Origin of the sequence: Actinomadura oligospora ATCC 43269, assembly GCF_000518265.1 — a bacterium.
Taxonomy (GTDB): domain Bacteria; phylum Actinomycetota; class Actinomycetes; order Streptosporangiales; family Streptosporangiaceae; genus Spirillospora; species Spirillospora oligospora.
In genome coordinates, this window is the sequence record NZ_KI912412.1 from 57672 (window position 1) to 287164 (window position 229493).

General features: G+C 72.8%; 199 protein-coding genes, 1 tRNA gene and 1 other RNA gene (1 of these 201 only partly in view). 98 read left to right on the forward strand and 103 right to left on the reverse strand.

Annotated features, from left to right (window positions below; translation table 11 throughout):
• From P696_RS51440 to P696_RS53495, 6 genes are all read right to left on the reverse strand, one after another.
• Positions 1-305, reverse strand: the 5' portion of a protein-coding gene (locus P696_RS51440; RefSeq protein WP_051469003.1) for a sensor histidine kinase. It extends 2362 nt beyond the left edge of the window; only the first 305 of its 2667 coding nucleotides appear in the window; it begins with the start codon at positions 303-305; its stop codon lies off the left edge, out of view.
• A 31-nt stretch (positions 306-336) separates the two neighbouring features.
• Positions 337-1254 carry a potassium-transporting ATPase subunit C gene (locus tag P696_RS0140365; RefSeq protein WP_026416772.1) on the reverse strand — a complete coding sequence of 306 codons (918 nt, stop codon included), beginning with the start codon at positions 1252-1254 and terminating at the stop codon, positions 337-339.
• Between the two features lies 1 nt (position 1255).
• Positions 1256-3406 (reverse strand): potassium-transporting ATPase subunit KdpB, encoded by a 2151-nt coding sequence (gene kdpB, locus P696_RS0140370; RefSeq protein ID WP_026416773.1) that lies wholly within the window; start codon positions 3404-3406, stop codon positions 1256-1258.
• Positions 3406-5067, reverse strand: coding sequence for a potassium-transporting ATPase subunit KdpA (gene kdpA / locus P696_RS0140375; protein WP_026416774.1), 1662 nt, complete (start codon positions 5065-5067; stop codon positions 3406-3408). The genes kdpB and kdpA overlap by 1 nt, the downstream gene beginning before the upstream one ends.
• Complete coding sequence (kdpF, locus tag P696_RS53785; protein ID WP_064744317.1) at positions 5067-5156, reverse strand: K(+)-transporting ATPase subunit F; 90 nt, start codon at positions 5154-5156, stop codon at positions 5067-5069. The genes kdpA and kdpF overlap by 1 nt, the downstream gene beginning before the upstream one ends.
• Positions 5157-5228: 72 nt before the next feature.
• Positions 5229-5783, reverse strand: coding sequence for a hypothetical protein (locus P696_RS53495; RefSeq protein WP_051469005.1), 555 nt, complete (start codon positions 5781-5783; stop codon positions 5229-5231).
• Between the two features lie 203 nt (positions 5784-5986).
• Here P696_RS53495 and P696_RS55390 point away from each other — a divergent pair, with 203 nt between their 5' ends.
• Together P696_RS55390 and P696_RS0140400 are read left to right on the forward strand one after the other, a co-directional pair.
• Positions 5987-6775 (forward strand): MerR family transcriptional regulator, encoded by a 789-nt coding sequence (locus P696_RS55390; RefSeq protein ID WP_084339003.1) that lies wholly within the window; start codon positions 5987-5989, stop codon positions 6773-6775.
• Between the two features lie 28 nt (positions 6776-6803).
• Complete coding sequence (locus P696_RS0140400; RefSeq protein ID WP_026416776.1) at positions 6804-7436, forward strand: alpha-ketoglutarate-dependent dioxygenase AlkB; 633 nt, start codon at positions 6804-6806, stop codon at positions 7434-7436.
• Between the two features lie 33 nt (positions 7437-7469).
• Here P696_RS0140400 and P696_RS0140405 read toward each other — a convergent pair whose 3' ends face one another.
• The gene (locus tag P696_RS0140405) at positions 7470-8165 is read right to left on the reverse strand and encodes a TetR/AcrR family transcriptional regulator (protein WP_026416777.1); all 696 of its coding nucleotides are present in this window, start codon (positions 8163-8165) and stop codon (positions 7470-7472) included.
• A gap of 126 nt (positions 8166-8291) precedes the next feature.
• Here P696_RS0140405 and P696_RS0140410 point away from each other — a divergent pair, with 126 nt between their 5' ends.
• The 4 genes from P696_RS0140410 to P696_RS51455 all read left to right on the forward strand — a co-directional run bounded on the left by P696_RS0140410 (position 8292) and on the right by P696_RS51455 (position 11927).
• The gene (locus P696_RS0140410) at positions 8292-8792 is read left to right on the forward strand and encodes a nitroreductase/quinone reductase family protein (RefSeq protein WP_157430230.1); all 501 of its coding nucleotides are present in this window, start codon (positions 8292-8294) and stop codon (positions 8790-8792) included.
• 97 nt (positions 8793-8889) lie between these two features.
• On the forward strand, positions 8890-9564 hold the full coding sequence (locus tag P696_RS0140415; RefSeq protein WP_026416779.1) for a flavin reductase family protein: 675 nt from the start codon (positions 8890-8892) through the stop codon (positions 9562-9564).
• A gap of 73 nt (positions 9565-9637) precedes the next feature.
• Positions 9638-10432 carry an aldo/keto reductase gene (locus P696_RS0140420; protein WP_026416780.1) on the forward strand — a complete coding sequence of 265 codons (795 nt, stop codon included), beginning with the start codon at positions 9638-9640 and terminating at the stop codon, positions 10430-10432.
• 259 nt (positions 10433-10691) lie between these two features.
• Complete coding sequence (locus P696_RS51455) at positions 10692-11927, forward strand: Cmx/CmrA family chloramphenicol efflux MFS transporter (protein WP_064744318.1); 1236 nt, start codon at positions 10692-10694, stop codon at positions 11925-11927.
• On the opposite strand, the gene P696_RS59525 is transcribed toward P696_RS51455, so the two are convergent.
• From P696_RS59525 to P696_RS0140440, 4 genes are all read right to left on the reverse strand, one after another.
• Positions 11845-12060 carry a hypothetical protein gene (locus tag P696_RS59525; protein WP_483756981.1) on the reverse strand — a complete coding sequence of 72 codons (216 nt, stop codon included), beginning with the start codon at positions 12058-12060 and terminating at the stop codon, positions 11845-11847. The two genes, P696_RS51455 and P696_RS59525, sit on opposite strands and share 83 nt — an antisense overlap.
• 52 nt (positions 12061-12112) lie before the next feature.
• Complete coding sequence (locus P696_RS0140430) at positions 12113-12940, reverse strand: DUF3710 domain-containing protein (RefSeq protein WP_026416781.1); 828 nt, start codon at positions 12938-12940, stop codon at positions 12113-12115.
• 3 nt (positions 12941-12943) lie between these two features.
• On the reverse strand, positions 12944-13414 hold the full coding sequence (gene dut / locus P696_RS0140435) for a dUTP diphosphatase (protein WP_026416782.1): 471 nt from the start codon (positions 13412-13414) through the stop codon (positions 12944-12946).
• Between the two features lie 97 nt (positions 13415-13511).
• Positions 13512-14066, reverse strand: a complete 555-nt coding sequence (locus tag P696_RS0140440; RefSeq protein WP_026416783.1) for a PaaI family thioesterase — start codon at positions 14064-14066, stop codon at positions 13512-13514.
• 141 nt (positions 14067-14207) lie between these two features.
• On the opposite strand from P696_RS0140440, the gene P696_RS51460 reads away from it, so the two are divergent.
• The 11 genes from P696_RS51460 to P696_RS0140495 all read left to right on the forward strand — a co-directional run bounded on the left by P696_RS51460 (position 14208) and on the right by P696_RS0140495 (position 21726).
• Positions 14208-14903 (forward strand): hypothetical protein, encoded by a 696-nt coding sequence (locus P696_RS51460; RefSeq protein WP_051469010.1) that lies wholly within the window; start codon positions 14208-14210, stop codon positions 14901-14903.
• Positions 14903-15460, forward strand: a complete 558-nt coding sequence (locus P696_RS0140450; RefSeq protein WP_026416784.1) for a hypothetical protein — start codon at positions 14903-14905, stop codon at positions 15458-15460. The genes P696_RS51460 and P696_RS0140450 overlap by 1 nt, the downstream gene beginning before the upstream one ends.
• A complete protein-coding gene (locus tag P696_RS0140455) occupies positions 15457-15930 on the forward strand; it encodes a hypothetical protein (RefSeq protein WP_026416785.1) in 474 nt (157 codons plus the stop codon). The genes P696_RS0140450 and P696_RS0140455 overlap by 4 nt, the downstream gene beginning before the upstream one ends.
• Positions 15927-16484, forward strand: coding sequence for a hypothetical protein (locus P696_RS51465; RefSeq protein ID WP_051469012.1), 558 nt, complete (start codon positions 15927-15929; stop codon positions 16482-16484). Before P696_RS0140455 ends, P696_RS51465 begins: the two co-directional genes overlap by 4 nt.
• Entirely contained in the window at positions 16472-16648 is a 177-nt protein-coding gene (locus tag P696_RS57170) for a hypothetical protein (RefSeq protein ID WP_170026731.1), read from the forward strand. The genes P696_RS51465 and P696_RS57170 overlap by 13 nt, the downstream gene beginning before the upstream one ends.
• A gap of 18 nt (positions 16649-16666) precedes the next feature.
• Complete coding sequence (locus P696_RS0140470; RefSeq protein WP_157430231.1) at positions 16667-17227, forward strand: hypothetical protein; 561 nt, start codon at positions 16667-16669, stop codon at positions 17225-17227.
• Positions 17228-17283: 56 nt separating this feature from the next.
• Positions 17284-17589 carry a DUF6412 domain-containing protein gene (locus P696_RS0140475; RefSeq protein ID WP_211245999.1) on the forward strand — a complete coding sequence of 102 codons (306 nt, stop codon included), beginning with the start codon at positions 17284-17286 and terminating at the stop codon, positions 17587-17589.
• Between the two features lie 28 nt (positions 17590-17617).
• Positions 17618-18301, forward strand: coding sequence for a YidC/Oxa1 family membrane protein insertase (locus tag P696_RS0140480; RefSeq protein ID WP_026416789.1), 684 nt, complete (start codon positions 17618-17620; stop codon positions 18299-18301).
• Between the two features lie 100 nt (positions 18302-18401).
• The gene (locus P696_RS0140485) at positions 18402-19682 is read left to right on the forward strand and encodes a cytochrome P450 (protein WP_026416790.1); all 1281 of its coding nucleotides are present in this window, start codon (positions 18402-18404) and stop codon (positions 19680-19682) included.
• 45 nt (positions 19683-19727) lie between these two features.
• Positions 19728-20555, forward strand: a complete 828-nt coding sequence (locus tag P696_RS0140490; protein WP_026416791.1) for an SDR family oxidoreductase — start codon at positions 19728-19730, stop codon at positions 20553-20555.
• Between the two features lie 13 nt (positions 20556-20568).
• Positions 20569-21726, forward strand: coding sequence for an NADH:flavin oxidoreductase (locus P696_RS0140495; RefSeq protein WP_026416792.1), 1158 nt, complete (start codon positions 20569-20571; stop codon positions 21724-21726).
• Positions 21727-21845: 119 nt separating this feature from the next.
• On the opposite strand, the gene P696_RS0140500 is transcribed toward P696_RS0140495, so the two are convergent.
• The 3 genes from P696_RS0140500 to valS all read right to left on the reverse strand — a co-directional run bounded on the left by P696_RS0140500 (position 21846) and on the right by valS (position 26845).
• Positions 21846-22928 carry an acyl-CoA dehydrogenase family protein gene (locus tag P696_RS0140500; RefSeq protein WP_026416793.1) on the reverse strand — a complete coding sequence of 361 codons (1083 nt, stop codon included), beginning with the start codon at positions 22926-22928 and terminating at the stop codon, positions 21846-21848.
• Positions 22925-24106, reverse strand: a complete 1182-nt coding sequence (locus P696_RS51470) for an acyl-CoA dehydrogenase family protein (protein ID WP_034489581.1) — start codon at positions 24104-24106, stop codon at positions 22925-22927. Before P696_RS51470 ends, P696_RS0140500 begins: the two co-directional genes overlap by 4 nt.
• A gap of 195 nt (positions 24107-24301) precedes the next feature.
• The gene (gene valS / locus P696_RS0140510; RefSeq protein ID WP_026416794.1) at positions 24302-26845 is read right to left on the reverse strand and encodes a valine--tRNA ligase; all 2544 of its coding nucleotides are present in this window, start codon (positions 26843-26845) and stop codon (positions 24302-24304) included.
• A 136-nt stretch (positions 26846-26981) separates the two neighbouring features.
• On the opposite strand from valS, the gene P696_RS0140515 reads away from it, so the two are divergent.
• Both P696_RS0140515 and P696_RS0140520 read left to right on the forward strand, forming a co-directional pair.
• Complete coding sequence (locus tag P696_RS0140515) at positions 26982-27269, forward strand: DUF4235 domain-containing protein (RefSeq protein WP_026416795.1); 288 nt, start codon at positions 26982-26984, stop codon at positions 27267-27269.
• Between the two features lie 77 nt (positions 27270-27346).
• A complete protein-coding gene (locus P696_RS0140520; protein ID WP_026416796.1) occupies positions 27347-27958 on the forward strand; it encodes a maleylpyruvate isomerase family mycothiol-dependent enzyme in 612 nt (203 codons plus the stop codon).
• Positions 27959-28106: 148 nt separating this feature from the next.
• On the opposite strand, the gene P696_RS0140525 is transcribed toward P696_RS0140520, so the two are convergent.
• Positions 28107-29072: a hypothetical protein gene (locus P696_RS0140525; protein WP_245628002.1), complete on the reverse strand. Its 966-nt coding sequence runs from the start codon at positions 29070-29072 to the stop codon at positions 28107-28109.
• 256 nt (positions 29073-29328) lie between these two features.
• Complete coding sequence (locus P696_RS0140530) at positions 29329-29625, reverse strand: DUF4193 domain-containing protein (protein ID WP_026416798.1); 297 nt, start codon at positions 29623-29625, stop codon at positions 29329-29331.
• Positions 29626-30150: 525 nt separating this feature from the next.
• Between P696_RS0140530 and P696_RS0140535 the strand changes: the two genes are divergently transcribed.
• Positions 30151-31899, forward strand: a complete 1749-nt coding sequence (locus tag P696_RS0140535; RefSeq protein ID WP_026416799.1) for a serine/threonine-protein kinase — start codon at positions 30151-30153, stop codon at positions 31897-31899.
• Between the two features lie 126 nt (positions 31900-32025).
• On the opposite strand, the gene P696_RS51475 is transcribed toward P696_RS0140535, so the two are convergent.
• Positions 32026-33495, reverse strand: coding sequence for a sensor histidine kinase (locus P696_RS51475; protein WP_245628003.1), 1470 nt, complete (start codon positions 33493-33495; stop codon positions 32026-32028).
• Positions 33492-34145, reverse strand: coding sequence for a response regulator transcription factor (locus P696_RS0140545; RefSeq protein ID WP_026416800.1), 654 nt, complete (start codon positions 34143-34145; stop codon positions 33492-33494). The genes P696_RS51475 and P696_RS0140545 overlap by 4 nt, the downstream gene beginning before the upstream one ends.
• 187 nt (positions 34146-34332) lie before the next feature.
• On the opposite strand from P696_RS0140545, the gene P696_RS57175 reads away from it, so the two are divergent.
• Positions 34333-34509 carry a hypothetical protein gene (locus tag P696_RS57175; RefSeq protein ID WP_170026733.1) on the forward strand — a complete coding sequence of 59 codons (177 nt, stop codon included), beginning with the start codon at positions 34333-34335 and terminating at the stop codon, positions 34507-34509.
• A 107-nt stretch (positions 34510-34616) separates the two neighbouring features.
• On the opposite strand, the gene P696_RS0140555 is transcribed toward P696_RS57175, so the two are convergent.
• From P696_RS0140555 to P696_RS57725, 3 genes are read right to left on the reverse strand one after another with little or no spacing between them, the layout of a single operon-like run.
• Entirely contained in the window at positions 34617-35423 is an 807-nt protein-coding gene (locus P696_RS0140555) for an inositol monophosphatase family protein (RefSeq protein ID WP_026416801.1), read from the reverse strand.
• Positions 35420-36421, reverse strand: coding sequence for a ferrochelatase (locus P696_RS0140560; protein WP_026416802.1), 1002 nt, complete (start codon positions 36419-36421; stop codon positions 35420-35422). The genes P696_RS0140555 and P696_RS0140560 overlap by 4 nt, the downstream gene beginning before the upstream one ends.
• A gap of 43 nt (positions 36422-36464) precedes the next feature.
• Entirely contained in the window at positions 36465-37574 is a 1110-nt protein-coding gene (locus tag P696_RS57725) for a lytic transglycosylase domain-containing protein (protein WP_051469014.1), read from the reverse strand.
• Positions 37575-37847: 273 nt separating this feature from the next.
• On the opposite strand from P696_RS57725, the gene P696_RS51485 reads away from it, so the two are divergent.
• Both P696_RS51485 and P696_RS0140575 read left to right on the forward strand, forming a co-directional pair.
• Positions 37848-39065 (forward strand): MFS transporter, encoded by a 1218-nt coding sequence (locus tag P696_RS51485; protein WP_051469016.1) that lies wholly within the window; start codon positions 37848-37850, stop codon positions 39063-39065.
• Between the two features lie 9 nt (positions 39066-39074).
• On the forward strand, positions 39075-40385 hold the full coding sequence (locus P696_RS0140575) for a D-arabinono-1,4-lactone oxidase (RefSeq protein WP_026416803.1): 1311 nt from the start codon (positions 39075-39077) through the stop codon (positions 40383-40385).
• 72 nt (positions 40386-40457) lie between these two features.
• On the opposite strand, the gene P696_RS0140580 is transcribed toward P696_RS0140575, so the two are convergent.
• Positions 40458-41582: a hypothetical protein gene (locus P696_RS0140580; RefSeq protein WP_026416804.1), complete on the reverse strand. Its 1125-nt coding sequence runs from the start codon at positions 41580-41582 to the stop codon at positions 40458-40460.
• 448 nt (positions 41583-42030) lie between these two features.
• Between P696_RS0140580 and sepH the strand changes: the two genes are divergently transcribed.
• Positions 42031-44889, forward strand: coding sequence for a septation protein SepH (gene sepH, locus P696_RS58590; protein WP_245628004.1), 2859 nt, complete (start codon positions 42031-42033; stop codon positions 44887-44889).
• A gap of 97 nt (positions 44890-44986) precedes the next feature.
• Here sepH and P696_RS51505 read toward each other — a convergent pair whose 3' ends face one another.
• Positions 44987-46423 (reverse strand): PH domain-containing protein, encoded by a 1437-nt coding sequence (locus tag P696_RS51505; RefSeq protein WP_245628005.1) that lies wholly within the window; start codon positions 46421-46423, stop codon positions 44987-44989.
• 92 nt (positions 46424-46515) lie between these two features.
• Positions 46516-47049 (reverse strand): PH domain-containing protein, encoded by a 534-nt coding sequence (locus P696_RS0140595; protein ID WP_026416805.1) that lies wholly within the window; start codon positions 47047-47049, stop codon positions 46516-46518.
• 309 nt (positions 47050-47358) lie between these two features.
• Here P696_RS0140595 and P696_RS0140600 point away from each other — a divergent pair, with 309 nt between their 5' ends.
• The gene (locus P696_RS0140600) at positions 47359-48348 is read left to right on the forward strand and encodes a daunorubicin resistance protein DrrA family ABC transporter ATP-binding protein (RefSeq protein WP_026416806.1); all 990 of its coding nucleotides are present in this window, start codon (positions 47359-47361) and stop codon (positions 48346-48348) included.
• Complete coding sequence (locus P696_RS0140605; protein ID WP_026416807.1) at positions 48345-49157, forward strand: ABC transporter permease; 813 nt, start codon at positions 48345-48347, stop codon at positions 49155-49157. The genes P696_RS0140600 and P696_RS0140605 overlap by 4 nt, the downstream gene beginning before the upstream one ends.
• Positions 49158-49188: 31 nt before the next feature.
• On the opposite strand, the gene P696_RS51510 is transcribed toward P696_RS0140605, so the two are convergent.
• Both P696_RS51510 and P696_RS0140615 read right to left on the reverse strand, forming a co-directional pair.
• The gene (locus P696_RS51510) at positions 49189-52674 is read right to left on the reverse strand and encodes an AfsR/SARP family transcriptional regulator (RefSeq protein WP_064744320.1); all 3486 of its coding nucleotides are present in this window, start codon (positions 52672-52674) and stop codon (positions 49189-49191) included.
• Between the two features lie 114 nt (positions 52675-52788).
• On the reverse strand, positions 52789-54150 hold the full coding sequence (locus P696_RS0140615; RefSeq protein WP_026416808.1) for an NAD(P)/FAD-dependent oxidoreductase: 1362 nt from the start codon (positions 54148-54150) through the stop codon (positions 52789-52791).
• Between the two features lie 458 nt (positions 54151-54608).
• Between P696_RS0140615 and P696_RS51515 the strand changes: the two genes are divergently transcribed.
• The 3 genes from P696_RS51515 (at position 54609) to P696_RS51520 (ending at position 60262) form a co-directional block, all read left to right on the forward strand.
• Positions 54609-55220: a YbhB/YbcL family Raf kinase inhibitor-like protein gene (locus tag P696_RS51515; protein ID WP_034489735.1), complete on the forward strand. Its 612-nt coding sequence runs from the start codon at positions 54609-54611 to the stop codon at positions 55218-55220.
• A 271-nt stretch (positions 55221-55491) separates the two neighbouring features.
• Positions 55492-57687, forward strand: coding sequence for a hypothetical protein (locus P696_RS58980; RefSeq protein WP_157430232.1), 2196 nt, complete (start codon positions 55492-55494; stop codon positions 57685-57687).
• 238 nt (positions 57688-57925) lie between these two features.
• Positions 57926-60262 (forward strand): SulP family inorganic anion transporter, encoded by a 2337-nt coding sequence (locus tag P696_RS51520; protein ID WP_245628006.1) that lies wholly within the window; start codon positions 57926-57928, stop codon positions 60260-60262.
• An 82-nt stretch (positions 60263-60344) separates the two neighbouring features.
• Here the strand turns inward: P696_RS51520 and P696_RS51525 are convergent, their stop codons facing one another.
• Positions 60345-60584 carry a hypothetical protein gene (locus tag P696_RS51525; RefSeq protein WP_034489589.1) on the reverse strand — a complete coding sequence of 80 codons (240 nt, stop codon included), beginning with the start codon at positions 60582-60584 and terminating at the stop codon, positions 60345-60347.
• A 228-nt stretch (positions 60585-60812) separates the two neighbouring features.
• On the opposite strand from P696_RS51525, the gene P696_RS0140640 reads away from it, so the two are divergent.
• A complete protein-coding gene (locus P696_RS0140640) occupies positions 60813-61259 on the forward strand; it encodes a group II truncated hemoglobin (protein ID WP_026416810.1) in 447 nt (148 codons plus the stop codon).
• Positions 61260-61382: 123 nt separating this feature from the next.
• Here the strand turns inward: P696_RS0140640 and P696_RS0140645 are convergent, their stop codons facing one another.
• The 5 genes from P696_RS0140645 to P696_RS0140660 form a co-directional block, all read right to left on the reverse strand.
• Positions 61383-63713 (reverse strand): right-handed parallel beta-helix repeat-containing protein, encoded by a 2331-nt coding sequence (locus P696_RS0140645; protein WP_084339009.1) that lies wholly within the window; start codon positions 63711-63713, stop codon positions 61383-61385.
• Positions 63714-63835: 122 nt separating this feature from the next.
• Positions 63836-64217: RNase P RNA component class A (gene rnpB / locus P696_RS53525), an RNA gene on the reverse strand.
• A 55-nt stretch (positions 64218-64272) separates the two neighbouring features.
• The gene (locus P696_RS0140650) at positions 64273-65373 is read right to left on the reverse strand and encodes a bifunctional RNase H/acid phosphatase (RefSeq protein ID WP_026416812.1); all 1101 of its coding nucleotides are present in this window, start codon (positions 65371-65373) and stop codon (positions 64273-64275) included.
• A gap of 13 nt (positions 65374-65386) precedes the next feature.
• Complete coding sequence (locus P696_RS0140655) at positions 65387-66130, reverse strand: zinc ribbon domain-containing protein (RefSeq protein WP_026416813.1); 744 nt, start codon at positions 66128-66130, stop codon at positions 65387-65389.
• Positions 66127-66945 (reverse strand): Nif3-like dinuclear metal center hexameric protein, encoded by an 819-nt coding sequence (locus tag P696_RS0140660; RefSeq protein ID WP_026416814.1) that lies wholly within the window; start codon positions 66943-66945, stop codon positions 66127-66129. Before P696_RS0140660 ends, P696_RS0140655 begins: the two co-directional genes overlap by 4 nt.
• 249 nt (positions 66946-67194) lie before the next feature.
• Here P696_RS0140660 and P696_RS0140665 point away from each other — a divergent pair, with 249 nt between their 5' ends.
• Complete coding sequence (locus tag P696_RS0140665) at positions 67195-67554, forward strand: DUF6191 domain-containing protein (RefSeq protein ID WP_026416815.1); 360 nt, start codon at positions 67195-67197, stop codon at positions 67552-67554.
• Between the two features lie 104 nt (positions 67555-67658).
• A complete protein-coding gene (locus tag P696_RS0140670) occupies positions 67659-68036 on the forward strand; it encodes a hypothetical protein (RefSeq protein ID WP_026416816.1) in 378 nt (125 codons plus the stop codon).
• On the opposite strand, the gene P696_RS0140675 is transcribed toward P696_RS0140670, so the two are convergent.
• The 9 genes from P696_RS0140675 to P696_RS51550 are packed head-to-tail and all read right to left on the reverse strand — an operon-like array spanning position 68033 to position 86353.
• On the reverse strand, positions 68033-69052 hold the full coding sequence (locus P696_RS0140675; RefSeq protein WP_026416817.1) for a GHMP family kinase ATP-binding protein: 1020 nt from the start codon (positions 69050-69052) through the stop codon (positions 68033-68035). The two genes, P696_RS0140670 and P696_RS0140675, sit on opposite strands and share 4 nt — an antisense overlap.
• Positions 69049-71109: a class I SAM-dependent methyltransferase gene (locus tag P696_RS51530; RefSeq protein WP_051469018.1), complete on the reverse strand. Its 2061-nt coding sequence runs from the start codon at positions 71107-71109 to the stop codon at positions 69049-69051. Before P696_RS51530 ends, P696_RS0140675 begins: the two co-directional genes overlap by 4 nt.
• Complete coding sequence (locus P696_RS0140685) at positions 71106-72380, reverse strand: glycosyltransferase (protein ID WP_084339011.1); 1275 nt, start codon at positions 72378-72380, stop codon at positions 71106-71108. Before P696_RS0140685 ends, P696_RS51530 begins: the two co-directional genes overlap by 4 nt.
• A complete protein-coding gene (locus tag P696_RS51535) occupies positions 72377-73345 on the reverse strand; it encodes an alpha/beta fold hydrolase (protein WP_064744322.1) in 969 nt (322 codons plus the stop codon). Before P696_RS51535 ends, P696_RS0140685 begins: the two co-directional genes overlap by 4 nt.
• Positions 73338-74039: an alpha/beta fold hydrolase gene (locus P696_RS0140695; protein WP_026416819.1), complete on the reverse strand. Its 702-nt coding sequence runs from the start codon at positions 74037-74039 to the stop codon at positions 73338-73340. The genes P696_RS51535 and P696_RS0140695 overlap by 8 nt, the downstream gene beginning before the upstream one ends.
• Before the next feature lie 11 nt (positions 74040-74050).
• Positions 74051-74398, reverse strand: coding sequence for an acyl carrier protein (locus P696_RS0140700; RefSeq protein WP_026416820.1), 348 nt, complete (start codon positions 74396-74398; stop codon positions 74051-74053).
• Positions 74395-78852 carry a beta-ketoacyl synthase N-terminal-like domain-containing protein gene (locus tag P696_RS51540; protein WP_211246000.1) on the reverse strand — a complete coding sequence of 1486 codons (4458 nt, stop codon included), beginning with the start codon at positions 78850-78852 and terminating at the stop codon, positions 74395-74397. The genes P696_RS0140700 and P696_RS51540 overlap by 4 nt, the downstream gene beginning before the upstream one ends.
• Complete coding sequence (locus P696_RS51545; protein ID WP_170026735.1) at positions 78849-80483, reverse strand: SDR family NAD(P)-dependent oxidoreductase; 1635 nt, start codon at positions 80481-80483, stop codon at positions 78849-78851. The genes P696_RS51540 and P696_RS51545 overlap by 4 nt, the downstream gene beginning before the upstream one ends.
• On the reverse strand, positions 80396-86353 hold the full coding sequence (locus P696_RS51550) for a type I polyketide synthase (RefSeq protein WP_051469022.1): 5958 nt from the start codon (positions 86351-86353) through the stop codon (positions 80396-80398). Before P696_RS51550 ends, P696_RS51545 begins: the two co-directional genes overlap by 88 nt.
• Positions 86354-87243: 890 nt before the next feature.
• Here P696_RS51550 and P696_RS51555 point away from each other — a divergent pair.
• From P696_RS51555 to P696_RS51560, 3 genes are read left to right on the forward strand one after another with little or no spacing between them, the layout of a single operon-like run.
• On the forward strand, positions 87244-88980 hold the full coding sequence (locus tag P696_RS51555; protein ID WP_245628007.1) for a RelA/SpoT family protein: 1737 nt from the start codon (positions 87244-87246) through the stop codon (positions 88978-88980).
• A 10-nt stretch (positions 88981-88990) separates the two neighbouring features.
• Positions 88991-89428, forward strand: a complete 438-nt coding sequence (locus P696_RS0140720; RefSeq protein WP_245628008.1) for a universal stress protein — start codon at positions 88991-88993, stop codon at positions 89426-89428.
• A 50-nt stretch (positions 89429-89478) separates the two neighbouring features.
• Positions 89479-90330: a hypothetical protein gene (locus tag P696_RS51560; RefSeq protein WP_157430233.1), complete on the forward strand. Its 852-nt coding sequence runs from the start codon at positions 89479-89481 to the stop codon at positions 90328-90330.
• A 39-nt stretch (positions 90331-90369) separates the two neighbouring features.
• Here the strand turns inward: P696_RS51560 and P696_RS51565 are convergent, their stop codons facing one another.
• From P696_RS51565 to P696_RS0140740, 3 genes are all read right to left on the reverse strand, one after another.
• On the reverse strand, positions 90370-90990 hold the full coding sequence (locus P696_RS51565; protein ID WP_051469025.1) for a hypothetical protein: 621 nt from the start codon (positions 90988-90990) through the stop codon (positions 90370-90372).
• A 226-nt stretch (positions 90991-91216) separates the two neighbouring features.
• Positions 91217-92236: a glutamine synthetase gene (gene glnII, locus P696_RS0140735; RefSeq protein WP_026416822.1), complete on the reverse strand. Its 1020-nt coding sequence runs from the start codon at positions 92234-92236 to the stop codon at positions 91217-91219.
• 211 nt (positions 92237-92447) lie between these two features.
• A tRNA-Val gene (locus tag P696_RS0140740) sits at positions 92448-92519 on the reverse strand.
• A 265-nt stretch (positions 92520-92784) separates the two neighbouring features.
• On the opposite strand from P696_RS0140740, the gene P696_RS51570 reads away from it, so the two are divergent.
• From P696_RS51570 to zwf, 3 genes are all read left to right on the forward strand, one after another.
• On the forward strand, positions 92785-94215 hold the full coding sequence (locus P696_RS51570) for a sugar porter family MFS transporter (RefSeq protein WP_064744324.1): 1431 nt from the start codon (positions 92785-92787) through the stop codon (positions 94213-94215).
• 96 nt (positions 94216-94311) lie between these two features.
• Positions 94312-95253 carry an aldose 1-epimerase family protein gene (locus P696_RS0140750; RefSeq protein WP_051469028.1) on the forward strand — a complete coding sequence of 314 codons (942 nt, stop codon included), beginning with the start codon at positions 94312-94314 and terminating at the stop codon, positions 95251-95253.
• A gap of 62 nt (positions 95254-95315) precedes the next feature.
• Complete coding sequence (gene zwf, locus P696_RS0140755) at positions 95316-96722, forward strand: glucose-6-phosphate dehydrogenase (RefSeq protein WP_026416824.1); 1407 nt, start codon at positions 95316-95318, stop codon at positions 96720-96722.
• A 63-nt stretch (positions 96723-96785) separates the two neighbouring features.
• Here the strand turns inward: zwf and P696_RS0140760 are convergent, their stop codons facing one another.
• On the reverse strand, positions 96786-97691 hold the full coding sequence (locus P696_RS0140760) for a proteasome assembly chaperone family protein (RefSeq protein WP_026416825.1): 906 nt from the start codon (positions 97689-97691) through the stop codon (positions 96786-96788).
• Positions 97692-97912: 221 nt separating this feature from the next.
• The gene (locus tag P696_RS51575) at positions 97913-99667 is read right to left on the reverse strand and encodes an alpha/beta hydrolase-fold protein (RefSeq protein WP_051469030.1); all 1755 of its coding nucleotides are present in this window, start codon (positions 99665-99667) and stop codon (positions 97913-97915) included.
• A 228-nt stretch (positions 99668-99895) separates the two neighbouring features.
• Here P696_RS51575 and P696_RS0140770 point away from each other — a divergent pair, with 228 nt between their 5' ends.
• Positions 99896-101068, forward strand: coding sequence for a saccharopine dehydrogenase family protein (locus P696_RS0140770; protein ID WP_034489603.1), 1173 nt, complete (start codon positions 99896-99898; stop codon positions 101066-101068).
• A 24-nt stretch (positions 101069-101092) separates the two neighbouring features.
• Here P696_RS0140770 and P696_RS0140775 read toward each other — a convergent pair whose 3' ends face one another.
• The 5 genes from P696_RS0140775 to P696_RS0140795 all read right to left on the reverse strand — a co-directional run bounded on the left by P696_RS0140775 (position 101093) and on the right by P696_RS0140795 (position 103602).
• A complete protein-coding gene (locus tag P696_RS0140775) occupies positions 101093-101437 on the reverse strand; it encodes a hypothetical protein (RefSeq protein WP_026416827.1) in 345 nt (114 codons plus the stop codon).
• A gap of 236 nt (positions 101438-101673) precedes the next feature.
• Positions 101674-102135, reverse strand: a complete 462-nt coding sequence (locus P696_RS0140780) for a peroxiredoxin (protein WP_026416828.1) — start codon at positions 102133-102135, stop codon at positions 101674-101676.
• Between the two features lie 163 nt (positions 102136-102298).
• Entirely contained in the window at positions 102299-102724 is a 426-nt protein-coding gene (locus tag P696_RS0140785; RefSeq protein ID WP_026416829.1) for a DUF3052 domain-containing protein, read from the reverse strand.
• Positions 102725-102929: 205 nt separating this feature from the next.
• On the reverse strand, positions 102930-103337 hold the full coding sequence (locus P696_RS0140790) for a YjbQ family protein (protein ID WP_026416830.1): 408 nt from the start codon (positions 103335-103337) through the stop codon (positions 102930-102932).
• A 61-nt stretch (positions 103338-103398) separates the two neighbouring features.
• The gene (locus P696_RS0140795) at positions 103399-103602 is read right to left on the reverse strand and encodes a DUF1918 domain-containing protein (protein WP_026416831.1); all 204 of its coding nucleotides are present in this window, start codon (positions 103600-103602) and stop codon (positions 103399-103401) included.
• 368 nt (positions 103603-103970) lie between these two features.
• On the opposite strand from P696_RS0140795, the gene aceE reads away from it, so the two are divergent.
• On the forward strand, positions 103971-106745 hold the full coding sequence (gene aceE / locus P696_RS0140800; protein WP_026416832.1) for a pyruvate dehydrogenase (acetyl-transferring), homodimeric type: 2775 nt from the start codon (positions 103971-103973) through the stop codon (positions 106743-106745).
• 281 nt (positions 106746-107026) lie between these two features.
• Here the strand turns inward: aceE and P696_RS0140805 are convergent, their stop codons facing one another.
• The 3 genes from P696_RS0140805 to P696_RS0140815 all read right to left on the reverse strand — a co-directional run bounded on the left by P696_RS0140805 (position 107027) and on the right by P696_RS0140815 (position 109391).
• Positions 107027-107404, reverse strand: coding sequence for a VOC family protein (locus P696_RS0140805; RefSeq protein WP_026416833.1), 378 nt, complete (start codon positions 107402-107404; stop codon positions 107027-107029).
• Positions 107405-107498: 94 nt separating this feature from the next.
• Positions 107499-108209 carry a helix-turn-helix transcriptional regulator gene (locus P696_RS0140810; protein WP_026416834.1) on the reverse strand — a complete coding sequence of 237 codons (711 nt, stop codon included), beginning with the start codon at positions 108207-108209 and terminating at the stop codon, positions 107499-107501.
• Between the two features lie 153 nt (positions 108210-108362).
• The gene (locus tag P696_RS0140815; RefSeq protein WP_026416835.1) at positions 108363-109391 is read right to left on the reverse strand and encodes a PHP domain-containing protein; all 1029 of its coding nucleotides are present in this window, start codon (positions 109389-109391) and stop codon (positions 108363-108365) included.
• A 442-nt stretch (positions 109392-109833) separates the two neighbouring features.
• Between P696_RS0140815 and P696_RS51580 the strand changes: the two genes are divergently transcribed.
• The 10 genes from P696_RS51580 to fabF all read left to right on the forward strand — a co-directional run bounded on the left by P696_RS51580 (position 109834) and on the right by fabF (position 121297).
• On the forward strand, positions 109834-111246 hold the full coding sequence (locus P696_RS51580) for a sensor histidine kinase (protein ID WP_064744327.1): 1413 nt from the start codon (positions 109834-109836) through the stop codon (positions 111244-111246).
• On the forward strand, positions 111243-111908 hold the full coding sequence (locus tag P696_RS0140825) for a response regulator (RefSeq protein ID WP_026416836.1): 666 nt from the start codon (positions 111243-111245) through the stop codon (positions 111906-111908). The genes P696_RS51580 and P696_RS0140825 overlap by 4 nt, the downstream gene beginning before the upstream one ends.
• A gap of 214 nt (positions 111909-112122) precedes the next feature.
• Entirely contained in the window at positions 112123-113073 is a 951-nt protein-coding gene (locus P696_RS51585; RefSeq protein ID WP_051469031.1) for an alpha/beta hydrolase, read from the forward strand.
• On the forward strand, positions 113066-114574 hold the full coding sequence (locus P696_RS51590; protein WP_051469033.1) for an acyltransferase family protein: 1509 nt from the start codon (positions 113066-113068) through the stop codon (positions 114572-114574). The genes P696_RS51585 and P696_RS51590 overlap by 8 nt, the downstream gene beginning before the upstream one ends.
• A gap of 24 nt (positions 114575-114598) precedes the next feature.
• Positions 114599-115663, forward strand: coding sequence for an alpha/beta hydrolase (locus P696_RS51595; RefSeq protein ID WP_051469035.1), 1065 nt, complete (start codon positions 114599-114601; stop codon positions 115661-115663).
• Between the two features lie 633 nt (positions 115664-116296).
• A complete protein-coding gene (locus P696_RS0140845; RefSeq protein WP_026416837.1) occupies positions 116297-117478 on the forward strand; it encodes a PucR family transcriptional regulator in 1182 nt (393 codons plus the stop codon).
• Between the two features lie 127 nt (positions 117479-117605).
• Positions 117606-118523, forward strand: a complete 918-nt coding sequence (locus tag P696_RS0140850; protein WP_026416838.1) for an ACP S-malonyltransferase — start codon at positions 117606-117608, stop codon at positions 118521-118523.
• The gene (locus P696_RS0140855) at positions 118520-119491 is read left to right on the forward strand and encodes a beta-ketoacyl-ACP synthase III (RefSeq protein WP_157430234.1); all 972 of its coding nucleotides are present in this window, start codon (positions 118520-118522) and stop codon (positions 119489-119491) included. The genes P696_RS0140850 and P696_RS0140855 overlap by 4 nt, the downstream gene beginning before the upstream one ends.
• A gap of 53 nt (positions 119492-119544) precedes the next feature.
• A complete protein-coding gene (locus P696_RS0140860; protein ID WP_026416840.1) occupies positions 119545-119796 on the forward strand; it encodes an acyl carrier protein in 252 nt (83 codons plus the stop codon).
• A gap of 217 nt (positions 119797-120013) precedes the next feature.
• Positions 120014-121297: a beta-ketoacyl-ACP synthase II gene (gene fabF, locus P696_RS0140865; protein WP_026416841.1), complete on the forward strand. Its 1284-nt coding sequence runs from the start codon at positions 120014-120016 to the stop codon at positions 121295-121297.
• A gap of 74 nt (positions 121298-121371) precedes the next feature.
• On the opposite strand, the gene P696_RS0140870 is transcribed toward fabF, so the two are convergent.
• The 3 genes from P696_RS0140870 to lnt all read right to left on the reverse strand — a co-directional run bounded on the left by P696_RS0140870 (position 121372) and on the right by lnt (position 125277).
• Entirely contained in the window at positions 121372-121722 is a 351-nt protein-coding gene (locus P696_RS0140870) for a VOC family protein (RefSeq protein WP_026416842.1), read from the reverse strand.
• Between the two features lie 980 nt (positions 121723-122702).
• Positions 122703-123197, reverse strand: a complete 495-nt coding sequence (locus P696_RS0140875; protein ID WP_026416843.1) for a DUF3145 domain-containing protein — start codon at positions 123195-123197, stop codon at positions 122703-122705.
• Between the two features lie 283 nt (positions 123198-123480).
• Positions 123481-125277 carry an apolipoprotein N-acyltransferase gene (gene lnt / locus P696_RS57730; RefSeq protein WP_211246001.1) on the reverse strand — a complete coding sequence of 599 codons (1797 nt, stop codon included), beginning with the start codon at positions 125275-125277 and terminating at the stop codon, positions 123481-123483.
• A gap of 335 nt (positions 125278-125612) precedes the next feature.
• Between lnt and P696_RS51610 the strand changes: the two genes are divergently transcribed.
• The 4 genes from P696_RS51610 to P696_RS51615 all read left to right on the forward strand — a co-directional run bounded on the left by P696_RS51610 (position 125613) and on the right by P696_RS51615 (position 130713).
• Positions 125613-126782 (forward strand): S8 family peptidase, encoded by a 1170-nt coding sequence (locus tag P696_RS51610; protein ID WP_051469043.1) that lies wholly within the window; start codon positions 125613-125615, stop codon positions 126780-126782.
• 173 nt (positions 126783-126955) lie between these two features.
• On the forward strand, positions 126956-127642 hold the full coding sequence (locus P696_RS0140890; protein WP_211246002.1) for an RNA polymerase sigma factor: 687 nt from the start codon (positions 126956-126958) through the stop codon (positions 127640-127642).
• On the forward strand, positions 127639-128079 hold the full coding sequence (locus tag P696_RS0140895; RefSeq protein WP_026416845.1) for a hypothetical protein: 441 nt from the start codon (positions 127639-127641) through the stop codon (positions 128077-128079). The genes P696_RS0140890 and P696_RS0140895 overlap by 4 nt, the downstream gene beginning before the upstream one ends.
• A 69-nt stretch (positions 128080-128148) precedes the next feature.
• Complete coding sequence (locus P696_RS51615; RefSeq protein ID WP_051469045.1) at positions 128149-130713, forward strand: CHAT domain-containing protein; 2565 nt, start codon at positions 128149-128151, stop codon at positions 130711-130713.
• 12 nt (positions 130714-130725) lie between these two features.
• Here P696_RS51615 and P696_RS0140905 read toward each other — a convergent pair whose 3' ends face one another.
• The 4 genes from P696_RS0140905 to P696_RS51620 form a co-directional block, all read right to left on the reverse strand.
• Positions 130726-131577 carry a sulfurtransferase gene (locus P696_RS0140905; RefSeq protein WP_026416846.1) on the reverse strand — a complete coding sequence of 284 codons (852 nt, stop codon included), beginning with the start codon at positions 131575-131577 and terminating at the stop codon, positions 130726-130728.
• Positions 131578-131718: 141 nt separating this feature from the next.
• Positions 131719-132867, reverse strand: coding sequence for an alkaline phosphatase family protein (locus P696_RS57735; RefSeq protein WP_211246003.1), 1149 nt, complete (start codon positions 132865-132867; stop codon positions 131719-131721).
• Positions 132864-133445 (reverse strand): DUF5998 family protein, encoded by a 582-nt coding sequence (locus P696_RS57740; RefSeq protein WP_026416848.1) that lies wholly within the window; start codon positions 133443-133445, stop codon positions 132864-132866. Before P696_RS57740 ends, P696_RS57735 begins: the two co-directional genes overlap by 4 nt.
• 476 nt (positions 133446-133921) lie before the next feature.
• Positions 133922-136489, reverse strand: coding sequence for a bifunctional acetate--CoA ligase family protein/GNAT family N-acetyltransferase (locus tag P696_RS51620; RefSeq protein ID WP_051469047.1), 2568 nt, complete (start codon positions 136487-136489; stop codon positions 133922-133924).
• Positions 136490-136721: 232 nt separating this feature from the next.
• Between P696_RS51620 and P696_RS0140925 the strand changes: the two genes are divergently transcribed.
• Both P696_RS0140925 and P696_RS0140930 read left to right on the forward strand, forming a co-directional pair.
• A complete protein-coding gene (locus tag P696_RS0140925; protein ID WP_026416849.1) occupies positions 136722-137645 on the forward strand; it encodes a carbohydrate kinase family protein in 924 nt (307 codons plus the stop codon).
• 31 nt (positions 137646-137676) lie between these two features.
• Positions 137677-138609, forward strand: a complete 933-nt coding sequence (locus tag P696_RS0140930) for an aminoglycoside phosphotransferase family protein (protein WP_026416850.1) — start codon at positions 137677-137679, stop codon at positions 138607-138609.
• Between the two features lie 260 nt (positions 138610-138869).
• Here the strand turns inward: P696_RS0140930 and P696_RS0140935 are convergent, their stop codons facing one another.
• The 5 genes from P696_RS0140935 to P696_RS0140955 all read right to left on the reverse strand — a co-directional run bounded on the left by P696_RS0140935 (position 138870) and on the right by P696_RS0140955 (position 145033).
• Positions 138870-139532, reverse strand: a complete 663-nt coding sequence (locus tag P696_RS0140935) for an HAD family hydrolase (protein ID WP_026416851.1) — start codon at positions 139530-139532, stop codon at positions 138870-138872.
• Between the two features lie 442 nt (positions 139533-139974).
• Positions 139975-142245 (reverse strand): RecQ family ATP-dependent DNA helicase, encoded by a 2271-nt coding sequence (locus P696_RS0140940; protein WP_026416852.1) that lies wholly within the window; start codon positions 142243-142245, stop codon positions 139975-139977.
• 81 nt (positions 142246-142326) lie between these two features.
• Positions 142327-142923, reverse strand: a complete 597-nt coding sequence (locus P696_RS0140945) for a LutC/YkgG family protein (protein ID WP_026416853.1) — start codon at positions 142921-142923, stop codon at positions 142327-142329.
• On the reverse strand, positions 142923-144332 hold the full coding sequence (locus P696_RS0140950) for a lactate utilization protein B (protein ID WP_026416854.1): 1410 nt from the start codon (positions 144330-144332) through the stop codon (positions 142923-142925). The genes P696_RS0140945 and P696_RS0140950 overlap by 1 nt, the downstream gene beginning before the upstream one ends.
• Positions 144329-145033 (reverse strand): (Fe-S)-binding protein, encoded by a 705-nt coding sequence (locus P696_RS0140955; RefSeq protein ID WP_026416855.1) that lies wholly within the window; start codon positions 145031-145033, stop codon positions 144329-144331. Before P696_RS0140955 ends, P696_RS0140950 begins: the two co-directional genes overlap by 4 nt.
• Before the next feature lie 218 nt (positions 145034-145251).
• On the opposite strand from P696_RS0140955, the gene P696_RS0140960 reads away from it, so the two are divergent.
• From P696_RS0140960 to P696_RS0140970, 3 genes are all read left to right on the forward strand, one after another.
• Positions 145252-146604 carry a threonine/serine exporter family protein gene (locus tag P696_RS0140960; protein WP_245628009.1) on the forward strand — a complete coding sequence of 451 codons (1353 nt, stop codon included), beginning with the start codon at positions 145252-145254 and terminating at the stop codon, positions 146602-146604.
• A gap of 88 nt (positions 146605-146692) precedes the next feature.
• Entirely contained in the window at positions 146693-147019 is a 327-nt protein-coding gene (locus tag P696_RS0140965; protein WP_026416857.1) for a hypothetical protein, read from the forward strand.
• A 387-nt stretch (positions 147020-147406) separates the two neighbouring features.
• Complete coding sequence (locus P696_RS0140970) at positions 147407-148483, forward strand: DUF6745 domain-containing protein (RefSeq protein WP_245628010.1); 1077 nt, start codon at positions 147407-147409, stop codon at positions 148481-148483.
• A 21-nt stretch (positions 148484-148504) separates the two neighbouring features.
• Here the strand turns inward: P696_RS0140970 and P696_RS51625 are convergent, their stop codons facing one another.
• The 14 genes from P696_RS51625 to P696_RS0141040 form a co-directional block, all read right to left on the reverse strand.
• Positions 148505-149614, reverse strand: a complete 1110-nt coding sequence (locus P696_RS51625; protein WP_051469049.1) for an LCP family protein — start codon at positions 149612-149614, stop codon at positions 148505-148507.
• A 104-nt stretch (positions 149615-149718) separates the two neighbouring features.
• Positions 149719-150615, reverse strand: coding sequence for an STM4011 family radical SAM protein (locus tag P696_RS0140980; protein ID WP_051469051.1), 897 nt, complete (start codon positions 150613-150615; stop codon positions 149719-149721).
• Positions 150616-150700: 85 nt separating this feature from the next.
• Positions 150701-151996 (reverse strand): STM4012 family radical SAM protein, encoded by a 1296-nt coding sequence (locus P696_RS0140985; RefSeq protein ID WP_026416860.1) that lies wholly within the window; start codon positions 151994-151996, stop codon positions 150701-150703.
• The gene (locus P696_RS0140990; RefSeq protein ID WP_026416861.1) at positions 151996-152793 is read right to left on the reverse strand and encodes an STM4013/SEN3800 family hydrolase; all 798 of its coding nucleotides are present in this window, start codon (positions 152791-152793) and stop codon (positions 151996-151998) included. Before P696_RS0140990 ends, P696_RS0140985 begins: the two co-directional genes overlap by 1 nt.
• The gene (locus P696_RS0140995; protein WP_026416862.1) at positions 152781-153893 is read right to left on the reverse strand and encodes an STM4014 family protein; all 1113 of its coding nucleotides are present in this window, start codon (positions 153891-153893) and stop codon (positions 152781-152783) included. Before P696_RS0140995 ends, P696_RS0140990 begins: the two co-directional genes overlap by 13 nt.
• Before the next feature lie 4 nt (positions 153894-153897).
• The gene (locus P696_RS0141000; RefSeq protein ID WP_026416863.1) at positions 153898-154812 is read right to left on the reverse strand and encodes an STM4015 family protein; all 915 of its coding nucleotides are present in this window, start codon (positions 154810-154812) and stop codon (positions 153898-153900) included.
• 4 nt (positions 154813-154816) lie between these two features.
• Positions 154817-155752, reverse strand: coding sequence for an STM4015 family protein (locus tag P696_RS0141005; protein WP_026416864.1), 936 nt, complete (start codon positions 155750-155752; stop codon positions 154817-154819).
• A 91-nt stretch (positions 155753-155843) separates the two neighbouring features.
• Positions 155844-156773 carry an STM4015 family protein gene (locus P696_RS0141010; protein WP_026416865.1) on the reverse strand — a complete coding sequence of 310 codons (930 nt, stop codon included), beginning with the start codon at positions 156771-156773 and terminating at the stop codon, positions 155844-155846.
• Between the two features lie 156 nt (positions 156774-156929).
• On the reverse strand, positions 156930-157730 hold the full coding sequence (locus tag P696_RS0141015) for a MetQ/NlpA family ABC transporter substrate-binding protein (RefSeq protein ID WP_026416866.1): 801 nt from the start codon (positions 157728-157730) through the stop codon (positions 156930-156932).
• A 52-nt stretch (positions 157731-157782) separates the two neighbouring features.
• Complete coding sequence (locus P696_RS0141020) at positions 157783-158439, reverse strand: methionine ABC transporter permease (RefSeq protein WP_026416867.1); 657 nt, start codon at positions 158437-158439, stop codon at positions 157783-157785.
• Positions 158436-159443 (reverse strand): methionine ABC transporter ATP-binding protein, encoded by a 1008-nt coding sequence (locus tag P696_RS0141025; RefSeq protein ID WP_026416868.1) that lies wholly within the window; start codon positions 159441-159443, stop codon positions 158436-158438. The genes P696_RS0141020 and P696_RS0141025 overlap by 4 nt, the downstream gene beginning before the upstream one ends.
• 603 nt (positions 159444-160046) lie before the next feature.
• The gene (locus P696_RS0141030; protein ID WP_026416869.1) at positions 160047-160880 is read right to left on the reverse strand and encodes a DUF4097 family beta strand repeat-containing protein; all 834 of its coding nucleotides are present in this window, start codon (positions 160878-160880) and stop codon (positions 160047-160049) included.
• Positions 160877-161527: a response regulator gene (locus P696_RS0141035; RefSeq protein ID WP_026416870.1), complete on the reverse strand. Its 651-nt coding sequence runs from the start codon at positions 161525-161527 to the stop codon at positions 160877-160879. The genes P696_RS0141030 and P696_RS0141035 overlap by 4 nt, the downstream gene beginning before the upstream one ends.
• Complete coding sequence (locus P696_RS0141040; RefSeq protein WP_051469058.1) at positions 161515-162780, reverse strand: sensor histidine kinase; 1266 nt, start codon at positions 162778-162780, stop codon at positions 161515-161517. Before P696_RS0141040 ends, P696_RS0141035 begins: the two co-directional genes overlap by 13 nt.
• Positions 162781-162950: 170 nt before the next feature.
• On the opposite strand from P696_RS0141040, the gene P696_RS51630 reads away from it, so the two are divergent.
• From P696_RS51630 to P696_RS51640, 7 genes are all read left to right on the forward strand, one after another.
• Complete coding sequence (locus P696_RS51630) at positions 162951-163442, forward strand: hypothetical protein (protein WP_157430235.1); 492 nt, start codon at positions 162951-162953, stop codon at positions 163440-163442.
• Positions 163443-163636: 194 nt separating this feature from the next.
• A complete protein-coding gene (locus tag P696_RS0141050) occupies positions 163637-164266 on the forward strand; it encodes a hypothetical protein (protein ID WP_051469060.1) in 630 nt (209 codons plus the stop codon).
• Between the two features lie 59 nt (positions 164267-164325).
• Positions 164326-164901, forward strand: coding sequence for a TetR/AcrR family transcriptional regulator (locus tag P696_RS0141055; protein ID WP_026416873.1), 576 nt, complete (start codon positions 164326-164328; stop codon positions 164899-164901).
• Positions 164902-164973: 72 nt separating this feature from the next.
• Entirely contained in the window at positions 164974-165729 is a 756-nt protein-coding gene (locus tag P696_RS0141060) for an SDR family NAD(P)-dependent oxidoreductase (RefSeq protein WP_026416874.1), read from the forward strand.
• Positions 165730-165822: 93 nt separating this feature from the next.
• On the forward strand, positions 165823-166893 hold the full coding sequence (locus tag P696_RS51635) for a sensor histidine kinase (RefSeq protein WP_211246004.1): 1071 nt from the start codon (positions 165823-165825) through the stop codon (positions 166891-166893).
• A gap of 151 nt (positions 166894-167044) precedes the next feature.
• Positions 167045-167656, forward strand: a complete 612-nt coding sequence (locus P696_RS0141070; protein WP_051469127.1) for a response regulator — start codon at positions 167045-167047, stop codon at positions 167654-167656.
• Positions 167657-167755: 99 nt separating this feature from the next.
• Positions 167756-169180 (forward strand): nitrilase-related carbon-nitrogen hydrolase, encoded by a 1425-nt coding sequence (locus tag P696_RS51640; protein WP_051469065.1) that lies wholly within the window; start codon positions 167756-167758, stop codon positions 169178-169180.
• A 106-nt stretch (positions 169181-169286) separates the two neighbouring features.
• Here the strand turns inward: P696_RS51640 and P696_RS0141080 are convergent, their stop codons facing one another.
• The 4 genes from P696_RS0141080 to P696_RS0141095 all read right to left on the reverse strand — a co-directional run bounded on the left by P696_RS0141080 (position 169287) and on the right by P696_RS0141095 (position 173083).
• Positions 169287-169892, reverse strand: a complete 606-nt coding sequence (locus P696_RS0141080) for a response regulator transcription factor (RefSeq protein ID WP_026416876.1) — start codon at positions 169890-169892, stop codon at positions 169287-169289.
• Positions 169889-171061, reverse strand: a complete 1173-nt coding sequence (locus tag P696_RS0141085; protein ID WP_245628011.1) for a sensor histidine kinase — start codon at positions 171059-171061, stop codon at positions 169889-169891. The genes P696_RS0141080 and P696_RS0141085 overlap by 4 nt, the downstream gene beginning before the upstream one ends.
• Positions 171062-171150: 89 nt before the next feature.
• Positions 171151-171783 carry an ATP-binding cassette domain-containing protein gene (locus P696_RS51645; RefSeq protein ID WP_051469068.1) on the reverse strand — a complete coding sequence of 211 codons (633 nt, stop codon included), beginning with the start codon at positions 171781-171783 and terminating at the stop codon, positions 171151-171153.
• Between the two features lie 91 nt (positions 171784-171874).
• Positions 171875-173083 carry a lactate 2-monooxygenase gene (locus P696_RS0141095; protein WP_026416878.1) on the reverse strand — a complete coding sequence of 403 codons (1209 nt, stop codon included), beginning with the start codon at positions 173081-173083 and terminating at the stop codon, positions 171875-171877.
• Positions 173084-173160: 77 nt separating this feature from the next.
• On the opposite strand from P696_RS0141095, the gene P696_RS51650 reads away from it, so the two are divergent.
• The 4 genes from P696_RS51650 to P696_RS0141115 all read left to right on the forward strand — a co-directional run bounded on the left by P696_RS51650 (position 173161) and on the right by P696_RS0141115 (position 177689).
• Positions 173161-175692 (forward strand): DNA gyrase/topoisomerase IV subunit A, encoded by a 2532-nt coding sequence (locus P696_RS51650; protein ID WP_051469070.1) that lies wholly within the window; start codon positions 173161-173163, stop codon positions 175690-175692.
• A gap of 124 nt (positions 175693-175816) precedes the next feature.
• Positions 175817-176269: an SRPBCC family protein gene (locus P696_RS0141105; RefSeq protein ID WP_026416879.1), complete on the forward strand. Its 453-nt coding sequence runs from the start codon at positions 175817-175819 to the stop codon at positions 176267-176269.
• Between the two features lie 41 nt (positions 176270-176310).
• Positions 176311-177069 carry an SDR family NAD(P)-dependent oxidoreductase gene (locus tag P696_RS0141110; RefSeq protein ID WP_026416880.1) on the forward strand — a complete coding sequence of 253 codons (759 nt, stop codon included), beginning with the start codon at positions 176311-176313 and terminating at the stop codon, positions 177067-177069.
• Positions 177070-177140: 71 nt separating this feature from the next.
• Complete coding sequence (locus P696_RS0141115) at positions 177141-177689, forward strand: dihydrofolate reductase family protein (protein ID WP_026416881.1); 549 nt, start codon at positions 177141-177143, stop codon at positions 177687-177689.
• Positions 177690-177722: 33 nt separating this feature from the next.
• Here the strand turns inward: P696_RS0141115 and P696_RS0141120 are convergent, their stop codons facing one another.
• Positions 177723-178211 carry a GNAT family N-acetyltransferase gene (locus P696_RS0141120; protein ID WP_026416882.1) on the reverse strand — a complete coding sequence of 163 codons (489 nt, stop codon included), beginning with the start codon at positions 178209-178211 and terminating at the stop codon, positions 177723-177725.
• A gap of 165 nt (positions 178212-178376) precedes the next feature.
• Here P696_RS0141120 and P696_RS0141125 point away from each other — a divergent pair, with 165 nt between their 5' ends.
• Positions 178377-178682, forward strand: a complete 306-nt coding sequence (locus P696_RS0141125) for a hypothetical protein (protein ID WP_026416883.1) — start codon at positions 178377-178379, stop codon at positions 178680-178682.
• 143 nt (positions 178683-178825) lie between these two features.
• Here P696_RS0141125 and P696_RS0141130 read toward each other — a convergent pair whose 3' ends face one another.
• The 4 genes from P696_RS0141130 to P696_RS53510 all read right to left on the reverse strand — a co-directional run bounded on the left by P696_RS0141130 (position 178826) and on the right by P696_RS53510 (position 183210).
• Positions 178826-180187, reverse strand: a complete 1362-nt coding sequence (locus P696_RS0141130; RefSeq protein WP_026416884.1) for a glucose-6-phosphate dehydrogenase — start codon at positions 180185-180187, stop codon at positions 178826-178828.
• Positions 180188-180218: 31 nt separating this feature from the next.
• Positions 180219-181607: a M20/M25/M40 family metallo-hydrolase gene (locus P696_RS0141135; RefSeq protein WP_245628012.1), complete on the reverse strand. Its 1389-nt coding sequence runs from the start codon at positions 181605-181607 to the stop codon at positions 180219-180221.
• A gap of 607 nt (positions 181608-182214) precedes the next feature.
• Positions 182215-182595 (reverse strand): nuclear transport factor 2 family protein, encoded by a 381-nt coding sequence (locus P696_RS0141140; RefSeq protein WP_034489614.1) that lies wholly within the window; start codon positions 182593-182595, stop codon positions 182215-182217.
• A 60-nt stretch (positions 182596-182655) separates the two neighbouring features.
• A complete protein-coding gene (locus tag P696_RS53510) occupies positions 182656-183210 on the reverse strand; it encodes a hypothetical protein (RefSeq protein WP_157430236.1) in 555 nt (184 codons plus the stop codon).
• A gap of 241 nt (positions 183211-183451) precedes the next feature.
• Here P696_RS53510 and P696_RS0141155 point away from each other — a divergent pair, with 241 nt between their 5' ends.
• The 5 genes from P696_RS0141155 to P696_RS0141175 all read left to right on the forward strand — a co-directional run bounded on the left by P696_RS0141155 (position 183452) and on the right by P696_RS0141175 (position 187850).
• Positions 183452-184582: an acyl-CoA dehydrogenase family protein gene (locus P696_RS0141155; protein WP_026416887.1), complete on the forward strand. Its 1131-nt coding sequence runs from the start codon at positions 183452-183454 to the stop codon at positions 184580-184582.
• The gene (locus tag P696_RS0141160) at positions 184579-185529 is read left to right on the forward strand and encodes an acyl-CoA dehydrogenase family protein (protein WP_026416888.1); all 951 of its coding nucleotides are present in this window, start codon (positions 184579-184581) and stop codon (positions 185527-185529) included. Before P696_RS0141155 ends, P696_RS0141160 begins: the two co-directional genes overlap by 4 nt.
• 112 nt (positions 185530-185641) lie before the next feature.
• Positions 185642-186001, forward strand: a complete 360-nt coding sequence (locus tag P696_RS0141165; protein WP_245628013.1) for a GntR family transcriptional regulator — start codon at positions 185642-185644, stop codon at positions 185999-186001.
• Positions 185998-186873, forward strand: coding sequence for an ABC transporter ATP-binding protein (locus P696_RS0141170; RefSeq protein WP_026416890.1), 876 nt, complete (start codon positions 185998-186000; stop codon positions 186871-186873). Before P696_RS0141165 ends, P696_RS0141170 begins: the two co-directional genes overlap by 4 nt.
• Positions 186870-187850 carry an ABC-2 transporter permease gene (locus P696_RS0141175; protein WP_026416891.1) on the forward strand — a complete coding sequence of 327 codons (981 nt, stop codon included), beginning with the start codon at positions 186870-186872 and terminating at the stop codon, positions 187848-187850. Before P696_RS0141170 ends, P696_RS0141175 begins: the two co-directional genes overlap by 4 nt.
• Before the next feature lie 74 nt (positions 187851-187924).
• On the opposite strand, the gene P696_RS0141180 is transcribed toward P696_RS0141175, so the two are convergent.
• From P696_RS0141180 to P696_RS51665, 5 genes are all read right to left on the reverse strand, one after another.
• A complete protein-coding gene (locus P696_RS0141180) occupies positions 187925-188599 on the reverse strand; it encodes a response regulator (protein WP_026416892.1) in 675 nt (224 codons plus the stop codon).
• Positions 188596-189900, reverse strand: coding sequence for a sensor histidine kinase (locus tag P696_RS0141185; RefSeq protein ID WP_211246005.1), 1305 nt, complete (start codon positions 189898-189900; stop codon positions 188596-188598). The genes P696_RS0141180 and P696_RS0141185 overlap by 4 nt, the downstream gene beginning before the upstream one ends.
• The gene (locus tag P696_RS0141190; protein WP_026416894.1) at positions 189897-190382 is read right to left on the reverse strand and encodes a hypothetical protein; all 486 of its coding nucleotides are present in this window, start codon (positions 190380-190382) and stop codon (positions 189897-189899) included. The genes P696_RS0141185 and P696_RS0141190 overlap by 4 nt, the downstream gene beginning before the upstream one ends.
• A gap of 9 nt (positions 190383-190391) precedes the next feature.
• Positions 190392-191426: a GlxA family transcriptional regulator gene (locus P696_RS51660; protein WP_051469077.1), complete on the reverse strand. Its 1035-nt coding sequence runs from the start codon at positions 191424-191426 to the stop codon at positions 190392-190394.
• A 225-nt stretch (positions 191427-191651) separates the two neighbouring features.
• Complete coding sequence (locus P696_RS51665; RefSeq protein WP_034489617.1) at positions 191652-193097, reverse strand: MFS transporter; 1446 nt, start codon at positions 193095-193097, stop codon at positions 191652-191654.
• 156 nt (positions 193098-193253) lie between these two features.
• On the opposite strand from P696_RS51665, the gene P696_RS0141205 reads away from it, so the two are divergent.
• Entirely contained in the window at positions 193254-193730 is a 477-nt protein-coding gene (locus tag P696_RS0141205; RefSeq protein ID WP_026416895.1) for a MarR family winged helix-turn-helix transcriptional regulator, read from the forward strand.
• Between the two features lie 102 nt (positions 193731-193832).
• On the opposite strand, the gene P696_RS0141210 is transcribed toward P696_RS0141205, so the two are convergent.
• Positions 193833-195923, reverse strand: a complete 2091-nt coding sequence (locus P696_RS0141210) for a DNA gyrase/topoisomerase IV subunit B (protein ID WP_026416896.1) — start codon at positions 195921-195923, stop codon at positions 193833-193835.
• A gap of 165 nt (positions 195924-196088) precedes the next feature.
• On the opposite strand from P696_RS0141210, the gene P696_RS0141215 reads away from it, so the two are divergent.
• The 4 genes from P696_RS0141215 to P696_RS0141230 all read left to right on the forward strand — a co-directional run bounded on the left by P696_RS0141215 (position 196089) and on the right by P696_RS0141230 (position 199622).
• Positions 196089-196991, forward strand: a complete 903-nt coding sequence (locus tag P696_RS0141215) for an ABC transporter ATP-binding protein (protein ID WP_026416897.1) — start codon at positions 196089-196091, stop codon at positions 196989-196991.
• A 199-nt stretch (positions 196992-197190) separates the two neighbouring features.
• Positions 197191-198267, forward strand: coding sequence for an ABC transporter permease (locus P696_RS0141220; RefSeq protein WP_034489620.1), 1077 nt, complete (start codon positions 197191-197193; stop codon positions 198265-198267).
• Between the two features lie 130 nt (positions 198268-198397).
• Positions 198398-198625, forward strand: a complete 228-nt coding sequence (locus tag P696_RS58600) for a DUF7455 domain-containing protein (RefSeq protein WP_026416899.1) — start codon at positions 198398-198400, stop codon at positions 198623-198625.
• A gap of 250 nt (positions 198626-198875) precedes the next feature.
• Positions 198876-199622 (forward strand): YaaA family protein, encoded by a 747-nt coding sequence (locus P696_RS0141230; RefSeq protein ID WP_026416900.1) that lies wholly within the window; start codon positions 198876-198878, stop codon positions 199620-199622.
• Between the two features lie 101 nt (positions 199623-199723).
• On the opposite strand, the gene P696_RS0141235 is transcribed toward P696_RS0141230, so the two are convergent.
• The 3 genes from P696_RS0141235 to P696_RS0141245 all read right to left on the reverse strand — a co-directional run bounded on the left by P696_RS0141235 (position 199724) and on the right by P696_RS0141245 (position 204998).
• Entirely contained in the window at positions 199724-201376 is a 1653-nt protein-coding gene (locus P696_RS0141235; RefSeq protein ID WP_026416901.1) for an RNA polymerase sigma factor, read from the reverse strand.
• Between the two features lie 268 nt (positions 201377-201644).
• Positions 201645-203756: a SpoIIE family protein phosphatase gene (locus tag P696_RS0141240; protein WP_084339061.1), complete on the reverse strand. Its 2112-nt coding sequence runs from the start codon at positions 203754-203756 to the stop codon at positions 201645-201647.
• A 660-nt stretch (positions 203757-204416) separates the two neighbouring features.
• Positions 204417-204998 (reverse strand): HhH-GPD-type base excision DNA repair protein, encoded by a 582-nt coding sequence (locus tag P696_RS0141245; protein WP_026416903.1) that lies wholly within the window; start codon positions 204996-204998, stop codon positions 204417-204419.
• A gap of 102 nt (positions 204999-205100) precedes the next feature.
• On the opposite strand from P696_RS0141245, the gene P696_RS0141250 reads away from it, so the two are divergent.
• From P696_RS0141250 to P696_RS0141295, 10 genes are all read left to right on the forward strand, one after another.
• A complete protein-coding gene (locus P696_RS0141250) occupies positions 205101-205790 on the forward strand; it encodes a molybdopterin-dependent oxidoreductase (protein ID WP_211246006.1) in 690 nt (229 codons plus the stop codon).
• Positions 205777-206532, forward strand: coding sequence for a cytochrome b/b6 domain-containing protein (locus P696_RS51670; RefSeq protein ID WP_064744332.1), 756 nt, complete (start codon positions 205777-205779; stop codon positions 206530-206532). Before P696_RS0141250 ends, P696_RS51670 begins: the two co-directional genes overlap by 14 nt.
• Positions 206533-206752: 220 nt before the next feature.
• A complete protein-coding gene (locus P696_RS0141260) occupies positions 206753-207001 on the forward strand; it encodes a hypothetical protein (protein WP_034489623.1) in 249 nt (82 codons plus the stop codon).
• A 247-nt stretch (positions 207002-207248) separates the two neighbouring features.
• Positions 207249-208781, forward strand: a complete 1533-nt coding sequence (locus P696_RS0141265; RefSeq protein WP_034489802.1) for a hypothetical protein — start codon at positions 207249-207251, stop codon at positions 208779-208781.
• A 613-nt stretch (positions 208782-209394) separates the two neighbouring features.
• Entirely contained in the window at positions 209395-212061 is a 2667-nt protein-coding gene (locus P696_RS56710) for a TY-Chap domain-containing protein (RefSeq protein WP_157430237.1), read from the forward strand.
• Positions 212062-212123: 62 nt separating this feature from the next.
• Positions 212124-213929, forward strand: a complete 1806-nt coding sequence (locus P696_RS0141275) for a TY-Chap domain-containing protein (RefSeq protein WP_026416907.1) — start codon at positions 212124-212126, stop codon at positions 213927-213929.
• A complete protein-coding gene (locus P696_RS0141280) occupies positions 213926-214294 on the forward strand; it encodes a hypothetical protein (RefSeq protein ID WP_026416908.1) in 369 nt (122 codons plus the stop codon). The genes P696_RS0141275 and P696_RS0141280 overlap by 4 nt, the downstream gene beginning before the upstream one ends.
• A 30-nt stretch (positions 214295-214324) precedes the next feature.
• Complete coding sequence (locus P696_RS0141285) at positions 214325-215077, forward strand: LamB/YcsF family protein (RefSeq protein ID WP_026416909.1); 753 nt, start codon at positions 214325-214327, stop codon at positions 215075-215077.
• A 16-nt stretch (positions 215078-215093) separates the two neighbouring features.
• Positions 215094-215714 (forward strand): 5-oxoprolinase subunit PxpB, encoded by a 621-nt coding sequence (pxpB, locus tag P696_RS0141290; protein WP_026416910.1) that lies wholly within the window; start codon positions 215094-215096, stop codon positions 215712-215714.
• Positions 215711-216556, forward strand: coding sequence for a 5-oxoprolinase subunit C family protein (locus P696_RS0141295; protein ID WP_211246014.1), 846 nt, complete (start codon positions 215711-215713; stop codon positions 216554-216556). The genes pxpB and P696_RS0141295 overlap by 4 nt, the downstream gene beginning before the upstream one ends.
• Here the strand turns inward: P696_RS0141295 and P696_RS0141300 are convergent.
• Complete coding sequence (locus tag P696_RS0141300; protein WP_026416912.1) at positions 216549-217604, reverse strand: winged helix DNA-binding domain-containing protein; 1056 nt, start codon at positions 217602-217604, stop codon at positions 216549-216551. The two genes, P696_RS0141295 and P696_RS0141300, sit on opposite strands and share 8 nt — an antisense overlap.
• Positions 217605-217614: 10 nt before the next feature.
• Entirely contained in the window at positions 217615-220149 is a 2535-nt protein-coding gene (locus tag P696_RS0141305; protein WP_026416913.1) for an AAA family ATPase, read from the reverse strand.
• Between the two features lie 162 nt (positions 220150-220311).
• On the opposite strand from P696_RS0141305, the gene P696_RS0141310 reads away from it, so the two are divergent.
• The 6 genes from P696_RS0141310 to P696_RS0141335 all read left to right on the forward strand — a co-directional run bounded on the left by P696_RS0141310 (position 220312) and on the right by P696_RS0141335 (position 225545).
• Positions 220312-221253: an ABC transporter ATP-binding protein gene (locus tag P696_RS0141310; protein WP_026416914.1), complete on the forward strand. Its 942-nt coding sequence runs from the start codon at positions 220312-220314 to the stop codon at positions 221251-221253.
• Positions 221250-221981 (forward strand): ABC transporter permease, encoded by a 732-nt coding sequence (locus P696_RS0141315; protein WP_211246007.1) that lies wholly within the window; start codon positions 221250-221252, stop codon positions 221979-221981. The genes P696_RS0141310 and P696_RS0141315 overlap by 4 nt, the downstream gene beginning before the upstream one ends.
• Before the next feature lie 77 nt (positions 221982-222058).
• Positions 222059-223255, forward strand: coding sequence for a sensor histidine kinase (locus P696_RS51680; protein ID WP_157430238.1), 1197 nt, complete (start codon positions 222059-222061; stop codon positions 223253-223255).
• Positions 223256-223259: 4 nt separating this feature from the next.
• Positions 223260-223865 carry a response regulator transcription factor gene (locus P696_RS0141325; RefSeq protein ID WP_026416916.1) on the forward strand — a complete coding sequence of 202 codons (606 nt, stop codon included), beginning with the start codon at positions 223260-223262 and terminating at the stop codon, positions 223863-223865.
• Between the two features lie 269 nt (positions 223866-224134).
• Positions 224135-224848, forward strand: a complete 714-nt coding sequence (locus tag P696_RS0141330; protein ID WP_026416917.1) for a ribonuclease HII — start codon at positions 224135-224137, stop codon at positions 224846-224848.
• A gap of 64 nt (positions 224849-224912) precedes the next feature.
• Positions 224913-225545: an HhH-GDP family DNA glycosylase gene (locus P696_RS0141335; protein ID WP_026416918.1), complete on the forward strand. Its 633-nt coding sequence runs from the start codon at positions 224913-224915 to the stop codon at positions 225543-225545.
• A 104-nt stretch (positions 225546-225649) separates the two neighbouring features.
• On the opposite strand, the gene P696_RS0141340 is transcribed toward P696_RS0141335, so the two are convergent.
• From P696_RS0141340 to P696_RS51685, 3 genes are all read right to left on the reverse strand, one after another.
• Positions 225650-226309, reverse strand: coding sequence for a nitroreductase family protein (locus P696_RS0141340; protein ID WP_026416919.1), 660 nt, complete (start codon positions 226307-226309; stop codon positions 225650-225652).
• 67 nt (positions 226310-226376) lie between these two features.
• Entirely contained in the window at positions 226377-227426 is a 1050-nt protein-coding gene (gene lplAB / locus P696_RS0141345; RefSeq protein ID WP_026416920.1) for a lipoate-protein ligase LplAB, read from the reverse strand.
• Positions 227427-227436: 10 nt separating this feature from the next.
• Positions 227437-228117, reverse strand: a complete 681-nt coding sequence (locus tag P696_RS51685) for an SbtR family transcriptional regulator (protein ID WP_051469084.1) — start codon at positions 228115-228117, stop codon at positions 227437-227439.
• Between the two features lie 120 nt (positions 228118-228237).
• Between P696_RS51685 and P696_RS0141355 the strand changes: the two genes are divergently transcribed.
• Complete coding sequence (locus P696_RS0141355) at positions 228238-229332, forward strand: Gfo/Idh/MocA family protein (protein WP_034489628.1); 1095 nt, start codon at positions 228238-228240, stop codon at positions 229330-229332.
• The last annotated feature ends 161 nt before the right edge of the window (positions 229333-229493 follow it).

A 229493-nucleotide genomic window follows, 5' to 3' on the forward strand; every position in this document is an offset into this window, starting at 1 on the left:
TTCCGCGAGCCCGGCACGTTGGTGTGCGCCAGCTCGTCCACCAGCGCGACCCGCGGACGGCGGGCGATGACCGCGTCCACGTCGAGCTCGCCGAAGGCCGTGCCCCGGTACTCCACCGTCCTGCGGGGCACGACCTCCATCCCGTCCAGGAGCTCCGCGGTGCGGGGCCTGCCGTGCGTCTCGACGTACCCCACGACCACGTCCGTGCCGCGTTCCAGCCTGCGTCGTCCCTCCGACAGCATCGCGAACGTCTTCCCGACGCCCGGCGCCGCCCCCAGGTAGACCCGCAGCCGACCCCGCCCCATCGAACCTCCCCGGCTCCTCCCTGTTCCCGGCCTACTGCACCGGGAACTTGCGGTCCAGGGCGAGGTTCAGCTCGAGCACGTTCACCCGTGGCTCGCCCATGAACCCGAGGTCGCGTCCGCCGGTGTGCTCGTCGAGCACCTTCCGGACCGCCGCGACGTCCGCGTGCCGGGCCTCGGCGACCCGCTTGACCTGGATCTTCGCGTAGGCCGGGGAGATGTGCGGGTCGAGACCGGAACCGGACGCGGTGACCGCGTCGGCCGGGACGGCGGGCTTGTTCGGGGCGTCGCCCTTGACCGGGACGATCAGGCCCTTGGAGTAGTCCTCGCCGTACTTCGCCAGCTCGACCTTCACGCCGTCGTAGGACGCCACGAACGGCGCCCTGACCACGCCTTCCTCCTCGTTCACGCTGACGACGCGGGTCGGGTGCGGGACCCCGCCCCGCCGGTCGCGGTCGCCGAACACGGCGAGCACCGCGCCGACGCCGCTGTCCTTGGCGCAGAACGGACGGCTCCCGTCCACACCCTCCAGCTCGCCGACCGCCTTGCTGCGCGTGCAGACGGTGGTCAGCAGGCTCGTCTTGGCGTTCTCGTCGGTCTTGTCCGCCGCGACGAGCTTCGGGTCGGGCAGGGTGTCGACGATGTCCTCCGGGCCGAGGTTGCTCGCGCTCGTGGCGGTCGGGTCGTACCCGTCGCCCGCCGCGGACGGGCGGCTCTGGAAGTACTTCTTGATCGGGTTGCCGAGCTTGTCGGTGTAGGACTGGCCGATCAGCGAGCTGCCGGCCGTCCGGCCGTCGGCCGAGACCAGGGAGCCCTGGGCGTGCGAGCGCAGCCCCGGGACCTGGGCGACGCCCCACACCGCGAGCGGGTAGGCGACGCCGAGCACGACGGTCAGGACGAGCAGGGCGCGGACGGCGGCGAGGTGCTGCCGGATCCAGCTTGGAATACGCATGTCAGGACATCCCCGGGAGGAACTGGATGAGCAGGTCGATGATCTTGATGCCGAGGAACGGGGCGACGATCCCGCCGACGCCGTAGACGTACAGGTTCCGGCTCAGCAGCTTCGACGCGCTGGACGGCCGGTACACCACGCCCCGCAGGGCGAGCGGGATCAGCGCGATGATGATCAGCGCGTTGAAGATCACCGCGGACAGGATCGCGCTCTGCGGGCTGTGCAGCCGCATGATGTTCAGCGCGTCCAGGCCGGGGAACAGCGCCACGAACATCGCCGGGATGATGGCGAAGTACTTGGCGATGTCGTTGGCGATGGAGAACGTGGTCAGCGCGCCGCGGGTGATGAGCAGCTGCTTGCCGATCTGGACGATCTCGATGAGCTTGGTCGGGTCGGAGTCCAGGTCCACCATGTTCCCGGCCTCCTTGGCGGCCGAGGTCCCGGTGTTCATGGCCACGCCGACGTCGGCCTGGGCGAGCGCGGGGGCGTCGTTGGTGCCGTCGCCGGTCATCGCGACGAGGCGTCCGCCGTCCTGCTCCTTCCTGATCAGGGCGAGCTTGTCCTCCGGCTTGGCCTCGGCGAGGAAGTCGTCGACGCCCGCCTCCTCCGCGATCGCCTTGGCGGTCAGCGGGTTGTCGCCGGTGATCATGACGGTCCGGATGCCCATCCGGCGCATCTCGTCGAACCGCTCGCGCATCCCGGCCTTGACGACGTCCTTGAGGTGGATGACGCCGAGGACGCGGGTCCCGCCGTCCACCGACTCGCCGACGACCAGCGGGGTCCCGCCGGACGCCGAGATGCCGTCCACGATCCGGCCGAGCTGCTCGGGGACCGTCCCGCCCCGCTCGCGCACCCAGTCGGCGACCGCGCTCGCCGCGCCCTTGCGCAGCTCACGGTCGTCCACATTTACCCCGGACATCCTGGTTTGTGCCGTGAAGGGCACCCACTCGGCGTGCGCGAGCTCGCCCGCCTGGCGTTCGCGCAGGCCGTAGCGCTCCTTGGCGAACACGACGACCGAGCGGCCCTCGGGCGTCTCGTCCGCGAGGCTGGACAGCTGCGCCGCGTCGGCCAGCTCGTCCTCGGGGACGCCGTCGACGGGGACGAAGTCCGACGCCTGCCGGTTGCCCAGCGTGATCGTGCCGGTCTTGTCGAGCAGCAGCGTGTTGACGTCACCCGCCGCCTCGACGGCGCGTCCGCTCATCGCCAGGACGTTGCGCTGGACGAGCCGGTCCATGCCCGCGATGCCGATCGCGCTGAGCAGCGCGCCGATCGTCGTCGGGATGAGGCAGACCAGCAGGGACACCAGGACGACGCCCGTGACGCCATTGGAGTCCAGCGAGAGCGAGTCGGCCACGCCCGGGTTGTTGCCCTTGGAGAAGATCGCCATCGGCTGGAGGGTCGCGACGGCCATCACGAAGATGATGGTCAGCGCGCCCAGCAGGATGTTCAGCGCGATCTCGTTCGGCGTCTTCTGCCGGTTCGCGCCCTCCACCAGGGCGATCATCTTGTCGATGAACGACTCGCCCGGCTTCTGGGTGATCCTCACGATGATCTTGTCCGACAGCACCTTGGTGCCGCCGGTGACCGCGGACCGGTCGCCGCCGGACTCGCGGATGACCGGGGCGGACTCGCCGGTGATCGCCGACTCGTCCACCGAGGCGATGCCCTCGACGACGTCGCCGTCCCCGGGGATGATCTGCCCGGCCTCGACCACCACGACGTCGCCCTGCCGCAGGTCCGGCGCGCCGACCTCCTCCTCGCGGAGGGTGGTCGCGCCGGGCTTCCAGTCCAGGACGCGGCGCGCCTTGGCGTCGGTCTTGGCCTTGCGGAGCGCGTCCGCCTGCGCCTTGCCGCGCCCCTCGGCGACGGCCTCGGCGAGGTTGGCGAAGACGACGGTCAGCCAGAGCCAGACGACGATCGCCCAGGCGAACACGCTCGGGTGCAGGAAGGCGAGGACGGTCGTCCAGACCGCGCCGATCTCGACGATCAGCATGACCGGGTTGCGCCACAGCGTGCGGGGGTCGAGCTTCCGGACGGCGTCCGGAAGCGACTTCAGCAGCTGCTTCGGGTCGAGGAGCCCGCCCTTCACCTTGGCCGGGGGCCGCGGCGGCTGCGGAGCCGGGCTGGGCGCCTCGAGAGTCTGTGTGGTCATCAGTGCATTCCTTCGGCCAGCGGCCCCAGCGCGAGCGCGGGGAGGAAGGTGAGAGCGACGAGGACGAGGGTGACGCCCGCGACCAGGCCGACGAACTGCGGCCGGTGGGTGGGCAGCGTGCCGTCCGACTCGGGGGTGCTCCCCTGCTTGGCGAGCGACCCGGCGAGCGCCAGGACGAACACGATCGGGACGAACCGCCCGAACGCCATGCACAGGCCGGTGGCCGTGTTGTAGAAGGTCGTGTTCGCCGAGAGGCCGGCGAACGCCGAGCCGTTGTTGTTGGACGCCGAGGTGAACGCGTACAGGACCTCGCTGAGGCCGTGCGCCCCGCCGTTCAGCATCCCCTCCCGGCCCGCGTTCAGCGCGAGGCCGAGCCCGGTCGCGAACAGCACCAGCATGGGCGTGGTGAGGAAGTACATCGACGCGAACTTCATCTCGCGCGCGCCGATCTTCTTCCCGAGGTACTCGGGGGTGCGGCCGACCATCAGGCCCGCGACGAACACCGTGATGACGGCGAGGACGAGCATCCCGTAGAGGCCGGAACCGGTGCCGCCGGGCGCGACCTCGCCGAGCATCATGTTGAACATCGTCATCATGCCGCCGAGGCTGGTGTAGGAGTCGTGGAAGGAGTCCACGGCGCCGGTCGAGGTCAGCGTGGTCGCCGTGGCGAACGTCGCCGAGTTCGACACCCCGAAGCGGGTCTCCACGCCCTCCATCGCCCCGCCGGCGGCCATCGGGACCGTCCCGTGGTGCATCAGCTGGAACACGTTGGTCAGGACGAGGCTGATGACCGCCAGGGTCGCCATCACCGAGACGATCGCGTAGCCCTGCCGGTTCTGCCCGACGATCCGTCCGAAGGTCCGGCACAGCGAGAACGGGATGCACAGGATGAGGAAGATCTCGAACCAGTTCGTCCAGGTCGCAGCGTTCTCGAACGGGTGCGCGGAGTTGGCGTTGTAGAAGCCGCCGCCGTTGGTGCCGAGTTCCTTGATGACCTCCTGCGACGCCACCGGCCCGCCGGTGATGTGCTGGGCCTGGCCCGCGAGGGTCGTCACGTCGTGCCCCGACCCGAAGTTCTGGATCAGGCCGCCCGCGACGAGGACGAGCGCGCCCACGAACGCGATCGGCAGCAGGATCCGGATCGTCCCGCGCGTGAGGTCCACCCAGAAGTTGCCGAGCCGGTCGGTCTTCGTGCGGGCGAAGCCGCGGACGAGCGCGATCGCGACGGCCATGCCGACGGCGGCCGAGACGAAGTTCTGCACGGCGAGCCCGGACATCTGGACGATGTAGCCCATGGTGGTCTCGCCCGAGTAGGACTGCCAGTTGGTGTTGGTGACGAAGCTGATCGCGGTGTTCCACGCCTGGTCGGACGCCACGGGCTTGAACCCGAGCGACAGCATCAGGTGGTTCTGCACCCGCTGGAGCAGGTACACGAACAGGACGCTCACCACGGAGAAGGCGAGGACGCTGCGCGCGTACACGCCCCAGCTCTGCTCGGCGTCGGGACGGACCCCGATCAGCCGGTACAGGACCTTCTCGAACCGCGAGTGCCGCGTCCCCGCGTACACCCGGTGCATGTGGTCGCCGAGCGGCCGGTAGACGACCGCGATCGCGACCACCAGGGAGAGCGCGAACAGCGCTCCCGCGACGGTCGTGCTCATCAGAACCTCTCCGGGAACAGCAGGGCCGCGATCAGGAAGACGAACAGCACGGCGGCCAGGACGAGCCCGACCACGTTCTCGGCGGTCACAGCTTCTCCACGCCCTTCACCAGCAGGCCGAGCACGGCGAAGACCACCAGTGTCAGCAGGACGAACTCGACGTCACTCATCGCTTTCGATTTCCTTTGTCGAAGATCCCGGAGTGGGCGGGACGTCGGACGCGTGCCCGGCCGGCGCTTGCCGGAGGACATCGTCGCAGTTCAGCGCCCCTTCGGCCGGAACAGCGATGATCACCGGCGCGTCCGTTCCCGGGCGGCGCGGGGCCGTCCCCGAACGGGCGGCCGGGACGATCCGTCCGGCCGGTCCCGGCACCTGGGCCCAGGATCGGGCCGCCGTGAGGAGCGCCGTGAAGAGCCCCGTGAGGAGCGCCGCCGCCAGGCCGACCGCCACGAGGGCGGCCAGGCGCCACGCGTCGGCGGAGCCGGAGACGCCGAGGTCCCCGCTCCCCCGCACGTCGAAGCCGGTGACGAACGCCCAGCCCACGACGCCGAGCCCGGCGGCGGCCGGGAACGGGACGCGGGCCGCGAACGCCACGACGGCCGCCGCGACGGCGGCGTACCCCCAGGGCCACGGCGCGGACTTCAGCACCACGGCGAGGACGAAGACGGTCAGAACGCCGCCGGCCATCGGCCAGGCGGCCTCCTCCAGGCGCTCCATCGCTGTCCTCCTCGGTGTCCGGGAGCCCCCTCCTTCCGGGGGCCCACGAGGAGTAAAGCGCCTGGTACGTCCCTGTTTGTTGGGCATTGACGGTTCCTTAGCGCGGCCCCGCGGGCGCTTAACGCATCCCTGACGACTTGCCCCTGACGCGCGCGTCAGGGGTTAGCGTCGCCCGGTTCCCGACCCCTTCTGGAGCGCGTGTGATGCGTGAGATCCGCCTTGTTTCGCGGGCGGCCGGGCTGCCCCGGCCGGAGAACTTCGAGATCGTCGAGACGCCCGTCCCGGACGGCGAGGGGGTGCTCGTCCGGAACCTGGTCTTCCATGTCTTCCCGGGCCTGCGGATGCTCGTCGGCGCGGGCGGCGGCGAGACGCCGATGCCCCGGCTGCGGCCCGGCGACACCCTGGTCGGCGCGGCCGTGGGCGAGGTCGTGTCCGCGCCGGACGACGCGTCCGTCCGTCCGGGCGACCTGGTGTCGCACTGGCCCGGGTGGCGCGAGTACGCGCTGCTGCCCGAGGACCGGTGCGTCCGGCTGGACGACGAGCTGCCCGATGCGGCGGCCCATGGTGCGCCGATGCGGATCGGTGACGCGGCAGCGGCGGCGGGCACCACCCCGCGCGCCCTGCGTTTCTACGAGGAGCGCGGCCTGCTGCCGCCGCCACCGGACCGCACGGCGTCCGGGCAGCGCGAGTACACCGCACGGCACGTGGAACGCGTCCGGGCCGTCCGGGAGCTGCTGTCCCTCGGCCTGACCATCGAGGACCTGGCCCGCGTCGCCCACCGCCTCGACGCCCTGGTCGACGGCAACACCTGCACGGTCACTCAGGCGGCCGACGGCCGTGCACCGGGCGGTGGCGGGGTAGCCAGCGCGCGGCTCGCGGCGCTGGACGCGGAGATCGCCCGCCTCACCGGCCTCCGAGCCCGGCTCGCCGCCCGCCTCTCAGGCGACGAGGGAGCCGCTGACGAGGCACAAGGCACGCTCCCGACGACATGATCGAACATGAGTTCGATAAGCTGCGGACATGAACGGTGTGTTCCAGGGGTCGCTGCTGGACGTCGGGACCGAGGTCGGGCCGCGTGAGCTGGGCGCGCACGTGCGGCGGACGCCGCTCGCGCGCGGCGCCTGGGTCGACCTGCGGCCAGGCTGGCTGGCGGGGGCCGACGCGCTGTTCGGGCGCCTGATGGCGGACGTGCCGTGGCGGGCCGAGCGGCGGCGGATGTACGAGCGGGTCGTGGACGTCCCGCGCCTCCTGGCGTACTACGGCGAGAAGGATCCGCTGCCCGATCCCGTCCTGGACGAGGCGCGCGACCTGCTCAGCGCGCACTACCGGGAGGAGCTCGGGGAGCCGTTCCGGACGGCGGGCCTGTGCCTGTACCGGGACGAGAACGACAGCGTGGCCTGGCACGGCGACCGGATCGGGCGCGGGCGCACCGAGGACACGATGGTCGCGATCGTGTCGCTCGGCACGCCGCGTCCGCTGCTGCTGCGCCCGGCGGGCGGGGGCGGGCCGACGCTGCGCTACGACATCGGGCACGGCGACCTGATCGTCATGGGCGGCAGCTGCCAGCGGACGTGGGAGCACGCCGTCCCGAAGTCGTCCCGCCCCCTGGGCCCGCGCGTCAGCGTCCAGTACCGCCCCCGCGGCGTCCGCTAGCCGACGTCGCGGACGGCGGGCGTCCTTCCCGTTCTAGGCGGGGAAGCCGAGGTCGTCGGCCATGCGGTCGACGCTGTAGGCGAAGAAGTCGTCGGCCGGGTCGAGGGTGTTGGCGAACTGGCCGAACAGCTCGAAGCCGATCATGCCGGTGAGCTGCGACCAGTGGGCGGCGAGACGGGCCATCGCGGCGGGCGGGACGTCCGGCGCCATGGCGTCGGAGATGCCCTGGAGCTGCCCGGCGAGCCGTCCCGCGGGGGCGGGGGCGTCCGCGGCGAGGTGTCCGGCGGTCGCGGCGTCCTGCGCGATGCCGATCAGGACGAACGGGTAGCGCGTCGCGGGGGCGATGGTGTCCTCGGGGGCGGCGTAGCCGGGCACCGGCGAGCCGTAGATCAGCGCGTACTCGTGCGGATGCTCGACCGCCCAGTCGCGCAGCGCGTGGCAGACGGCCCGCCAGCGCGCCCGGAGGCCGTCCCCGGCGGCCTCCCGGTCGGCCTTCTCGGCGCGCTCGCCGACGGCGTCGTAGGCGTCCACGATCAGCGCGGTGAGCAGCTCGTCCCGGCTGGGGAAGTAGCGGTACAGCGCGGACGAGACCATGCCCAGCTCGCGGGAGACCGCGCGCAGGGACAGCCCCTGCGCGCCCGACGCGGCCAGCTGCCGCCGCGCCTCCTCCTTGATCTCCCGGGTCAGTTCGGCACGGGCACGTTCCCTGGCTGTGCGGCTCGCGTTCATGCCCCGAGTGTGGCACGGGACAGAGCGGCAGACAATTTCGAGAGCACTGCTCTTGACTTCGTGGCGACGTGGTGTGCACAATGCTCTTGTTCGAGAGCACCGCTCTCCCGAAGCAGAGGAGCCACGATGACCACCACCACCAAGATCCAGAACGACACCGCCGCCCGGACCGTGGCGCGGGACGACGTGCGGAACCGCCTCGTCCCCGCCGGGAACCGGTTCCTCATCGGGGTCAACCGGTTCGTCGGCCTCCTGGCCCGGCACGGCGTCAGCATCATGGGCACCCGCGAGCTGGCCGTCCGGGGGCGCAAGAGCGGCGAGTGGCGCACCAACCCGGTGAACCTGCTGGTCATCGACGGTGAGCGGTACCTGATCGCGCCGCGCGGGCAGACCCACTGGGTGCGCAACATGCGGGCCGCGGGCGGCGGTGAGCTGCGCCTGGGCCGCAAGGTCGAGGAGTTCACCGTCACCGAGCTGGACGACACGGTCAAGCTCCCGATCATCCGCGTCTACATGAACAAGTGGGCCTGGGAGGTCTCCGCCCTCATGGACGGCCTGACCAAGCACGCCACCGACGAGCAGATCATGGCCATCGCCCCCGGCGTCCCCGTCTTCCGCCTGAACTGACGCCCGCGTGCGGCTCCCGCCCACCGCGCCTCCGCGGCGGAACGCGACGTCGGATTACCGCCAGCGACGGCGCGGGGCCTCCCCCGATCCTGGACGGATGGAGCACATCGGCATCGAACCGTCCATCCTGTACCTCGGAACCCCGGTGGTCCTCCTCGGCACCACCGACCACGACGGCCACCCGAACCTGGCGCCGATGTCCTCGGCGTTCTGGCTGGGGTGGCGGTGCGTGCTGGGCATGAGCACCTCGTCCAAGACGACCCAGAACCTCCTCGCGACCGGCGAGGTCACGATCAACCTCCCGTCCACCGCGCAGGTCGGCGCCGTGGACCGCATCGCCAAGACGACCGGCTCGGACCCGATGTCGGAGGCCCGGGTCGAACGCGGCTACCGGCACGTCCGCGACAAGTTCGGCGTCGCGGGACTGACGCCGGTCGACTCCGAGACCGTCCGGCCGCCGCGCGTCGCCGAATGCCCGGTGACCATGGAGGCGGTCGTCGAGAAGGCCCGTCCGCTCGCCGAGGACCTCGGCGGCTGGGGCATGGTCTTCGAGGTCCGCGTGCAGCGCGTCCACGTGCACCCGTCCATCACCATGGAGGGCCACGAGAACCGCATCGACCCCGACCTCTGGCGTCCCCTGATCATGAGCTTCCAGCAGTTCTACGGCCTCGGCGACCAGGTCCACCCGTCCCGGCTCGCCGAGATCCCCGAGCTGAGCTACCGCACCGAGGACATCGACCGCGCCGCCGCGACCGGCCAGACGGTCGGCTGAGACGCGCCCTCTCCGATGCCCTTACGGGTGGACGGAGCGGCGGACGGCCCAGCATGCTGGGAGAATGTCTGCCATGGGGGGCGGATTCCGGCGCGGGGGCGCCGGGCGGCTGGGACTCGGCGCCATGCGGCTGCCCGGGATGCCGGGGCGGCTGCCGGTGGACCACACGACGGCCGTCGCGGTGGCGCGGCGGGCCGTCCAGCTCGGCGTGACGCACATCGACACCGCCGCCTTCTACACGCGCGGGACGAGCCGGGCGAACGAGATCCTGCGCCGCGCGCTGCGCCCCTACCCGGACGGCCTCACGCTCGCGACGAAGATCGGGCCGGGCCAGGACGTCCGCGCGGTCGTCCGGCAGAACCTCGACGAGCTGGGCCTGGACGTCCTGGACCTGGTGTACCTGCAGTCCGGACGCCCGGACGAGCCCCTCGCGGGCCGCTTCGCGCAGCTGGCGGAGCTCGGCGAGCAGGGCCTCGTCAGGGGCCTCGGCGTCGCGGACGTCACGCGCGCGCAGTTCGCCGAGGCGCGGGCGGTCGCGCCGGTCGCGGCCGTCCAGAACCGGTTCGGCGTGCTCGACCAGAGCGACGGGGCCCTGGTGGACGAGTGCGCCGAGGCGGACGTGACGTACGTCGCCCACTCGGCCCTCGGCGGCGGACGCGTGCGCTTCACCGACGGCGGCCTCCGGAAGGTCGCGCTGCGGCACGGCGCGACGGTCTACCAGGTCGCCCTCGCGTGGGGCCTCATGCGCTCCCCCACGCTCGTGCAGATCCCCGGCACCGCGTCGCTCACCCACCTGGAGCAGAACATGGCGGCCGTCCGCCTCAAGCTGGACGAAACCGACATGACACTGCTCGAACGCCTCGCGTAGGGTGAGGCGCGTGTCGTCTCCCGAGGCATCCAGACGCCGGCCACCCCACGCGGTGGCCATCTCTCGTTGACCGGCCCGGCTCCCTCCTGAGCGACGCCGTCATCCTGACCATCGCGTAGAGCGCTCCGCTCGCCCGCGTTCCGGCGGCCTGTTCACCTTCCCGTGAACTCACCGGCCCCTCCACGCGGGCTCCCTCGCGGTGGCCGTCTCCCACGGCCCCTCCGCTTCCGTTTCTGCATGCCTTCATGACGGAGTCGTCGTGCCGTTCGCCCTTTACGTCCTCGCGCTGGCCGTGTTCGCGCAGGGGACATCGGAATTCATGCTGTCCGGGCTGCTTCCGGACCTCGCCCACGACACCGGCGTCCCGGTCGGGACCGCCGGGACCCTCACCTCGGCGTTCGCCGCCGGGATGATCGTCGGCGCGCCGCTGATGGCGGCCCTCGCCCGGCGCTGGCCGCGCCGCCGGGCGCTGCTGCTGTTCCTCGCCGCCTTCCTGGCCGTCCACGTGGCCGGGGCGCTGTCCTCCAGCTTCGCGGTGCTGCTGGTGACCCGCGTGGTCGCCGCGCTCGCGAACGCCGGGTTCCTCGCGGTCGCCGTCGCGGCGGCGGTCGCCATGGTCCGGCCCGACGCCAAGGGCCGCGCCACCGCGACGCTCCTCGGCGGCGTCACCCTCGCGTGCGTCGCGGGCGTCCCGGCCGGGGCGCTGCTCGGCCACCTGTGGGGGTGGCGCGCGGCGTTCTGGGCCGTGGCCCTGGTCTCCGCCCCCGCCCTCGTCGCGATCATGACGTCCGTCCCGGACGACGCGTCCGCGCGGACGGCCACGCCTTCGGATGCGCGGGCGGGCCTGCGGCGGGAGCTGCGGGTGCTGGGACGCCGGGACGTGCTGCTCGTCCTCGGCGTGGGCGCGCTGGTCAACGGCGCGACGTTCTGCGCCTTCACCTACCTCGCGCCGCTGGTCACCCGGGTCGCGGGGTTCGGGGACGGCTGGGTGCCCGCGCTGCTGGCGGTGTTCGGGCTCGGGTCGTTCGCCGGGGTCACCGCGTCCGGACGGCTCGCCGACACCCGGCCCCGGACGGTCCTGGCGGTCGGCGGCGGCGCGCTGACCGCCGGGTGGGTCGCGCTCGCGGCGTTCGCGGACGTCCCGGCGGCCGTCGTCCCGCTGGTGTTCGCGCAGGGCGCGCTGGGGTTCGGCGTCGGCTCGACGCTGATCGCCCGCGCGCTCTACGCGGCGGCGGACGCGCCGACCATGGGCGGCGCGTTCGCGACGGCCGCGCTCAACGTGGGCGCGGTCGTCGGTCCCGTCCTCGGCGGGCTGGCGGTGGACGGCGGCCTCGGCTACCGCGCGCCCGTCTGGGTGAGCGCGGGTCTCGCCGCGGTCGCGCTCGCCGCCGGAGCCCCTCTGGTCGGCAGGGTCAGTGGCGCGCGCAGGGCCGCCGTCCCTTGTTCGACTTGTTCCGCTTCCGGCCGCGACGCTTGCGTGTGCGCTTGGACATGACCCGATTGACCCTCGGAACGGCCGTCCGGGCAAGGCCCTCGGAGGTGACGGCCGCGGACGGCCAGACGAGCCTCACGCCCTGGTGAGGTCGGGGCGAGGGGTGTGTCAGGACGGGGGTGAGGGGGCGTGACATGCGGAAGGCCCGCCGCGCACGCGCGACGGGCCTTCCCTGCGACCGTTCCGGGTCAGCGGACCTCGGTGATCTCCGGGCCGCGCTCGAACGGGTCGAACGTCTCCCCGTTCTCCTCGCCCTCGTCCTCGGCGGCCTCCTGGAACTCCTTCGGGATCTGGAGCTCCAGCAGTTCGCGCGGGGGCATCGGGGACTCGCCGCGGACGACGACCACGCCGCTCAGCACGTCCTCGAGGACCTGCCACTGCTCCTCGTCCTCGATCGCGGCGCCCTGCACCACGGCCTGGAGGAACCAGCGCGGGCCGTCCACGCCGACGAACCGGATGATCTGCGGGGCCCAGCCCTGCTCGATGAACTCGGCCGGGATCTGCTCCTTGACCTCGTCCGGCATCTCGGCCAGGACCTCTTCGGTCAGGGCGGCGGGCACCATGGCCAGCAGCTCGTCGCCGAAGGGACCCTCGACCTCCTGGACCTGGCCACCGGCGTTCTCGGTGATGTCCTGGGCGGTCTCGCGCCGCACCTCGGCCCAGATGCCGCTGCGCTTGGGCGCCGCGAACACCTGGAGCTGCATCGCGCTCTCCTCGTACTGGACGAGGACGGCGACGGGCCGCCCGTCCAGCGGGTTGCCCTCCTCGTCCACCTGGGTGGCCTCGAAGTTCACCTGGAACCCCAGGCCCGGCGCGACCGGGATCTGCATGGCGCCGAAGTCCAGGCGCTGCAGTTCGGGGTGGGAGTCCTCGGAGTCCCACGGGCCGCCCTTGGCGCCCTCCTCGTCGGAGGTCGCCTCCTCGGCCTCGGCCTCAGCGGCTTCGACGGCCTCCTCGGCGGCGTTCTCCGCGCCCTTCGCGGGCTCGTCGTCCCGCCGGCGACGTCCAAAAGCCACGACTCACACTCCTTCTCGACTGTGCTGGTTGTCCGCGAATCCGCCCGTGGAGCCGAAACCGTTCGCTCCGCGTGACGATCCGGGAAGTTCTGCGACCTCGTGGAAGACCGCGTGCTCCACCCGCTGGACGACCAGCTGGGCGATGCGGTCCCCGCGCCGCAGCCGGACGGCGGCACGCTGGTCGGTGTTCAGCAGGGTCACCTTGATCTCACCCCGATAGCCGGCGTCGACCGTACCGGGTGCGTTAACGATGGTCACCCCAAACTTAGCGCCCAAACCAGACCTTGGGTGGACGAAGGCCGCGTAACCGTCGGGAAGGGCGATCGCCACCCCCGTCGGGACGACCCGCCGCTCGCCCGGCGCGAGGTCGACGTCCTCGGCGGCGAACAGATCGGCGCCCGCGTCGCCCGCGTGCGCGTACGAGGGCGCGGGCAGCCCGGGATCGAGCCGCTTCAACAGGACGTCCACGCTCACCGCACGCTCCGTTCTGGTCGGGGCCGCTCTCCGGCGCCCGCTCCGGTCGGGGCCGCCGTCGGCGCGACCCCTTCTGATCAGGGATTGACCCGTCTTGTCAGGGATTGACCCGGCCGCCGACGTCGGTGCCCTCCATGCCGCCCACGCCGTCCCCGTGGACCTCGAAATGGGCCACCGGGACCTCGACGAACAACGCCGCCGCGCGCACCGCGACCGGGCCGTCCAGGGCGTCCATGCGGGCCTCGGCCTCCAGGTACGCCTTGCGCCCGACGACGCCGGTGCAGCGCGTCCGGATGTACAGGGTGGTGCCCACCGGCACCGGGAGCACGTAGTCGGTCTCCAGGCGGCCGGTGACATAGGGCTTGCGGAGCAGCCACACGACCATACCGAGCGCCTCGTCCATCGCCGTGGCCAAAACGCCGCCGTGCGCGAGACCGGCGGCGCCCTGGTGGACGTCGCCGACCGTGAACTTGGCCGACACGCCGAGCCCGTCGTCGCTCACGGCCTCCAGGTGCAGCCCGGTCGGGTGGCCGGGGCCGCAGCCGAAGCACTGTTCGTAGTGCGGGCCCAGCGGCTCCCCGAGGGGCGCGTCGGGGTGGGGCCGGGGCACGGGCGTGCCCGCGGGCGGGACGGTCAGGTGGGAGCGGTTCACGACCTCAATTTACCGGCTCTTCCTTATGACCACTTCCGGCACGTTTACCTCTCCGAGCCGGAAGGCGCACGTATTGTGATCTCCGTCACGGCGCTCTCATTACGTCCCAAAGGCGGGCTTTACGGCGAAAGGTGACGAACCGTGGGACATCAGGTCATCCACCGATCCCTTGACGGCACCCGCGTCCGGCTCAGCGGCGACCACGACCTCGGCAGGCCGTTCACCTCGGTCACCCGGGTCACCGCGGGCGGGCGCCTCCACGAGATGTCCGGCGGAACCCGCCCGGGCGCGATGGCCTGGGCCGAGGACATCGGCGTCGCCCGGTTCGAGCAGGAGTTCCGCGTCCAGGGCGGACGGCTGCGGATCGGGCACGCGGCGCCGGTCCGCGACCCCGACACCGGGCAGCGCGACGTGGCCCTCGCCGCGGTGTGGGAGGGCCGCCGCTTCGCGGTCTTCACCCACATCCACGGCGGCCGTCCGGCGGACGCCGTGGCGTTCCTGTCCGGGCTGCGGCTGACCGAGCACGACGACGGGATCAGCGTCGCGCCCGCCGCGCGGCACGTCGCCATCCCCGAGCCCGCCGAGCTGGTCAAGGAGGTCCCCGGCCTCGGCCTGCTGGAGATCACCGCGCTGACCGCCGAGACGCGCAAGCGGCTGCCGGGCTGGCGCGGCGCGTCCGTGGCGGGCGGCGAGCTCTTCCAGGACACCGTGGACGGCCAGGGGCCCTACTTCCTGCTCGCGCTGAGCCGCCTGCTGGTGACCGTCCTGCCGGAGGAGGACCAGGTCCGGCGCGTCCCGGGGCGGCTCGCGTCGCTGTCGGTCGAAGCGGTCCGCTGATGGCCGGACTCGCCGCCCTGACCGGGGCCGTCGCCGTCCCGCTCGTCCTGGTCCTCTCCCTGTACGGCCACCTTCGCGGGCGCTCGCTGGCGGCGGCGCTGCGGGCGCAGGGGACGGTCCCGTCCCGGCTGGCGCCGGGCGTGGCGTCCCTGGCGGTGATCGCCGAGGCCGGAGCGCTGGGAGCGCTCCTCGCGGGCCTGGCCCTCCGCCGGACGGACCTGACCCACGGCGCCCTGGCCGCCGCGACCGTCCTCTTCGCCGTCTACGCGGCCTACGCGGCGTATGTGACCCGAACGGCCCGGACGGCCCGTCCGGACCGAGCGGGGTCCGGCCGCCGGGTGCCGTGCGGCTGCGGCGGCGATCTCTCGACGCCGATGTCGGTGTGGGTCGTCGCGCGGGCCGCCGGGCTGGCCGTCCTCGCCCTCGGCGGAGCCGTGACGCCGCCCCCCGCGCCGGACGCCACGACCGCCACCGGAATCGTCGCGGGAGCCGCGCTCGGCGTCCTCCTGTGGACCCTCCCCCGTGCCATGGACGCCTCGGAAAGGAGCCTGGGGTGAGTTTTCAGACCAGTGCGCTGCTGCTGTCGTGGGTGGCGATCCTGCTGCTGGCCCTGGTGGTGGCGGGCCTGATCCGGCAGGTGCACGCGCTCGCCGGGACGGGCCGCACCGCCCCCGCGCGGCTCGCGGCGGGCCCCGAGACCGGCGCCGCGGCGCCCGGCTTCGAGCGGCTCGGCCCCGGCCTGGTGCTCTTCCTCGACCGCGACTGCGGCGTGTGCGACGAGGTCCTGTCGCTGGCCGAGCCGCCGCTGCGGGCGGTCTTCGCGGGGCCCGCGCCGGTCGCGGTCGCGCCCGGCGTGACCGTCCTGGCGAACGAGGGCGACGGGCTGTTCGACGACTACCGCGTCCCCGCCACCCCGTTCGCGGTGGTGCTGACGGAGGACGGGCGGGTGGGCCGGGCGGCCCCGGTCGGGTCGCCCGACTCGCTGCGTGAACTGCTGCAACCCGAGGGAGTCGGAGGTGCGCGATGATCGAGCTTGAGGACATCCCGCCGCTGCGCGGGCCACGGCCGCCCGGAACCGAGCGGGTGCGCCGCCGGGCGCCCGAGGACGAGGGGCCGCGGTTCCGGCCCGCCCGGCGCGGGCTGCTGGCGGGCCTCGCGGCGGCCGGGGCCACGGCCGGGCTGAACGCGATCGGGGTGCTGCCGCCCGCGCGGCAGGCGCTCGCCGAGGGCTTCAGCCTGACCAGCGGTTACTACGACATCTACCCGCACTGCCCACCCGGCGAGCCGAGCGTCGGGTGCTCGCCGGGGTGCGGGCCGAGCCTGGTGTGCTCGGTGTGCTGCCGGACGAGCGGCAAGTACAAGGGCTACCACCGGTCCGGCGTGTCCGACCCGCACCGCTACAAGCTGCGGCCGAACCAGTGCTACGGCGGCAAGTGGGACGGCTGGCTCTGGAAGGTCTCCAAGAGCTGCGGGAACTGCCGCAAGGGCGTCACCTGGCGGTGCCACGACGGCTGGAAGAAGTCCAAGCGCGGGAACTGGTACAAGACGATCTGCCGCAAGGCGGTCGCGTGCTACAACTGACCGCCCTCCCGGCGGGACGGCTGCGCCGGGCCCTGACCGAGCCGCTGCTGCCGGTCGCGGCCCTGGCGCTCCTGGCGGTCGCCGCCGCGGCGCTGGACGCCACGGTGCTGTGCTGGGCGGCGGTCGGGGCTTTGGCCGGGTTCGCGCTGTCCGGATCGGTTTGAACGCGTAACAGCGAATCCGTGCTGTTCTCGCCAGGTTGGCGGGCCCCGATACGGCAGGGCGAGGTCCTGGCCGTCTTCTCTCTCGGGCTGGTGCTCGGGGGCACGCTGAGCGCCGGAGTGGTCTGGCTGGCGTCCGGGCTGGTCGCGCCCGTTCCCGCGACGGCACGCGCGGCGCTGACCGTCCTGGTCGCGGCGGTCGCGGCGGCGCGCGAGGCCGGGCTGGCCCGCCTTCCGCTGCCGCAGAACGCGCGGCAGATCCCGCAGGAGGTGCTGATGCACCGGCTGCGGACGGGATCGCTCCGGTTCGGCTTCGAGATGGGCACGGGCGTCCGGACGTACGTGTCGGCCTCGTCCCCGTACGTCCTGGCGCTGGGGCTGCTGCTCGCGCACCTGAGCGCTCCGGCGACGCTGCTGGCGGGCGTGGCGTTCGGCGCCGGCCGGGCCCTGAGCGCGGCCCTCACCTACTGGGCCCGCTCCCGCGAACGGGACGCCCTGATCGCCGCGCGCATGACGTGGGTCAAGAACGTCACGGCCCTGTCCGTCCTCGCCACCGCGTCGCTTCTGCTGCTGGCGTCCTGATTCTTCGGGCGGGCCGAGGCGGGAACCGGCGAAGCGGGCGGAGCGTCCATTCCGGTGTGAGGCGGGACATGGGCGAGCGGCTGCCGCATCTTCTGGTGTGGCTGATCGTCCTGCTCGCGGGCGCTTCGGGCGGCGATCTGCCGCGGCTGGTGGTCGTGGCGTCGCTCGCGGCCGTCGCCGGGCTCGTGGTGCTCGCGGCGACCCGCGCCGTCCGGGCCGACGCCCTGCCGGTGGTCGGACGCGTCCGGACGACCCTGCGCGACCGGACCTCGCGGACGGCGTTCCTCCCCCAGCGCGATCCCGACGCGGCCGGACGGCCTCGTCCCAGGGCCCCGGGACGGGCGATCAGGTTCTCGCACTGATCGTCCCGTCAAGCCCTGGAGGAACGTCTTGTCCCTGTTCGACATGCCCGTGGCAGGCGCGTACGCGCTGGTCAAAGGGCTGACCCTGACCCTGGAACCGATCGCGGGCGGGCTCGCCGCCGTCCTCGCGATCATCGTGTTCACGCTGGCCGTCCGGGCCCTGCTGCTGCCGCTCGCGGTGCGGGCGGCCCGTGGTGAGCGGGCCCGCGCCGCGCTCGTCCCGGAGCTGACGCGCCTGCGCGAACGGCACCGGCGCGATCCCGAACGGCTGCGTCGGGAGACGGCCGCGCTGTACGAGCGGGAGGGCGCGTCGCCGCTGACCGGCCTCGGCCCGATGGTGCTCCAGTTCCCGTTCTTCGTGGTCATGTACACGCTGTTCCGGTCGGCGGTGATCGCCGGGCACCAGAACGTCCTGCTCGCGCACACGCTGTTCTCGGCGCCGCTCGGGCAGAACGTCGTCGCGGTCGCCGGGGCGGGCCTGTTCACGCCCGCCGGGCTGGTCTTCGCGGGCCTGCTACTGGCGCTGGCGGCGGTGGCCTGGTGGTCGTCGCGGCACGCGTCCGGCACGTGGGTGCGGCTCCTGTCGCTCGGGACCGTGCTGGTCGCGGTGTTCGCGCCGCTCGCGGCGGGCGTGTACCTGCTGACGTCGGCGTCGTGGACGGCCGTGGAGCGGACGGTCCTGCGCCGCACGATCCTCGCCCCCGCCCCGTGAAGACGGCCGCCGGGTGACACCGACCTGTTGACGGAACCCCCGGGACCCGAGTTCGATAGAGGGAACCGAACGCGACTCGGGTTCCCGGGGGTGCTGCTGGATGACGACGGCCACCGCGCACGACGCCGACCTGTCCGACCTCGCCTTCTGGGCCCGGCCCCCGGCCGCCCGCGAGGCGGCGTTCGCCGAGCTCAGGCGGCTGGACAAGCCGAGGTTCTACCGTGAGCTGAAACTGCCGTTCATCCGGAGCGGAGCGGGCTACCACGCGCTCGTCCGGCACGCGGACGTGGTGGAGGCGAGCCGCACGCCGGAGGTCTTCAGCAGCGAGCCGTGCTCGAACAGCATCGCGGACCTGCCCGGCTACATGGCCCGCTACTTCGGCTCGATGATCAACATGGACGACCCGCGGCACGCCCGCCTGCGCCGGATCGTGTCCCGGGCGTTCACCCCGCGCGTGCTCGCCCGGACCGAGACCGACCTGCACGCGAGCGCCCGCCGCATCGTGGACGACCTGCTCGCGGCCGGGCCGGGGGACTTCGTCACCGACGTCGCCGCGCGCCTTCCGGTTCAGGTCATCTGCGACATGATGGGTATCCCCGAGGCCGACCGGGCGAAGGTCTACGACCGGACGAACGTGATCCTCGGCATCGGCGACCCCGAGTACACCGGCGGACGCGAGTTCGTCCGGAGCGGGATCACCCGCACCGGCGTCCTGTACGGGCTCGCCTCCGGGCTGGCGGCCGGGTACGAGCTGAACCACATGGCGATGAAGCTCGCCAGACGGCGTCGCCGCGCGCCCGGCGACGACCTGGTCTCCGCGCTGGTCACCGCGAACGTGGACGGCGAGTCGCTGACCGACCAGGAGATCGGCTCGTTCTTCATCCTGCTGGTGGTCGCGGGCAACGAGACGACCCGGAACGCCATGGCGCACGGCCTGAAGCTGCTCACCGACAACCCCGGGCAGCGGGCGCTGCTGCTGGCCGACTTCGACGGGCGGATCGCGGGCGCGGTCGAGGAGATCGTCCGGATGGCGACACCGGTGATCCAGTTCCGCCGGACGGTGACCCGCGACCACGAGATGAACGGCAACCGGTACCGCGCCGGGGACAAGGCGCTGCTCTTCTACAACTCGGCGAACCGGGACGAGACGGTCTTCGAGCGGCCGGACCGCTTCGACATCCTGCGCTCCCCCAACCCGCACGTCGGGTTCGGCGGCCCCGGCCCGCACTTCTGCCTGGGCGCGAACCTGGCCCGGCGCGAGATCACCGTCATGTTCCGCGAGCTGTTCGAACGCGTCCCGACGATCCGCGCCGAGGGCGAACCCGACCGGCTCTACTCGAACTTCATCAACGGCATCAAGCACCTGTCCTTCACGTACTGAACGCATCGGCACGTACTGAACGCATCGGCACGGAAAGGCGGCGCCATGGGCACGTTCGCGGTCACCGGGTCGGCGTCCGGCATGGGCGCGGCCAGCGCCGCCCTGCTGGAACGGGCCGGTCACACCGTCATCGGCGTCGACCTGCGCGACGCGGTCGTGATCGCCGACCTCGGCACCCCGGACGGACGCGCCCACGCGGTCAAGGAGGTCCTGGCCCTCAGCGGCGGGCGGCTCGACGGCGTCGCCGCGATCGCCGGGGTCGGCCCGAACGTCCCGGACGCCGCCGCCGTCATGTCGATCAACTACTTCGGCCCGGTCGCGCTGCTGACCGGGCTGCGCGAGGCGCTCGCCGCGTCCGGCGCGGGACGCGCGGTCGTGATCAGCTCCAACTCGGCCAGCACCGTCCCGCTTGTGGACGACGAGCTGGCCGCCCTGGCCCTCGCGGGCGACGAGGACGGCGCGCGCGACCGGGCCCGCGCGGGTCAGGCCGCCACGCCCGCCGGGATCCTGGAGTTCGCGCCGAGCATCCCCGCGTACGCCACGTCCAAGCTGGCCATCGCGCACTGGGTGCGGCGGACGGCCGTGACCCCCGAATGGGCGCGGCAGGGCGTCCTGCTCAACGCGATCGCGCCCGGCGCGGTGCTGACGCCGCTGATGACGGGCTCCACGGGCGGCGCGGCGGACCGCGACCCCGACGAGTTCCCCACCCCGATGCCGCTCGGGATCTTCGGCGAGGCCGAGGACATCGCGTTCTGGGTGCACCAGTTCCTCCGGCCCGAGGCGCGGTTCACCACCGGCGCCGTCCTGTACGTGGACGGCGGCACCGACGCGGCCATGCGCCCGGACGGCCACCCGTCCGCGATGACGTTCTGAGGAGACGACGACCGTGCCCGAGGTGTTCGAGCCCGCGAGGCTGGGGCCGCTGACCCTGCGCAACCGGATCATCAAGGCCGCCACGTTCGAGGGGATGAGCCGGGGCGCGCTGGTCTCGGACGACCTGGTCGAGTTCCACCGGCGGCACGCCGCGGGCGGCGTCGGGATGACGACGGTCGCGTACTGCGCCGTCCAGCCCGAGGGACGGACCGAGCGGAACCAGATCTGGATGCGTCCCGAGGCCGTCCCCGGGCTGCGGCGGCTCGCCGAGGCCGTCCACGCGGAGGGCGCGGCGGTGTCGGCGCAGATCGGGCACGCGGGACCGGTCGCCAACAGCCGCTCCAACCGCGTGCCGTCGCTCGCGCCGGTCGGCATGTTCAACCCGCAGAGCCTGCAGATGACCAGGCGCGCCACCGAGGAGGACATCCAGCGCGTCACGGACGCGCACGCGACGGCCGCGCGGCTCGCGATCGAGGCGGGCTTCGACGCCGTGGAGATCCACCTCGGCCACAACTACTTCGCCAGCTCGTTCCTCAGCCCGCGGATCAACCGGCGCAGGGACGGCTACGGCGGGTCGCTGGAGAACCGGGCGAAGGTCGCGCGGGCGGTGGCGCGGGCCGTCCGGGACGAGGTGGGCGACCGCGTCGCCGTCCTCGCCAAGCTCAACATGGACGACGGCGTCCGCGGCGGCCTCCGCCCGGACGAGAGCGTCCGGGTCGCGGAATGGCTGGAACAGGACGGTTCGGTCGACGCGCTCGAACTCACCGCGGGCAGCTCCCTGCTCAACCCGATGTACCTGTTCCGCGGGGACGCGCCCATCAAGGAGTTCGCCGCGACGTTCCCGCAGCCGCAGCGGCTCGGCGTCCAGCTGGTGGGGAAGCGGTTCATCCGCGCCTACCCGTACGAGGAGGCGTTCCTGCTGGACACGGCGCGGCGCTTCCGGGAGGCCCTGGACCTGCCGCTCGTCCTGCTCGGCGGCATCACCGAGCGCGCCACGATGGACCTGGCCATGGCCGAGGGCTTCCCGTTCGTCGCGATGGCGCGGGCGCTGCTGCGCGAGCCCGACCTGATCAACCGGATCAAGGCCGAGCCCGCGACGCCGTCGCTCTGCGTCCACTGCAACAAGTGCATGCCGACGATCTTCACCGGCACCCGCTGCGTCCTCGCCTGAGCGGCAGAGCGCAGACACCGCCTGAGCGGCAGAGCGCAGACACCGCCTGAGCGGCAGAGCGCCAGAACGCCTGAGCGGCAGAGCGCCAACACCGCCTGAGCAGCTGAAAGGCCGAGCGCCTAGGTCAGTCCGAGCGCTTCGGCGAGACGCGCCCGGTGCGCGCGCGGCGGGCCGAGCATGACCTCGTCGGCCTTGGCGCGTTTGTAGTACAGGTGCGCGTCGTGTTCCCAGGTGAAGCCGATGCCGCCGTGCAGGAGCAGGTGGTCCTTGGCGACCTGGAAGTAGGCGCGGCCCATGAAGGACGCGGCGAACGCGGCGGCCTCCGGGAGTTCGTCCGGCGCCTCGTCCGCCGCCCACACCGCGTACCGGACGACCGACTCGGCCTGTTCGAGGACGCAGTGCATGTCCGCCAGCTTGTGCTTCACCCCCTGGAACGACCCGACGAAACGCCCGAACTGGACGCGCAGCTTGGCGTACTCGACGATCACGTCCAGGCAGCGCCGCATCCCGCCGAGCTGCTCGGCGGCCAGGAGCACGGACGCGACGTCCACGGTCCGGTCGATCACCGCGCCCGCGTCGGACGCCCCGAGCAGCCGCGCCGGGACCCCGCCCAGCTCGGCCCGCGCCTGCGGACGGGTCAGGTCGAACGTGGTCAGCGGCGTGAGGACGAGACCGGGCGCGTCCGCCGCGACGGCGAAGACGCCCCGGCGGCCCTCCCCGGTCGAGGCGACGACGAGCAGCAGGTCGGCGGACGGCCCGTCCGGCACCCGCTCGACCACGCCCTCCAGCACCCACTCGCCCCGGTCGACGATCCGCCCCACCGGCGGCTCGCCGTCGGGCAGCGCGACGACCGCGACCGTCTCGCCGGACGCGACGCCGGGCAGCAGGTCCTTGGCGTCGAGCGCGACCAGCAGCGACGCCGCGACGGCCGCCGAGAGGTACGGAACGGGAGTCAGCGCCGCGCCCAGCTCCTCCAGGACGACTGCGACCTCGCCGAACCCGGCTCCCGAGCCGCCGTGCGCCTCCGGCACCGCGAGCCCGGCCAGCCCCAGCTCGGACGACAGCCGCGTCCACGCCGTCCGGTCGTACGGCTCGTCCGACTCGGCGATCTCCCGGACGCGCGCCATCGGCGCCCGGTCCGCCAGGAAGGACCGCACGGTCGCGGCCAGCTCCCGCTGCTCCTCGGTCGGGATGAGCCTCACTCGCCGTCCTCCTTCGCCTGCGTGCCGACCTTCAGCGCCTTGAACGGGATGGTCCGGTCCACCTGCGGCTCGCGCGGCAGGCCGAGCACCCGGTCGCCGATGATGTTCCGCATGATCTCGTTGGTGCCGCCGCCGAGCGCCATGCCGGGCCCCCAGGCGAGCGCCCGCGCGATCGGGCCGTCCCCGACCAGGCACTCCGGGCCGAGGATCTCGCTCGCCAGGTCGGCGCTCGCGAGGGTCAGGTCGGCGAGCAGCAGCTTGCTCACCGAGCCGCGCGCGCCCGGCTGGATCCCGGCCTTGACCTCCTGCGACATCCGCGCGTTGAGCAGGTCGAAGGCGCGTTCCCGCAGGTAGAGGTCCAGCAGCAGGTCGCGGACGCCCGGCTCGCCGAGCAGGCCGCGCTCGCGGGCGGCGGTCCGCAGCGCCGCGAACGACGCCGGGCGCTCGGTGCGGGTCGCGCCCATCCCGATCGACACCCGCTCGTGCAGCAGCGTCGTCACGGCCGCCGCCCAGCCGCCGTCCACCTCGCCGACCACGTTCTCCGCCGGGACGCGGACGCCGGTGAAGAAGATCTCGTTGAAGTGCGACTCGCCCGTCATGTCCCGCAGCGCCCGGACGTCCACGCCCGGGTCGTGCATGTCGACCACGAACATCGTGATGCCCTGGTGCTTGGGGACGTCCGGGTCGGTGCGCGCGATCAGCAGCCCGAGGTCGGCCTGCCGGGCGGCCGACGTCCACACCTTCTGGCCGTCCACGACCCAGTGGCCGCCGTCCCGCACCGCGCGGGTCTGCAGGGACGCCACGTCCGAGCCCGCGCCCGGCTCGGAGAACATCTGGCACCAGATCTCCTCGCCGCGCAGCAGCGGCCGGACGTACCGGCGCTTCTGCTCCTCGGTGCCGAGCGACAGCAGCGTCGGCCCGCACATCCCGAGGCCGATCCCGAACACGCCGACCGGCAGCGGGACGTCGGCCGCGGCCTGCTGGAACGCGCGCTCCTCGGCCGCCGACAGGCCCCGGCCGCCGTACTCGGCGGGCCAGGTGATCCCCACGTACCCCGCGTCGTACAGGTCGGCCATGAACGCGCGCGACTCCGCCAGGCCCGGATCGGGCGGCAGATCGGCCGTGCGTTCCGCGAGCCACGCGCGGGCGCGGCTCCGGTACTCGTCGAGATCCGTCACGGGGCGGCTCCTCCCGGGGGACGACGCGACCCGCGCGGCGCACGGCCCGCGCCGGGCCGCCGCCACGCGTGTCAGTACGCGCTTACGCTAGCGCCCCGAACCCCGTTCGGTCACCCCGCGACGACGCCCGCCTCCGGACGGGGACAGCGAAAAGGGCCTCCCGGGAAACCCCCCGGAAGGCCCTCGAAACCGTCGCTACTCGGCGAAGGTCACCGCGACCGTGAGCGGCTCGCCCGACCGGCCGTCCAGGTCCAGCTCCGCGATGCGGCCCGCCGCCTGGAGGTCCTCGGAGACCTCGAGGAGGTCACCGGCGCGCTCGCCCGTGACCGACGCCCGCGACAGCTCGGTGCGCATCGAGACCTTCGCGTCCGACTTGGCCTTGCGGACCTGCCGCAGCGCCTCGGCCTCGACGTCCAGCAGGGACGCGTCGCCGCCGTCCGGCAGCTCGTCCCGCGTCGGCCAGGCGGCGCGGTGGACCGAACCGTCCTGCCACCACGACCAGACCTCCTCGGTCACGAACGGCAGGAACGGCGCGAACAGCCGCAGCAGCACCGACAGCGCCCTGTTCAGCGCCGCCCGCGCGGACGCCGCCTTCGCGCCCGACCCGTACGCGCGCTGCTTGACCAGCTCCAGGTAGTCGTCGCAGAACTGCCAGAAGAACCGCTCGGTGCGCTCCAGCGCCCGCGCGTAGTCGTAGGACTCGAACGCCTCGGTCGCCTCGGCGACCAGCCCGCGCAGCGCCGCCAGCATCGCCAGGTCGCCCGGGTACCAGATCGCCTCGGTGTCGACACCCTCGTCGAGCGGCTGCTCGGCGAAGCCCAGGACGAACTTCGACGCGTTCAGGATCTTGATCGCGAGCCGCCGCCCGACCTTGATCTGCCCGGTGTCGAACGCGGTGTCGGTGCCCGGACGGCCGCTCGCCGCCCAGTACCGGACCGCGTCCGAGCCGAACTCCTCCAGGAGCCCGATCGGCGTGACGACGTTGCCCTTGGACTTGGACATCTTCTTGCGGTCCGGGTCCAGGATCCATCCGGCCAGCGCGGCGGCCCTCCACGGCAGCGACCCGTTCTCCAGGTGCGCGCGGACGACCGTCGCGAACAGCCACGTCCGGATGATGTCGTGCCCCTGGGGCCGCAGGCTGTAGGGGAAGACGCGGGAGAACAGGTCCGGGTCCCGCTCCCAGCCGCCCGCGATCTGCGGGGTCAGCGAGGACGTCGCCCAGGTGTCCATCACGTCCGGGTCCCCGGTGAAGCCGTTCGGCTTGCCGCGCTGGTCCTCGGCGAAACCGGGCGGGGCGTCGGACGCCGGGTCGATCGGCAGCGCGTCCTCGGACGGGACGATCGGCTCGCCGTGGACCGGCTCGCCCGACGCGTCCAGGCGGTACCAGACCGGGATCGGGACGCCGTAGAACCGCTGCCGCGAGATCAGCCAGTCGCCGTTCAGGCCCTCGACCCAGTTCTCGTACCGCGCGCGCATGTACGCCGGGTACCACTCCAGCTCGCGGCCCCGTCCCAGCAGCTCGGCGCGCAGCTCCGGCCCGCGCCCGCCGTTGCGGATGTACCACTGCCGGGTCGTGACGATCTCCAGCGGCTTGGAGCCCTTCTCGAAGAACTTCACCGCCCGGACGATCTTGCGGGGCTCGCCGTCCAGGTCGCCGGACCCGCCGAGCAGCTCCAGCATCCGCTCGCGCGCCGAGTGGACGGTCTTCCCGGCCAGCTCGGCGTAGGTCCCCGCCGGGACCCCGGCGGGCGGATCGGCGACGAAACGGCCGTCCCACCCGACGACCGCGCGGGTCGGCAGGTCGAGCTCGCGCCACCAGGTGACGTCGGTGACGTCGCCGAACGTGCAGATCATCGCGATGCCCGACCCCTTGTCAGGCTCGGCCAGCCGGTGCGCGACCACCGGGACCTCGACACCGAAGACCGGCGTGCGGACGGTCGTCCCGAACAGTTCCTGGTACCGCTCGTCGTCAGGGTGCGCGACGAGCGCGACGCACGCGGGCAGCAGTTCCGGACGCGTCGTCTCGATGTACACCGGCCGGTCGCCGGAGTGGAACCGCAGCCGGTAGAACGCGCCGGGCTGCTCGCGGTCCTCCAGCTCGGCCTGCGCGACGGCCGTGCGGAACGTCACGTCCCACAGGGTCGGGGCCTCCGACAGGTACGCCTCGCCCCGCCGCAGGTTGCGCAGGAACGCCCTCTGCGACGCGGCCCGCGCGGCCTCGCCGATGGTCGTGTAGAGCAGGCTCCAGTCGACCGACAGGCCGACGCGGCGCCAGGTGTCCTCGAACGCCTTCTCGTCGATCTGGGTGAGCCGGTCGCACAGCTCGATGAAGTTCCGGCGCGAGATCGCGACCTGGCGTTTGGCGTCCGGCTTCTCCGGCGGCTCGAACGCCGGGTCGTACGGCAGGGACGCGTCGCCCCGGACGCCGAAGTAGTTCTGGACGCGCCGCTCGGTCGGCAGGCCGTTGTCGTCCCACCCGATCGGGTAGAAGACCTCCTGGCCGCGCATGCGGCGGTACCGGGCGATCGTGTCGGTGTGGGTGTAGGAGAAGACGTGGCCGACGTGCAGCGACCCGCTGACCGTGGGCGGCGGCGTGTCGATCGAGTAGATCTCGTCCGCCGGACGGGACCGGTCGAACCGGTAGGTCCGGTCGTCCTCCCAGCGGCGTACCCACTTCTCCTCCAGGCCGTCCAGGGAGGGCTTGGAGGGGAAGTCCGGCGTACGTGGCTGAAGGCTCATGGACCAATGCTATTGACCGAGGCGAACGGATCGGTCCGGTTTTCCGGCCGCCGCGCCCCCGCACCGCGGCCTGCGGCGCTCTCGGGCGGCGGGCCGTCCGATAGCGTCGGGCGAGAAGAGGAACTGGGAGGTTTCGATGGCGGACAAGGGCGACATCGGCTGGCGGGTGCTGGCCGGGGCCGCGGCCTTCGCGGGCGGCTTCGCCGCCAAGAAGGCCATCACGATGGCGTGGAAGAAGAGCACGGGCAAGGAGCCGCCGGCCAACCCCGAGTCGCCGGACGTCGCGCTCACCGAGGCCGTCGCCTGGGCCGTCGTCATGGGCGTGGGCGTGGAGGTCGCGCGGCTGCTCGCCACCCGCGCGGCGGCCAAGCAGTGGTCCAAGGGCACCGGCGAGCTGCCCGCCCAGCTGCGCGCCGACGCCTGACGCGGGCCCCGGCGGGGGCATTGGACGCCTCGTCCAGTATCGTGGTCGGTCCCCCGGCGACGAAGGGATCGACCACGATGCTGCTGGACCGGATCCGCCTGCCCTTCGAGGACGAACTGCGCGCCGAGCGCTTCCGGCTCATCGAGACCCTGGACGGCCTGTCCGACGACGACTTCGACGCCGGGACGACCCTGTGCACCGAATGGGCCCCGCGCGACGTCCTCGGGCACGTGATCGGGCTCGACTACTTCGTCAGCTCCTACCTGCCCTTCGGGCCGAAGATCAACGATGCCAACCGCGCGCAGGCCGACCGGGCGCGCGCGATGCCCCGGGAGCGGCTGATGCGGTGGGCCCGGCACTGGGCCGACCACCCCAGCACCACCAGCCGCGTCGGCGCGGGGATCCTGCTCGGCGACCTCGGCGTCCACCACCAGGACGTGGTGCGCGGCCTCGGCCTCACCCGGCGCGTCCCGGACGGCACCGCCACCGCGATCTTCCGTGAGGGCCTCCAGCTCAGCGTGTGGCTGAACCGGCGCGTGCTGCGGCACCGCCTCGAACCGACCGACGGCCACCGTCCGGTCGCCCTGCCCGGCGCGAAGAACGGCCCCACGGTCCGCGGCACCCGCGAGGCCCTGGGCATGTGGCTCTGCGGCCGCGACTCCGTCACCCCCGAACTCGAGTTCGACTGACCGGCCCCCGCCCTTCCGAACCACGAGAATCCAACCCCGGAAGGCCCGGACCATCCAGAACGCGAACGAAGGAGAACGGCCCGCCTGGTGAGCCGGGCGGGCCGTTCTTTCTTACTTCTTTGTGCATCCTTGACCGGGGGACGGCTGATCAGTTCGGGAGGCCGAGGCGTTCACCGGGGAGCTCGGGGGCGGGGCCCCCGATCTCGCGCAGGTCGGCGCGGACGGACGCGGCGAGCTTCCTGGTGGCGGTGCGGTTCAGCGCGGCCCCGGCGGCCGCGCCGGTGAGGAACGGGCCCATCGTGGTCAGGCTGCGTCCGAGGGTGCGCAGCAGCCGCTTGCGCAGCGCCGCCTTGGACGCCGCGCCGAGCGCGCCGGTGAGCGAGCCGCCCTCCAGCGGGTTCAGGCCGCGCTGGCGCGCCCACGCCGTCCCGAACATCGCGGCCCGGAGCGTGCCGGACCCCTGCACCCGGACGTCGTAGACCTCGTGCAGCTCGGCGATCATCTTCACCTCGATCGCCGCGACCACCAGCGTCTCGGCGGCCAGCTGCGCGGGGGCCGACAGCAGCAGCGGAGGCGCGGCGAACTCGACGGCCGCCAGCGCGCCGCCCGCCGCGCCCACGGCGGTGGTGGCGTTCGCGGCGACCTTCACCATGTTGTCGGCCAGGGCCTCGCCGGTGAGGCCGTGGTGGTGGGCCGACAGGGTCGCGCGGTCGCGGATCGGCACGTGCGGGACGACGGCGGTGAACACGTCGGCCAGCCAGCGGCCCCGCGCGATGCCCTTGGCACCGGCGGTGCGGGCGCTGGCGGCCAGAAGCCTGGTGAGCCGCGCGAGCAGGCGGCCGCGGGTCTCGCGGTCCATCCCCTCGTCGGCGGCGAGCCGTCCGACCAGTTCGCCGATCTCCCGGTCGGTCCCCGGGCCGACCGGCCCGGGCTCCCCGCCCGGGGTGGAGCCGGGGGCGCCGCCGGGAGCTCCGCCGGACACGGCATCGGACGCGTCGGCGGAGGCGGCACCTGGTGTGCCCTCGGGCATGCCGCCGGGCGTGGCGGGGGACGTCGCGTCGGACGTCCCACCCGGCGTCGCGTCGCGCTCGCGACCGGGCGTGGGGCCCGGCACGCGCGCCGACGCTGAAGAGGACGGGTGTGCTCCCGGCGCGGCGGAGGCCGCGCCCGGCACGGGTGTGACGGCGGGGTCCCCGGAGGGACCGCGCCGCTCGTTGACTTCCGGAACCTCGTTCACCATCGGCTCCCGTGGGTCGGAACTGTCCTGCCGCCCGGCCCGAGGACCGGGCCTGGACCGGGCCTGGACCAAGCCATGGATCGGGCCATGGGACGGACCGTCAAGGCACGGACCGTCGAGGGCGGGCCTTCCGTCAGGCCGCGCACTCGCGGCAGATCGGCTGGCCGTTCTTCTCTGTGGCCAGCTGGCTGCGGTGGTGCACCAGGAAGCACCGGCTGCACGTGAACTCGTCGGCCTGCCGGGGAACGACCCGGAAGGTCAACTCCTCGTTGGACAGGTCGGCGCCGGGCAGCTCGGCGACCTCGCCGGCGTCCAGGTCCTCGTCGATGATGCTCGCGGCCTTGTCGGCGCGGCGAGCCTGGAGTTCCTGGAGGCTGTCCTCGTTCAGGTCGTCGTCGGTCTTGCGTGGGCTGTCGTAATCGGTCGCCATCTTCGTCTCCATCCCCCTCGATGCTTTATGCGCCCCGTCGCGCGGATCTAACGCTCGGGGGGCCGTTCTTGTGCCCGATCCGGGCGGGAAATTCTGTCACGGGCGGTGAGCTGTGCCACACAAGGCGCGACCGTTCCCACGAGTGACACCGATCACCCGTCCCGAACGCGAAGATGTGGCGCACGTCACCCACCCGCCGGGTGCCACGCTGCGAAACAGAGCCGTGACGCCCGGGGCGCAACAACGGCGGCCGGATCATATCCTTCTCCGCGCCCACTCGCGCACCGACCGCCCCCGCGCGAGCCCGGCGCGTCCCCCGAAGGCCCCCGGGACCGTTCGGGTACCCGGTCGCGCGACCGTTCACACACCGGGCCCCGAACACCCCCACCCATCCCGCATATCGCCAGGAAAGCCGTGATCGGGCATTGAACCCATCGTGTCGATGAAACGTCTGAACTAACGCGATATCGTGCAGCGCCACACCACACAAGCGCCACACCACACGGCGGGTCACGGGAGGGTCTGATGCCGGAAGCCGCTCCGCTGGAGCCGGGCGATCCGCGGGCACTGGGACAGTACGAGGTCGTCGGGCGGCTCGGGGCAGGCGGGCAGGGCGCGGTCTTCCTGGGCCGCACCCCGGGGGGAGAGTACGTCGCCGTCAAGCTGCTGCACACGCAGATGGCGAGCGACAAGGCGGCGCGGGCGCGGTTCGCCCGCGAGGTCACCGCGGCCAGCAAGGTCGACCCGCAGTGCACCGCCCGCGTCATCGACTTCGACGTCGAGGGCGAGCAGCCCTATGTGATCAGCGAGTACATCGACGGCATGTCGCTGCACGACGTGGTCGCGCACCGCGGGCCGATGAACGCCGAGGACCTGCTGCTCCTCGCGATCGGCACCGCGACCGCGCTCGCCGCGATCCACGAGGCCGGGATCGTCCACCGCGACTTCAAGCCGAACAACGTCATGCTGGCGAGCGACGGCCCGCGCGTGGTCGACTTCGGCATCGCCCGCACCGTGAACTCCCAGGAGAGCGCGGTCACCGCGACCGGCATGGTCGTGGGCACCCCCGGTTACCTGGCGCCCGAGCAGCTCACCGGCGCGCCGCTCACGCCCGCGGTGGACATCTTCGCCTGGGGCGCGACCATGGTGTTCACCGCGACGGGGCAGTCCCCGTTCGAGGCCGAGACCCTGCCGGTGATCATCAACCGGATCCTGAACGAGGAGCCGGACCTGTCCGGCGTGCCCGCCGGGCCCGTCCGCGACATGGTGCAGCGCGCCCTGTCCAAGGACGCCGGGCTGCGCCCGCCCGCGCCGCAGCTGCTGCTCCAGCTGCTCCAGTCGGTCAACGCGACCCCGGCGGCGGGCGCGGCGGCCGGGGGCGCGCTGCTCGACCAGGGCACCCGGATCGCCGCGCGGCTGGACGCCCCGTCCGCGCCGCCGGTCCCGCCCGCGTCGCCGTACGGCGGCGGGCACCAGATCACCCCGCCGCCCATGCCGATGCAGCAGGGCGGTTACCAGGGCCAGGGCGGTTACCAAGGCCAGGGCGGTTACCAAGGCCAGGGCGGCTACCAGGGGCAGGGCGGCGCGGGGCCGGTCACCCCGCCGCCGCAGCCGATCACGCCCCCGCCGATGCCGATGTACCAGAACGCGCCGCCGCAGCAGGGGCAGCGTCCGGCCTACGGGCCGCCCGGTCCCCCCGGCCCGCCGGTGTACGCCCCGCCGCCGAAGTCCGGCGGGTCCAACGCGCCGCTCGCGATCGGCATCGGCTGCGGCGCGCTCGTCCTGGTCGCGATCATCGTCATCGTGATCGCCGCGCTCGCGTCCAGCGGCGACCCGACGCCGCGTCCGACGTTCAGCGCCCCGACGTACTCGCCGTACACCCCGCCGTCCTCGTCCGGCGGGTCGACCAACACCGGCATCGTCGGCGTGTGGTCGGGCCCGGCGCAGCAGCCGGGGACGTCGGCCTCCAACCGGAGGAACTTCACCGCGAAGTTCGCGATCATCTACTCGTCCGGGACGGCCACCTACACCTACCCGGACGGCAAGGACACCTGCTACACGCGGCTGTCGGCGATCTCCGGCTCGGCCTCCAGCGGCAAGGCGGTCTTCCGGGAGACCCCGATGACCGGCAGCGACACGAGCAAGTGCGCGGCCGGGTACGTGACGTTCTACCCGAGCAGCTCCGACATCCTGTCGCTCAAGACGATGCGCTGGGACTGGCGGCAGTCCCTCTCCGACAGCAGCCCGGCGGCGTTCGGCACCGTCAGCAAGTGACCTGCGCCGTCAGCGGGTGATCGGCCGTTGACCGGCTGATCGACACCGTCCGCGAACGAGGGGCGGTGGTCCGGCAGCACGCCGGACCACCGCCCCTCGCCGTTTCCCGCTTCCGCCTCGCGCGACTCAGGCGAGCGGCAGCCGGACGGTGATCACCAGGCCGCCGCCCTGCCGGGGCGCGGCGTACACGCGTCCACGGTGGGCCAGCACCACCGAGCGGACGATCGACAGCCCCAGGCCCGCGCCCTTGGCGGACTCCAGACGGTCGGCGTTCAGCCGCCGGAACGGCTCGAACAGCCGCTCGATCTCGTACGCGGGCACGAGCGGGCCGGTGTTCTCGACCTGGACGGTCGCGTACCCCGACAGCACCCCGGCGCGGACCCAGACCTCGCCGCCGTCGGAGTTGTGCTTGATCGCGTTGTCCACCAGGTTGCTCACCAGGTGCTCCAGCAGCACCGGGTCGCCGAGCGTGCTGCCCGGGGTCAGCTCGCGGTGCACGGTGACCTCGTTGGGCTGCTCGCGGCGCGACACGTTCGTCAGCACGGTCGCCGCGACCTCCGACAGGTCGGTCGGGGTGCGCGTGGTCAGCTCGCGCTCGCTGCGGGCTAGCAGCAGCAGGCCCTCGATCAGCCGCTCGTGCCGGGCGTTGTTGGCCAGCAGCGTCTTCCCGACCGTCTTCAGGTCGTCGGACGCCTCCGGATCGGTGAGCGCGACCTCCAGCAGCGTCCGGTTGATCGCCAGGGGCGTGCGCAGCTCGTGCGAGGCGTTGCCGACGAACCGCCGTTGCGCGTCGAACGCCTCGCTGAGCCGTTCCAGCATGGCGTCGAAGGTGTCGGCGAGCTCCTTGATCTCGTCCTCCGGGCCGTCCAGCGCGATCCGCTCGTGCAGGGTGGACTCGGAGAGGCGGCGGGCGGTCGCGGTGACCCGCTGCAGCGGGGACAGCGCCCGGTCGGCGACGAAGTAGCCCATGACGACGGCGATGATCCCGACGCCGAGCAGCGCCAGCAGCGAGCGCGTCAGCATCCGCCGCATGGCCAGGTCGCGGATCGCCTCGGACGAGATGTAGCTGCCGTCCGGGTAGCGGATGCCGGTGCCGGCCGGGAACACCGAGTCGAGCACCGACCGCAGCAGCAGGTAGGTGACGAACAGCAGCAGCACCCCGGCCAGGAAGAACAGCGCGCCGTACAGGACGGTCAGCCGCAACCGGACGCTGATCCGGTTCGGCAGCGACCGCAGGTCGGACAGCAGGGACGGCCCGTCGCTGTTCTTCTGCTCCCCGTTCCGCTCCCCCGGCAGGGCGAACGAGCCGGTGGTGACCACGCCGACCTGCCCTGCGGGCCCGGTGTCGGACGCCCCGGACGGCCCGCCGTTCTGCCCCGGGGGACGTCCGGCGGACGCGCCGGGCGGCGTCACCGAGGGCCGCACGGGCGGCGACTCGCCGTTCCGCTCCGGGCCGACGGGCGAGCCGTCCATCGCCTTGTCCCGACCCTTGTCAGAAGCCTTGCCCGTGATCTTCTTCTTCCCTTCGCCGGAACCGGAACCGGAACCGGAGTCGGAGCCGGGCAGGTCGTTCGAGGTGGGTTCGGGCGCGCTCACAGCCGGTACCCCACACCCGGGACGGTCTCGATGACGGGCGGGTCGCCGAGCTTCTTGCGCAGGGTCATCATCGTGACCCGGACCACGTTGGTGAACGGGTCGATGTGCTCGTCCCACGCCTTCTCGAGCAGCTGCTCGGAGCTGACCACCGCGCCCTCGGCGCCCATCAGCACCTCCAGGACGGCGAACTCCTTGCGGGTCAGCTCGATCGGACGGCCGTCGCGGGTGACCTCGCGCCGGGACGGGTCGAGCGTGATCCCCGAGCGCTCCAGGACGGGCGGCAGCGGCGCCGACGCCCGCCGGCCGAGCGCCCGGACCCGGGCGACCAGCTCGGTGAACGCGAACGGCTTCGGCAGGTAGTCGTCGGCCCCGATGGACAGGCCCTCGACGCGCTGGTCGAGCTCGCCCGACGCGGTCAGCATCAGGATGCGGGCCGGATACCGGTCGGCGACCAGCTGCCGGCACACGTCGTCGCCGTGCACCTTCGGCAGGTCGCGGTCGAGGACGACGACGTCGTACTCGTTGACGCCGGTGCGTTCCAGCGCGCCCGCCCCGTCATAGGCCACGTCCACGGCCAGCGCCTCTCTGCGCAGGCCCGTGGCGATGGCGTCGGCGAGCAGACGCTCGTCCTCGACGACCAGAACCCTCACGAACTCCCCCTCGGCTTGTGCGCCCTCGCCTAACCCCTCCGGTATGCCACAGGGCCCGTAAGAGCCTCGTAAGGGGTCGCGGGGACCGGCGCCGTCACGTCCTCGCCACACGGCGAACTCGCGCCTGGAAACAGGTTTGAGTCCAGCGTAGGCGTGGGTAGGCACGGTCAGATCCGGGAGGAGGCCCATGGGCGAGCTGTCACGCCAGATCCAGCAGCGTCTCGACAACGCTTACGAGTCGCTGCGCCACGCCCACGCAGAAGGTGACGTCTACCTGGTGGACATCCGCCAGGAGGAGATCAAGGAACTGCGCCGGATCGCAGCGAACAACGACATCGGCATAGACGCGCCCCGGTGCGACTAGTCGCACCGGCGCGCTCGACCCCGCTGCGAGAAAGCACGAAGGCCCCGGACGACCCATAGCGTCCGGGGCCTGCCTCGTTCTCGGGCCCGGGTCAGTCCCTGGCCGGGTCAGTCCCTGGCCGGGTTCAGGGGCTCCAGAACGGCGTGCAGGGCGTCGAACAGGTCCGGGGCCGCGGCGATGCACAGCTCCGGGCTGACGGGCGCCCCAGCGAGCCCCTGGACGCGTCCGCCCGCCTCCTCGACGATCAGCGCCCCCGCCGCGACGTCCCAGGCCTGGACGCCACGCTCGTAGTAGGCGTCGACGCGTCCGGCGGCCAGGGAGCAGAGGTCCACACAGCAGGAGCCGCCGCGCCGGATGTCGCGCACGCGCGGGAGGACGCCCGCCAGCACCTCGCCCTGGTGGGCGCGGCGCTCGGGGAAGTAGCCGAAGCCGGTGGCGACCAGGGCCCGGTCCAGCGGGACGCCGGTGTTGACCTTCAGCTCGCGGACGCCGGACGCGGTGCGCAGCAGCGCTCCCCCGCCCCGGACGGCGGTGTAGGTCTCGCCCCGGCGCGGGATCTCCACGACCCCGGCGACGGCCACGCCGTCCACCTCGGCGGCGATGCTGACCGCCCAGTCGGGCAGGTCGTACAGGTAGTTCACGGTGCCGTCGATCGGGTCGACGACCCAGCGGACGCCGCTGTCGCCGCCGGTCGATCCGCCCTCCTCGCCGAGGAACGCGTCGCGCGGCCGGGCGGCGAGGATCCGCTCGGTGATCAGCCGCTCGGACGCCCGGTCCATCTCGGTGACCACGTCGGTCGGGCTGGACTTGGTGGCGGCGACGCCGAGGTCGGCGGGCCGCTTGTCCACCAACATCCGGGCGGCCTCGCGGGCGATGTCCAGCGCCAGTTCCAGCAGGGCGGACGGGTCGGTCATCGGCATTCTCCACAGGTGTCGGGACGGGGGCCGAGCGAGCCGAGCGCGGGACGGTCCGTCCCGGCGCGTTCCAGCATGAGCTCGCGGACCATGGCGACGAAGCGGGGGTGGGTGCCGGGGGTGGCGGCGCGCCGGAAGGCCAGGCCGAGCTTCTCGGCGAGTTCGGTGGCCTCCACGTCGAGGTCGTACTTGACCTCCATGTGGTCGGAGACGAACCCGATCGGGACGTTCACGACGGCCCGGACCCCGGCGGCGTCCAGGTCCTTCAGGTGATCGCCGATGTCGGGTTCGAGCCAAGGTTGGGTCGGACGGCCGCTGCGGCTCTGGTAGACGAGCTTCCAGGGCCGTCCGGGGGCGGCGTGCTCGGCGACGTAGGCGGAGACGTCCTCCAGCTGGGCCTGGTACAGCTCGCGGCCCGGCTGGGACAGCGGGACGCTGTGCGCGCTGAACACCAGGTGCGCGCCGTCCCTGAGGTCCGCGGGGAGATCGTCCAGGGCGGCGCGGGTGGCCTCGACGAACGGCTCCACGAAACCCGGGTGGTTGTAGTAGACGCGCAGTTTGTCGATCTCGGGCGCACCGGGGACCTCGGCTCGTGCGCGCTCGATGTCCTGCACGTACTGGCCGCAGCAGGAGTACCCGTCGTAGGCGGACGTGACGAAGGCGGCGGCCCGCCGGATACCGTCCGCCTTCATCTGCCGGACGGTGTCGGTGAGGTACGGGTCCCAGTTGCGGTTGCCCCAGTAGACCGGGACGTCCGCGAGGCCGTGCGCGGCGAAGTCCGCCTCGATCGCGGCCTTCAGGGCCCGGCACTGGGCGTTGATAGGGCTGACGCCGCCGAACAGGTGGTAGTGCTCGCCTACCTTGGCGAGACGCTCGCGCGGGATGCCCCGCCCTCGCGTGACGTTCTCCAAGAAGGGGATCACGTCGTCCGGGCCCTCTGGCCCACCGAACGAGATCAGCAGCAGCGCGTCATAGCCCGCCGTCGTCGCCTGGCTCATGCCTCCAATCCAACCAGGCGACGGCAAATGCGCTGACCCCCGGCTATCTGTACTGGGCCGCGTACGCGCGCGCGAGGCCGAGCACCTTCTGGACGTACCAGTCGGCGTGGTTGTAGGCGAAGATCGCTTTGTAGAGCGACTGGCCGCCCTTGCCCCCGCCGCTCGCGCACAGGTACTTGGCGGCAGCCGGGATCGCGTCGTAGGGGTTCATGATGTCGGCCTTGCCGTCGCCGTCCCCGTCCACGCCGTAGATCGCCCACGTGGCGGGCATGAACTGCATCGGCCCGAGCGCGCCCGCGCTGGAGCGACCGGGGTTGCGGCCGTGGTCGCTCTCAACCTGTCCGATCGCGGCGAGGACCGTCCAGGACAGGCCGGGGCAGGTGGTGGCGGCCTGCCGGTAGAGGTCGAGGTAGCCGCCCGGCTTCCCACCCTGGCCGGACGGCTGGTACTTGGTCTCGTGCAGGTTCACGGCGCTGGCGCCCGCCCCGAGGATCCTCTTCACCTGGCGCGCGACCTTGCCGGGGTTCGCGCCGGGCGCGTTGACCAGGACGGCGATGTCGTCCACCAGGCCCATGGCCGTGCCGGACTTCGCGCTGACCAGCATGTCGATGCCGGGCAGGCCGAGGGTTCCGGACCCGCCGAGCACCAGGTTCGGGACCGTCCGGCCGACGACCGGGTACTGGAAGCCGCGGCTGAGCTGGAGCTGGTCGGCGGCGTTCGCCGACACCACGAACTGGTCGGCGGCCAGGGCGTTCCAGAGCTCGCTCCGCTTGGCGGTGCCGGGCGGCGTCCAGGACCGGAAGACCGAGGGGTCGACGGCGAACGCGTTGACCTGCCGCCCCTGCAGCTGGACCGCGCCCCCGGCGACCGCGATCACGTCCTTGACGTGCCCGACCCTGGCGATCTTGGCGACCTGCGCCCGGGTGATCGTCGTGCCCCCGACGGCGAGCACGTCCGGCGGGACGACCCGGCGCAGCGGCGCGACCTGCCCGCGCGCGGTGTCGAGGCTGGTCACCGGGCCGTTGCGCAGCGGGTCCGGGCCGGGGGTCGAGGCGGCGGCGTCCTTGCGGGCGGGCTCGGGGGACTTCACGGTCAGGACGCCGTACACGCCACCCGCGATGCTCCCGGCGACCAGCACGCCGACCCCGGCCACGGCGAGGCGCGGCCGTCGTCGTCCCTTCGCCTCGACGCTCGGCCGGGCGGGCGCGGAGGCCGATTCGGAAGCCGGTTCGGAGGCGGAAGCCGGTGCGGAAGCCGGTTCAGGGGCCGCCCCGGACGCCGGTTCGGCGGCCGACTCCGGCTCAGGTGTAGGAGGAACCACAACCATTCCCAACGAACGTCACCAAAGGGCGGTTACCCGGGGAAAATCACTTGATGAGCCCGGGTAACGTGATCAAGTTATCCAGATACGGACGGAAGGAGCACGTTGGCCAGTCCGTACCGGGCGCTGCTGGCCGTTCCCGGGGCCAGGGCGTTCGTCACCGCGGGGTTCGTGGGACGCATGTCGATGTCCATGGTCGGGATCGGAATCGTCCTCCTTGTTTCCGCGGTGACCGGATCGTACGGTATCGCCGGGACGGTCTCCGCGACCATGGCGGTCGCCTACGCGGTCGCGGCGCCGCTCAGCGCGCGATTCGCCGACCGCTACGGACAGCGCCGAGTGCTCGTCCCGCTGGTCTCGGCCAACGCGGCCGCCTTCTCGCTGCTGATCTCCTTCTCCCTGTTCGAGGCCCCGCTCTGGACGTTGTACCCAGCGAGTGCCCTGGCCGGGATGACGCAGGTCTCGCTGGGCGCGTGGGTGCGTTCGCGCTGGTCGCACGTGCTGACCGGGACGGCGATCCCGATGGGCACGGCGTACTCGTTCGAGTCGGTGATGGACGAGCTGATCTTCGTCGCCGGGCCGATCCTCGTCACCTCGCTGGCGACCGGGGTGCATCCGGCGGCGGGGCTCGCGGTCGCCGCGTCCTGCACGCTCGTCGGCGGCCTGTCCTTCGCGCGCCTGCGCGGGACGGAGCCGCCGCCGCGTCCGCGCACCCCCGGGCTCTCCCCGCGCGGCGGGGTGTTCGCCAACCCGGCCGTCCGGATCATGACGTCGATCTTCCTGTTCATCGGGATCGTGTTCGGCGCGATGGACGTCGCCGGGGTCGCGTTCGCCGCCGAGCAGGGGAACAAGCCGCTGGCCGGGGTGCTGCTCGCCTGCTACGCGGGCGGCAGCGCGACCGCCGCGTTCTGGTACGGCGCGCGCACCTGGGGATCCTCACTGGACCACCGCTTCCTGATCGGCCTGGCGCTCCAGGCGGTGCTGCTCGTGCCGCTGCCGCTGATCAGGAACTTCTGGCTGATGCTGCCGGTGGCGTTCGTGGCAGGGCTGGCGATCTCGCCGACGATCATCCCGGCGTTCGGGCTGGTCGAACGGCTGGTCCCGCCCGGGCAGCTCACCGAGGGCCTGGCCCTGGTGTCGACGTCGCTGAGCATCGGCGCGGCGGCGGGCGCGTCCCTCGCCGGACGGGTCGCCGACGGCTACGGCGCGATGGCGTCCTTCGGCGTCCCGCTGACCTCGGCGATCCTGGCCGCGCTGGTCGCCGTGGCCGGAATCCGGGCGATCAGTAAACGTGAACTTTCCTCACAAACGATCGCCGAGTAGAGTTCGGCCATGTCCCCCGTGAGCACCCGGACGTGGCGAAACTGGGCCGGGAACCAGACGGCCTCCCCCCGCCGCGTCACCACCCCGACCAGCACCGACGAGGTCTCCGCGGCCGTGCGCGCCGCGGCGGCCGACGGGCACACCGTCCGGATGACCGGCACCGGCCACTCCTTCACCGGCGCGGCCGTCGCCGAGGACCTCCTGCTCCGCCCGACCGGGATGACCGCCGTCCGCTCGGTCGACACCGGGAGCGGCCTGGTCACCGTCGAGGCGGGCCTGCCCCTGCACGCGCTCAACCGGATGCTGGCCGAGCACGGCCGCGCCCTGGCCAACATGGGCGACATCCAGGAGCAGACCGTCGCGGGCGCCCTCCAGACCGCCACCCACGGCACCGGACGCGACGCCGCCGGGCTCGCGTCCCAGGTGCACGCGCTGGAGCTCGTCCTCGCCGACGGCTCGGTCGTCACCTGCTCGCGCGACGAGCGTCCCGACCTGTTCGACGCCGCGCGCGCGAGCGTGGGCGCGCTCGGCATCATCACCGCGATCACCTGGAAGACCGTCCCGGCCTTCCTCCTGCGCGCGCAGGAACAGCCGATGAAGTGGGACGAGGTGCTCTCCCGCGTCGACGAGTTCGACGCCGCGAACGAGCACTTCGAGTTCTACTGGTTCCCGCACACCGAGGGCTGCCTCACCAAGCGGAACAACCGCGTCGACGGCCCGCGGCAACCGCTGTCGAGGTTCAAGGGCTGGCTGGACGACGAGTTCATGTCGAACTCGCTGTTCGACATGATCAACAAGGTCACGCACGCGGCCCCGATGATCACCCCGTCGGTCAACCAGATCTCGGCGCGGGCGCTGGGCGCGCGGACCTTCACCGACACGTCCTACAAGGTGTTCACCAGCCCCCGGACCGTCCGGTTCAAGGAGCAGGAGTACGCGATCCCGCGCGAGCACCTGGTGGACGCGCTGCGCGAGGTGCGGGGGCTGTTCGACCGGCGGGGCTGGAAGATCAGCTTCCCGATCGAGGTCCGGCTGCTGCCGGAGGAGGACGCCTGGCTGTCGATGGCCCACGGCCGCCGCAGCGCGTTCATCGCCGTGCACGTCTACCACCGCGACGACCACGCCGACTACTTCCGCGGCGTCGAGGAGGTCCTGACCGGGCTCGGCGGACGCCCGCACTGGGGCAAGATGCACACCCGCGACGCCGCCTACCTGGAGACGGTCTACCCGCGCTTCAAGGACTTCCAGGCGCTCCGGAACGAACTCGACCCGGACCGCCGTTTCGCCAACCCCTACACCCGCCAGGTCTTCGGCGACTAACCCTCCCCCGCACGCACGAAGGGCCGCACTCCCCTGGGGAGCGCGGCCCTTTTTGCGTTTGTCGGTTACGGATCAGTTGGCGCCGGGAACGGGCGCCTGGACGCCCGGCTTGCCGGTCGCGCCGCCGCCGGTGCCCTGGCCGCCGCTCGGCTGGGACGACGGCTCCTGCGTGGGCGTGCCGGACGGCTCCTGCGTGGGCGTCTCCGGCACGGTCGGCGTCTGGGAAGGCTGCTCGGACGGGCCGCCGCTGGGCGTGTTCGTCGGCTCGTTCGTGACCCCGGTACCGCCGTCCGGGTTGGACGTCCCGGGAGTGGTCGGCTCGTCCGTCGGCTTCTGGGACGGCTCGTGCGCGGGGGTCTCGGCCGTTCCCTCGTTCTGGCCGCGGATGACGTTGCCGATCGTCCCGCCCGTGCCGTTGACCCCGCCGAACGTCCGGTCGGTGACCGACTCGTACAGCGTGATGCCGCCGATCACCACGACGAACACCACGACCGCCGAGGCCGTCAGCAGCCGCCAACGCTGCTTGGCCCAGTGGAGCGCGTCGTCCATCGCGGCCTGCCAGGACGCCTTGGGCACCGGCCCGTCGCCATGCGCGGGGGTCTCGGCCACCAGCTCGTCCGAGACGGTCTCGGCGGGACTCTGGCCGAAGCGCGCGGCGTCGAGCACGGACCCGTCGAACCGGGTCGCGTTGGGATCGCCCAGCGTGGGCAGATCGATCCGGGTCGCGTTCGGATCACGGCCCGGCACGTCGTCCACGCGGGTGTTATCCGGATCACTCCCGGCACGACGGCCAGGTGCCGAGGCCCAGCCCGCCGGACTTCCCGCCCGGGCCCGGGCGGCGGCTCCGCCGACGCGCGTGTCCGCGACCCTGGTGATCCCCGGGCGGTTCGCCGTCAGCGGGGAGCCCGCCGCGCGTGTCGCGTCCGCGCCGGTCACGGTGCGCGCGGCCTCGCCCGGGTCCCGCCCGTCCTCGTCGGCCAGCCCGGGATGGGTGCGCTCCCTGATCTGCTCCTTGCCCTGGTCGAGGTAGTGCTTGCCGACCACGGAGGCCGCCGTCGACACCACGCTCATGAAGGCCGCGCCGAGGATCGTCCCGTACACCCCCAGGTAGGACGCCCCGTAGGCGGCGACCATCGTCGCCGCCCCGCTCGCGATCAACTGCGTGGCACTCAGGTCCGGCAGCTTCCGCTGCGCCATCGAATCTTCCCTCTCCACCCGAAACCGTCTCAAAGTCCCCACAACAGGAACTCACCGTAACTCCGGCGTTGTTCCGGCGCGGGACGTGACGATCGCAACGCCCGGTGTGAGGAGCCGCGCGCCCCGGTCAGGCACGGTGTGGAAAAGGATCCGCAAGAATCGGGGAGTCGGCCCCCCGGGGACGCGCCGGACGGGCAAGCTTGGTCGGACGGCCCTCTTCACCGCCGTGATGAGGGCTTTGAGAGCGGCGATGTTCGGACATGCCGGGTACGGTGCTGGCAGCAGGTGTGTCCGAAAGAGAGACTCGGGAATCCGGGGGAAGGGCACGCATGCGCCCCTGGTGGGGACCGAACGACCGGCCGATGCGAGCGCGGGGAGGCGGACTCGCGAACGGGCGTGTGGTTCGGCACCCCTCCGGTGCCGTTGGGACAGGGCAGGAAGGACACGCATGCAGGAGCTGCGCCTCGTCGCGGTCAGCGAGGACGGTACGTACCTCGTCCTGGCCACCGCGGGCCGAGGCACCCGGTTCACCCTGCCCGTCGACGACCGGCTGCGCGCAGCCGTGCGAGGGCACTTCTCCCGCCTCGGCCAGTTCGAGATCGAAGTGGAGAGTCCCTTGCGACCCAAGGAGATCCAGGCTCGCATCCGGTCCGGCGAGACCGCGGAGGAGATCGCCGAGTCGGCGGGCATCCCCGTCGAACGCGTCCGCTGGTTCGAGGGTCCGGTCCTGCAGGAACGCGAGTACATGGCCCAGCAGGCGCAGCGGGTCGCGGTGCGCCGTCCGGGCGAGACCCAGCCCGGCCCGCCGCTCGGCGAGACCGTCGAGGAGCGGCTCGGCCGCGGCGGCGTCGACCTCGAGGAGGTCGAGTGGGACTCCTGGAAGTGCGAGGACGGCACCTGGCGGATCCGGCTGTCGTTCTTCGAGGGCGGACGTCCGCACGCCGCCGAGTGGTCCTTCGACCCGCGCCGCCGGTTCGCCACCCCGCTGGACGAGGTCGCCGCGCGGCTGACCTCCGTCGAGTGGGACGACGAAGCCCTGTCCGACACCGTCACGCCGCTCGTCCCGCGCCGTCCCGCGATGAAGGTCGTCTCCGACTCCACCGCGTCCGCCCGCGCCCGCGGCCTGCCCGCCGACGACCACGGCGACTCGCGCCGCGCCTTCGACCCGTTCTCCGACGACGCCCCGCGCACGCTGGACGGCGTCCCGCGCGAGTTCCCGGTCCGTCCCGACGCCCCCGCCGCGCTCCGCCGCGAGGACCTCCCCGCCGCCCGTCCCGACCTGGACTCCGCGTCCCGTGACATCGCCGCCCGCGAGGCCGTGGCCCGTGAGGCCGCCATCCTCCGCGACACCGCCATCTCCCAGGACACCGACTCCCTCGCCCCGCGCCGCGCCGCGTCCACCCGCTCCTTCGCCGACGACCCGCGCGACACCGAGTCCCTCCGCACCGCCGAGGGCGCGTACGCGGACGACCCGCCGCGCCGGTCCCAGCCGATCCGTCCCGCCGACGGCCCCTACCGTTCCGAAGGCTCACGCACCACCCAGTCCCAGCGCGCCGCCGAGGACGACCACCCACGCACGTCCGCACGCGCCTACGAGGACGAGTACGGGCCCGAGGCTGCGCGTGGCTCCGAGAGCACGCGCACGACCCGCGACTCGCGCACACACGAAGGCGAGTACGCGACCGAGGCGTCCCGCACGCCTCAGAACACGCGCAACTCGGACGACCCGCGCGCTACCGAGGGCGCACGGACGACGCAGAACGCACGCACCACCGAAAGGTCCAGTGCAAGCGAAGCGTCCCGCGCGGCTGACGACGACTACGCAGAGCAGGGCGCACGCAGGGCCCGGACCGAGCGCGCTTCTGACGACGACTACGCAGACGAGGGCACGCGCAGAGCCCAGAACACGCGCACGTCCGGCACGGCCTCCGCGTCCGAGGACCCGCGCGCAGGCCGGAGGCTGGACGCGGTCGAAGACACCCGCGCCGTTGAGGACATGCTGACGGCTGAGGGCCCGCACGACGCCGGAGACACCCGCACGACCCAACGCGCACGGACGACCGAAGACGCCCGCGACGCCGAGGACGCCCGCACGCCCGGAGACCCGCGCGACGCCGCAGACAACCGCTTCGCCCAGCGCACGCGGACGACCGAAGACGCGCGCGACACCGAAGACGCCCACATGGCCGGGGACCGGCGCGACGCCGCAGGCACCCGTGCCGCCCAGGGCGCACGGACGTCCGAAGACGCGCGCGACGCTGAAGACGCCCGCACGACCGGTGGCCCGCGCGACGCCGCAGACAACCGCTCCATCCAGCGCGCCCAGACGCCCGAAGACGCGCGCGACGCCGAGGACGCCCGCACGGCCGGGGACCGGCGCGACACCGCAGGCACCCGCGCGTCCGACGGACGCGCCGTTGAGGGCTCGCGCGACGCTGACGACTTCTCCGACGCTCAGGACGCGCGTGCGGGTGAGCGTTCACGCGATGCGCAGGACGCGCGCGCAGGTGAGCGGTCGCGCAGTGCGCAGGACGCGCGCGACGCTGAAGACATTCGCGCGGGCGAAGGCTCGCGCAGCGCTCGGGACCTGCGGGCTGCCGAGGAATCGCGCGATGTGCAGGACGCGCGTGTGGGTGAGCGGTCACGTGGTGCGCAGGGCGTGCGGGACGCTGAGGACATTCGCGCGGGCGAAGGTTCGCGCACCGCTCGGGACATGCGGGACGCCGAGGATTCGCGCGACGCCGAGAGTGCGCGGGCGGACGAGAATCTGCGCGCGCGTGAGGGCTCGGACGCGCGGGCCGAGGACGAGCTGACCAGCGCGTCCGCATACGACGATGCAGAGGACGTGGCGGCCGAGGGCACGGGCCTTGGCGGGGAGGACGACGACGCGCCCGCGCGCGACGCTGAGAGGACGCGCGGTGGCAAGGTCGCGGCCTCCAGGCGGAAGGCCGCGGCGGACGACGACGTGCGCGACGCCGAGGAAGCGGCGGAGCGCGAGGCCGCGGCCAAGCTGCAGGACGAGGAGGCCACGCGCAAGGCGGCTGCTGCCGCGACGCGCAACGCGGCGTCCGCGAGCGGCCGGGACGACGTCGAGGACGACGCGGACGCCGAACGTCCGGTGCCGCGCTCGCACCGTCCGGCGGCGAAGAAGTCCACGCGTCCGTCGATGCCCGCCGCGGCGACCGAGAAGCCCGCCGACACTCCGGCCACGCAGCGCCCCGCGCGCGCCCGCCGCAAGGCGAAGGGCAAGCGCGCGTCCGTCCCGTCCTGGGACGAGATCATGTTCGGGGCCCGCCGCCCCGAATAAGCCCGCCCGCCTCAGCGCCCGGCTCCCCGAGGGGGCCGGGCGCTCGCGTTTCCGGCCCCGCGCGAACACCGTTTCGCGTGGGGTCGTTCTGTGCGTGTCAGGTGCGCTTCGGTCGACGACCGCGCGAGGGCTTCGGGGCGCGGGGCGGGGCCAGGAAGGGGGTGATCCAGTCGGGGGTGATCGTCCAGGCCATGGCCAGGGCGTCGGATTCGGACATGTCCACGGCGGCGCAGCCGCCTTCACCGGCGCCGACGGCGGCGTGGAGGGTGGCCAGGCCCGCGCGGCGCTGGAAGAGCGTGCGGCGGACGCGCCAGCCGACGATCGCGTCGTGTTCCACGATGTACTGGCGGCGGCGCAGGGAACCGGACCGGACGGTCAGGCGGACGCCGTCGTCGGCGTGGCCGAGCTGGCGGTAGCGGTCCAGGCCCAGCGGGACGGCCATGAGGGCGGCGACCAGGCAGACGACGGCGAGCCACAGGTTCCCGGCGAGGGCGCACAGCGCCGCAGCCCCCAGGGCCGGGAACGTGGCGCGCACGAGGCGGCGGCCTCGGGCCGCGTGCGGATGCGGGATCAGGGGCGCCGGAACGGGTCCGAGGACGCGGGAGGCGAGCGTGACCGCGACGGAGCGGGGGGCCGCGGGCAGGAGGCGGCCCCGGTGGGCGGCGTCCCCCAGGCCCGTGACCAGGGCGCCGAGCCGGACGACGCCCGCGAGGCGTTCGAAGGGGTTGTCGGACAGTTCGACGCCGCGCACCCGGCGGCGTTCCAGCGCGACGCTGCGGCGGGTGACCAGGCCGCGTTCGGCGACGATCGAGCCGTCCCGCTCGTAGACGGTGAAGTCCCAGTTGAACAGGGTGAACGCGATGACCGAGGCGACCGGCATCGCGACCAGGAACAGCATGATGACCAGGACGACGACGCCGGTGGGCAGGCCCGCCGCGTCCCGGCCGAGGCGCTCGACGCGGTCGCGGGTGATCAGTCCGAGGTCGTCGCCGAGGTTGTAGAGCGTGCCGAGGAGGCTTCCCGCCACCGCGAACGGGGTCAGCAGGTACGCACCGCTCAGCGGCGCGTAAAGGAACCAGCGCGGACGGATGTGCGCGAGTTCACGACGCCGTTTCACCGGCTGCGGGGCCTCGGCTCCGCGGGCGCGCGCGAGGAGGACCCGCCGGAGCCGTTCGGCCTCGCGCTGCGCCACCGCGTTGAGCACGATCTCGCCGCCGTCCGCGCCCGCGTCCACGTGGACGATCGCGAGGCCCAGGAGCCGGTGGCCGAGGGTGGAGGAGATGTCCACACCCCGGATCCGCTCGCGGGGGACGCTTTTGACCGTCCGTCCCACCAGGGCCCTGCGCGTCTGGAAGCGGTCCTCGTGAACGTGGTAGGTGAACGTGGCCCACGTGCCCACGTGCCACGCCAGCCCGAAGGCGAGCCCTATGAGCGCGAAATAGAACGCCGTGGACATGCCGCCGACGAGGAGTCCCGTAGCGCCCGCGCCCACGAGCGCGGCCATCTCGCGGGCGGCGCCGACTACGAACGTCAAAGGGTGCAGACGCCGGATGGGCGCGTCCAGGGGGGACCGTGCCCGCGGGGTTTCGGCGGGCGGGACGGGAGCCGAAGCGTCCTGCGGCGTGGTCACGTGGCGTCGTCGCTCAGGTCGTGTGCGCGGTGCGCGAGGTCTTCGGCGAGGCGGGTGGCGACCGCCACGGGAAGGCCGGACACCTCGGACGAGCCCGTGTGCGACGCCGTGTGGACGCGCAGGCGCGCGAGGCCGAGCAGCCGTTCGAGCCATCCCTGCTCGGTGTGGACGTTCTGGATGCGGCTCACGGGGACGAGGAGCCAGTCGCGGGTGAACCAGCCCGTCCGGGTGTAGACGACGTCCGCGCTGACCTCCCAGCGGTGCACGCGGTAGCGCCAGACGGGCGCGACGGTGACCGACAGGACGCCGATGACCCCGACCACGACGGGCAGCCAGCCGACGTGCGCGGTCACCCAGCGTGGCACGCCGTCGCGGGGCCGGCTCCCGAGCCAGGCGGCGACGCCCCAGGACAGGCCGAAGCCGAGGCCCCAGAACAGCAGGTACTCGATGGCCCAGTGCGCGATGGCGCGTGGCGAGACCCTGTTCGCGGGCTCCCTCAGCCTCACCGCGTGGGTGCTCCGCGCCGTCACGTCTCGCAGTCTATTGCCCGGACGGCGCCCGTCCCCGGACCGGTCCGCCGGATCGGCGGTCCGCCAGGCCAGAGTCGGCGGCCGATTTTGTCAGACCCGGGTGCGACGGTGACACTGGTCGATTCGGTGAGGACCCGGGCGTACACCCGGTGGCCCGGCGAAGGCCCGCACCGCTGTCAGCGGGAGATCAGCGTCCTGACAGCGGGCGCGGGAAAACTGGATGCGCATCGACCCGGACATTGCCTAGGTTTGTCCGCCGCTCCTCCTGTGAGCCCGGCGGGTCCGGAATGCGACGACGAAGGAGGCCCCATGTCCTACGCGATCCAGGCCGAAGGTCTGGAGAAACGGTTCGGTGAGACGCGCGCCCTGTCCGGGGTGTCGCTGACCGCCGAACCCGGCACCGTGCTCGGCGTCCTCGGCCCGAACGGAGCCGGGAAGACCACCACGACCCGCATCCTCGCGACCCTGATCGAGCCGACGTCCGGGCACGCCACGGTCGGCGGCTACGACGTCGTGAAGCAGGCGCACCAGGTGCGCCAGCTCGTCGGGCTGACCGGCCAGTACGCCGGGGTGGACGAGATGCTCACCGGCACCGAGAACCTGGTCATGATCGGCCGGCTGCTCGGCCAGTCCCGGCGCGCGTCCAAGGCGCGGGCGGCCGAACTGCTCGAGCGGTTCGACCTCGTCGAGGCCGCCGGGCGCCCGGCCAAGACCTACTCGGGCGGCATGCGACGCCGTCTCGACCTGGCCGCCAGCCTGGTCGGCCGCCCGCAGATCCTGTTCCTGGACGAGCCGACCACCGGCCTCGACCCGCGCTCCCGCGGCGGCCTGTGGAACATCGTCCGCGGTCTCACCGCCGACGGCGTGACCGTCCTGCTGACCACGCAGTACCTGGAGGAGGCCGACCAGCTCGCCGACGACATCGTCGTCATCGACCGCGGCCAGGTCATCGCGCACGGCACCTCCGACGCGCTGAAGGCGCAGGTCGGTGGGCAGGTGCTCGAGGTCCGTCCGGTCCAGGCGTCCGACGCCGAGACCGTCACGGCCATCGTCGCCGACCTCTCCGGCGCCACCCCCGAGACGGTGGACGGCCTGGTCAGCGTCCCGATCACCGATCCCGCGCTGATGCCCGCCGTGGTCCGCCGCCTGGACGACGCGAACGTGCCGGTCGGCGAGCTGTCGCTGCGCAAGTCCAGCCTGGACGAGGTCTTCTTCGCCCTCACCGGCCACCACACCGACGACGTCGACGCCGAGGCGGACGAGCTCGTCCGCGCCGAGACGGAAGGAGCCCGCGCGTGACCACCGCCGCGCTCGCCCCCGAGCATCCCCTCACCCGGCGGGTCTCCCCCGCCGCCGCCGTGCGCCACACCGCCACCCTGGCCTGGCGCAACCTGGTGCAGATCAAGCACAACCCGATGGAACTGGTCGACCTGTCCATCCAGCCGATCATGTTCGTGCTGCTGTTCGCGTACGTGTTCGGCCCGTCCATGACCGGGAGCGTCCAGGCGTACCTGCCGGTCGTGATCCCCGGCATCATCGCCCAGAACGCCCTGTTCGCCGGGATGAGCACGGGGTTCGGCCTGAACAGCGACCTCACCAAGGGCGTCTACGACCGGTTCCGCAGCCTGCCGATCGCCCGCTCCGCCCCGCTCGCCGGACGGATCATCGCCGACACCGTCAAGCAGGCGTGGTCGATGTTCATCCTGCTCACGGTCGGGTTCATCATCGGCTTCCGGATCCACACCAACCCCCTCGCCGTGGTCGGCGCGTTCCTGCTGCTGCTCGCCTTCGCGATCCTGTTCTCCTGGACGTCGGTGTTCATCGCGATGAAGGTGAACGAGCCCGAGAAGGTGCAGATCTTCGGGTTCGTGGTGATCTTTCCGCTGAGCTTCCTCAGCACCGCCTTCATCAAGTCGACCCACGGCATCCCGGACTGGCTCGCCTGGGTGATCCGCAACAACCCGGTCACCCAGCTGGTCGAGGCGATGCGCGGCCTGCTCCTCGGCGGCCCCGTCCTGGACCACGCCGTGGTGGCGCTGGCCTGGGGCCTCGGCATCACGCTGATCTTCGCCCCGCTGTCGCTCCGCGCCTTCAAACAGCGCGCCTGACCCTCCGCGGCTGATTCTCGCGCCGCACCGGCTAGCCGGACGCCGGTCGTGAGCCGCCTCCGGACGCCGGTTGTGGGCCGCTCGAAACCAGTGGGCCGTACGGCTTGGGCCCGGGTAGGTCGTAGGTTTCGAGGAGGTCGTCGAAGGTGCGGGCGCGGCCACGGGCGAAGGACGTCTCGAAGGACGCGTCGCCCAGTTCGGCGCGCAGCGTCCCGGCGAGGGCGACCGCGTCGGGCTGGGAGAGGTCGGGCCCGCCGCGCAGCGCCTCCGCGTGGCCGAGGAGCTCGGCGGCGCGGGCCGGGTCGCCGTCGTGGTGGGCCATGGCGGCCAGCCCGCACAGGACGGTCGCGACGATCGGGAAGTCGGGGGCCGAGGACGCCCGCCTCAGGGCGTCGTCCAGACGAGGGCGGGCGGCGTCCGGGTCGTCCACCTCCAGGTCGCAGAAGGCCCGGGCCACCAGCACCATCGCCTGGAACTGCGGCGACCCGGCGAAGCCCCCGGTCGTCTCGATCGCGTGGTCCAGCAGGCGGGCGGCCCCGGCGAGGTCGCCGCGCCGACGGGCTATCAGCGCGGACGCGTGGTATATCGCGGCCGTCCCCTCGATCGACCCGGTCCGCTCGACCTCCCGCAGCGCCGCCGCCAGGATGCGCTCCGCCCGGTCCAGCTCTCCGAGCAGCGTGTGCTGGACGGCCAGCTGCATCTCGGTCTGCAACATGATCATCGGGCCGCCGCCGAGGCGCCCGTTCAGCCGGACGGCCTCCTCGTACAGCCGGACCGCCTCGCGGTGCTCGCCGCGCCGTCCGAGCAGCTCGGCCTGCCCGGTGAGGGTGAACGACAGGCCCCACCGGTCGCCCGCCTCCCGGAAGGCCTCCTGCGCCGCGGCGAAGTACCGCTCCCCGGAGTCGGTCCGGCCGAAGTTCAGCTCGACGTGACCGGCGATGAACCGGCCGAGGCCGCGGACCCACGGGTCGGGGTCGTCCACGAGCGGGGTGAGCCCGTCGAGCACGCGCGTGCTGAGGCCCTCCGCGTACATCCCCATCGTGACGGTCATGATCCGCAGCACCGGGTGCACCGCCTCGCCGTCGGGGATCTGCTCCGCGAGCTCCTTGGCGCGCAGCAGCCACCCGTTCGCGTCGGCTTCCTCGCGGGCCGAGCCGTCGAACACGACCATCGCGCCGAGCGCGAACGTGCGCGCCGTCGCCTCCCCGGACGGCAGGCCCGGCATGGCGGCGAGCGCGGCCACGCTGTCGATCGCCTCGTTGACCCGTCCGCCCAGGAACCAGTACCAGCCGAGCGCGGCGGTGAACCGGATCGCGAGCGGCGCGTCCCCGCGGTCGAGCGCCCAGCGCAGCGCGGCGTGCAGGTTGTCCTGCTCGGCGTTGAGCCGGGCGATCCAGACGACCTGCTCGTCCCGGGTGAGGTGCGGCTCGGCGGTCTCGGCGAGTCCCGCGAAGTACTCGGCGTGCGCGCGCCGGACCCGCTCCTCCTCGCCCGCCTCGGCCAGCCGCTCCAGCCCGTACGCGCGGATCGTCTCCAGCATCCGGTACCTCGGCACGCCGTCCGCCCCGCCGGTGACGACCGTGACCAGCGACTTGTCCACGAGCGCGGCCAACACGTCCAGGACGTCCCCCACGAGCACTTCCCCGGCGAGCACGTCCCCGCCGGACGCCGCAGACCCGCCGGACGCGGCAGACCCGCCGGACGCGGCTGACGCAGCGGACGCGTTGGACCCGCCGGACGCGGCAGACCCGCCGGGCGTGGCGAACGTATCGGGCGTGGCGGCGCAGACGGCCTCGGCGGCGTCCAGGTCCGCGCCGCCGGGGAAGGCGGCGAGGCGGCGCCAGATCACGCGTTCGCGGGTGTCCAGGAGGTCCCAGCTCCACTCGACGACGGCGCGGAGCGTCCGGTGCCGGGGCAGGGCGGTGCGGCTACCCTCGCGCAGCAGCCGGAAACGGTCGTCCAGGCGGTCGGCGACCTGCGCGAGGGTGAGCGCGCGGAGCCGCGCCGCGGCGAGTTCGATCGCGAGCGGCATGCCGTCCAGGGCACGGCAGATCCGGACGGCGTCGGCGACGTTCTCCCCGGTCACCGCGAAGCCCGGGGAGACGGCCGCGGCGCGGTCGGTGAGCAGCCGGACGGCGGGGTACCCGGCCGCGCGGTCGGCGTCCGCGTTCACCGGCGGCCGTTCGAGCGGCTCGACCGGCCAGAGGGCCTCGCCGGTGACGCCGAGCGGCTCGCGGCTGGTCGCGAGGATCCGCGCGCCGGGACAGTCGGCCAGCACCCGGTCGGCGAGCCGCGCCGCCGCGTCGAGCAGGTGCTCGCAGTTGTCCAGGATGATCAGCGGGCGCCGTCCCGCGAGCGCCCCGGCCAGCCGGTCCAGGGGGTCGGTGCCCTCAGGCGCGGTCAGCCAGCCGGACTTGGTCGACAGCAGCGCCACCTCGCGCAGCCCCATCGCCGTGAGCACGGCGGACGGCACCTCGCCCGGATCGGTGACGGACGCGAGCGGCACGAACCACACCCCGTCCGGCGCGAGGCGCGCCGCGTGCCGTCCCGCCTCCAGCGACAGCCGCGTCTTGCCCGCGCCGCCGGGACCGGTCAGCGTGACGAACCGTCCTCCGGAGAGCATCGCGCCGACGTGCCGCAGGTCCTCGTCGCGTCCGATGAAGCTGGTCAGCTGCGCAGGCAGGTTCCCCGGAGGCGTCTCGGACCTCGCGCTCCCCTCCTCGGGGGACGCGGCGACCGCGCGCTCGGGGGACGCCGCGGCGGCGCGGGCGGCGAGGAGGGACGGATCCTGCCGCAGGACGGCCACGTGGAGATCTTCCAGGGACGGCGACGGATCCACGCCCAGTCCGTCCGCCAGGGCCGTCCGCAGCGACTCGTACTCGGCGAGCGCGTCCGCCTGCCGCCCGGACGCGTAGAGCACGCGGATCAGCAGCGCCCGCAGCGGCTCGCGAAGCGGATCGGCGGAGGCGAGCGCCTGCAGCTCAGGGACGAGATCACCGTGGCGTCCGGCCTCGAGATCGGCCTCGACGCGATCCTCGACGGCCGCGCGGCGCCGCTCGTCCAGGCGGGCGGACGGCGCGGACGCGAACGGCAGGTGCGCGGCGTCCTCGAGCGCGGAACCGCGCCAGAGCGCCAGGGCCTCACGAAGCGCGGACGCGCGGGCCCGGGCGTCCGGGACATCGCGCGCGGCGGCGACGCGGGCCTCGAACTCGTGCGCGTCCACGGCCTCGAGCGGGACGGCGAGCCGGTAGCCGCCCGGACGCGACTCGATCGCCTCCCGGCCGATCGCCGCGCGCAGCCGCGAGACGAGGGACTGGAGCGCGTTGGGGGCCCCGGCGGGCGGATCGTCCTCCCAGAGGTCGCCGATCAGCCGCTCGGCCGGGATCGTCCGACCGGGTTCCAGGGCGAGCCGGGTCAGCAGGACGCGCAGCCGCGCCCCGCCGAGCTCGACGATCTCACCCCCGGACCGGTCGTCCCCGCGCCGGACCTCGACCGGCCCCAGAATCGCTATCCGCACGTCCCGATTGTCCCTGAAACGACGACACCCCCGGCGCGGTACGGCGTGCCGGGGGTGTCGTGGGACGTCGTCACCGGAGGCGGACGGGTCCGCCGTCACCGGTGACGATCTCGGTCAGGAGGCCTTCTGCTTGGGCTTGGCGTCGTCCAGCGCGGCCAGTTCGAAGTCGGCGCGCGGCTGCTCGACGGTGGCCAGCGAGACGGTCTCACGCTTGAGGAACAGCGCGAGCGTCCAGTCGGCCAGGACGCGGATCTTCCGGTTGAAGGTCGGGACCATCAGGCCGTGGTAGGTCCGGTGGAAGAACCAGGCCGGCCAGCCCTTGAGCTTGAACCCGAGCGGGTTCGCGACGCCCTTGTGCAGGCCGAGTCCGGCCACGGCGCCGAGGTTGCCGTGGACGTACGGCTTGAGCGACTTGCCGCGCAGCGAGCGGACGATGTTCGCGGCCAGGACCTTGGACTGCCGCAGCGCGTGCTGGGCGTTCGGCGGGCAGAACATGCCCTCCTGGGTGAGGTCCGGGATGGCGGCGTTGTCGCCCGCGGTGAACGCGCGCACCATGCCCTCGATGGTGAGGTACTCGGTGCCCTTGATGCGGCCCCGCTCGTCCAGCGGCAGGTCGGTATGCCTGACGACCGGCGACGGCTTCACGCCCGCGTTCCAGACCAGCGTCCCGGACGGGAAGCGGCTGCCGTCCGACAGCTCGATCTCGCCGCCGACCGCCGACTGGAGGAAGGTCTTCAGCTTCACGTCGATGCCGCGGCCGCGCAGCTGCTCGGCCGTCCACTTGCCCATGTCCGGCCCGACCTCGGGAAGGATCCGGTCGGACGCCTCCACCAGCACGAACCGGAGGTCCTGCGGAGTGATCTTCCGCATGTACCTGGTCGCGTCGCGGACCATGTCCTCGACCTCGGCGATCGCCTCGACACCGGCGAACCCGCCGCCGACGAACACGAAGGTCAGCGCCTTGCGGCGGATCTCCACCTCGTCGGTCGACTCGGCGACCTCGAGCTGCTCCAGCACGTGGTTGCGCAGGTGGATGGCCTCACCGACGGTCTTGAGGCTGAAGCCCTCCTCGGCCAGGCCGGGGATGGGCAGGATCCGGGGGACGGCGCCGGCGGCCATCACCAGGTAGTCGTAGTTGATCCGCTCCGGGGGTCCGGCGAGCGGCTGCACGATGGCCCAGCCCTCGTCGTGGTTCAGCTCGGTCACCCGCGCCTTGCGCACGGTGCACCTGGGGAGCACCCGGCGCAGCGGGACGACGACGTGCCGCGGGGAGATGTTCCCCGCCGCGGCCTCGGGAAGGAACGGCTGGTAGGTCATGTACGAGTTGGGGTCGACGATCGTGACCTTGACCTCGCCCCGCTTGAGCTCGCGCTTGAGCTTCTTCTGAAGCCGCAGCGCGGTGTACATGCCCACGTAGCCGCCGCCCACGATCAGGATGTGGGGAGCGCCAGGGGTGCCCTCGGCGGTCCTGGCCATCGCGGCCTCCTCGTTTCACTGGTGCTTGTGAAGGTATTCACAAGCTACCTCCGGATTTGCCCTGCCTTGATGAGCTAACAAGCTGAAGAAGGTCAGTTGTTTCCGGAGTGGGAAACTTGGAGCGTTGTAACGCCGTGAAACACGTCACGTCTTTACCATTCTAGGGCACCGATGGGACTCAACTCACATGAGCGAGATCACAGCGACCGCCGTGGGCGCCGCCGTCCCCGTGAGCGTCGAAAGACCCGATCCACCCCGCCGGAACCCCTAGGGTTGGGGCGGACCTGGAAGGGGGCGCGGCCTGGGCTCGCGCACCGCCGAGACGAGGGGACAACGGTGGAGCGCGGCGTAGCATCTCGCCCGGGAGCGTATCGACGATGAACAGCATCTCTCCGAACCGACGCAGCCACATGAGCGACAACGCACGGCCCCACGCGAACGCGCCGGTCCGTCCGGACATGAGAGCCGGATCACGCGCCGCGGGCCACCGGCGTGGACGGCGTGCCGCGGCCGTCGCCGCGGCGGTGACGGCGCTGGCCGCCGGCCTGTCGGGGTGCGGGCTCATCGGGCAGCCCCAGAACAAGAGCGCCGAGCTCGCGGAGTGGTTCACCGTGACCAGCCCCGTGTTCCGGGATGGCGGCGACTTGCCCGCGCGGTACGCCTGCGCGACGTACTCTGGTTCCGCCGCGCTGGGCAGGACCCCGCCACTGCGCTGGTCGGCGGGCGGCGTCCGGAACGCCCAGTCCTATGCGATCGTGGTGGACGACCCGGACGCCACCGGCGGCACGTACGTGCACTGGGTGGTCGCCGGGATCGACCAGGCGCAGCACGAGCTCGTCGAAGGAGGACGGCTCGGCACGATGGTCGAGGCGCGCAACACCGCGAAGAAGGTGGGCTACACCGCGCCGTGTCCGCCGAAGGGCGAGCGGCACCGGTACCGGTTCACCGTCTACGCGCTGGACACCAGGGTTCCCTTCACGAACGGGGCCACGCTGAAGGACGCGCTGGGCGACATCGCCAAGCACACCGTCGGGCGGGGCAGGATCACCGGGAACTTCGGCGACAAGTAGACGCGTTCCCCCGGAGACCTTCGGGTCGCCGGAACCGTACTGAGGAGTACGGACCCCGAGGGGACCGGAGGACAGGGGCGTACCGGACGGCCCGAATCGGCCGTTCGGAACGCATCGGGTGAGGGATTATGTGCGCGAAAGGTGTGACAACGGTCATAGCGGTCGGACAGAATCGGTTGAGGTCCGCCGGGTACCGACCGCGCACGATGATCGGGACCGACCCGCGGTCCGCGCTGGCGACTCTCGCCGGGCCAAGACAATGGGTGGTGGCATGACTTCTACAATCGTGGTCTTCGGCCTCGTGCTGGTCGTGGTCCTGGTGGTCGTCCTGGTGGTCCTGGGCCTGCGGGCCCGGGGCGACGGCGGGGACGCCGACGACAACTGGACGGCCGAGGACGAGCGGCCGCGCGACCGCGGACGGGGTCGCCGGCGTGCGCCCGAGCCCCAGCCCGGCGGTTACGACGACGGATACGACCAGGGCTTCGACGGCGCCGACCAGGGGTTCGAGCAGGGCTTCGAGCCCGGCTTCGACCGCCGTGTGGCCGGTCCCGGCGGAGACGTCCCGGTCGCGGGTCCGTCCCCGATGGCCGCCCCCACCGGCGGGCAGATGCCCCCGGCCCCCGGCGCTCTCGCCGGTCCGGGTGGCCCGGGTTCCGCGGGTCAGGGATTCGTCGGCGGGCCGAACGCCGTCCCCGACCCGTTCGCCGTTCCCAGCGGCCCGGGAGGGCCGGGCGGCCCCGGCGACCAGTTCGGCGGCCCCGGCGCTCCGGGCGGGCTCGGCGGGCCCGCCTCCCAGACGCAGCAGGCCCCGCCGCCGCAACCGGTGGCCGCGCCCTCCCCGCCCCCTCCGCCGCCGTCCGGGCACGGCGACGAGATGGGCGACGACGACTACTGGGCGACCATCACCTTCGACAAGCCGAAGTTCCCCTGGCAGCACGACAAGCGGGACGACATGGACGGCTCCGACCCGTCCGGCGACCCGCTGCACGCCACCGGCGGACAGCACCCGGGCGGCGCCCCGGGCGGTCCCGGTGGTCCGGGCGGACCCGGCGGTCCCGGTGGTCCCGGTGATCAGTTCGGTGACCAGCAGTACGGCGACCCGGGCATGGTCGGCGACCCGGCGATGACCGCCACGCTCGGCGGGGACGCCGGATTCGGCGGCGGTCCGGCGGGCACCGGCCCGCAGGGGATCCCGTCGCCGTTCGCCCAGGGCGGCAACGGGCTGTCGAACGACCCGCAGTCCGGCCCGTTCGGCGCCGACCCGTCCGCCACCGCGCACGACCCGCTGCCGGTGATCGACCAGGGCGGGCCGCAGTCCCCGTACGGGCCGACGGGCGAGCACCCCGCGTTCGGCTCCGGCGGCTCCGTGCCGCCCGACCAGCACGTTTACGGTGAGGCGTCGTCGTCCGGCTCCGGCTTCGGCGACGGATCCGGTTTCGGGCAAGGCGACGGCGGCGGCTTCGGGCAGAACGACGGTTCCGGTTTCGGGCAGTTCGGCACGTCCGGCGACCCGTCGTACGGCACCTCCGCCGAGCCCCAGCAGCCCGCGTACGGCAACACGGGCGAGCTTCCGTCGTCGTACGGGAACGAGTCCTATGGGAACGAGCCGTACGGGAACGACCCGCTGAACACGCGCGGAGGATCGTCCGGGGACGGCTACGACCGTCCGGCGGCGGCGTCCGGCGCGGACCCGCTGGGCCTTCCGCTCGGCGGCGGCCTCGGCGAGGACACCTCCGGGTACCGGTCGCCCGCGGCCGACTCGGGCACCGGCGGCTGGAGCACTCCGGCCGCTCCCCCGCCGCCCGCGGCCCCGCAGCCCGCCGCCTCGGGCGCGTCCGGCGACGACACCGGCGAGGGCAAGCTCCCGACCGTGGACGAGCTGCTCCAGCGCATCCAGAGCGACCGGCAGCGCACGACCCCGGACCCGTCCGGGTCGGGGATCGGCGCGGACAAGCCGTTCGGCAACTCGATGGGCGACCCGCTGAGCGACCCGCTCGGCGCGCCGCCGTTCAGCGGCTCGAACGGCCCGTCGGGCTCGTCCTCGGGCGGCCAGTCGACCGGCGGCTACCAGGCCGCGCCGACCTACAACGACTCCGCGTACAACGACTCGTCCGCGCGCTACGACGACCCGCTGGCCTCGAGCCGCGACTCGTTCGGCGGCGGCCTGGGCGCGCCCGGCGGCCAGTCCGCGACCGGCTCGACCGGGGAACCGGGCCGGTACGGCGACTTCGGCGGCAACGGCTACGGCGGCAGCGACCCGCTCCCGTCGCACGACACGGGGCCGCGTCCGGCCGGGTCCTTCGACCCGAACGCCACCCAGGCGTACGGGTCGGGCTACTTCCCCGGCAACGAGTCCGGTGGCGGCAACGGCTCCTACGGCAACCCGTCCTACGGCGGCAACAACCAGGACCAGCAGCCGCCCCAGCAGCAGGACGACTGGCAGAACCACCGCGACTACCGTCGCTGATCCGTTCCGCCGAAGTGGCCGTCCCCGGTTCCCCGGGGGCGGCCACTTCGCTTGTGCGGCCCGTTGCCGTGCGGCTTGCCACTTGTGCGGCTCGTTCGCTTTGCGGCTCACCTGCCGGTTCGTCTGCCAGGTCGTCTGTGGGAGGGGTTCATGGATTCTGGAGCGTGACCGGACCCCGACTGTTTGAATGCGGAGCGTGACTGATTCTTCACGTACCGTTTCCCTTCTCCGTCATGACGTGGCCGCGTCGTTCGTGGTGTTCCTGGTCGCCGTCCCCCTGTCGCTGGGCATCGCGGTCGCGTCCGGGGCCCCGGTGGCGGCGGGCCTGATCGCCGCGGTCGTCGGTGGCGTCGTCGGTGGGCTGGCGGGCGGGTCGCCGCTGCGGGTCAGCGGGCCCGCCGCCGGGCTCGCGGTGATCGTCGCCGAGACCGCCCACGCGTACGGGTGGCGGGCGGCCTGCGGCGTCACCCTGCTCGCGGGCCTGCTCCAGATCGCGCTGGGCGCGGCGCGGGTCGCGCGCGCGGCGCTGGCCGTCTCCCCCGCGGTCGTCCACGGGATGCTCGCGGGGGTCGGGCTGACCCTCGTCCTGTCCCAGCTGCACATCATGCTCGGCGGACGGCCGCAGGCGTCGGCGACCGAGAACCTGATCGAGCTGCCAGGCCAGCTCACGCGCGCGCACGGCCCCTCGACGGCGGTGGCGCTGGGAACGATCGCCGTCCTGCTCCTGTGGACGTACGCGGGTCGTCAGCGCCGGACCCGAGACCGGAGGTCCACGCTGCCACTGGAGGCGCTCGTGGCCCTTCTGCGGGGGCCTGCGGCGGCGCCGTCGCGGGTGCCCGCGAGCGTCCCGCGAGTGCCCGCGGCCGTCCTGCGGGGGTTCACGGCGGTGTTGCGGGCGCCCGCGGCGGTTCCCGCGGTGGTGCTCGCCTCGGCCGGGACGTGGGCGCTCGGCTGGAACGTTCCGCACGTGGACATGCCGGACCGGCTGTTCGGCGGGTGGCGTCCGCCGGTCCTGCCGGACGCGCCGGTGCACGAGATCGTCGGCGCGGTCGCGGCCGTCGCGATGGTCGCGGCCGTCGAGTCACTGCTGTGCGCGGTCGCCCTGGAGCGGCGGCGACCCGATGGGACGCCGCGCGCCGACCTGGACCGGGAGCTGCTCGGGCAGGGCGCGGCGAACGCGGTGTCGGGGCTGCTCGGCGGGCTGCCGGTCACGGGGGTGATCGGCCGGAGCGTCCTCAACGTCGAGGCGGGCGCGCGGACGCGGGCGTCGACCGTCCTGCAGGGGGTCTGGATCCTGGCCGGGGCGGTGACCTGCGCGGCGCTGATCGAGCGGATCCCTCTGTCGGCGCTGGCGGGGCTGCTGGTGGTGCTCGGGTTCCGGCTGGTGGACCGGACCAGGCTGCACGACCTGCGGGACCACCGGGAGGTCCCCGTCCACCTGGCGACGGCGGCGGGCGTGCTCCTGCTGGGGCTGGGCGAGGGCGTCCTGATCGGGATGGCGGTGGCGGGGGTGCTGGCGCTGCGGCGGCTCACGCGGCTGACCGTCCGGGTCGAGGAGGCGGTGCCGAGCGCGGACGACCGGCCCGGCGAGCCCACCTGGCACGTCGTCGTGGAGGGGACACTCACGTTCCTCGGGGTGCCGCGACTGTCCCGGGCGCTGGCGGCCGTCCCGCCGGGCGCGGGGGTCGACCTGGACCTGAACGTCGACTTCATGGACCATGCGGCGTTCGAGACCGTCCACCACTGGCGGCAGGCCCACGAACGGCTCGGGGGCAGGGTCGACATCGACGAGATTCATGAGTCTTGGTATGAAAGAGCCGTGACAGGTGATTTGTCTGGTCAGCGCAAGTCTCCCCCGGGTTCCCGCTGGTGGGCCCCCTGGGCGAACCGCCGACGCCGTCCGGGGAGCGTCCCGGAGGCGTCCGGGAGGACGCCCAGCGACCTTCTGCTGTCCGGGATCCGCGAGTACCAGGGGCGGACCGCCCGCCTGGTCCGTCCGATCATGTCCGAGCTCGCCTTCGAGCAGAAGCCCGAGCACCTGTTCATCACCTGCGTGGACTCGCGCGTGGTGCCGAACATCATCACCGCGTCCGGCCCCGGCGACCTGTTCATCAACCGGAACGTCGGGAACATGGTGCCGCGGCACGGCTCCGTCCCCCCGGACGACTCGGTCGCCGCGACCGTCGAGTACGCCCTGAACGTCCTCGGCATCCGGACGATCACCGTCTGCGGCCATTCCAACTGCGGCGCGATGGCGGCGCTGCTGGCCGGTGGCGAGGAGATCGAGCACCTGCCCTCCCTCACCCGGTGGATCCAGCACGCCAAGCCCAGCCTCGCCCGGTTCGTCGCGTCCGAACCCGTCCCGGACCAGTCCCCGATGACCCGGCTGTGCCAGCTCAACGTCGTCCAGCAGCTGGAGAACCTGGAGAGCTATCCCTGGCTGCGGGCCCTGGTCGACTCGGGCGAGCTCACCCTGGTCGGCCTGTACCTCGACCTCGAGACGGCCGACGTGCACGTCCTGGACCGCGCGTCCGGAACGTTCGGCCCGGTCCGCGACGACCGCACGCCGGTCTGAGACGGGCCGGACGACCGCACGTCCGTCTGAGACGGGCCGTGGGCCGCCCCCGGGCGAGAGGGGCGGCCCGGCCCCCCGTCGGTCAGCGACCCACCAACTCCTCATCGCCACCGCGGGCGTACGGGGTTCCGGATTCCTGGGCGTACGGGTCCACGGCGCCCCGGACGTACATTCCGGTCACCCGGCGGGCCCGCCGGGCGCTCCGGCTGTCCGCCGGGCCGAACAGCGCGTCCCGCCGGCTCTCGCGGGCGAACTCCACCAGGTAGAGCAGCGCCATCAGCAGCGGGAAAAGCGCGACCAAGGCCACCAGCACGATGATCATCAGCGCCCCTCTCCGCGGGTCCCGTCCTCCGGGTCCCGCCGCCTCGCCGATCTCCCAACAGATCCGGCTGCGTACTTCGGACGGTAAGCGGCCCGTCCGTCCCGCTCTGTGTCGCATGACCCGATCCTCCTGAGTCACGGAACCCACGCGGAACGGGCCTTCCCAGCACTCCCGCGCAGGCCTACCCTCGGCACTGCCGACGTCCTCGAGATCCGGAGGTCCATGCCCGTGACCAGCCTCTATGAGCACGCGGGCGGCGACGAGGCCCTGCATCGCCTGGAAGAGGCCTTCTACACCAAGGCCCTCGCCGACCCCGTCCTGCGCCCGCTGTTCCCCGAGCGCGTCCCGACCCACGTGCCCAACCTGACCCTGTTCACCGCCGAGAGCTTCGGCGGCCCGGACCGTTTCACCCGTGAGCTCGGCTTCGACTACATGATCCGCGTCCACCGCGGCCTGCGCATCACCGACGAGCAGCGGCAGCGCTTCGCCGACCTGTACCTGGAGGCCCTCGACGAGGCCGGCCTCCCCAAGGACGAACCCTTCCGGCGGGCCTTCCGCGAACACGTCGACTTCGGCACCCGGGTCGCCCAGCAGAACTCCCACGCCGAGACCGACGCCGACCTCCACCCCCTCCGCGAGGTCCCCCACTGGACCTGGGACGGCGACCCCGACTAGGCGGGCCGCCGCACGCGCTCGCGCCCCACTCCGACCTTCGGAGCGGGGCGCGTGAGAACGGCCTACCGAACAGGGCTCCAGGACTTGCCGGTCATTCCGGGTCGCCAGGTTCCCTGCCCGGCGTCAGAACCCTTCCTGGCCGTCGGGCGACTCCTCGCGACTAGCCGCCTCATGGGGCGCCTCCTCGCGCGGCGGCTCGTTGCGCCCCGGCCGCGCGTTCGACACCCCTCTGCGCGACGCCCATGTGTGCGACGCCCTCGCATGGGACGGGCAGTTGCGCGGCGCACACTTGCGAGGCGTCCAGTTGCACGGCTTGCACCTGTGCCTCCACGGAGGCCGCTTGTGGTGCGGAGGCAGCTTGTGCGGAGGCTTGCTGACGTGAATGGTCACGCGAGCGGGGTCGCTGGCCACCTGGCGGCCCTGCGCGTCGGTTCCCGACGCCACGGCCACGTTGGTGACCACGCAGCCCTTGCCGTCGCCGTCCACCCAGCCCCGGCCACCGCCGACCGCCCGTCCTTTTCCTGTACCGCCCGTCCAGCCCTTGGCGTCATCGTCCGCCCAGGCGGTCTGGCACCAGGCGGTGATCCTGTACGTGCCCTGGCAGGTGGTGTCGGCCCCGGGCGCCAGCGTGGTCTCCTCGCAGGTGACGTCTCTGATCCGGTCGTCCCTGACCCGCACGTCGTGAAGCTCGGTGTTGCCGGTGTTGGTGACGGTGTAGGAGTACCGCACGTCCATCCCGGGCTTGTACGGGCCGGCCGTCTCGACGCGCTTGCCCAAGGTGATCGAGCCCTCCTCCGGCACGGGCTCGAAGTCCAGGCAGACGGTCTGGTGGTCGATCGTGGCGCAGATCGCCTCGGGCCGCGGCTGGCCGCCGGGCCAGGTGGTGGTAGCGTGCAGCGACGCGTCGGTGAACACCTGACCGGGATCGACGCTGCCCGGATCGGCGGCGAAGTGGGTCGTCACCGGCCGGAAGAACGGGCCACCCGGTGCGCCGCCGTCGGAGTCGTTCCGGAGGCTGGCGGTGATCTGGGCCTGCTGACCGGCGGCGATGTCGGCGGGCACGGAGCGGATCGTCAGGACCAGCCAGGGCCGGTAGTCGGCCTGGCCGCCCGCCGACCCGGACACGTGATCGCAGCCCGAGCCGTCCGGCATGTGGTTGCAGGCCCACCAGTTGAGCCGCGCGTCGATGTTCGCGGCGGCGGCGTCGTTGACCAGGCCCTGCCGGTCGCCGTTGTCGACGATCCGGTTGTACCGGACCGTCATCGGCCCGCTGTAGGTGCCGTCCGCGACGAGGATTCCGGCGCTCCCGGACCCGGCGATGGTGTTCTGCGTGATCGTGGCGTCGGTGCTGCGCGTCGCCTGCCCGCGCGGGGTGAAGCCGATGGCCCCGTAGCCGGAGTCGGTGATGAGGTTGTTCCGCACGGTGACGCCGCTGGAGTTGGAGATCTCCACGCCGTAGCGGCCGGGGACCGTCGCGGTCCGCTCGATCGTGTTGTCCTCGATGCTGATGCCGGTGTTGGTGAACGCGGCGAACCCGGTGAAGAGCAGGACGCCGCCGCGGGTCTTGTCGGCGATCGTGTTGTGCGTGATCGAGACGCGGTGGCAGGCGCCGGACACCTGGACGCCGCTCCAGCCGCCGACCATGCTGTTCCGGGTGACGACGACGTCCGAGAGGGCGACCAACGTGACCGGGAACTCGCCGTCCATGTCGTTGTCGGCGATGGTGATGTCACCGGTCCCCCCGGCGACCTCGCCCCCGGAGATGTTGATCGGCGAGTTGCCGTTGCCGTGGAACGTGCTGTCCGTGAACGTCGCGTTCCTCAGCGGCCGGTAGGTGAAGACGCCGTTCCCCTCCTGTCCGGGATGGAGCGTGACGTTGTTGTTGTCGACGAACAGGTTCCGCCGGAAGACCGAGGCCGTCGCGCCGTTGGAGGACGGGGCGAACCCCTTGAGGTTGTTCGAGAAGACGTCGTTCTCGACCCGGTAGCCGCTGAAGCCCTCGCCGGTGGTCAGTCCCGCGCCGTCGGCGTTGCCGGTGAAGGTGAACCCGTCGACCGAGATCCCGTTGGCCTGCGCGACCCACAGGTCGTACCGGATCGGGGTGGTGGGCAGGGTCGTGATGACCGTCTCGTCCGCGCCACCGGACGCGCGGGTGCGGGCGTCCACACCGGCCTGGGCGCCCTCGAAGCGCAGGTCGGCCTTCCGGATGATCAACGGGGTGGTCATGACGTAGGTGCCCGCCCGCACCCTGATGGTGTCCCCGGAGGCCGCCTCGCCGTAGGCGAACGGGACCGACGCGCACGGCGCGGCCGTGGAGCCGCATCCCGACGCGTCGTTCCCGGTGGTCGCGACGTTGATCACGGTCGCGGCGGCGGCCGGGGACGCGGCCGCCACCACCGGGACCACTCCGCAGAGCGCCCCCACCAGGAGATGAACGAGCCATCGTTGGGTCATCGCAGGAGCTCCACCCAGATCGACATCACCGACGGTGCTTGATCATTCACTGTAGGTAGCATGACCGTGATGGACGCGCAACACCCAAAGCGCGGACACGCCGCAGGTGGGAGGGGGTGGGGCGGACGAGTCGGCCTGTAAGCCGGGTTCTGTGCCGTCCCTTGCGGGGCGGTGACGGCCATCCATCTCGGGCCGCCGTTGCCGGCGGCCTCCAGCGGTCTACCCGCAGGCCTCGGGCGGGCCGCCCTCGAACGCCTGCGCGGGAAGCGTCGCTTCCCTTCTTGACCTTGCTCCGGGTGGGGTTTACCTGGCCGCCCACGTCACCGTGGGCGCCGGTGAGCTCTTACCTCACCGTTTCACCCTTACCACCTCGCGGTGGCGGTCTGCTTTCTGTGGCACTGTCCCGCGGGTCGCCCCGGGTCGGTGTTACCGACCACCCTGCCCTGTGGAGCCCGGACTTTCCTCGACGGGGCGATGCCCCGACGCGGCCGTCCGGCCGGCTCGTCCGCCGTGGGTCAAGGGTACCGGTTTCGGAGGGCGGCTCAGCGCGCCGGACGGGTCAGGCGTCGAGGTGGTGGACGTCGTTGAAGGCGCGCAGGGTCGCCGGGCCGTCGTCGTACCAGTCGACGCGGCTCAGGGACGCGGTGTCCAGGTGCATCCGGTACAGGGACGAGAGCGGGGCGCCCAGGGCGTCCGCGACGAGCAGCTTGATCGGCGTGACGTGCGAGACCACCAGGACGCGCTGGTGCCGGTAGCGGACCTTCAGCTTGTCCAGGGCCGTCCGGACGCGCCGGGCGACGGCCTCGAAGCTCTCGCCGCCGGGCGGGGCCACGGACGGGTCGGCCAGCCAGGCGGTGAGGGCGTCGGGGTCGCTTTCGGACGCCTCGCGGAAGGTGAGGCCCTCCCAGGCGCCGAAGTCGGTCTCGCGGAAGCCGTCCTCGACCCGGATCTCCAGGCCGGTGACGGCGGCGACCTCGGCGGCCGTGGCGCGGCAGCGGTCGAGCGGCGAGGTCACGATCGCCTCGACGTCCCCCACGGCCCGGGCGGCGGCGCGCGCCTGCGCGAGGCCGCGCTCGGTCAGCGGGACGTCGGAGACCCCGGCGAACCGCTTGTCGATGGACAGCGCCGTCTCGCCGTGCCGGAGCAGGAGGGTGCCGGTCGGGGCGGTCGTGGGGGCCGACCAGCCCGGGGTGGCCGCGGGGGCGGGCTCCTCCTCGGCGTGGGGCCGCCACACCTCGCCGCGCGCGGCGGCGTCCATCGCCTCGTTCGCGAGGCGGTCGGCGTGGGAGTTCCGGGCGCGCGGGATCCACTCGTAGAAGACCGAGCCGAGGCCGGAGGCGACCTCGCGGGCGCGCTCGGCCAGCGGGCGCATGTCCGGGTGCTTGATCTTCCAGCGGCCGGACATCTGCTCGACGACCAGCTTGGAGTCCATCCGGACCTCGACCCGGGCGTCCGGGTCGAGGTCGGCGGCGGCGGTGAGCCCGGCGATCAGGCCCCGGTACTCGGCGACGTTGTTGGTGGCCAGGCCGATGGCCTCGGCGGCCTCGGCGAGCACCTCGCCGGTCAGGGCGTCCTTGACGACCGCGCCGTAGCCGGCGGGCCCCGGGTTGCCCCGTGACCCGCCGTCCGCCTCGACGACGAGCCTGCGTCCGGCCGTCACCGGGCGTCCCGCGTCACAGGCCGGACTCGGCGGTGCGGACGAGGATGCGGCGGCACTCCTCGCAGCGCAGGACGTCGTCGTCGGCCGCGGCGCGGATGCGGTTCAGGTCGACGGTGTTGAGCGCGAGGTGGCAGCCCTGGCAGGAGCCCCGGTACAGGACGGCCGCGCCGACGCCGCCGAACTGGCCGCGCAGCTTCTCGTAGAGGGCGACCAGCTCGTCCGGGACGTCGCTCGCCACGCCCGCGCGGGCCGTGGTGGTGAGCCCGGCCTCCTCGTCGATCCTGGCCTGCTCGGCGCCGAGGCGCTCGTTCAGGGTGGCGAGGTCGGAGGCGGACTTCTCGGCCTCGGCGCGCAGGTCGTTGACCTTGGCCTCGGCCTCCTCGCGGCGCTCCATGACCTCCAGGACGATGTCCTCCAGGGCGGACTGGCGGCGGCCCAGGGACTCGATCTCGGCCTGCAGGGACGCCAGGTCCTTGGCGGAGGTGACCATGCCGGAGTCGAGGCGCTTCTGGTCGCGGTCGGCGCGGGTGCGGACCTGCTCGACGTCCTGCTCGGCCTTCTTCTGCTCGCGCTCCAGGTCGCCGAGTTCGGTCTCGGCGGCGACGATCTGGTCGCGCAGCTCGGTGCGGCGGCCGTCCAGCCGCTCGATCTCGGCGAGCTCCGGCAGCGTGCGGCGGCGGTGCGCCAGCCGGTCGAGCGAGGTGTCGAGCTCCTGCAGGTCGATCAGGCGCTGCTGGGCTTGCGGTGCGGCTTTCACTTCACTCCTTCGTTGTTGGCACCGTGCAGGCGCCAAGCGTCGGTGACCGCCATGGACACGCGGGTCGTCACGCCGAGCTCGCCGGTCAGCGCCGCGGCGGCGCCGGCCAGCCACGGGTGCTCGGTGGCCCAGTGCGCCGCGTCCAGCAGCGCCGGGCCCCCGGCCTCGACGAACTCCGACGCGGGATGGTGCCGCAGGTCGGCGGTGAGGTACACGTCGACGTCCGCCGCGCGGACGTCGGTCAGCAGCGAGTCGCCCGCGCCGCCGCAGACCGCGACGGTGCGGACGGGGCGTCCGGGGTCGCCCGCGGCGCGGACGCCCCAGACGGTGGCGGGCAGCCCGGCGGCGACCCTGGCGGTGAACTCCTCCAGGGTGATCGCCTCCAGCAGCTCGCCGATCCGGCCGAGGCCGCGGCGCGGGTCCTCGGCGGACGGGACGATCGGGCGCAGCTCCCCGGTCACGCCGACGGCGCGGGCGAGCGCGTCCGACACGCCCGGGACGGCGACGTCGGCGTTGGTGTGCGCGGTGAACAGCGCGACGTCGTTCTTGATCAACCGGTGCACCAGGCGGCCCTTGGGCGTGTTCGCCGGGACGCCGTGCACCCCGCGCAGCAGCAGCGGATGGTGGGTGACGATCAGGTCGGCGTCCCACTCCAGGGCCTCGTCCACGACGGCGGCCACCGGGTCGACGGCGAGCAGGACGCGGCGGACCTCCTGGTCCGGGTCACCGCAGACGAGCCCGACGGCGTCCCAGGACTCCGCCCAGGCGGGCGGGTACAGATCGTCCAGGACGGCGATGACTTGGGAGAGACGCACGCCCCGCAGGCTACCGCCCCGGAGGCCCCCAACCGAGCCAGCGACGCCCTGCGGGAGTCGCCGGCGCGCGCCGGCGAACGGCTATCGTGTGCTGATCCCGGGCCCGCCCACCCGGACGGTAGCCGGACGATCACGGTGGGCAGGTCTCCGGAGGACGGGAGGCACACCGGCTCCCTCCCCGGCGGGCGGCCGGCGCCATCGGCCGGACGGCGGGGATCTTTCTGGAAGCTCGTCGCGTTGGAGTTGAGTGTGAAGTCACCGTTCCGTCGCCGTAAGCGCGTCAAGGGCCGTCCCATGGGCACGACGGCCAAGCAGGCCGAGCCCGAGGTCATCGAGTGGCCTCAGGAGGGCACCGGGAGGTCGTCGCTGATGGGCGCCATCCGCGGGGACGGCGAGACCGGCGCGGGCATGGGCGGCGGCCTGTTCGAGGACCTGGCCTCCGCCTTCGAGGGCTCCAAGAAGGTCAAGCAGGAGGAGCAGGAGCGTCAGCGCACGATGAAGCACGACGACATGCTCCAGGCGGGCGACTCGGGCCGGGACGACCTGATGTCCGGCCGCATCCGCATCCGCCGCCCCGGCCAGGGCGGCTCCCCCGCACCGCAGGAGTAGCACCCCGCGCCGTCCGCACCGGCGTCGCGAGCGCCCGCCCGGGCGAGAACCGGACAACGGGCGCTCGATCGAACAAAGTTTCGAAATTGGGGTATTCTGGGCAGGTGAGCAGCTTCGTCCCGCCCGGCTGGCCGCCGCAGGTGCACCCGCCGGGCACCGACCGGTTCGAGGAGACCGCGCTCGCCTGGCTGCTGGACCTCGTCCCCTCCGAGTACCGCCGCTACGGCGTCCTGCGCCGCTACCCGGTCGCGCTCGCCCGGATGGCGCGGCACCACGTCACCGCCTCCGTCGAGGCCGCGCGCGAGGGCTTCCGCTCCGCGCGCGTCGAGCTCGCCGGAGCCGTCCCGCCGCACGGCATCGAGGCCGTCCTGGACACCTACCGCCGCGAGGGCGCCCGGCTCGTCCAGCTCGTCCACGCCGTCGCCCTGGTCGAACAGGCGCTCCGCGAGCGCCACGCGCAGACCCCTCCCACCACGTCCTAGGCGCGGCCGGAGGCCACGGCTGTGAGGAAGCGCGGCGGACGGGTGATGCGGCCCTCCAGCCGGGCGATGACCTCCGCGCGCACGCGCGGGACGGCCGCCAGCGGGACGAGCGCCACGGCGCAGCGTCCAAGGGCGCGTCCGCCCAGGGCTCCCGCGTCACGGGCCGCCGAGAGGGCCAGGTCGAGCGTCGGACGGCCGAGGACGTGCGCCTCGGTGAGCAGCGGGCCGAGACCCGCCGGGTAGCCCGCGCGCAGCGCCTCGGCGGCGCGTTCCACGATGTCCGGGCCCTGGTCGAACGGCTTGGCCGTCCCTCCAGTGAGCGCCTCCTCCGCCGCGCCCACGTCGATGACCAGCAGGCGCAGCCCGGCGGCGGCCAGGTCGAACGGGATCTGCTCCGGACCGCCCGGAGTGATCAGCAGGGCGTGGCGCGCGCGGGAGTGCAGCGCGGCGAGGTACTCGGGCGTCACGGCGGACGGGGCGGACGCGACCGGCGGGCCGTGCAGGTCGCCGAGCGCCATCGCCGCCGCGCACACCGTCTCCGCGCCGGACAGCAGGCCGGTCTCGGCGGGCAGCTCGCTGTCCACGACCATCCGGGCCGGGGGCGGCGGGTCGGCGTGCGCGCGCAGCGCCTCGACCGCGTGCACCGCCCACTCCGGGACGTGGTCGAGCGAGGTGCACCGGTCGGTGTGCCGGTTCATCGAGTAGAGGTCCACGCCGCCGTCCGGGTTGGGGCCCGCGGCGACGATCGCGCCCCAGGCGAGCGCGACGGCCAGCGCCGGATCCGCCGCGGTCCGGGCGGGCGGCGGCGCGTCCCGCCTCGGCACCGGCGAGGGGCCGCCCAGGAGGGTGAGGCCGCCCGGGGCCCGGCGCAGGGTGGCGGGCGGGACGCCGAAGACGCGTTCGTACATGTGGGCGGTGATCCGGATCTCCGGGTCGTCGGCGAGTCCCACCAAGGCGTCCTTCGAGGTCGCGGTCGGCGTCGCCGTCCGGGTTGCGGTCGTCGGGTTCACGGTCACCCCTCGTCCTTCCGTGCCAGGACCCGGTAGGCGTTGCCGGGCCCGGGGACCAGCGGCAGGACGAGCCGGTCCGCCAGCGCGGCGGCGCCCAGGAGCGGCGGCGTCGCGGCCTGGGCGGCCACGTGGCGCAGCCGGGCCGCGCGCGTCGGCGGGCCCGGCGCCCAGGGCCGGGACGGGTCGGGAGCGAACGCGGTCAGCCCGAGGTGGACGGCCGCCGTCGCGTCGTGGCGGTGGTGCGCCGCGCGCCGCTGGACGGCCAGGACCCGCATCCCGCGCGAGCCGAGCGCCCGCACGAGGTTGTCGGCGGTGACCAGGTCGAGGTGCCGGGGTTGCAGCCAGGGGAGCCCGACCCGGCCCAGGCGGCCGAACCGGCACTCGGGGTCGTGCTGCTCGATCAGCAGGTGGCCCCCGGCGGGCAGCGCCTTCACGGCCGCGTCCAGCTCGGCGGCCGGGTCGCCGCTGTGCTCCAGGTGGTGGTGCATGCTGATCACGTCGTACCGTCCGGTGAGCTCCTCGGGGAGGTCGCGGAAGGCGCAGCGGTGCGCGGCGCGCAGCCAGCCGCGCAGGACGCCCTCCTCGACTCGCGCGTCCGCGTCGAGCCCGTCGAAGGCGGTGCCGGGGAACAGCCGCGCGGCGACGCGGCAGAAGTGGCCGTGCCCGGTCCCGACGTCCAGCCAGGCGCGGGGGCTGCCGACGTGCGCGGCGGCGAACCGGGCGCGGGCGTGCAGGACGTCGCCCCGCACGCGCGGTTCCAGGACTCCGGGGACGTGGTGGTCGTGGTGCTCGCGGGCGTAGAAGGAGCGGCCCTCGTCGCCGAGGCGCGGGTTCTGGAAGACGTGCCCGCAGTCGCGGCAGCGCTCCAGGGTGAACCGTCCCGGTTTGCCGTGCACCATGTCGCCCGTCCGGACGTGGACGACCAGGGACCGGGACGCGCACCACGGGCAGTCCTCGCGGCGCGGGCCCAGGAAGCGCTCGACGCCGCGGTCGATCTCGGCGCGGTAGTAAGAGCGGGCGGCGTTCGCGCGGTCGGCGCGTTCGCGCTCCCACGTGCTCGGCGGGCTGGTCAGCGTCCGCCACCACCCGTACGGCTCCCGGACGAGCCGGAGCAGCGCCGCGACGTGCAGGTCGTAGGGGGCGAGGGCCGTCCCGGCGAACACCAGGTACGGGACGGCGCAGTACGCGACGACCGCGAGCAGGCCCCACAGCGGGGCGATGGCGAGCGCGACCAGCATCGCGAGGTAGCCGAGGACGGACGTGGCGACCACCCGGGACACCGGCACGCCGAGCCCGCTCAGCCAGGCGCGGCGGCCTCGTCCGAGGGGCCCGCGCGGGCACGCGGACGGCACGACGGCCAGGTCGGCGGAGGTGGTGAACTGCCGCAGCCGGGCGGTCGCGGCGCCGAACGCGCCGGGGTCGAGGGCGGCGCGGGCCTGCCCGGCGCGGTCCAGCAGCTCCCCGGCGGCGAGGGTGGCGAACCCGGCGCCACGTCCGACGGCGAGGGGGTCGGACCGGTACCGCCGGGGATCGAGGGTGCGGGCGAGGTCGAGGGCGCGCTCGACCGGAAGGTCGGCGGGCACCAGGTCGAGGACGTCGAGCCGGTGCACGCGCGCGTGCTCGACCGCCGCCCGCCGGACGGGCCCCGACAGCATGACCCGCTCGCCCGTCACGAACTCGTATCCGCTGTCGGCGCCCGCGCCGGACGCCGCACCCACGCCAGGCAGCACCACGCCCACGCCAGGCAGCGCCGGGCCCATGCCTGGCAGCGCCGCATCCGTGCCGGACGAGAGGGCGGCCGAGCCGCCTCTGGGCGCGGGACCGGGCCCGGTCCCGGGGAGCGGCGCGAGCTGGAGCACCCGCCGCCGCAACACCAGCGCACGCCCTGTGATCACGCCCGCCACCAGCACCGACACGAGCGCGGGAAACACGGCGGCGCCCGCCGGGAACACGTCGGGAAGCGCGGAGAACACCGCGGGCGAACCGGTGTCCGGCGCGACCGGCGACAGCACCGCGGGGAACGCGGTGAGCGCTGCGGGGGACGTGGCGGCGAGCGTGGTCACGCGAGTTTCTCCAGGAGGTCGGCGGCGCGGGCGGCTCCCCCGGCGGCGTCGAAGGAGTCGCGGATCCGCGCGGCGGCCTCGCGGTGCGCCGGGTCGCCGAGCACGCCGGTCAGCGCCGTGCGGATCTCGTCCGCGCCCGCGCGGGCGAACCGGACCACGCGGCCCGCGCCGGACGCCTCGACCTGGCGGGCGATGATGGGCTGGTCGTCCCGGATCGGGGCGACGACCAGGGGCAGGCCGTGCGCCAGCGCCTCGCAGACGGTGTTGTGGCCGCCGTGCGTGAGGACCGCCGACATCCGCGGCAGCAGCGCCAGCTGCGGGACGCTCTCCCGGGCGATCACGTTGTCCGGAAGAGCGGCCCCCTGGGCCCTGCCCTTCCCGGACGGCATGACGAACACCGCCTGGACGTCCAGGTCCGCGACGGCCTCGGCGGCGACGCGGAAGAACCGCGCCCCGGCCGGGCCGGAGACGGTGCCGAGCGACACCAGGACGGCCGGACGCGCGTCCTCGCCCTCGGGGTCGAGCAGCTCGAAGGGGAACGCGTCGTGTTCGGGTCGTCCGCCGAGGGCGGGGCCGACGAACGCGATGTGGTCGGGGAAGAACGACACGTCCCCGACGAGCGCGCCGGTGGAGAACACCAGCGTGAGGTGGTCGGAGAACCGCAGGTCGATCAGGTCCTCGATGCCGTGCTCGGACTGGAACCGGCCTATGTGGTCGCGGACCCACTCCTCCACCAGCGGCATCCCGGCGAGCGGCCGGGTGAACTCGGCGGAGGTCGTCGCGGACGTCGCCCACGGCACGCCGTGCAGCCGCGCGGCGACCGGCGCGGCGAGGACCTGCTGGTCGGCGACCACCACGTCCGGGTGGAACCGGTCCATGGCGCGCTCGACGCCGGGCGTCATCGCGTGCCCGAGCGGGACGATGAACTCCTCCCAGAGGAACTTCAGAGCCGCCGGGCCGCGCAGCGCCGTCCAGTGGTCCCGGGCGGCCTCCAGCTTCGCCGTGAAGGCGGGGTCCTCAGCGGCGTAGATCCGCGCGCCGGACGGCAGCAGCGGCTCCAGGAAGCTCCGCCGTCCCACCCACGCGACCCGGTGGCCGCGCGCGGTCAGCTCGGCGGCGACCGCGACGGTCGGGTTGACGTGGCCGGTCAGCGGCGGCACCGCGAACAGGAACCTGCGGCGGTCGCGCTCGGCCGTCCGGCCCGGCGGGACGGCGTCGCCGAGCAGCGACGGGACGGCGACCCTGCGGGCTTTGGACGTTTTCGAGCTCATCGCGCACTTCCGGCGTAGATCGGCTCACGCGCCCCCGCACGCGAACCGGGATCGGGTTCCGCCCCGCGCGCCTGCGCGCGCGAACCGGTCTCGGGGGCCGCCCCACGCGCGTCGGGGCGCGGGCCGGAGTCAGAGGCCTCCTCAGGAGCGGAGGTGCCGAGCGACAGCCAGGGGAGCATGAGCGCGAGCAGGTCGGCGGTGCCGTCGCTGAGCACGGTGTGCGCGTGGCCGGGGAGGACGTGCAGCTCGCAGTCCGGGACGTGCGTGGCGAGGAGCCGTCCGGCGGCGCGGATGTCGGAGTGCTCGCCGTAGACGGCCAGCACCGGGCAGCGCACCCTGGCGAGGTCGCCCGGCCGGACGGGCTGGGCGGCGGCGATGTCCGCCAGGAGGCTGGTGCGGTTGACCAGCGCGTCCGCGACGGCCATCTGGCGGCTGCGCTTGCGCCATCCGATCGCGGCGAACTGGGCGGCGAGCCGCTCGTACTCAAGGACGAGAGCCGCCCTGGCCAGCGAGTTGAGCATGGCCTCCGACCACACGTCCGCGCGCTCGGCGGGCCCGTACGACTCGACCATCACCAGCCCGGCCACACGGTCCGGACGGGCGAGCGCCGCGTTCAGCGCCACGACCCCGCCGAAGCTGTTGGACACCAGGTGCACCGGACGCTCGACGCCCAGGCCGTCCAGGACGCCGAACAGGTCGGCGACCGCGTCGTCGGTGCCGTACCCGGTCGGGGGCCGCTCGGACAGGCCGTGCCCGCGCTGGTCGTACAGGACGGCCCGCGCCCCGGCCGCCGCGACCGGCCCGGCCAGCCGGTAGTAGAAGCTCGCCAGGTTGTCGACGACGAGGCCGTGGACGAACACCACCACCGGCGCGTCCGTCCCGCCGGGCTCGGACGGGGACGGGCCGCCCACCGGGTCGAGCGTCTGGACGTGGAACCGCACGCCGCGCGCGGTGATCTCAGGCATGGGACTCCTCCAGGAACGCGCCGAGCAGCGGGGTGAGCCGCGCCCGCGCGGTGATGTGCAGGTCGTGGCCGCCGTTCAGGACGTGCCGCCGGGCGGCGGGCAGCGCCTGCCCCACCAGGTCGGCGGCGGACCGGAACGGCGACCCGGACCCGACGACGGCGAGCAGCGGGAGCCCGGCCAGCTCGGCCAGCTCGGCGGCCGTGACCGGCGGGTCGGCCGCGAGGTCGTACACCAGCGAGGTTCGTCTCAGCAGGTCGGCGACCGAGTCCCTGGCGGCGTCCGGGACGGCGCACCGGCCCGGGTCGATCTCGGCGACGACGCCGGAGAACGGCGGGTCGACCAGCGCGAGCGCCGTCACCCGGCCGGGGTGCGCGCGGGCGAACCGGACCGCGACGGTCGCGCCGTAGCTGTGCCCGGCGATCGCGAACGGCGGCAGGTCGGCGGTGAGCGCGGCCAGGTCGTCGGCCATCGTCGTGGTGTCGTATCCGGTCGGGGTGCGCTCGGTCAGGCCGTGCCCGCGCCAGTCCGGCAGCCGGACGCGGCGGGTGCGGGCGAGCGCGGGCGCGGCGGTGAAGAACCAGGACGCCGCCGAGCCGGTGAACAGCCCGTGCAGCATCACCACCGGCGACCGGCCCGTGTCCCGCCCGAGGTCCACCACGTGGAACCGGACGCCTCGGGCGCGGACGTAGGCCACTGTGCCGTCTCCTAGGCGTAGGCCGCGGAGGTGTCGGCCGTGTCCGGGGCGGCGGCGGCGTCGGCGGCGCCTTCCCGGGACGCGGCGAGGCGTCCCTCGATGTAGGAGGTGAGGTCGCCGACCGTCATGGCCATGATCTGGTCCAGGTCCAGCCCGGCGATGAACGCGGCGAACTCGATCCGCGTGCCGTAGTGCCGCTGCAGCTTCTCGGCGAGCGCGACGAACTCGATGCTCTCCAGCGCGAGGTCGGCGTTGAACGTGGTGTCCGGGCCGACCGTCTGCTCGAGCAGGAAGTCCTCCCCGACGACCTCGGCCAGCATGGCCACGACCTCGGACAGGACATCGTTTTCGCTGGTCATGTGCTGTTCTCTCCCTTGGTTTGGTGGCCGTCCCCGCCCTCGCCGCCGTCGCCCGCGCCGGGCTCCGGAAGCGTCCAGGTCACGACGTGGCCGTCGAACTCGCGCGAGGTCGTCCCCGCGGAGCCCGCGGAACCCGCGAACCCCCCGGGACGGTCGCCGGGCGGCGCGTCCGCGGGCCTGATCTCGATGCGGCACGTCCGCCCGGCCGGACGGACGAGCGCGACGCCCAGCTCGCCGGTCTGCGCGACCGACAGCGCGAGCGGCGAGTCGAACGCGCCGGTCGCCCGGGGCCGTCCGGACGCGTCGTCGGTGATGGTGACCTCGGCGGGGAACAGCGGGCCGTGGCCGTGCTCCCAGAGCCAGTGCCGGACGGCGTCCTTGGCGGCGATCCGGCCGAGCAGCCAGGGGCCCTGCTCGCGCGGGGCGAGGGCCTCGTACCCGGGGCGCTCGGCGGCGTTGAGGTACTGCCGCATGAGCAGCTCGCGCGAGGACCCGTTGTTCCAGCGCTTCCGGGCCAGGACCCAGCCGCCGGGCTGCGGTTCGGCGGTGCCGGACACCTCGGGGGTGAACTTCATCCGCCAGGTCTGCTCGTCGGTGTAGAAGCGGTGCGTCGTCCAGCCCTCGACGCGGCACCAGACCCGGCCGTCCGGGCCGGTCAGCTCGCCGTCGCAGCGGAACGTGGTCGAGGTCAGGGCGCGGCTCCGGACGGTCGCGGGGAGCAGCGTGCCGGGCGGTGGCGGCGGCCCGTACCAGGTGACGCGCTCGATGCCGGTCGGGAACACCGTCTGGTCCTTCTCGCCGTGCACCTGGATCCAGTGACCGGCGAGCTGGCCGAGGTTGTCCAACAGGGCGCCGGGCGTCGGCAGGGCGGCCAGGACGCCCCGGATGCCGTCCGAGCCGAGCGCGCCGATCTCGCGGACGCCCTGGTAGACCGGGCCGTGGAACATCCAGCGCTCGGCGTAGAACCGCTCGGCGGCGACGGGCGGCGGGCCCTCGCCGGTGAGCGGTGTCCGGTCCGGCGCGGGCGGCTCGGGGTACCGGGGCGCGAGCAGGACGATCCCGTCGGTGTGCCCCTTGACGACGACCTCGACCCGGTGCAGGCCGTCGGCGGCGGCCACCCGGGCGGGATCCAGCAGCCGCGCCGAGACCTCGGTCTCGGTCGGCGGGTCGGCGGTGACCCAGCGCAACGCCCGGACCCGCTCCAGCCCGGTGCAGACCAGGCCGGGGAACAGCTCGCGCGCCGCGTCCGCCATGGTCTCCAGCAGGGTCGTCAGCGGCACCACCGGGAACCCGTCGGACGCCTCGGGCCAGCCGGCCGGCTGCCGGAACAGGCAGTGGTCCCGGACGTAGGGCATCGTGTCCAGCGAGAACACCCGCCGGACGGTCGACTCGGTCGGCCTCGGCTGCGCCGGGACCAGCGGCGGAACCGGCGGAACCGGGGGTGTCGCGGCCTGGGACGGCTGCGGGGCGACCGGGGACGGCATCGGGGCGGTGTTCTGCAGCGCGTCCATGACGTGGTGGGCGCTGTCGACGGCCTCGCGCAGGAACGCGTCCAGCTCGGCCGTCACCGGGTCGGTGGCGGGCAGCGACGGCCGCTCCCCCGGACGCGTCAGCTCCCCCGAACCCGTCAGGGGCGGAACGAGACCGTCCAGCCGGACGACCTGAACGCCGAGATCGAGCCTCACCGCGCCCGGCCCGGACGGCACGACCGGCGGGGCGGCGGCCGGGCCCGCGCCGTGCCCCTCCGTCCACAGCGCGGCGGCGACGCGGCGGAGCTGCGCCATGCCGGATCGCTGCGGCACGTTCACGGCCATGGCCAGGTGCTCGCGGTCGCCGAGCCGGTCGCCCACGAAACCGGTGATGCTGCCCGGCCCGACCTGGACGAAGGCGCGCACGCCCGCGCCGTACAGCTCCTCCACGAGTTCGCTGAACCGGACCGGTTCCAGCAGGTGCCGCAGGACGAGGTCGCGGATGTCCGCCTCGTCCTGCGGGAACGGCGCGACGGTCGTCGCCGACCAGAGCGGGATGTCCGGCGGGTGGAGGGTCAGCGCCGCGAAGGCGGGCCGCAGCTGCTCCAGCAGGGACGCGGCCATCGGCGTGTGGAAACCGGTGCGGAACGGCAGCTCCTGGCCCAGCACGCCCTCGGAGCCGAGCCGCCGCAGGATCTCCCGGACGGCCCCGGGATCGCCGCAGACGACCGACTGGTGCGGGCAGTTGTCGTGGCTGACCACCACGTCCGCGCGGGTGCCGAGGACCTCCAGGACGCGGTCCGCGCCGCAGCCGAGCGCGCCGTAGGCGACGTCCGGGACGCGCAGGCCGCCGGGTCCGAGGGCGCCGGGGGCGAGGGCGTCGATGAAGGTGGCCATGGCGTCCGGGCGGTACATCCCGGAGACGAGCATCGCGGTCCACTCGCCGAGGCTGTGACCCGCGGCGACGTCCGGGCGGACGCCGGTCTCGGCGAGGGCGCCCGCCAGCAGCCGTCCGACCGCCATCACGTCGGCGGCGTGGCCGAGCAGGTCGGTGCGTCCGGTCATGGCGGGGCGTTCGAGGCCGAAGTGGTCGGCGACGTCGTCCACGCGCGGCTCGAAGGACGGCTCGAACCCGGGGAACAGGAACGCCAGGCGTCCCCCGGCGGCGAGCAGCGGCCTCGGGGTGAACCAGATGTCGCCGCGTCCGCGCCAGGGGGTGCCGCGGTCGGCGACGGCGCGGGCGAGCGTGAGCTTGCGGGTGTCCGGGGCGACGATCGCGAGGCGGCAGGGCAGGTCGGCGGGGTCCCGGTCGCAGCGTTCGAGCAGCTCGTCGTTGGGGGCGCGCAGCAGGTCGGCGAGGTCGGCGGCCGTGCGGGCGGCCAGGCGCAGCACCCGCTCACCGCTCCCGTCGCCGCCGCCGCGCAGCCGCAGCGGCCCGAGGTGCGCCTTCGACACCGCCGGGGCCTCCTCCAGGACGAGGTGGGCGTTCGTCCCGCCGAACCCGAAGGCGTTGACGACCGCGCGGCGCGGTCCGCGCGCCGGACGCTCCCACCCGGCGGTCTCGCGGACGGGCGCCAGCCGCGTCCCGGTCATGGCCTGGTGCGGCTCGGTGACGTGCAGCGTCGGCGGCAGGACGGCGTCGCGCAGCGCGCACGCGGCCTTGATCAGGCCCGCCATCCCGGCGGCGGGCATCGCGTGCCCGATCATCGACTTGACCGTCCCGACGTGCAGCGGACTCCCCCGCTCGCCGAACACGCGGAGCAGCGCGGCCAGCTCGGCCGCGTCCCCGGCCGGGGCTCCGGTGCCGTGCGCCTCGACCAGCCCGGCGGCGTCCGGCGCGGACGGGTCGAGCCCGGCGTCCGCCCAGGCTCGTTCGAGGGCGAGGACCCGGCCGTCCACCCGCGGGGTCAGCAGGCCGGACGCGCGGCCGTCGCCGGACGACCCGGCCCCGCGGATCACGGCGTAGATCTTGTCGCCCGCCCGCAGCGCGTCCGGCAGCCGCTTCAGCAGCGCCATGCCGGTGCCCTCCGACAGCAGGGTGCCGTCGGCGGCGCGGTCCAGCGGACGGATCATCCCGGTCGGCGACAGCGCCCTGAGGCGGCTGAACACGCTCCAGAGCGTGGCGTGGTGCGAGTGGTGGACGGCCCCGGCGAGCATCGCGTCGCACTGCCCCGAGCGCAGCGCCCGCACCGCGTGCTCGACCGCGATCAGCGACGACGCGCACGCCGCGTCGACCGTGTAGGCCGGTCCGCGCAGGTCGAACCGGTTCGCGACGCGGGAGGCCGCGAGGCTCGGGATGACGCCGTCCGGGGCGTCCGGGCACTCGGGGCCGAGCCGGGAGTGGAACGCCTCCCTGATCTGCTCCAGCCGGCCCGCGGGCAGGTCGGGAAGCAGCTCGGTCAGGATGGCCGCGACCTGGTGGAACACCGTGACCCGCTGGTCCAGCCGGGCCAGTCCGGGACCGATGTGGCTGCCCCGGCCGAGCACGACGCCGACCCGGGTCCGGTCGGGCAGCCGCTCGTCGCCGCCCGCGTCCGCGATCGCCTCGGCGGCGGTGCGCAGCGCGAGCAGCTGGTCCGGTTCGATCCCGGGCACGTCGGCCGGGGTGATCCCGAACCGCGCCGGGTCGGCGGTGGCGAGGTCGTCCACGAACCCGCCACGCCGGCAGTAGAACCGGTCGGCGCGCGGGGGCCCGTCGTAGGCGGACGGGTCGTGGTAGAGCGCGGGGTCCCAGCGGTGGGGCGGGACGTCGGTGATCGCATCCACGCCCGCCCGGATGTTCGCCCACAGCTCCGCCGCCGAGCCCGCGCCGGGGAAGACCGCCCCGAGCCCGACGACGGCGATCGGCTCGCCGCCCTCCGGCCGTCCGCCGTGCACGCGTCCCGTCGCCGTGCCGGTGGAGGGAACGGGAGCGTGCCCGGCCGCCCGGTCGGTGGTGAGGCCGGCCGCGAGGCCGGTGGGGACGTCCGGCACGCGGCTCGTCACGAGGTCGCCCCGGCGTCGCGCTCCTGAACGCGGCCGATCTCGGGACCGCGCTCGTGGCCGATTTCGTGACCGCTCTCGTCATCCTCGCCACCGGACGAGCCGGCTGCCCCGGCTGCCCCGGCTGCCCCGGTGGCCCCGGTGGCCCCGGTGGCCCCGGTGGCTCCGTCCACTCCGGTGGCTTCGGTGGCTTCGGTGGCTTCGGTGGCTCCGGCGGGGTCCGCGAGGGTGGCCGCGAGGACGACCTGTGACTCGTCCCCGGTGGCGATCTCGCGCAGGAGCGCGGCGACGGCGGCGTCCGGGTCGACGAGCGCGACGCCGCGCCGGGCGTACTCGCGGGCGATCTCCGGCGACACCATCCCGCCCCCGGCCCACGGCCCCCAGTCGGCGACCAGGACCCGGCCGCGCAGCCGCGTCCGCCACACGCGGGCGAGGGTGTCGCAGGCGTCGTTCGCGGCGGAGTAGTCGGCCTGCCCCGGGTTCCCGTACACGCCCGAGACGCTGCCGAACACCACGAAGAACCGCAGGTCGGAGCGGGCGGCGGCGGCGAGCGCGGACGCGCCGGACAGCTTCGTCCGGTACACCGCGTCGAACGACTCGGGCGTCTTGTCGCGGACGAGCCGGTCGTCCACCACGCCCGCGCCGTGGACGACGCCGTCGAGCCGTCCGTGGCGGCGGTAGGCGTCGTCGACGACGGACCGGACGGCCTGCGCGTCCCGCACGTCCACGGGGTGGTAGCGCACCTCGGCCGCGTGCTCGCGCAGCGCCGCGAGGGTCGCGCGGATCTCCCGCGCCGCGAGGATGCCACGGATCCGCGCCTCGATCTCCGCGGGCGCGCGTCCGCCCTGGGCGACCAGGACGCGGCGCAGTGCGGCCTCGTCCGGCGCGTCCGAGAGCTCGGGTTCCTCGGGGCCCGGCTCCGGCGTCCGGCCCAGCAGCCCGATCCGGCAGCCGGTCGTCCGCGCCAGCTCCAGCGCGACCCGCGCGGTGATGCCGCGCGCGCCGCCGGTCAGCAGGACGACGCCGTCCGGCCCGAGCTCCGGCCCGGCCGCCTCGCCCGGCCCCCGCGCGAGCTCCTCCCGGACGAGCACCAGCGTCTGCCGGACGTCGCCCTCGTACCCGACCTCGACCGGACCTCCGGGCGCGAGCAGCTCGGCCAGCAGGCGCAGCGCGATCGTGCGCGGGCTGTCCTTGGTGTCGACGTCCACGGCCCGGACGAGCGTCTCGGGGAACTCCTTCGCCAGCGTCCGGGCGAGGCCGCGCAGGCCCGCGCCCGGCGTCGGGTCGCCGACGCCGCCGTCGAAGCCGCGGCCGAACGCGCCGCCCGCGCCGGTCCCGAGGATCAGCCAGCCCGGCCCGGCCAGCAGCGTCTCCCGGATCCCGGCGTACGCGCCCGGCAGCACCGGCCCGCCGCCCGGGCGCAGCGCGGCGAGGTGGATCAGGCCGTCGCACGGGTCACCCGCGTCCAGCGGCGTCCGCACCTGCGCGCCCTGCTGTTCGAGCAGGTCGGCGAGCTCCAGCGCGACGCCGCAGCCGTCGTCCACGATCACGAACGTGAGGCCGTCGAACCGTCCGGGCACGATCTCGGGGACGGGCAGCGCGGGCAGCCCCTCCAGCCGGACGACCTGCCGCACGGGCGCCACCGCAGGCGTTTCCGCAGGCGTTTCCGCAGACGTTTCGGCGGGCGGTCCGGCGGACGCTTCCGCGAGCGTTCCAGCGGATCTTCCGGCGGGCGTTTCCGCAGACCTTCCAGCGGACGCTCCGGCGGACGTTTCCACGAGCGTTCCGGCGGGCGCTTCCGCGAGCGTTCCGGCGGACCTTTCGGTGGCCGCTTCGGCGGACGTTCCGGCGGGCGCTTCCGCGAGCGTTCCGGCGGACCTTCCGGTGGCCGCTTCGGCGGGCGTTTCGGCGGGCGTTTCGGCGGACAGTCCGGCGACGCTCCGGCGAGCGCTCCGGTGGGCGTTTCCGCAGGTGTTTCGGCGGGCTCGGGGGGCTGCGGGGCGGTGTTCTCGACGGCGGCCTCCGGAGCCGGGCCGTTCGCGGACGGGACGAGCCGCGCGCCGATCCAGGCGACGATCTCGCCGATGGTCTTGATCCCGGTGAGCTGCTCGACGACCGTCTCGTCCAGGCGCGCGCCCCCCGCGGTGAGGCCGACCCGGTCGGCCAGCTCGCCGATGATCTCGGTGCGCTTGATGGAGTCGATCGACAGGTCCGCCTCGAGGTCCAGATCGGAGCCGAGCATCGCCTCGGGGTAGCCCGTCCGCGCGCCGATCACCGCCAGCACGGCGGCGCGGATCCCGTCCGGGCCGGGCGCGCCGGTCCGCTCCTCCGGCGGCTCGTCCGGGGGTGTCCGGACGGCCGGAACCGTCCCCGGATCCGGAACGGGCGGCGGCGGGGTCGCGGACAACGGCTGCGGGACGACGTGCCCGGAGACCACCGACCGGGGCGCGGGCACCGAGGGCACAGGCGGCAGGCCGCCCCGCGCCGCCGACGACGGCGCGTTCTTGTTGAGCAGGCCGAGGACGACGTCCCGCTGCGCGGCGACGAGCTCGCGGCTCGTGCGCAGGTACTCCAGGACGGCCGTGTGGAGCGGATCCTGGACGGGAGCGCCTTCGTCGGCGGTCTCCGCGGCGCTCAGGGCGTCCGGACGGTCGGACGTGGGCATGGGGCCTCCCGAGGAGGGGAGCGCGATCCGCTCGGCGGGGCGCAGCGAGTTCGTGAGATGGGAGCCGTCGGCGGTCCGGACGAGGTGGCCGTTGACGATCCAGCCGGGCACGGCGGGCGGATGGGCGGCCGACAGGACGCGGGCGTCGCGCCCGGAGAACAGCGCCCCGGCGTCCACGGGGACGCCCGCGACGGCCAGGTCGGCGAGCGCGCGCAGCAGCCGTACGACGCCGTCCTCGCCGGGCGCGTCGCAGGCCACGGCGGTGTGCGGGCGGTCGCCGAGGATCTCGCCGACCAGATGGGTCAGCACCCGTCCGGGACCGGCCTCGACGAACACCCGCGCGCCCGCCTCGTACATCGCCTCGACCTGCTCGACGAACCGGACCGGCGCCGAGACCTGCCCGGCGAGCGTCGCGCGCAGTTCGGCGGGCTCGGACGCGTAGGGCGCGGCGGTGGTGTTGGACCAGACCGGGAACGCGGGCGAGCGCAGGTCCCGCCGGGACAGTTCGGCGCGCAGGGCCGCCGCCGCACCGCCGACGAGCGGGCTGTGGAAGGCCGCCGCGACCGGGATCCGCCGCGCCGCGATGCGGCGCGCGGACAGCGCCCGGAGGGCCTGGTCGAGCGCGGGCGTCGATCCGGAGATCACGACCTGGCGGGGCGCGTTGTGGTTGGCGATGACCAGCTCGGAGATGCCCGCCATCGCCGCCCGGACCTCGTCCAGGGGCCCGGTGCAGGCGACCATCGAGCCGGGGTCGTCGCCGTGCGTGACGGCGGCGGCGAGGATCGCCTCGGCGCGGGCCGCCGACAGCTCGACGAGGTCGTCCTCGCCGAAGACGCCCGCTGCGGCCAGCGCGACGAGTTCGCCGTAGCTGTGCCCGGCGGCGAGGTCGGGCCGGACGCCCAGCTCGGTCAGCAGCCGGTGCGCGGCGAGGCCCGCGATGCCGAGCGCGGGCTGCGCGACGCGGGTCTCGGTGATCGCCTCGAACTGCGCGCGCTCGTCGTCCTCGGTGAACGCGGCGGGCGGGAACATCGCGGGGGCGTACCGTCCGTCCGCGAGCCGGAGCAGGCGCTGGAGCCTCGGGAACGCGACGAACAGGTCGGCGAGCATGTTCGGCCGCTGGCTGCCCTGCCCCGGGTAGAGAAACGCGACCTTGCCGGTCTCCCCCGCCTTCGCGGGCGCGACGGCCACGCCCGGCGCCGCCCGGAACTCGCGCGCCGCGTCGAGCTTGGCGCGCAGGTCGTCCAGGCCGGACGCGACGATCGCGACCTGGACGCGGGCCGGGTTCGGCTCGGCGAAGGTGCGGGCCAGGTCGCGCAGGCGCGCGCCCGGGACGTCCGCGAGGGCGGCGAGCCGGTCGATCTCGGCGCGCGCGGCGTCCCGGTCCGCGCCGCGGACGAGCAGCAGCTCGGCGCGCCAGGCGGCCAGGCCGGAGACCGGCTCGGGCGCGCCGTCGTACCCGGCGAGGACGGCGTGGAAGTTGGACCCGCCGAACCCGAACCCGGACAGGCCCGCGAACCGCTCGCCCGGCGCGGCGGCCCACGGACGGGCCGTCCGGCCGAACGCGAGCGGGCTGGACGGCCCGTCCCACGCCCGGTTCGGCTCGGTGAGGTGCAGGGTGCCGGGCAGGACGCCGGAGTGCAGCGCGTACGCGGCCTTGATCAGCCCGGCGAGCCCGGCGGCGCACTTGGTGTGCCCGATCTGGGACTTGACCGAGCCGAGCGTGACGGCGCCCGGCGCGGCCCCGGCCTCGGTGAACGCCCCGGTGAGGGTGGTGAGCTCCGTCCGGTCGCCGACCTCGGTCCCGGTGCCGTGCGCCTCGATCAGCCCGACCCGCGCGGGGTCGATCCCCGCGCGTTCGTAGGCGCGGTCCAGCGCGAGCCGCTGGCCCTTCCCGCTCGGCGCGGTGAGGCCGAGCGAGCGCCCGTCGGACGACCCGGCCACGGACTTGACCACCGCGTAGATCCGGTCGCCGTCGCGCTCGGCGTCCGCGAGCCGCTTCAGCACCACGCACGCGACGCCCTCGCCGAGGGTGATCCCGTCGGCGGACGCGTCGAAGGTGGCGCAGCGGCCCTTCCGGGAGAGCGCGTGGACCGACGAGAACAGCAGGTAGTTGTTGATGCCGTTGTGCAGGTCGGCGCCGCCGCACAGCACCATGTCGGACGTCCCGGACGCCAGGTCCTTGCAGGCGAGGTCGAGCGCGGCGAGGGACGCGGCGCACGCGGCGTCCACGGTGAGGTTCGCGCCGCCGAGGTCGAGCCGGTTGGCGATCCGCCCGGCGATCACGTTGGTGAGCACGCCGGGCACCGAGTCCTCGGTGAGCCTCGGGAGCTGCTCGTCCAGGCCCGCGGGGACCCGCCCGTAGAACATCGGCAGGATCGCGCGGGTCGAGTAGGCGGCGCCGAGCTCCGTCCCGGCCTCCGAGCCGAAGACGACCGAGGTGCGCGAACGGTCGAAGGGGCGCTCGTCGTAGCCCGCGTCACGCAGCGCGCGCGCCGCGACCTCCAGGGCGAGCAGCTGCACCGGCTCGACGCTGCCCAGCGAGTTCGGCGGAATGCCGTAGGCGAACGCGTCGAACGGGATGTCCGGCACGAACCCGCCCCACTTGGACGGGCTCTTCTCGCCGTCGCGGCTGTCCGGGTCGAAGAAGATCTCCGGGTCCCAGCGCTCGGCCGGGACCTCGGTGACGGCGTCCACGCCATGCACGATGTTCGCCCAGTACCGGGCGGCGTCCGGCGCCCCGGGGAACACGCAGCCGATGCCGACGATCGCGACGTCCAGCGGCGCGGCGCCGGTCCCGGGCGCGTCCTCGGCGGGGGCGGTCACCCCGAGCGCGGCGGCACGGGACTCCAGGAACCGCAGCGCGCCCGAGGTGACCTGCTCGTGCAGCCCGGTGATGCTCGTGGTGGCCGACCGCAGCGCCGCGGCCTGCCCGATCATGTACATGCCCTCGCGGGCCTGCTCGTCCCCGCCGACGGTCTCCAGCGGGCCCCCGCCGGGCCCGCGGCGCAGGCCCTTGGCCGCGATCCGGAGCCGTCCGAGGTTCAGCTCCTCCAGTTGCTCCCACATCCGCCTGCGGGTCGTCCCGGACGCCTCCAGTCCCTGCCTGGCCTGGTCGAACGCCTCGACGTAGGGGGTGCGGGCACAGCGCGTGGCGTGGCCCGGCGAGGTCTCCAGGAGGGTCGTCCCGGCGCACTCGACGGCGGTCCTCTGGAAGCCGGGCATGATCGCCCCGGCCGCGACGGCCTCGTAGGTGAACAGGTACGCGGTGCCCATCAGGACGCGGACGTCCGCGCCGCGTTCCGCGAGCGGAGCGGCGAGCGCGGCGACCATCGCGCCGGACCGCTCGTCGTGGATCCCGCCCGCGAACAGCACCGACATCTCGTCCGCCGCGCCGGGGTGGCGGTCGGCGAAGTCGACGAGCCGCTGGACCTGCGCCTCCCACAGCGGGAAGCTCGCGCGCGGTCCGACGTGCCCGCCGCACTCCAGGCCCTCGAACACGAACTTGCGCGCGCCCTCGCCGAGGAACCGCTCCAGCAGTCCGGGCGACGGGACGTGCAGGTAGGTGGAGATCCCGGCGTCCTCCAGCGGCGCCGCCTGGGCCGGACGCCCGCCCGCGATCAGCGCGTACGGCGGGCGCGCGGCGAGCACGGCCTCGATCTGGGCCTCGCGCAGCTCCGGCGGCGCGAACCCGAGGACGCCGACGCCCCACGGCCGTCCGGCGAGCCGGTCGGCGGTGTCGGCCAGCAGGTCGCGCACCTCGTCGGCGCCCATCAGCGCGAGCGCCAGGAACGGCAGGCCGCCGTCCTGCGCGATGGCCGCGGCGAACGCCGACCGGTCGCTGACCCGCGTCATCGGCCCCTGCACGACCGGGTAGTCGCGGCTGATCGGCGTGCCCGGCGGGTTGTCGCGGGGCGCGAGCGGACGGGCCCTGAGCGCGGCGCGCAGGTGCTCCCCGACCTGCTCCCGGACGGCCTGGACCACGCCCCCGGCGGTCCGGTACCGGTCGCCGAGCGCGGCGGCGAGGAACCCGTCCTGGCCGACCGGCAGCGCCTTGACGTGCAGCCCGGACGCGCCGAGCAGCGCGTTCGCCTCCGCCGGGTCGAGCCCGGCCAGGTCGAAGTCGGGCAGGTCCGGGCGGGTGAAGATCCGGTGGCCGCCGCTGACGCGCGTCTCGCTGCCGTCCATGGCGCGCAGCGCGTCCGCGACGTCGCGCGGCAGCTCGCACTCGCGGACCAGCGCGAGCTGGACGTCCAGGACGACCCCCGCCGCGCCGCCCGCGACCGCGGCGGCGGCCGTGTTCGGGCCGATGCCGCCCGCCGCGAGCACCGGGACGGTGACCTCCGGATCCCCCAGCAGCTGCTGGAGCAGCACGAACGTGGTCAGTTCACCGATCCGTCCGCCCGCCTCGCTGCCGCGCGCGATCAGCCCGTCGGCGCCCGCGGTCGCGCGCGCGGCGTGCGCCTCGGCGCCGGACACGACCTCCACGAGGAGCCTGCGTCCGCGCGCGTAGGCGATGGTGTCGTCGAGGGAAGCGGCGTCCAGCAGGACGGTCCGGACGTTCGCGGGCAGCTCGTCCGGGCGCACCCCGCACCCGGCCGGGACCCGCACCCCGAACGCGCCCCGCCACCAGCGGGTGAGGTCGGCGAGCGCGGCCAGCGCGGCGGCCCGGTCGGTGCCGAGGTCGAGCACGCCGAGGCCGCCGGCCCGGCAGACCGCGGCGGCCAGGTGGGGCGCGGGCCGGCCGAACGGGCCGACCCCGACGACCTCCACCTCCGGCCGGAGGGGCCGGTCTCCCGGCCCCCGCCCGATCACGCCGCCCGGATCCACCTCAGCCGTCATGCACTGCCCCCCGCCGTTCCGTGCCCGGCCCGACCCTGGAGGCCGGCACGGCTCGAACAACCCTGGCCCGTCACACGTTGCGCACCGCGGCGCGCCCTTCCGCAGGAGGGGACCGCGATGAGCCGCAACACTACGGTCGGTGAACGCGCGACCGCCGTGGGCGACACACCCCGGCCGCCCCTCACGCGCAGTCCGGAGGGTCTCTGGACCCTCCCTTGACGGAAACCAGACCCGGGGCCCGCGGGACGGACGCGCACTCGGCGGCGCCACGTCCGCCGGTGGCCGGATGCGGGCACCTTCCCGCCGTCGGGAAATCCTCTTCAGGACGCTTCCGCCGAAGCGCGCGCCACCTCTCGGCACCACCGGCATTCATCGCGGGCGACACATGACGGGAAGGCTCACATAGGGCTTATGAATTGCCATCCGGTCAAAAATTCACGGCCGTCCATATCGCCGAGGGCCCCGCAGGGACGGGACGCGCCCTCACCGCCGTCGATCAGCCGGTGAACGGCCCGGCGGCCCGGCGAGCAGCGGCCCCGCATCGACTCCGCGAGCGCGACACCACCATCCACCCAAGAGTGGCGAACAGGAAAATATTGACCAACCCGCTCCACCCCCGGCAGGCGTCGTTGACAGCGGACGGCCACGGGACCGGCGCCCATCATCGCGGGGAGGGCGTGAATTATTCCTGACGGCACGCGCCCATTCGACAATGATTTACCGTCGAGGACGGCCGAATGGCGTCCGCGCGCGAGTCCGGCCCGCCCCGCCGTCCCACGCCCGGGGGCCTCTCGCGCCCGAGCCGACACTTCGCGCATAATGCCAGTTACACCCCGTAGCATCCACGCCACGGGCCGGTGTCAGGCGGGTGGACGATGAGAGTCCGCGGCGTGCGGGAACGCACGCCCCACCAGCACACATCCGGCGCGCGCAGACGTCCGCCGCGCGCCGCGGAACCGCACGCGCCCGGCGGAACGACCGGCCGCCCCTGCGACCCGGCGCTCGCGCCGCTGCTGGCGCAGTACCGGGCGGTCTGCCCCGGCCGGGACGAGCGCGAGATCGTCCGCGGCTACCGGGTCGCCGAGCGCCTGCACCGGGGGCAGCTGCGCAAGTCGGGCGCGCCCTTCATCACCCATCCGCTCGCGGTCGCGACCATCCTCGCCGGGATGGGCATGGACACCGCGACGCTCGTCGCCGCCCTGCTGCACGACACCGTCGAGGACACCCCGTACACGCTGGGCGAGCTGCGCGCCGACTTCGGCGACGAGGTGGCCGTCCTGGTGGACGGGGTGACCAAGCTGGACGGCGAGCGCTGGGGCGCGCGGGCCGAGGCCGAGACCTTCCGCAAGATCGTGCTGGCCGCCGCGGCGGACCTGCGGGTCCTGGTGATCAAGCTGGCGGACCGGCTGCACAACCTGCGCACGCTCGGCTTCCAGTCGCCGGAGAAGCGGATCCGGATCGCCACGGCCTCGCACGAGCTGCTCGTCCCGTTCGCCGAGCGGCTCGGCATCCGCGTGCTGCAACGGGAGATGGACGACCTGGCGTTCGCCGCCCGCGACCCCGACGGGCACGCCGCCGCGGCCCACGCGGTCGCCGCCGCCCTCGCGCGCGGCCCCGCCGTGTTCGGCCCGGCGATCGGACGGATCGGCCCCGCCCTGCGCGGGCACCAGGTGACGGGCGAGACGTGCGTCCGGCCGCGGCACCTGTACGCGGTGCACAAGGCGCGCGGCGGGGACGTCGACGGGCTGCGTCCGGGCGAGGCGGCCCGGCTCCTGATCCTCGTGGACGGCCCGGACACCGACTGCTACATCGCGCTCGGAGCGGTCCACTCCGTCCTGCACCCGATCCCGGGACGGCTCCGCGACCACATCGCGACGCCGAAGGACAACCTGTACCGGTCGCTGCACACCCGCGTCGTCAGCCCGGACGGCGACCCCCTCGAAGTGATCATCCGGAGCCGGGCGATGCACCCGCTCGCCGAGTACGGGATCGTCGCGAGCGTCCGGGAGGCGGGCGACCACGCGGCCGAGCGGGAGGTCGCGGGCCGCCGCGACCTGGTCTGGCTGAGCCGGCTGCTGGCCTGGCAGTCCGCCGCCCCGTCCGACCGGTTCCTGGACGGCCTGCGCGCCGACCTCGCGCCCGGCACGGTCGCCGCGTTCACCGCCGAGGGCCGGATGGTCACGCTGCCCGAGGGCGCGACCGCCCTGGACTTCGCCTACGCCCTGGACGGCGGTTCGGGGGAACGTTCCATCGGCGCGCTGGTCAACGGCCGTCTCGCGCCGCTGTCGGTCGAGCTGCGCAGCGGGAACGTGGTCGAGGTGCTGACCGAGCCGGGAGCCTCGCCGTCCGCCGACTGGCTGGACTTCGCGGTGACCGCTCACGCGCGCGTAGGAATCACCGAATGGCTCGCCCGGCACCACGCCGAACGGTCCGCCGACGCGGGTCGGCGGCTCCTCGCCGAGGCCCTCGCCGGACGGCGCGTGGACCTGCTCGCGGCCGAGGCCAGCGGCGACGCCCTCGCGGTCGCCCGCGACCTGGGGTATGCGGAGCTGGAAGAGATGTATGCCGCGCTGGACTCCGGATCCCTCCGTCTCCCTCACCTTCTGGCACGGCTCGTCCCCCGATAGCCTGGGAGGCGTGTTCGAACTGGCCACGGACGGGCCGAAGGTCATCGTGTGCGGTGTGGACGGCTCCGACCCCTCCCTGCACGCGGCGGCGTACGCCTGGGGGCTGGCCCGCAGGTCGGACGCCCACCTGGTGCTCGTGTACGCGGTGGCGGTCGCCGCGATGTCCACGCTGACGCCCGGCGGCGCGGCCGTCGTGCGCGAGGCGTCCGAGCAGGTCGCCGAGGAGATGCGGGCCGAGCTGGAGAAGGCGGCCGAGCGGGCGCGCGTCTCCTACGAGTTCCGCCGGGAGCCCGGCGACCCCGCCTCGGTGCTCACCAGGATCGCCGACGAGGTGCGCGCGGACGCCGTGATCGTCGGCGCCTCCGCGCAGGCCGGTCACAGGCTGATCGGGTCGGTCGCGGTCCGGCTGGTCCGCGCCGGACGCTGGCCCGTGACGGTCGTCCCGTGAGCGACGCGATCCCGGGTGCGCGGCCCGCCGTCCGGGTAGATGATCTCCAAGTGGCGGACCTGACGCGAGGGGACGGGATGGACGAGCCGTACCTGACCGAGGTGGGCTGGACGAACGGCGTCCTCCGGCTGCGCGGGCGGGTGCCCGGCGTCCGGGTCGCCGCCTCCGACCTGGTGGTCCTGGTCCGCGAGCGGGACGGCGAGCGGGTGCTGCCGGTCACCGTCGAACCCGCGCACGACGACGAGGGGACGGCGTTCGACGCGGGCGTCGACCTCGCCACGGCCCTGGCCGGCGCGACGCTCCCCCACGGCGTGTGGGACCTGGACCTCGCCGTCGAGTCCCCGGACGGCGCGCGCGTCACCCCGCTGCGTCCGGGCACGGCCGTCCCGCTGGACGGCGTCCCGCAGCGGCGGTTCCTCCCCGGCTCCACCCCGGTCACGGTGTACTTCGACCGGCACGGCCAGCTCGCCCTGGACGTCGGCGGCGAGCCCCGCACCGCCGGGGACTGCCAGGCCGACACGCTGACCTGGAACGACCGGGACGAGGAGCTGATGATCAGCGGCCACCTCGTCCTGCCGGGCACGACCCTGGTGACCGCGTGGCTGTCGCTGCGCGACCCGCACACCGCCCGCGAGTACGACGCGTTCGTCCGGATCGGCCAGGTGGACGGCCTGTTCACCTACACGGCCGCCGTCCCGCTGACCCGCTCGTTCATCGACGACCCGCTGCCGCGCGGACGCTGGGGCGTGCACCTGGTCATGGGCGTGTCCGGGATCCACCGCGAGTTCCGGGTGCTGGCCCCGGCCGAGCCGTTCCAGCACCAGGTCCGGCGGCGGCTGGTCCCGACCCGCGTGTCGACGACCCTCGCCCCCGACCCCCTCGTGATCACCGTCGGCCGCTGAACCTCCCCGTCCTGACCTCCGCCCTCGCGGGCCGTCCGGTCAGGGGTCGAAGAGCGGCGGCGGGCCGATCATGGACGCCGCCGCGGAGATCACCGCGACGACGGCGACGCCGCCGCACAGGTTGAGCGCCGCGGTCGTCGCGGTCGCCTGGATCGGGCCGCCCACCAGCGGCGGCAGGGCCGTGACCAGCAGCACCAGCAGGCCGCCCGACCAGAGGAAGGCTCGGACGGGCCGCCGCGCGGTCGCCAGCAGGATCTGCACGAGCGCGGTGAGCTGGAGCGTCACGGCGGCGGAGCAGATGGCGTAGGCGGTGCCCGCGCCGCCCGGGCCGAGCGTCCGGTCCACGAAGGACGGGACGGGCACACCGGACATCATCCGGATCACGTAGGCCGAGCCGAACGCCAGGATCCCGGTCACCAGGGCCGAGCCGAGCCCGACCAGCCAGATCCTGCGGGTCGCGACGTCCGCGTCGTCGAAGGAGTCGTGCAGCGCGGCGAAGTCGGCGTACCGGGCGGGCGGCCTCCTCGCGGGACGCACCGTCTCGCGGCAGCGGAAGGACCTCCGCCACGCCTGCGGCGGGGGAGGTCCCCCCGGACGCGCGCCGCCCCGTCCCGGCCGTCCGCCGCCCGCGGCGGACGGCCCGCTCGGCGTCTCCGCCATGTCCCCTCCCCCCGCTGCGGATGCCTGAGTGCTACCCGGGGCGACCTGCGCGGACTCCCGGCCGAGTAACACTTTGCGGTCATTTGGCAACCGTGGGGCGACGCGCCCGGGGACGGACATAAGGAACGGCCGAGGGCCCCGCGCGACGGATCGCGGGGCCCTCGGCCGGGAGGATCGGGAAGATCGGCCGCAGAAGGCTCAGATCGACCGGCTCAGATCGGCCGGATCAGACCTGGCCGGCCTTCTCCAGCGCCTCGCAGCAGGTGTTCACGAGCAGGCGGGTGACGTTGTAGGGGTCGATGTTGGCGTTCGGACGCCGGTCCTCGATGTAGCCCTTCTTGTCCACCTGGACCTGCCACGGGATCCGGACGGACGCGCCGCGGTCGGAGACGCCGTAGGAGTAGACGTTCCAGGGGGCGGTCTCGTGCAGGCCGGTCAGCCGCTCCTGGATACCCGGGCCGTACCCGGCGATGTGCTCCTCGATCTTGCCCTCGGCGCCCATCGACTCGCAGGCGGTGATGATCGCGTCGTAGGACTCGCGCATCGCCCTGGTGGAGAAGTTGGTGTGCGCGCCGGCGCCGTTCCAGTCGCCCTTGGCGGGCTTGGGGTCGAGCGTCGCGGCGACGTCGAAGTCCTCGGCGATGCGGTACAGCAGCCAGCGGGCGAGCCACAGGTGGTCGGAGACCTCCAGCGGGCCGGCCGGGCCGATCTGGAACTCCCACTGGCCGGGCATGACCTCGGCGTTGATGCCGGAGACCTTGATCCCGGCCTCGAGGCAGGCGTCCAGGTGGGCCTCGACGATGTCGCGGCCGAAGACCTCGTCCGCGCCGACGCCGCAGTAGTACGGGCCCTGCGGGGCGGGGAAGCCGGTCTCGGGGAAGCCGAGCGGGCGGCCCGCCTGGAAGAAGGTGTACTCCTGCTCGATGCCGAACCAGGAGTCCTGCTCGGCGTACCGCTCGGCGACCGGACGAAGCCTGGCCCGGTTGTTGGTCGGGTGCGGCGTGCCGTCCACGAGGTACACCTCGCACAGCACCAGCTTGTTCTCGCCGCCGCGGATCGGGTCGGGCACGCACAGGACCGGCTTGAGCACGCAGTCGGAGTTGTCACCGGGGGCCTGGTTGGTGCTGGAGCCGTCGAAGCCCCAGTCCGGAAGCTCGGCGCCGTCGGCGAGGATCCGCGTCTTGGACCGGAGCCTCGCGGTGGGCTCGGTGCCGTCGACCCAGATGTATTCGGCCTTGTAGCTCAACGTCTCCTCCATCCGCCGGCCCGGTTCGTCCGGACGAGAAGAACATCGCAACAGGGCATTTCGGACCTGTTGCCCATTTGTGAACGGCATGTTAAAACGCACCTGACCTGCGCAAACACCCCTGAGAGCCCGGTCACACCCGGCCCGGGACCCCCGCCGAGGACGCCGAAGGCCCCGCCTTCGGAGGGAAGACGGGGCCCGAACGTGGAGGTGGGCGCGGCAGGTTTCGAACCTGCGGCCACCCGCTTGTAAGGCGGGTGCTCTACCCCTGAGCTACGCGCCCCGGCCGAGGACGGACGCCCTGGCGACCGGGCAAGCGTACCCGGTTCGCGGGGACTAACGCGAAACGGTTTCCCTCAGCTCAGGACCCCGCCGGAGCGTCCCGGGCGGTGTTCTCGCTGGGATTCCTTGACCGGCTCTGGGGCGTCCGCACAGGGCCGGAAGGGGAAGATCGCCATCAAGAGGGCGATCCATCGGTTTCACCTCCGTCCGGAGGATTCCCGACGTCCACGGGCGCCCGCGCGTCCTTCTCCTCCGCGAGGTGAGCCATGACCGCCGGATTCGCGAGCGCGCCGGTCACGCACGGGCCGGAGATCGAGCGGCTGCCGCTGCACGCCAAGCGCAGGGTGGCCTTCTGGACGTTCTGCGCGGCGCTCGGCGGCTGGCTGTTCGGCTACGACACCGGCGTCGTGTCCGGCGCGATGCTGTTCATCCGGCACGAGTTCCACCTCGGCCCGTTCATGCAGGGCGCGGTCGTCAGCGTCCTGCTGCTGAGCGCGGCGATCACCGCGCCGTTCGCGGGCCGGCTGGCCGACCGGATCGGACGCCGGCGGTCCCTGCTGCTGATCGCGGTGATCTTCATCGTGGGGCTCGGGCTCGCGTCGCTCGCGCCGAACGTCGGGACGCTGCTGCTGGCCCGGTTCATCCTGGGCTTCGGCGTCGGCGGGGCGTCCGCGCTGGTGCCGGTGTACCTGTCCGAGCTGGCCCCGACCAAGGTCCGCGGGAGGATGGTCTCGACCAACCAGCTCATGGTGACGCTGGGGCTGCTGTCGTCCTACATCGTGGACCTGCTGCTCTCCGACTCCCAGAACTGGCGCGGGATGTTCGCGTTCGGCATCATCGGCGCCGTCCTGATGCTGGCCGGGATGAGCGTCGCGCCCGAGACCCCGGCCTGGCTGGAACGGCACGGCCGGGACGAGCAGGCCCGCCGGGTGGTCGGCGAGTACATCCCCGCGGAGCATGTGGACAAGGTCATCCAGGGCTACGGCGGGGCCCGCGAGGAGTCCGGGAAGACGCTGTCGATCCGGGAGCTGTTCGCCTCCCCGGCCATCCGCCCGGCGCTGATGATCGGCCTGACGCTGGGCGCGCTGCAGCAGCTCTGCGGGATCAACACGATCATGTACTACGCGCCGACGATCATGCAGAAGACCGGGCTGAACGCGTCCAACGCCCTCGTCTACTCGATCATCATCGGCGCGATCAACGTGCTGGTCACGCTGGTCGCGATGCGCCTCACCGACACCCTCGGACGGCGGCGGCTGCTGATCGTCTCGGTGAGCCTGATGGCGCTGGCGACCGTCCCGATGGGGCTCGCCTTCACGACCCTGTCCGGGAACGCCTCCAGCGTCACCGCGCTCACCTCCACGCTCGTCTACATCATGGCGTTCGCGATCGGCCTCGGGCCGGTGTTCTGGCTGCTCAACTCCGAGATCTACCCGCCGGAGGCGCGCGCCGAGGCGGCCGGGCTGGCCACCATGGTCAACTGGCTGGCCAACTTCGTCGTCAGCCAGGCGTTCCTGCCGCTGTCGGACGCCCTCGGCCAGGGCCCGACGTTCTGGGTGTTCGGCGTGGTCTGCGTGATCGCCCTCGCCTACATCGTCGCGCGCGTCCCGGAGACCAAGGACCGCACCTTCCAGCAGATCGACACCGAGATCCGGGGTATGCACCGCCCCACCGAGCGCGTCGGGCAGAGCGCCTGACCGGAACACCGGCCGGAGGGCCCGGCCCAGCGCCTCGGCGACCACACCCGAGCGACCACATCCGAGCGGTCACGTCCAGAGGAGGAACGTCCCGCGATGAGCACATCAGCAGTCGAGACCAGCCGGGGCGGGCTGGCCGTGACCGGCGAGCAGTACACGATCTCCGCCGGGCCCTACCGGGCGGTCGTGACCGAGGTCGGCGCGGGCCTGCGCGAGCTCACCCACGACGACGAGCCGCTCGTCCTCAGCCACGGCGAGGACGAGGTCGCGCCCGCCGCGTTCGGCCAGCTGCTGATCCCCTGGCCGAACCGGGTCGACCAGGGCCGCTACACCTGGGACGGCGAGGAGCACGTCCTGGACGTCAACGAGCCGGAGTTCGACTGCGCCATCCACGGCCTGGTCCGCTGGGCCACCTGGCGCGAGGTCGAGCGCGCGCCCGACCGGGTCTCGCTCGCGACCCGGCTGCTCGGCTCCCCCGGCTACCCGTTCCGCCTGGACGTCACGGCCGAGTACGCCGTCCACGAGACGCACGGCCTGACGGTCACGGTGACCGCCGGGAACCACGGCCGCGCCGCCGCGCCGTACGGGCACGGCGCGCACCCGTACCTGTCGGTGGGCGAGCCGATCGACGAGTGCGTGGTCCAGATCCCGGGCGACCGGTACCTGCCGGTGAACGACCGGATGATCCCGCCGGGTCCGCCGCGTCCGGTCGAGGGGACGGGGTACGACCTGCGCCGGGGGCGGAAACTCGGCCCGCTGGAGATCGACCGCGCCTTCACCGACCTGCACCGCGACGACACCGGGCGCGCCTGGGTGCACCTGTCCGGGGTGAACCGCCGGACCTCGTTCTGGCTCGACCGGACGCATCCCTGGCTGGAGGTCTACACCGCGGACAACGTGCCGCCCGAGCTGCGGCGGAAGGGTCTCGGCGTCGAGCCGATGACCTGCCCGCCGAACGCGTTCGTGAACGGCGTCGACCTCGTCCGGCTGGAGCCCGGGGCGTCGCACACCGGCTCGTGGGGCATCCTCGCGGGCTGACGCGCCGGAACCGCCCGCGACGACGAAGGACGACCAGGAAGGACGAAGGAGGACGCACCGTTATGAAGACCCCGAAGCGCGCGGACGCGCTCGCCCTGTTCGGCATCACCGGCGACCTGTGCCAGAAGATGATCTTCCCTGCGCTGTACCGGCTGACCGAGCGCGGCCTGCTGGACGTCCCGGTCGTCGGCGCCGCCTACTCCGACTGGGACGACGAGGGGCTGCGCTCCCACGCCCGGACCTGGATCCAGGCGGCCGTCCCGGACTTCGACGAGCGGGTCTTCGCGAGGCTGGCCGAGCGCCTCAGCCTCGTCACGGGCGACTTCAAGGACGGCGCGACCTACTCCCGGCTGCACGACCGGCTGCGCGAGGCGACGCGCGGCGGCGGGTTCGTCAGCCACTACCTCGCCGTCCCGCCCTCGCTGTTCACCCGGGTCGCCGAGTCGCTGGCCGCCGAGGGGCTGAACGAGAACGCCCGGCTCGTCGTCGAGAAGCCGTTCGGCCACGACCTGGCCAGCGCCGACGCCCTGAACGCCGAGCTGACCCGGTTCTTCGACGAGGACCACCTGCTGCGCGTCGACCACTTCCTCGGGGACGTCGCGGTCGAGGGCATGAAGGCGGCCCGGTTCGCCAACGAGCTGCTCGCGCCGCTGTGGAACCGGGACCACATCGCCAACGTCCAGATCGACCTGCTCGAGGACTTCGACGTCGCCGACCGCGGCTCGTTCTACGACGCGGTCGGCTGCGTGAAGGACGTCGTCCAGAACCACATGCTCCAGGTGTTCATGTTCCTGGCGATGGAGCCGCCCGCCTCGTCCGACCCCGAGGCGGAGCAGGAGGAGAAGCACCGGGTGCTCCAGGCGACGCGCGAGATGGACCCCGCCGACACCGTGCGCGGCCAGTACCGCGGTTACCTGGACGTCGAGGGCGTCAAGCCCGACTCCCGGACCGAGACCTACTTCGCGACCCGGGTATGGGTGGACAACTGGCGCTGGCAGGGCGTCCCGTTCCTGCTGCGCAGCGGGAAGGCCCTCAGGACGACCTCGACCGAGGTGGTCGTGGAGATGAAGACCCCGCCCGTCACGCTCTACCCGGACCGCGAGGGCAGGCCCGCGCCGAACCTGATCAGGTTCCACATGGTCCCCGAGGCGGCCATGACGGTGGAGATGGTGGTCAAGCAGCCCGAGAGCGGCGAGCCGTCCGAGCCGGTGCCGCTGCGCGTGGACTTCGCCGACGTGTACGGACGCGTCGAGATGCCCTACGAGAACATCATCGAGGGCGCGATCACCGGGGACCAGACGTACTTCGCGTCCCTGCCCGTCGTGGAGGAGTGCTGGCGGATCGTCGAGCCCGTCCTGAACGCCACCGACGTGCCCCTGCCGTACGAGCCGGGCTCGTGGGGCCCGGACGCCGCCGCCACGCTCCCCGGCCCGGACGGCTGGCACGACGTCACCCCGCGCGAGCGCTGACCCGCGGCTCCCCGGAACCGGCCGGCCGCTCCACCGGAGCGACCGGCGGGTCCGGGCGGGCGGTCACGGGGTGTCGGGACGGTCCTGCTCGGCGAGGAAGCGCTCGAACTGCGCGCCGAGCTCGTCCGCGGTCGGCATGTCCTGCCGCTCGGCGAGCAGCGACTCGCGCTCGGCGGCGCCCGCGAACGCGTCGTACTGCTGCTCCAGCGCGGTCACGACCTTCTCGACCTCGGCGTTGCCCGCGACCTGCTCGGCGATCTCGGCGTCGGTGTGGACGGCGGCCTCGCGCAGCCCGTCGGACGGCAGCACCAGGCCGGTGGCCGCGACCACCGCCTCCAGCGCGGCGACGGCCGCCGCCGGGTAGGCGGACTGGGCGAGGTAGTGCGGGACGTGCACGGCGAACCCGACCGCGTCGTGGTCGTGCTCGCCGAGCCGGTACTCCAGCAGCGCGGCGGCGCTGCCCGGCACCTGCACCTTGTCGAACCAGGACGTCCGCGTGATCAGGTCGGGACGGGTCGCGTGCGCGGTCAGCCCGACCGGGCGGGTGTGCGGCACGCCCATCGGGATGCCCTGGAAGCCCACGGTCAGCGCCACGCCGAGCCGCTCCACCAGCGACCGGACGGCCTCGGCGAAGCCCTCCCACTGCCGGTCCGGCTCGGGGCCGGTGAGCATCAGGAACGGCGTGCCCACCTCGTCCCCCAGCAGCCGGACGACCAGCTCGGGAGCCTCGTACGCGGACCAGTGGTCGCGGTCGAAGGTCATCAGCGGGCGGCGGGCCCGGTAGTCGAGCAGCGCGTCCACGTCGAACCGGGCGACGACCCGGCCGTCCAGGGAGTCGAGGAGGTGCTCGCGGACGAGCTGTCCGGCCTGCCCGGCGTCCACGAAGCCGTCGAGGCTGTGCAGCAGCACCGGCCCGGTCATCTCGGGCAGGTCCGCGTCCAGCTCGTACAGGTCCTCAGGGTTCAGCAACGTCTCCCCCACATCTTCCTGTCGGTCGTGCCAACACTAGGACATGGGGACTCCCATCCCGCCTCGCGATGTGATCGTCGTCGCATCTCCGCACGACAGCGTTACCCGATCGACGGCCTCCCGCGCCGGGCGGACGGCCCGCCGCGCCGGACGGCACCACTCCTGCGGGGAGCGGTCCGTCCGGCGCGGCGAACGGTTGATCAACAGCGGCGTCCCCCGCCTCAGCGCGGCAGGCCCACGTGCTTCTCCGGCGGGACGATCACCCCTCCCGAGGCGCTCAGGCGCGGCGTGGCGCGCGGTCCGCGCCACGCGGCCACGTCCGTTCCCTTGGGCGCGTGCCGCGCGACGTGGTCGGCGTAGATCTGGAACCACTCCTGCGCCGTGTAGGGCGACCAGCCGTGCTGCTTGGCGCGTCCGTACACGAAGGCGAACCCCGAGGACGGGTTCGCCAGGGCGTCCGTGCGCTGCTGGAACAGCTCGACGGCCGTGTTCAGGAAGTAGGTGTCGGTATCCCCGACGTACACAAAGACCTTCCCCTGGAGTTTGGGCCCGAGCGTCGGCCACTCGGCGGCGACCTTGGCGGACAGGTCCATCGCCGTCCAGCCCGCGCTCACCGAGTGATCGATCGTCCCTGACGCCTTGTCCCAGGCCAGAGCCGGGTAGCCGTCCTTGCCCCGGGGGCTGAACAGGGCCTCCCACATGGCCCAGGAGCCGCCCGAGCGGTCCTTGTCGCCGCGGGCCAGCTCCCAGAGGTTCTCCTGCGCGTTGACGTAGTTGGTGTCGCCCGCGACGTTCCGGCTGTCCGGACGCGGCGTCCGGTCCCATTCGCGGACGGTCTCGTAGGCGTTCCCGTCGCCGTACACATTGACGATCTGCTCCCGGCGCAGGTCGACGGGGTCGGGGTAGCCCGCGAACGCGCCGCCGTAGACGTCCGGGTAGAAGACCTGCCCGGCCAGCGCCATCCAGCCGCCGGTCGAACCGCCGCTGGTGAGGCGTCCGTACGGCTCGGCGATCGTGCGGAACCGGGCGTCGATCGCCGGGATCAGCTCACGCGTCGTGGCCTGCCCGTAGGGCCCGAGGTTCGGGGTGTCCACGGCGTAGGACGTGTCGTAGAACGGGTTCTCCTCGCGGAGCTCGACGACGATGAAGCGCGGCGCCGCGTCCGAGAGCCACCACTTCGAGAACGCGTTGCCGCCGTCCTCGCGGAAGCCGCGCGGAGCGTTCGTGGTGAAGTGCCCGAAGTGGTATTCGACGGGGTAGCGGACGGACCCGTCCGGGTCGTATCCGGCCGGGAGCAGGATGTTCGCGCCGATGTAGATCGGCCGCCCCCAGAACCTGGACAGCGCCGGGCTCTGGATCTTGACGTGCTTCACGTGCGCCGAGTCGGCCGGATTCCCCTGCTGGCAGGTGCCGCCCGCCGGGACCGGCTGGGACGGCGTGATCAGGTGGTCGAGGGTCAGATCGACCGTCCCGCCGTGCGCCGGGTCGATGTCCACCCAGCGCGGGCTGCTGGAGAAGTTGCCGGGCGAGTCGAACAGGTCCATGCCGTCCCCGCAGGGCATGTGCATCTTGACCGTCGAGCCGTCGCCGCGCCTGAACGTGTCGTAGGTGTTGAAGAACGCCTGCACCGAGTACCGCCCGGCGGGCAGCGACGCGATGCTCTTGAGCGGGTACCCGTACGTCCCGCCGCCCGCGTCCAGGACGACGGTCCCGCCGGGCCGGACGCCGTCGACGTTCCGTCCCCAGAACGGGACTCCGCCCGTGATGTCGATCTGGTCGCGCGGCTCGGAGTCCCCCTTCCGGGAGACGATCACGTAGGCGCGGCCGTCCACGGCGGCCCTGCCGGCCTGCCGGGCGGCGGACGGGGAGAGGGTGACGGCGAACCGGAGCCGTCCGTGGCCGGACACACCGGCCGCGGTCGTCCCGGTCACCACGAGCAGTACGGCGCACAGCGCGCCGGCGAGCCGAGCCCGCATGGGCCCACCTCCTGTGGGGGGATGACGATCTTCCGACCGATCAATCCCCACAGAAGGAACATTCGTATCAACTGTCACGAAAGTCGGGACGACGGTTCGTGAACGTCCTCCCGGAGGCGCCCGGCCGACCACCTCGCGGGCGCGGGGGCTCCCGCGCGCACGGCGATTCGCCGCATCCGACACAATCGAGGCCAGACTCGTGGAGGGGACGCAGCCGTGACCGCAGCCATGACCGACCGTCCGTACGACCTCGTCCTGTTCGGCGCGACCGGCTTCACCGGCGGCCTGACCGCCGAGTACCTGGCCAGGCGGGCCGAGCCCGGCGTCCGCTGGGCCCTCGCCGGGCGCGACACCGCCAGGCTCGAGGACGTCCGCGACCGGCTCGCCGCGATCGACCCCACGCTCGCCGTGCTGCCCCTGCTGCGCGCCGACACCGCCGACGAGGCGTCGATCGAGCGCGTCGCCGGATCCACCCGGGTCGTGATCTCCACGGTCGGCCCGTACGTCCGGCTCGGCGAGCCGCTCGTCGCCGCCTGCGCCCGCCTCGGCACCGACTACGTCGACCTCACCGGCGAGCCGACCTTCGTCGACCGGATGTACGTGAAGTACCACGAGCAGGCCGTCCGGTCCGGCGCGCGGCTCGTGCACGCGTGCGGGTTCGACTCCATCCCGTCCGACCTCGGCGCCTACTTCACCGTCCAGCGGCTGCCCGAGGACGCGCCGCTCCGCGTGGAGGCGTTCCTGCGGGTCAACGCGAGGTTCTCGGGCGGGACGCTGCACTCCTCCGTCGGCATCTTCGCGGACGTTCCCGGCATGATCCGCGCCGAACGCGACCGCCGCCGCGCCGAGCCCGCCCCCATGTCCGGACGGAAGGTCGGCCTCGCGCGCGGCCCGGTCCCGCACGCCCGCGCCGGATGGACGTTGCCACTTCCGGTCATCGACTCCCAGATCGTCGCCCGCTCGGCCACTGCGCTCGACCGCTACGGCCCGGACTTCACCTTCGGCCACTTCCTCGCCGTGAAGCGCCTGCCGAGCGCCGTCGGCCTGGCCCTCGGCTCGGCCTGCGTCATCGCCGCCGCCCAGCTCCCGCCGACCCGCGCGCTGCTGCTGAAGCTCGGCACGCCGGGCGAGGGCCCGTCCGCCGAGCAGCGCGCCGGGCACTGGTTCAGCCTCACGTTCGTCGGCGAGGGCGGCGGACGGCGCGTCGTGACCGAGGTTTCGGGCGGCGATCCCGGCTATGGCGAGACGTCCAAAATGCTGGCCGAATCCGCGCTGTGCCTCGCCATGGACGATCTCCCGGACACCGCCGGGCAGGTCACCACCGCCCAGGCCATGGGCGACGCCCTCATCGACCGCCTGGTCAAGGCCGGCCTGTCCTTCCGCGTCCTGGAAACGTCCTGAGGACGTCCTGACGAACGCGTTCCCCTAGGTCAGCGGACGTCCGAGCACGCGACCGAGAGCCGCCGCGACCTCCTGCGAAAGGTCGGCGGCCGCCGCGGGTTCGGACGAGACGGGTTCGGGCGGCCGGTCAGCCGTATCGCGGACGGCCTCACGGGTGTGGCCGCAGTCACGGCACTCCACGTCCCCGAGGCGGCAGACGAGCGCGGCCGAGCCGCAGGACGAGCAGTGGTCGAGGGCGTCGGACCAGCCGTCCGCGGCCTGGCAGGACGGGCAGACGAGGACCTGCTGGTCGGCGAGGACCCCGCGCCGCCAGGGGCTCGCGCCCCGCGCCGGATCGGTCTGCCGCGCCCCGCAGCGGAAGCAGGGCATCACACCTCCAACGGGTGCGGGAGGCCGGGCGGACGCCCGGCCGATGCGTCAAGTGTGCGGAGTCCCACGCGACCACCGCAACCGGCGCGAGCGCGTTACCAACCGCTCGGGGACGACGCCGAAGGCGAGCCCCCGAGCGGTTGATCGCGAAGCGATGCCGCGCTCGCACGAGCTTCCGGGCCGCGTCCGAGCCTCCAGGCGAGGATGCGGAACCGGAGGCTCCGTTCAACACAGGATCACAGAGCGGCCAGGGCCTTGCGGTACTCGTTCAGGTCGCGCGCGTCCGGGATGGCGTTGACGACCGTCCAGCGGACGACGCCCTCCTTGTCGATGACGAACGTGCCGCGCCGGGCGAGGCCGCGCTCCTCGTCGAACACCCCGTATGCCTGGGCGACGCCGCCGTGTGGCCAGAAGTCGGCGAGGAGGGGGAACTCGTAGCCCTCCTTCTCGGCCCAGGCGCGCTGGGCGAACATCGAGTCGACCGAGACCGCGATGACCTGGGTCTCGTCGTCCCCGACGAGCGTGGGCAGCTCGTCCCGGATCTCGCACAGCTCGCCCGTGCACACGCCGCTGAAGGCCAGCGGGAAGAACACCAGGACGACGTTCTTCTTACCGCGGAAGTCCGACAGCTTCACCGGGGTCCCGTGCTGGTCCTTCAGCTCGAAGTCCGGTGCGACGCCGTCTACCTCGACCGCCAATGCCTCTCCCGAGGATCGACCCGCCCGGGGGGCGGGTTACTCGTCCCCGCCCATGCGAGGACCCGTCCCGCACAGTCTGCCACGGGCCCGCGCCGCCACCCGGTCCCGAGAGGACCGGAGGCGGACACGGGCCCGTGTCACGTGCGGGACAGGATCAAAGGCGTCAGCGGCCCTTCGGGGGGACGAGCTTGGTGCCGGACCAGTCGCCCGCCGCCGAGACGCTCTTGGACTGCGTCATCCCGGCCGAGGAGGCTGCTTCGTCGATGTCGCTCGGCTCGACATGGCCGTCCCGCCCCGCCTTGGGGGTGAGCAGCCACACCACGCCGCCGTCGGCCAGCAGGGCCAGGGTGTCGGAGAGGGCGTCGAACAGGTCGCCGTCCTCTTCGCGCCACCACAGCAGGACGGCGTCGGCGACTTCCTCGTAGTCCTCGTCGACGAGTTCGACGCCGGTGACGGCCTCGATGCTGTCGCGGAGCCCCTCGTCGACGTCGTCGTCGTAGCCGATCTCCTGCACCACCTGGTCCGGCTTGAATCCGAGCCGTTCGGCCAGGCTGCGCTCAGACTGCGCCTGACCCGCGGTCGCGCTCACGAAAGTCCTCCCATGGTCGATAGTCCGAACCGGGCGATCCGGGCCGCCCCCGTGGCGGTCCGTTCCCGCCCCGCGCGGGTTTTGCGGGACAGTCCACACAAGTGGAGCCCCCTCGCGCAAGTGTCTTCCCGGCATTTGGTGGCCTCATTGGCCGATTCGCGCCGGACGTCGTGACGGAACACCCACCGAGCGTAACAACCCACGCTCATCCCGCAAGGAAGGACAACCGTACCTGCCGGTCCGGGTTGTCCACGTTGAGGTCGACAAGGGCCACCGACTGCCAGGTGCCCAGTTGCAGCCGTCCGCCCAGGACGGGCAGCGTCGCGAAGGGCGGGATCAGCGCCGGCATCACGTGCGACCGGCCGTGCCCGCGCGATCCGTGCGCGTGCCGCCAGCGGTCGTCGGCGGGCAGAAGATCGGCGAGCGCGGCGAGCAGGTCGTCGTCGCTCCCCGCGCCAAGTTCCAGGACGGCCACCCCGGCCGTCGCGTGCGGCACGAAGACGTGGAGCAGCCCGTCGCCGCCCCGTTCGGCGGCGAACCGCGCGCATTCCGGTGTGATGTCCCGCACCACCTCGCCGTTCCCGGTGGTCACCTGGACCACGGTGCTCTCCATAGCCCCTGTCTACCAGGATCTGCCGTCGATCAATCACCTCCGCGACGCCGGGCCCCGCCGCTCAGTGCGGGACGGGGCGCAGGACCGCTTGCTCGACGACGGCGTCCGGGCCCGGGTAGACCGTGGCGACATGGCCGTCGGGGAAACGGCAGACGTACGGCGGGGCGCCGTCCTCGCCGTGCACCTCGACGATCTCCGCCATGGTGTCGGTCACGCCGACGTGGTTGCGGTGGATGTGCAGGCGGTCTCCGACCATGGCCTTCATCGGTACCTCCGTACTGACACCGGATTCCTCCCCGCGGGCACCGGGGTTCCTCGGTGTCTCCCTTCCACCCTGGTACGGGACGGGCCCTCCGCCAAGGGGCCGGGGTGACCGCTTCGCGGTCTTTTTACGATCGGCAAGCATTCAGTAGACCAAAAAGCGTGGAAAGGAGGATTCTCGGAGGTTACGTAGGGCGTTCCGGCGGCCAGAATGATTACCGGCCGGTAGAGATGCGTTGGTCGCGCGGAACGGCGACGATGGATCGACGACACGACTCGAACGACCAGGCGGAGGAACGTCGTCCCGCACGCGTTCACCCCGCTTCACGGACAGACTCCGAGCACAGAGACGCCGAGCGCAGAGGGGATCCCGTGGCTTCCGGACGGCAATTCTCGATCATCAGTGACGGCCTGCCGAGCCAGCTGCCGGACATCGACCCGGACGAGACCCGGGAGTGGCTGGAGTCGCTGGACACGGTCATCAAGACCGAGGGGCGGGGCAGGGCGCGGTACGTGATGCTGCGCCTGCTGGAGCGTGCCAGGGAGCTCCAGGTCGGAGTCCCCGGCCTGCGCAGCACCGACTTCATCAACTCGATCCCGCCCGAGCACGAGCCCTGGTTCCCGGGCGACGAGCACATAGAGCGCCGAATCCGCGCGTACATCCGCTGGAATGCGGCGATCATGGTTTCGCGCGCCAATCGCCCCGGACTCGGGGTCGGCGGGCATATCGCGACCTATGCGTCGGCGGCCTCGCTGTACGAGGTCGGTTTCAACCACTTCTTCCGGGGCAAGGACCACGGCGAGTCGGGCGACCAGGTGTTCATCCAGGGGCACGCCGCGCCCGGCATTTACGCGCGCGCCTATCTCGAAGGGCGTCTCCCGCAGGACAAACTCGACGGCTTCCGGCAGGAGTTCAGCCACCCGGGCGGCGGGCTCTCGTCCTATCCACACCCGCGCCTGATGCCCGACTTCTGGGAGTTCCCCACCGTCTCGATGGGACTCACCGCGATCGACGCTGTCTACCAGGCCCGGTTCAACCGCTACCTGTACAACCGCAAGATCAAGGACACCTCGCGCTCGCACGTGTGGGCGTTCCTCGGCGACGGCGAGATGGGCGAGCCCGAGTCGCTCGGCGCGATCGGCCTGGCCGCCCGCGAGGAGCTGGACAACCTCACCTTCGTCGTCAACTGCAACCTGCAGCAGCTGGACGGTCCGGTCCGCGGCAACGGCAAGATCATCCAGGAGCTGGAGTCGTTCTTCCGCGGCGCGGGCTGGAACGTGCTGAAGGTCATCTGGGGCCGCGACTGGGACCCGCTGCTCGCCCAGGACGTCGACGGCGTGCTGGTCAACAGGATGAACACCACCCCGGACGGCCAGTTCCAGACCTACACCGTCGAGTCCGGCGCCTACATCCGCGACCACTTCTTCGGCGACGACCCGCGGCTGCGCAAGATGGTCGAGCACCTGACCGACGACGACCTGCGGCGGCTGTCGCGCGGCGGCCACGACTACCGCAAGGTCTACGCGGCGTTCAAGGCCGCGCGCGAGCACGTCGGCCAGCCGACCGTGATCCTCGCGCACACGATCAAGGGCTGGACGCTCGGGCCCGACTTCGAGGCCCGCAACGCCACCCACCAGATGAAGAAGCTCACCAAGGCCGAGCTGAAGCTGTTCCGCGACCGGCTCTACCTGGACATCCCCGACTCGGCCCTGGAGGGCGAGCTGCCGCCCTACTACCACCCGGGCGAGGGCTCCGACGAGATCGAGTACATGCGGGAGCGGCGCGCCGCGCTCGGCGGTTTCCTGCCGCGGCGGGTCGTCCGGTCGAAGGCGCTGAAACTGCCCGGCGACCCGGTGTACGGCGAGCTGCGCAAGGGGTCGGGCAAGCAGAGCGTCGCGACCACGATGGCGTTCGTCCGGCTGCTGAAGGACCTGATCAAGGACGAGAACATCGGCGCCCGGTTCGTCCCGATCGCCCCGGACGAGTACCGCACGTTCGGCATGGACTCGCTGTTCCCGACGTCCAAGATCTACTCGCCGCACGGCCAGACCTACGAGGCGGTCGACCGGAGGCTGCTGCTGTCGTACAAGGAGTCCGAGCAGGGCCAGATGCTGCACGAGGGCATCAGCGAGGCGGGCTCGATGGCGTCGGCGATCGCGGCCGGGACGTCCTACGCCACGCACGGCGAGTTCATGATCCCCGTCTACATCTTCTACTCGATGTTCGGGTTCCAGCGGACCGGCGACCAGGCGTGGGCGTTCGGCGACCAGATGGGCCGGGGCTTCCTGCTCGGCGCGACCGCGGGCCGTACCACGCTGACCGGCGAGGGCCTCCAGCACGCCGACGGCCACTCGCCGCTGCTCGCCGCGACCAACCCCGCCTGCGTCCACTACGACCCCGCGTGGGCGTACGAGCTGGCCTACATCGTGCAGGACGCGCTGCGCCGCATGTACGGGGCGTCCGAGGGGCATCCGCACGGCGAGGACGTCTTCTATTACCTGACCATCTACAACGAGCCGTACCAGCAGCCCGCCGAGCCCGAGAACCTCGACGTCGCGGGCCTGCTCAAGGGGCTTTACCTGCAGCGGCCGTCCGAGCCGGGCGGGCAGGCGCCGAGGGCGCGGATCCTCGCGTCCGGCGTCGCGGGGCGCTGGGCGCTGGAGGCGCAGCGCCAGCTCGCCGAGAAGTGGGGCGTCTCGGCGGACGTCTGGTCGGCGACCTCGTGGAACGAGCTGGCCCGCGAGGCCGCCGCGTGCGACGAGTGGAACATGCTGCACCCGGACGAGGAGCAGCGCGTCCCGTACGTCACGCGGCGGCTCGGCGAGGCGTCCGGGCCGTCCGTGGCGGTGTCGGACTTCATGCGCGCCGTCCCGGACCAGATCGCCCCGTGGGTGCCCGGCGACTTCACCGCGCTCGGCACCGACGGCTTCGGCTTCTCCGACACGCGCGCGGCGGCGCGCCGCGTGTTCCACGTGGACGCGGCGTCGATCGTCCTCGCCGTCCTGACCCGGCTCGCGCGCGCGGGCGAGGTCAAGCACGAGGTGCTGCAGCGGGCGATCGAGCACTACCGGCTGAACTCCCCGGTGGACGAGGCGTTCGCGGGCGGCGTCCAGACCGCCGAGAGCAAAACGGGCGGCGAAGCCTGACGTCGCCTGGCGTCGCGCGATGTCCCGCGTCCATGATCGACGTTGGACACGCGAAGGCCCCGGGGGCGCGACCGTGCTTGGTCGCGACCTCGGGGCCTTTCCGCGTCCCCGGCCGGACGGCCCGGCACGGCACGTCCGTCCAGAGACGACGTGGCGAGGCGGGACGACCACCGGCGGAACAGCGGCCCCACGAGCACCGAGCCCGTGGTTCGAACGGCGCAGCCGTCAGACGGTGCGCACCGTCTGACGTGCGCACATCGGACGTCGGACGGCTGGAGGGGTCAGACGGTCGGGGGTGAGAAGACGCCGAAGTGGTGCCCGGCGCTGTCCTGGAGCTGGGCGATGGTCAGACCGCCGGCGTTCTTCCTCGGCGGGACGACCACCTGGCCGCCGAGCTCCTCGGCGCGCGCGACCGTCTCGGCCACGTCCCGGACCACCACATAGAAGATCGCGTAGTCGGGGAAGTGGCCGTCCGACTCCAGGATCCCGCCGGACGGCCCCTCCGCCTCCGGCGCGGTGACCTCGTGGTACTTCATCTCGCCGGACTCGTCGATCTTGAAGGACCAGTCGAACAGCTCGCCGTAGAAGCGCTTGGTCTCGTCCGGCCGCCCCGTACCGATCTCGAACCAGCCCACAGAGTTGAACGGCACATCGGCCATGGGTCTCTCCTTCGCTCTTCCGTGCTTCGGAGAGAGGTTCGCGCGGCCCCGCGACAACCCCCTGTCGGTGTTTGCGGACGAGTCGCCGAGGTTCTCAGGCGAGTTCGAGCGTCCTCGTGCGGATCTCCTTCGGCGGCTCGCCGAGCGAGTCCCACGACCGCTCGGGCGCGATCTCGTCCAGCGGGACGGCGCGCAGGAGCCGGTCGAGGCGGAACACCCGGCACTCACCGCGCAACCGGCACCATGCCAGCAGGTACCAGCCGCGATCGGCGACCGTGAACGCCTGCGGCTCGACGTCCCGCTCGGTCTCGCTGCCGAACCGGTCGACGTAGGTGATCCGGACGACCCGCCGCGCGAGCATCGCCTCCTCCAGCACCGCGTCCCGCGCGGGCCGCGATACGGCGGACTCCTCCTTGGGGACGTGGAACCGGATGCGCGACGCCAGGTCGCGGGCGGCGTCGTTGTCCGCCTCGGGCATCACCGAGAGGATCTTGTTCAGCGCCGTCCGCGCGGCCTTCGCGTACAGGCTGTCGCCCGCGCGGCCCAGGCAGATCGCCAGCGCCACGGCCTCGCTCGCGGTGAAGTTGACCGGCGGCAGCGTCCGCTCCTTGTCGAGCGTGTACCCGCCGCCACGTCCGACGTCCGCGTAGATCGGCACCCCCGCCTGCTGCAGCGCGCCGATGTCACGCTCGATCGTCCGGACGCTCACCTCGTAGAGTCCTGCCAGCTCCCGGGCGCTGCGGCGGCGCGGCGCGCTCGCCCGCAGTTCCTCCACCAGCGCATACAACCGGTCAGTGCGGTTCACCCCTCCGACCGTACGCACCCCCACCGACAAAACCGACCCCAGCGCGGCGCGTCAGCGCCCGGGGCGGGTCAGCGGTCGGGGTGGGTCAGCGGTCGGGGTGGGTCAGCGGTCGGGGCGGGTCAGCGGTCGGGGCGGGTCAGCGGTCGGGGTGGGTCAGCGGTCGGGGTGGGACCAGGCCAGGAGGTCCTCGACGGGGAGGGCGTTGACGACGCGGTCGGCGGGGATGCCGCAGCGGGCGGCGCGGTCGCAGCCGTTGGGCAGCCAGTCGAGCTGTCCGGGGGCGTGGGCGTCGGAGTCGATCGAGAACGTGCAGCCCGCCTCGACCGCGAGGCGGAGGAGGCGTTTGGGCGGGTCGAGCCGCTCCGGACGGCTGTTGATCTCGACCGCGACGTCATAGGCGGCGCAGGCGTCGAAGACCAGCCCCGCGTCGAACTCCGACTCCGGACGCAGGCCGCCGCGTCGTCCGCCCGCCTTGACGATCCGTCCGGTGGCGTGACCGAGCACGTTGACCTGCGGGTTCGCGATGGCCTTGACCATGCGCTCGGTCATCGCGACCCGCTCCATGCGCAGCTTCGAGTGGACGCTGGCGACCACCACGTCCAGGCGTTCGAGCAGGTCGGGCTCCTGATCGAGGGAGCCGTCCTCCAGGATGTCCACCTCGATGCCGGTGAGGATCCGGAACGGCGCGAGCTCGGCGTTCAGCTCCGCGACCACGTCGAGCTGGCGGCGCAGCCGCTCCGCCGACAGGCCGTTCGCGACGCTCAGCCGAGGCGAGTGGTCGGTCAGCGCCATGTACTCGTGGCCGATCGAGATCGCGGCCTCGGCCATCTCGCGGATCGGGGAACCACCGTCCGACCAGTCCGAATGCAGGTGCAGGTCGCCCTTCAGCGCGGCCCGCAGCCGTCCGGCGGCCTCGTCCACGGGCTCGCCCTCGGTCGCCTCCAGCCGCCGCAGGTAGACCGGCGTCTCGCCGTGCAGCGCCTCGCTGATCACCAGGGCCGTCACCTTGCCGATGCCGGGCAGATCGCCGAGCGTTCCCTGCTCAGCACGGCTCTCCAGCTCGTCCGGCGGGATCCCGTCCACGAGGTCGGCGGCCTTGCGGAACGCGCGCACCCGAAACGTCGGCTCCTGCGCACGCTCCAGCAGGAAAGCGATCCGCCGCAATGCCTCAGCAGGCTCCATACCTGGAATCTAGCCCCCGCACGCACCCCCGAATCCCACTCGGCGCGCCCTGAGGTCTCTGCGCGCCTGGTCGCAGGTACGGGACGCCGCACGCACTGGCTCCAGCCCCACAGAGGACGGACCGCGGGGCACAGTCAGAGGGCGGCGGCGCTGGCGACCGGGTGGAGTCGGCGAGGCCGCTCAGCCGGCGCTGGCCGCCGCAGTTTGGGACGACCCGGAACTCGCCCCCACATCGAGGAGCCGCCCGCCTACGCGAGGGCGTGATCGACCGCGCCCACATTGGGCCGGACGTCACCTTCGACGGTGGGTGGGGACGAGGCCGGATGGGCGGCCTTGTCCGGGTGGGGCGGCCGGGGCTGGCTTGGCGTAGGACCTGGGTATGACGTGAGGCTGGCACTTCGGTGGCATCCGGGCCTGGCCTCGGCTTCTCTAACCTGGGGGTGTGAACGATGCAGGGGAGCGGGAGGGGCCCGGACCGGCGGCGACCGCCGGTCTGCTGACGCGTCCGCTCGCCGCCGCGCTGTGGCGAGGCCGGGCCGAACCGGCCGCCGCCGACCCGCCCTGGCCGTTCATGCTGCGCTGGACGCGGTTCATCGGGGTCGGGCGGCTGCCGTTCGGCCTCGTCGCCCAGGGATTCGATCTGTTCGTCGCCCTGATCCTGATGTTCAGCGGCATCCCGGTGATCTCGGAGCGGATGTCGGAGCACCTCCCGCTCCTGATCGACGGAAGACAGCCCCCGGCGCCGTCGCCGACCTTCCCGGCCGTCGTCCTCGGGGTGTGGCTCGCCGCGCCGCTGGCGCTGCGCCGAAGACATCCGCTGGGGGCGTGGCGGCTGGCCGCCTCCGGCCTGCTCGTGATGGGCATGCTGGTGCGTAGCGGCGACCGGCTCGTCCCGTCCGGTGTCATCGCGATCCTGTTCGTCCTCTACCTGGTGGCGGTGCGGTGCTCGCGCGAGACCACCATCGGGGTCGCGCTGGTGACCGTCCTCGGGGCCGCCCTTCTCCAGCCCCGCTCGGCGGCGGGAGCGGCGGTCCTGATCGCGGTGCCGCTGCTGGTGGGCTTCCTCGTGCGCATGCGATGGACGTCCCGGCGCGAGCTGGAGCAGCAGGAGCGGCGGCACCGCGACGCCGAGGCCGTCCTGCTCGAGCGGCAGCGCATCGCGCGGGAGCTGCACGACGTGGTCGCCCACCACATGTCCATGATCGCCATCCAGGCGGAGGCCGCCCCCTACAAGACCCAGGACGTCCCCCAGGAGACCCGCGAAGACCTGGCCGAGATCCGCGCGACCGCGCTCGACGCGCTGAGGGAGATGCGCCGCATCCTGGGCGTCCTCCGCCAGGAGGACGGCGCGGTGACCGCACCGCAGCCGAGCCTCGAACGCCTGGACGAGTTGCTCACGGGCGCGCGCGGCACCGGGCTGGAGGTGTCCGCGAAGGTCACCGGCGACGTCTCCGGCCTGCCGCCCGGCGTGGGCCTGACGGCGTACAGGATCGTCCAGGAGGCGCTGAGCAACGCGATGCGGCACGCGCCCGGGTCGGCCGTCGGGGTCGAGGTCGCCCGCGCGGGCGGGATACTACGGCTGAGCGTCGTCAACGGCCCCGCCGCGCCCGGCCACTCCCCCACGCCGTCGCCGCCGGGGGCGGGCCACGGCCTGGTCGGCATGCGCGAGCGGGTGGCGATGCTCGGCGGCGAGCTGTCCGCCGTGCCCATCGCCCAGGGAGGATTCGCCGTGACCGCCACGCTGCCCGAGACCGCGCCGCCGGACACCCCGTCCGCGTACGGCTCTCCGCCGGAGAGACACCCGTCGGACGGCCTCCCGTCGGGCGGCGGGCGCCGGGGGACGTCCGCCCCATGACGATCCGGGTGATGATCGCCGACGACCAGGGCATGGTGCGGACCGGCTTCGGCGTGCTGCTCAACGCCCAGCCCGACATCGAGGTCGTCGGCGAGGCGGAGAACGGCGAGCGGGCCCTGCTGGTGGCCGAGTCGCTCCGCCCCGACGTGGTGCTGATGGACGTCCGGATGCCGGTGATGGACGGTCTGGAGGCGACCCGCCGGATGCTCGCGTCCGGCCCTGACGGCGTGCCGAAGGTGCTCATGCTCACCACCTTCGACCTGGACGACTACGTCTACGAGGCGCTGCGGGCGGGCGCCTCCGGCTTCCTGCTGAAGGACGCCTCGGCGAACGAGCTGGCCGAGGCGGTCCGGGTCGTCGCGGCGGGCGACGCCCTGCTGTCGCCGTCCATCACCAGGCGGCTGATCTCGGAGTTCGCCCGGCTCGGCGCCCCGCGCGGACCGTCCAGGTCCCGCCTGGACGAGCTGACCGACCGCGAGACCGAGGTGCTGGCCCTGGTCGCCCGGGGCCTGTCCAACGCCGAGATCGCCGCCGAACTGGTCGTCGCCGAGCAGACCGTGAAGACGCACTTCGGCCGCATCCTCGCCAAACTCGGCCTGCGCGACCGCGCCCAGGCGATCGTCTACGCCTACGAGGTCGGCCTGGTCCGCCCGGGCGAGTGACTCCGCCACCGGCTGAGCGGCGAAACGGCACCGCGCCCGCGGACGGGAACCGGCTCACCCCGTTCACCCGTGCCTGAGTTTCGGTCGACCGAGTACGACGCGTAGTACCCCGGTGGTACGCGGGAAGACGGCACCGCCGGTTGATCCCCGTTACCGGCGCCGGTTCCTACCTTCCTGATCAGTGGTGAAGCACTGATCAGGAGGGATCTCGAGGATGCGGATCATCGGACGCCGGAGCGCCGCGGCCGTCGCCGTGCTGGCCGTGGCGGGCTCGACCGCGGCGGCCGGACGCGTCCCCGATCCGTACGCCGCGCCCGGGCCGCTGCCGGTTCTGTCTGCCGGAACGCTGTCCGCGCGGTACGCGGCCGTGCACGACGAGATCGAGACCGCCCACGCCACCGCCCAGCGCACGCATGACGGGGGCCGCGAGCAGGCGCTGGCGGGCTTCCTGTCGCCAGGCCGCGCGTTCCTGTCCTTCGACGCGCGCGGGTCGGGCCGGGCCGTCGAGGTGACCGGCGACCTGGCGCACGCCGACCGGGTCGCGATCGTCGTGCCCGGCGCGGACGGGCGGCTGACCAACTTCGACTCCTGGAAGTGGGCGGGCGGTGGCGCACGGTCCCTGGCCGACCAGGCGCGCCGGGAGGCCCCCGGCACCCGGCTGGCGGTGATCGCCTGGCTCGGCTACGCCTCACCCTCCACGCTCAGCACCGGCGTCCTCACCGACGACGGCGCCCGCACGGCCGCCACCGCCCTGCGCACCCTGGTCACGGACGTCCACCGCCTCAACGGCCGCGCCGGGATGGCCCTGCTCTGCCACAGCTACGGCTCGGTCGTCTGCGGCCGGGCGGGCGAGGCCGGGCCGCTGCCGGTGGACGAGGTCGCGCTCTTCGGCAGCCCCGGCACCACGGCGAACTCCGCGCGGCGGATCTTCCCGTCGGCCCGGGTGTGGGCGGGCCGCTCCTCGGGTGACTGGATGCGGTTCGTCCCCCACGTCCGGCTGCTCGGGATCGGCTTCGGCCGCGACCCCCTGTCGTCCGCGTTCGGCGCCCGCCGCTTCGCCGCAGGGGGCGGCCCGCACAGCGCCTACCTCAAGCCCGGTTCGACCCCGCTGGCCAACCTCACCCGCATCGCCCTGCGCAGGGAGGCGGAGGTGACCCGTGGCTGAACAGCCCGCGCTCCCCGCCTGGCACGCCGAGCGCTACCGCCGCCTGTCCGAGGACAGGCCGGGCCTGGTCACGCTGATCGAGGCGACCACCCCCGACTCCCGCGACCGCGCCGTGGACGCCCTCCGCGCCCTCGCCATCCTCGGCGTCGTCCTCGGTCACTGGCTGGTCACCGCCCTGGTCGACACCGGCGGCACCCTCCACACGGCCAGCCCCCTGGCCTCCATGCCGGCCCTCACCCCGATCACCTGGCTCTTCCAGACCCTCGCGATCTTCTTCCTCGTCGGAGGCCACACCGCCGCCCGCAGCTACACCGGCTCCCTCACCCGCACCGTCGACGGATATGAAGCCCGCGGGCGAAGGAGCGGCGTGTACCGGGCGTGGTTCGGCCGGCGGCTCGTCCGGCTGGTGATGCCCGTGCCCGTGCTGCTGGCGGTGTGGGCGGCGGCGGTGCCCCTGATGATCCTGGCCGGGTACCCGCGCGAGACGATCTTCGCGCTGATCAATCTCGTCCTGGACCCGCTGTGGTTCCTGCTGGTGTTCATCGGGCTCACCGCGCTCACCCCGGTCATCGTGAGGGCCGTCGGCCGGTGGGGCGCGTGGAGCGCGGCGGTTCCGGTCGCGATCACGGCGACGGTCGATCTGGCCCGGTTCGCCCTGGACGCGCCCCAATGGATCGCCTGGATCACCGTCGCGTCCGCGTGGCTCGTCCCCTTCACGCTGGGAGCGGCTTGGGCGCAGGGCTCCTTCGGCTCCCGCCACACGGGTTCCGCTCCGTCCTCCACCCACCACCACCGCCACCGCCTCACGCCCCGAGCCTTCAGGTCTCACCCCGATACCCGGCTCGAGGGCGGGCGTGTCGCGTCCGGCCGCCACGCCGAGGAGCGATCGCATCGTCGTCCGGTCCTTGCCCCTGAGCGGCGAAGGCCGACGGGTTGGCTCCGCGAACATCGGGCGGCGTTGGGGTTGCTGATCGGCGGAGGTGTGGCGACAGTCGCACTCATCGTGTTCGGCGGATATCCGGCGAGCATGGTCGGGGTGCCGGGGCAGGCGGTCTCGAACCTGTCGCCGCCGACGCTCGCCTCCGTGGCGTTCGGGCTCGCTCAATGTGGCGGAGCGCTTCTCCTGCGCGGGCCGCTGACCCGCCTGATGCGGCGTCCGGTGCTGTGGGCGGGGACCGCCCTGCTGAATCTCTCGGCGATGACCGTCTTCCTCTGGCACCAATCGGCGCTGATGGGCGTTTCAGCTCTTGTGACCAGGATCACGGGTACGGTTCCAGGGTTGCTCGACGCACCTGACCGTCCCGGGTGGGTCGCCCACCGGCTGACCTGGATCCCCGTGTTCGCCGCCGTCCTGGCGGGGCTGTGGTCTCTGGCACACCGGCTCGAACGGCGCATCCGAGCCCAACCGATGAGCCGTCCGGCACATCTCACCAAGAAAGCGGACGACCCGGAGGGGGCGTTCGGAACACGCAGGACGACCACCGGATGCGCCGAGCATTGACCGGCATCCGGTAGAAAGGCCGCCATGCCGCAGTCTTCCGAGACGCCGCACTCTTCCCATGAGCAGTCCGCCGGCGGCACCACGGCCGGACGCCCCCACCGCCGCAGGCACCCACTGCGGCGGCTGGCCGCCTGCGCCGTCCTCGCGGCCGGCGTCCTGCTCACCACGGCCGGAACCGGACACGCCGATCCCTACGCCAAGCCGGGTCCCGTCCCGATGCTGTCGCCGGGCACGCTCGACGCCCGCTACGCGGCCGAACGGCTGACGATCGAGAAGGCCCTGAAGACGGCGCGCGACGTCGGCGACACCGACCGGGCCCGCGCCCTCACGGCCTTCCTCCGCCCCGACCGGCGCTTCCTCTCGGTGGATCCGCGCGGTCGCGGCCAGGCCGTCGAGGTCGTCGGAGATCTCGCGCACGCCCGCCGCGTCGCGCTCCTGGTCCCCGGCGCCGACTCCACGATCTCGGGCTTCGACGTCCGCGCCGGACGCGCCTGGGCGTCCCCCGGCGGCGGCGCCCGCGCCGTCTACGACGAGGCACGCCGCGTCTCCCCCGGCGGGGATCTCGCGGTCGTCGCCTGGCTCGGCTACGCCGCTCCCAGGACGTTCAGCAGCGACATCCTCACCGACACGCGCGCCGAGCGCGGCGCGCGCGAACTGCGCCAGTTCCTCGTCGGCATGCACCGGGCCAACCCGTCCGCCCAGGTGAGCCTGCTCTGCCACAGCTACGGCTCGGTCGTCTGCGGGCGCGCCGCCATGGAGGGCAAGGGCCCCGGCGGCCCCGCCTGGCGGAAGGTCTCCGACATCGCCCTGTTCGGCAGCCCCGGCACCACCGCCTGGACCGCCGCCGCCCTCGGCACCACCGCCCGCGTCTGGGCCGGACGCGGCGCCACCGACTGGATGGAGGACGTCCCCCACGTCCGCATCTTCGGCCTCGGCCTCGGCCCCGACCCGGTCTCCCGCAACTTCGGCGCCCGCGTCTTCCAGGCCGGCCGCGCCGGCCACAGCGACTACCTGGCCCCGAACTCCCCGTCCCTGCGCAACCTGACCTACATAGCCCTGGGCCGCCCCGCGGACGTCACCCGAACCTGACCCGGCCGCCCGCCACTCCACCAAGCCCCCGAGCAGCCCGGCCCGGCTCCGCCCTCAAGCCTCCCTGCCCTCCACCGCTCCCCCTCCGCACCCGGCCCCCGCCTTCCCAACGAGTTCCAGCCCCTCCACAATCTGCCCAATCAGTTTGTTCCGGCCGATCAAGCAGCCAGGGGACCGCCCTGAACCGCCTGGGGACCGCCCTGAAACAGGCTGCTGGGACCGCGTGAACAGGCTGAAGAACCGCCCCTGAAATAGCTGGGGACCGCGCGAAAACCGCCGGGGACCGTCCCGGACCGCCTGGATCAGCTGCCTGCTACGCCAGCCTCGCCCAGCCATGCCACGCCAGGCATGCCCGGCCATGCCACGCTGACCTCGCCCAGCCATGCCACGCTGACCGTGCCCACCAAACGGACTTCGCTTGGGCCGGTTGACCGTCCTCCCTCACCCACCTCCGCTCGAGCAGAACCACCTCACCGCGCTCCCGGACTCCCGCGAAGCGGCGGAGGAAGACCGTCCGGACGACTGGGATTCGGGCTGGCCCCAGAGGGTTACTCGGCAGTAGGGGGGTTGCCGGGAGGTTCGGGTGTGGGTGGCGAGGCCGATTCATCACGTTCGAGGTGGCACTCTGGACACGTGGACAGCACCAGCGACGCGGCGCTCCGCGAGCAGACCACCAAGCGCCTGGAGAAGGCGATGGGGACGTTCGGCACGGCGGCGCTCGCCAGTATGGAGGAGCAGCTTCCCTGGTTCCGGCGGATGCCGGCCGACCAGCGGTCGTGGATCGGGCTGGTCGCGCAGGCCGGGATCGCGGCGTTCGTGGAGTGGTTCGGCAGCGGCGAGTCGGCCAAGCCCGCCATCGCCGCGGAGGTGTTCGGCACCGCGCCCCGGGAGCTGATGCGGTCGATCAAGCTGCGGCACACCATCGACATGGTCCGGGTGATCATCGACGTGGTGGAGACCCGGCTGGAGGAGCTGGCCGCGCCCGGCGGGGAGGCGCAGCTCCGCGAGGCGATCCTGCGCTACACGCGGGACGTGGCGTTCGGCGCCGCGCAGGTGTACGCGCAGGCCGCCGAGACGCGCGCGGCGTGGGACGCCCGGCTGGAGGCCCTGGTCGTCAACGCCGTCCTGCGCGGCGAGGTGGACGACGGGATGCACTCGTGGGCCGCCGCGCTCGGCTGGACGGCCAAGCCGGTCACGGTGATCGCGGGCTTCACCCCGGAGGACGAGGAGCCCGAGGTCACCATCGACCAGATGCAGCTGGCCGCGCGCCGCGCCCGGGTGGACGCGCTGGCGGGCGTCCAGGGCACCCGGGTGGTCGTGGTCGTCGGCGGCACCGAGGACGCCCTCGCCGCGGCCCGGCACATCGCCGCCAAGTGCGGTCCCGGCCCGGTCGTCGTCGGCCCGACCGTCGGTGATCTCTACGACTCGCCGCTGTCCGCCCGGTCCGCGCTCGCGGGGCTGCGCGCCGCCGCCGGCTGGCCGGACGCGCCCCGCCCCGTCCCGTCGGACGAGCTGCTCGCCGAGCGCGCCCTCGACGGCGACGACGTCGCCCGCCGCCACCTGGTCGATCATGTCTACGACCCGATGTGCGACGCGGGCGCGCCGCTCCTCGACACCCTGACGACGTACCTGGAGCAGGGATCCTCGCTGGAGGCGACCGCCCGGCTCCTCTTCGTCCACCCGAACACCGTCCGGTACCGGCTGCGCCGCGTCACCGAGCTGACCGGCCTGGCGCCGACCGACGGGCGCAACGCCTTCACGCTCCGCATCGCCCTCGCCCTCGGCCGGTTCTCCCGCCGCCCCGCCCGTTCCTGACCGCACGACGGCCCGGCGGGCGGTGTGTCCGGGTTCGGGGGTTGTAGGGGTCGTACAAAGCGTCCGGACCAAAGTTCGTGTGCTTCCGCATCGGCAGGGAGACCGCGCACCGGGCACGCTGGATCGCGTGATTCTCCTCGCATCGCCCGGGCAGGGCGCCCAGACCCCCGGTTTCCTAGAGCCGTGGCTGGAGGTGCCCGGCGTCGCGGACCGGTTGACCTGGTGGTCCGCCGTGACCGGACTGGACCTGGTGCGCTTCGGGACGACCGCGGACGCCGAGGAGATCCGCGACACCGCGGTGGCGCAGCCGCTGCTGGTCGCCGCCGCGCTGGCCGCCTACGAGCAGCTGTTCCCCGAGGGCGGACGGCCGGACGCCGTCGCCGGGCACAGCGTGGGCGAGCTGGCCGCCGCCGCGATCTCCGGCGTGCTGAGCCCCGAGACCGCGCTGGTCCTGGTGCGCGAGCGCGGCCGGGCCATGGCCGAGGCCGCCGCCGTCACCGAGACCGGCATGACCGCGCTGCTCGGCGGTGACCCCGACGAGGTGCTCACCGTGATCGACAAGCACGGCCTCACCCCCGCGAACGTCAACGGAGCGGGCCAGGTCGTCGCCGCCGGGACGATGTCGCAGCTCGAGGACCTCGCGAACGAGCCGCCCGCCAGGGCGCGGCTGCGGCCGCTCGCGGTCGCCGGCGCGTTCCACACCGAGCACATGCTGCCCGCCGTCGAGACCCTCTCCCGGCTCGCGCCCGGCGCGTCCGTCCGGGACCCGGAGTCGACGCTGCTGTCCAACCGGGACGGCGCGGTCGTGGCGTCCGGACGCGAGTACCTGGACCGGCTGGTCGCGCAGGTCAGCGCGCCCGTCCGCTGGGACGCGTGCATGGAGACCATGCGCGGGCTCGGCGTCACCGCGATCATCGAGCTGCCGCCCGCGGGCACCCTGACCGGCCTCGCCCGGCGCGAGCTGAAGGGCGTCGAGCTGCTCGCCCTGAAGACCCCGGACGACCTGGACAAGGCCCGCGAGCTGATCAAGGCCCACACCTCATGACCGGCGTCACGCTGCGCACCGAGCCGCCCCGCCCCGGTTCCCGGGTCCTGGCGTTCGGCGACCACCAGCCCGCGAAGATCGTCACCAACCACGATCTCGCCGCCGTCATGGACACCAGCGACGAGTGGATCCGCAGCCGCGTCGGCATCGTCGAGCGCCGGATCGCCGAGGACGACGAGACGATCGTCGACATGGCCGTCCAGGCGGGCGGCAAGGCCCTGGCCGCGAGCGGCCTCGCGCCGTCCGAGATCGACCTGGTGATCGTGGCGACCTGCTCGGCCGAGTCGCCGATGCCGAGCCACGCGCCGACCGTCGCGCACCGCCTCGGCATCGTGTCGCCCGGCGCCTACGACATGAACTCGGCCTGCTCCGGCTTCTGCTACGCGCTCGCCGCCGCGGACGCCGCCGTCCGCACCGGCGCCGCACGGAACGTGCTGGTCATCGGCGCGGAGAAGATGTCCCAGTGGCTCGACTGGACGGACCGCTCGACCTCGATCATCTTCGCGGACGGCGCGGGCGCCGCCGTCGTCGGACCGTCCGAGACGCCCGGCATCGGCCCGGTCGTCTGGGGCAGCGATGGCAGCCAGCCGGACCGGATCCAGATCGAGAACCGCACGGCGTACATCTCCCAGGAGGGGCAGGCGGTGTTCCGCTGGGCCACCACCGCCGTCGCGCCGGTCGCCCTGGCGGCGATCGAGCGGGCCGGACTCGTCCCGGACGACCTGGCCGCGATCGTCCCGCACCAGGCCAACCTGCGCATCATCGACCACATCGCGCGCCGGATCCAGGCGTCCAACGCGGTCGTGGCCAACGACATCACCCACTCCGGAAACACGTCGGGGGCCTCGATCCCGCTGGCCCTCGCCCACATGATCGAACGCGGCGACGTGCCGTCCGGCGCCCCGGCCCTGCTGGTCGGGTTCGGCGCCGGACTGTCCTACGCTGCCCAAGTCATCCAGATCCCGTAGTACGCGGACAACCGCCCGCGTTCTGGACAACCCATAAAGGAGACACCGACACCATGGCAGTTGCCACCGAGCAGGAGATTCTGGCCGGACTCGCCGAGATCATCGACGAGATCGTCGGCATCGACAAGTCCGAGGTCACCCCGGAGAAGAACTTCATCGACGACCTCGACATCGACTCCCTGTCGATGGTAGAGATCGCGGTGGCCGCCCAGGACAAGTTCGACGTCGAGATCCCCGACGACGAGCTGCGCAACCTGAAGACCGTGCAGGACGTCATCAACTTCGTCCAGAAGCTCAGCGTCTGACCCGTCCGCCGGGCGACCAGCCGTCCCGCCCGAGGGACGACCGGTTCCGCCCAGCCCGCGGCGCGATCCGTTCGCCTCGCGGGCGGGGCGAACCGTCGTCCACGCGATGACGGCACGCCGTCGCCGCACGGCCACGGCGCGCCGACACCCGGACGGACCGCGAGGTTCCGTCGGCGCGCCGTCGCCACCCCCCAGTCACACAAGGAGCACTCACACCATGAGCAACAAGACCACCGTCGTCGTGACCGGCCTCGGTGCCACGACCCCGCTCGGCGGGGACGTGCCGTCGACCTGGTCCGCGCTGCTCGCCGGTCGGTCCGGGGTGCGGAAGCTTGACTGGGAGGGCGTCGAGGAGCTGCCCGTGCGGTTCGCCGCGCAGCTCGCCGTCGATCCGTCCGAGGTCATGCCGAAGCAGACGCTGCGGCGGCTCGACCGCTGCCAGGCCATCGCGCTGATCGCGGCGAAGGAGGCCTGGCTGCACGCGGGCCTGAAGAACCGCACCAAGAAGGGCTACGAGGCGGACGCCGAGGGCTTCGAGATGGACGGCGAGCGCCTCGGCGTCGTGCTGTCGACCGGCATCGGCGGCCTGCACTCGGCACTCGGCAGCTACGCCACCTACCTGGAGAAGGGCTGGACGCGCGTCTCACCCTTCACCGTCCCGATGCTGATGCCGAACGGGGCGTCCGGCCACGTCGGCATCGAGTACGGCGCGACCGCGGGCTCGCACGCCCTGGTCAGCGCGTGCGCCTCGTCCGCCGAGGCGGTCGGGTACGCGATCGACATGATCCGGACGGGCCGCGCCGACATGGTGATCTGCGGCGGCACCGAGGCGTGCATCCACCCGCTGCAGATGGCCTCGTTCGGCGTGATGCGGGCGATGTCCACCCGTAACGAGGAGCCCGAGCGGGCGTCCCGTCCCTACGACAAGAACCGCGACGGCTTCGTGCTCGGCGAGGGCGCGGCCGTGATGATCCTCGAGTCGGAGGAGCACGCGCGCAAGCGCGGCGCGACGATCCACGCGATCGCGGCCGGCTGCGGCTACTCCGGCGACGCCTACGACATCGTCCTGCCGGACCCGAGCGGCTCCGGCCAGGCCAAGGCGATGCGCCGGGCCCTGGACAACGCCGACCTGGCGCCCGAGGACATCGTGCACGTCAACGCGCACGCCACGTCCACGCCGTCCGGCGACGTCGCCGAGCTCAACTCCATCAAGGTGGCGCTGGGCGACGCGGCCAAGAACATCACCGTCACCGGCACCAAGTCGATGACCGGCCACATTCTCGGCGGCGCGGGCGCCCTGGAGTCGGTGATCACCATCCTGACCCTGCGCGAGGGCATCGTCCCGCCCACCGCCAACCTCGAGGACATCGACGACGAGGTCGACCTGGACATCGTCCACGGCGAGCCGCGCAAGATCCCGGACGGCCCGGCGGCCGCCCTCAACAACTCTTTCGGCTTCGGCGGCCACAACGTCTCCGTCGCCTTCAAGCGAGCTCTCTGACCACGCCGCACCCGGCCCGGCCCGTCCCACCCGGACGAGCCGGGCCGCGCGCTTTCCAGGACCACAGGGCGAACTCAACGGTGAGAAAGCACGTTGATCACCCGCCCATCGGGATCTCGGACGAAGAACCGCCGCACACCCCACTCCTCGTCCTGCAGCGGATACACGATCTCCGCCCCGCTCTCCCGCACGGCCACATAGACCGCGTCCACGTCATCCACCTCAACACTCACGTCAGGCGGAACCGGCGCGGTCCTGTCGTCCCCCGCATAGAAGCTGACCTGCGCACTGGGCACGGACGGCGAGGCCACCGTCACGATCCACCCGTGGTTCATCACCTCCTCCAACCCCAGCAGCCCATAGAACTCCCGACTCACCTCCACACTCCCCGAGCGAAAGTTCGGCACAACCCGACGAACACCCATCGACTCCTCCACCCTCAAGCCACCACACGATGCCCCACCTTCCCAAACCCCTCCGACACCCCCACACCCCCAGCCCTAACCACCAACAACACACACCCAACCCCCAACCAGCCACGCCCCATCACGGTCACCACGCTGCCGTCAACACGCCACTAACCACACTCGCCAGATCAGCAACGACACACACGAATCAACGTCACGCTTGGCATGACCTGCTGTGCGCTAGACGAGCCCTCACCGCACTGCGGACGAGCCCCAACGCACGGCAGCGCATGCAGGGCTTCCCGCTCAGCGTGATACGCGGCGCGCAGAATGCACGTTCACGCCACCGCGCAGCGACGGCCCACCATCCCCGGCTGGGTGGACGCCAACCCAATGCTCAGCGAAACACCACTGCGCACACGAAGCCCTCACCACGGTCCGAGGCCAACGCAGCAGCCGCACACTCAGCCAGACCACTCGGGCACAGGGCCAGACCCGCGTAGGCGGCGGAACGCCGCTGCGCGGACGGAACCGTTGCCGCCGTCAGGAGCAAACGCGACAACCTCGCGCTCAGCCATGCCGCTCGGGCGCGGAGCCAGACCCTCGTCAGCCACAGAACGTCGCTACGCGGACGGAACCCATTGCCACGGTCGGACCAACGCGGCGGCCTCGCGCTCAGGCAGGCCGTCTGGGAGCGGAGTCGGAACTGCGCCGGCGGCGGAACGCTGCTGCGTGGACGAGTCGTAGCCGCCGTCAGGAGCCAACGCGGCGGCCTTGCGTTCAGGCGGGCCGTTTGGGAGTGGGGCGGAAGTGTGTCGGCGGCGGGACGCTGGTGCGTGGACGAGTGGTTGCGGCGGTCGGGGGGCTAGCGCGGCGGCGTCGCGTTCAGAGGGCTGGCTGGGGGCGGGGCCGGCTGTCGTGGCGGGGCATGGGGAGCTGGCCGCGGGGCGCGGGGGGCGTTCGCGGGTCGGGGGCTCGGGTTCGGTCTTCAGTTGGTGTCAGACGGCGGCGTGGAGCCATCGGACGGGGGCTCCGTCGCCGGCGCGACGGAAGGGCTCGAGCTCGTTGTCCCAGGGGGTGCCCAGGAGGCGGTCGAGTTCGTGCTCGAGGGTGGTCTTGCCGACGGCGGCGTTGGCCATGACGGTGCGCAGCCGGTCTTCAGGGACCATGATGTCGCCGTTGGCGCCGATGATGCCCGTGAAGACGCCGAGGGACGGCGTGAAGCTGTAGCGCACGCCGTCGCAGCCCGGGGTCGGGTCTTCGGTGGCCTCGAAGCGGAGCAGCTTCCAGTTCCGCAGGGCGGACGTGATCCCTGCGGCGGTTCCGGGCCTGCCCTCCCAATGGAGTTCGGCGCGGAGCGTGCCCGGCGCGGCGGGCTGGTCGGCCCACTCGAGTGAAACGGGTACGCCGACAACACCTGCGGCGGCCCACTCGATGTGCGGGCTCAGCGCAGGTGGCGCGGAGTGGACGTAGAAAACGCCACGTGCGGTCACCGGACCTCCTGGATCTGTACCGAGGCTCGTCTTCCCCTACGGCCTCGCACGCTCCCGAGACGGATTCCGCGTCCCTCATTCTGCATCATGGACACCCGACGCACCACCACGCGACCATTGTTTGTCTGTCACTTGACCATCGGCGGTCCCGTCACTTTCGTGCGCCTCGCAGCTCCCCAACACAACTCCCGTCCCACGGTGTCGCCGCCGCCATCACCCGGCGACGCTCCACTCCAACCCAACCCCAAGTGCGGCCACGATCCGGTGCGGATGGCGATTTGCGTCACCGTCGTTTGGTCGCTCCAGCCCCTTCTACCTCCTCACGGCGCTTCCACACCGCGATGACGATCACTCCTGCGGTGACGAGCAGGCAGACGAGCGGGACGACGTCGCCGACGCGGTCGTACGGCGTCCGGCTCGCCACAGGCGAGATCTTCAGCGTCACGGTGACGACGCCCCGGCGGTCGGTGTCGAACCAGGCGATCGGCCGGCCGCGAGCGTCGAACGCGGCCGACACTCCGGTCAGCGCCGCCTGGACGGTGGGCCGTCCGGTCTCCGCGGCGCGGACGGCGGCGAGCGACGCGTGCTGCGCGGGCGCCCAGGTGTTCTGGAAGCTGGACGTCGCCGACTGGTAGACGATCAACTCCGCGCCGCGTCGGGTGAGCGTGCGGGCGAGGTCGGGGAAGGCCGACTCGAAGCAGATCAGCGGTCCGAAGGCCGTGCCGCTCGCCGTCATGACGGTCGGCCCCGTCCCCGGGATGCGGTCCTGCCCGGCGGCCTTGCTGACCACGCTGAGCCAACCGAACACGGGGCGGAAGGGGATGTACTCACCGAACGGCACGAGCCGCGTCTTGATGTACCGGCCCCGAAGCCCCTCCGGCTCCACCAGGACGGCGGACTTGCTGATGCGTCCGCGCGCGTCCGCCGCGTCCTCGTTGATCAGGAGGGGACCGCGGGCGGCGGCGAGTTCCCGAAGCCGTCGGACGAGTACCGGATCGCGGGCCAGGTCCACGCCGACGCTGCTCTCACCCCACACGGTGAGGTCGGCGCGAGGGGCTGACGTCGTCATCCGGAACGCCGCCGCCAGCCGCACCCGGGCACCGTCCTCGACTCCGGGTTGGACGAGGTTCACGCGCATCGTTCGCGCCACTCCCGGTTCTCGGCGCATCGAGAAGACCAGCGGCCCGATCCCAGCGATCGCCACGGCCAGCCCGACCATCCCTGCCAGGAAGCCTCGCCGACCACCATTCCGTCTTCGGCGCCCCGCACCCAGTCTTCGGCCTGCGGCTCGGCCATCGCCAACGGCTCCGGCAGGCCCGTCTGAGGCAACGCTGGTGACGCGCCCTGCACCGCCTGCACTTGCTGCGCCGGTGCCGCGTCCCGGGCCGTCCTTACTTGCTGCGCCGGTGTGTGGAGGGGGTGACCGGGTGGGGTGCGTTGGGGTGTCGAAAGAAGGTGGTGGGTCGGGAGTGGGTGACGTGCTGGCGGGGTGGGGCCCGGGTGGGGTGCTGGCGACCGGTTCGGTTCGGGGTGTCGGGAGTGGCTGGGGGCGCAGGAGGGCGAACAGGGCGAGTGTCAGGGCCGTGTTGGCGGCCACCAGGGCGAAGGAGATGAGCCAGATGCCTCCGAGGGCGGCCAGGGAGAGCTCTGTCGGGTGGTGCCATTGGCTGGCGCCGTAGACGGCCCAGGGGCCGCCGAGGGATGGGCGGGAGCGGGCGAGTTCGATGGTCAGCCAGGCGCTGGGCAGGACGATGAGCGCGAAGAGCGGGCGGCGAGGGATGAGGGCCCGGGCCGCCATGCCCCATGGGGCCCACAGGGCGCCGAAGACCAGGGCGATCAGGGGTAGGGCCGGGCCGATGTACGGCAGCGTCCAGTAGAGGGCGGCCAGGAGGTAGCCCGCGCCGAAGGCCCAGCCTCGGAGGGCGGCCTCGCGGGCAGTGCGGCCTCTCGCGAGCAGCAGCGTTCCCGGGACGAGGGCCATCCAGGCCAGCCAACCCAGGTCGGCCCGCGGGAAGGCGAGGATGGGGAACGCGCCGGCGAGCAGGGCGAGGGCACGTGCCAGCCAGGCAGAGGACCGCATCAGGGCCCTCCCGCCGGCGCCGGGGGACGCGAGGCCGTCCGCCGGCGAGGTGCGGCGCCGGAGCGCGGGTCGGCCGATGGCGACGGCGAACGTTCGCGGCACGGGGATGGTCTGAGGCGGCGGTCGGCCGGGATCACCGGCCAGGTGACCAGGATGCCCGGATTGTGCTGGTAGGGCGGCTGAGTCGTCTCGTTCATGTCTCCAGTAAGGCATTCGGAATCCAGGCTTCGCCAACCCGGGGCTCGCTTGTGGATAACTGGAACAACGACTACCCAGAGCTACCTATCGGGCACGATGAGCGCGGGGATTGATCGGGTCGACGGAAGTGAGGGTGGATGTTCGATCAGCAGGCGCGTCTGGAGCGGCTGCTCGCGCGGCACCGGGACGCCGTGGTGGTGGAGCCGGTCGCGGGGCGTCCCGCGCTGGTGCGGCGCGACCAGGTGCTCGTGGCCGAGGACGACGCGGCGGCTGCCGAGGACCTGGTGCGGCGCTGGTACGAGTCTCGCCATGACGAGCAGGGCGTGACGCGGCTGCGACTACGCGCGCCCGCGAAGGTGGACGTCTGCGAGCTCGCCGCGCAGCTCTCCGGGGACGGGCGGCACCGCCGGCTGAGCGTCTCCCCCAATCATCTGGTCCATGGGCAGCCGCTGTGGTGGAGCGGGCCCGCCGATCTTCCGCGCGCGGCGGCGGCCGTGCCCATGCCTGTAGCGACCGAGGCCCGCCGCGAGGTGACGGTCGCCATCCTGGACACGGGGCTGGATCCGCATCCCTGGTACGAGGGCGCCGAGTGGTTCGCCGACCAGCGGACCGAGGTCGCGGAGGTCCTGGACGCCGACCTGGATTTCGAGCTCGACGCGCAGGCCGGGCATGGCACGTTCGTCGCCGGTGTCGTCCTGCGGTACGCGCCGTCCGCCCGGATTCGGGCGCGACGGGTCATCGGCGGCGACGGCGTCGGGGACGAACTGGACGTGATCCGGGCCCTGTACTGGCTGTCGGTGTGGGGCGGCGCGGACGTGGTGAACCTGTCGCTCGGCTGCCACACGTTCGACGATCGGCCGTCGCCGGTCCTGTCGCGCGCGGTGGCGATGCTGGGCAGGCGGACGGTCGTGGTCGCGTGCGCGGGGAACGCAGCGGGCGACCGGCCGTTCTGGCCGGCCGCGCTCAAGTCGGTGATCGGTGTGGCGGCCCTCGACGCGCACGCGGAGGATCGGGCCTGGTTCTCCAACTACGGCTGGTGGGTGGACGCCAGCACGCCAGGCGTAGACGTGGCGAGCTGTTTCGTCCGGTTCGACGGGCCGCGTGGACGTGTCAACGGAATCGATCCGGATCAGTTCAACGGCTATGCGACGTGGAGCGGAACGTCGTTCGCGGCGCCCGCCGTGGCGGGGCGCATCGCGGCGTTGGCAGCGGCCGAAAACCTGCCTGCTGTAGCGGCTGCCGACCACGTCCTCGATCCGGCGACGTCGCCTACCCGTCCAGACCTTGGGGTAATCATCAGGGCTTGAGCACAGCACGGTGGCAATGCGGTAACCGTGACGCCCCGTGCACTCTGCGTGTCGGCGCGCGACTCTAGTGTCGTCGCTCAGCGGAGGGCCGCTTGGGAGGGGTGCTGGTGGTCCTGAACGATCGTCCTGCTCGGTCCGAAGGGACGGCAAGGGGACGTGTTCTTCCTGGAGTGATGGCTGGCGAGCCGGAGAAGGGAGTGGTGCCGCAACCGCGCGCGGACGAGAATCGGAATGTGTCGCGCCGGAGCGTCCACCTTCCGCCTATCTCCGACGAGACGAAGGTCGAGTCGGGCGAGTTGGTGGTGCGGGCGCGGCTCGGCGACGCGGGCGCTTGGGGACTCTTGGTGGATCGGCATGCGCCGCTCCTCTGGGCGATCGCACGTTCATGCGGTCTGGACGATGCCGACTGTGGTGATGTCGTCCAGACGACGTGGTTGAGGCTGGTCGAGCGGATCGATGCCGTCCGTGATCCGCAGGCCGTGCCGCATTGGTTGGCCGTCACCGCGCGCCGCGAGGCGGTGCTGTTGGCAAGGCGTCGTGGACGTGAGGCTCCGGCGGATCCGCTGTGCTTCCCCGAGGTCCCCAGGCCGCGTTCGCGGCGGCCCGCCCCAGGAGTCGACGCGGCAGGCACTCAGAAACTCATTTCCGGACCGGAGGACATTGCGCTCGCGCGCGAGCAGATCGGACGGGTCGGTGACGCGCTGCGGACGTTGCCTCGCCGTTGCCAGGACCTCCTGCGGATGCTGGCGCTTGCCCACAGCTACAGCGAGTTGGCTGCTGCTCTGGACATCCCGGTCGGGAGCATCGGATCCGCGCGGACCCGTTGCCTCGCCCAACTGCGCCGGAGGCTCGCGACATGAGCGAGGAGTTCCTGGACGAGCTGCGCGCGGCCTTCGACCACATCGATCCTGTTCCGAAGGAAGTCCTTGCGGCAGGACGGTCCGCGCTCTCGTGGCGCGAACCGGACGCCGACCTGGCGGAACTCACGGACGAGAAGGAACGGCAGCTGGCCGGGGCGCGCAGCACGAGCGGCCTGAGGGTCCTCACGTTCAACGCTCCCGGTCGTACGGTCGAGGTCGAGATCTCCGGTGCCGGGCAGGATGTGGCGCTCACCGGACGGCTCGCCCCCGCGACTGTGGCGGACGTCCGGCTCCGCCATCCGAACGCGGCCGAGCAGTCCGCGCGCGCGGACGAGACCGGACGTTTCGTACTGACCGCTGTCCCGGAGGGGCTGGTCAGCCTGGTTTTCCACCTGCCTGATGCCTCCTGTGTGGTCACGAGCTGGATTCGTCTCTGAACCCGCCACCGCCGAAGCAGCCCCTCCAAAACCCTCCAAACCCCATCGACACCCTTGAGAAGGAGCCGTATGCCCCGGAATCTCTCTGATGACGTTTCGGGACGGGAGTTACTGCGATTGGCGACAACCGAACCGGCCACGGCCTATCGCAACGCGGCTGAGCGTGTCGCCAAGGCCGAGCACTCGGGCGACACGGCGGACCTGGTGGTGGCGTTGAGGGCTGCTGGGCTTGCCGCCAAGGAACTCGGGCACCTGGATAACGGCATCGCCTGCATGGAACGAGCCTTGGCCCTTGCCGGCCCGTCCACGTATGCCGTGGCACAGGTGCGGATGAATCTGGTCGGGCTGCTCACGGCACGTGGCGACACCAGCCGCGCGCTCGCCGAGGCGGCCAAGGCCGAGGGAACCCTGCAGGGCTCGGACGCCCACAGACTCGCCGCCAACACCGTCTGCGCCCTCGCGCGCGCAGGGAGAATCACCGACGCGCACACGCTCGCCGCGTCCGCCCTCCCCAGCCTGCGCGCTGGTACCGATCCGGTGCCCCTGGTCGGGTTGCTCTCCAATCTCGGCCTTGCCAGAGCCCTGCGCGGGGAACTGAACGAGGCCGAACGTCTCCTTGAAGAGGCCAAGGAGACCAGCCGAAAACATCGGCTCGGGCAGCAGACGGCGATGGCACGCGCGAATCTGGCGTTCGTGGCGTCCCGGCGTGGCGATGTCCCGAAAGCCCTACGGCTGTACGAGGAGGCTGAGCCTGGCCTGACCGGTGAGAAGGCTGCCCAGTGCCGGTTGGACCGCGCTGAGACGCTCATCCAGGCCGGGCTTCCAGGCGAAGCTCGCAAGCTGCTCAGGGCGGTCGTGAACGAGACCAGGACCAGCGACTACAACTGTGACCTGGGCGATGGCCTGCTTCTCCTGGCGCACGCGGAACTGGCATGCAACCACGCAGAGGCCGCCGTCATCAGGGCTGGAGAAGCCGCCGATGTGTTCTCTCGACAGGAACGCATCGGCTGGCTTCCCCTCACAGAGCACCTGCTCCTACGCGCGCGATGGGAGACGGGTGAGCGGTCGGCCATGCTGCTCGGCACAGCAGTGGCCACCTCCGATCGGCTCACGAATTCCGGTTGGTCGGAGGCCGCCGCCGAGGCCCGGATCATCGCCGCTCGTCTTGCCATCCAACTGGGACGCCCAGCTGAGCACCTGCTCGCGCCCTTGGCTCGTACGCGCGCGCATGGCCCGGCCGCACTTCGCGTGTTCGCCTGGCACGCAACGGCTTTGGAACGGCAGTCCCGTGGCGACCTCAGAGGCGCGTTGGCCGCCGTGTGGTCGGGCCTCTCGATCCTGGCGGATCACGCGGACGCGTTCGCGGCGCATGATCTGCGGGCGAGGGCCGCAGGGGTCGGGGAAGATCTCACTTGCCTTGCGCTGCGGCTGTCTCGCTCTGCGCGGGAGCTACTGCAGGCTGACGAACGCCGCCGCGCGTTAGCTCGCCGTCCTGTCGCGGTGCGTCCGCCCAGAGATCGGCGGCGGGCCGCTGCCCTTTCTGAACTTCGGATGCTCAGCGGCGCTCATGCGCGCGCGACCTCCCGCGGCGAACCGGCCAGCGCATTGACCGAGCGCATGGCCGAGTTGGAATCGTCCATACGCGCGGGCGCGCACAGCCTCTCGCCCTCCACGCGAAGCACAGTGGCGAGCCCTGTTGGGGTGCATGAACTGAGCAGCGCCCTTGGGACGCGTGGACTGCTTCAGTTCGTCCGAATCAACGATGCGCTATGGGCCGTGACGCTCGTGGACGGACGTCCACAGCGTCATGAGCTGGGCTCGTACACGCACGCGGCCCGCCAGGTCGAGCTCGTCCACGCGGCCCTTCGAGACCTCATCGAGGACGAGCAGGATCCGCACGCTCTTCAGATGCTCAGCAAGGCGGCGCGGGCCCTCGACAGCCAGGTTGTCGCGCCACTTGCCGTCGATGCGCCCGAGTTGGTCATCGCGCCCACAGGCGGCCTTCACGCCCTGCCCTGGCACGTCCTTCCGTCTCTGCAGGGACGTCCCTGCACGGTGGTGCCGTCGGCGACGGCCTGGCTACGCGCACGCACGATCCCGGAGCACGGTTCTTCGCGCGTGGCGCTTGTCGCCGGCCCCGGTCTCGAGCATGCGGAACGCGAAACGCGGATGCTGCGCCGCGTTCACCCAAGGGCGCTCACATTGGACGGCCCCGAAGCACGTGCCGAGGCGGTGCAGCGCGCCATGGACGGCGCAGGGCTCGTCCATATGGCCACTCATGGTGAATTCCGGGCCGACAACCCCATGTTCTCGCGGCTCCTACTAGCGGACGGCCCGCTGACCGTGCACGACCTAGAGGACTTGGCCGCACCGCCCAGTACGGTCGTCCTCTCCGCATGCGACGTCGGACGCGCCGGAGCGGGCGACGCGGTGATCGGCATGGTCGGCGTGCTGCTGGCGCTGGGCACCCGCACGGTCGTGGCCAGCGCGGCGCCCGTGCGCGACGCCGCGTCCCCGCGCTTCATGGCCGACCTGCACGCCCTCATGGCGTCCGGGGTGGGACCGGCCAGAGCCCTGGCGAAGCTGCACCGCTCCCCCGGGCTCCTCGGCCTCACCTGCTACGGCGCAGGATGATCAGCGGCCCGATCAGGCTTCGCCGGTGGCGACCGGATGGGTCGGGTCCGCGACCCACGCGGACCATGACCCGACATAGAGGGCGGCCGGAATACCCGCAAGGTGCAGGGCCAGAATCTCGTGGGCGGCGGTGACTCCGGAGCCGCAGTACGCACCGACGTCCAGCGCGTCCGTCGCGCCGAGTCCGGCGAACCGCTCACGAAGCAGCTCGGACGGCAGGAACCGGCCGTCCACACCCACATTCCCAAGGGTCGGGGCGTTCACAGCACCTGGGATGTGTCCCGCTACGGGGTCGATCGGCTCGACCTCGCCCCGGTAGCGCGCGGACGCGCGCGCGTCCAGGAGAACGCCTGCCTTCGCCAGGGCCGCGGCACCCTCCGCGTCCAGCACCGGAAGGCTCCCCGGGTACGCCCTGTAGTCACCCGGCTCGGCCGCCACGTTCTCTTGGCCTGCCATCCCATCGGTCTCGACCGGATGCCCTGCAGTCGTCCAGGCGTGGTAGCCGCCGTCCAGGACACGCACGTTCTCATGGCCGAAGTAGCGCAGCGTCCACCAGAGGCGCGCGGCAGCCGTCGAATCAGCGTCGTCGTACACGACGACCGGACGATCGCCGGAAACCCCCGCGCGGCGCATCGCGGCTTCGAACGCGGCCGGTTCCGGCAGGGGGTGACGCCCTTCCGGGCCGGGCGGACCGGCGACGTCCTGGTCCAGGTCCACGAAGACCGCGCCCGGCAGATGCCCCTTCCTGTAGGACTCGACGCCGGGCGGACCGCCCAGATGCCAGCGCACATCGAGCAGCACGGGCGTGGGGCCCCCGCGCTTCAGCAGCCGTTCCAGCGTGGACACGTCGATGAGAGGGCGCACATCGCCAGTCTGAACGCGTTTGCCCGAATTAGGGAGGGCCGAAGGCAGGTTCGTCACACCATCGAGTGTATTGAGCGCTGCCCGGCACGGGCAGGAGGGCCGACGCGCGTGCGCACGAGCCCACCCACCTGCGCGTACGAGCTACTCACGGACGGAGGTGACCAAGGGGACGAGCTGCTCGGCCGCGACCAGCGACCCGTGCATGCCGATCATGCGGTCGAGCCACGGTTCGCGGGTGCTCGCGACGATCGCGAGGTCGGTGAACGGGACCGCCACGACATCGCCGATGCGCGGCAGCAACGCCGGGACGACCGGTCCGAACCAGCCCGCCGCGACGGCCTCCTCACGGGACGCGACCCACGCCCGGTCGCCGATCGTCGCCCGCCAGGCGGCGAGCACATCGGCCTCCGCACCAGGCTCGGCGTAGACGTAGCGGCAGCGAGCGTCGCCGCCCAGCAGCGCGATCCCGGCAGCCAGCTCGGGAACGGTGTCGACGTCCACCCGGTCACCCGGATCGGTCATTCCATGGTCGCCCGTCACATAGAGCGCCGCGCCGGACGGCAGAACCTCCGCGATCCGCTCGGCGAGCAGGTCCATGAAACGGAGTTGGTGCCGCCAATGGGATGAGCCACAGCCGAACCTGTGGCCGGTCGAATCCAGGTCAGCGTGATAGGCGGTCACATAGGCGCGGTCACCTTGTCTCAGGGCGTGTTCGACTTGTGCGACGAGCTGCCCCAGGCTGTTCGCGGAGATGTGGTTCGCACCGCGCGTGGTGGCTCGGCTGAGGCCGGTCTCCTTGTACAGGCCGAGCGCGACGTAGGACGTGGCCACACCGTTCGCAGCCGCCCGCTCGTAAACAGTGGGCGCGGGCTGGAATTCGGTGGGCTCCACTAGGTCATCTTGCCATCTGAGACAGTTGAGTAGGCGACCGGTGCCGGGCACGGCAACCTGGAAACCGAGGAGACCGTGCCCTCCTGGTGGCAGCCCAGTGGCAAGTGATCCGAGGCTGGTGGCGGTCGTCGCGGGCAGGCCCGCGGTGAGTGGCCGATCGGCCATGGAGTTCAAGAAGGGCGCCTCGGCCGGATGCGCGCGCAGGAGGTCCCAGCCCAGACCGTCGATGACCAACACGCACGCGCGCGAAACAGAGGCGAGCCCGAGGGTGTTCGCCGTCCCTGGAACTCCGAGCGTCGACAGGACGGACGCGGTGAGATCCGCCAGTGCCCCCGACCCGTAACGCGGCGCGGGCGGCGCCGGCGTCGCGCCCGGCCACGGGGCGGGCGCGCGGGTCACCGGGCTGTGGCGGACGACAGGGCCTCGGCGAAGGCCAGGACCTGGGTGACGGCGTCCCCGCCGTCGGCGGCCTCGCTCACGCGCAGCGAGAGATCGTCGGCGGTGACGCTGCCGGTGTAGCCGTGGTCGGCCTCGCAGTTCTCGTCCCCGCAGGTGGCGGGCTCGAGATCGATGTGGGCGATCGCGCCCCAGCCGATGGTCAGCACGACCTCGCTGGGCGGCATGCCCGGCACGTAGGTCTCCGGGTCCGGCACGACCCGGGTCAGCGCGACCGACTGGACCCGGTCCAGCTTGACGGCCTCGGTGGTGGTGGACGCGTGCGGACGGGTCATCCCGTCGCCGGGCGGGTGCTCGTCGGTGTGGCAGAGCAGCAGGCGGGTCGCGGTCAGCGCCAGCACGGTGACGTGGCGGCGGACCTCCATGGCGGGGTCGAACGCCGCCTCGTGGTGGACCACGTACGCGCTGACGCGCTCGTCGCCGATGGCGGACTCGACCGCGTCCGCGACCAGGCCCGGGTAGTAGCCGCTGCGCTCGATGGCGGTGCGCAACCCGTGAGCCGTCGCTCGGGTTTCCCTCATGTATCCATCCTGCCCTGTCCGGGCCGGTGCCCGCACACGCGCGGGGGCGTTCCGGGCCCCGGAAAACCCGCCGTTCGGCCCTTCCGAGCCCGGACGGCCCGCTCCGCGACCCCGTTTCACTGCCCGTACGGCACCCGTCCGCTGCCTGAACGCCCTTGTCCCGGGCCTGACGGACGGCTTGGCAGGGTCCTGCACGCTCGGTCCTGGGTACGGATGTGGACATGACCGACAGAGATCCACTTCCTTCACCGCAGCCGATCCCGCGGCCCGGTCCGGAGCCGGCGCCCATGCCTCCCCCACCCGTCCCGCCTCCCGAGCCCGCCCCGGGACCCCCGCCGCCGCCCCCGGGGCCCGTCCCGCCCGGCCCCGCACCGGACCCGATCCCGCCCGGCCCGCCGCCGGACCCGGTCCCTCCAGAGCCCGGCCCCGCGCCAGGGCCGCCGTCCTGACGGCCGACCCCGGAGGGCCCGGCGCGCCTAGCCCAGGCGGCGGGGGCCGAGTTCGGGGCGCGCGCCCATGGGTTGCTGAAGCAGGAGGCGGACGCCTCGCACCGACACTCCGGAGGCGTCCGCGATCACGGGGTTCAGCTCCAGCCGGGCGACCTCCGGCAGGTCGTCGCCGAGCTTGGCGACCCGCTGCAGCAGGTCCTCCAGGGCGGAGACGGCCACCGGCTCCGCGCCCCGGTGACCGAGCAGCAGGGGCGCGGTCCGGATGGCCCGGATCATCTCGGCGGACTCGGCGTCGGTGAGCGGCGCGAGCCGGTAGGCGCGGTCGTCCAACAGCGCGGCGGTCTCGTCCGCGAGCCCGAAGGACACCAGGGCGCCGAACGACGCGTCCTCCGAGGTCACGATCCGGACGGGCACTCCCGGGCCGTCACGATCCACCTCAGCCCCGCGTGGGCCCTCCTCCCGCCCCATGGGCTCACGAGGCGCCTCCGCGTCCGCCAAGTGGATCCCGTAGCAGGCCAGCAGTTCGGCTATCTGTGCGCGCGTGGCTGTGACCGGAGCGGCGTCGCTGGGCACGTCCTCCAGCCAACCGCTGATCAGCGTGCGGGCGCGGCGGCGGTCTTCCGCGGTGACCAGGTCGGAGACCCGGCCGTGCGGGCGCTGCCGCCATTGGGCGTACCGGATCACGTAGGCCAGCGCCCGGACGGCGTCCTCCGGGGCCGGGTAGGACGGGACGGACCCGGCCGCCGCGCTTCCGTCCGGAGCGTTGATCCGCAGGTCGGAGGGCATGCCCTTGGATCCCAGGTAGGTCGCCACGATCGGCTTGGACGATCCGGCCGCGAGCCTGAGGATCTTCTCCGGAACGCGCACGTCGTAGCCGCCGATGGTGGGCGGGGTGAACAGCGCGACGACGGCGTCCACATTCTCGTCGCGCAGCGCGGCAGCAAGGGCCGCCTCGTACGCGTCCGCGTCGGCGAGGGGCCCCAGGTCCACCGGGGGACGGACGCGGAGGCCGTGGGCGACGGCCGCGTCCTGTGCGAGCAGGCCGAGCGAGTCGCTGTTGTCGATGATGGCGATGCGGTCCCCGGCAGGCAGGGGCTGATAGGCCAGCAGTTGGGCGACGTCGAAAAGCTCGGACAGGTCTTCGACCCGGATCACGCCCGCCTGTGCGAACAGAGCGCTGACAGCGTGGTCGGGCAGGCTCAACGCGCGCGCGGCGTGACCCAGTGGGACGCCCTGTGTGCTGCGTCCGCTCTTGACCGCGACGATCGGCTTGCGCCGGGACAGACGCCTGGCCAGGCGCGCGAACTTACGCGGGTTTCCCAGGGATTCCAGGTAGAGCAGGACGGCCTTGGTGGCCGGATCCTCCTCCCAGTACTGCATGAGGTCGTTGCCCGAGACGTCCGCACGGTTTCCCGCCGAAACGAACGTAGAGAGGCCGAGGCCGCGTTCGGCCGTCCGCTGAAGGATCGCCGTGCCCAGAGCACCGGACTGCGAGAAGAAGCCGACTGGACCGCGTCCGGGCAGGGTCGGCGCGAGGGTCGCGTTCAGGCGATAGTCCGGATCGGTATTGGCGATGCCAAGGCAGTTGGGCCCGACTACACGCATGCCCCAGGCGCGAGCCAGCCGGACGAGTTCCTCCTGCCGTGCACGTCCTTCGGGTCCGGCCTCGCCGAATCCCGACGAAACCACGACCAGCCCGTGGACACCCTTGTTCGCGCACTGTTCCACGACCTCGTGCACGGCATTGGCCCGGACGGCCACCACAGCAAGGTCGACCTCGTCAGGGATGTCCAGTACGGACTCGTACGCGCGCACGCCTGCGACGGCCTTGGCGGTCGGGTGCACCGGGTAGACGGGCCCACAGAAATCCCCGCCCAGCAGGTTCCGCAGGACGGTCTGCCCCACGCTGTGCTCAGCCCGGCTCGCGCCCACGACCGCAACCGAACGAGGCGTCATGAGCCGCTGAATGGACCGCGCCTCGGCCCGATGCTCGCGCGCGGATGTGACCTCCACCGAGGTCTCCGTGGGCTCCAGGTCGAGGACGAGCTCGATCACCCCGTCCTCGAACCGCTGCTCGGCCCGGTAGCCGGCCTCACGGAAGACCCGCGTCATCCGCCGGTTGTCAGGCAGCACGCTGGCCACGAACCGGTGCACGCCACGCTCGCGCGCGGCGGCGGCGATGTGCTCCAGCAGGACGGCCCCGAGGCCCCGGCCCTGGTGCGCGTCCTCGACCAGGAAGGCGACCTCGGCCGTCCCGGGGCGGTCGTTGAGCCGGTCATACCGGACGACCGCCACCATGTCGCCGCCGATCGTGGCGATCAGCCCGACCCGGCGATCATGATCGACGGTGGTGAAGTGCCGGATCTCACGATCGGACAGATGGGGACGGGGCGAGAAGAACCGGTAGTAGATCGTCTCGGCCGACAGCCGCGCGTAGAAGGACCGCAGAAGAGCGGCGTCCTCCGGCCGGATCGGACGCAGGTGCGCCGTCCCGCCGTCCGCGAGGACGACGTCCGCCTCCCACTGGTCGGGATAGTCCCGACCGTCGGGAAGCTCCCGCTGGTCCGGGTGCTCCCGCTTGCTCTCCCCGCTCACGCACCCGAGACTAGGCCACGAGTCCGCGTGACACGTGCCCGCCTCGACCGTGAATGCACCGGTCCGGGAGGTGTGAAGCCGCGCGCCCGGGGCATCGCAGCGCGTTCGAGACCTCATCGGAGGTCGAGAGCTGTTACGGTCGGTCCTACCCTGCCCGCGCGAACTCCGCCCTACGCCCTGCATACGCCCACTCCACCGCTCTGCGGGCCGTGTTGATCGAGGTGATGACCCCATGACCCGGGTAGTCGTGGTTGGCGACCTGATGACCGACACCGTGGCACGTGCCGCCTTCCCCCTCGCCAAGGGCAGCGACACACCCGCGGCCGTCACCAGTCATGGTGGCGGGTCCGGCGCCAACGTCGCCGCCTGGCTCGCGATGGAAGGCGCCGAGGTCGCGTTCGTCGGCCGCCGTGGATCCGACATCGCGGGCCGCAACCGCGACATGGAGCTGATGGGCTCGGGCGTCGACGCCCGCCTGGTGATGGACTCCGAGCGTCCGACCGGCACCTGTGTCGTCCTCGTCACGCACAAGGGCGACCGCACCATGCTGTCCGACCCCGGGGCCAACAGCGCGCTGCTCCCCGAGGACGTCGAGCGCTGCAAGGACCTGTTCGTCCAGGGCGTTCATTTCCACCTGTCCGGCTACTCGCTGATCAACGAGGGCTCCCGGAAGGCCGCGATCCACGCGCTCGACCTCGCCCGTCAGGCGCAGATGTCGGTGTCGGTGGACGGCGCGTCGTCCTCGCCGCTCAAGCGGATGGGCGCCGAGCCGTTCCTGGAGTGGACGCAGGGCGCGCGCCTGCTGGTCGTCAACGCCGCCGAGGCCGAGGTCCTCACCGGCCGCGACAACCCCGAGGCCGCCGCCAAGGTGCTGACCGCCTGGTACCCCCAGGTCGTGATCAAGAACGGCGCGGACGGCTCGCTCTGGTACACCAACGGCCGCCCGGACGCGATCACGGTCGCCGCCGACCCGGTCGAGAAGATCGTGGACGGCACCGGCGCGGGCGACGCCTTCGTGGCCGGGTTCCTCCCCGCGTGGCTGGACGGCAAGCCCCCGGCCGAGGCCCTGTCGGCGGGCAACCGCCTCGCCGCCCAGGCCCTCCAGCACCTCGGAGCCCGTCCGTCCCTGGACGTCCAGGACAACCCGATTCGCTGACCCCTCGCGGCCGTCCGCCTAGGGTGCCCAGATGATCGGAGTGCCCCAGGCGTTCGCGGACGCCACCGTCGCGCGGGAGGGCGAGCCGGGTTCCCGCTGGCTCGCCGAGCTGCCCCTGATCGTGGACGAACTGCTCGGCCGCTGGAACTGCGTCCCGGATGGCGAGGTCACGCACGGCGCCGTGGGGGTCGTCGTCCCGGTGCTCGCGCCGGACGGGCCGTCCGTCCTGAAGGTGTCGTTCCCGCATCCCGGGAACGTGCACGAACCGGACGCCTACGCCGCCTGGGCGGGCCAGGGGGCCGTCCGGCTCCACGGACGGGACGACGAACACTTCGGACTGCTCGTGGAACGGGCCTCTTCGTCCACGTTGGCCGCTCTGGGGGACGACGAGCAGATCATCCGGATCGCGGGACGGATCAGCCGCCGCCTCGCCGTCCCCGCTCCCCCACACGTCCCCCGGCTGCGTGACCGGGCCCCCGCCTGGGCCGATCAGCTGCGCAAGGACGCGGAACAGCTGTCGCACACCCTCCCCGGCCGTGTCGTGGACGCCGCGATCTCGGCGGCGGAGGAGCTTGGCCGCGCCCAGCCGGACACCCTCGTGCACGGCGATCTGCACTCGGGGAACGTCCTGCGGGCCGACCGCGAACCCTGGCTGGCCATCGACCCCAAGGGCCTCGCGGGAGACCCCGCCTACGACGTGGGCGCGCTCCTCAAGTCGCGGGCCCTCTCCCTCCTTCAGGCGGACGACCACGTCAGAGCCTTCGACCGCGCTCTGGACGTCTTCGCCGAGTCGGCCGAACTGGACCGCGACCGCGTCCACCGCTGGGCCCAGCTCCACGCCGTCCAAGCCGCCTTCTGGGCCCGCCGCCACGGTTTCACCGCCGCCCGCACCGGCCCGGGCCTCGACGCCATCATCGCCGCCGTCGACCACCTGGCCGAACTCCTCACCCCCCGCACCATCTGACCCGTCCGCCCCTCAAAGGAAGCCCCTGCGGTTACATGGCGACGGACGGCTACGGACGCGGATGGCAGGGCGCGTGGGCGGCGGGCGCGTCAGCGGCTGCTGCGGGGTGGGCGGGAGCCGGGGAGGTCGTCGTCGACCCAAGGGGCGTCGGACGGCCGTCCTGGGCAGATCGACGGCAATCGTGGACGGATCGGGGTCGGGGCCTGGACCAAGTGATGGCAGTCCTGGACTGGATGAGGGCAGTCCAGGACTGAGCGACGTCAGTTGGTCAGGGGTAGCTGGTCGAGGAGTTCCGGCAGCTTGCGCATGTCCTCGAAAACGACCGTGCCGGGCCCCTCGAGCCAGTCGGCGGGGGTGAGGCCGCCTGCGAAGCCGAACGACCGCATTCCGGCGGCGCGCGCGGCCTGGACCCCGAACCTGCTGTCCTCGATCACCACGCACGCCTCCGGCTTCACGCCCATCTGCGCGGCGGCGAAAAGGAACAGATCGGGTTCCGGCTTGCCCCGCTCGACCTGCGTCGCGCTGAAGATCCGGCCCTCGAAGCGTGGGTACAGGCCGGTGCGGCCCAGCGTGTGCCGCATCTTGTCGTGACTGCCGCTGGACGCCACGCAGAACGGGAGGCCGATCCCGTCCAGCGCCTCCTCGATGCCCTCGACGGTGACCAGCTCGGCGTCCACCGCCTCGGCGTGGAGCCGCTTGAAGCGGCGCTCCGCCTCGACGGTCAGCTCCGGTCCGAGCTCCGCCTCGACCATCTCGTTGATGGACGCGGTGGAGCGTCCGACGAACCGCTCCATCACGTCCTGCGGGCTCATGGGCCAGCCCAGCTCGGTCAGCACCGCCGAATGCACCCGAACCGCGATGGGCTCACTGTCCACCAGCACGCCGTCGCAGTCGAAAATCACCAGTTCAACATCATTTGCCACAGCGGCAAGCTACAGCCACGCCCGATTTCGCGTTGACGCCGCCCGCCCGCCAGCCGCCCATCGCCTTCCTTGCCAACCGTTCCTCACCGCCGCTGACCGGGCTGAAGATCCTCCGCGCCAGGCCGTCCAAACCCGGGTGTGCCTGAGGATCCTGCGCGCCGGACCGCCCGCCCGGCGAGACTGGGGAGCGTCGGGCCGGGCCGCCCGCCCCGGTGGGCCTGGGGATCACCCGCGCCGGGACGCTCACCCCGCTGAGCTGGGGATCATCCGCGCCAGACCACCCGCCCCGGTGGGCCCGGGGAGCGTCGGGCTGGACCGCCCGCCGCTCGGTGGCGAGGGGATCGTCCCGGCCGGGCGTGTGCGGGGTGCGGCGGATGTCAGCTTGCTGGTTGCCCACGGGTTGTCTGGGGTTGTCCCTGAGTGGCGGGGTTAACGGGGCGGGTCAGGACGGGACGGCCAGGGCCAGGGGGAGGACGGCCGGGGCTCCGGCCTGGCGGAGGAGGCGGGTGGCGACGGTCATGGTCCAGCCGGTGTCGATGCGGTCGTCCACCAGGAGGATCGGGCCCCCGGCCTTGGCGACGGCGGTGGCGAGGTCGTCGGAGACGGTGAGACCCGCCCAGACGGAGCGGAGGCGTTGGGCGCTGTTGTGGCGTCTTGGGGTCGGGTCGCCGACCGGGGTGAGTTCGCCGAGGTAGGGCAGGCGGCCGATCTCGGAGAGGCGGGTGGCGAGACTGGTGACGAGGCGGGGGCGGCTTCGGGAGCCCACGGAGACCACGGCGGCGGGGCGGACGTTCCAGTCCCAGGCGGCGAGGACCTTCACCACGGCGTCGAACATGTCGGGTGGGAGGTCGGTGTCGGGGGCCTGGTCGGCGAACAGGGCACGCAGGCGGTTGCCCCAGCCGATGTCGGTGAGGCGGCCGAGGACGCGGCCCTCCTCGGCCTGGTCGGTGGCGGGGATGCGGCCGGAGACGCCCAGGTCGTCCTTGACGCCGGTGGGCCACATGCGGCGGGGCTGGACGTCCACCCCGGGGCGGTGGAGGCGGTCGCGGGCGCTCGCGGCCCCCTCGGCGGAGACCTCGGCGGGACGGTGGACGCCGGTGCAGTTGTCGCAGCGGCCGCAGGGGGCGGCGGACGGGTCGTCGAGCTGGCGGCGGAGGAACTCCTCGCGGCAGTCGGCGGTGGCGATGTAGTCGAGCATCGCGCGCTGTTCGCGCTCGCGCTCGGCGGCGACGCGCTGGTAGCGGGCGCGGTCGTAGGCCCAGGGGCGGCCGGTGGCCTCCCAGCCGCCCTTGACGCGGCGGACCGCGCCGTCCACGTCCAGGACCTTGAGCATCATCTCCAGGCGGGAGCGGCCGAGGTCGACCATCGGCTCGAGCGCGGAGGTGGACAGCGCCCTGCCCGCGGCGGACAGGACGTCGAGGGTGGTGCGGACGAGCGGCTCAGGTGGGAAGGCGAGGCCGGCGAAGTAGGCCCAGATGTCACGGTCCTCCCGGCCGGGGAGGAGGATCACCTCGGCTCGGTCGACGCCGCGGCCGGCGCGGCCGATCTGCTGGTAGTAGGCCACGGGCGACTGCGGCGCGCCGACGTGCACGATGAAGCCGAGGTCGGGCTTGTCGAAGCCCATGCCGAGCGCGCTGGTGGCGATCAGGGCCTTGAGCTTGTTGTCGAGCAGGTCGCGTTCGGCCTGGAGGCGCTCGTCGGGGTCGGTCTGGCCGGAGTAGGCGGCGACGGCGTAGCCGCGGTCGCGCAGGTAGCCGGCGATCTCGTGGGCGGCCGCGACGGTCAGGGTGTAGACGATGCCGGAGCCGGGCAGCTGGTCGAGCCGCTCGCCGAGCCAGGCCACCCGCTGGTCGGCCGAGGGCAGCTCGACCACGGAGAGATGCAGCGAGTCGCGCTGCAGCGACCCACGCAGGACCAGGGCCCCCTCGGAGGCCAGCGCTCCCTCGGAGGTCAGGGCCGACGCGGCGGCGCCCGTCCCGGTGGACGGCACACCGGTCGGGGACGTTTCGGTCGGGGGCGGGTCGGCCGGGAGGGGGGTGGGCGAGGGGGCGTTGAGCGTGGAGTCGCCGGCCGGGGTGGCGGGGTGGGCTCCGGCGAGTTGTTCGGCCACGTCCTGGGTGACGCGGGCGTTGGCGGTGGCGGTGGTGGCGAGGACGGGGATGCCGGGCGGGAGGTCGGCGAGGAGGGTGCGGAGACGGCGGTAGTCGGGGCGGAAGTCGTGGCCCCAGTCGGAGATGCAGTGCGCCTCGTCGACCACGACCAGGCCGGCCCCGGCGGCGAGCTTGGGGAGGACCTGGTCGCGGAAGTCGGGGTTGTTGAGGCGTTCGGGACTGACCAGCAGGACGTCGACCTCGCCCGCCTCGACCTCGGCGAAGACCGCGTCCCAGGCGTCGGTGTTGGCGGAGTTGACCGTGCGGGCACGGATGCCGGCGCGCTCGGCGGCCTCGATCTGGTTGCGCATCAGGGCGAGCAGCGGGGAGACGATCACGGTGGGGCCGGCGCCACGGTCGCGGAGGAGCCGGGTGGCGACGAAGTAGACCGCGGATTTGCCCCAGCCGGTGCGCTGGACGACCAGGGCGCGGCGGCGTTCGACGACCAGGGCGCGGATGGCGGTCCACTGGTCGTCGCGGAGGCGGGCGGCGGGCCCGGCCAGGCCGCGCAGGCAGCTCTCCGCCTCGTCGCGGAGGGCGTCGGTCGTCGTGGCGTCAGTCATGCCTCCTTGGTACCAGCCGTCGCCGACGTCCCCCCAATAGAACGGCGTTCTGTGGAAAACTCGCGCGCCACCGTCCTCGGGTCAGAGGATGGCGACTTCGAGGGTGCGGGGGCCGTGGACGCCTTCGATGCGGTCGGGTTCGATGTCGCTGGTGGCGGAGGGGCCGCTGATCCAGGTGAGGGGGCGTGTGGGGTCGAGGCGTTGGAGGGCTTCGGGGACGGTTCGGACGATCTGTTCTCGGTTGACGACGCAGAGGTGGTGGTCGGGGACGAGGGTGAGGGCTCGGCGGCCTTGGGCGGGGCCGCCGTCGAGGATGATCGTGCCTGTTTCGGCGATGGCGACGGCGCAGCCGGTGAGGACGCCGTCGAGTCGATCAAGCTCGGTGGCGGTGAGGGGCGGGTCGTCGCGGACGACGTCCACGCCCGACAGCCATTCCCCCGGGGTGCCGGGCGGGACCATGAGGCGTCCTCGTCCGCGCGCGAGCTCGGCGACCGGGGTGTCGAGGTGGACGAGGGCGCGGTAGTCCATGAGTCGATCCAGGAACAGTTCGACCAGGTCAGGGCCGGATCTGCTCCTCTGGTAGTCGCGTGGGACCCGCACGCTGTCGGGCGTCTCGGCCCGAGGGACGTCGGCGAGCGCCGAACGCACGCGCACGAGGATCGTTTCTCGCGAACCCATCACCGCTCCTCTCGCGAAGCCCACCAGTCGCGGAACGACTGGGGTGGGGGCGCTGGAATGTCCCTGGTGTCCGTCCAGGCCGACAAAGGGCCGGGCAGACGGCGCGGGGTGAGTCTTCGGAATCGTCCTGCCGTTCGTTGGGAAGCGGCCAGGAGCCCGGGGGACGAGAGCACCCGCCGGGCCGCGCCCATGGCCAGCTTCTCGGCCCTGTGCACGCCCGATGCGCCGATCTTCGCGCGCAGGTGAAGCAGTACCTCGGGGATGTTGATCGCGACTGGGCAGACGTCGTAGCAGGCCCCGCACAGGGTGGAGGCGTACGGGAGCGATTCGTCCAGTTCGGAGCCGAAGCCGCGAAGTTGAGGCGTCAGGATCGCGCCGATCGGGCCCGGGTAGACCGAACCGTAGGCATGGCCCCCCGCGCGCTCATACACCGGGCAGACGTTCAAGCAGGCCGAACAGCGGATGCAGCGCAGTGCTTGGCGTCCGACCGTGTCGGCCAGGGCCTTGGTGCGGCCGTTGTCCAACAGGATCAGGTGGAAGTCCTGGCCTTCGGTGGCACCGGTCCACATGGAGGTGTAGGGGTTCATGCGCTCGCCCGTGGACGAGCGCGGGAGGAGTTGCATGAACACTTCCAGGTCCTGCCAGGTCGGCACGAGCTTCTCGATCCCGACGACCGAGATCAGGGTCTCCGGGAGAGTCAGGCACATCCGGCCGTTGCCTTCAGATTCCAGCACCACCAGAGTGCCGGTCTCAGCGACGGCGAAGTTCGCGCCCGAGATGCCGACCTTCGCCGACAGGAACCGTTCGCGCAGGTGCAGGCGCGCCGCCTCGGCCAACGCGCGCGGGTCATCGGTCAGGTCAGCGGGGGCTGGGCGGCCCCACGAGGCCATCGCGCGCTGGAAGATCTCACGGATCTCCGCCCGGTTCCGGTGAATCGCCGGGACCAGAATGTGCGACGGGAGATCGTCACCCAACTGGACGATCAGCTCCGCCAGGTCGGTCTCGTAGGCGGTGATCCCTTCCTCGGCCAGGGCCTCGTTCAGGCCGATCTCCTGCGTGGCCATGGACTTGACCTTGACGACCTCGGTCTCCCCCGTCGCGCGCACGAGGCTGAGGACGATGCGGTTGGCCTCGGCGGCGTCGGCGGCCCAGTGAACGTGTCCACCCGCTCGCTGGACGGCCTCCTCCAGCTGCTCCAGGTACAGGTCCAGGTGGCGCAGGACACGGTTCTTCAGCGCGGCACCCGCGACACGCAACGAGGCCCAGTCGGGTTGCTCGGCCACTGCGGCCGCGCGCTTGTCGCGGATCGTGTGCGTCGCCTTGTGCAGGTTATGCCGCAACTGCGCGTTGCCCACGGCCCTGGACGCCGCCTTCGGGAACGACGGCATCCCGACAAAAGTAGAGCTCATGCCGGGTTCCCCTCCGTGGACGCCAGGATCTGTGCCAGATGCATCACTCGTACGCCCGCGCGTTCGCGGCGCATCGTCCCGCCGATATGCATCAGACAGGAATTGTCGACAGCGCACAGGACTTCAGCGCCGGTATCGAGCACATGGCGGACCTTGTCAGTGCACATGGCCGCGGACACAGCAGGGTTCTTCAGCGAGAACGTCCCGCCGAATCCGCAGCATTCGTCGGCTCCGCCCAGTGGCAGCAAGGTCAGGCCGCGCACGGAGGAGAGGAGCGCATGGGGACGGTCTCCCACGCGCAGGGAGCGCAGCGAATGGCAGGTCGGGTGGTAGGTGACCGAATGCGGGAAATAGGCCCCAACGTCCTCCACCTTCAGGACGTCCACGAGGAACTCCGACAGCTCGTACACACCCGAAGGCGGCTCCACGCCGAGGGTCGGGTACCAGTCGCGGACCATCGCGGCGCATGAGCCGGACGGCATGACCACCGCGTCGTAGCCGGAGAACACCTCCCCCACCCGCAGCGCCAGCGGCATCGCGTCCTCGCGGTAGCCGGTGTTGAAGTGCATCTGGCCACAACACGTCTGAGCCTCAGGGAACTCCACCCGACAACCCAGCCGCTCCAGCAACCGCACGGTCGCCCGCCCCGTCCCCGGGAACAGCGTGTCGTTGACGCAGGTCACGAACAGCGCGACGCGCACGCTCGGATCACCTCCGGTCCCGTGGGCACGCGGGGCCGCCGACGAACCCCGCGAGATTTTCATCACCCAGCGTAGCGATCATGTCACCGGCGCCCTGCGCACAGGGGTCCGGCGGGGGCGGGGCGGTATAGCACCGGTGAGGCATGGGTAGCCTGCGAGCAAGATGGTGTAAGCCGGGCGGGAGGGTTTTCTCGGGCATGGGTCGGACCGTAGAACGCTTGCGGCGGAGCTGGTCGGTCCTGATGGACGCGAACCCGCCCGAACCTCCCGAGGACGAGCCCGGAGAGAGCTTCGACCCCAGGGCGATCGAGCTGGCGCTGCGGGTCGGCGAGCTGATGCTGGCCAGCGGCGAGTCCACCGAGCGCGTGAACGAGGCGGTCCTGAGCCTCGCGATCGGCTACGAGGTCCCGCGCCCCGAGGTCCAGGTCACCTTCACCAGCATCCTGGTGTCGGCGCACCCGGGCAGTGGCGCGCCCCCGGTGACCGGCTCGCGCGCCATCCGGCGCCGGACTCCGGCCTACTGGCGGCTCGACGCCCTGCACAAGCTCGTCCAGGAGGCGTCCATCGGGATGCTGGACCTGGACGACGCGCGCACGCGGCTCAACGAGATCAAGCGCGGACGCGCGCCCTACCCGGCGTGGCTGATGGTGGTCTGCCTCGGGCTGATCGCGGCGGCCGCGTCGATGCTGGTCGGCGGCGGGCCGCTGGTCGCCGCGACCGCGTTCGTCGCGACGCTGATCAGCGACCGCACCGCCGCGTTGCTCGCCCGCCGGGGCATCGCCGAGTTCTTCCAGCTCACCGTGGCCGCAGGGATCGCCGCGACGGCCGCCGCGCTGGTCATCGCGGCGGGCCACGAGGCGCACGCGTCCACGATCGTGACCGGGGCGATCCTGGCGCTGCTGCCGGGCCGTCCGCTCGTCGCGTCCGTCCAGGACGGCATCACCGGCGACCTGGTCAGCGCGGGCGCGCGGCTGCTGGAGGTGTTCTTCATCATCGCCGCGATCGTCGCCGGGCTGGGCGTCGTGGTGTACGTGGCCGTCCGGATGAACGTGGACATCAACGTCGGCCACATGACGGCCGCGCCCGCCCTGATGAAGCCCATCCCGATCATTGCGGCGGCGGTCGTCGCGCTCACGTTCGCGGTGTTCCTCGCGGTCCCGCGCGACGTGCTCATCCCGGCGGCGCTGGGCGGCGGGCTGATCTGGGTCCTGTACGTGCTGCTGCTGAACTGGCAGGTCACGCCCGTGTTGGCGTCGGCGGTCTCCGCCGTCGTCATCGGCGTCCTGGGGAGCATGCTCGCGCGCAGGAGGAACGGGCCCTCGCTGCCGTACATCGTCCCGGCGATCTCGCCGCTGCTGCCTGGAACGCTCCTGTACCGGGGGATGGTCGAGCTCAACACGGGATCGCCGCAGCAGGGCGCGATGAGCCTGGTGGCGGCGCTGTCGGTCGCGCTCGCCCTCGGCGCGGGCGTCAACCTCGGCGGCGAACTCGTCCGGGCGTTCCAGAGCGTGGGGTTGAGCGCTTCGGGGCGCTGGGCCCGTCCGGCGGCCCGGCGGACCCGCGGTTTCTGACCGGTGCAGTCCATCGGCGCGCTTGGTGTTTTTGCTGGTCAGATGGGGTGTGCGGAAAATGTCGGAGGCCCGGTCTAGCGTCCTTGGCATGTACCGACAGGGAGACATCCTCATCGTCCCGGTGGCCGAGGACGCGGTGCCCCAGGCTCTCCGGGAGCTGCCGCCCGCGCCGCGTGACGGGCGGGGCCGCATGGTCCTCGCGCTCGGCGAGGCCACCGGCCACGCGCACGCTCTGACCTGCGAGGGGAAGCTGCTGCACGATCCGAACCCCCTCGCGCCGGACTACCTGCACCTGCCCTCCGGCGGTCGTCTCGGGCACGAGGAGCACGCGGCGATCTCGCTGCCCAAGGGCTGGTACCGCGTGATCCGGCAGCGCGAGTACATACCGGGCGCGGTCCGCGTCGTCGCCGACTGACCGTCCAGCCCGTTTCCCCCTGACGCGCCCGCCGCCCCGACCCGCCTCAGCCGATACCTGTACCTGCCCTCGGCGCTGATCCGGCTGCGCAGCGCGTCCCCGCGCAGGTCCTCTTGGCGCATCCTCGGCTCGGCCCTTCGCGTCATCGCTCGTCCCCGCGCGTCCGGCGGTCCGCGTGTCCAGCGGTCCCGCGTGTCCGGCGGTCCTGTGCGTCTTGGCAGCCCCGCAGGTCACAGCAGTTCTGCAGGTCACGGCAGTCCTGCACGGCTCGCACGTCCCAGACCTCTCGTGCGTCCCCGCGTGTTCCGGACGTCTCGTGCGTCCTGCGGGTCTCGTGCGCCTCCGCGCTTCCTTCTTCCCCCACCCCTCATTCTTGGAGAACCGACCGTGAACGAGTTGGACCACGCGAACCTGATGCTGTCCTGGGAGGCGACGGCGTTCGCCACCGGCCCGGGAGACCGGGCGCAGGCCGAGGCGGGTGTCACCGCCGCCTACACCGCCGCCGGGCTGGACGCGCCGGAGCGGTTCCTGTGGGTGGAGTCCCCCGCGCAGGGCGCCCTCGCCGCCGCCGTTCTCGCCGGGCACGCCGACGTCCTGCGCGAGGCCGGGCTGGACGTGCCGGACGTGCCGTCCGACGCGGGCGCGAGCGTGCGGGAGACCGTCCGGACGCGTCCGTGGGAGACGGCGCGCACCACCGCGTACGAGCGACTCGGGCCTCAGGAGTGGGCGCGGTCCTGGGCGCGCACGGCCGCGCCGATGTGGGACCGGGTGCAGCAGCTGGTGATCCGGATCCGGCAGGCGATCGGCGACCTCGCCGGTGAGGAGGGCTCGCGCGCCGAGTCGGTGCTGCGGGCGGCCACCCTCGACGCGGGCCTGGGCCAGCACGACGCGGCGTGGCTGGCCCAGTTCGACGCGCTCGGCACGCTGCCGCCCGGACTCGCCGACGTGGCGCGGAACGCGGGCTGGTGGTGGCCGTACGAGCGGCTGGTGATCATCTCCGCGCGGCCGTCGGAGCTGCACCGCGACGAGCCCGGCCGGCTGCACCGGGGCGACGGCCCGGCGCTGGCCTTCCCCGACGGTCTCGCGCTGCACGCCTGGCGCGGCATGCCGATTCCTCCCGACTTCGTCGCGTCGCTGACCGATCTGACCGTCGAGCGCATCGGCGGCGAGAGCAACGCCGAGCTGCGGCGGGTCATGCTGGAGATCTTCGGTTACGACCGCTACCTCGCCGAGACCGGCGCCAAGCCCGTCCACAGGGACGAGACGGGCGTGCTCTGGTGCATCCGCCTGTGGGGCGACGAGGACGTCGTGATGGTCGAAGTGATCAACTCGACGCCCGAGCCGGACGGCACGTACCGCCAGTACTACCTGCGTGTCCCGCCGTCCACCCGCACCGCGCGTGAGGGCGTGGCCTGGACGTTCGGTGTGGACGCCGCCGACTACAACCCCCTCAAGCAGACCTGACCGGCAGGCCGTCCGCGGAGATCAGCCCCAGGATTTGCGGCAGATGTCGTCGCTCGCGCGGATCTCGTCGCCCTGCGGGGGTCGCTGAGCGCCGGCCGTCGTGCCCGTTGCCGGACGCTTCGTGCGGTGCGTGGACGGACGGCTCCCGAGCGTCGTCATGGGGTCGCGGTCCTCGCGGATGGCGGCGAGGAAGGGTGCGGCGGCCGGGGTCATGGCGACACGGTTCCGGTTCTGGACCCAGGGCCCCGAGGGCAGGGTCGCGAACTTCAGGGAGCCCGCGGACATGCCGCGCATGCCCTGGGCGAGCCGCAGCATCTCCGACAGGCTGAGGGCCCGGTCGGTGGTCATCGACCGGGCGCCCGAGGTCAGCAGCTTGTTCAGCCGGGACGGGTTGGCCAGCACGCCCGCGGTCATGGCCTGGTGCGCGAACGAGGCCATGAACTGCTGCTGCCGCTTCATGCGCTGGGTGTCGGTGCCGTCCCCGAGGGAGTAGCGGGCACGGACGAAGCCCAGCGCCGTCTCGCCCTTCACGACGCTCGTCCCCTTGGGCAGGTTCAGGCCGGAGCGGCGGTCGTGGACGGCCTCGGGCAGGCACACCGGGACGCCGCCGACCGCCTCGGTGAGGCCCTTGAAGCCGGTGAAGTTCACCTCGACGAAATGGTCGACATGGACGCCGGTGAACTTCTCGACCGTCCTGATCGTGCAGGTCGGGCCACCCCGGGCGAACGCCGAGTTGAACATCGCGAGGCTGAGCGGCGGTGTCGGCGGGCCCTTCTTCTTCGGGCAGGACGGGATCGGCACCATCAGGTCGCGCGGGAGGCTGACGCCGTAGGCGCGCCCGCCGCCCGCGGCGAGGTGCACGAGGATCACGGTGTCCGCCTTCGGCGCCTCGTCCTTGTGGCCGCGACCGTACTTGGCGTTGGCGCCGGAGCGCGAGTCCGAGCCGATGAGCAGGACGTTGACCGACTTGTTCAGCTTCTTCGGCCGGTCCTTGCCGAGCATCGCGTCGGTGTCCTCGTGATGGATGCTCGACTGCAGGTCGTAGTAGTACCCGTACGCGCCCAGGCTCCCGGACACCATGAGCGCCGCGCCGATGATGGAGAGCACGGCGAGGGTGCGCAGGACGGTCATGGGGCCTCCCAGAAGACGATCTTTCCGGGAGTGTCTTGCCACAACCGTCCGAACGGGTTCACGCCGACCTCCCCCGGCAGGAGGCGTCCGCGTGGGCCGGTCCTTTACGCCAGGTGGGGGATGCGTTCCAGGATTCCCCCGGCGAACACGTCGTAGAGGCCGAGCGGCTCCAGGTGGACGTACCCGATGTGACAGTCGCAGACGTCGAGCGGGCAAGGGCGCGGACGGAGGTTGGCGCGGAACGTTCCGTCGTAGAGATTGCCCAGGACGGCCGGGACGAAGTGGCAGCGCCGGACGGTCCCGTCGCCGTCCACGGATATGACGTCGTCACCGGTGCGGCAGGCGCGGCCGAGGCTGGGGTGCGGGTCTCGGCTGTGGCCGAACAGGGGGTCGATCGCCGTCCAGTCGGCGGCCTCGGCGTCGGTGTAGGCGCGTCCTTCGGCGGCGTTCACCCACAGGTAGACGTGGTCCGGAAGGTCGGCGCGCAGGCGGCGGGCGTCCGCGAGGTGCTCGGGCTGGCCGACGATGCCGACCGAGTAGCGGATGCCGCGTTCGGCCAGGTCACGGGCCTTGCCGAGGAACCGCTCGTAGGGGACCTGGCCGGGGTGGAAGGTGGCCCAGAGCGCCAGCCGGGACGGGTCGGCGTCGGCCGTCCAGCTCGTCCGGTGGCTGAGGTTGGTCTGGATCGCGACGCGCCGGACGTGCGGCAGGTGGCTCAGTTCGACCAGCGCCCGCCGGTACCAGGACCGGACGAGGCCCTCCCCCCACGGCGTGAACAGCACCGACACCGGATGGTCCCGCGCCGCGACCCACGCGGCGAAGCGTTCCAGGGCGGCACGGTCGGCGCGGAGCTGCTCGACGCTGTCGCGGCGCTTGGCGAACGGGCAGTAGGGGCAGTCGTAGTCGCAGCTCGCGAGCGGTCCGCGATAGAGGATCGTCAGGTGGCCGCCGGGCGCGGGCTCCGCCGGGACGGTCGGATCGGGGAGGAACACGGCGGGCATCAGCGGGTCCCGTGGGGAGGGGCGGCAGACAGCGACGGTTTGTGAGAGGCGACGGGCATCAGCGGGTTTTGGGAGGCGGCGGGCATCAGCGGGCTTCGTAGGCGTTCATGAGGGTGCGCACGTCGGCGGAGAACAGGGCGGGGCCGACGGCGTCCGAGTGGGCGAGGCCCTCGGGCGTGAGGCGCAGCAGGCCGGGGCGGACGTCGAGCCAGTCCTGGTCTGCGAAGCCCTTGAGGTCGTCCGGGAAGTCGTCCATCGCGTCGGTTCCGAAGCGGGCGCGGTAGGCGGCGCGGTCGAGTCCGGACGCCTGGAGCAGCGACTGGACGAGGTGCCTGCGGCGTCGTTCGGCGTCGTCCAGGCGGAAGCCGACGCGGGCCGTCCCGAAGGAGTCGGCGCGGACGTAGTCGTCGATGATCGTGCGGACCTCGGTCGCGCCGACCGCGTACTCGAACGAGTAGTGCAGGTCGGAGGTGTAGGAGCGGGCTCCGCAGCCGAGGCCGACCATGCCGTCGGTCTGGCAGCAGTACTCGGTGCCCCCGGCGGACGTCCCCGGAAGGCGGAACATGCGCATGGAGACCTGCTCGTATCCGGCGGCGAGCAGGTGGTCACGGCCCTGCCGGTAGAGCGCGAGCCGGTGGTCGTCCCACTCGCGGCCGAGGCGGAACAGGCCGGTCAGGGGACGCTTGTACAGCGGGTAGAGGTAGATCTCCTCGGGCTTCCAGCGCAGCGCCGTGTCGAGCGAGTAACGCCAGCTTTCGGCCGTCTGACCGGCGATTCCGTAGATCAGGTCGATGTTGAGGACGGGGATCGCGGCGTCCCGGATCGCGTCGAGCGCCGCGTCGACCTCGGCGCGCTTCTGCGGCCGGACGGCGGCGCGCGCCTCGGCGTCGACGAAGCTCTGGACGCCGATCGAGATCCGGGTCGTCCCGCGGTCGCGCAGGACGCGCAACCGGTCGGGGGTCGCGGTCGCCGGGGATGTCTCGACGCCCAGCGGCACCGATCCGAGCGGGGCGAAACGGGACGCGATGTCGCACAGCCGGTCGAGCTCGACGGCGGTCAGGTAGGTCGGGGTGCCGCCGCCGAACGCCGCCGTGACGAAGGACGCGTCGCCCAGCGCGTCCAGGGCGGCGGACGCCTGGCGCTCGAGGGCCGAGAGGTAGGCGTCCGTCAGGTCCTCGGACGCGCCCGTCCGCGTGAACAGGTTGCAGAAGCCGCAGCGCATCTCGCAGAACGGAATGTGCAGGTAGAGGAAGAGCGCGCTCTTGTCCTCCCCCTCCCACACCGACCGCAGCGACGGCTCGGGGTCGAGCGGCCGGTAGGCGGTCTTGTGGGGGTAGGCGTACACGTAACCCTGGTAGGGACCCTGGTAGGGGCTGGTCATCAAAGGACGAACTCTCCATAAGGGACGGTCCACACGACCTCGTGGCCGATGCGGTGCCCGACGTGGCCGTCCTCGCCGTAGGCGGTGCCGTGGTCGGAGCAGATGATCACGAGGGTGGGGCGGCGGAGCGCGGCGAGCAGCCGGGGCAGGCGGGCGTCCACGTACCGCAGCGCGGCGGCGTGGCTGGCCCGGGTGTCACCGGATTCGCGGGTCGCGCCGTCCAGGTAGAACCAGTTGGGCTGGTGCAGCGCGGACACGTTGAGCAGCAGGAACAGCCGCTTCTCCGCGTCGAGGGCGCTGATCGACGTCCCGACGCGGGCGATCTGGTGGTCCAGGCTGGACGGGTCGGTGACGCCGAAGGACCGTTCCCAGTGGCTCTCGGCGAACAGCGACGGCAGCGCCGAACCGAGGGCCGTGCTCTTGCTGAAGAAGCCGACGCCGCCCACGCAGACCGTGTGGTACCCGGCTCGCGCGAGGCCGGTCGGGAGGTCGGCGGCGTCGAACGTCCAGGTGTGGGGGGCGGTGGTCTCACTGCCGGGGAACGCGGCGGCGAACAGCCGCGGATGCGGGCCGGGCGCGGCGGGCGTCGGCAGGAACCCGGCGAGCATCGCGGTGTGCGCGGCGTAGGTGAAACTGCCGGGCGTGTGCCGCCGCTCCCAGCGTCCACCGGGCAGGACGGCGGCGAGGTTCGGCGTCTCCCCCGCGTCGAGCAGCTCTTGGGCGACGTCGAAGCGGAGGGTGTCGAGCGTCACCAGCACCACGTCGTGGGTGCCGACGACCTCGTTCATGTCGCGCATGGGGATCCCGACAAGGCAGACATTACGGCTCTGACCTGGGCAGTGTAGGCGTCGACGCCCGCCGCCGGTCCGTCCGGGAGGCCGGGGAGGTTCGGCAGCAGGTCGCCGAACGCGTTCACCTCGCCGATCGCGAACCGCCGCCAGCCGAGGCCGACGAGCAGGTCGACGCCGACCATGAGGCTGCGCGGGAAGCAGGCGGCGGCCCGCGCGCACACGTCCATCGCCTCTCGCCAGCCGTCCTCGCCCAGGGCGGCCCGGACGGCGTCGAGGTCCCCGCGCCGCCCGCCCAGGTGCAGGTTCGTCATCGGGACGGTGCTGGTGCGGACGACCGCGTGCGTCGGGACGCCCCCGACCACCACGACCCGCAGGTCGAGGACGCGCCCGTCCAGCGCCGCCTTCGGCATCCAGCGTTCGACGTGCAGGCCGTCCGGGGCGAGCGCATCGACCAGCTCCGCGACCTCCTCCTCCGTCCGATACGTCTGGACGCGCAGCGAGTTGTGGAACCCGTCCGCGCGCCGCACCGCCGAGGTCACCGCCTTGATCCGTCCTTCGGTCCCGGCGGTCCCGGCCCGTGCCGGTGGCGCCACCTCGAGGGCGATGACGCCGGAGGCGGACGAGCCGTGCGCGGGTTTCACGAAGACGCGGCGTTCGTCCGCCTCCGTCATGCGGGCGCGCAGCGCGGCATAACCGTCGATTCCGGTCAGTGCGGGAGGCACGGGGACTCCGGCGGCGGAGAGACGGGCGTGGCAGAGCCGCTTGTCGAACATGACGGCGATCTCGTCCGGGTCGTTCAGGAGCGGGGCGTTCGCGGCGCGCGCGGCGTCCGCGATCCGGCCCAGCCCGGCGACGAAACCCGCGTACCAGCGGGCTCCCCCGCCGGTGCGGGTCGGGGCGACGTCGCCTCGGAGCAGGGCGTCGGCCTCCGGGTCCTCGCCGGGCGAGTCGATCCGGACGGGAACCCCGGCGGGCAGCGCGAACGCACCGCGCAACACCTCCGTCCAGGCGATGACCCGCGGTTCCGCGATCCCGGCGGCCCGGCAGGCGTCCGCGAACAACGTGACCCGCCGGTCCCCCGGGTAGCCGATGACGACGAACGACACGTTCCTACTCCGAGACGGCGATGTAGAAGCCGTCGTCTTCGGGGTCCCTGCGCTCGTCCAGGTTGATCTGGACGCCCGGGAGAGAGGCTCGCATCTGCCGGGCCATCTCGTCCGAGAGGAAGTTGTAGTGCAGGTCCAAGGACTTCAGGTGGGTGAGGGGCTGGCCGGACAGCAGGGCCTCGGCCCCCGTGTCGGTGAGGACGCCCATGGCGAGACCCAGGGACTCCAGGCGCGCGACGACCGGGGCTCCGGCCAGGGCGGCGGCGATCTCGTCCTGGAAATCGGAGTTCTCCAGGCCGAGGTGGCGGAGCGCGGGAAGGCGTTCGCCGGTGAGGAACGGGGTGAGGTCGTCCATGGCCACGTCGCCGCCGTAGCCCTCGTCGCCCAACCAGAAGGCCAGGTGCTCCAGGTTCGGCAGGTCGCTCGCCGCGACCGCCTTGACGATCCCGGACGGCAGGCCGCCGGACTCGAACCGCAGCGTCCGGAGCGACTCGCTCGCGAACGGCTCGAACCTCAGCTCCAGGTGGCCCCGGAACTCCAGGCGTTCGAGTCTCGGGAACGCCTTGATCAGCGGGGTGGCGTCCTCGTGGACGATCCACGAGATCTCCGACTCCTCCATCGTCATGTCGCCGACGAACAGCGAACGCAGCGCGGGCAGGCGGTCGGCGAACTCGGCCAGGACGTTGCCCGGGTAGTCCTCCCCGTCGGCCCGGGCCATGAACCAGCCGACGACGAGCGCCTCGACGCGGTCCGTGGCGACGGAGTCGAGGAAGGCGAGGAACGCGTCGCGCCACGTGTCGTGGCCGCCTTCCCTGACCCGCCACGCGACGGCCTCCGGCTCGGGCGTCCCGCCGTCGGGCTCGTCGAAGTCGTGGACGGGCAGGCCGGCGAACTCTTCCAGGTTCTCGTGGATGGTCACCGCGTCACTCCGAGATCTCGATGAAGAAGAAGTCGCCGTCGTGCGGCTTGTTCTGGACCTGTAGCAGGACCTCGACACCGGGGAGCGCGGCCCGGACGCGTTCCATCATGGCGTCCGAGAGGAAGTGGTGACGCAGGTCGAGCGTCTTCAGATGGGTCAGCGGCTGGCCCGAGAGCAGGGACTCGGCCCCCGTGTCGGTGAGGGTCCCCATGCCGAGGCAGAGCGTCTCCAGCTGGGCGACGACCGACGCGCCCGCGACGGCGGCGGCGACCTCGTCCTGGACTTCGGAGTTCTCCAGGGCGAGGTGGCGCAGGGCCGGGAAACGTTCGCCGGACAACAGGGGCGTGAGGTCCCCGATGGACGCGTCGCCACCGTAGTTCGGGGTGCCGAGCCAGAGGTCCAGGCGGGTGAGGTTCGGCAGGTCGCTGGCCCCGACGGCCCGGACGACCTCGGCGGGAAGCCCGCCGGACTCGAACCGGAGGGTCCGCAGCGCGGTGTGCTCGAACGGTTCGAGGACGAGCCCCTGCGCCCCGCGGACCTCGAAGCGCTCCAGGTGGGGGAAGGCCCTGAGCACGGGCGTGATGTCCCCGTGCTCGATCCACGAGATCTCCGACTCCTCCATCACGATGTCGCCGACGAACAGCGAGCGCAGCGCCGGGAACGCGGGCGCGGCCTCGGCGAGCAGCGCGCCCACGTCGGGGCTGCCGTCGTCGTAGGACGCGCCCCAGTACCCGATGACCAGTGCCGTGATCTCGCTGGTGTCCACCTGCGCGCGGAACCGGGCCCAGACGTCCTCGAAGGACTCCTCGTCGAACGTGGTCCGGACGCTCCAGGCGTACGACGCCGGCGAGGCGAGCGCCTCGGCGCGGAGTTCGTCGTCCGGGCCGAACCCCTCCACGGGCAGGCCGGCGTAGTGGATGAGGTGTTCGTGGATGGTCATCGGGTCCCTTTCCGGATCACTGTCGGGACATGTCCTACCAGGGACGCCCGACAAATGCCGTCCGATCAGGCGAGACCGTCCGGAGAGGCCGTCACTCCGACACCTCGACGTAGAACCCGTCGTCGGGGTCGAACACGTGCCGGTCGTCCAGGTTCACCTCGACGCCGGGGAGGGCGGCCCGGACGCGCTCGACCATCGGCTCCTCGAGGAAGTGGTAGTGCAGGTCGAGCCGCTTCAGGTGGGTCAGCGGCTGCCCGGACAGCAGCGCCTCCGCGCCGGTGTCGGTCAGCATGCCCATGGCCAGGCTCAGCGACTCCAGCCGGGCCACGACCGGGGCGCCCGCGACGGCCGCGGCGATCTCGTCCTGGATCTCGGCGTCCTCGAGGCCCAGGTGGCGCAGCCGGGGCAGGTTCGCGCCGGTGAGGAACGGCTCGAGGTCCTTCACCGTCGCGTCGCCCTGGTACTCGGACGCGCCGAGCCACAGGTCGAGGTGCTCCAGGTGGGGCAGCGTGCTCCGCCCGACGGTCCGGACGACCGAGGCGGGCAGCCCGCCGGACTCGAACCGCAGTGTCCGGAGGGCCTCGCTCTCGACCGGCTCGAAGGACAGGCCCGCCGCGCCCCGGACCTCGACGCGTTCCAGCGCGGGGAACGCGGTGAAGACCGGCGTCGTGTCGCTGTGCTGGATCCAGGAGATCTCCGCCTCCTCCTGGACGATGTCGCCGAGGAACAGGGACCGCAGCGCGGGGAGCGCGGACGCCGAGCCGGAGAGCAGCTTCGGAACGTCGACCTTGTCGTCGTAGATGCCCCAGTAGCCGATGACCAGCGCCGTGATCCCGCTGGTGTCGACGGCCTCCAGGAACTTCGGCCAGAGGTCGGCGAACGACTCCTCGTCGTATCCGGAGCGGACGGCCCACGCGTAGGACGACGGCGACGCCAGGGCCTCCTCGGAGGGCGGGCCGGACACGCCGAACTCCGCCACCGGAAGTCCGGCGAACTCGGTCAGATGCTGATAGACGCCCATGTGTTCCTCCTGGTCAAGGTCAGAAACTCCCGTCCTACCAGGACCGCGCGGCGCGCACCGGCCGCTTGGGCGAACCTCCCGGACCGTGGCACCGGGAGAACGCGGCGGCCCCCGGACGAGGCGATCGTCCGGGGGCCGCCGAGGGAAGGGCCGGGGTCAGGCGGGGAGCACCGAGCCGTGGTACTCGTCCTGGATGAACTTCTTGACCTCCGGGCCGCGGAGCAGGTCGACGAGCTTCTTGATCTTCTCGTCGTCCCTCTTCTCGGGGGTGGTCACCAGGCCGTTCACGTACGGGTTGCCCTGCGCCGACTCGGTCGCGAGCGCGTCCTTGGACGGGTCGAGCCTGGCCTCGAGCGCGTAGTTCCCGTTGATCACCGAGGCGTCCACGTCACCGAGCTGGCGCGGCAGCGCGGCGGCGTCGGTCTCCTTGAACTTGATGCCCTTCGGGTTGGACGCGACGTCCTTCGGCGTGGCCTTCTCCTCCGTGCCGGGCTTCAGCGTGATGAGCTGGTTGGCGGCCAGCAGCTTCAGCGCCCGTGCCTCGTTGGACGGGTCGGACGGCACGGCCACGGTCGCGCCCTGCTTCAGCTCGGAGAGCTGCTTGACCTTCTTGGAGTAGAGGGCCAGCGGCTCCAGGTGGACGCCCGCGACGAACACCAGCTTGGAGCCGAGCTTCTGGTTCGACTCGTCCAGGTACGGCTTGTGCTGGAAGTAGTTGGCGTCGAGCTGGCCGTCCTTCAGCGCGGGGTTCAGCTGCTCGTAGTTGCTGAACTCCTTGACCTCGAGCTTGAGGCCCGCCTTGTCGGCCAGGTTCTTCTTGACGTAGTTGAGGATCTCGGCGTGCGGCACGGAGGTCGCGCCGACGACGAGGGTGTCCTTGTCCTTGCCGGAGCCGCAGGCGGCGAGGCCGAACAGCAGTCCTGCGGCGGCCACGGTGGCGGTGATCTTGCGAAGCACGAAGAGTGCCCCCTTCTGGTGTGAACTTGCGGTGGTGGACCAGCCCTGTGGGCTAGCGGTGGGAGAGGCGCCGGACGAGCCGGTCGCCGAGCAGCTGGACGACTTGCACCAGCACGACGATCACCGCGACGACCGCGATCATCACCGTGTTCTCGAAGCGCTGGTAGCCGTAGCGGATGGCGATGTCGCCGAGGCCGCCGCCGCCGATCGCCCCGGCCATCGCCGAGTAGCCGATCAGCGCGACGAAGGTGACGGTGAGGCCCGCGAGCAGGCCCGGACGGGCCTCGCGCAGCAGGACCTTCCCGGCGATCTGGACGCGGGAGGCGCCCATCGCGCGGGCGGCGTCGACGACACCCGGGTCCACCTCGCGCAGCGAGGTCTCCACGAGCCGGGCGTAGAACGGGATGGCCGAGATCGCGAGCGGGACGATCGCGGCGGTGGTGCCGATGGTGGTGCCGACGAGCGCCCGGGTGAGCGGCAGCAGCGCCACCAGCAGGATGATGAACGGGATGGACCGGCCGACGTTCACGACCAGCCCGAGCAGGTGGTGGACGGCCGGGACCGGGGCCAGCCCGCGCCGGTCGGTGACGACCAGCGCGAGGCCGAGCAGCACCCCGAACACGGCGGTGATCACGGTGGACCAGAGCGTCATCTGGAGGGTCTCGACGGTGCCCTGCCGCAGCAGCGGCCAGATCTCGTCCCAGGTCATGCCGCCACCTCCGTGCCGGGCGTGGGGTGGACCTCGACGGTCAGGCCCGCGTCGCGCAGGTGCGCGAGCTGGGCGGCGTTGAGGTCGGGGTCGCCGGGCAGCCCGATGCGCAGCCGTCCGATCCGGGTGCCGCCGACCTCCTCGACCGCGCCGCCGAGGATGTTCACGTCGATCGCGTAGGTGCGGGCGAGGGACGACACGAACGGCCGGTCGGCCGCGTCGCCCTCGAACGTCACGTCCACGACGGTGGTGCCGGGCCGGACCTCGGAGGCGGGCAGCGGGAACAGGTCCCGGGCCAGCTCCGAGCCGGGCCGCAGCAGCAGGTCGCGGAGCGTCCCGGACTCCACCACCCGGCCGTCGCGCATGATCGCGGCCGAGTCGCAGATCCGCTTCACCACGTCCATCTCGTGGGTGATGAGCAGGACGGTCAGCCCGAGCCGGTCGCGAAGGTCGCGCAGCAGCGCGAGGATCGACGCGGTCGTCTCGGGGTCGAGCGCGGAGGTCGCCTCGTCCGACAGCAGCACCTTGGGACGGCCCGCGAGGGCGCGGGCGATCCCGACGCGCTGCTTCTGCCCGCCGGAGATCTGCGCCGGGTGCGCCTTCGCGTGCTCGGTGAGGCCGACGAGCTCGAGCAGCTCGTCCACGCGGGCGGCACGTTCGGCGCGCGGCACGCCCATGACCTCCAGCGGGAACGCGACGTTCCCGGCGACCGTCCGGCTGGACAGCAGGCCGAAGTGCTGGTGGATCATGCCGATGCCCTGGCGGGCCGCGCGCAGCTCGCCGCCGGAGAGGCCGAGCAGGTCGCGGCCGTCCACCTGGACGCGTCCCGAGTCGGGACGTTCCAGCAGGTTGACGCAGCGCAGCAGGGTGCTCTTGCCCGCGCCGGACCGGCCGAGGACGCCGAAGATCTCGCCCTCGCGGACGCTGATGTCGACGCCGTCGACGGCGGTCAGCTCGCGGCCACGGGACCGGTAGGTTTTCCGAAGTTTCTCGATCTGGATCATCAGGAATCATCCGTGCAGGCGACCGCGCCCGGTGCGGGCGTCGGCGAAACGGGACAGGGACGTTCGGGAACGCGAAGCGCGGGCGCGGCTGCGCCTACGCGGGTGCATCGAGGGTGGCGGGTGCGATGTCGCGGTGACAGATGCGCCGCGGGTCAGGGCGGGGCTCCGGGGAGGCGTTCCGCTGAGGGTGCGCGCGGCGCGGCGGCTCAGGCGAGGCCGGGCGGGTACGGCGCGTGGCTCAGCAGATGGCGTTGGAAGATCATGTGCAGATGCGGCTTCCGGTCACGAAGATCGTCGGAGGTCGCTCGCTTCGGGGCGCGAGACAGGGGTCGGCGGGGGCCCTCAGCGGTCACACATTCGACGCGCGGACATACACCCCATGACCCGCATGGTCTGCGGGCGGCGCGGCTGGCACGGGCGTACGGCGGTCATGGCCCGTAGTAAACCCGGCGAACGCCGCCGACGCAAATCGGAATAGCCCGACTACCTGCACAAACGTGCGCCAGGTCACATGAACACCCCTGTGCCGGACGCCCCGGCGACCGCCGTCGGGACGGTCGCCGCACGCGCGCGAAAGGGCCCTGCGAAGCGGTTTCGGCGGCGTCAGTAGTGGACGGTGACCGAGCCGGAGCCGGACGACAGGTCCAGCACGTTCAGGACGGAATCGTCGCGAATGCCCTGCGCGACATCGCGCGACCCCGAGTTGGTGTCGCCGGTGATCCGGTAGTGCGACCCGACCGGAACGCCGACCTCGATGGAGCCGGAACCCGTCCTCGCGATGACGCGGGCGGGGGCCTTGGCGAAGGCCAGGTCGATCGCGCCGGACCCGGACCTGGCCTCCACCATGGCGGAGGAGACGCGCTCGCCCTGGATCGAGCCGCTGGAGACCTGCGCGCGCAGGGGGCCGGTCAGGTCGGCGAACTGCAGCGTCCCGGAGTTGTTGTGGACGTCCACGGGGCCCGTCACACCGCGCACGGCGAGGGTGCCGGACGTCATCCGGCCGCGGACGGCGACACCGCTCGGGACGCTCAGCGTCACGTCCGCGTCGCAGAGGTCCAGCGCGACGACGCCGCCGTTCCCGCAGACCACCCTGAGGGTCAGCGTGTCGCCGTCCCACTCGGTCCGGACGCGCGGCTTCGCCATCATCCAGTGCAGGTCCTTGCGGAGCCGGGCCGGTCCGGACGACGTCCCCGCCTGGACGGTGACCGCCGCGGAGGTCGCGTCGATCTCGACCGTCCGCAGGGGACGCGACGGCAGCGCCTCGGAGGTCTCCGAGTCATGCGCCAGCTGCACCCCCGCGATCTCCAGACCGGCCGGGACGGCGACGAACAGCGTGGTGAGCGCGGCCAGCGCGAGCCACGGCCGCCGCCTGCGCGGACGCGCCGGGGGAACCGCTCCGTCCGGCGTCTCGGTCCGGGGGGCGTCGGTGACGGTCATGTGGAGTCTCCGTCCAGGAAGCGCAGGACGGCGAGCACCCGGCGGTGGTCGCCCTCGGCGTGCGGGAGGTCGAGCTTGGCGAAGATGTTGTTGATGTGCTTGGCGATCGCGCTCTCGCTCACGACCAGGGCGGCGGCGATGCCCGAGTTGGAGCGGCCCTCGGCCATCAGCGCGAGCACCTCGCGTTCGCGCGGGGTGAGCCGTTCGAGCGGGTCGCTGTTGCGGCGCAGCAGGAGCTGGGAGACGACCTCGGGGTCCAGGGCGGTGCCGCCCGCGGCGACCCGGCGCAGCGCGTCCAGGAAGCCCGAGACGTCCGCGACGCGGTCCTTCAGCAGGTAGCCGACACCGCTGGTGTTGGTGGCGAGCAGATCCGCCGCGTACCGCTCCTCGACGTACTGCGACAGCAGCAGGACCGACACCTCCGGATGCTCCTTGCGGAGCACGAGCGCGGCGCGGACGCCCTCGTCGGTGAAGCCGGGCGGCATCCGGACGTCCACGATCGCGGCGTCCGGGCGGTGCTCGGCGACGGCGGCGAGCAGGCCGTCCGCCTCGCCGACCGCGGCCGCGACCTCGAAGCCCGAGGTCTCCAGCAGCTTGATCAGCCCGGCCCGCAGCAGGACCGAGTCCTCGGCGATCACAATGCGCACGGCAACTCCACGGTGATGGTGGTGGGGCCCCCTCGGGGGCTGGTGATGCGGAAGGTACCGTCCACCGAGTTCACGCGGCGGGCCAGCCCGCGCAGTCCGGTCCCGGCCTCGAAGGACGCGCCGCCCCGTCCGTCGTCGGTGATGGTCACGCGCAGCACGTCGCCGCGGCGCAGCACCGCGACGTCCACCGAGGTCGCGTTCGCGTGCTTGACCACGTTCGTGAGCGCCTCGGACACCACGAAGTACGCGACGGCCTCGACCGTGGAGGACGCGCGGCGCGCGACGTCCACCTCGAGCCGGACCGGGAGGGGGACGCGCGCCGCGATGCCGGACAGCGCCGCGTCCAGGCCCCGGTCCTCCAGGACGGCGGGATGCAGGCCGCGGATGAAGTTCCGCAGGTCGGTGAGGATCTCCTTGGACTCCTCGTGCGCCTCGACGATCACCTGCAGCGCCTCGGGCGGCAGGTCCTTGAGGGTCTCCCGGGCCAGGCCGAGGTTCATCGCCATCGACACGAGCCGCTGCTGGACGCCGTCGTGCAGGTCGCGCTCGATGCGGCGGCGTTCGAGGTCGGCGGCGTCCACGACCTCGGCGCGCTTCTCGGCCAGGTCCTCGACGCGCTTGCGCAGCTCCTGCGTCACGTCCGGGCCGAGCAGGGACCGGACGGCCGCGACGTCCCATCGCGCGACGCCCGCCGCCAGGAAGGGCGTCGCGACCAGCACGACCACCCCGGCCCCGGTGAGCAGCCCGACGCGGACGGCGTGCCCGACCAGCGACAGCGGGCTGTCCGCGGGCAGGGCCCAGGCGTAGAGGCCCACGGTCGTCAGGGCGACGCCCATGAGCCAGGACGCGACCATCGCGAGGCCGGCGACCGCGATCAGCGGACCGACCACCAGGTGGTAGCGGATCAGCCGCCACAGCTCGCGTGAGCGCAGGTCGCGGAGCACGTCCCACGGGGAGGCGTCCTTGTCGCGCGGCAGCGGGGGGACGTCCACGCCGAGCACCGCCCAACAGCGCTCGCGGTGCGCGGCGGCGAGCGGACGCGCCAGGAGCGCCACGCCGACCACCGGGAGGGCCAGCCAGAGCAGGATGATCGTCACCTCGCTCGCGGCCCACACCAGCCAGGGCAGCGTCACCGCCGCCCACCCGGCGAGCTGGAGGGGCACCCCTGAGGCGACGAAGACGGAATCCCGCCAGGTCGCCCGTGACCACGGCGCGTGGGTGAGGCCACGCCGTGCTGCGGAACTGGACACCATGCCCCAGACCGTAAGGCCGACGGCGTTCCGCCCGCCATGCAGCGGTGTTCCGGGCTCGGGGTGGTGTTAACACCACCCCGGTTCGGATGTCGCCGTTACTGATCTTCGAAGCGCGTTCGACCAGGCTGGACCCAGGTCGAGAAGACCGCCGCTCCAAGGAGGAACCCAGCATGGTCGCCAGCGTCAGCCCGATCGCCCGCCCCCGTGGCCGTCGGACCGCGTTCACCCCGCGACCGGCCTCCCTCCACGCCTTCCCCGCCGCCCGCCCGAGCGCTCTGCGGCGGGTCCGGCTGGGGCACGTGCTGGCGGCGTCCGGGCTGGCGCTGCTTCCGTGGATGGCGTTCCTGGCGTTCCGGATGCCGTCCGAGGCGCACGTGACCAACTGGTCGGCCGCCTGGGTCGGGCTGGACGCGATGCTCGCCCTCGGCCTGGTCGGCACGGGCCTGCTGGCGGTGCGCCGCGATCCCCGGATGGCGCTGCCCGCCGTCGCGACGTCCGCGCTGCTGTTCATGGACGCCTGGTTCGACGTCCTGACGGCCGCGCCGGGGGCCGACCGCGCCTGCGCCACGCTGCTGGCCGCGGGCGTCGAACTCCCGCTCGCGGTCGTGTGCGCCGTGATGGCTTACCGCGCCTTCCCCGGGCCCGCCGCCGACCGCGCCTGACCACCGTCCGGGCGCACTCGGCCAGGGGCGGTTTCAGGGGTCCTACCTGCGGGGAAACGACTCGTTCGCCACATTCGGGCAAGATCGGTGATGACATCCCGTCCGGGCCTCTAGCATGGCGGGAACGCAGGGCCGGTCCCCCGCTCCCGAGGGCTCGGCCCTTTGCCCTGAAGGCACGATCTGAGGTCCGCATCATGAACGACCGCGAAGTGCGCGAGCACTGCCTCCGCCTCCTGCGCGACGGCGCGCCCGAGTCCCCCGCCGCCCCCGGCGCCGCGGTGGACCCGGCGGAGGCCGCCGGCGCCCCGGCGGCCGGGCCCGCCGCCCTCTCCGACGCCGGCGGTGACGCCCTGCTGTCCCACGACATCGACGGCGACATCGCGGTGGTGAGCGTGCTGCGGCACGGAAGCGACGCGTTCCGGGCGGACGAGGTCATGATCGAGGGCCTGACGTTCCAGTTCCGCGGCGGCGAGTGGATGGAGCTCGGCGGCGGCGCCGGCTCGGCCCCGGACCGTCCGCTCGACCGGCGCACCGAGGACGAGCTGGGCGGCCCGCTGCGCGTGTACGCCTCCGGCCGGACGGTCCGCAACGCCGACCGGCTGCTGCCGTGGGGCGCCAAGTGGGTGAACCAGGCGCGGCTGCGGGCCGCCGCCGGTGTCGCGTCGATTCGGATCGGGTCCCGGCTGCTGGGCGTGCCCGAGCACGGGCACGTCGCGATCGTCTGGGGCAGCCGCCGCGCGCCCGTGCTGGAGGCCCTGGACGCCGAGGGCGGCGTCAAGGGCGTGCTGGACCTCGAACACGGGACCGTCCCCGCGCACGCCTGACCGACGCCGGGACCGCTCCAAACTTGACCGATCATTCTCGATACGCGTAGCGTTCAGCCATGGCCCGAACCAAGGAGTTCGATCCCGAAGCCGCGCTGGGCCGCGCCCTGGAGCTGTTCTGGGAGCGCGGGTACGAGGGCACGTCCATGGCCGACCTGGTGGAGCACACCGGGGTGGCGCGGGCCAGCCTCTACTCGACGTTCGGCGGCAAGCGCGAGCTGTACGCGAAGGCGCTCGACCTGTACCAGCGGACCCGTCCGCCGATCGTGGACGAGCTGTCGCGCCCGGGTCCGGTCCTGCCCGCGCTGCGCGCGCTCGTCGAGCGGTACGCGACCGAGTCGTGCGACGCGTCCCTGCTGGGGTGCATGGTGGTGAACGCGGCCGTCGAGCTGGCGGGCCACGACGCCACCACGGCACGCCAGGTCGAGGCGAGCTGGACCGAGCTCGAGACCGCCCTGACCTCGGCGCTCATCCGCGCCCGCGCGCAGGGCGAACTGGCCTTCGGCCGTGATCCGCGCGCCCTGGCCCGGCTCCTGCTGGTGCTGTTCCAGGGCATGCGGGTCCTCGGGCGCGCCCCCGGCGGCGAAGAGCGCCTGCGCGACGCCGCCGACCAGGCCCTGACCCTTCTCGCCTGATCGTCCCCACCCGGTTCCGGGCCTTTTTACGCGCTAATTCAAGACCGATCATTCTCATTAAAGGAGCCCCCCATGCGTTTCAGTGACCGCGTCGTCCTCGTCACCGGCGGCGGATCCGGCCTCGGCCGCGCCACCGCGCTCGCCTTCGCGTCCGAGGGCGCGTCCGTCATGGTCGCCGGACGCACCGGGGAGGCGCTGAAGGAGACCGTCCGCCTGGTCGAGGCGGGCGGCGGGACGGCCGCCTTCACCATCGCGGACGTGACCGGCTCCGCGGACACCGCGCGCATGGTCACCGAGACCGTCGAGCGGTTCGGCGGGCTGCACGTGGCGTTCAACAACGCGGGCGCCTTCGTCCCGCCCGCCCCGGTCGCCGACCTGGACGAGGACGCCTGGACGGCCGGGCTGACGATCAACGCGACCGGCACGTTCCTGTCCATGAAGCACGAGATCGCCCACATGCGCGCGCACGGCGGCGGCGCGATCGTGAACATGGCGGCCAACATCGGTGTCCACGGCCGCCGTCCCGGCCTCGCCGGGTACACGGTCGCGAAGGCCGCCGTCAGCGCGCTGACCAGGGCCGCCGCGCTCGACCACATCGGCGACGGCGTCCGGATCAACGCCGTGAGCCCCGGCGCGTCCGACGGCCCGATGTCCTTCCTCCCCGGCGAGTCCCGCGAGGACCGGCACGCCCGCGTGTCCGGCCTCATCCCCGCCGGACGCATCGGCGGGGCCGACGAGATCGCCGCCGCCGTCCTCTGGCTGGCGTCCGACGAGGCGGGCTTCGTCGTCGGCCACGACATGGTCATCGACGGCGGCGTCACCGCCTAGCCACGACGGGACGCGTGCCCGTCGCGGGGATGACGTGCCGGGTCACTCTCCCGGCGGATGCCGCGCGGGCGCGCGCCCACCGATACTCGTCGGGTGGCGAGACCGGGTGTGAGCCGTGTGGACGGCGTGGTCGCGGCCGTGGTCACGGCGGCGACGGTCGTCCCGGCCCTCCCCCGGGGCTGGCTCGTGGCGCTGCTCGCGCTGGCGGCGTCCGTCCCGGTGCTGTGGCGGCGGCGCGCCCCGCTCATCGTCGGGCTCGTCGTCGGGACGGCGATGACCGGGCTCGTCCTGTGGGAGAAGCCGTTCCTGCCGTACGGGCCGCTCGTCGCGGTCTACACGATCGCCGAGCGGTCCGACGCCCGCACCCGGATCGCCTCGATCCCGCTGATCGGCGTCGGCGTCTACGTGTCCCTCGCGCTCCCGCACGAGGACACCGAGGTGTACCGCTCGCTGGCGGCCCTGTTCGTCGCCGCCTACGCGCTCGGCACCGGGAGCCGCGCCCGCCGCGCGCGGGCCGCCGAACTCGCCGAGCGCGAGCGCCGCCTGGCCGGTGAGCGCGCGGCGGCGGCCGACCGCGAACGCGCCCGCATCGCCCGCGACATGCACGACATCGTCACCCATTCGGTCGGGCTCATGGTCGTCCAGGCGGAGACGGGCCCGGTCGTCCTCGCGGCCTCCCCCGACCGCGCCGGGGCGGTCTTCGACACGATCGCCGACACCGGGAGGGAGGCCCTGACCCAGCTCAGATCCGTGCTCGGCACGCTGCGGGCGGACGGGCGTCCGGGCCCGGCGCCCGGCCTGGACACCCTGCCCGACCTGCTCGAACACGCGCGCCGCACCGGTCTGGACGTGATCCTCGACGCTCCCGATCCGCTCCCGGACGTCCCGCCCGCCGTCGCCGTCGCGGCCTACCGGATCGTCCAGGAGGCCCTGACGAACACCCTTCGCCACGCGGACGCGACACGCGTGGAGGTCCGCCTCCGCGTGATCGCTTCGGCCCTGGAGGTGGAGGTCGGGGACGACGGCCGTGGCGCGGCCACGACGGACGGCGGGGGCCACGGCCTGATCGGCATGCGCGAGCGGGCCGCCGCCTGCGGAGGAACCCTCCGCGTCACGCCGGACGGCCCGGGATTCGCGGTCGCGGCCGTCCTTCCGGTCGGATGACCCCATGCCCTCCGACTCCGCGCCGCACGGGGCCTCCGGCCCGGCCGACGCCGCACCGCGTGCCCAGACCGCGTCCGCCTCCGGTCCGGCGGACGCCGGGCTTCGCGTGCTCGTGGCGGACGACCAGGACCTGTTCCGGGCCGCGTTCGCGATGATCCTCGACGCGCAGCCGGACATCAACGTGGTCGGTGAGGCGGCCGACGGCGCCGAAGCCGTCGCGCGGGCCGCCGAACTGCGTCCGGACGTCGTGGTGATGGACGTCCGGATGCCCGTCCTGGACGGTGTGGCCGCGACCCGCCGGATCCGCGCCGAACTGCCGGACGTCCACGTCCTGGTCCTGACGATGTTCGATCTCGACGAGTACGTGTACGAGGCGCTCCGCGCCGGGGCGGGCGGGTTCCTCCTGAAGGACATCCGGCGGGACGAGCTGGCGGACGCCGTGCGCGTGGTGGCCAGGGGTGACGCGCTCCTCGCCCCCACGGTCACGCGCCGCCTCGTCGAGGACCTCGTCCGCCGCCCCGGGCACGGCGTCGCGCCCGTCCTCGCCGCCCGCCTGGACGGCCTGACCGGACGCGAGGCCGAGACGCTCCGCCTGGTCGCCCGCGGACTGTCCAACGCCGAGATCGCCGAGGCCCTCGTGGTCAGCGAGTACACCGTGAAGACCCACGTCAGCCGCATCCTGACCAAGCTCGGCCTGCGCGACCGCGTCCAGGCGGTGGTGTTCGCCTACGAGTCCGGCCTCGCCGTCCCCGGCGACTCCTGAGGCCGTCGCCTAGCCGAAAGGGTCGTCCGGGCGGAGTACGCGCGAGATCGAGCGTGCGCCCGACGCGCACGGACGGCCGTCCAGCCGACGATCTGCGGCATGAGAATCGCACTGGTCGTGTTGTCGGGCGTGCTGTTCGCCTTCGGCACGGGGCTTCATCCCGTCTTCGTCCTGACGTGGCTCGCGCCGCTGCCCCTGCTGTGGGCGGTGGCGCGGATGGGCGGGCGCGCGGCGTTCGCGGCCTCCGCCCTCGCCTGGATCGCCGGGCAGGCGCGGATGACGCCGTACTTCAGCGGCACGCTGGAGATGCCGATCCCGGTGGTCGCCGCACTCCTTGTGGGCCCCGCGCTGGTGTTCGGCGGGCTCGCGGTCGTCTACCGGCGGCTGGTCCTGGCCGATCGCCCGCTGCGGGCGGCGGCGGTGTTCGCGGCCGGGTGGACGACGCTGGAGTACGTCCTGTCGCTGGCCCTGCCCCACGGCGCCTGGTGGAGCATCGCCTACACGCAGTCGGACGCGCTGCCGGTCGTCCAGCTGGCGTCGGTGACCGGGGTCTGGGGCGTGACGTTCCTGCTGATGGGCGTCCCGGCCGCCGCCGCGACGATGCGTCCGCGGGCGGCGGGCGCGGCCGGGACGCTCCTCGCGGTCGTCCTCGGTTTCGGGACGATCCGGACGGCGACCGCGACGGAACCGCGCGGCGAGTCGATCGCGCTGCTCGCGACCGAGCATCCGAACGACGAGATCGACGTGGCCTCCCCCGCAGGTCGGGCACTGCTCGCCGGGTACGTCGCCCAGGCCAGGACGATCACGGCCGCCGCGATCGTCCTGCCCGAGAAGAACTTCGTCGCCGACGACCGGACGCTGCCGCTGCTGTCCCGCCCGCTGGCACGCCTCGCCGGCGAGCGGCGCACGGTCATCGTCGCCGGAGTGACCCGCAGGACGGCCGGGACGGTCCGGAACTCCGCGCTCGTCTTCCCGGCGGACGGCGGACGTCCCGCCGAGTACGTCAAGCACCACCTGATCCCCGGCCTGGAGTCGGACTTCACGCCCGGGACCACGCGTGTGACCGTCCCCGGACGTCCTCGCTGGGGCGTCCTCATCTGCAAGGACCTGGACTTCCCCGGCCTCGTCCGGGGCTACCGGTCGGACGGCGCGGCGGCGCTGCTCGCACCCGCCTGGGACTTCCACTCCGACGCCTGGCTGCACGGCCGCATGGCACTGGTGCGCGGCGTGGAGAGCGGCCTCGGCATCGCCCGGACCGGCCGCGCCGGAGACCTGATGATCAGCGACGCGTACGGGCGCGTCCAGGCCGCCCGCTCGACCGGGCGGCCCGGTTTCGTCACGGTCTCGGCCCGGGTCCCGACCACCCCCGTCACCACGCTGTACGCGCGCTTCGGCGACTGGTTCGCCTGGTCATGCGCGCTGTTCCTGACCGTCGTGGCCGCCTCGGCACTGGTCGCCCGGCGGAAGGAACGCCCCGGATCGGCCCTTCCGGACCCCGCTGGGAGAATCGGACCACCGCTCTGACCCCCGACCGGAGGCCCCGATGCTCCCCCGTCACCGGCGCGGTCGGCGGCCTCTCCGCGCTGCTCGCCCTCTTCAGGGCGTCATGCTCGGCTGACGGTGAAGGCGGTCAGAGCCAGCCCCGGTCGCGGGCGATCTGGGCGGCGGCGTGCCGGTTGTCGGTGCCGAGCTTGGTGACGGCCGCGGAGAGGTAGTTCCGGACGGTCCCCTCGGACAGGCCGAGCGTGCGGGCGATGCGCGAGACCGGCTCACCCCCGGCGGCGGCGCGGAGGGCGTCGAGCTCGCGCGGGGTGAGCGGGCACTCCTCGGCGGCGAGCGCGTCGGCGGCGAGCTGCGGGTCGATGTACCGGGCGCCCCCGGCGACCTGCCGGACGACCTCGGCGAGCCGCGCGCCCGGCGCGTCCTTGCCGAGGAATCCGCGCACCCCGGCGGCCATCGCGCGGCGCAGGTTGCCGGGACGGCCGTGCGCGGTGACGATCACCAGGCGGCAGGACGGCAGGTCGCGGGCCAGCCGCTCCGCCGCGTCCAGGCCGGACATCCCGGGCATGTCGATGTCGAGGACGGCCACGTCCGGCTTCAGGGCGACGGCCCGCGCGACCGCGTCGTCGCCGCGTCCGACGTCCGCGACGACCTCGATCCCGTCCTCGGCCGACAGGAGCAGGACGAGCGCCTCGCGGATGAGGAGGTGGTCGTCCGCCAGCAGCACCCGGATCATGATCCTCCCGTCGGAAGGGCCGCGACCAGCCGGAACGTCCCGTCCCCGGTGGTCGCGGCGGTGAACTCCCCGCCCGCGGCGGCGAGCCGCTCCGCCAGCCCGGCCAGCCCGCTCCCGGCCGCCCCGTCCGTGGTGGTCCCGGCCGCGAGCGCGCCGCCGCCGGAGATCCCGGCGCGCCGCGAGGCCCCGTCGTTGACGATCTCCAGCCGCACCCGCGTGCCGTCCGTCGCGTCCACCTCGATGCGGCACCATGTGGCGGACGAGTGGCGAAGGATGTTCGTGGCCGCCTCACGGACGACCCAGCCCAGCGGTTCGTGCACGTCAGCGGGCAGTTCGACGGGCACCTCGGGACGGTCGCAGGCGATCCCGGCCGCGCGGAGCACGGCGGACATGCCGTCCAGCTCCGTCCGAAGCGAGGTGGCCCGGTACCCCCGGACGACCTCCCGGACGTCCCGGACCGCGTCCCGCGCCATCGTCTGGATCTCGGCCAGCTCCTTGCGCACCCGCGCGGGGTCGCGGTCGGCGAACCGTTCGGCGACCTCGGCCCTCAGCGCGACGGCCTGAAGGCTGTGCCCGAGCACGTCGTGCAGGTCGCGCGCGAAGCGCAGCCGCTCCTCGCCCACCGCCGACCGGGCCAGCTCGGCCCGCGCCTCCCGGAGCTCCTGGACGACGTGGAACAGCCAGACCGTGATGAACCCGGAGAACGTGACCATGGGGAACGCCACGAGCTGGTACAGGACGGCGAGGGGCCGCATCCCGAGCACGAGCCCGTAGCCCGCCCCCACGACCGTCCCGGCCGCCGCGACGACCGCCGCCCGCCGCGCCGGCAGCACGACCGCGATCAGCCCGGCCGGGACGAGCAGCGCGTTCCCCCATCCGGTGCCGACGCCGAGGAACGCGGGCAACGCCCAGCTCACGGCCGTGATCACGGCAAGCCCGAGCCGATGGACGGGCCCGGTGCGGCGGACGAGGTTCAGCCACAGAAGCCATCCGTAGAGCCCGCACACACCCGCCACGGCGGCGAGCGCCGGGACGAACCGCACGAGATCGCGGCGCCCGAACGCCTCGTCCAGCAGCGCCGGGAGCAGCAGACCCGCGAGCGACACCGAGGTCAGCGCCACGATGATCGCGGCGATGACCGGCGCACGAGGGATCCGCGGCTGCACCACGCGCTCAGCGTACGGTCCCCCACCCCGTGCCGCCGCCCCCTCACCCCGGCGGCCGCCCCAGGCCGCCGCCCATCGCACCCGCCTCCCCCTCAGGCCGCGTGCACTGCGGGAACGGTGATTCCGAGAAACGGGAGGTCGCCGTCCAGGACGGTCACATGGTCGGCCCGGCAGGCTTCGCCGATGTCGCGCGTGGTGAACAGGATGGTGGTCCCGTCACCGGCGAGCGACCGCAGAACCCCCCGGACCCGGGACGCGGCCGACGCCTCCAACCCCGCGAACGGCTCGTCCAGCAGCAGGATGTCGGAACGTCCGACCAGGGCCAACGCCAGGTCCAGGAGGCGGCGTTCAGCGGCGTCCAGGCGCTCGAACGTGACCGAGGCGAGCCCGGCGAGCCCGGTCAGGCGGAGCGCCTGCGCGCGCGTGAGCGGATCGAGGGTCCAGCGACGCCAGGCGTCCACGACTTCCGCGACCGTCAGGCCGGGGAACAGCCCGCCCTCGCGCCAGACGACCCCCGGCCCACCTCCGCTGACACGCACCGATCCCGAGACGGCCCGCCGCTGCCCGGCGACGGTCTCCAGCAGGGTCGTCTTGCCCGTCCCGTGGCCCCCGAGGACCGCGTGCACCTCGCCCCGCCCCACACTCAGCGAGACCGGACCCCACCGCCCGCCGTCCCGACCGGCCACGACCCGCAGATCTCGAATCTCGATCACCGACGTCCCCATACCGTCCATGCTGCGCGCCTCGACACCCCTCGGGCAGTCACGGCCGTCAGCAAGGACCGGTGAGGTTCTCACCGGTCACCCATGACAAATGTCAGGCGCGCACGAGGAGGTCCAGCGAGAGCTCGGAGACCGTCCGATGCCCCGACAACGCCAGGGTCAGCTCCAGTTCGGCCAGGACGCACCGCACCACGTGCCGCACTCCGGCCTCGCCGTCCAGCGCGAGCCCGAACGCGTAGGGACGTCCCAGCAGAACCGCCTCGGCTCCCAGCGCCAGAGCCTTCGCCACGTCCGCGCCCGTCCGGACCCCGCTGTCGAACAGGACGCTGATCTGCCCGCCCACCGCGTCCGCGACCGCGGGCAGCGCGTCGAGCGAGGCGACGGCGCCGTCCACCTGACGCCCGCCGTGGTTGGAGACGATCACGCCGTCCGTCCCGGTGTCCACGGCACGCCGCGCGTCGTCCGGATGCTGGATGCCCTTGAGCGCGATCGGCCCGTCCCAGTGCTCACGCAGGAACGCCAGATCGTCCCAGGTCAGAGACGGGTTCCCGAACTGGCCGACCCAGTGCAGCAGCGCCGCCTGCCGGTTCTCGCCGGTGACCGGCCCGCCCACGGCCCGCTGGAAGACCGGGTCGCTGAAGTAGTTCGCCACCCCGATCCCCCGCAGGAACGGCAGGTACGCCCGGTCCAGGTCGCGGGGCCGCCACGCCAGCGTGAACGTGTCGACCGTGACCACGAGCGCGGTGTACCCGGCGGCCTTGGCGCGCTCCAGGAAGCTGACCGCGAGATCCCGGTCCTTGGGCCAGTACAACTGGTACCACCGCGCCCCGCCGCCACCGGCTTCCGCGCCACCGCCTTCCGCGTCGTCGGCCGCGGCGTCGTTGGCCGCCGCGACGTCCTCCATCGCGCAGGACGCGGCCGTGCTCAGGATCATCGTCAGCCCGGTCGCGGCCGCGGCCCGCGCGGTCGCCAGCTCGCCGTCCGGGTGCAGGATCGACTGGACGCCGATGGGCGCGAGCAGCACCGGCGCGGGCATCGGCGTGCCGAGGACGGTCACCGACAGGTCGCGTTCGGCCACGTCACGCAGCATCCGCGGGACGATCCGCCAGCGGTCGAAGGCGTCGCGGTTGGCCCGCGCCGTCGCCTCGCTCCCCGCCGAGCCCGCCAGGTATCCGAACGAGGTGTCGGACAGTTTCGCCTGCGCCAGCCCCTCCAGCCTCGTGAGGTCCGCGGGCAGGCCGGGCAGCACGTCAGCCAGGCCGTTCAGGTAGATCTCGTTCTGGAAGTCGGCGAGCTGACTCAAGCGGAAACCTCCTCGATCCGGCGCGTCCTGACGCGTCGCGGGCGAATCTGTCCCTGGGACCGTCCACAATGTTTCACATGGCACGTCGTGGATCCCAAGCCCCTCCCCCGCCGCCCGACTTCGAGGAGAACATCGTCGACGTCGACGTCTCCGAGGAGATGCGCGGCTCGTACCTGGAGTACGCCTACTCGGTGATCTACCAGCGGGCGCTTCCGGACGCGCGCGACGGGCTCAAGCCCGTGCAGCGCCGCATCCTGTACTCGATGAACGAGATGGGCCTGCGCCCGGACCGCGGGCACGTCAAGTGCGCCCGCGTCGTCGGCGAGGTCATGGGCAAGCTGCACCCGCACGGCGACAGCGCGATCTACGACGCGATGGTCCGCCTGGCGCAGCCGTGGGCGATGCGCATCCCGCTGGTGGACGGGCACGGCAACTTCGGCTCGCTCGGCGGCGACGACATGCCCGCGGCCATGCGGTACACCGAGGCGCGGCTGTCGAAGGCCGCCATGGCGATGGTCTCCTCCATCGACGAGGACACCGTCGACTTCAAGCCGAACTACGACGGCCAGGAGACCGAGCCCGAGGTGCTGCCCTCGGCGTTCCCGAACCTGCTGGTCAACGGCGCGGCCGGGATCGCGGTCGGGATGGCCACCAACATGGCCCCGCACAACCTCGGCGAGGTCGTCGCGGCGGCCCGGCACCTGCTCGCCCACCCGGACGCCACGCTCGACGACCTGATGCGGTTCGTCCCCGGCCCCGACCTGCCGACCGGCGGGCGCATCATCGACCTGTCCGGCATCCGCGACGCCTACGCGAAGGGGCGCGGCACGTTCAAGACCCGCGCCACCGTCCAGATCGAGAGCGTCACGGCCCGGCGCAAGGGCATCGTCGTCACCGAGCTGCCGTACTCGGTCGGCCCGGAGCGGGTCAAGGCGAAGATCAAGGAGCTCGTCCAGGCGAAGAAGCTCAACGGCGTCGCCGACCTGAAGGACCTCACCGACCGCAACGTCGGGCTCCGCCTGGTCATCGAGATCAAGAACGGGTTCAACCCCGAGGCCGTGCTCGCCGACCTCTACCGGCTGACGCCGATGGAGGAGACCTTCGGCATCAACAACGTCTGCCTGGTCGACGGCCAGCCCCGCACGCTCGGGCTGCGCGAGCTGCTCCAGGTGTACGTCGACCACCGCATCGAGGTCGTCCGGCGCCGGTCGCAGTTCCGCCGCAAGAAGCGCGAGGACCGCCTCCACCTGGTGGACGGCCTGATGGTCGCCCTGCTGAACATCGACGAGGTCATCCAGGTCATCCGCCAGTCGGACGACTCGTCGCAGGCCAGGCAGCGGCTGATGCAGATCTTCGAGCTGTCGGAGATCCAGGCCCAGTACATCCTCGACACCCCGCTGCGCCGCCTCACCCGCTACGACCGGCTCGAGCTGGAGAAGGAGAAGGAGCAGCTCACGAAGGAGATCGCGGCGCTGACCGCGATCCTGGAGTCGGAGCGGAAGCTGCGCCAGCTCGTCTCGAAGGAGCTGGGCGAGGTCGCCGCCGAGTACGCCACGCCGCGCCGCACCGTCCTGCTGGAGTCGTCCGGCGCGGTCGAGGCCGCCGCGGTCCCGCTGGAGATCGCCGACGACCCCGTCCTCGTGCTGATGTCGTCCACCGGGCTGCTCGCGCGCACCTCCACGGCCGACCCGCTGCCCACCGGCGGCGCCCGGTCCCCGCACGACGTGCTGCTCTCGGTGGTCCGGACGACCGCGCGCAGCGAGATCGGCGCGGTCACCTCCGCCGGACGCCTCATCAAGGTCGACGTGCTCGACCTGCCGACGCTGCCGCCGACGTCCGCGCCGCCGTCCCTGGCGGGTGGCGCGCCGATCACCGAGTACGTCGACCTCGAACCGGACGAGACGGTCGTCGGCCTCGCCGCGCTGGACGACTCGGGCGGCGGCCTCGCGCTCGGCACCGAGCAGGGCGTGGTCAAGCGCGTCGTGCCCGACTTCCCGGCCAACCGCGACGAGTTCGAGGTCATCGGCCTGAAGGACGGCGACCGCGTGGTCGGCGCCGTCCAGCTCCTGTCCGAAGACCAGCACCTGGTGTTCATGACGAACGACGCGCAGCTGCTGCACTTCGGCGCCTCGCTGGTCCGGCCGCAGGGCCGTCCGGCGGGCGGCATGGCGGGCATCAAGCTCGGCCCCGACGCGAAGGTCATCTGGTTCGGCGCGTTCTCGCCCGACTGGGAGGCGATGGTCGTGACGGTGTCCGGGTCGTCCACGGCGCTGCCCGGCACCCAGAACGGCGCGATCAAGATCGCCGATTTCGCCGACTTCCCGTCCAAGGGCCGCGCGACCGGCGGCGTCCGGTCGCACCGGTTCCTGAAGGGCGAGGACACCCTGATCCAGGCGTGGGCGGGCGTGGCCCCGCTGCGCGCGTGCGCCGAGAACGGCAGGCCGATCACGATCGACGAGGAGATCGGCCGCCGCGACGGCTCGGGCACCCCGCTGTCCGCTCCGATCACCGCGTTCGGCGGCCCGCTCGGCCCGCTGCCGGACGAGCCGTCCGAGGCCGCCGCCGCGGCCGCGGAACTGGCGGGCGAGCAGGGCGGCGAGGTCGACTGACCCGCGTTCCCGACGCCGTCTGATCCTGTCGGCCGGGCGTCCCCGCTGGGGGCGCCCGGCCGAGGCTTTTCGTGCGACAGGCCGATTTGTTAGCTTGTTCCGTCTCCCACCTGCTGGAGGAGAAGTGACCGGAACCCGCGTCCGCCTCACCGGGTCCATCGACGTCCCGCTGCCGCCCGCCGAGGCGTTTCCGCTGTTCACGCCGCATGGCGAGCGCGCCTGGGTGGACGGCTGGGACCCGGTCTTCCCGGACGGCGCGTCCGGCGACGACACCGAACCGGGCGTCGTCTTCGAAACGTCCGCGCACGGCCATCGGACGACATGGGTCGTGGTCGAACGTCACGTCCCGTCGTCCATCTCCTATGTCCGCACGACTCCGGGCGACCGCGCCGGAACCGTCACCGTCGAGGTGTCCGAGGCGGACGGAGGCAGCCGCGTCCAGGTGACGTACGACCTCACCGCCCTGCGCCCGGAGGCCGTCGCCGCCCTCGAGGACTTCGCCGCCGAGTACCCGTCCTTCCTGCGCTCGTGGCAGACCGCCATCGAGGCCATGCTGTCGGATGAAGCCCTGCGCTAAATCGATTGGCCTCCGCGTCCGGATGGCGTGAACTCGTCCGCATGAAGCCCGAAACCTCCGTAGCGATCGTGACCGGCGCGGCCCGCGGCATCGGAGCCGCGGTGGCCCGCCGCCTCGCCCAGGACGGCCTGGCGGTGGCGGTCGTCGACCTGGACGAAGCCGACTGCGCCGACACCGTCGAGAGCATCTCCCGCGAGGGCGGGAAGGCCGTGGCGATCGCGGCCGACATCGCCTCCGAAGAGCAGGTCACCGAGGCCGTCGCCCGGACGAACGCCGAACTGGGACCACCGGCGGTCCTGGTCAACAACGCCGGGGTGGGCCCGCGCGCCGACCTCGTGGACATGACGACCGAGCAGTGGGACACCGTCCTCGGCGTCAACCTGCGCGGCCCGTTCCTGGTCACCCGCGCGGCCGTCCCGCACATGATCGAGGCGGGATGGGGCCGCGTCGTCACCATGTCGAGCATCTCGGCGACCGGCGACGCCGCCCGCGTCGACTACGGCAGCGCGAAGGCCGGGCTGATCGGCTTCACCAAGTCCCTGGCCCTCCAGCTCGGCCGCCACGGCATCACCGCCAACGCCATCGCCCCCGGCTTCGTCGTCAGTGACATGACCCGGACCTCCGCCCGCCGCCTCGGCCTGGAGTTCGAGGAGTTCGCGCGCCAGGCGGCCGAGTCCGTCCCGGTGGGACGCGTCGGCCGGCCGGAGGACATCGCCCACACCGCGTCCTACCTGGTCAGCCCCCACGCGGGCTTCGTCTCGGGCCAGGTCGTCTACGTGGCGGGCGGCCCGGTCGACTGATCCCGCCCCGCAGAACGCCAGGCTCGGTCATTCATGGTTAGGCCGCCCTGTGATTGTGGTACTCCTACGTAATGCGGCCACTTCGGTATTCCATCAACGTCACGTTGGACGGTTGTTGCGACCATCGTGCGGCCATCGCGGACGAAGAGTTGCATCGCCACGCGACCGAGACGCTCGCCCAGGCCGACGCGCTCCTCTTCGGCCGGGTGATTTACCAGATGATGGAAGAGGCGTGGCGTCCACGCGCGGAGGCCGCGACCATGCCCGCCTGGACGGAACCCTTCGCCCAAACCATCGACGCCGCGAAGAAATACGTCGTGTCGAGCACTCTGGACGAGGTCGACTGGAACGCGGAACTCCTGCGGGGGGACCTGGGCGAGGCCGTTCAGCGGCTCAAGGAGGAGCCGGGGAACGGCCTGCTCACCGGGGGCGTGAAGCTCCCGATGGCGCTGGCCGAGCTGGGGCTGATCGACGAGTACGAGTTCGTCGTGCATCCCCGGGTGGTGGGCCACGGGCCGACGCTGTTCGCCGGGCTGACGAAACCCCTCGACCTGAAGCTCGTGAGCCGCCTCAAGTACGACTCGGGAGCGGTGGCGATGCGATACGAGCCGAGAAGGTAGCGGAAAGGCCGGGCGTTTCCGCTCCCAGACCGATCACGAACGGTCGCGTTGCTCCTTTTTGAACGTGCGGAAGCCGCGGCGATGGTAATTCGGGAGCGCGTGCGGATGGTCCAGGGTCGAGGTGTGCAACCAGACCCGGGAAACCTCCGGAACGACTTCCCAGCCTTGGCGGATCCCGAGCGTCAACGCGTATCCGCCGATGCCCTTGCCGACGAATTCCGGTAGCAGGCCGAACGCCGCGATCTCCACGTCGCCGCCGGAGTGGAGGTCGTAGGAGACGATCCCCGCGGGCTCGCCGCCGAGGGCCAGAAGAAAGAACCTCCGGGCCGCATACCCCTCCTTCCATTCCTGCCGGGTACGTGTCGCGCTCCTCCAGCCGTAAGGGGCGCCGATCCTGGCGTGCAGGTCGACCAGCAGCGGCGACTCCCCGTCCAGCTCCTCCAGGACCAGGCCGGGAACAGGGGCCGCCGGATCGAGCTGGTCTCGGGACGTCATCTCGACGTACGTCACGATCTCCTTCATCCGCAGAAGACTAGGCGGCCACCTCCGCCAGGGCCCCTGGAAGCCCTGCGTCCAGGGGGATCTAGCCCCGGTGACGGGAGGGACGCGAAGGATCCAGGGGCGCTATGCCGGGCAACTCCGACATGCTAACTTTGAGTAGCCATCACAACACAAGGAGTGATACGCATGGCACGTCGTTCCATCGCCCTGCTCGGCGCCGTCTCGGCCGCGGCCTTCACCGCGATCACCGTCGCCCAGCCGGCCCAGGCCGCCGACACACGCCACGGCAGAGTCATCTACTGCGAGCACGTGTACAGGTCGGGCTACGACGACCTGATCGGGCGGGAGTGCGCCACCTGGCACTGGGGCCCGCTCCACCACTTCGTCCTCGTCCGCGCCGGAACGTACGTGAGGTACTTCTGCGAGCGCGGCTGGGCCGAGGGCTCGCTGTGGGTCCGCGGCCACGACTGCCGGCGGATCTGGTGGTACTGACGGCCTTCTCGCAGTCTGAAAGCCGAGGTCACAGCCCGAACTGACGGGCTCGTCGCCGCGACGGCACCCCGCCGGCGCGGCGACGTCCATGCGCGCCGCCCGAGTCCATCCCCAGACAACCGCACGACGAGCGGGGACGCGGTTCACTCGTCGGCGATGCGGTGCCAGCCGGACGGCCCGGGAAGCGCCTCGGCCGGTCCCGGCCCCCAGGTCCCGGGGATGTAGTGGAGCGGGGCCTCCTCCACGTCGAGGATCTTCGAGACGATCCGCCACGACTCCTCGATGAACGGGAACGACGCGAAGGCCGCCGCGTCCCCGACGATCGCCGCCTCCAGGACGTACTCGTACGGCGGTTCGGCGATCCCCACGGGCGGCACGTGGACCGGCACGGCTGCGGCCTGCACCGGCTGCCCCTCGGCCCGGTTCAGGGAGAGGTCCAGCGCGAGGCCGTGCCGCTTGTGCAGGTGAAGCCGGATCAGGTTGGGTTCCGGATGCCCGTACAGGGACACCGGCGGATCACGCAGCTGGACGATCGCCTCGGCCGCCGTCACCGGCAGGCACTTTCCGGCGCGGACGTGGATCGGGACGCCCTTCCAGCGCCAGTTGTCGATCCAGAGGCCCGCGGCGACGAAGGTCTCGGTCGTCGAGTCGGGATGGACACCGGGAACGTGCAGGTAGCCGTCATACTGCCCGCGCACCGCGTCGGACGGCTCGATCGTGCGGACGGCCCGCAGCAGCTCCCACTTCGCGACGTTCTCGGACAGCGCGTCCCGGCAGGACGGCGGGTCCATGGTGAGCAGCGCGAGGATCTGCAGCAGGTGGTTCTGCACCACGTCACGGACCGCGCCCGTCGGGTCGTAGAACGCGCCCCGGTCGGCGACGTCGAGGTCCTCGGCCATCGTGAGCTGGATCGACGCCACGTGGTCGCGGTTCATCACCGTTTCGAGAACCGGGTTCGCGAACCGCGCGACGGGCACGCCCCGGACGGCCTCGGACCCGAGGTAGTGGTCGACGCGGTACAGGTTCTCGTCGCCGAACGTGCGGTGCAGGTCGTCGTCCAGCGCACGAGCCGACGCCTGGTCGTGGCCGTACGGCTTCTCGACGACGAGCCGGGCGTCGCGGTTGAGCCCGGCCTTGGCGAGCTGCTCGGCGATGATCATGAACTGCGTCGGCGGGGTCGCCATGTAGTGCGTGACGAACGGCGCGTCCGCGACGGCGTCGCAGATGCGGCGGAAGGTCTCCGGGTCGGTGAGGTCGCCGTCCACGACCCGCAGCCGGGACGCGAACCGCGCGAAGGCCGACTCGTCCAGATCGTCCCCGATCGCGGCGCGGGCGTGGGCGCGCAGGTCCTCGTCCGTCCAGGACCGGCGCGTCACCCCGATCACCGGGACGTGCAGCCGCCCGCGCTCGGCCAGCCGGTACAGCGCGGGCAGCAACGACCTTCGCGCCAGATCCCCCGTGATCCCGTAGACCACCAGCACCGACGCGACCGGCCCCCGGCTCACGACACCACCCCCACCACGCCCCGCTCCACGGTCATTTCCCCCAGCGCGCGGCGAACTCGGCGAAGAACAGGGCCTCCGTGACGACCGTGTTCTCCAGCTCGGACACCAGGACGCGTTCGTTCGGCGCATGCAGGTTGCACCTGCCGTCCTGCGCGCCGAAGAGCAGCATCTCGGCGTCCGGGACGGCCTTGTGCAGCGAGCTGACCAGCGGAATCGCTCCGCCCGCCGCCATCTGCACCGGGTCGCTCCCGTAGGCGGCGCGCATGGCCGCGGTCATCGCCTCCATCGCCGGTCCGCCCGTTCCGGCGCGGTACCCGTCCCCGGCCTCGCCCGCGAGCGACACGGTCAGCGGGATGCCGAACGGCCGCTGCGCCTCCAGGTGCCGGATCAACGCGGTCCGTGCCTCCTGGGCGGGCTGCTCGGGATGGATCCGCAGGTTGATCTTGGCCCGCGCGTACGGGACGCAGGCTCCGGCCGCCTTGTCCACCGGGATCGCGTCGATGCCCGTGACGGTGATCGCGGGCCCCGACCAGAGCCGTTCGCCCAGCGTCCCGGTGCCGAGGAGCGGCATCCCCGGCTCGACCCCCGCGGCCTCGCTGAACTCGACGTCGGTGTAGGACGCGCCGGTCCACGGCTCGCGCCGCAGGCCCTCGACCGCGACGTCCCCGTTGTCGTCGTGCAGGCTGGCCAGCGCCCGGACGAGCGCGAGCATCGCGTCCGGGGCCGGGCCGCCGAAGTTCCCGCTGTGCTTGGCCCCTTCGAGCGTCCGCACCTCCACGACGACGTCGGCGACACCGCGAAGCGCGACCGTCAGGGTCGGCTGTCCGGCGTGGATGTTCCCCATGTCCGCGACGGCCATCGCGTCGGACCGGAACTCATCGGGATGCATGACCGGATACTCGTCCAGCGGGCTGCCCCACTCCTCCGCGCCCTCGAACACGATCCTGATCCCCACCGGCGGACGGCCGTTCCACGCCCGGATCGCCCCGATGTGAGCAACGATGTTGGACTTGTCGTCGGCGATGCCTCGCGCCCTGATCGCCGTCCCGCCGCCGCGCTCGTCGTCGAAGGCCGTCGGCGTGAACGGCGGCGACGCCCACAGCGACTCGTCCCCCGGAGGCTGGACGTCGTGGTGCGCGTACAGCAGGACGGTCGGCGCGCCTTCGGGAGCGGGGATCGCGCCCGTGATGACCGGCGGCGTGTCCGGCAGCCGGATCGCGCCGACGTCCCGGACGCCCGCCTCCGTCAGCATCCGGACGACGTGGTCGTGGGCCCGGGCGACCTCGCTGGGCGGGTATCCGGGGAACGCGATCGACGGGATGGCCGCGAGCCGCTCCAGCTCGCCGACGAGGTCCGGCGTGAGGGCCCGCGCTCTGGCCGCGATGCTCTGGGGGTCCCAGTCGTTCCCGACGTCCCGCACAACCCACCCCCGGACTCGTACCGTTCCGGGGGGGACGACTCGAAGGCGATCTACCCCTGGCCATGCCGGGGGAAACGGCCCCGGGAACCATCCGAACCGTCCAGAATGCGAAACACCGGCCACCCCGCAGATGGGTGACCGGTGTTCTGCGCGTAGGTCAGCTCACTCGCAATAAGATGACCTTCGAGACATTTGTAGCATAGCCCGTCCGGTCATGGAATGCGCGTATTCGGCGATCTTCGTTTGGATTGTTTTGCGCGCGGGCCCGGCCCCGCAGTTCTCCGGCGCCGGATAGGTCCCGCCACACAAGGCGTCCACACCCTCGAATCCGCAGGCAGAGCGCACAATCGGCTCCTCTCGAGGATGCCCGCGACCGGCGCTCCCCGCTCAAATCCGAGCCGTCCACGCCCGCTTCACGGAGCGTCCCCTCGAACGCGCTGACCACCGCGATCGTCCTGACTGCGGGCAAACGCCCTGGTCAGCGGCGGACCGCATCACAGTGACCGCATCCGGACGCAGAGCCACCCCGCGTGAGGCCGCCCTCAGAAGCACGCGGATGCCGAACCGCTCACCGGATCACAAACAGCGGAACAACATCCCGGAAGGCTCAGACCGCTTGGAAGTCATCGGGCCCCCAGAAGGCTTCCATGCGGACGACCTTGCCGTCCTCGCCGAACGTCATGACCTCAATGCCGTCGATGTGCAGACCGGGGAGGTCGGCGGAGAAGCGCATGGCGCTGCGGTTTCCGTAGGAACCGGTGACTTCGTGCGCGGTGAGCTTCGCACCCGCCGCAATCGAATCGGCGTAGAACTTCTCAATCGCGGCGCGACCCGTGACCGGACGCTTGCCGACCGGGTCCTCGATCATCGCTTCGTCCGCATAGAGATCGGCGACGGCGGTGTGCTCGCCCGCGTTGAACAGGTCCACGTAGCGCCGCATCGTGGCCTTCATGTGCGCGGTGTCCGGCGTGCGCTTGGCGTCAGGCATGGTCGTCCTTCCGTCGGAACGGTCATCCCCCGCCGCGCCAGCGTACCCAGCCCCGCTCGCTCAGGCCGGAAAGCCCTTCCCCGGCCGGGAGTCGGACAACCTCACCGAAGACGCACCCGCAGGACGCGGACTCGGCGCATCCCCAAGCCGCGGATCCGGCGCACCCGCAGGACGCGAAGTGGGCGCATCCCCAAGTCGCGGATCCGGCGCACCCGCGGAACGCCGACTCGGCGCATCCCCACGGTCGAGATGGCGCCAGCGGCCGGCCGCGCGGGACGCCGGGGGCGCCGGGGACGGCCCGACCCCGCGTTCGGCGGCGTCGGCGAGGGCGGCGAACAGGTCGCGCGGAGCGCCGTCGGTGTCGTCGTAGTGCCAGCGGCGGATGAGGCGTTCGCCTTCCGTGCCCGGGTTGAACCGCTCGAAGGCGAAACAGCCCGCGGTCGCCATCTGGGCGATGAGCCGGTCGCTGTCGTCCATCTGCATGGCGTACGCGGCGGCGTCGATGAGGCCGATGGCGGCGCGCGCGTTGCGTCCGTCGTCGCGTTCCTCGGCCCGTTCGATCCGCCACTGCGCGTACGGGCGCAGGAAGTCGGCGATCATCCAGCTCTTGGGCACCTGACCGGTCCTCTCGGTCGCACGGGCATAGGAGGCCGTTCCCATGCTGCGCCGCAGGTCAGGCGGGGCCGAGCGACTTGACTCGATCATTGCCGAGCTTTGGGCCGCACGCTCTTTCCGGACCGCCGGCCGGCGTCGTATGCGCCCCGGGAGGGCCGGGCCCGGCGGGCGTGCTTTAATCTACCAAACAGTTGTTAGATGAATCGTCGGCATGGACCCCGGAAGGTGGAGGCCGCCGCTGATGGATCTCGACTTCTCCCCCGCCCACGAGGCGTTCCGCGCGGAGGTCCGCGACTGGCTGCGCGCGCACGTCCCCGCCGAGCCGCCGCCGTCGCTGGAGACCGCCGAGGGTTTCGCCGCCCACCGCGCGTGGGAGCGGACGCTCGGCGCGGACCGCTACGCGACGGTCAACTGGCCCGCGGAATTCGGCGGACGCGACGCCACCCCGCTCGAATGGCTGATCTTCGAGGAGGAGTACTACGCGGCGGGCGCGCCCGGCCGGGTCTCGCAGAACGGCGTGAACCTGCTCGCGCCGACGCTGTTCGAGCACGGCACGCCCGAGCAGCTGCGGCGCGTCCTGCCGCCGATGGCGCGTGGCGAGGCGATCTGGGCGCAGGCGTGGTCGGAGCCGGGCGCGGGCAGCGACCTCGCGGCGCTGCGCTCCACCGCCACCCGCGCGGACGGGGGCTGGCTGCTGGACGGCCAGAAGACCTGGAGCTCACGCGCCGCGTTCGCGGACCGCGCCTTCGGCCTGTTCCGGTCCGATCCCGGGTCGGAACGGCACCGCGGCCTGACGTACCTGATGTTCCCGCTGGACGCGCCCGGGGTGACGGTCCGCCCGATTGGACGCCTCGACGGCAAACCCGCGTTCGCCGAGCTCTTCCTGGACGGTGTGTTCGTCCCGGACGAGGACGTCATCGGCGACCCCGGCAACGGCTGGAAGGTCGCGATGAGCACGGCGGGGAACGAGCGCGGCCTCACCCTGCGCTCCCCGGGCCGGTACACCGCCGCGGCCGACCGGCTCCTCGCCCTCTGGCGCGAACGCGCCGACCCGTCCGACACGGCCCTGCGCGACCGCGTCGCGGACGCCTGGCTGAAGGCCCGCGCCTACCGCCTCAAGGGTTTCGAGACGATCTCCCGCACCGACGACATCGGCGCGGAGTCGAGCCTGAACAAGGTGTTCTGGTCCGAGTTCGACATCGCCCTGCACGAGACCGCCCTCGACATCCTCGGCCCGGACGGCGAGCTGGACGGCGACTGGCTGGAGGGCTACGTCTTCTCCCTCGCGGGCCCGATCTACGCGGGCACCAACGAGGTCCAGCGGAACGTGATCGCCGAGCGCCTGCTCGGCCTGCCCAGGGGGGCGCGATGAGGTTCGTCCCGTCCGAGGAACACCGCCTCTTCGCGAGCAGCCTGGACAAGCTCCTCGACCAGGCCGACACCCCGTCCGCGATCCGCGCCTGGGCGTCCGGCGACCACGTCCCCGGACGCCGGATCTGGACGTCCCTGGCCGAAGCGGGCGTGTTCGCGCTGGCCGTCCCCGAGGAACACGACGGCGTGGGCCTGCTCCCCGTCGAACTCGTCACGGCCATGCACGAGCTGGGGCGCCACGCCGTCCCGGGTCCCCTGGTCGAGACCGCCGCCGCTGCGGCCCTCCTGACCGCGACCGGCGACACCCACTGGCTCCCTCGCATCGCCGCAGGTGAAGCCATGGTCTCGGTGGCCGCTCCCCATGCGCCCTACGCGCTCGACGCCGACGTCGCCGACCTCGTCCTCGCCGTCAGGGGGGACGTCCTCTACGAGGCCGAACCTGCGAGGGCGCTCCGCCCGTCGATCGATCCGTCCCGCCGTCTCTTCGAGGTCACCCCGTCCCGCGCGCTCGGCACGGCGGACGAATCGGCCCTCGACCTCGCCACCCTCGCCTGCGCCGCACAGCACCTGGGCCTGGGCCGCCACCTCCTGGACGTCTCCGTCGACTACGCGAAGACCAGGAACCAGTTCGGCCACCCCATCGGCGAGTACCAGGCGGTCAAGCACCACCTGGCCGACGCCCTCGTCGACCTCGAGTTCGCCCGTCCCCTGATCCACGCCGCCGCCCTCTCGCACGGCGCCGCCGACTTCCGCCGCGACACCTCCGCGGCCAAGATCGCCGCCGCCGAGGCCGCCTACGCCACCGCGAAGACCGCCCTCCAGGTCCACGGCGCGATCGGCTACACCGCCGAGTACGCGCCGTCCCTCTGGATCCGCAAGGCCCGGGCCCTCCACACCGCCTGGGGCTCCCCCGCCGTCCACCGAACCCGCCTCATGGCGTCCCTCTGAACCTGGCCGCCGGGGGTTGACGGGCCTCGGATCCGAGATCTACCGTTTTACTAACATCATAGTAGAACGGAGTTTCGGAGTGTTTCGGTTCCGGTTGGACGGGCGGAGCGGGGTGCCGCCGTATCTGCAGCTGGTGCAGCAGGTGCGGCAGGCGCTGCTGCTCGGGTATCTGCGGAACGGGGATCAGCTGCCGACCGTGAAGGAGGTGGTCGGAGGGCTGACGATCAATCCGAACACGGTCGTGAAGGCGTACCGGCAGCTGGAGAACGAGGGGATCGTCGCGGCGAAGCCCGGGCAGGGGACGTTCGTCACGGCCGAGGTGGAGGCGGTGGCGCCCGGGGACCACGCGCGGCTGCGGCGGTCGCTGGAGCGGTGGGTGCGGGACGCGCGCGGGGCGGGGCTGGACGAGGAGACGGTCACGGCGTTGATCACGGCGGTCTGGAACGACGTCCGGGCGGAGGGCGTGGCATGACGGCGCCCAGTCCGGAACCCGCGCTGGAGGCCGACGGTCTCGGAATGCGGTTCGGACGGTCCTGGGCGCTGCGGGACTGCTCGGTGAGCCTGCCCGCCGGTGCGGTCGTCGCGCTGGTCGGCCCGAACGGGGCCGGGAAGACCACGCTGATGCACCTGGTGTGCGGTCTGCTGCGTCCGTCCGAGGGACGTGTCCGGGTGTTCGGCGAGGACGCGGACAGCGGGTCGTCCGAGGCCCTGGCGCGGGTCGGGTTCGTCGCGCAGGAGCACCCGCTGTACCGGGGGATGACGGTCGCGGAGCTGCTGCGGATGGGACGGGCGCTGAACCCCCGGTTCGACCGCGGCCTCGCCGAGCTGCGGCTCGACGGGCTGGGGATCCCGCTGAACCGGCGGGCGGGGGCGCTGTCGGGCGGGCAGCAGGCGCAGGTGTCGCTGGCGCTCGCGCTGGCGAAGCGTCCGATGCTGCTGGTCCTGGACGAGCCGCTCGCGAACCTCGATCCCGTCGCGCGCCGGGACTTCACCCGGACGCTCATGTCGGCCGTCGCCGAGGACGGCGTGACCGTCCTGCTGTCGTCGCACGTCATCGCCGACCTCGAGGCGGTCTGCGACCGGCTGGTGCTGCTCGACCACGGGGCCGTCCGGCTGGACGGGGCGATCGAGGACGTCCTCGCCGCGCACCGGATGATCAGCGGTCCGAGGGAGGCCGCGGCCGACATGCCGGGCGTGGTCCGGGCCGTGCACAGCGGGCGGCACAGCGACCTGCTCGTCCGGGCGGGGGCGGAGGCGGAGTTGCATCCGGTCTGGCAGGAGCATCACGTGGGCCTGGAGGAACTGATCCTCGCCTACCTCGAGAACCCGGTGGTGACGCGATGATCTGGTTCACGTGGCGGCTGCACCGGACGCAGGTGTACGCGGGGCTGGCGCTCGTGGCGCTGGTCGCGGCGGTCTTCCTGCCGTACGGCGAGGCGGCCCGCGCGTCGTTCGCGTCGCACGGGGTCGGGGCGTGCCTGGCGCGCGACACCGGCGGCGAGCCGTGCCAGACGGCGATGCGCGCGTTCATCCAGGAGTTCAACGGGATCGCGAACCACCTGTCCACCTGGTTCAGCCCGATCCCGGGCCTGATCGGCGCCATCATCGGCGCAGGAGTGCTCGGACGCGAATACGAGCAGGGCACGTGGCGGCTGGCGTGGACGCAGTCCGTCCCGCGCGGACGGTGGCTCACGCAGCGGATCCTCCTGGTCGCCGCCGGGATCACCGCGATCAGCCTGACGCTCTCCCAGGTCTTCACCTGGTTCCGCTCACCCGTGGACGAGGTGTCGGGACGGTTCGCGCCCGGCGCGTTCGACCTCGAGGGGCTGTCGCTCACCGGGTACACGCTGTTCGCGTTCGCGCTGGGCGTGCTGGCCGGACTGGTGCTGCGGCGGACGGTCCCGGCGATCGTGGTGGCGTTCGCGGGGTTCATGGCCGTCCGGATGCCGGTCGAGTTCTGGGTCCGGCAGCGCTTCCAGACCCCCGCGAGCAGGCTGTCCGCGCCGACGCTCCAGCACACCTTCGGGCCGTCGTCGGTGCCGGTCGTCCCCGGGAAGCCCGGCTGGACGCTCGGCTACCACCTGGTGGACGGCTCCGGGCGCACCCTCACGACCGCCGAAGAGGCGCGCCTGCAGACCCAGGCGCAGGCGGCGCACGACCCCGACGCCTACCTGCGCGGCCTCGGCCTGCACCTCAGGACCGTGTACCAGCCGGCCGACCGGTTCTGGACGTTCCAATTCATCGAGTTCTCGGTGTTCGCGGGGCTGGCGCTCGTCCTGCTGGCGCTCGCCGTCCACCGGCTCCGGCGGCGCGGCGCCTGACGGCCGCCTAGGGCGTGTCTCAAAGCCACCTGCCCTACTGCGCGACGCCGACTTCGAGACACGCCCTCGCCGGGTCAGTCGTCCTCGCCGACCAGGCCGTTGCGGAACGCGTACGTGACGGCCTGGGCCCGGTCGCGGAGGTTCGCCTTCGCGAACAGGTTGTTGATGTGGGTCTTGACCGTGGCCTCGCTGATGAACAGCTCGCGCGCGATCTCGGCGTTGGACCGTCCGCGCGCGATCAGCGTCAGCACCTCGGCCTCGCGGCGGGTCAGGCCGTCCGGGAGGCCGCTGCCACGGGACCTCGGCCGCTGCTCCCCCGCCGTGACCGCCTCGACCAGGCGGCGCTGGACGGCCGGGTCGAGCTGCGCGTGCCCGCCCCGCACCGCCTCGATCGCGCGCGCGATCTCGTCCGCCCCGGCGTCCTTGGTGAGGTAGCCCCGCGCGCCCGCGCGGAGCGCCGCGAAGATCGACTCGTCGTCGGCGTAGGTGGTCAGCACGACCACCTCGACCTCCGGGTGCAGCTCGCGCATCCTCGCGGTCGCCTCCACCCCGTCCATGCGGGGCATCCGCAGGTCCATGAGGACCACGTCGGGCGCCACCCGCGCGACCAGTTCCAGCGCCTGCTCGCCGTCGCCCGCCGAGCCCGCGACCTCCAGGCCCGGCAGCAGCTCCAGCAGCAGGACGAGCCCCTCGCGCACCACCGTCTGGTCGTCGACCACGACGACCCGCGTCACTCGTTCGTCCGTCACACCCGTATCCGAAGCGCCACCCGGAAGCCCTCGCCGTCCGGTCCGGCCTCAAGGGTCCCACCTACCAGCTCGGCGCGCTCCCGCATGCCCACCAGCCCGTACCCGCCGACGGCCGTGACGACGGGCTCCTCCGTGCCGCCGGTGTCGGCGACGGTGAGCTCGACGGCGCCGGGCAGGTGGTCGAGCCGGATCCGCACGGACGCGCCGGGCGCGTGCTTGCGGACGTTCGTCAGCGCCTCCTGCGCCGTCCGGACCAGCGCGAGGGCCCGCGCCGAGGTGAGGTCGTGCGGCGTCCCGGTGATCTCCAGGTCGGCCGGACGGCCCGTCGCGGCGTGGAACTCGTCGGCGAGCTCGGCAAGCGCCTCGTCCAGTTCCCGGGCCTCGCCGCGCAGCGCGGCCAGGGCCCGCCGGGTCTCCTCCAGGCCCGTCCGGGCGAGCCGCTGCGCCCGCTCGACCCGCTCCAGCGCCCGCTCGCGGTCGTCGTCCCGGGAGAGCAGCAGCCGCGCCCCCTCCAGGTGGACGATCTGCGCCGACAGCGAGTGCGCCAGGATGTCGTGGATCTCCCGCGCCATCCGGGACCGCTCGGCGAGCGTCGCCTCGTTCGCCTCCGACCGACGCCGCCAGCGGCGTTCGCGCAGCGCGAGCGCCGCCGCGTAGACGCCGAGGAACGCCATGACCGACCAGATGTCCACCGAGTGGGCGTGGACGGCCTGGACGCCCGTGAGCGTCCCGGCGGCCCCGATCGTGAACAGCGCCCCGTCCCCTCCGGGGCGGCGGGCCGCGGCGATCCCGGCCGCGATGTAGGCGAACGTCTGCGCCCCGACGTGCGACTCGATCAGGTTCGCGCCGAACGCGGACAGGACGGTGATCCCCAGCGGCAGCAGCACCCACCGCGACGCGGAGTCGCGGGCGAAGCCGAGCAGGCCCCAGGCCAGCCCGCCGATGACCAGCGCGTTCAGGACGGCCAGCCCCGCCCAGGCGGCCGTCGCATGCGGCCCGGACCTCACCACCGCCAGCAGGTAGAACCCGGATCCCCAGATCAGCAGGCCGCTCCGGGCCACGATCCGTCCCAGCCGGTCGCCCGGCGGCCCGTCCCGGCCGGGCGTCCGTTCGATGTCACAGGCGTCCCACCACCCCTGGAACGCCACGTACTGCCCCATCCACCGCAACGGCCCCTTCCTCGCCGGACGAGGACCATCGGGGTCAGCGTCCGGACGCGGGACTCCGGCCCGGCCGGACAGTTCGGAGGGCGCGTCCGTGGACGAATCGCGGGCCGGACGCGCCACCGGACGTTCGCTCATGCCGCGACGTTAACGCCGGTGCGGCGCGCGGGCAGCGAACGGGACCGGACGTCCAGGATCGCGTACTGGGCGAGCAGGGACACGCCGAGGAAGGCGATCAGGTTCCCGGATCCGGTCCGGACGCCGACCAGGTACGCGATGCCGAGCAGCCCGGCCCGGACGGTGATCGAGACGATCCACGCGACGACCGTCAGGCCGCCGCCGCGCCGCCACAGCGAGCCGTCGGGCTCGCGCCAGAGCCGCATCGTCGCGGCGCGCATGGCCCCCAGCAGCAGCGCGACGAGCGCCTCCACCCCCAAGAGCCCGACGCTCAGGACCACGTGCGCGCGGTCGATCAGACCGCCCTGCGCGACGCCGACGATGACGAGGACCACCGGAAGCGTGTACATCCTCGCCTCGTCGATCCGCCGGGCCGTGAGCTGCCGCCGCAGGACCAGCCCCAGGACGAGGAGGACGATCAGGACGTTCGCCGGAGTGCTCATACCTCGAAGCTACGGAGCGGGGTGGCCCGGAGCATCGGAGCGGGGCCCGAGATCGGCCCCTCCACCCCGGGGTGGAGAACCGGCCGGGGCGGAGAACACCCGCCGGTACCGTCCGGGGGTCGTGCCGGTCTCGGCGGCGAACCTGCGCCGGAAGTTGGACAGGTCGACGAAACCGCAGGCGGCGGCGACGGCCTCGACGGTCGCATCGGTGCGTTCCAGCAGGGTGCGGGCCGTCTCGATGCGCCGCCGCAGCAGCCACCGGCCGGGCGCGACGCCGAGCTCCCGCTCGAACAGCCGGGCCAGCGTCCGGGGCGAGACCGCGCCGTGGGCCGCCAGCTCCGCGACGCCGATCGGCCGGTGCAGGTTCGCCTCCGCCCACGCCACCACCGCGCCGAGGGTCTCCTCCGCCGCCCGGCTCGGCTGCGGCGCGAGCCGCGAGTACTGCCGCTGGCCGCCGTCCCGATGCGGCGGAACCACCATGTGCCGGGCGATCTCGGCCGCGTGCGCCGCGCCGAGGTCCCGCCGGACGAGCGCCAGCGCCAGATCGACGGCCGCGCCCGTCCCGGCGCTGGTCGCCACGTCACCGTGGTCGATGTACAGCTCGTCCGGGCAGACCGTCACCTGCGGGTACAGGTCGGCGAGCTCGTCCGCCATCCGCCAGTGCGTCGTGGCCGACCGTCCGTCGAGCAGGCCCGTCGCCGCCAGCGCGAACGCCCCCGAGCAGAGCCCGACGATCCGCGCCCCCCGCGCGTGCGCGCGGCACAGCGCCGCGACCAGCCCGTCGGACGGACGTGCCGCGTGGTCGGGCCACCCGGCGATGATCACCGTGTCGGCGCCGTCCATCGCGTCGAGGCCGTCCTCGACGAACAGCGGGCAGCCCGCGACGGCGGGCACGGCCCCGGGCGTCTCGGCGCACACCGCGAACGAGTAGCGCGCCGGGACGTCCGGGTGCACGACGCCGAAGACCTGCGCGATGCTGGCCAGCTCGAACGGCGACTGCGGCGGCACCGCGAGCGCGACGACCTGATGAGGACCGGACGACATGGCGGCAGAATAAGCACCGCCTAGGACAATCCCGCCACGCCTCGGCGACGAGCCCCCTGCACACTTGACCACTTCCACAAGGATCGGACGATGGCGCGACCGATACGGCTCCGTCTCGACCATCATCGACGCACCCACCGACAAGATCCGCCCCACCCCGTCACCCAGCGAACCGACGGCCTCACACCCCATCCGTCACATGGGCCGAAGGTCACTCCACGCCGATCAAGCCTTCTCCCGCGTGAGCACGTAGAAGGCGAGCGCCGCGACGGAGGCCAGCAATGCGACGCCACCGCCGAGCGCGAACCCGGACGCGTAGGCGTGCTCGGTCGGGACGGTCGTGTGCGGCAGCGTGTCCCGCGCCAGCAGCGCCGTGGTGACCGCCCCGGCCACGGCCCCGCCGACCAGCCTGACCAGGCTGTTCACCGCACTGGCCACAGCCGTCTGCTCCGGCCGGACGTGCTCGACCGCCATCGTCCCGAGCGCCGCGAACGCCAGCCCGACCCCGGCCCCCAGCAGGACCGTCGCGCCATAAACGTCCCACCGATGGCCGTGGAAGACCGCGAGCCACCCGATCGAGAGCGCCGTCAACGCCGACCCAGCGGCGACGAGAACGGCCGCCGGGACCCGCCGCATCAACCACCCCGCCCGCGTGGACACCACGATCATCACCAGCGTGGTCGGCAGCAGGAACAACCCGGCCTCGAGCACGGACGCTCCGAACCCGTATCCCGCCCGCGCCGGCGTCTGCACGAAGTTGGGGATCAGCGTGAACCCCCCGTACAGCGCGAACCCGAGCAGCATCGACGCGACGCTCGCGCCGATCGTGCCGCGGTGGGTGAGCATCGCGATGTCCACGAGCGGCTCGGCCGCGCGCCGCTCCACCACGACCCAGAGCACGCCGAGCACCACCGTCGCCGCGAACAGCCCGAGGACGCGCCCGGACGTCCACCCCCAGGCGCGCCCCTGGCTGATCCCCAGGAGCAGGCTGACCAGCAGGCCGCCGAGCAGCGCGGCCCCGGGCAGGTCGAGTCGCCCCTGAACGGGCGGCGCGCCGTCACGCACGACCAGGGCGACGACGGCCGTCGCGACGGCCGCGAGCCCCGCGATCACCCAGAACACCGGCCGGTACCCGTCGGTGTAACGCGCGACGACCCCCGCCAGGACGAGCCCGCCGCCGACGCCGACACCCATGGTCGCCGACACCACGCCGAGCCCGGTCGGCAGCTTCTCGCGCGGCAGCACGCCCCGGACGATCCCGACCGTGAGCGGCAGCGCCGCCATCGACACCCCCTGCAGGACGCGCGCGACGACCAGCACCACGAGCGACGTGGACAGCGCGCCGAGCACCGACCCCGCGACGAGCGCGCCCATCGCGACGAGCAGCATCCGCCGCCGCCCGTACAGGTCCCCCATCCTCCCGAGCAGCGGCGTGGCGACCGCCCCGACCAGCAGGCTCACCGTGAACGCCCAGGCCACCGAGGTCAGCGGGGCGTCCAGCGCGGCCGTGAGCCGTCCGAGCAGCGGCAGCACCGCCGTCTGCTGGACGGACGTCACCGACGCCGCCACCGCGAGCACCACCACGACCGGCCACGGCCCCCGCCCCGCCTCGGCCCCGCCGGTCCCACCGGCGGCCGTCGCCCGTTCCGTCCTCTGTCTCGTCAGCGCCATCGCGCCACTCCTTACCTAACTTAGGTATCTATTTCACGCCCGCCCGCCACCCCGGGGCGGCACGAAGGGAACGAATCAGAAAATATACCTAAGTTAGGTATCTATCTAGGTGACCCGCATCACACGACACTTACCTAAGTTAGGTAGCATTCCGACATGCCCGAACCGAGCCCCGCCGACCTGATCGCCCGCCTCGGCGCGCTGTCCGCCGCCGTGAGCCGAGGGCGGCTCTACGAGACCGCCGTCGAGGCCACCGGCGCCCATCTGGAGCGTCCGGCCATCACCATCCTCGGCGTGCTCAACGCGGCGGACGCGCCATGCCGCATCGGCGAGATCGCGCACCGCATGCAGGTCGAGGGCCCGCACGTCACCCGGCACGTCAAGCGGCTCGAGCAGCGCGGCCTGGTCCGCGCGGTCACCGACCCCGACGACCGCCGCGCCCGCCTCGTCGAACTCACCCCCGACGGCAAGCGGGTCATCGACCGCTACCTCGGCGTCATCCTCGGCTGGTTCGACTCCGCGCTCGACGCATGGACGCCGTCCGACCGCGACGACCTGTACCGCCTGGTCACCCGCCTCCTAGACGACCTCACCGGCTCCCTCGCCCGCTACGAAGCCCCCTCCCCCACCTGACACCCACCCCAGACCCGCCCCCCCCCCCCGCGGACACGCGGACACGCGGACACGCGGAAGGCCGCGTCCCCGAGGGGCGCGGCCTTCGTCGTCACCGCTCGATCAGGTGTCGATGCGGTTCATGTCGAGCTCGGCGGCGCCGCCGATGATGAACTCGCGGCGCGGCGCGACGTCGCTGCCCATGAGCAGCGAGAACACCTGCGCCGCCGCCTCGGCGTCCTCGACGCGGATGCGGCGCAGCATGCGGTGCCGCGGGTCCATCGTGGTCTCGGCCAGCTGGTCGGCGTCCATCTCACCGAGGCCCTTGTAGCGCTGGATGGGCTCCTTCCAGCGCTGGCCCTTGCGCTCCAGCTCCACCAGGCGCTGCCGCAGCTCGGCGTCGGTGTAGGTGTAGATGTACTTGTCCTGGCCCTTCTTCGGCTTGATCAGCTCGATCCGGTGCAGCGGCGGGACGGCGGCGAAGACGCGCCCGGCCTCCAGCATCGGCCGCATGTAGCGGTAGAAGAGGGTCAGCAGCAGGGTGCGGATGTGGCTGCCGTCGACGTCGGCGTCCGCCATCAGGATCGCGCGGCCGTACCGGGCGTTCTCCAGGTCGAACGAGCGGCCCGAGCCGGCCCCGATCACCTGGATGATCGCGGCGCACTCGGCGTTCTTCAGCACGTCGGCGACCGACGCCTTCTGCACGTTCAGGATCTTGCCGCGGATCGGCAGGAGCGCCTGGAACTCCGAGTCGCGGGCGAGCTTGGCGGTGCCGAGGGCCGAGTCGCCCTCGACGATGAACAGCTCGCTGCGGTCGTCGGTGGTGCGGCAGTCGACCAGCTTGGCGGGGAGCGCCGAGCTCTCCAGCGCGTTCTTGCGGCGCTGGTTGTCGCGCTGGGTGCGGGCCGCGATGCGGGTCTTGGCCGCCCCCGCGACCTTCTCCAGGACGGTGCGCAGCGGCTGCTTCATGCCGCGCCCCGGGTTCTCGAAGACCTCCTTGAGCTCCCGGCTCACGACCTGCGAGACGATGCGGGTGGCGGCCGAGGTGCCGAGGATCTCCTTGGTCTGGCCCTCGAACTGCGGCTCGGGCAGCCGGACGGTGATGACGGCGGTGAGGCCCTCGAGCACGTCGTCCTTGATGACGTCGTCGTCGTTGACCTTCAGCAGCTTGGTCGCGCGCAGCTGCTCGTTGACCACCTTGAGCAGCGCGCGGTCGAAGCCGCGGACGTGGGTGCCGTGCTTGGGGGTGGCGATGACGTTCACGAAGGAGCGCGTGATCGTGTCGTAGCCGGTGCCCCAGCGCAGCGCGATGTCCACCTCGAGGTCGCGCTCGACGTCGGTCGGGACCAGGTGGCCCTGGTCGTCCAGCACCGGGACGGTCTCGGTGAAGTGACCGCGCCCCTGCAGCCGCAGCACGTCGACGATCGGCTGGTCCTTGGCCAGGTAGGTGCAGAACTCCGAGATGCCGCCGTCGAACCGGAAGGTCTCGGAGACGACCTCCTCGCCGCGCTCGTCCCGGACGTCGATGGTGAGGCCCGGGATGAGGAAGGCGGTCTGCCGCATCCGGTCGAGGACGAGCTGGGTGTCGACCGTCGCGCCCTTGAGGAAGATCTGCATGTCCGGCCAGAACCGGACGCGGGTCCCGGTGGCCTTCTTGGCGACCTTGCGGATCTGGCGCAGCCCGGACTTCTTCTTGAACCGGGCGTTGGGCCGTCCCTCGTCGGCGAACTCGCCGGGCAGCCCGCGGCGGAAGCTGATGGCGTGGGTCTGGCCGTAGCGGTCGACCTCGACGTCGAGGCGGGCCGACAGCGCGTTCACCACCGAAGCGCCGACGCCGTGCAGGCCGCCGGACGCGGTGTAGGAGACGCCGCCGAACTTGCCGCCCGCGTGCAGCCGGGTCATCACCAGCTCGATGCCGGGCAGCCCGGTCTTCGGCTCGATGTCGACGGGGATGCCGCGGCCGTTGTCACCGACCTCGAAGGATCCGTCGGCGCGCAGCACGACGTCGATGTGCGTGCAGTACCCGGCCAGGGCCTCGTCGACGCAGTTGTCGACGATCTCCCAGAGACAGTGCGCGAGGCCCCGGGAGTCGGTGGACCCGATGTACATGCCGGGTCGCTTGCGGACGGCCTCCAGCCCTTCCAGCACCGAGAGGTGCCGGGCGGAGTAGCCCTGCTGGTCGTCTGCGGTCGCTTCGGCGGTGACGGCGGTCAACTGCTGTGCTCCTCGGGGGATGGACGGTCGGCATGAGGGTACCCCCGGGGACCGACACTCCACCGACACCACGCCGCTCCACACATTCCGGACCAGGGGTGGAGACGCCGGAATCCACCCCCAGGATGATTGGAGGCGCAGGTCACGGCGTTCTAGGGTTTTTCCATGACAAACACCATCAGCGTGCACGGCCTGCGCAAACGTTACGGAGACGTGCAGGCCGTGGACGGGGTCTCCTTCGAGGTGGCCGAGGGCGAGTTCTTCGGCATCCTCGGCCCGAACGGCGCGGGGAAGACGACCACCCTGGAGATCGTCGAGGGGCTGCGGGAGGCCGACGAGGGTGAGGTCGAGCTGCTCGGCCTGAAGCCGTGGCCGCGCAACTCCAGGCTGCTGCCGCGGATCGGCGTCCAGCTCCAGGCGACGTCCTTCTTCGAGCGGCTCACCGCGCGCGAGCAGCTGCGGACGTTCGGTTCGCTCTACGGCGTGTCCGCGCGCAAGGCCGACGAGATGCTCGAGACGGTCGGCCTCACCGAGAAGGCCGACGAACGCGTCGAGAAGCTCTCCGGCGGGCAGGCGCAGCGGCTGTCCATCGCGTGCGCGCTCGTCCACGACCCCGAGCTGGTCTTCCTGGACGAGCCCACCGCCGCGCTGGACCCGCAGGCCCGGCGCAACCTGTGGGACGTGCTGCGCGCGATCAACACCGAGGGCCGCACGATCGTGCTGACCACGCACTACATGGACGAGGCCGAGGTGCTCTGCGACCGCGTCGCGATCATGGACCGCGGGCAGATCCTCCGGCTCGGCCCGCCCGCGGCGCTCGTCCGCGGCCTGGACGCGCCGACCCGTGTCAGCGTGGCCAGCGGTGTCCTGGCCGCCGAGGACGCCCGCCGCCTGCCCGGCGTGGACGAGGTGACCGACGACGGCGTGTCCCTGATCGTCGAGACCCGCGACCCGTCCTCGGTCGTCGCGGCGCTGTCCGCCAAGGACGCCCTGGACGGCGTCCAGATCCGCGGCGCCACGCTCGAGGACGTCTTCCTGGAACTCACGGGACGGGAATACAGGGCATGAGCGTGCCGGAGGGGCGCGGCGGCGCCTGGACTGAGCGAGGAACGAGCGAGGGAAGGCGCCGCCTTTCAGCGCACCGGAGGCATGCGGGGGGACACGGCATGAGCGTGCCGGAGGGGCGCGGCGGCGCCTGGACTGAGCGAGGAACGAGCGAGGGAAGGCGCCGCCTTCCGGCGCACCGGAGGCATGCGGGAGACGCGACATGAGCAACTTTGCGAGTTTCAAGTCGCTGTCACGGGCGCTGTTCCTCGGCTTCCGCCGGGACCGCGGGGCGCTGTTCTTCACGATCCTGTTCCCCCTGCTGTTCCTGGTGATCTTCGGCGGGGTGTTCGGCAAGCAGTCCACCGGCAAGGTCGAGGTCGTGGAGATCGGCGCGGTGCCGGTGCTCGACCAGGCCGTGGCGCACGACGCGTCCGGCGATCTGCGCAAGACCGTGAAGCTCAGCCGGAACGACGACCGCGCGGCCGCCCTGAAGAAGGTCGGCAAGGGTGACGCGGACGCGGCCGTCGAGCAGAGCGGCGGGAAGATCGTCGTCCACTACTCCGGCGCCGACCAGGTGAAGTCCGGCGTGGTCCAGGCGGTGGTGCAGCAGGTGGCGAACTCGGCGAACCTCGCCGCGACCGGCCGTCCGCCGACGTACACGGTCGACGGGCAGCGGGTCGAGGACAAGTCGATCAAGGGCATCAACTTCTTCACGCCGTCCCTGCTGGGCTGGGCGCTCGCGTCCGCGGGCATGTTCGGCGCGTCGCAGACGCTCGTCCTGTGGCGGACCAAGGGGCTGCTGCGCAGGCTGCGCCTGGCGCCGGTGCCGATCCCGACGGTGTTCGGCGCGCGGGTCGTGGTGAGCCTCGGCATCGCGCTCTTCCAGCTCGCGGTGTTCCTGCTGGTGGCGCAGCTCCCGTTCTTCGGCCTGAAGCTGCAGAACGCGTGGTGGATGTCGATCCCGCTGGTGATCTGCGGCGTGCTGACGTTCCTGTCGCTCGGGATGCTGGTCGGGGCGTGGGCCAAGACCCAGGAGACCGCGCAGACGGTGACGCAGCTGATCGTCCTGCCGATGGCGTTCCTCGGCGGGTCGTTCTTCCCGCTGGACTACGCGCCGAAGTGGATGCAGGTCCTGTCGTACGTCTTCCCCCTGCGCTATCTGAACGAGGGGATGCTGAACGTGATGGCGCGCGGACTCGGGCCCACGTCGGCGCTTCCGCAGATGGCGATCCTGCTGGGCATCGCGGTGGTCGCCGGCGGCATCGCGGCGCGGCTGTTCCGCTGGGACGCCACATGATCGACCTGATGTGACCTCGGTCACTAAAGCCGCCATTCTGCTGTGGGCGTACTGAGAAGCAGGTTGGGAACGTCAGCGTCGGGTTAGATGTTGTCCTAAGTACCGACCCCGACTTCATGAGGAAGGTGCCGTGACTGGAGCCCTTGCCCCGACCAAGCCGCTGACGGCCGCCGACCGGTGCGACCGCTGTGGCGCTCAGGCCTACGTCCGTGCGGTCCTTGTAGGCGGCGGCGACCTTCTGTTCTGCGCCCACCACGGACGCAAGTACTCGGAGGCGCTCCGCTCGAACGGGGCCGACATCCAGGATGAGACAGACAGGCTGACCACCCCGGCAACCGCTCCGGAAGACGAGCGATAGCCCTCGAAATAAGTGAATCGCCGTACGGCGGTCATCGCACGCCGATGACCGCCGTTCTGCTGTGACGAACAGAACACCCAACGTGTTCGTTTCCTCACACGCCGTCCATTTTCGAAGCGGCGACCTGGGAAAACCCTCGAACGGCCCATATCCTGGGGACACCGCCGTCTGGAGCCACCGGCTCATCATGCCCGGGAAACGGCCCGGAACGGCGGGAAATGGAACGTTCGCTACGCCATCGGAGGGATCCGTGCTGATTCTGCTGCCGCCGTCCGAAAAGAAGTCCCGCACCGGGGACGGCCCGCCGCTGGATCTGGCATCCCTCAGCTTCCCCGCCCTGAACCCCGTCCGCGAGCGGGTCCTGGGCGCCCTCGGCGAGGCGTGCCTGCGCGAGGACGCGGCCGACGTGCTCGGCCTGCCGTCCGGCCAGACCGACGAGGCGCTGACCCGCAACCGGGCGCTGCGCGAGGCCCCGACGCTCCGGGTCGCCGAGCTCTACCAGGGCGTCCTGTACGACAACCTGGCCCTGCACGAGCTTCCCGCGGGTCCGGCCGCCGAGCAGATCATCGTCTTCTCGGGCCTGTGGGGCGCGCTGCGGCTCACGGACCGGATCCCCCCATACCGGCTCGCCATGGGCGTTTCCCTCCCGCCGGAGGGGCGGCTGGCGTCCCTCTGGCGTCCCGCGATGGCCGAGGCCCTCGCCGATCTCCCCGACGGTCTCGTCGTGGACATGCGCTCCGGCCCCTACGCGGCCGCCTGGAAGGCCCGCCGGCCCGCCGTCGCCGTCCGCGTGTTCCGCGAGTTCTTCCTCGGAGGCGTCCCGAAGCGGACGGTCGTCAGCCACATGGCGAAGGCCACCCGCGGCAGGATCGCCCACGACCTGCTCGAGGCGGGCGCCGACCCGGCCACCCCGGAGGAACTCCTCAAGGCCGTCACCGACCTCGGCCACGCCGCCGAGCTCAACGGCCCCAACCTGGACGTCATCCTCCAGGCCTGACCACCCGAGCACGCCCCGCGCATGTTCGCGCACACAACGTGCCCACCCCTGGGCAGCAAGAACGCCCCCGCCGCGTGGCGGGGGCGTTTCTCACATGCTGATCAGTCCAGGTAGTCGCGGAGGACCTGGCTGCGGGACGGGTGACGCAGCTTGGACATGGTCTTGGACTCGATCTGGCGGATGCGCTCGCGCGTCACGCCGTAGACCTTGCCGATCTCGTCCAGGGTCTTCGGCTGGCCGTCGGTGAGGCCGAACCGCATGGAGACCACGCCCGCCTCACGCTCGGACAGGGTGTCCAGGACGGAGTGCAGCTGCTCCTGGAGGAGCGTGAAGCTGACCGCGTCCGCCGGGACGATGGCCTCGGAGTCCTCGATCAGGTCGCCGAACTCGCTGTCGCCGTCCTCGCCCAGCGGGGTGTGCAGGGAGATCGGCTCACGGCCGTACTTCTGCACCTCGACGACCTTCTCCGGGGTCATGTCGAGTTCCTTGGCCAGCTCCTCCGGGGTCGGCTCGCGGCCGAGGTCCTGGAGCATCTGGCGCTGGACGCGGGCGAGCTTGTTGATGACCTCGACCATGTGCACCGGGATGCGGATGGTGCGGGCCTGGTCGGCCATCGCGCGGGTGATCGCCTGCCGGATCCACCAGGTGGCGTACGTGGAGAACTTGTAGCCCTTGGTGTAGTCGAACTTCTCAACGGCGCGGATCAGACCGAGGTTGCCCTCCTGGATCAGGTCCAGGAACAGCATGCCGCGGCCGGTGTACCGCTTGGCCAGCGAGACCACCAGGCGGAGGTTGGCCTCCAGCAGGTGGTTCTTGGCGCGGCGGCCGTCCTCGGCGATCCACTCGAGGTCTTCCTGGTCCTCCTCGGAGAGGGTGCCCGCCTCGGTGGCGAGCCGCTCCTCGGCGAACAGGCCGGCCTCGATCCGCTTGGCGAGCTCGACCTCCTGCTCGGCGTTCAGCAGGGGGACCTTGCCGATCTGCTTGAGGTAGTCCTTGACCGGGTCGGCGGTCGCACCGGCGGCGGCGATCTGCTGGGCCGGGGCGTCCTCGTCGTCGTCACCGAGGGTGAACGACTCCTCCTCGGTCTTGACCGGGGTCGCGCCGGGCTTGGCGGCCGCGGGAGCGGGAGCGCGCTCCTCCTCGTCGTCGCCGTCCTGCTCGGCCTGCTCGGGCGTCTCCAGCTCGGAGTCGTCGCCCAGGTCGGCCTCGAGGTCGCTCAGGTCCTCGTCGAGGTCCTCGACGTCGACGTCGTCGTCCATCTCGGGGTCGTCGCCGGCCTTCTTCGCCGAGCCCTTCGCGGCGGGGCCGGTCTCGCCCTTCTTCGGCGCGGCCTTCTTGGCGGCGGCGGCCTTCTTCGGCTTGGCAGGCGCGGCCTTCTTGGCCGGGGCCTTCTTCGCCGCCGGGGCCGGGGCGGCCTCGTCCTCGTCGTCGCCGACGACGGCGGTCACGGTGTCGGGCTGCTGCTCCTTGGCGGCAGCGGCGGTCTTGGGCTTGCGCGCCGGCGCGGCCGCACGCTTGCGCGTCCGCTTCGGCGCCGCTGAGTCGGCGGCGCTCACGACGACGATCACACCCTCCTTGCTCAGGGCACGCAGAATCTTGGGGGCCATCGACATGGGGATCTCGGCCTCCTCGAACGTACGGCGGAGGTCGTCGGCGTCGAGGTGATTGCCCTGGGACTTCCCACGCTCGATCAGCTGCGCGATGACGGTCTCGTGCAGGTCTGATGCCTTCGAGGTCGAGCTAGCAGGCGACACAAATACCTCTCGAACGAACGTGTGGGTTGGCTGACCCAAGCGCCCTGACGGGACGGGCCTCACTAGGAGTGGGACCACGTGCACCGGGCGGGCACCCTGTGCGGGACCGCAGCGTACCCGCTCTTACTAGGGTCAAGCACTCTGGCACGGCTGCGCATTCCGCTTGGGTGTGCTGCCCGGTAACACACCACCTTAGAGGGCGCACGGCGGTCCTTCGTACGGACTACGCCGTCTTCTCGCCGCCTTCGGCGGAACTTCTACACGGGCATCACGGGGACTTCGGCGGGACATGCAGGGCAAGTACGGTCACATCATCCACCTGCTCATACCCGGCAAGCATCCGATCGACCAGGAAGTCGACGAGTCTCTCTGGATCTCCTACCACTTCAGGTGGGGCGTCCGTCGCGACCGTGGCCAGTTCCTCGAGCCCGGCGTCCACCCCACGCCTACGGTTCTCCACAAGTCCATCGGAATAGAAGACCACAGTGTTGCCGGTTTCGATGGAAAAACTTGTCTGCTGGCGCTGCGAGGGCCAGCCGAGCGGGGTTCCGGGCTCCCGGGTGGAGACGCGGGCGTCGGCGTCCGGGGAGATCAGGAGGGGCGGCGGGTGCCCGGCGTTGCTGAAGGCGCCGCGCCCGGTCTCGGGGTCGATGACCGCGTAGGCGACGGTGGTGAACTGCTCCTCGTCCTCGGTGGCGGAGAACAACCGGTCCAGACCGGACAGGACCGCGGCCGGGCGCGGGTCGTTCAGGGCGAGGGCCCGCAGGGCGTTGCGGACGCGGCCCATCCCGGCGGCGGCCCGGACGCCCTTGCCCATGACGTCCCCGACGGCCACGGCGAGCCGGTCGTCCGGCAGCCGGAACACGTCGTACCAGTCGCCGCCGACCTGGACGTGCCGGGTGGCCGGGTTGTACCGGGCGGCCAGCACCATGCCCGGCAGCTGCGGCAGGTCGCTCGGCAGCAGGCTGAGCTGGAGCTCCTCGGCGGTCTTGTGCTCCCGCTCGAACAGCAGCGCCCGCTCGACGGCCAGGGCGCACTGGCCGGCGAGGGCCTCGAGGAAGACCTTCTCCTCCTCGGTGATCTCCCGGGGCCGCTTGAACGAGAACCGCAGGGCCCCGATCGGCGCGCCCGCGGCCAGCAGCGGCAGGCCGACCCAGGCCCGCTCCTCGGCGTGCTGGGTGAACAGCTCCGCCTCGTCCCCGCCGAGCTGGAGCCGCAGGTCGGTGGGGCTCTGGGCGAGGAACGGGCGGCCCTCCCGGACGGCCACCGACATGACCGTCTGGTCGCTGACCCGGATGTCGTCGCGGACCGGACGGGCCTGGTCGGCCGCGGGCTCGCCGCCGCCGGGCGGGGCCGGGGTGACGATCGACAGCCGCAGCTTGTCGTCGTCCAGCAGCGCGACGGCCGAGTAGTCCGCGCCGATCGCCGACCGGCCGACCTCGGTGATCACCTGGACGACCTGGGCGACGGTCAGGGCCTCGGCCAGCATCGAGGTGGCCTGCTGGAGCCGGGCCGTGCGCAGCGCCGCCGCCGAGAGCTGCTCGGTGAGGCGGCCGCGCATCTCCTCGGCCTCCTTCTGGCCGGTGACGTCGGTGTTCGCGCCGACCCACTCGATCACCCGGTCGCCCTGCCAGATCGGCACCGCCCGCACGTCGAAGTGCCGGTAGGCGCCGCTGCGGGTGCGGATCCGGTAGCCGGTCTCGAAGACCCGGTCGCCCGCGACGGCCTCGCTCCAGATCTCCTCGATCCGCGGCCGGTCCTCGGGGTGGACGACGGCCAGCCAGCCGCCGCCCGCGTAGTCGTCCGGGGTCTGGCCGGTGATCTCGCGCCACTCGGGGGCGTCGTCGATGGCGGCGCCGTCCGCCGCGGCCACCCACACGACCTGGGAGCTGGCCTCGACGAGGGAGCGGTAGCGCTGCTCCTTGCGGCGGATGACCTCCTCGGCCCGGCGCCGCTCGGTGACGTCCAGGGCGGTGAGGACGACGCCGACCGGCTTGTCGTCCCAGGCGGCCTGCTTGGGCGGGCGCGCCTTGCCCTTGCCCTTGTCCTTGGCGGCGGCGCCCTTGGCGTCCTGCTGGGCCCCGCCGCGGGCCGGGATCCAGCTGCACGACAGGATCCGGCCGCCCACGGCGAGCTCGGCGTCGGTGATGGGCCGGTCGTCGGCGAGGACCGCGCCGAGCGCGGCCGCGAAGGCGGCGGCGGTCTCCTCGGCGAGCACCTCGCCCGGGCGGCGTCCGGTCAGGTCGGCCGCCGACACTCCGAGCATGGCCGCGAGCGCGTCGTTCACGCGCCGGCACCGCAGCCCGGTGTCGAAGAGCGCGATCCCGGCGGGGGCCTCCTTCAGGAGGGTGGCGTACAGGGCGGCGTCGGACGCATCCATGGGCTGACCCTTCAGCCGGGAGAGCCGGGGACGCGGAACGGACGTCTCGGTGCTCACAGGCAACACCTCCGCCCCAGGGGGTCCCGTACCGCGCGGCAAGTTCTCATCACTATGTGTGAATGGGAGCAGGCTAACGCTCCCGCCTCCATCACAACACCCGTCGAAGTGAGGTTCTCATCATCTCGACGCTTTGCCCCGGACGGAAGCCCCTGTCACCGATCCGCCTATGACGGATACGGCGTCCGGCACGCGATTCGGACGGTGGATCGCACGCACACGAGGACACCCGCCGGAAAGGTGTTCTTCCGGACGGCGAGTGGACGATGCTACGCCGGATCGGGGGCCCGGCGCGGGGCGGACGCGCCGTCCGTCCAGCCCGGCCCTCTTTCCGGACACACCGAAACGACGCTGACCTGCCGCCCTGTCAGGATGCAAAAAGAAGGTAAAGCCACCGGGGTGGCGGGTGGGGCGGACGGCCCTCTGGAGGCACCCGGAACCGGGGCGTGACCTTGTACATCGCTGTAGAAGGTTGTCCTCTTTATTAGGGGGAGGCTGTTGAGGCCCCTGTGACGGCACTCGCGACGCCGGTTTCGGACGGGCTGGACAGGGTCAAGCGGCGATCCGATACCTGGCGGGCCCAGCGGCCGCCGTGGTCGGCGGTCACTTCGCGGGTTTGGCGGCCTTGGCGGCGGCCTTCATCTCCTGCTTGAAGGAGCGGACCCTGCCGAGGGACTCCTCGTCCACGATGTCGGCGACGGAGCGGAAGGAGCCCTCGTCTCCGTAGGAGCCGGCGGCCTCGCGCCAGCCGTCCGGGCGGACGTCCAGGCGCTTGCCGAGCAGGGCGACGAAGATCTTCGCCTTCTGCTCGCCGTAGCCGGGGAGGGCGTTGACGCGCTTGTAGAGGTCCTTGCCGGTCGCGGCGTCCTTCCAGATGCGGGTGGCGTCGCCGTCGTGGTCGTCGACGATCGCGCGGGCGAGGGACTGGACGCGGGCCGCCATCGCCTTGGGGTAGCGGTGGAGGGCTGGCTTGCGGCTGAAGATCTCGACGAGCTCGTCGGGGTTGTAGGCGGCGATCTCCCCGGGGTCCGGGTCGTGGCCGAGGCGGACGGCGAGCTCCCGCGGAGCGGCGAAGGCGCGCTCCAGCGGGACCTGCTGGTCCAGCAGCATGGCGGTCAGGAGGGCGAACGGGTCCCGGTTGAGCAGGTCGTTCGCCTCGTCCTCGATCGGCAGGGTGATCGGCATGTCGTTCCTCCCGGCGGCGGTGCGTCCGGCCAATTCTTGCGGAAGTCTTACGGGCGGCCGTGCACCGTGGCGGGGGCGGCGAGGCGGTGGTCGAATGAGGGTGTGGACGAGCAGCGCGGCACACCCGTCGGCCGCCGGATCGTGCTGGGGATGCTGGGCCTCGGCGCGGCCGGGGTCGCCGTCGGCGCGTCCGTCCAGCGGGAGGTGACGCGGGCGTTCTCGCCGGTGAGCGGGATCGGCGACGTCCTGCCCGCGGTCGGCGGCTTCCGGTTCTACTCGGTCGTGGGCACGGTCCGCACGCCGCGTGACCTGCGGGTTCGGGTGGACGGTCTGGTGGATCACCCGCGCGGGTACTCGCTGGCGGAGCTCGCCGCGCTGCCGCAGACGCGGGTTCGGCGGGATTTCCAGTGCGTCACCGGGTGGAGGGTCCCGCATGTGGAGTGGGCGGGAGTGGCCTTGCCCGATCTGCTGGACGCGGCGGGCGTCTCCTCTCGTGCGCGCGCGGTGCGGTTCCACTCGTTCGACGGCACGTACACGGAGTCGCTGACGCTGGAGCAGGCACGGCGCCGGGACGTCCTGGTCGCGACCTCGATGCAGGGCAAGCCTGTCAGTCACGACCACGGCGGGCCGGTCCGGCTGTTCGTGGCGCCGATGTACGGCTACAAGTCGCTCAAGTGGCTGGGGCGCATCGAGCTGACCGAGACCGTCCACCCCGGCTACTGGGAGAACCGGGGTTACGACGTGGACGCGTGGGTGGGCCGCTCGAACGGACGTGACGATGCGCCGACCTGACGGACGTGACGGGCACAACGGGCGCGAGGGGCACGACCGACGCGAGGGGCACGCGCGCGGCCTGTTGGTGCGGTTCACCCTGGCGGAGCGCTGGGTGCATCACCTGACAGCGCTGCTGATGCTGGCCTGCCTGGTCACGGCGTTCATGCTGTACATACCGGCGTTCGCGACGATGGTCGGGCACCGCGAGATCGTCAAGCCCGTCCACATCTACTGCGGGTTGCTGCTGCCGGTTCCGACGCTGCTGGGGCTGGCGTCGCGCGCGTTCCGGCTCGACCTGGGCAGGCTGGACCGGTTCGGGCCGCACGACGGGCCATGGCTGCGCAGCGGGCGGCGGCGCGCGGTCGTGGACGGGCGCGGGGTCGTGCCGGTCGGGAAGTTCAACGCGGGACAGAAGCTGAACGCGGCGTTCACCGCGGGAGCGGCGCTGATCATGCTCGGCACGGGCGCCATGCTCACGTGGCCGGATCCCTGGCCCGACCGCTGGCGCACCGGCGCGACCTTCGTCCATGACTGGCTGTTCCTGGTCATCGCGGTCGTCACACTGGGGCATCTGTGGGAGGCGTTCCGCGATCCCGGGGCGCTTCGCGGGATGGCCACCGGGCGCGTCACCGGTGACTGGGCCGCGCGTCACCATGCCGCCTGGTTCGATGCGTCCGGCGGCGCGTCGGAAGGGGTGTCGGGTGTGGGCGGGGCGGTTGATGTGTCGGCGGAGGCGCGGGGGGACGGACCGCCTGCCTGAGGGGTGCCGGAGTGCTGGTCGGGGCCGGTGGGGGGCGCGGTGGGTGTGGGAGCGGCGGCCGAGGGCCGGGGTCGACAAGGGTCTTGACAGGCGGCGGGAACGCGCTGAAATGAGACATCGAGGCGAGGTCGCGGCGGTCCGTCGGGTGGTGCGCGTCCGGCCGCGCCTGCACCCGGCGGTTCACCCCGGCCCGCCGGCCCTTCGGGCGCGGAGGCGTGCGATGCCTGCACTTGCCGATCACCGGAGCGAGACCCGTGACCTGCTCACGAGCCGGCTGTCCGCCGAATTCGTGATCTTCGCCGTGGCGGACGTGGCGCGGTGCGTCGCCGACGTCCAGGCGCGCATGACCCATCTGGGCCTGTCCCCCAGCCTCGACCTGGTCGAGCGCATGGCGCGCGAGCAGCTGACCTGCCGCGTCAAGTCGGCCCCGCCGTCCGGCAGCGTCACCCCGTGGGCCTGCGAAGGCTGACCGGCGGACTCGCGTTCCCTCACGCCCTTCGGCGTCCGGATTCCGGGGCGGGCGGGTCGGTGTTGTGCCGGACCTCACCTGCTCAAGGCCGTGTTCGGGGCCCGCCGGGTGGGGAAGTGCCGCGTTCCGGGTGGCGGGATCTGAGAAGCTAGGGGGCGTGAGTCCCCGTAGCCGCCCGCCGTCCGCCGGGGAGCCCGCGGCCGAGCCGCCGGTGCCGGGCGACGAGATCGCCGCGATCTTCGACGGGATGCTGCGGCACGCGCGTGAGCTGCTGGCCGTGCGCAGTCCCCTGGACGCCGAGTTGATCGTGAGCGAGATCCTCGGTTCGTGGTGGGGGCAGCGCGCGGCGGACGGCGACGTCGAGGAGGTCGTCGGCGAGGCGCTGGTCGCGCACGCCGGACGGGTCGGCAGTCCGGCGGCGCTCGCGCTGCTCACCGGCGTGACCTGCATCGGCACGCGCGGGCAGGCGGCGCGGGCGGAGCGCGCCGCGCTCGAGCTGATGGACCGGGGCGTCGCGCGCCCGATCTGGTCCGACCGGGTCGGGATGGTCGAGCCGCGCGAGTGCTACGTGTCCCGGGACGTGTACGGCGACCAGGAGTCGGTGATCTGCGTCTTCGAGTACCCGGGCGGCGACGGCGGCGCGTCCGACCGGCACGCGCTCGTGGTGCTCGTGGACCGGACGAAGCCGGGCGTGGTCGGGCCGCGGCTGCCGGGCGAGCGTCCGCCCGCGTGCGGGACCGTCCGGGACGCGTGGGTGTCGTCCCGGATCGACCGGCTGCTCGACCACTGCCGGCACGAGGCCGCCACGAACCCGCTGATGCGGTTCGAGGAGATCGAGCCCCGGGACGCGCGGGCGCTGCTCCAGCGTTGCCTCGACCACACCAACGAGGAGCCGGACGCGCCGGTCGACGAGAACTTCGGGTCCTACCACGCGTTCGTCCGGCACCGGGTGCGGGCGCTGCCGACCGGCGGGCGGGTGCCGCAGCCCGCCGTCCACGGCGCCGACCGGCGGGCGGACCTGGCCGTCCGGTTCCTGGCGTCGGACGAGGCCGGAGAGCTGTCCGACACGGCCGCGGCGAGCCGCTGCGTGGACCGGATCATCGACTACGGCTGCACGCACGACTTCGGACGTCCGCTCCGGGTGAGCCCGGTCAAGTGCGAGATGTTCCTGCTGGACTGGCTGCCGCGCAAGGTGCTGCTGTCGCTGGCGGAGCAGGAGGCCGTCCCGCACGTGCTGGCCGCGTGGGTTCGGTGGGCGGGCCGCCGCACCGGGCTGCCGGAGGGGGCGGTCCGCGCGACGCTGGACGCGGTGTGGGACGCGACGGTGAAGTTCGCCGACGCCTACCGCGACCCGTCCTCGTTCGGGCTCGACCGCGAGATCGTGGACCGGCTGCTCCCGGACGGCGACCTCGAGGCGCTGCCGCGGCGCGCGTTCGCGCTGCCGTTCCTGTCCGGACGGCACCGGGTGTCGGGGCGGCACGGCACGATCGACCTGTCGGTGCTCGACCCGTCCGATCCGGCGGACCGGCGCGTCCTGCTGGAGCTGGAGCATCCGGGGGCGCCTGAGGAGCACCTGGAGGCCCACGAGCGGCTCGCTGAGCGGCTGTGGCGCGGCGACCCTCCACAACTGTGGGAGACCGCGCAGGCGCTGCTGGACGTCGGCTACGAGCGCCACGAGGTGCTGCACCGGCTCATCGCGGTGATGAACCGAAGCGGTCACGATCCACGCGCGCTACGGGCGTCGCTGCGAGTGCTACGGCACGAGCCCCCTCCGGGTTGAGGATGATCCGGCCGGGTTCGCGGGGGGCGTCTGGGGCGTCTGCCCAACTTCGGGTCAGCGCTGTTCCCGACGCGAGGCGCGTGTGTCCTGGGTGTGAGGCGAGTGTGTCCGGCGCGGGTCGTGTCGTGGTCGGAGCTTGGGGTGAATGAGGCGCTGAGGTGGGCCGGTCCGGTGCAGAGTGGGGGCGGCTGCCGTCCACGGCTGTCGTGAACGCCGGGCGCAGCGGCCGTGCTCGTGAGGGCCGGGTGCAGAGGTGGTTTCGCGGGTGGCGCGGTGCTGTGGGTGTCGGCGTGCTCGTGGGTGCGATCCGGGTTCGGGGTGGCTCGCCTTGGTGTGGCGTGCGGGCTGGGCGGCGGCGGCCGGGTGCGGGGGCGTGGTGGATTCTCGCGGAGGGTTGAGGAGCGCGGTGTCCGGGAGGGCTGGTCGCGTCGGCGCGCGCTGTGGACCCTTCGGGACGCGCTGTGGACGGGTGGCGCGGGACGTGGTGTGGGCGGGTTTCGGCGGATGGGGGGAGCGCCCCGGTTTGCCAGAAAGCGTCCCGGCCGACAATCATCGAACCGGGCAGTGATCGACGGGGGGAACCGGGGGGCACCCCGGGCCGTAGGGAGTGATCTTGTTGGAGTGGTCCGAGTTCGCTCGGCGCCTGGGGCGTGAGCTGACGGCCCTGGAACGGGACACGATCCTGATCGTCCGGGAGCGTGAGGAGAGCCGCCACTACGTCCAGGCCATGCGGGAGCCGGACCGGCTCTACGCCGAGGCGGTCAGCAACAACTTCCTCGACGGTCCCCTGCTTCTCACCCTCGCGGACGAAGAGGTCATGAGCGACGCGGGCTGGCGTCCGCCGGCGGATCCCGGCATGGCCGGGCCGCGCAACTGGTGGACGGAGCTGCCCGCGTTCGCGACCGCGGCCGACTACGCCCGGCTCGCCGAGGTCATGGTCACCGCGCTGCGCGACGTCCAGGCCGTCCGGCGGCCGTCCGACCTGGTGTACGAGTCGTTCCACCGGCACGGCACCGGCCTGGTCGGGCTCCCGGACCTCGGCCTCGACTGCGCCGACCCGTCCCGCATCACCCGGACGCGCGCCGCCGACCCCCTGGCCGGATCCGGCCAGGCGGCCTTTCCGGAGCCGAACGTCCTGGCGGCCGAGCCCGGCGCGCTGCCGCCCGCGCTTCCCGACGCGAAGGGTCTGAGCGGGCCGGTTCCGAACGGATTCCCGGGTCATCCGTCGCAGCCGCAGGCTTCTGGAGGGCAGATGCCTCCCGGGGGCGACCTTCCGGGGCCGTCCATACAGGACATGCTGTCTGGTGCGGAGGGCGCGCCTTCGGGTGTGATGGACGAGATCGAGCCGCGTCTCGCCGAGGCCAAGGAGCGCGGCGACCACACGACCTACTTCGATCTGCTTCCTACCGCTGACCTGGTCTTTCCCGACGCGCCCGGCGAGAGCACGCCGCCGACCATCAGCCTGGGGACGGGCACCTACATCACGGTCTTCACCTCTCCGGGCGCGCTCGCGCGGGTGTCGTCCCAGCCGACGCCGTTCCGCCGGACGTCGTTCGCCGACCTGTCGGCCAACTGGCCCGACCCGGCTTGGCAGCTCGCCATCAACCCCGGTCTCGCGAGCGAGATCCACCTGGACATCACGGCCGTCGCCCGGCTGGGCGCCGTCCCGCCCGGGTCCAGCACGCCGGTGCCGCCGCCGTCCGGCGGTGTGAGCGTCCCTCCGCCGATGGGCACGTCCCCGGCCGTGCCGGGAGGGCTGGCGGATCAGGACGACGCGCACACCCGGCACGACCTCCAGGCGGTCGGGCCCCACGATCGACTCCGTGCGCCGGGCGCCCCGCTCGCGCCGGGTCAGGACGCGTCCCTGGGCGTCCCGGCGCAGTATGACGAGTTCGGCGCGCATGGCTCGCAGGGCGCGTACGCGGGGCAGGACCCGTCCGCGACGCCGCAGATGCCGGGCCTGCCTGTGCGGCACGACCAGCTCGGTTCGCCTGACGGGCAGCCACAGGCGATTTCCTACGGAAACCCGGCGCAGCGCGACGAACGCGGTGTGCCTGGCCTGCCCGCGCCGCGTGACGGGTTCGGCTCGGGCGGTGCGCGGCCGGAGAGCGGCGCTCAGCGTGACGAGCTCGGAGCGCCTGGGGCGTTCGCGACCGGCGCTGGTGATGTGCCGGAGGGCACGTCCTCGCCGCTGGAGATGACACAGCACGACGAACTGCCTGGCGTGGGCACACCGGGCATGCCCAGGCAGGACGACTCGTTCGCCACGCTGGACGCGCCGGGTGTTCCCGCGTTCGGCGACCCGCACGCGCTGCCTGGCTTCCCTGACCGGCAGGACTCGGTCGGCGCGCCGGACATGCCGGGACTCCCCGCCCAGGCCGACGCGTTCGGCGCGCCTGCGCGGCCTGACCGGCAGGGCGGGCCGGACGTGGCGGGCTTCCCGGGGCAGGGGGACGCGCACGCGGCGTCCGGTGTTCCCGGCCAGCAGGGTGCGCTGGGCGGGCCGGACCTGGCGGGTGCTCCTTCGCAGGGTGACGCGTTCGCGACGGCCGGGGGGCCAGGACAGCCGGGCTCGCTCGGCGCGCCGGATGGGGCGGGCCTTCCGGCGTACGGTGGCCCGCTCGGGGTGCCCGGTGTCCCTGAGCAGCAGGACTCGTTCGGTGCTCCGGACGCGACGGGTGTTCCCACATCGGGTGACCCGTTCGCGGCGGCGGATGTTCCCGGGCAGCAGGATGTGGACGTGACCGGCCGTCCGGCACAGGGCGACGGGCTTGCCGCGCCCGCTGCGCCTGGGCAGCCTGACTCGGTCGGCGCGGCGGGTGTCCCTGCACAGAACGACGCGCTCGAGCCGGCGGACGCTCGCGTTCCTGAGCAGGAGAACGCGTTCGGGGTCTCCGTGGACCCGGAGCAGAGGGCGTTCGTGAGGTCGCGGGTCGCGGATCTGCGGGACGCGTTCGCCGGGGCGGGAGCCGGACGGCGCGACTCGGCGACGGCGGGAGGGCTCCGGGAGTTCGACACGTCCGGGATGCCGATCCTGCCGGGGCTCGAGGCGCACGGGACGGCGGCGATGCCCGCGGCGGCCCCGGTGCCGGTGCCGGACGGCGGGTACGCGACGGCGGCACCGGCTGCGCACGCGACCGTCCTGCGGGTTCCGCACGGGACGGCGCTCCTGGAGGTGGACGGGACCGGGGAGGGGACGCCCGTGGCGGTCTACGACGCCATCGGAAGCGTCTGGACTCCGGTGCGGGCGGACGCGCTGCCGGGGCAGCGGGGCGAATAGGCACTGGTGGGGAGGGGGCGCTACGGTCGTCTCCCGACCCGCGGACGTGAAGGCTGGACCGAGTGGACTGGAGCGACTTCGCCGACCGGCTGGCCGCCGAGCTGGTGCGGCTGCCGGACCGCGCGTTCCTGATCGTGCAGGGGCCGACCGGGCTGCCCTACACGCAGGTGCTGCGCGCGGACCGTGCCCTGCACGCGGAGGCGGTCGGTGACGCGTTCCTGCCCGTGCCGTTGACGGCCCGGCAGGAGCGGAAGCTGTCCGGGCACGGGTGGAACGAGCCCGACGACGAGGAACGGCTCAACTGGTGGATCCAGGTGGAGGCCCCCGAGGCGACGCGTCCGCGTCCGTGCGGTGATCTCGCGAAGCGGATGACCGGGGCGCTGCGGGAGGCGTACGGCGTGCGGTCGCCGCGCGAGCTGGTGTACCAGGCCGGGATGACGGGTCCGGACGGCGGGACGCCGCTGGCGCTGCCCGCACTCGGGATCCCGTCCGCCGTTCCGGACGCCGAGTACGCCCCGACGACGGGCGCGCTGAGCGGCGAGGCCGAGGCGGAGCGCGCCCTGACGGTCGCCCGCGAGCGCGGTGACCAGGAGGGGTACCTGGAGCTGCTCGCCCGCACGACCCTGTACCTGCCCACTCCCGGTTCGGACGGCGAGGGGGGACGGCACTTCGCGACCGCGCAGTTCGGCGGCGGGACGTTCGTGCTGGCCTTCACCTCCCCCGAGGCGATGGACCGCTCCCTGCGCGGACAGGCCGTCCACCACCAGACCTCGACGGTGGGCGATCTGGTGCGGGACTGGCCGCATCCCGACTGGCGGCTCGCGGTGAATCCCGGTCTGCCCAGCGCGTCCTACCTGGACACGCACATGCTCTCCAGCGCGCCGAACCAGCCCCTCGCGCCCTCGCCCGTCCCTCCTGGTCTCGTCCCGCCTGGTCCTGTTCCGTCTGGTCCTGTTCCGCCCGCGTCGGGTCGTGCGGGGTCTGCCGGTGGGGTGATGCCGCCTGATCCGTCCGACAAGCATGTGGCCGGACGGTCGCGTGCGGCGGCGTCCGCGCCTCAGGTGACGCGGCTGGAGCGCCTTCCGCAGACGACGCGTCCGGACGCCGGTCCGCAGGCGACGCGGCCCGATTCCGTTCCGGCGCCGACGGTGTTCATGGTGCAGAAGGTGGTGCGGCCCGAGCACGTCACCCACTACCTCGACGGCGGATACGACCTGGTCGCCGGGTATGTGCACAAGCTTCAGGACGTGGCCGACCTGACCCGGCCGGAGGGGATCGTCCGGGCCCTCGGGCTGGACCAACCCGGATCGCCGTTCGAGGCGGGCATGGACGAGATGCACGTGATCCGCTGGCCCGCGGTGAAGCCCGCGCTGTTCCGGAGCGCGCCGGGCGAGGGTTCGTCCGTGCCCGGGTTCAAGGTGGAGAGCCAGCGCCTGCCGCATGGCGCGGAGATGCACCGGCTCGCGCGCGAAGGCCGTCCGACGCTCGTCGCCGTGTATGACGCCGACCTGCGTCGCTGGCGGATCCGCCTGGCGACCGCGCGCGGCGCCGACAAGCCCCGCACGCCCCGGTCCGCGCGCCGCGCCGACTCCTCGGGCGCGCGGAAGAGCCGGACGCCGACGACGATGTTCGCGGGTCCCGCGACGTCCTCGGACGCCTCGTCCGGCGCGCGGCGTGGGCTCGCGCCGTCCGCCTCGGGTGGGTCGACTGGGCGCGGGGCTGCGGAGGCTTCGGACGGAGTGGGTGAGTCCGGTCCTCGGGGTGCGGCATCGGGTGGCCAGGCGGGCGTGGAGTCAGGGACTCGACCGTCCGAGACCCGGCCCGACGCGCCTCGGGGACGGCACGCGCGCGGTGGGGGTTGGGAATGAGCGTCCGGCACGGATATGTCGCGGACTGGCGGGGCGAGGAGTACGAGGCGAGCCCGGACGGGGACGACGTCCGGCTGTACCGGGCGCGTCCGGCCGAGGGGTTCGAGGAGATCACGTCGGACCGGTACGTCCGGGTCGTTCCCGCGGACGAGGTGACCCGGCTCGCGTACGTGAGCACGCGCTGCACGTGGCGCGGGGAGCCGTTCGCGGTGCTGGGCGAACATGAGGGCTGGTTGCGGGTGGAGTACGCCGGCGACCGCGCGCCCGTCGCGGAGCGGCTCGGGCTGGAGTTCTTCGACCGGGGCGTGTACCAGGCGTGGGCGCCGCGCGGCGAGGTGACCGGGCTCGCCGAGAAGGCGGTCTGAACCGCGTCCCGCGGTGGTACATCTCTTGCCATGCCGGTGATGGACATCAACGCCGACCTCGGTGAGGGGTTCGGCGTCTGGGAGCTCGGCGACGACCTCGCCCTGCTGGACGTGATCACGAGCGCGAACGTGGCCTGCGGGTTCCACGCGGGCGATCCGCTGATCATGCGGCGGGTGTGCGCGGCGGCGGTCGGGCGCGGGGTCGCGATCGGGGCCCAGGTCTCGTACCGCGATCTCGCGGGGTTCGGGCGGCGCGAGATGGACGTCGCGCCCGAGGAGCTGACCGCCGAGGTGCTGTACCAGGTCGCCGCGCTGGACGGGATCGCGCGCGCGGAGGGCGGACGGGTCCGGTATGTGAAGCCGCACGGCGCGCTCTACAACCGGCTGGCCCGCGATCCCGCGCAGGCGCGCGCGGTCGCCGACGCGGTGCGCGCGTACGACACGACATTGCCGCTCCTCACGCTGCCGGGCTCGGCGTTGTACGAGGTCGCGGACGGTTTGACGGTCGTCGAGGAGTGTTTCGCCGACCGCGCGTACACGCCGGAGGGGCGGCTCGTGTCGCGGCGGGAGCCGGGCGCGGTCGTCCACGATCCGGAACAGGTGGCCGGACGGGCCGTCCGGATGGCGACGGAGGGGCGCGTCACGGCCGTGGACGGGTCGGAGGTGTCCCTCGCGCCGCGCTCGATGTGCGTGCACGGCGACACACCCGGCGCCGTGGAGCTGGCACGGGCCGTCCGGGGCGCGCTGAAGGACGCCGAAGTGCGCCTGGAGCCGTTCGCGTGAGGACGGAGGTGGTGGTGTGAGGACGGTCAGGCGGGCCGGGGACGGTGGGCTGCTCGTCGAGACGGCGGACCTGGACGACGCGCACCGGCTGCACCGGGCGCTGCGGGACGCGGCGTTCCCCGGTGTCACCGACATCGTCCCTGGTGAGCGGACGGTTCTGCTGGTCGCCGAGCCGGACGCCTGCGACCTGGACCGGCTCGCCGCGCGCGTCGCGACGCTGGAGGCGACCGCGGCCGAGGCCGAGGACGCGCCGCCGGTCGAGATCCCGGTGCGGTACGACGGCGAGGACCTGGGCGAGGTCGCGGAGCTGACCGGGCTGTCCGTCCGGGAGGTGGTCGAGCGGCACGCCGCCACCGAGTATTCGGTGGCCTACCTGGGCTTCTCCCCCGGTTTCGGGTACCTGACCGGTCTGGACGAGGCGTTGCGGGTTTCGCGGCGGGCGTCCCCGCGGACGTCCGTCCCCACAGGATCGGTGGCGATCGCCGGTCCGTACACGGCGGTGTATCCGTCGCCGTCGCCGGGTGGGTGGCGTCTGCTCGGGCACACGGATCTCACGATGTGGGACGTCCAGCGCGATCCGCCGTCTTTGCTGCGTCCGGGGCTGCGCGTCCGGTTCGTCCCGGAGTGGACGCGGTGATCGAGGTCGTCCGCCCGGGGCCTCTGGCGACCGTCCAGGACCTGGGCCGTCCCGGATACGCGCACCTCGGCGTCCCGCGTTCGGGCGCGGCCGACGCGCCGTCGCTGCGCCTGGCGAACCGCCTCGTCGGCAACCCCGAGGGCGCTGCGGGCGTCGAGTTCACGCTGGGCGGCGCGTCCCTGCTCTTCCACTCCCCCGCCTGGATCTCGGTCACGGGCGCTCCCCTGGACCTCCGTCTGGACGACCGTCCCCAGGGGATGAACGCCCCCGTCCGCGTCCCGGAGGGCGGCACCCTCCACCTGGGCGTCCCGCCTCGCGGCCTGCGCAGCTACCTGGCCGTCCGAGGGGGGTTGACCTGCGAGAAGACCCTGGGAAGCCGGTCCACCGACCTGCTCTCCCATCTGGGCCCGCCCGCCCTCGCTCCCGGTACGCGCCTCCCCTTCGGACGAGCCGACGGCCCGATGAGCGTGGACCTCGCGCCCGTCGCCCCCCTGCCGGGCGCCCCGGTCCTCCGCGTCCTCCCTGGGCCGCGCGACGACTGGTTCGCCCGGGACGCCCTGACCGTCCTCACGTCGAACCCGTACACGGTCACTCCGACCGGAAACCGCGTCGGCGTCCGCCTCGAAGGCCCCGCCCTCGTGCGCGCACGCGAAGGCGAATTGGCGAGCGAGGGCATGGTCACCGGCGCCCTCCAAGTGCCCCCGAACGGCAACCCGATCCTCTTCCTCACCGACCACCCCACGACAGGCGGCTACCCGGTCATCGCCGTCGTCCGCCACCAGGACCTCCCCCTGGCCGCCCAACTCCGCCCCGGCGACAACCTCCGCTTCCACCTCAGCTGAGCAGGGCGCGGATGCGGGTGAGTTCGGGGGTGAGGGTGGTGGGTGGGAGGGGTTCGAAGAGGGTGGGGGTGGAGTCGGGGGTCGTGGGGTCCCAGGTTCCGGCGACGTGTCCCTTGTGGAGGACGACGGAGGAGATCCAGCCTGCGGTGCGGCTGACGTCGGGGCGGTGGGCGGGTGGGACGAGGTGGGGAGAGCCGGTGCCGCCCGCGAGGATGTACTGGTCGAAGGGGCCGAGCAGGCGGACGGACGTGGACGGCGGGGTGGCGATGAGGTCGTCCAGGTGTTCGGGGAGGACGGACATCGGGGTGCCCTCGACGTCGACCTGGGCGAGGTCGGCGGCGTCGAACCAGGCGCGGACGTCCTTCTTGCGGCTGGCCTTGCGCAGGAGCCAGTTGTCGAAGGTGTCGGGGGTGGCGGGGCCGTGGGCGCCCAGGAAGGCCCGCAGGACGGTCCGGGCGGCGTCCTCGACGGGCGGGAGGGACGTCCAGGGCGGGCGGGTGAAGGTGACGCGGGCGCCCCGGGACGGGCCGTGGCAGAGGACGCCCTGCCAGGCGAGCGGTTTGAGCAGCATGCCCCAGCCTGAGCCGAGGAGCTCGGCGAGGTGGGTGGAGCCGGTCTCCTCGACGATCGCGGTCGTGAGTTCCTCGCGGGTGAGGGGCGTGCCGTCGGCGAGGGCGGTCCGGGCGGCCTCGGCGAGCGCCTCGACGTCGCCCGGGGTGGCGCCGAAGTTCTTCTGCCAGCTCTTCTTCTCCCAGCTGCGGGCCGCGGCGCAGAGGGCGAGGTGGGCGGGGGCGTCGTCGGCGGGCAGCAGGTGCAGGGTGCCGCGCATCGCCCAGGTCTTGACCAGGGAGCCGTCGGCGACCGCGGCGGCGACGCCTCGCGGGCTCTTCTGGCGGACGCGGACGGCGAGGTCGGCCGCCGACATCACCTGGGCCTGGACGCCCGCCAGCCGGCGGGCGATCTCGACGGCGGACGCGTCCGCCACGGTCTCGATGTGCTGGCGGCGCATGCGCCAGGCGAGGGCTTGCGCCCAGGTCACGGTCTCCATACGGACGATCTCACCACGTTCGGGACAGGCGGTGGGTCAGCTCGGAGAGCGCGTCGTGGACGTCGTCCGCGGTGAGGGTGGTGAGGTCGGTCGGGGTCGCGGAGTCGCCCAGCGCGGCGGCGCGCAGGGCGCGGACGGCGGACGCCTTCTCGTAGAGGGTGCGGGCGAAACGTCCGTTGCCGAGTTCGTCGACGCGGCCGAGGCCGACGGCGCGCTGGAAGACCCGGGCCAGGTCGTCCAGGGCGGTCTCGGCCCACGCGTCGCCGCCCTGGCGGGCGATGAGCTGCGCGATCCGGAGCAGCTCGTCCGGGCCGTAGGACGGGAAGTCCACGCGCTCGTCGAATCGGGAGGCGAGGCCCGGGTTGGACGCGAGGAAGCGGTCCATGTCACCGGGGTACCCGGCCAGGATGACGACCAGGCGGTCACGGTCGTCCTCGGCCCGCTTGAGGAGGGTCTGGACGGCCTCGGCGCCGAACGCGTCCCCGCCCGAGTAACCGGAGTTGACCAGGGAGTACGCCTCGTCCACGAACAGGACGCCGCCGAGCGCCGAGTCGACCACCCGGTTGGTCTTGAGCGCGGTCGCGCCGAGGTGCTCGCCGACCAGGTCCGCGCGCTGGACCTCCACGACGTCCGGGCGGGTGAGCAGGCCGAGCGCGGCGAAGATCCGGCCGAGCACGCGCGCCACCGTCGTCTTGCCGGTGCCGGGCGGGCCCGTGAACACGAAATGCCTGGTCGGCGGGCGGGTGACCAGGCCCTGCTCCTGCCGCATCCGGGCGACCTTCAGCTGCGCGGCGATCTGGTGGACCTGCCGTTTCACCGGGGCCAGGCCGATCATCGCGTCCAGGTCGCCGAGCGCCTCCTCCAGCGTCGGCGTCTCGGCGTAGCCGCGGTACCGCTCGGTCAGCTCGGCGAACGCGGCGTCCACGTCGCACGCGGTGAGGGTGACGAGTTCGTCGGCGGTCGGCGCACGGTCGCGGTCCCGGTCGGCGGCCACGACCCGCACGTCTCGTGCGCGCGCGGCCGCCTCGGTCAGTGACCGGACGAAACGGCCGTTGCCGAGCTCGTCCACGATGCCGCGCCTATGGATCTCGACGAACCTGTCGTGGAGACGGCCGCGCGCGGCGTCGTCGAAGCGGTCGTCGCGTCGGCCCGCGTGCAGCTCGGCGATCTCCAGCAGTTCGTCCGGACTGTAGGACGGGAAGTGGACGCGCGTCCCGAAGCGGGAGGCCAGGCCGGGGTTGGAGTCGAGGAACGCGCCCATGCGGTCCTCGTATCCGGCGAGGATCACGACGAGGTTGTCGCGGTCGTCCTCGGCCCGTTTGAGGAGGGTCTGGACGGCCTCGTCACCGAACCGGTCCGGCTGCCCCTCGGACGCGTTGACCAGGGAGTACGCCTCGTCCACGAACAGGACGCCGCCGAGCGCCGAGTCGACCAGCGCGTTCGCCTTGATCGCCGTCGCGCCCAGGTACTCGCCGACCAGGTCCGCGCGGGTCGCCTCCACGACGGTCGCGGCCGGGAGCAGGCCGAACGCGTGGAAGATCCGCGCGAGGACGCGGGCGACGGTCGTCTTGCCCGTCCCGGACGGCCCGACGAACACCAGGTGCCGCATCGGCTTCTCGGTCGGCACCCCGGCAGCCGCCCGCAGATGCGCCGCCTCGATGGACGCCGCTATGGACCTGACCTGCCGTTTCACCGGTTCGAGGCCGATCATCGCCTCGAGTTCGGCGAGGGCCTCGCGGGCCGTGGGGGCGTCCGGTTCGTCCGGTGGGCGCGCCTCCGCCGCCGCTCGTTCCTCGTAGGCGGCCCGCGTCGCCTCCGGCACTCCGGCGTTCTCGGCCTGATCGTCGGGACGCCTGCCCTGGGTGGCCGGAGGCTTCCTGTCGGACGGCTTGGACTCCCGCGGCTCCCGCGGCCTCTTGCCGTTCGCGCTTTTCGCTTCGGTGCGTTCGCTGGACTGCTCCTGCACCCAGCCGGTCTCGTAAGCCTCCGCCGAGGACGTCCGCCGTGCCTGATCCCACCGGTACGCCAGGACGGCCAGCCCTGCGACCCATGCAGGGCCTGCGGAGAACTCCGGAACCGACAACGCCGATCCGGCCGCGACCACACCGGCGGGGACGAGCGCCACCAGGGCCGTCCGCCAGGGCGCGTATCCGCGCAGCCGCAATGCGACGACGGCGATCGGCAGCGCGAGCAGCGCCAGCAACAGGCCAGGGTTCAGGTAGGCATGCGGATGGCCCGAGTACAGGCCCCCGAGGCCCACCGAGCACGCCAGCCACGCGACGACCACCGCGACGACCGCCATCCCCACCGGGGACCTGAGCGTCAGGTGCGCTACCACCAGCAGGATCACCGTGAACGCCGCGGCCGTCGGGACCGGCAGGTTCACCACCGCCGCGACCGCGACGACACCGGCCAGCAGGACGAGGCCACCCAGGAACCGGAGCCCTGGCAGCACATGGAAGTACCGGCAGCGCAGACGCTCGAAGAGGTCCCGCGCCGCGGTCCCTGCCGCCGGGCGGGAGCCGGAGCCACCGAACAACGTCATCAAGTCCGAGTAAAGCGTAGGAGATGCCCCAGCGGCACCCCTCCATTCCGAGCTTCGACCCGCATAGCCACATCACTCTGTGTCAACTGGGACATTTGTACTGCGGGATCGCGGATCTCCGGCCCTGCCACCCGGCCCCTGCGGATTTCTAGTGTTCTCCGCATGAATGCGGTGGACGTGCGCGGTGTGAGCAAGGGGTTCGGGGACGTCCGGGCGGTGAACGACCTGGACCTGCGACTGGAGCGGGGACGGACGGTCGCGCTGCTCGGCCCCAACGGAGCGGGCAAGTCGACGCTGATCTCGATGATCCTCGGCCTGCGGGCCCCGGACGCCGGGACGGTCCGGGTGCTCGGCGGGACGCCGGAGCGGGCCGTCCGGGCCGGGCGGGTCGGCGCGATGCCGCAGACCGGACGGCTGATCGGCGGGGTCACGGTGCGGGAGCTGGTCGGGTTCGTCCAGCGGGCGCACGCGGCGGTCGCGCGCGGCCCGATGCCCTCGCTGGACGAGCTGATGGCCGTCGCGCGCGTCTCCGACCTGGCCGGGCGCCGCGCGGACGCGCTGTCGGGCGGGCAGGCGCAGCGGGTCCGGTTCGCTCTCGCGGTGGCGGGCGCGCCCGACCTGATCGTGCTGGACGAGCCGACCGCGGCGCTGGACATCGAGTCCCGGCGCGAGCTGTGGACCGCGATCCGGGCGTGCGCCGAACGCGGAGCGACGGTCCTGTTCTCCACGCACTACCTGGAGGAGGCGGACGCCGAGGCCGACCGGATCGTCGTGGTCGACCGCGGACGAATCGTCGCGGACGGCACCAGCGACGAGATCAAGCGCCGCGTCCCCGGCCGGACCGTGAGCGTCGACGCGTCCGTCCTGCCGGATCCGGCGGGCCTGCCCGGGGTGGTGAGCAGCGAGGTGGACGGACGGCGCGTCCGGCTGCACACCACCGACGCGGACGCGACCGTGCTCGCGCTCGCCGCCGCCGGGGCCGTCCGGGACCTGGAGGTCACCGGGGCGAGCCTCGAACAGGCGTTCCTGACCCTGACCCACACCGAGGATCCCAGCGGAACCCACGCGGGAACCCACACCGTCGCCGAGGAGATCGTCCGATGATGCTCGTCCACTATGTCCGGCTCGAGCTGCTGCGGCTGCTGCGCGACCCCGGCTACCTGATCATGACCCTGGTGTCGCCGCTGACGATGTACCTGGTCTTCACCAACCTGGACCTCGGCGGCGGGACGGGGTCCGACGGCGCGGCCTACTCGATGGTCGGGATGGCCGGGTTCGGGGCGATCGGCGCGGTCATGACCAGCGGCGTCTCGATCGCCGAGGACAAGCCGCTCGGCTGGATCCGGCAGCTGCGGCTGCTGCCCCTCGCGCCGTCCCAGGTGGTGGTCGGACGGGCCCTGTGCGCGATGGTCGCGGCGCTGCCCCCGATCGCGGCGGTCTGCCTGGCGGGCGGCCTGGTGAACGGCGCCTCGCTGTCCCCCGGACGCTGGCTCGCGGTGGTCCTGCTGCTCTGGCTGGGGATCGCGCCGCTCGCCGTCCTCGGCGTCGGGTTCGGGTACCTGCTGACCGCGCAGAAGGCGCAGATGGCCGGGCTCACGGTCTACATGGGCCTGTCCCTGCTGGGCGGGCTGTGGTTCCCGATCGCGAGGATGCCGTCCTGGCTGGCGGACGTCTCACGCGTCACCCCGGTCAACCGGTACGGCGAGCTGTCGTGGCAGGTGGCGGGCGGGCACGCCCCGACGCTCGCGGGCACGCTGGTGCTGGCCGCCTGGGCAACGGCGTTCACGGTGCTCGCGGTGATCGGCTACCGCCGCTCGGCGCAGGCGGTGTGACGCGTCCGTGCAGACCGGGACGTACCGTCCGCGCAGCTCAGGCCCTACGGTGTCGACGTGCGAAGAGTGAGGTGCTGATGCGACGTCTCGTCGGGGCGCGGGCCCCTCGGATCGTCCAGGACCACGTCCCCCGGCGGCCCGCCATGGACCTGAACAAGATGGACGAGAAGGGCCCCACGCCGTGGGCGTTCGTGTTCTGGGTCATCCTCGCCTGGTGGCCGTTCCAGGACGTCCTGCGGGGTTCGGCGCGTCCGTTGTGGCTGGCCGTGCCCCTGCTGGTGGGGTTCCTGGCCGTGTACGCCGGGACGGTCGTGGCGGCGTTCGACGGCCGCGTTCCGCTGTGGCCGCCGATCGTGGGCGTGGTCGCGCTGACCGGCGCCGCGGCCCTCGCGTCGGCGGAACTCGGCTCGCGCTGGTATGTGTTCTTCCCGCTCGCCGGCCTCGCCGCCGGGTCGGTCGCGGGACACCTGCCGAACCGGTCGCCGCGTCCCGAATGGGGACTGCTGGCGCTGGTCGGCGGGGTCTCCGGGGCCGTGGGGCTGACGATCTGGCTCGGCGGCGTGAAGGGCGGCGGCGCAGGAAGCATCTGGTGGGGGACGGTCTCGGCGGGCACCGTGACCGCCATCGTCATCCGGCTGTTCTCGGTGATCGCGCTGCTGCGTGAGGCGCGCGAGGAACTGGCGCACGCCGCCGTCGCCGAGGAGCGGTTGCGGTTCTCCCGCGACCTGCACGACCTGCTCGGGCACACGCTGTCGCTGATGGTGGTGAAGGCGCAGGCCGCCCGGCGGCTCGCCGAACTCGACCCGGCGCGCGCCGCCGAGCAGGCCGCCGACATCGAGCAGGTCGGACGGCAGGCCCTCACCGAGGTCCGGCAGGCCGTCAGCGGATACCGGGGGCGGGGCCTCGCCGCCGAACTCGACCACGCCCGCACCGCGCTCGCCGACGCGGGTGTCCGGGCCGTGGTACGGCGCTCCGGCGGGCCGCTGCCGCCCGATCCGGACGCGCTGCTCGGCTGGGTCGTCCGGGAGGGCGTCACGAACGTCATCCGGCACAGCGGCGCCGGACGGTGCGTGATCACCGTCCGGAACGACGGGTCCGAGGCGTCCGTGGAGATCACCGACGACGGCCGTTCCGGCGCGGAGGCGTCCGCCGGGAACGGGCTGTCCGGGCTCGGCGAGCGGGTCGGGTCGGCGGGCGGGACGCTCCGGACGACGCCGTCCTCGTCCGGGTTCGTCCTGGCCGCGACGGTGCCGGTCGCGGCGGGTGGAGAATGATGCGGTGATCCGAGTGCTGCTCGCCGAAGACCAGGGCATGATGCGGGGCGCACTCGCGCTGCTGCTCGACCTCGAGGACGACATCGAGGTCGTCGCGCAGGTCGCCGACGGCGCCGAGGCGCTGCCCGCGGCCCTCGAGACCCGTCCGGACGTGGCCGTCCTCGACATCGAGATGCCGAACCGCACCGGCCTGGACGTCGCCGCCGACCTGCGCCGCGACCTGCCGTCCTGCCGCGTCCTGATCGTCACCACGTTCGGGCGGCCCGGCCACCTGCGCCGGGCCATGGAGGCGGGCGCGCGCGGCTTCCTGGTCAAGGACGGCCCGATCGAGGACCTCGTCTCCGCGATCCGCCGCGTCCTGGCGGGCGAGCAGGTCGTGGACCCGGCGCTCGCCACCGCCGCCCTCTCCGTCGGCCCGAACCCGCTCACCGACCGGGAACGGGACGTCCTGACGGCCGCGGCGGACGGCGCGACCGTGGCCGACATCGCGGGACGGCTGCACCTGTCGGAGAGCACCGTCCGCAACTACCTGTCGTCCGCGATCGGGAAGACCGGCTCGCGCAACCGCATCGAGGCCGTGGGCGCGGCCCGCCAGAACGGCTGGCTCTGACCGGACGCCTCCGTCCGGCCGCGCCACGGGAGGCGATTCGCCGACGCGATGTCCGCACCACGCACGAACCCGCTGCGGGGGCGTGTGGGCGGCGCCGCCGGGGGTGCGCCGCGCGTCCGCGCGATCGGGGGTCGGAGGGGTCGTACGATCGGGAGTCGCCGCCACGCCTCCTAGGTCCGGGAGAACCCTTGTCCGCTGCCGAGTCCACCTCCGCCGACCTCGCCCTGCCGGGCTTCGAGCCGGACGCGTCCGGGGAGTCCGGGGCGCGCCTGTCCCGGGTAGCCGGATACGAGATCGAGGACGAACTGCGCGCGCTGACCGGGCGTCCGCTGCGGATCGCCGGGGTGGACGAGGTCGGACGCGGCGCCTGGGCGGGCCCGGTCGTCGTGTGCGCGGCCGTCACCGACCTTTCGGCCCCGCCGGAACTCCCCGGACGCGGCAAGAAGGTGGTCAGGCTCACCGACTCGAAGCTCCTGACGAAGGCGCACCGGGAGGCGTTCGCCGAGGTCCTGCCGGACTGGCTGGACGGTCACGCGATCGGCGCGGCGTCCCCCGAGGAGATCGACGAGCTCGGCATGACGGCGGCGCTGCGGCGCGCGGCCGTCCGGGCCCTGTCGGCACTGCCCGAGCCGCCCGACCTGGTCCTGCTGGACGGCGACGTCGACTACCTGCGGGACCCGCGCTGGCGCGTCCGCTGCGAGGTCAAGGCCGACCAGCGCTCGATCACGGTCGCCGCCGCGTCCGTGCTGGCCAAGGTCCACCGGGACGGCCTGATGGCCGCGCTTGACACCGGTTTTCCCGGGTACGGGTTCGCCGACGCCGCCGGTTACCCGTCCCCGGTCCACCAGAAGGCGTTGGAGGAGCACGGCCCGACCCCACACCACAGGATGTCCTGGTCGTACCTGGACGACCTGCCCCGCTGGCGGCACCTGAAGCGCCACCGCGATCCGCTCGCCGGCGAGGGCCAGCTCAGCCTGCTCTGATTCGCCCCCGGCAGGCGTCAATCGCGCACGCGTGGGTAAAGCGCGATTGACGGGAGGTGCGTAGATGGACGCTGTCGTGAAGAGGCTGTTGCGTGAGGCGGGTCAGACCTATGCCGAGGAGGTGGGCATCCCGCTCAAGGACCAGCCGGGTCCGCTGTTCCGGCTGCTGGTCCTGGCCAACCTGCTCAGCGCCCGGATCGGGTCGGACATCGCGATGGCTGCGGCACGCGAGGTGTTCGAGGCGAGCGGCGGCACCGCGCGGGGGCTCGCGCGGATGACCTGGCAGCAGAGGGTGGACGCGCTGGGCCGCGGCCACTACGTCCGCTACGACGAGAGCACCGCGACGCGCCTCGGCGACATGGCCGACATCGTCCAGGACAAGTACGGCGGCGACCTGCGGCGACTGCCCATCGAGGCCGAGCGCGACGCCGCCCGCGCGGGCGAGCTGCTGCGCGAGTTCCCCGGCATCGGGCCGGTCGGCGTCGACATCTTCTGCCGCGAGGCCCAGCACATGTGGCCGTGGCTGCGTCCGTACATGGACGCGCAGGCGCTCAAGGGCGCCGAACGCCTCGGCCTCCCCGCCGACCCGAAGCGCCTCGCGGACGAGGTGCCCGACAAGGACCTCGCGCGCTTCGCCTCCGCGCTCGTGCGCGTCGCCCGCGACAAGAAGCTGGCCGAATCCGTCCTGAAGGGCTGACCGATTTCGGAATGCGGCCGGGACTCTTCGTCACGCGTCCCGGCCGTTTCCTGTGATGCCGAAGTCGCTGTTTCCGCTGCTCAGGGCCGAATTCCGGGCTAGCGTCAGAGGTGGACGACGATGTCGTCCAGGGGCTTTTTGGTGATGTCCGGAACCATCGCGCCGTCCGCCGGGTAGCCGACCGGAATGACCACGTACGCCCGTTCCTCCCGGGGACGCTCGCAGACCTCGTTCAGGAACTTCATCGGGCTCGGCGTGTGGGTGAGCGTCGCCAGACCGGCCTGGTGGAGGGCCGCGAGCAGGAAGCCCACGGCGATCCCGACGGACTCCTTTACGTAGTACGGTCGCGGCGAGTGAGGGCCCTTGTGCACCTCGAACACGACGATGACGGCCGGGGCGTCCTCGAGGAACGGCTTACGCCAGTCGGTGCCGAGCGGGGCCAGCGCCTCCAGCCACTCCGGCGACGCCCGGTGCTTGTAGAACTCGCGCTCCTCCGCCTCAGCCGCCTCGCGCAGCCTGCGCTTGCGCTCCGGATCGGTGATGACGACGAACCGCCACGGCTGCACGTTCGCGCCGCTCGGCGCGGTCGCCGCGGCGCGCAGGGCGTGCTCGACCACCTCCGGCGGCACCGGGCGGGGCCCGAAGTCGCGAACCGTCCGGCGCAGCGTCATGGTGTCGGCGAACGCCCGCGCGCGCTCGACCGCGTGCCCGGCGGGCACGTCGAACCGGGGCGCGGGCACGACCGGATACGGGTACTGGCTCATGCCCTCGTTCTAACCGGCGGCCCGTCCCGTCCACAACGGCAAGATCTGCCACCCGGAACGCGGGCCGTCACGGGACGCGGGCGGTCCACTCCGGGGTGGCGAACTTCTCGGCGACGTACTTGTCGGCGAGGACGCGCTCGTCGTCGGTGAGGGTGTCGGGAGTGAGGCCGTAGCGGGTGCGGAAGTGCCCGACCATGCGGCCGATGATCTCGTCGCGGGCCAGGCCGGTCTGCCTGCGCAGCGGGTCGACGCGCTTCTTCGCGCTGGTGGTGCCCTTGTCGGACAGCTTCTCCCGGCCGATCCGCAGCACCCGCAGCATCTTGTCCACGTCGATGTCGTACGACATGGTCACGTGGTGCAGGACGGCCCCGTTCGCGAGCCGCTTCTGCGCGGCCCCCGCGATCTTGCCGTGGTCGGAGGTGATGTCGTTCAGCGGCTGGTACCAGGCGCGGATGCCCAGCTCGGCCAGGGCGCCGAGCACCCAGTCGTCCAGGAAGGCGTAGCTCTCGGCGAACGACATGCCCGCGACCAGCGACTCCGGCGCGTACAGCGAGTAGGTGATGGTGTTGCCGGGCTCGACGAACATCGCGCCGCCGCCGCTGATCCGGCGGACGACCTCGACGTCCAGGCCGGTCGCGGCGTTCCCGTCCACCTCGTTGCGCAGCGACTGGAAACTGCCGATGACCACGGCGGACGCGCCCCATTCCCAGATGCGCAGCGTCGGCGGACGGCGGCCCGCGCCGACCTCCTCGGCGAGCACCTGGTCGATCGCCATGTGCAGCGCGGGCGGCTGCGGACCCTCGTGGACGAGCCGCCAGTCGTGGTCGCGCCAGTCGGACGCGCGCGCGACGGCCCGCCGCACCGCGATCCCGACCGCCTCCGCGGTCAGCCCGAGCATCACCGTGCCTCGCGGCAGCTCCGCCTGCACGCGCGCGGCGATGTCGCGCGCCTCGAGGCCCGCGGACAGCCCGTCGAGCGCGCGGTTCATCGCGTCGAGCGCCTCGTCCGGCTCGAGGAAGAAGTCACCGCTGATCCGGGGGGCGCGCAGCAGCCCGTCGACCACGTCCACGTCGGCCACGACGAGCTTCCCGCCGGGCACCTTGTATTCGCCATGCATCACACGTCAGTCAACGGCCTCCGCCCGCCGGGGATTCCGCCGCGGATGATCTGGTCGGCGCCGGCGTCTCGGGGGCCTTGGGGGCGTCGCCTGGGGGCGGAGTGGGGACGGGCGTGCGCAGGCCGTCCAGGACGATCGAGAGGTTGCGCTCCCACTGGTCGGGCCCGGCGTGGATGCCCATGGTGTGCGCGCCCGTGGACGCGCCCACCAGCAGGAACGACACGTCCGTCCAGGACACGTCGGCGCGGATCGCCCCGGCGTCCTGGGCACGCTCGACCAACTGCCGGACGCGGTCGCGCAGCTCGGCGCGCTCATGGTCGAGGACGCCGCCGATGGCCTGGTTCACGTCACACAGCTCGTTGCGAAGCCGCAGGTAGGACGCCGCGAAGTCGCGGAAGCCCGTCCACGGGTCGGAATCGGCGAGGCCCCGGTCGCCGCGCTCCAGGATCTCGCCGATGATCTCCTCCAGGACGGCCTGGAGCAGCCGCTCGAGCGTGCCGACACGCCGGTAGAACGTGCCCACGCCCACACCCGCGCGCCGCGCGATGTCGTGCGCGGTGATCTCGCCTCCCTCGGCCGCCGCACCGCGCGTGGCCTCGACCAGCCGCTCGACGTTGCGGCGGGCGTCGGCGCGCGGGACACGCCCGGAACCGTCGTCCAGCAGGCGGTCCACGGCACTCACGGTCTCCATGCCCTCGATCGTAGCAAACGGACGACACGCGTCCGGATTAAGTGGACAGCTCGCGTCCGCTTGGCCTAGAGTCCCTCGATATCCGGACGGCACGCGTCCGCTTCTCGAAGGGAGATCATCATGTCCGTGATCCGCGTCGGCATCATCGGGGCCAACCCCGACCAGGGCTGGGCGTCCCGCGCCCACATCCCCGCCCTGCGCGCGCTGCCCGGCTTCGAGATCACCGCCGTCGGGACCCGGCGCGAGGAGAGCGCCCGCGAGGCCGCCCGCCGGTTCGGCGTCCCCCACCACTTCACCGACCCGCACGAGCTCGCCGCCCACCCGGACGTCGACCTGGTCGCCGTCACGGTGAAGGTCCCCGCGCACGACACGCTGATCCGCGCCGCCCTGGACGCGGGCAAGCACGTCCTCTCCGAGTGGCCGCTCACCCGCACCACCGAGGAGGCCGAGGCGGTGGTCAAGCTGGCACGGGACGCCGGGGTCCGTACCGCGGTCGGCCTCCAGGCCCGCTTCGCCCCCGCCGTCCTGCACGCCCGCCGACTGCTCGCGGACGGCTACGTCGGCCGCGTGACCTCGGTGAACGTCCACGGCGCACTCGCCAAGGGCGCGGACGGCACGGTGCCGGGCTGGTCGTCCTACACCGCCGACGTCCGCAACGCCGCGGGCACCCTGGAGGTCGCCGGCGGCCACCACCTCGACCTCGTCCGGCACCTCTTCGGCCCGATCGCCGAGCTGTCGGCGACCACGGCCGTCCAGCGCGTCCACTACACGGTCGCCGAGACCGGCGAGCCGGTGACGGCCGACAGCCCGGACCAGGTCGCCCTGAACGGCACCTTCACGTCCGGCGCGACCCTCGCCGCGCACATCCACTACGCCAAGCTCACCTCGCCCCACACCCGCATCGAGATCGCGGGCACCGAGGGCGACCTGACCCTGCTGACCACCGGCGGCTGGGGCGTCCAGATCGACGAACTCACCCTCCTGGGCAACCGCGAACCCGGCGCAGCCCCCCAGAAGATCGCCATCCCGGACCCCCTGAACACCCTCCCCGCGTCCCTGAACGCCACCGAAGCCGCCAACGTGGCCAGCCTCTACCAGGCATTCGCCAACGCCCCCGAAACCATCCCCACCTTCGAAGAGGCCCTGGCCCTACACAAACTCCTCGACACCATCCGCCACTCCGCCACCTCCGGCACCCGCCTCACCCTCACCTGACCCCACCCCCTCCCCACCACACAAACCCCACAGCCAGTGCGCGCACCACATACGGGCAGCGCGCGCGGTGCGTGGACGGCGCGCCGTGCGGGGGGCGGGTGCGGGGGGGGGCGGGTGCGGGGGGGGGGGGTGCGGTGGGTTAGCGGGTGCGGCCTCGGGGC

Coding starts and splice junctions, on each gene's coding strand:
- P696_RS0140365 (WP_026416772.1), bottom strand. CDS start 1,254: ATGCGTATTCCAAGCTGGATCCGGCAGCACCTCGCCGCCGTCCGCGCC.
- kdpB (WP_026416773.1), bottom strand. CDS start 3,406: ATGACCACACAGACTCTCGAGGCGCCCAGCCCGGCTCCGCAGCCGCCG.
- kdpA (WP_026416774.1), bottom strand. CDS start 5,067: ATGAGCACGACCGTCGCGGGAGCGCTGTTCGCGCTCTCCCTGGTGGTC.
- P696_RS53495 (WP_051469005.1), bottom strand. CDS start 5,783: ATGGAGCGCCTGGAGGAGGCCGCCTGGCCGATGGCCGGCGGCGTTCTG.
- P696_RS55390 (WP_084339003.1), top strand. CDS start 5,987: ATGCGTGAGATCCGCCTTGTTTCGCGGGCGGCCGGGCTGCCCCGGCCG.
- P696_RS0140400 (WP_026416776.1), top strand. CDS start 6,804: ATGAACGGTGTGTTCCAGGGGTCGCTGCTGGACGTCGGGACCGAGGTC.
- P696_RS0140405 (WP_026416777.1), bottom strand. CDS start 8,165: ATGAACGCGAGCCGCACAGCCAGGGAACGTGCCCGTGCCGAACTGACC.
- P696_RS0140410 (WP_157430230.1), top strand. CDS start 8,292: ATGACCACCACCACCAAGATCCAGAACGACACCGCCGCCCGGACCGTG.
- P696_RS0140415 (WP_026416779.1), top strand. CDS start 8,890: ATGGAGCACATCGGCATCGAACCGTCCATCCTGTACCTCGGAACCCCG.
- P696_RS0140420 (WP_026416780.1), top strand. CDS start 9,638: ATGGGGGGCGGATTCCGGCGCGGGGGCGCCGGGCGGCTGGGACTCGGC.
- P696_RS59525 (WP_483756981.1), bottom strand. CDS start 12,060: ATGTCACGCCCCCTCACCCCCGTCCTGACACACCCCTCGCCCCGACCT.
- P696_RS0140450 (WP_026416784.1), top strand. CDS start 14,903: ATGGCCGGACTCGCCGCCCTGACCGGGGCCGTCGCCGTCCCGCTCGTC.
- P696_RS51465 (WP_051469012.1), top strand. CDS start 15,927: ATGATCGAGCTTGAGGACATCCCGCCGCTGCGCGGGCCACGGCCGCCC.
- P696_RS0140485 (WP_026416790.1), top strand. CDS start 18,402: ATGACGACGGCCACCGCGCACGACGCCGACCTGTCCGACCTCGCCTTC.
- P696_RS0140490 (WP_026416791.1), top strand. CDS start 19,728: ATGGGCACGTTCGCGGTCACCGGGTCGGCGTCCGGCATGGGCGCGGCC.
- valS (WP_026416794.1), bottom strand. CDS start 26,845: ATGAGCCTTCAGCCACGTACGCCGGACTTCCCCTCCAAGCCCTCCCTG.
- P696_RS0140515 (WP_026416795.1), top strand. CDS start 26,982: ATGGCGGACAAGGGCGACATCGGCTGGCGGGTGCTGGCCGGGGCCGCG.
- P696_RS0140520 (WP_026416796.1), top strand. CDS start 27,347: ATGCTGCTGGACCGGATCCGCCTGCCCTTCGAGGACGAACTGCGCGCC.
- P696_RS0140530 (WP_026416798.1), bottom strand. CDS start 29,625: ATGGCGACCGATTACGACAGCCCACGCAAGACCGACGACGACCTGAAC.
- P696_RS0140535 (WP_026416799.1), top strand. CDS start 30,151: ATGCCGGAAGCCGCTCCGCTGGAGCCGGGCGATCCGCGGGCACTGGGA.
- P696_RS57175 (WP_170026733.1), top strand. CDS start 34,333: ATGGGCGAGCTGTCACGCCAGATCCAGCAGCGTCTCGACAACGCTTAC.
- P696_RS0140555 (WP_026416801.1), bottom strand. CDS start 35,423: ATGACCGACCCGTCCGCCCTGCTGGAACTGGCGCTGGACATCGCCCGC.
- P696_RS0140560 (WP_026416802.1), bottom strand. CDS start 36,421: ATGAGCCAGGCGACGACGGCGGGCTATGACGCGCTGCTGCTGATCTCG.
- P696_RS0140575 (WP_026416803.1), top strand. CDS start 39,075: ATGTCCCCCGTGAGCACCCGGACGTGGCGAAACTGGGCCGGGAACCAG.
- P696_RS0140580 (WP_026416804.1), bottom strand. CDS start 41,582: ATGGCGCAGCGGAAGCTGCCGGACCTGAGTGCCACGCAGTTGATCGCG.
- sepH (WP_245628004.1), top strand. CDS start 42,031: ATGCAGGAGCTGCGCCTCGTCGCGGTCAGCGAGGACGGTACGTACCTC.
- P696_RS0140600 (WP_026416806.1), top strand. CDS start 47,359: ATGTCCTACGCGATCCAGGCCGAAGGTCTGGAGAAACGGTTCGGTGAG.
- P696_RS0140615 (WP_026416808.1), bottom strand. CDS start 54,150: ATGGCCAGGACCGCCGAGGGCACCCCTGGCGCTCCCCACATCCTGATC.
- P696_RS51515 (WP_034489735.1), top strand. CDS start 54,609: ATGAGAGCCGGATCACGCGCCGCGGGCCACCGGCGTGGACGGCGTGCC.
- P696_RS58980 (WP_157430232.1), top strand. CDS start 55,492: ATGACTTCTACAATCGTGGTCTTCGGCCTCGTGCTGGTCGTGGTCCTG.
- P696_RS51525 (WP_034489589.1), bottom strand. CDS start 60,584: ATGATCATCGTGCTGGTGGCCTTGGTCGCGCTTTTCCCGCTGCTGATG.
- P696_RS0140645 (WP_084339009.1), bottom strand. CDS start 63,713: ATGACCCAACGATGGCTCGTTCATCTCCTGGTGGGGGCGCTCTGCGGA.
- P696_RS0140685 (WP_084339011.1), bottom strand. CDS start 72,380: ATGAGCTCGAAAACGTCCAAAGCCCGCAGGGTCGCCGTCCCGTCGCTG.
- P696_RS51535 (WP_064744322.1), bottom strand. CDS start 73,345: ATGCCTGAGATCACCGCGCGCGGCGTGCGGTTCCACGTCCAGACGCTC.
- P696_RS0140700 (WP_026416820.1), bottom strand. CDS start 74,398: ATGACCAGCGAAAACGATGTCCTGTCCGAGGTCGTGGCCATGCTGGCC.
- P696_RS51550 (WP_051469022.1), bottom strand. CDS start 86,353: ATGACGGCTGAGGTGGATCCGGGCGGCGTGATCGGGCGGGGGCCGGGA.
- P696_RS51565 (WP_051469025.1), bottom strand. CDS start 90,990: ATGGCGGAGACGCCGAGCGGGCCGTCCGCCGCGGGCGGCGGACGGCCG.
- P696_RS51570 (WP_064744324.1), top strand. CDS start 92,785: ATGACCGCCGGATTCGCGAGCGCGCCGGTCACGCACGGGCCGGAGATC.
- P696_RS0140750 (WP_051469028.1), top strand. CDS start 94,312: ATGAGCACATCAGCAGTCGAGACCAGCCGGGGCGGGCTGGCCGTGACC.
- zwf (WP_026416824.1), top strand. CDS start 95,316: ATGAAGACCCCGAAGCGCGCGGACGCGCTCGCCCTGTTCGGCATCACC.
- P696_RS51575 (WP_051469030.1), bottom strand. CDS start 99,667: ATGCGGGCTCGGCTCGCCGGCGCGCTGTGCGCCGTACTGCTCGTGGTG.
- P696_RS0140770 (WP_034489603.1), top strand. CDS start 99,896: ATGACCGACCGTCCGTACGACCTCGTCCTGTTCGGCGCGACCGGCTTC.
- P696_RS0140775 (WP_026416827.1), bottom strand. CDS start 101,437: ATGCCCTGCTTCCGCTGCGGGGCGCGGCAGACCGATCCGGCGCGGGGC.
- P696_RS0140790 (WP_026416830.1), bottom strand. CDS start 103,337: ATGGAGAGCACCGTGGTCCAGGTGACCACCGGGAACGGCGAGGTGGTG.
- P696_RS0140795 (WP_026416831.1), bottom strand. CDS start 103,602: ATGAAGGCCATGGTCGGAGACCGCCTGCACATCCACCGCAACCACGTC.
- P696_RS0140805 (WP_026416833.1), bottom strand. CDS start 107,404: ATGGCCGATGTGCCGTTCAACTCTGTGGGCTGGTTCGAGATCGGTACG.
- P696_RS0140815 (WP_026416835.1), bottom strand. CDS start 109,391: ATGGAGCCTGCTGAGGCATTGCGGCGGATCGCTTTCCTGCTGGAGCGT.
- P696_RS0140825 (WP_026416836.1), top strand. CDS start 111,243: ATGACGATCCGGGTGATGATCGCCGACGACCAGGGCATGGTGCGGACC.
- P696_RS51585 (WP_051469031.1), top strand. CDS start 112,123: ATGCGGATCATCGGACGCCGGAGCGCCGCGGCCGTCGCCGTGCTGGCC.
- P696_RS51595 (WP_051469035.1), top strand. CDS start 114,599: ATGCCGCAGTCTTCCGAGACGCCGCACTCTTCCCATGAGCAGTCCGCC.
- P696_RS0140855 (WP_157430234.1), top strand. CDS start 118,520: ATGACCGGCGTCACGCTGCGCACCGAGCCGCCCCGCCCCGGTTCCCGG.
- P696_RS0140860 (WP_026416840.1), top strand. CDS start 119,545: ATGGCAGTTGCCACCGAGCAGGAGATTCTGGCCGGACTCGCCGAGATC.
- fabF (WP_026416841.1), top strand. CDS start 120,014: ATGAGCAACAAGACCACCGTCGTCGTGACCGGCCTCGGTGCCACGACC.
- P696_RS0140870 (WP_026416842.1), bottom strand. CDS start 121,722: ATGGGTGTTCGTCGGGTTGTGCCGAACTTTCGCTCGGGGAGTGTGGAG.
- lnt (WP_211246001.1), bottom strand. CDS start 125,277: ATGCGGTCCTCTGCCTGGCTGGCACGTGCCCTCGCCCTGCTCGCCGGC.
- P696_RS51610 (WP_051469043.1), top strand. CDS start 125,613: ATGTTCGATCAGCAGGCGCGTCTGGAGCGGCTGCTCGCGCGGCACCGG.
- P696_RS0140890 (WP_211246002.1), top strand. CDS start 126,956: ATGGCTGGCGAGCCGGAGAAGGGAGTGGTGCCGCAACCGCGCGCGGAC.
- P696_RS0140895 (WP_026416845.1), top strand. CDS start 127,639: ATGAGCGAGGAGTTCCTGGACGAGCTGCGCGCGGCCTTCGACCACATC.
- P696_RS51615 (WP_051469045.1), top strand. CDS start 128,149: ATGCCCCGGAATCTCTCTGATGACGTTTCGGGACGGGAGTTACTGCGA.
- P696_RS57740 (WP_026416848.1), bottom strand. CDS start 133,445: ATGAGGGAAACCCGAGCGACGGCTCACGGGTTGCGCACCGCCATCGAG.
- P696_RS0140925 (WP_026416849.1), top strand. CDS start 136,722: ATGACCCGGGTAGTCGTGGTTGGCGACCTGATGACCGACACCGTGGCA.
- P696_RS0140930 (WP_026416850.1), top strand. CDS start 137,677: ATGATCGGAGTGCCCCAGGCGTTCGCGGACGCCACCGTCGCGCGGGAG.
- P696_RS0140940 (WP_026416852.1), bottom strand. CDS start 142,245: ATGACTGACGCCACGACGACCGACGCCCTCCGCGACGAGGCGGAGAGC.
- P696_RS0140945 (WP_026416853.1), bottom strand. CDS start 142,923: ATGGGTTCGCGAGAAACGATCCTCGTGCGCGTGCGTTCGGCGCTCGCC.
- P696_RS0140950 (WP_026416854.1), bottom strand. CDS start 144,332: ATGAGCTCTACTTTTGTCGGGATGCCGTCGTTCCCGAAGGCGGCGTCC.
- P696_RS0140965 (WP_026416857.1), top strand. CDS start 146,693: ATGTACCGACAGGGAGACATCCTCATCGTCCCGGTGGCCGAGGACGCG.
- P696_RS51625 (WP_051469049.1), bottom strand. CDS start 149,614: ATGACCGTCCTGCGCACCCTCGCCGTGCTCTCCATCATCGGCGCGGCG.
- P696_RS0140980 (WP_051469051.1), bottom strand. CDS start 150,615: ATGCCCGCCGTGTTCCTCCCCGATCCGACCGTCCCGGCGGAGCCCGCG.
- P696_RS0140985 (WP_026416860.1), bottom strand. CDS start 151,996: ATGACCAGCCCCTACCAGGGTCCCTACCAGGGTTACGTGTACGCCTAC.
- P696_RS0140990 (WP_026416861.1), bottom strand. CDS start 152,793: ATGCGCGACATGAACGAGGTCGTCGGCACCCACGACGTGGTGCTGGTG.
- P696_RS0141005 (WP_026416864.1), bottom strand. CDS start 155,752: ATGACCATCCACGAACACCTCATCCACTACGCCGGCCTGCCCGTGGAG.
- P696_RS0141010 (WP_026416865.1), bottom strand. CDS start 156,773: ATGGGCGTCTATCAGCATCTGACCGAGTTCGCCGGACTTCCGGTGGCG.
- P696_RS0141020 (WP_026416867.1), bottom strand. CDS start 158,439: ATGACCTGGGACGAGATCTGGCCGCTGCTGCGGCAGGGCACCGTCGAG.
- P696_RS0141025 (WP_026416868.1), bottom strand. CDS start 159,443: ATGATCCAGATCGAGAAACTTCGGAAAACCTACCGGTCCCGTGGCCGC.
- P696_RS0141030 (WP_026416869.1), bottom strand. CDS start 160,880: ATGACCGTCACCGACGCCCCCCGGACCGAGACGCCGGACGGAGCGGTT.
- P696_RS0141040 (WP_051469058.1), bottom strand. CDS start 162,780: ATGGTGTCCAGTTCCGCAGCACGGCGTGGCCTCACCCACGCGCCGTGG.
- P696_RS51630 (WP_157430235.1), top strand. CDS start 162,951: ATGGTCGCCAGCGTCAGCCCGATCGCCCGCCCCCGTGGCCGTCGGACC.
- P696_RS0141050 (WP_051469060.1), top strand. CDS start 163,637: ATGAACGACCGCGAAGTGCGCGAGCACTGCCTCCGCCTCCTGCGCGAC.
- P696_RS0141055 (WP_026416873.1), top strand. CDS start 164,326: ATGGCCCGAACCAAGGAGTTCGATCCCGAAGCCGCGCTGGGCCGCGCC.
- P696_RS0141060 (WP_026416874.1), top strand. CDS start 164,974: ATGCGTTTCAGTGACCGCGTCGTCCTCGTCACCGGCGGCGGATCCGGC.
- P696_RS0141070 (WP_051469127.1), top strand. CDS start 167,045: ATGATCCTCGACGCGCAGCCGGACATCAACGTGGTCGGTGAGGCGGCC.
- P696_RS51640 (WP_051469065.1), top strand. CDS start 167,756: ATGAGAATCGCACTGGTCGTGTTGTCGGGCGTGCTGTTCGCCTTCGGC.
- P696_RS0141080 (WP_026416876.1), bottom strand. CDS start 169,892: ATGATCCGGGTGCTGCTGGCGGACGACCACCTCCTCATCCGCGAGGCG.
- P696_RS51645 (WP_051469068.1), bottom strand. CDS start 171,783: ATGGGGACGTCGGTGATCGAGATTCGAGATCTGCGGGTCGTGGCCGGT.
- P696_RS51650 (WP_051469070.1), top strand. CDS start 173,161: ATGGCACGTCGTGGATCCCAAGCCCCTCCCCCGCCGCCCGACTTCGAG.
- P696_RS0141110 (WP_026416880.1), top strand. CDS start 176,311: ATGAAGCCCGAAACCTCCGTAGCGATCGTGACCGGCGCGGCCCGCGGC.
- P696_RS0141115 (WP_026416881.1), top strand. CDS start 177,141: ATGCGGCCACTTCGGTATTCCATCAACGTCACGTTGGACGGTTGTTGC.
- P696_RS0141120 (WP_026416882.1), bottom strand. CDS start 178,211: ATGAAGGAGATCGTGACGTACGTCGAGATGACGTCCCGAGACCAGCTC.
- P696_RS0141125 (WP_026416883.1), top strand. CDS start 178,377: ATGGCACGTCGTTCCATCGCCCTGCTCGGCGCCGTCTCGGCCGCGGCC.
- P696_RS0141140 (WP_034489614.1), bottom strand. CDS start 182,595: ATGCCTGACGCCAAGCGCACGCCGGACACCGCGCACATGAAGGCCACG.
- P696_RS0141155 (WP_026416887.1), top strand. CDS start 183,452: ATGGATCTCGACTTCTCCCCCGCCCACGAGGCGTTCCGCGCGGAGGTC.
- P696_RS0141160 (WP_026416888.1), top strand. CDS start 184,579: ATGAGGTTCGTCCCGTCCGAGGAACACCGCCTCTTCGCGAGCAGCCTG.
- P696_RS0141170 (WP_026416890.1), top strand. CDS start 185,998: ATGACGGCGCCCAGTCCGGAACCCGCGCTGGAGGCCGACGGTCTCGGA.
- P696_RS0141175 (WP_026416891.1), top strand. CDS start 186,870: ATGATCTGGTTCACGTGGCGGCTGCACCGGACGCAGGTGTACGCGGGG.
- P696_RS0141185 (WP_211246005.1), bottom strand. CDS start 189,900: ATGAGCGAACGTCCGGTGGCGCGTCCGGCCCGCGATTCGTCCACGGAC.
- P696_RS0141190 (WP_026416894.1), bottom strand. CDS start 190,382: ATGAGCACTCCGGCGAACGTCCTGATCGTCCTCCTCGTCCTGGGGCTG.
- P696_RS51660 (WP_051469077.1), bottom strand. CDS start 191,426: ATGTCGTCCGGTCCTCATCAGGTCGTCGCGCTCGCGGTGCCGCCGCAG.
- P696_RS51665 (WP_034489617.1), bottom strand. CDS start 193,097: ATGGCGCTGACGAGACAGAGGACGGAACGGGCGACGGCCGCCGGTGGG.
- P696_RS0141205 (WP_026416895.1), top strand. CDS start 193,254: ATGCCCGAACCGAGCCCCGCCGACCTGATCGCCCGCCTCGGCGCGCTG.
- P696_RS0141215 (WP_026416897.1), top strand. CDS start 196,089: ATGACAAACACCATCAGCGTGCACGGCCTGCGCAAACGTTACGGAGAC.
- P696_RS0141220 (WP_034489620.1), top strand. CDS start 197,191: ATGAGCAACTTTGCGAGTTTCAAGTCGCTGTCACGGGCGCTGTTCCTC.
- P696_RS0141240 (WP_084339061.1), bottom strand. CDS start 203,756: ATGGATGCGTCCGACGCCGCCCTGTACGCCACCCTCCTGAAGGAGGCC.
- P696_RS0141245 (WP_026416903.1), bottom strand. CDS start 204,998: ATGCCGATCACCCTGCCGATCGAGGACGAGGCGAACGACCTGCTCAAC.
- P696_RS51670 (WP_064744332.1), top strand. CDS start 205,777: ATGCGCCGACCTGACGGACGTGACGGGCACAACGGGCGCGAGGGGCAC.
- P696_RS0141260 (WP_034489623.1), top strand. CDS start 206,753: ATGCCTGCACTTGCCGATCACCGGAGCGAGACCCGTGACCTGCTCACG.
- P696_RS0141265 (WP_034489802.1), top strand. CDS start 207,249: ATGCTGCGGCACGCGCGTGAGCTGCTGGCCGTGCGCAGTCCCCTGGAC.
- P696_RS0141280 (WP_026416908.1), top strand. CDS start 213,926: ATGAGCGTCCGGCACGGATATGTCGCGGACTGGCGGGGCGAGGAGTAC.
- P696_RS0141285 (WP_026416909.1), top strand. CDS start 214,325: ATGCCGGTGATGGACATCAACGCCGACCTCGGTGAGGGGTTCGGCGTC.
- P696_RS0141300 (WP_026416912.1), bottom strand. CDS start 217,604: ATGGAGACCGTGACCTGGGCGCAAGCCCTCGCCTGGCGCATGCGCCGC.
- P696_RS0141305 (WP_026416913.1), bottom strand. CDS start 220,149: ATGACGTTGTTCGGTGGCTCCGGCTCCCGCCCGGCGGCAGGGACCGCG.
- P696_RS0141310 (WP_026416914.1), top strand. CDS start 220,312: ATGAATGCGGTGGACGTGCGCGGTGTGAGCAAGGGGTTCGGGGACGTC.
- P696_RS0141315 (WP_211246007.1), top strand. CDS start 221,250: ATGATGCTCGTCCACTATGTCCGGCTCGAGCTGCTGCGGCTGCTGCGC.
- P696_RS51680 (WP_157430238.1), top strand. CDS start 222,059: ATGCGACGTCTCGTCGGGGCGCGGGCCCCTCGGATCGTCCAGGACCAC.
- P696_RS0141335 (WP_026416918.1), top strand. CDS start 224,913: ATGGACGCTGTCGTGAAGAGGCTGTTGCGTGAGGCGGGTCAGACCTAT.
- P696_RS0141340 (WP_026416919.1), bottom strand. CDS start 226,309: ATGAGCCAGTACCCGTATCCGGTCGTGCCCGCGCCCCGGTTCGACGTG.
- lplAB (WP_026416920.1), bottom strand. CDS start 227,426: ATGCATGGCGAATACAAGGTGCCCGGCGGGAAGCTCGTCGTGGCCGAC.
- P696_RS51685 (WP_051469084.1), bottom strand. CDS start 228,117: ATGGAGACCGTGAGTGCCGTGGACCGCCTGCTGGACGACGGTTCCGGG.
- P696_RS0141355 (WP_034489628.1), top strand. CDS start 228,238: ATGTCCGTGATCCGCGTCGGCATCATCGGGGCCAACCCCGACCAGGGC.